This window comes from Streptomyces sp. NPDC088733 (assembly GCF_044751185.1).
Lineage (GTDB): Bacteria > Actinomycetota > Actinomycetes > Streptomycetales > Streptomycetaceae > Actinacidiphila.
The window spans coordinates 204,732-435,417 of the sequence record NZ_JBIVLH010000003.1; the positions used below are offsets into that span (position 1 = coordinate 204,732).

Genomic DNA, 230,686 nt, shown 5'->3' on the forward strand with positions numbered 1-230,686 from the left:
CCTACAGCCCGTGAGCGAGCCAAAGGGCGCGCCGGTGCCGAAAGCGACGAGACCAAGCGACCGAGGAACGAGGAAGCGCAGCGTCAAGAAGCGTCGACACCGGACCAGAGCGCCCCTCCCCCCTGCGACCGGCACCGCCGGCCACCGCCGCAGAATCCAAGTGCCCGCAGGCCCACCCCTACAGCCCGTGAGCGAGCCAAAGGGCGCGCCGGTGCCGAAAGCGACGAGACCAAGCGACCGAGGAACGAGGAAGCGCAGCGTCAAGAAGCGTCGGCACCGGATCAAAGCGCCCGGAGGCGAGCGAACACAAAAAGGGGCGCCCGGAGGCGAGCGAACACAAAAAATTCAGCCCCAGCGCCCCGTCCGCCCCAGCAGCAGCGCCGTCGCCGCGACCCCCGCCGTCGAAGTGCGCAGCACACTCGCACCGAGCCGGTACGGCTTCGCCCCGGCGGCGGCCAGGGCGTCCAGTTCCTCGGGGGAGACGCCGCCCTCGGGTCCGACGACCAGGACGATGTCGCCGTCCGCGGGAAGGCCCGCGGAGGCCAGCGGTTCGGAGCCCTCCTCGTGGAGGACGGCGGCGAAGGCCGCCCCCGCGAGCAGCGGCGCGAGTTGACGTGTCGTCACCATCTCGGCAACGTCGGGGAAGCGCAGCCGGCGGGCCTGCTTGGCGGCCTCGCGGGCGGTGGAGCGCCATTTGGCAAGGGACTTGGCGCCGCGGTCGCCCTTCCACTGCGTGATGCAGCGGGACGCGGCCCACGGCACGATCGCGTCGACGCCGACCTCCGTCATGGTCTCCACGGCCAGTTCGCCGCGGTCGCCCTTGGGCAGTGCCTGGACGACCGTGATCCGCGGGTGGGGGGCGGGCTCCTCCCGGACGCCCGTGACGTCGACCTCGAGGGTGTCCTTGCCGTCGACGGCGGCCACGACGCCGTGCGCGCCGCGCCCTTGACCGTCGGTCAGCACGATCTCCTCGCCGACCTGCAGCCGCCGTACGGAGACGGCGTGCCGCCCCTCGGGGCCGGAGAGGGTGATACGGGCCGGGCCCAGGGCGTCGGGCTCGACGACGAAGACGGGGGCGGTCACAAAGCGCTCCGGGCGGAGTCGAGTTCGGCCGCGAGCAGCCGGACGAGGTCGATGGCGGGCAGGTCGCGTGCCATGGCGTGTCCCTGGCCGGCCCACAGGGCCATCGCCCCGGGGTCGCCGGCCTTCACGGCGGCGGCGCGCACGGGGGCGGTCAGGAAGTGGATGCGCGGATAGCCGGGCGGGGCGTACCGGTCGTGGTCGCGCAGGTACCGGTTGACCAGGCTTCGCGCGGGGCGGCCGGTGAAGGCGCGGGTCAGCCGGGTCGCCGTGAAGTCCGGGTCGGTCAGGGCCCGTTTGTGCACGGGGTGCGCCCCCGACTCGGGGCAGGCCAGGAAGGCGGTGCCCATCTGGGCGGCGTCCGCGCCCGCCGCCAGCACCGCGGCGATCTGCTCGCCGCGCATGATGCCGCCCGCCGCGACCAGGGGCAGCGACACGGCCGCCCGCACCTGCGGCAGGAGGGCGAGCAGCCCGGTCTCCGTGCCGTCGCGCTCCGGGTCGTCGCGGTGCGTGGACTGGTGGCCGCCGGCCTCGGAACCCTGTACGCACACCGCCGCCGCGCCCGCCTCCTCGGCGGCCCGCGCCTCGGCGACGGAGGTCACGGTGACGACGGTGACGGTGCCGGCGTCGGCGAAGCCGCGCAGCACGGCGGGTTCGGGGCAGCCGAAGGTGAAGCTGACCAGGGGGACGGGGTCCTCCAGCAGGGCCGCGATCTTCGCCCCGTACGCGTCCTCCAGCACGGCGTCGCCGCCGGTGGCGGGGTCGCCCAGGGACGTGCCGTAGTGGCCGGCCTCCCCGGCCACCCGTGCGGCGAACTCCTCGACGCGCGCCGGGTCGGCGGTCTCGCGCTGCGGCATGAAGACGTTGACGCCGAAGGGACGGGAGGTGAGTCCGCGGATCCGGGCGATCTCCTCGCGCATGCCCTCGGCGGTCTTGAAGCCGGCCGCCAGGAAGCCGACGCCGCCGCCCTCGGCCACGGCCGCCGCCAGGGCGGGTGTGGACGTACCGCCGGCCATGGGCGCCTGCACCACCGGATGCGCGGCGAGGGTCGAGAGATCGGTCAGCGCGGCCATGCGTCCATCGTTTCACGAGACCGGGCGCACGGCCGCGCGAGGCGCGGGCGGGTGCCCGCGCCTCGCGCATGCCGCGTCAGCGGCCGTTGAAGGCGTCCTTCAGCCGCGAGAACAGGCCCTGCTGGCCCGGCTGGAACTGGCCCATGGGCCGCTCCTCGCCGCGCAGCTTCGCCAGCCGCCGCAGGAGTTCCTCCTGGTCCGGGTCGAGCTTGCCCGGGGTCTGCACCTCGACGTGCACGACCAGGTCGCCCCGGCCGCCGCCCCGCAGATGCGTGATGCCGCGCTGGTGCAGCGGGATCGACTGGCCGGACTGCGTGCCCGGCCGGATGTCGATCTCCTCCAGCCCGTCCAGGGTCTCCAGCGGCACCTTCGTGCCCAGCGCCGCCGCTGTCATCGGGAGGGTGACGGTGCAGTGCAGGTCGTCGCCGCGGCGCTGGAAGGCCGCGTGCGGCAGTTCGCGGATCTCCACGTACAGGTCGCCGGCGGGGCCGCCGCCGGGGCCGACCTCGCCCTCGCCCGCGAGCTGGATGCGGGTGCCGTTGTCGACGCCGGCGGGGATCTTCACCGTCAGCGTGCGGCGCGAGCGGACCCGGCCGTCGCCCGCGCACTCGGGGCACGGGTTCGGCACGACGGTGCCGAAGCCCTGGCACTGGGGGCAGGGCCGGGAGGTCATGACCTGGCCGAGGAAGGACCGGGTGACCTGGGAGACCTCACCGCGGCCGCGGCACATGTCGCAGGTCTGCGCCGAGGTGCCGGGGGCGGCGCCCTCGCCGTGGCAGGTGTTGCAGACGATCGCCGTGTCGACCTGGATGTCCTTGGTCGTGCCGAAGGCGGCCTCGTCGAGCTCGATCTCCAGCCGGATCATCGCATCCTGGCCGCGCCGGGTGCGCGAGCGCGGGCCGCGCTGGGACGCCGTGCCGAAGAAGGCGTCCATGATGTCGCTGAAGTTGCCGAAGCCCTGGCCGAAGCCCGCGCCCGCACCGGCGCCGCCGCCGTTGGCGGACAGCGGGTCGCCGCCGAGGTCGTAGACCTGCTTCTTCTGCGGGTCCGAGAGCACCTCGTAGGCGGCGTTGATCTCCTTGAACCGCTCCTGCGTCTTCGGGTCCGGATTGACGTCCGGGTGCAGCTCGCGCGCGAGACGGCGGAAGGCCTTCTTGATCTCGTCCGGACTCGCGTCACGGCGCACGCCGAGCACGGCGTAGTAGTCGGTGGCCACTACGACTCCGCCAGGATCTGTCCGACGTAACGTGCCACTGCGCGTACCGCTCCCATCGTTCCGGGGTAGTCCATGCGGGTCGGGCCGACCACGCCAAGTTTCGCGACCGCCTCGTCGCCCGAACCGTAGCCGACGGAGACGACCGATGTGGAGTTCAGGCCCTCGTGGAAATTCTCGTGACCGATTCGCACGGTCACGCCCGAATCCCCGGCCTCGCCCAGCAGCTTCAGGAGCACGACCTGCTCCTCCAGCGCCTCCAGGACCGGGCGGATCGTGAGGGGGAAGTCATGGCCGAAACGGGTCAGGTTGGCGGTGCCGCCCAGCATGATCCGTTCCTCGGTCTCCTCGACCAGGGTCTCCAGCAGCGTGGCCAGCACGACCTGGACGGTCGGCCGGTCGTCGGGCTCGAAGCCGTCCGCGAGGTCCTGCACCAGCTGCGGGACGTCGGCGAAGCGGCGGCCCACCACCCGGCTGTTGAGCCGGGCCCGCAGATCGGCCAGCACGGTCTCGCCCACCGGCGCGGGGGCGTCGACCAGCCGCTGCTCGACCCGGCCGGTGTCCGTGATCAGCACCAGCATCAGCCGGGCCGGCGCGAGCGCCAGCAGTTCGACGTGGCGCACGGTCGAGCGGGTCAGCGACGGGTACTGGACGACGGCGACCTGCCGGGTCAGCTGCGCCAGCAGCCGCACCGTACGGGCCACGACGTCGTCGAGGTCCACCGCGCCGTCCAGGAAGTTCCCGATGGCCCGGCGCTCCGCGCCCGACAGCGGCTTGACGTTCGTGAGCCGGTCGACGAAGAGCCGGTAGCCCTTGTCGGTCGGCACCCGGCCGGCGCTGGTGTGGGGCTGCTGGATGTAGCCCTCCTCCTCCAGCACCGCCATGTCGTTGCGCACCGTGGCGGGGGACACACCCAGCCGGTGGCGTTCGGTGAGCGCCTTGGAACCGACCGGTTCCTCGGTGCCCACGTAGTCCTGGACGATGGCCCGCAGCACTTCGAGCCGTCGTTCGCTCAGCATTGCGGCGTCCACCTCCAGTCGTCGGTCACCGGTGCGTCGGTCGTTTTCCCTGCCCTGGCACTCCCTTCGAGCGAGTGCCAGCTTTCCCCAAGTCAGTGTACGGCGGGGAGGCAAGACCTCGGCAAGGGCGGTCCGCACCCGGACCCCCTCGACCGGTCACCGTAGCGCGCACGGGCCGCCCCGGCGGGGATACCGTCGCCGTGTGGAGACGACACCTGCGGCACCGGGCACCTTCGGCGGCTGGGAGCAACTGGCGCCCGGCGTCGCGCGGTGCCGGATGCCGTTCCTGGACGTCACCATCGGGGTCGTCACCGGCGGCGAGGGCGTCCTGCTCGTCGACACCGGGTCCTCGGTCGCCGAGGGAGCCGGTCTGCGCCGGCGGGTCCGGGAGCTGACCGGGCGCGACGTGACGCACATCGCACTGACCCACGGTCACTTCGACCACGTCTTCGGCACGGCCGCCTTCCCCGGCGCCCAGGTCCACGGGGAGATGACCCTCGGCGCCCACCTGGACCGCGAGCGCGGTGCGCTGCGCCGGGACGCGATCGGGTACGGCGTCCCCGAGGAGGAGGCGGACGAGGCCGCGGCGGCCCTGGTGACTCCGGGCCACCTCGTCGACGGCCACTGGGCGCTGGACCTCGGCGGCGACCGCGAGGCCCTGCTGGTCCACCCCGGTGAGGGACACACCACCCACGACCTGGTCGTGGTCGTACCGGGCACGCCCACCGTGGTCTTCTGCGGCGACCTCGTCGAGGAGTCCGGCGAGCCGCAGGCCGGCCCGGACGCGGCGCCCGGCGCGTGGCCGGGCACCCTGGACCGGCTGCTGGAACTGGGCGGCGGGAACGCGCTCTACGTCCCCGGCCACGGAGCGGTGGTCGACGCGCGCTTCGTCCGCGCCCAACGGGACGCGCTGGCCGCCCGGTTCGGATCCGCTTGAGCGGCCCCGCGCCCGGATACGATCCCTGGCATGCGCAGCCGGAACTACGACGCCGATCTCACCCCGCCCTGGAAGCGGCCGTCGGTGCCCGCGCCCGAGGTCGCGGCCGAACGCGACCTGGTGGTCGAAGAGGTCTTCACGGGGTTCTGCGGGGCGGTGATCCGCTGCGAGAAGACCGCCGAGGGCCCCACCGTCACCCTGGAGGACCGCTTCGGCAAGCACCGCGTCTTCCCGCTCGTGCCGCGCGGCTTCCTCCTGGAGGGCAAGGTCGTCACCCTCGTGCGCCCCGGCGCCGCCGCCCCCTCCGGCCCTCGGCTGACCGCCTCCGGCTCCCTCGCCGTCCCCGGCGCCCGCGCCCGGGTCGCCCGCGCCGGGCGCATCTACGTCGAAGGACGCCACGACGCGGAGCTCGTCGAACGGGTCTGGGGCGACGACCTGCGGATCGAGGGCGTCGTCGTGGAGTACCTGGAGGGCGTCGACGACCTGCCGGCCATCGTCTCCGCCTTCGCCCCGGGACCCGACGCCCGGCTCGGCGTGCTCGTCGACCACCTCGTACCCGGCTCCAAGGAGTCCCGGATCGCCGCCTCGGTCACCGGGGACCACGTGCTGGTCGCCGGCCACCCCTACATCGACGTCTGGGAGGCCGTGAAGCCCGCCTCTCTCGGCATCGCCGCCTGGCCGGCCGTGCCGCGCGGCCAGGACTGGAAGACCGGCGTGTGCCGCGCGCTCGGCTGGCCGGAGAACACCGGTGCCGCCTGGCAGCGCATCCTGGGCTCCGTCCGCTCCTACAAGGACCTCCAGCCGGAACTGCTCGGCCGCGTGGAGGAACTGATCGACTTCGTCACGGCCCCGGGCGCCTGATCAGTCGACCAGGTCCCGCACCACCGCGTCCGCCAGCAGCCGCCCGCGCAGCGTGAGCACCGCCCGCCCCGCCTCGTACGCGCCCGGCTCCAGCAGGCCGTCCGCCACCGCGCGCCCGGCGGCCTCCGCCCCGGCCGGGGCCAGGATGTCCAGCGGGCAGCCGTCCGCGAGCCGCAGCTCCAGCAGGATCCGCTCCACCCGGCGGTCCTCCGCGGCCAGCACCTCGCGGCCCGCGCCCGGACTGCGGCCCTCCGCGAGCGCCGCCGCATACGCCGCGGGATGCTTCACGTTCCACCAGCGCACACCGCCCACGTGCGAATGCGCGCCCGGTCCCGCACCCCACCAGTCGGCACCGGTCCAGTACAGCTCGTTGTGGCGGCAGCGGGCCGCCGTGGACGTCGCCCAGTTCGACACCTCGTACCAGTCGAAACCGGCCTCCGACAGCCGCTCCTCCGCGATCAGGTAGCGGTCCGCGTGGACGTCGTCGTCCGTCATCGGCACCTCGCCGCGCCGGATCCGGCGGGCCAGCTGCGTGCCCTCCTCCACGATCAGCGCATACGCCGACACATGGTCGGGGCCCGCGTCGATCGCCGCGTCCAGGGACGCCCGCCAGTCGTCGTCCGACTCCCCCGGCGTGCCGTAGATCAGGTCCAGGTTGACGTGCTCGAAGCCCGCCGCCCGCGCCTCCGCGACGCAGGCCTCCGGCCGGCCCGGGGTGTGCGTGCGGTCCAGCACCCGCAGCACGTGCTGCCGGGCGCTCTGCATCCCGAACGACATCCGGTTGAAGCCCCCGGCCCGCAGCTCCGCCAGGTACGCGGGGTCCACCGACTCCGGATTCGCCTCCGTCGTGACCTCCGCCCCCTCCGCCAGCCCGAACTCGTCCCGGATCGCGCCCAGCATGCGCGTCAGGTCCGCCGCCGGCAGCAGCGTCGGCGTACCGCCGCCCACGAACACCGTCTCGACGCGGCGCGCGTCGTCGCCCAGCACCTTCCGGGCGAGCCGGACCTCGTCGATCAGCGTCTCCGCGTAGTTCTCGCGGGAGGCGAGAACGCCACCGGTGCCGCGCAGCTCGGCGGCGGTGTAGGTGTTGAAGTCGCAGTAGCCGCAGCGGGTCGCGCAGTACGGGACGTGCAGGTAGAACCCGAGCGGGCGGTGCTCCGCGCCGGCGAGGGCGGCGGGGGGGAGTGCGCCGTTCTGGGGCATGGGTTCGCCGTCGGGCAGTACGGATGGCATACGCCTATTCTGCCGGGTTCTTTTCCCTCCCTCCCGCCCGTGTGCCCTGTGAAGTCACGCACCCCGACGCGCGTTGCAGGGGGCCGGGTGCGGGCCCTCCGGGGCTGCCATTCTGGACAGCACATTTAGGTGCCTCAGGCACCCGGCCTGATCACTCCGGGTCACGCACCCAAATATGCTCCACAGTCCAAAACGCCACCCCTACGACCCCGCCCCCTCAGGTCTCGTCACGCGCCTGATCCCCGGTGGGTGGATATGGACGGCACCGTGCCTGGGGCCGCCCAACAATCACCCCCACCGGCCGTAAGTCGCTCCAACGACCCCGGGAGGGGGTGCGCCGGGGTCTGCCCGCAGGCGACGAGCGGAGACCGCAGCACTCAAATTGCTGGGGTAACCCGCGAGCGCCTAGGACGGACTCCGGAGCGGCGCCGACCCCACAACGCACGCGGCGCGGGGCCCGCACTTATCGCGCCGGGTACACGGGAGGGAGGGCGGGGAAAAAACCAAGGCCCAAGGGAACGCAGCGGAGCGCTATTGGGCCTGAAGCACGAGCACCGCGAGATCGTCATCGGGCGGCGCCACGTCATACCCGTGCACCGCCGCGCGAACCCGCTCCGCGACCCCCGCCGCCCCCAACCCCGCACACCCCGCGAGCACCGCCGCGAGCCCGTCGTCGTCGTCGAACTGCCGGTTGCCGCTGCGCCGCTCCGTGACGCCGTCGGTGACGCACAGGAGGGTGTCCCCGGGGGCGAGACGGAACGATTCGCTGCGGTAGTGCGCGTCGTCCGTGATGCCCAGCAGTATCTGGGGGACGGCCGCGGCGCGGACCGTGCCCGCGCCGTTGAGGACGAGCGGCAGCGGGTGGCCGGCGCTGGCGAGGGTGCACAGGACGCCGCCGTCGTCGCCGGGCACGATCTCGCCGTACAGCAGGGAGAGGAAGCGCGGGCCGGTCTCCCAGCCGGGGCCGAGGCCGTCGCCGAGGGTGGCCGCGGCGGCCTCGTCGGCGAGGGCGCGGTTGAGGCGGTCGAGGACTTCGGCGACGCCGTGGCCTTCCCGGGCGAGGAGCCGCATCACGGGACGGGCGAGCCCGGTGACGGCGGCGGCCTCGGGGCCGTTGCCCTGTACGTCGCCGAGGGCGAAGCACCAGCGGCCGCCGCCGGCGGGGAAGATGTCGTAGAAGTCGCCGCCGACGACGTCGGCGCGGGTGGGTTCGTAGACGACGGCCGTCTCGACGCCGGGGACCGTGCCGAGCCCGGCGGGCAGCAGTCCGCGCTGCAGGACGCGGCTGATCATGGCTTGCCGGGCGTACTGCCGGGCCGTGCCGACCGCGAGGGCGACGCGGCGGGCGAAGTCCTCGATGAGTCCGATGACCTCGTCGGGCATGCGCATGAGCCCGGTCCGGCCGAGCAGGAGCGTGCCGTGGCAGCGTCCGCCGGCGACGAGCGGGCAGGCGAGGGCGGCGCCCACCGCGTCGGCCCCGTCGGCGGTGGCCGGCCAGGGCCAGGGGACGGCGCCGGAGCGCCCGTCGGGGGGCGGCGGGGGCGGGTCCTTCTCCAGGACCATGCGCAGCCCGTCGATGCGGCTCTCGGCGGCGTGCCAGACGCGGGCGAGCCGCGGTCCGGTCGTCCCGGGGCCGTCGGCGCCGAGCCAGACGGCGCACCAGTCGGCGAGCCGGGGCACCAGCAGCTGTCCGGCCAGTGCGGCGACCATGTCCTCGTCGAGCTGCCCGGCGAGAAGGTCGGAGGCCTCGGCGAGGAAGGACAGGGAGCCGCGGCTGATCCAGTCGCCGTCCGGGCGGCGGGCGGCCTGGCGGGGCAGCGGTGCCAGGAATTCGGCCGCGGGCAGCAGCGTGCGGTCGCCCTCGGCGGGTGGGGCGGGGTGCTCCTCGGGGTCGTGCGCGGCGGCGAGCCGGCACCAGATGGTCTTGAGGTCGCGCCGGTAGGTGATGCCCCAGGCCTCGGAGAGCGCCGCGACGAGCTGGAGGCCGCGTCCGCCGTCGCGGCCCTCCCGTTCCAGTTCCGCGCGATCGCGGACGACGCGCGCGGGGTGGTGGTCCGACACCTCGACCACGAGCGCGTCCTGTTCGAGCCGGCAGAGCAGTTCGACGGTCGTCCCGGCGTGGATGACCGCGTTGGTGACGAGTTCGCTGACGACCAGGACGGCGTCGGCGGTCAGACGCTCGTCGGGGCCGGGTCCGCCCGTCGTCCACGCGTCCAGTGCGGCGCGGACGAACCTGCGGGCGGCGGAGGCGGCGAGCTGGTTGCCGGGCAGGCTGGTGCGGGAGACGACCTCCCGTGGCATGGAATCTGGCCCCACTGTGCGGCTCCCGAGCAGATCCGGCGTTGCGCCCTTGAGGGCAGGGTCAGCGTGACAGACTGAGCGCGCTCATAAGCGCCGAGTCACCGAAGAAGGCCGACATGGCTCGTAAATCGGCTGTTCCCGCCCTGAAAACCGCTCCTCCTGTACGTCCGCGTGTCGCGGGTCCGCGACGGGCGGCGGGGCTCCGGGTGCTGGGCGGGGAAGGAGCGCCGGCCGTGTCCGCCGGAACGTTCCGTCAAAGGCGGTACGCCCGCGCGGCGGAGGGGCGGCCCGGACGGTGACGGGCGGCGCCGCCGGCGCGGTCACCGGTACGGGCAGCGCCGGCATCCTCCTGGTCGACGACATGGAGGACAACCTGCTCGCCCTGGAAGCCGTCCTCGGCTCGCTCAACCGGCCCATGGTCCGGGCCCGTTCCGGGCAGGAGGCGTTGAAGGCCCTGCTGTGCCAGGAGTTCGCCGTGGTCCTGCTGGACGTCCTCATGCCGGGCATGGACGGCTTCGAGACGGCCGCGCACATCAGGCGGCTCGACCGGACCAAGGACATCCCGATCGTCTTCCTGACCGGCAGCGGCCCCGACACCACCGTCGCCTTCCGCGGCTACGCCACAGGCGCGGCGGACTACCTGACCAAGCCCTTCGACCCGTGGGTGCTGCGCGCCAAGGTCTCCGTCTTCCTCGAACTCCACCGCACCGCCCGGGAACTGCGCGATCTGCTGGCCCGCGACCGGGAGCGGCTGGCCGCCGTCGAGGAACGCCTCGCGGCCGTCGAGCGGCTGCTCGCCGCCGACGGCCGCGCCGACGTGGCCGAACTGGCGCTGCGCGTGGCGGGACTGGAGCGCGCCGTCCACGGGGTGGACCTGCCGGGCCCGCGCCGGGGCGACTGACCCGGCGCGGGCGGGCGCGGGGCTCAGGACTCGCGGGTGCCGGAGTACATGTCGTCGATGAGGTCCTTGAACTCGCGTTCCACGACGGGCCGCTTGAGTTTCAGGCTCGGGGTCAGGTCGCCGTGTTCCACGTCGAGGTCGCGGGGCAGGACGCGGAAGGTCTTGATCTGCTGCCAGCGCTGCAGGTCCTCGTTGACGCGGCGCACGTAGCCGTCGATGAGTTCGCGGACCTGCTCGGAGGCGACGACCTGCGCGTACGGCCGGCCCGCCAGGCCGTTGTCCGCGGCCCAGCCGAGGATGGTGGGCTCGTCCAGGGCGATCAGGGCGGTGCAGAAGTTGCGGGCCGCGCCGATGACCAGGACGTTGCTGACGAACGGGCACACGGCTTTGAACTGGCCCTCCACAGCGGCCGGTGCGATGTACTTGCCGTTGGAGTTCTTGATGATGTCCTTTTTGCGGTCGGTGATGGTGAGGAAGCCGTCCGCGGACAGTTCGCCGATGTCGCCGGTGTGGAACCAGCCGTCGGGCTCCAGCACCTCGGCGGTCTTCTCGGGGAGTTTGTGGTAGCCCTGCATGATGCCGGGGCCGCGGAGCAGGATCTCGCCGTCCTCGGCGATCCGCACCTCGGTGCCGGCGAGCGGCTTGCCGACGGTCCCGGTGCGGTAGGCCTCGCCGGGGTTGACGAAGCTGGCCGCGCTGGACTCCGTCAGGCCGTAGCCCTCCAGGATGTGGATGCCGGCGCCGGCGAAGAAGTAGCCGATCTCCGGAGCCAGGGCGGCCGAGCCGGAGACGCAGGCGCGCAGCTTGCCGCCGAAGGCCTCGCGGAGCTTGGCGTACACCAGGCGGTCGGCGACGGCGTGCTGCGCGGCGAGCGCGAAGGGCGCACTGGCCGTACCCGTGCGGCGGCGGTTGTCCTGGGTGACCTTGGCGTACTCGCGGGCGACTTCGGCGGCCCACTTGAAGATCTTGTACTTCGCCCCGCCGCCCGCACGAGCCTTGGCGGCCACGCCGTTGTAGACCTTCTCGAAGATCCGGGGGACGGCGGCCATGTAGGTCGGCTGCACCACCGGCAGATTCTCGATGATCTTGTCGACCCGGCCGTCCACGGCCGTCACGTGGCCGATGGTGATGTGCCCGGCGGTGAGCACCTTGCCGAAGACGTGCGCCAGCGGCAGCCAGAGGTACTGCACGTCCGCCGCTTCCAGCAGGCCGTTGGCCTGGATGGCGCGGGCCATGTAGGCCCAGCAGTCGTGCGGCAGGCGGACGCCCTTGGGGCGGCCGGTGGTGCCGGAGGTGTAGATGAGGGTGGCCAGCTGGTCCTTGGTGATCGCGCCCACGGCCTCGCGGACCGCCTCGGGGTGCTTCTCCAGGTAGAGCGCGCCGCGCTTCTCCAGGTCGGCCAGCGACAGCACCCAACCGTCGTCACCGGAGTCGGCGTCGGTCTCGATGCCGTCGGCGTCGATCACCACGACGTGGGCCAGTTCGGGCAGTTCCGCGCGCCGTTCGGCGGCCTTGGCCAGCTGGGCGGCGTTCTCGGCGATCAGCACGCGGCTGCCGGAGTCGGCGAGGATGAAGGCCGTCTCGTCGGCGTTGGTGCTGGGGTAGACCGTGGTCGTCGCGGCGCCCGCGCACAGCACGCCCAGGTCGGCCAGGATCCATTCGACCCGGGTGGCGGAGGCGATGGCCACCCGCTCCACGGGACGCACTCCGAGGTCCATCAGACCCGCCGCGACGGCGAAGACCCGGGTCGCGGCCTCCTGCCAGCTGAGCGACCGCCAGGAGTCCGGGCCGCCGCCCGCCGAGGGCACCGGGAAGCGGTAGGCCTCGGCGTCGGGCGTGGCCTCGACGCGCTCCAGGAACAGGTTCGCCACAGACGGCGGCCGGTTCTCGATCAAAGTCTGCGTGTCGCTCACGACAACCTCCGGGGCCCGCCACATTGCTGGGTGACTCGCGAGTAACCCGCGATTGGTGATCAGGGTAGGCAATCCGCGCCCGCTATGTAAGGGGCAGTGGACACCGCGTTGCGAGCGCGACGGGTGAGATAGGTGACGGATACATCTACTTTGCGCATGTGTACGCCGCATGGACCCCATGGGCCGCAGACGCAAACGGCGGGCCCACCCGGAACCCGGGGAGCCCGCCTCCCGCCGTCACGCCGGCCACCCTCCGGCGACACCGCGGAGCACAGGGACGGTCAGCCGCCGATGGGCAGGCCGCCGATCATGCCGGTGGTGCCGCCCGACTTGCCGACCCCGCCCAGCAGTTCGCCCGTCTTCCCGGTGACCGCCTTCAGGCCGGTCTTGGCGACCTCGTCCTTGGCGTCCAGGAGCTTCATCGGGCCCTTCCCGAGCGGGAGGGAGCCGTCACCGGCGAAGGCGGGGGACGCGGCGGCACCGGCGGCGCCCAGCGCGATCACGGAACCTGCGACGACGGCCGCGGCCTTCGAGTACTTCACGACACATTCCCCTTCCACGGCGACGACTTTCGCCGCCGTCGCCATGGGTAACGCCCGCGAACACCCCCGGAAACCGCACGTGACAGGCTTTTTCACCAATCACCCGAATGCCGAACCGCTCATACGAAAGGGCGCCTGCCCGGTCATCGGACAAACGCCCCTCGTCTGCGGTGAGTCGGGCGGCGGACCGCCCGATCCGCCTGCGGCTACTTCTTCTTGGCCGCCGCGTCGTCGCTCGACAGCACCGCGATGAAGGCCTCCTGCGGCACCTCCACGGAACCGACCATCTTCATCCGCTTCTTGCCCTCCTTCTGCTTCTCCAGCAGCTTCCGCTTACGCGAGATGTCACCGCCGTAGCACTTGGCGAGGACGTCCTTGCGGATGGCGCGGATGGTCTCGCGGGCGATGACCCGGGAGCCGATGGCGGCCTGGATGGGCACCTCGAAAGCCTGCCGCGGGATGAGCTCGCGCAGCTTGGCGACAAGCCGCACGCCGTAGGCGTACGCCGCGTCCTTGTGCGTGATCGCCGAGAAGGCGTCCACCTTGTCGCCGTGCAGCAGGATGTCGACCTTGACCAGGCTGGCGGTCTGCTCGCCGGTGGGCTCGTAGTCCAGGGAGGCGTACCCGCGGGTCTTGGACTTCAGCTGGTCGAAGAAGTCGAAGACGATCTCGGCGAGCGGCAGGGTGTAGCGGATCTCCACCCGGTCCTCGGAGAGGTAGTCCATGCCCAGCAGCGTGCCGCGCCGGGTCTGGCACAACTCCATGATCGCGCCGATGAACTCGGTGGGCGCAAGGATCGTGGCCCGCACCACCGGCTCGTACACCTCGGAGATCTTGCCCTCGGGGAACTCGCTGGGGTTGGTGACGGTGTGCTCGGCCCCGTCCTCCATCACCACGCGGTAGACCACGTTGGGGGCCGTCGCGATCAGGTCGAGGCCGAACTCGCGCTCCAGCCGCTCGCGGATCACGTCCAGGTGCAGCAGGCCGAGGAAGCCGACGCGGAAACCGAAGCCGAGGGCGGCAGAGGTCTCCGGCTCGTAGACCAGGGCGGCGTCGTTGAGCTGGAGCTTGTCCAGCGCGTCGCGCAGCTCCGGGTAGTCCGAGCCGTCCAGCGGGTACAGGCCCGAGAACACCATCGGCTTGGGGTCCTTGTAGCCGCCCAGGGCCTCGGTGGCGCCCTTGGTCTGCTGGGTGATCGTGTCACCCACCTTGGACTGGCGGACGTCCTTCACACCCGTGATCAGATAACCCACCTCGCCGACGCCGAGGCCGTCGGCCGACAGCATCTCGGGCGAGTTGGTGCCGATCTCCAGCAGCTCGTGGGTGGCGCCGGTCGACATCATCCTGATGCGCTCGCGCTTGCTGAGCTGGCCGTCGACGACCCGGACATAAGTGACGACACCGCGGTAGGAGTCGTAGACCGAGTCGAAGATCATCGCGCGGGCGGGGGCGTCGGCGACACCGACCGGGGCAGGAACGGTCTCCACGACGCGGTCCAGCAGCGCCTCGACACCGAGGCCGGTCTTGGCCGAGACCCTCAGCACGTCGGAGGGATCGCAGCCGATGAGGTTCGCCAGCTCCTCGGAGAACTTCTCGGGCTGCGCGGCCGGCAGGTCGATCTTGTTCAGCACCGGGACGATGGTGAGGTCGTTCTCCATCGCCAGGTAGAGGTTGGCCAGCGTCTGCGCCTCGATGCCCTGGGCCGCGTCGACCAGCAGGACCGTGCCCTCACAGGCCGCGAGCGACCGGGAGACCTCGTAGGTGAAGTCCACGTGCCCCGGGGTGTCGATCATGTTCAGGATGTGGGTCTTCCCCTCACCGGCGCCCGCGGTGGGCGCCCAGGGCAGACGGACGGCCTGGGACTTGATCGTGATGCCGCGCTCGCGCTCGATGTCCATCCGGTCGAGGTATTGGGCGCGCATCTGCCGCTGATCCACCACACCGGTGAGCTGGAGCATCCGGTCGGCAAGCGTGGACTTGCCGTGGTCGATGTGCGCGATGATGCAGAAATTGCGGATCAGCGCCGGGTCGGTACGGCTCGGCTCCGGCACGTTCGAAGGGGTCGCGGGCACGCAGGGTCCTGTCTCTTGAGGCGCCTGTCGCCTCTGGTCGGATCGATACGTATGACTCCCATAGTCCCATGCGCGGGGCACGGGACCGTGCCGGGCGGCCCGGAAGGGCCCGAGCGCGGCGCCGGGACCGGGACCGGGAGCGCCGGTTTGGGCGGCGCGGTGGCCGACTGCTAACCTGGGCAGTCGCGCTTCGTGCCCTCTACCCGAGGCGTGAACCCCATCAGATCACACCTGAGAAGGCTCTTTCGTGGCGAACATCAAGTCCCAGATCAAGCGCAACAAGACCAACGAGAAGGCGCGCCTGCGCAACAAGGCCGTCAAGTCCGAGCTCAAGACCGCCATCCGCCGCACCCGTGAGGCCGTGGCCGCCGGTGACGTCGAGAAGGCCGCCGAGGCCGCGCGTCTCGCGGGCAAGAAGCTCGACAAGGCCGTGAGCAAGGGCGTCATCCACAAGAACCAGGCCGCCAACAAGAAGTCCGCGCTGGCCGTCAAGGTCGCCGCGCTCCAGGCCTGAGCCTTTCTCGTCAGCAGTACCCAGCGGTAGACAGCAGCACCCAGCAGTACCCGCCGGTGACGGGCACAGCGGTCCCTCTCACCCGCTCCACCACCGGCATCCATGGTTTTCCGGCCGCACGCGGCCTGCGTTCGCCGATCGCGGCGAGTGTCGACGTAGGTAGCGCCTCCGAGTAACGCCACGCTTGGATGCGGTACGAAGCCCCTGACCTTCGGGTCAGGGGCTTTTCGTTGCCCTGGAAACGACGAAACCCCCTCCACCCGAGGGTGAAGGGGGCTCGTCAGCAGCGCTCCGGTAGGCCGACCTCAACGACGCCGGAGGCTGCCGTCATCCGCGCCGGCTCGTCGTCGTAGCCAGCGCGGGGGCTATGTGATGGCTCGGCGTGCCACAGGGACGGACGGCGACGTCGGTCCGGGCAGGAGGTCCGCCCGCCAATGCCGGACGATCTCCTCCCTATAGCCGGTGTGCGTCGGGTGCGTCGCCAGGTGGGCGAACACCGACGCCTGCGCCGTCTCCGCGTCCTCGTCGGGCACGCCAGGCGCGGCGCACGTCGTGCAGAAGTATTGGAAGGTGGGGACCGTGTTCTCCGGGTCCTCCGGCCGGATCCGCCAAGTCTGATAGCGGAAGACGCTGCGGGGGCTCACTTCGTCACCCGCCACGACTGGGCGTTCACGGTCGCCGTGTGTGCGTGGAGGACTTCATGCGCCGTCGCTGCGCGTGCTTGCCCCGGCGGGACTTCCCATTCGCGCCCGCCGCGTAGAGGGCGGAGGAGAAGGCGTCCGCCCACGAAGCCCATGACGTCGCCGACTTTTCCGGACCGGATGTCGACGGCCTTAGATCCGACGGGCGGAACGCCGGTGCCGGCGTCCTCCGCTACCGCGGGAGGGTCGGTAGTCTCTGACATGTTCACCTGCCTGTTCGGGTGAGCCACGCCCCGGGGCCGTTCGCGCGGTCGCCGGGGTCCTTCGTTTCCCACGGTAGCGACAACTGCGTCCCCCCGCACCCCCATGCGTCCCCCTGCGTTCCAACGCGTCCGGACGCGTTCCCATGAGGTCGTACGCGGCAGGCCGCGGGACCGTTGAGATATGAGCGACCTTCCGCGCTATGAGTACGTGAAGCTGGCTGATCAGGTGGCCGCAGATATCGCGTCGGGAAAGATCCCGAAAGGCGCGGCGCTTCCCGGAGAGCGCGCGATGACGGAGATCTACAGCGTGAGCATCGGGACGGTTCGGCGCGCGGTTCAGGAGCTCCGTAGTCGCGGCCTCGTCGCGACACTGCCGGCAAAGGGCACGTACGTCATCTGAAACGACGAAAGCCCCTGCCCTCCCGTGAAGGAAGGCAGGGGCTTCGGTGTGCGTCAGAGGAACCGCGCGTCGCGGCCGGAGTTCCAGCCGTCGGCCAATTCCGCGTCGTACACGTCGATCCGCTCGTCCACGATGTCCGTCAGCTCACGTGTCCCTAGGTACGTGTGCGTGTGCACGGTGACGTTGGGAGCTCCGCCCTTCGCGGCGCGGATGTCGTCCCACTGGCCGGAGGTGAAGACGGGTTCCGGCTTGCCCGTGCCGTTGGCGATGAGGTGCAGGCCCGGCATGAGGAGTCCGCCGTCGTCGTACAACTTCGCGTTGGCCAGGGCCGGGGCGAATCCGTAGTGATCGGTGAACAAGGAGTCGTTCCACCCGCGGGCACCGGATCCGACGATGACGCCTCGTCCTCCGCGGCTCTCCACGTTGACGCCGGCGAGCGTGCCGGCCGTGTGGCCGACGCCGGCGTTCGTGATGCCGATCATGAACGGGGACTTCAGGTTGTGGACCCAGCCGGCCGGAGCCTTGTTGCCCTGGAAGGAGAACGTCGACCACAGGCGTCCCACGGGGTTCTGTCCGAGGATTTCCTTTTGGATCGACGACATGAAGCCGGAACAGTCGAACGACGGGTTTCCCGCGCCGCCCCACTGGTAGGGCTTCCCTATCTGCGTCTTCGCCCAGAGGAGCGCGCGTCCGACGCCGGCGGCTGCGCTGCCCAGGTTGCCCAGGACGTTGCTGTCGCCGCCACCGAAGAGAGCGTCCTTCAGGCTGCGAATCATCGATACGGGGATGTCCGTCACGAGCCGGCCCCAGCCGGAGGACGCGAATTGGTGCATCGCGTCCCGGACCCACTTCGACGCGCCGTTGAACACCTTGTCAGGGTTCGTCAGGAGGTCGGCGGTTCCGGTGATGCCCGACTTGATGTCGCTGCCGGTGCTCTTGATCCCGTCCCAAATGCTTCCAACCACGCCGCCCAGGGAGAAGGCAGGGGTGCCGGCTGCAATGGCTCGCTGAACGCCGGCGACACCGCCAGTGCGGGCCGCAGCGTTCCATGCGTGGATCTGGTCAGCGCCGATTGCCCTCGTCCACTCCGGGCGCATGATGGCCTCGCCTCCGCCAACGGCGATGAGGGAGTTGTCACGTCCCGGCGTGTAGCCAGGCATGATGCCGCCCGTTGCGAAGCCCTTGAACTCCTTCAGTTGCTTTGCGCCCGTGATGTCCGCGACCTTGTTCCACAGGGGGCGGATGCCCTTGTTGTAGACGGTGTTGATGACGAACTCGATCGGACCCTTTGTGAGCTTCTTCAGGTCCGCCCATTGCTTGCCGATTTCGTCACGGACGAGCTTGAAGGCGTCGCCGACGAGGTGGATTCCATCCTTCAGGGAGTCAAACTGCGGCTTGATGCCCTTCTTCCAGAGCCACCCGGCACCGGCAGCGATGGCGTCAAATGCGGGCTTAAGGGCCGTCTTCCACAGCCACTTCCCCGCCTCGCCCGCCCCGTGGAGGATGAGCTTGATAGCTTCAAACTGCGGCTTGATGGCCTTCTCGTACAGCCACTTCGCGGCGTCACCGATGAAGCCGAAGGTCGGCTTCAGCACGTTCTTCCAGAGCCACACCGCCTTGTCGGCGATCCACCCGAAGGCAGGCTTGAAGGCGTGGGTCCAGAGCCACCCGACGACGAAGCCCAGCGTCTTGATGCCCAGGTAGAGGGGCCCGATCATGACGACGAGGAGGATCGTCGCAAGGATCTTCGCGGCCTCCCATATGAACTTGAAGGCGGGGCCGATGGCGTTCTTCCAAAGCCACGTAGCGGCCATTCCGATTGCCTGAAGTCCCGTCCAGATGGCGGAGAATGTTGGCTTGAGAACAGACTCCCACGCAACCATCGCCGCCGTTCTGATGCCGTTCCATGCGCCAACGATGGCGTCATGGAACCAACCCCAGTGTTTCCATGCGTAGATAACCCCCGCAACGAGGGCCGCAATTGCGATGGTGATGCCGAGGATGATCTCCGGAATTCCGGTGAACTGCAACGCCGCCGCGAACAGAGTTGTTTCCGTCGTTGCCGCGAGCATTGCGATGTTGTAGATCGTCAACGCTGCGTTCCACGCGCCCTGCGCGATAGCCAGAACCTTCGTCACCGCGTACAGTCCCCAGAGGAATTGCACGAGACCCGGCATGTTCGTCGCCATCCACTTCAGCGCGTCCAGGAGAGGCGTCAGGACCGCCCACAGGGTCGCGGAGAGCGGCGCCAGGGCTTGCGAGAGCGACAGGGCCGTCGTCAGGAGCTTCGCGATGAAGTCGCCCAGCGGAGGCGCGTTCTTTCGGACGTAGTCTAGGAAGCGCTCGAATTCCGGGGAGCCCTTCAGCTTCGTCGCCCAGTCCGCAAATCGCCTCGTCGCCCGCTGCATTGCGAGTGATATCGCGGCGACGTGCGGGAGGAAGGCGTCGATGATGCCGGCCATACCGGAGATGATGTTGCCGAAGCTAACGCCGAAGCCAACGATCGCAGGCTCCGCACTTTCCGCCAGATCCTTTCGGAATCCGCTCCAGAACGGCGCCTTCAACGCCCGTGATGCCCGATCGAACAACGTCCCAACGGCCGTTGCCGCAGCCAACACGAACGGCGTGAAACCCGGCAGACTCCGCTTAGCGCCATCAACGCCGCGGGTAAAGAGCGGCAACACCTCCGGCTGGAGGGAACGGCTCCAGTCGGAGAATGCGACCTTCAAGCCCTTCGGGCCGGCAATGGCGTCGAAGAGTCCACGGGCAGATGGCGTCAGTTTCGCCAGTGCCTTTTCATAGGCGTCGTTCTTCGTCGTCGCCGTCTCCGTCGACTTCGCGGCGGAGAGACGCGCGGACGCGACACCTCGTTCCGCAGATGCGATGGCTTCGGCCGCCTGGACTTGCGCATCCGCGGCGCGCTCCGTGGCCTCCGCGACGCGCTCTTGCGCATCGACGACGCCCCGCTGTGCATCCCTCACACGGTCGGCGGCTGCCTTGACGGCCTCGTTGCCGTCGACGCCCGCCTTACGTTGGGCAGAGGCAGACTTCTTCAGGTCGTTCGTTGCGTCAGTCTGTTCCTTCAGCGACTGAGTGGCACGGTCAAGCGCGAGTTGCGCCTCGTCCCGGTCAAGCTGCGACGCCTTCGGATCCTTCGAGACGTTGGCAAGGTCTTCCTGTGCCCGTCGGACGCGGAGGGTCGCCTCCTCCTGATCAAGTGCGCTGTCCCGGAGTTGGTCGTTCAAGCCCTGGAGTTGGCGCGTCGCGTCGGCACGGGCCTGCGTCAGCGCCTCTTCCGCCTGGAGGGCGTTGCGCTTGGCGTCTACGACACCGCGCTCCGCTTGCGCAATGGCGCGGTTCGCAGCTTCGATTGCCTGCGCTGAGCTGCGATGCGCAGCCGCCAGGGCCGATTGCGCAGAGGCCATCTGGATTGCCCGCTGCTGTGCGTTGACGAGCGCGTTGGCTCCGGCCGTCGTCGCCCGCGTCGTGTCGTTCTGTGCGGCGCTCTGCGCTTGGAGGGCGGCTGAGACGTCCTTAATTGCCAAGACGGCGACGAGCGCGAGAGAACCGACTCCTGCGGCGGCAGCCGTGCCGGCTGCCGCGAGACCGCCGATACCGGCTGCCAGGATCGGGATCGCAGGACCCGCGGAGAGAGCTGCGATCTGGATCCCGAGAGCCATGACGGCGCCCTGCGCCTGACCCGTGTTCGCCCGGATGTTCACCGTGCGGTCCCGACGGTCTACAGCGTCGATCTCCTCCCGGAACTCCCGGAGAGCCGCGATAGCCGTCGCCGTGTCGGCACGGACCTGGACGTTGGGATGTTCGGCTCCCAGCCGTCGGAGCTCCCCCTCCAGCCGCTCCACTTCGGCACGAGCCGCCATGGCGTCCACGTCGATGCCGATCCGCTTGTTGGACAGCGTCTCGATCTTGGCTCTGATGCGGTTCAACTCCGCGTCGACGCCGGTATCCCCGATGCGGATGTCCAGGCGTGGCATGGAGCGGAACGCGGCCGTGAGCTTGGCCTTCAGGCTCCGGCTGAACGCGCCTGCGGTGTCGTCGCCCTGACGCCGCGCGGAGCTCTGTGCAGCCGTCCCCGCCGTCGTGATGGCGGAGCTAAACGCTGAGGGAAGCCGTGATTGCAGCGTCGCCGCCATGGACTCCACAAGGCGTTCGCCCAGCTTCTCGCCCGCCTCCCGTCCCACGCGGTCCGCGTCGGGAAGGACACCCGCCTTCAACCGGGGGTGGAAGTTCGTCAGGACGGGAAGGATGTCGACTCCGACGGATCCGACGATGTCCAGGTTAGCCACGGAACACCGCCTCGTCGGGGGTGCGGCGCAGGTTCAGGGCTTCGTCAAGCGCGAACAGGCGCCACGACTCGAACTCCGCGTCCGGGGACTCCGGCAGGCGGGCGACGCGGACGGCTTCCTCCATCCACGCCTTGCAGGCGGGTGAACAGCAATTCCACAAGATCCACCCTTGCTCCGTCAGGTCGGTTCGGGGCGGAAAGTGGCAGGACGGGCGCAGGCAGGTTGCCGGCGCCGTTTCGTGGGTCATGAGCCCTCCAAAGGGCAGGCCAAGAAGCCCCACAGAAGGCCTTCTGTGGGGCTCGTCGTGCGTTGGGGCGGCTACGGGCCCGTAGCCGTCTGGTAGTGCGTCAGCGGGCCGTGGGGCGCTGTCCCAGGCGGACGCCGGGGACTTGCTCGCGCGGGTCTGTGCGGGCGTCCAGGAGCGGCGCCAGGCGCATCAACTCCGCCGCTATCGCCGCGTCGCCGGCCGTCAGCGCCCTGTGCGCGCGGGACTGCCAAACGCGGCATGTGGCGCCGCAGAATTGCTCTCTCACCAGTCGTCCGCCCCGGTCCCGGAGCACGCGGTCGAAGGTGCAGCCTGGACGCGGGCACTTCGGTGCCGTCGCGGGGCGTGGCGCAGTGGGGCGGGGCATATCGGCTCCTCCAGGGAATGCCAAGGAGCCCCGCAGGCGGGCGCCTACGGGGCTGAGAGTGTGCGTGTGTCGTGCTAGGTCAGGAGGTCTTCAACGAGGGCGGAGACGTCCGCCAGGGCCGTCGGTGAGCCGCGGAAGCGCGTGCCTGTGACGGCGATGAACCGCCCCTGTCCGTAGACCTCTACCGCGAATCCGTCGGGCCTCCTGATACGGCGTCCGTGACGGACATCCGCTCGGCCCCACACGTGGAGCCCATGGCCGGAGGGCGACACCTCCACGAAGGTGGCGCCGGCTTGGCTCACGATCTCCTCCGCCCACGGGGCGAGACGCCCGGTGAGCGGGTTCAGGCAGTGGTCCAGGTCGATGCAGACCACGTCGTCGACGTCGGAGAGGACGAATCCCAACCCAACGCCGGCCACGGAGTCCGCGGCGTTCTTGTAGGTGCTCCAGGTAGCGCCGTCAGTGCTTGACGCAGCCCTGCCGGTTGTCGTCAGCGGACGCTTGTCCTTGGCGCGTCGGACCCACCTGTCGCGGGACGTCAGCTCCAGCGGGAGCGAGCGCGCGGCCTTAGCGGCTGCGCGGGACAGTGCCTTCCGGCACCGGGGCGAGCATGTGCGAGCGTGCGAGCGGGCCAAGAGCGGCAGCTCGTTCGGGCACATCTCACAGGTACGTTTCACGTCTCTATCGTACGGGGCGCCAGTCACACTTTCAACCCTCCCACCTGCGTCTTTAAGATCCGTCGCCATGCCGGCGCGTCACGCTTTCCTCCCCACCGGCGGCGCTCAGATGCCCCTAGGAGGCCCTGTGCGGCCACCTCCAGGCCTGCCGGCCGACGAATGGAAAACGTGACTTCTAGGATCCCCAGACCCGTACAGACAGCGAGGCCCAGCACCTCAACGATGCTCATACGGAGCGTGACGGGGATACCCCCCTGGGTCACGCTAAGTCATCGCAGGTCAGGGGCTCGATCAGGTGCCTCATCGGACAGCGTCGATGAACGGTGCCGTGGTTGTACGACCCATGCCGTAACATTGGAAGCGTCAGGGCCTTTCCGGCCCCCAACGCACGAGCGATACAGACTGCCTTGGGGTTCCAACCGGAGTTGGCTCGGTCTCCCCGGCTGCGGCCGGTCCCGCGATGTAGTACCAGTTCCATCACCACGGTCTGTACGGACCTCAACGCACCGTCATACGGCGGGCGCAGTGGACGCGGGCATTGCGTGTTCGACAGGCAGCCGTCTGTCAGCGTTGGGGTTCGCTGACACTCGGCATCCCTCTGCGCTGACACATACCGTCGTGGAGGACCGTCCCGTGTGGGGACCGATTGCAGAGTTCGTCAACGCTTCACCCTGGCTCATGCTGGCCGTTCTGTGCCTGCTCGCCCTGACATACCTGACGTCCCTGGCCATCAGCCTTCGGGGCTCAAAAGCCCGTGAGCGGCCGGAGATTATCCGCGCGCTCGCTGAGTTCTGGCGACGTCGTTGAGTTCAGCCCCACTCCCCGGGGTGTACCATCGCGGGACGACCTCGCCAGGCATCACCTGGCCGCTGAGTCCATGGTGTCGAGGCATTGGGCCGAAAAGCAACCGGCCCGAACCCGCCAGCCGCAGCACAAGGCACAACAGTTCAACCGGGTCTAACGACCTCAACGGACCGTCACGACGACGGACGCAGTGAATGCGGGCACTGCGGAAGGGCAGACAGCCGTCTGTCTCGTTGAGGTTGTCTGCCCTCCCGCAGCGTCCTCCTCGCAGACGGCTTCGACCGTCGTGGAGGAAGTCCCGTGTGGGGCCCGCTTGCAGAGTTCGTTTCCGCTTCGCCCTGGCTCGTGCTGGGCGTGCTGTTCCTCCTGGCGCTGACCTATCTGGCGTCGCTCGTCGTCAGCCTGCGTGGCTCAGAAGCCCGCGAACGCGCAGAGATCATCCGTGCGCTCGCGGAGTTTTGGCGACGTAAGTGACAGACGCTCAGCCCCGGCTGCGTCGGTCGTAGCCGGGGGCTGCGTGGCGTCAGGAAGTGGCGAGTGCTCCGACGACCACCCAGTTACCATCGGCGTTCGTCAGCACGACGACGAGGTCATTCACAGCCGGCGACGTGTACGACTTCATTCGGCGCACCTTTGCCACGGGACCGTGCGCCGTGGAGATGTCGATCGTCCCGTCCGTGTACGTCGCTGTCACCGTCGCGAGGCGCCAGGAGGCGGTGTCCTGTTGGACCGACTTCTGTGCGACGCGCGTGAACGCGTCCGCGGTTCGGGTGCGCCTCACCATCCGCCCATCCGGTAGGTGGTCTGGCGCCACCACTGGCGCGCGGGGGGCTGCTCGTCGTCCTCGTCGGTGATGCCGTGGCGCTCGCGGTACAGGTCTGCGCCCGCCGCGACGCTGCGGGATCCGCTTCCGCCCGTGTCGACGCCACGGGGACCGCCCGAACGGGGCGGGGCCGGCGGAGGCGGGGCGTAGGCCGCAATCTCCGCGAGGAAGGCGTCAGCGTCGCTATCGAGCTCCGCGGCCGTCGTCCCGCGGAGTCGGGCGGCGTGCTGGACGTCGATGCCCTTCCGCTGTGCGGCTGCGAGCTGCTCAGGAGTGGCCTCGGTCATTGGGGGTTCCCTTCGTGCGTCAGTTGCTGCCGCGACGTCGCGCGGCGGGCCGTTCGGAGTGGGGGTACTCAGGCTGCGGGCGCGGGGGTCTCGGCGTCGGAATGGGCGTCTCGCGGACGCTCAGGACGTCGACGGCGTCAGCGGACACACCCGCGTCCACCATCGTCCGTTCGGCCTCCAGCGCCTCCACGCTGCCGGGCACCCACGCACGGCCGGACTCCGCCAGAGCGATCACGTAGGCCACGCCACGCGGGGACTTGCCCGACACGGCGTCGACGAGGCCGTCCGGGAGTCCAAGAGCGCGGACTCCGGTGACCTCGTCCATGCCCTTCCGATAGGCGTCAGTCAGGAGGACGGAGTCGCTACCCGTCGCGCTGAAGATGCTGTGGGCAGTCCGTCGGATGCCCGCGACGTCGCTGGCGAGCTTGCGCAGAGTGCTGTAGTCCTCCACGCCCTGCGGGCCGGCAGCGATGGCGGCGTCGCCGTCGGTGATGCGGCCGGAGCGGGCGACGATCGTGCGGACCTCGTCCATGATCCGCTGGAGGTCGGCGTCCAGGGCTTCGAGCGCTTCCTCACCGTAGATGCGCTTGATGTCCTTCAGGACGTCCCCCATCTGACGGTTGGCAAGGTGGACCGCTACGGCGTTGTAGTGCGGCGCCAGAGCGTCGATGAACGCCTTTGCGGCGCGCTCGCCGACGTCAGCCGGCATGGATTCCCCGGCGTGGGTGCGGCTCACGGCGTCCTGGACGACGCGGGACGCTGCCTCCTCCGGCGACGGGGCGGACGGCGTGGTCCGCTGTCGCTCGCGGAGCTCCTTCGCGACTTCCTCCAGGCGCTTGACGGCGGGGATGTCCGCCCATGGGTCGATGGTCATTGGCTTCCTTCGGGTGTGTCCCTACCGGCCTTATCCGGCATGGGAAGTTCTGTGGTGGCGTGCTGCCACTGGGGAAGGGCTGCGAACGCTGCGGACCGCGCCGCATATCGCTGCCTCTTCCGCTCCAGGACCGTCGTCGACGTCACGGCGTAGCGCTCACGCGCCTCTTCCCGAAGACAGGGGATGCAAGTTGTCCGCAGCCCATCTGCGTTGTCCGGCGCCTTGTAGAAGTGCGTGATTCGTCTCGGCAGCTCTCGGCGGCACCGTCGACAGGTCTTCGTGGGGCTCATGGCGACTCCTTGTCGTCGTCTCCTTGTGGTTCGGCGGTCTTGTCATTTCGGGCGCGCAAAAAGGCCGCCCCGAAGGGCGACCGAATCGCGAAGTCTCGCCCCGGCGGAGCCGACGGGAGCGGCTGGAAGGAAGGTCAGCCACATCAACCGGGCATCAACGCCGGGGCATTGCGCGGGAAGCACGATCCCCGCGCGGGACGTCGGCCGGAGGAGAGGTCAGCCGACGTCGTCAGCGGGGAAGAGCCGCCGGCCGCCACTCACGCCGAACGTGCGTCTTCCCCATGATCTTGGTCCGCCAGGGCCCTCAGCTGTGAGGGCACAGACGAGAGTGCTTACCTATTAGTTATGTGGGGGTGGCGTCCAGATGTGCCATGCGGATTCTGATGCGGACACCGACCGGGGGCGAAAATCCTCCCCTTAACGTTTTGGGTATTTGAGGACCGAATGTTCCGGTCAACACTGGGTGACTTGCATCACATTGAGAGTCAGTCACTTTGCGTAACGAGCGCAGGCCTTGAGCCTCGAACGGTCGCCGGGCACCGGAAGGCCACGTGCGCCCCTGAGGGCCGCTGACGGCACGGGACGCCAGCTTATCCCAACTCGCCCTACGAGAGCCGCAGGCGGGCACGCAGTGCCCTTCTCGGCCGCCTTCCGCCCCACTCCTCCGTCGCGTCCGACCTCCATGGGGCTTTTCGACGTCGCCGGGAGCCTCCTCCGCGCGGCGCGGGTCAGAAAGGTCAAACTTCGACCCCTTTTCAGTTCTCTCTTAACGCGTGTAGAGAGAGTTAGAAATAGGGTCGAAGTTTGACCCTTCTGACACCGGACTGCCCCTGACCTGCGGAAACGCGGAGGCCAAACCCTGACGAGTCTGGCCAGTCCGACCCGACGGAGCGCGGGACGACGACGCACGCATCCGACGAACAGGGCGATACGGACGAATAGGGCAGTGCTTTGGGTGGCAGATTGACCCGCCCCGGGCACGCGACATGCCTCCCGCTCCTGTGAGGAACGGGAGGCAATCGTCACGCTGAGTCACTGCTCTGGCTGATCCTTCGCGTCAAGGAGCCTTACAAGCTCCGCGACGATGAATCCCGTCCGGCCGATGATCCCGTACGCCTCGCGCTCGTCGGAGTACGACAGTGACTCGATGTCAGCGAGGAGTTCCCTGGCCTGCCTGACGGTGATCGCACCGGTCGCGTCCGCCCCGGGCCGCGCCATCAAACGGCTGCGATCCGCTCGCGCATGGCGTCCGTCGCGCGACGGTCCGCGGCGCCCTGACGACGCTCCTGCGCGATGACGCTGGTGTCGCACGAGAAGCACGCCGGAGCGGTCCATGTGCCGGCCACGAGCTGCGGCTCCGCGCGCTCGTCCTCGTCCTCGTCGTCCTCCGTCATGCACCAGGAGCACCACGTCGTGTAAGGCGCGCTGTCCAAGTCGCTCGCACGGCCCAGGGGGACGCCGGCGGTCATCGCCTCCGTTGCCAGGATGAGGGCGGGGACGCTGTCCAGGAAGTCGCGGTCCCTCAGGACGAGGTCGAAGCTACGGACGTCGTGGTCGATGGACGAGGCCACCGTCACGCGGGCCTGCATCTTGGCTGCCACATCCCACGCGAGCGCCGTCAGGTCCGCCAGGTCGTCGGGGTTCTCGACCTTCCCCACGAGCAGAATGGACTTCGGAGCGGCGTCCTCGGTCGGCTGCGCCGGGATGCACGGGACGCAGGCGAAGATCTGGCTCCCCGTCTCGCTTCGGCCGACGGGGACGTGCGGGGTGCGAACGCGGAGGTAGTCGGCACCGCAGATCACGCACTCAAGCCCGTCCTTGGCTGCGTCGCTGAGGTTCGCCGGAAGGGTCACGGGGGTCTGCACTAGAATCGTCCTCCTCAGTTGTTGAGCGAGAAGGCCCCGTGAGATCTGTCCAGGATGCTGCGGGGTCTTCGTCGTTTCTTGGCTTCGGCACCCTCACGGGTGGTCGACCACCTAGATAGTGACACGCACTCGACAGGTGGTCAACCACCCTGGCAAACTCGTCGCATGGCCAACCAACACAAGCACAAAGTCCGCGGACTACGCGGCGTCGAAGAGGATCTATGGGAGGCGTTCGAGAAGGCTACGACTGCCGCCGGTAGCGACCGATCCGCAACCCTCCGGGCCTGCATGTTGTGGTTCACGCGACGGGGAGAGCTCCCGGAGCGTCCGCCGGAGGGGCCGTGGTCAACCGTCGCGGAGTGAGCGCGCACGCGAAGGGCCCCCGGGTTCTCCCAGGGGCCCTCTGCCATGCCGGCTCCGTCAGAGCCGCGCCTGATACTCCGCGTCCTCCAGTGCGTCCCTTTCCGGGTCCACGTGCGTGCCCACGTGGAAGGTCAGTCGCTCGCCCACGGGCCTGTTGCGCCCCGTCGGAGGGCCGACGATGACGCGGACACCTAGCTGAAGCAACATCGCGCGGCGCTCCGCCCAGTCGTCCGCAGCGTCCCATGCATCCGCCCACGTGCCGGGAAGGTCGACGACCCGAGTTTGTGCGGGGATGAAAGGGGTTTTCTCCAGCTTCGCCAGAGTGTCGGACATCCCGTTCAGTTGCTGCGCCACCATGTCCGCGGCTGCGCCACGAAGCTTGACCATCTGGACTCCCAGCGCTTCGATGTCGGACTTCAGCTCCGCGATTGCCGGGCGGTTGTCGACGCCTCCTGTCTTAACCTCCATGGTCCGGCGGACGTGCCGGAAGTGCTCACGGAACTTCTCGTCCACCCAAGCCACTGTGGCGTCCACTTCGATGTTTGGCGCTGCAACGCCTTCCGGGTGCTCCGCACCCTTACAGCGGAAGAGCTGACGCTTCCCGTCGCCGACAGGAGCCTTCCCCCGGCGACGCTCTCCCTCCGGAACGCGTTTCCGCGTGACCCAACCTGCGTACAGGTTCCGGAAGCACACCTGGCACACAACAACGCCCAGTAGCGGGTGCGCGTCCTTCCGCTTAGATACACCTGCGTTGGACGCTGCGCGCTCCTTCAATGCCGCCTGGAGTCGATGCCATGTCTCGTCATCAACGAGCGCTTCGCCGGCGCGGACAGGTTCTCCTTTTGCGTCTCGGACGATTGAGCCGTCGTCGCGAACGAGGTAGCCCCGCAGCGTCGGGGACAGGAGGATGTCCCGGATCGTCGTGTCGCGCCACACGCTCTTCGGATCTGGCTTTCGCGGCGGCGTGGCCAGTCGGTTGCGGTGGTTCTTCGGCGTCATGACACCGGTCTCGTTGAAGTGGTCTCGGATTTGGGTGTACGGCGTTCCTTCAATGGCACGCGCCACCATGTCGAGGACATGGTTCCACGTCGTGTCCACGTCCCTCCCCAGCCACCATCCTTCGTTGCCGTCGGGGAACGTCTTGCGCACAGGGATGAAGCCATAGGGGATGATGCCGCCGGCCCAACGCCCCATGGCTTGCAAGTGGTCCGCGGTTCCCTTGTTCCGCTCCATGATGGTCTGGCCTTCGAGCTGCGCAGCGAACGCCAAGATGAGCATGATCAGCTCTGACATGGGCGAGGAGAAGTCCAGCTCTAGCCGTCCGCCCCCGGGCCCCGACGCGAACAGGAGCCGCTTCCCGTGCTTCTTTGCGTACCGCCCCAGGTCGGCCATGTCCGCCATAGACCGGACGGCACGGTCCATTCGCTGCCAGACTAGAACGTCCCATTCGTCGGGGCGCTCCAGCCAGTAGGCAAGCTGCTCACGCTCCCACGGCGTTGTCTTCAGCGCGGATACGTCGACGTCGGTTGCCCAGCCGATGACGTCACCGCCGATGGCGGTTGCTGCACCTTCAACAAGGTCGGTCTGTACTTCCGGCGACGTCGACGCGTCGGTGTACTTGCTGAGCCTCACGGCTCCGACTACCCGCGGACGTCCGGGAGTTGGACTGTCCGTGATTCGCTGCCCCGGCAGGAGCGGGAATGGGTTCATGCGCGATGATGATACTCTCCGCGGCCTGCGTTCGCCACGCGGGTGCGGTCCTCGAAGGGCCTCGTACCTCCCCGGTGCGGGGCCCTTCGGCGTACCGGGGAGGCAGGGCTGCGGATCAGCGGGTGCGCGAGGCGCGTGCGATGGAGACGACAGCCTTCTCCAGGGCGTAGGCCGGGTCGGCGCCGCCGCCCTTGACCGCGGCGTCGGCCTCGGCGACGGCGCGCAGCGCCGTGGAGACCCCGTCCCCCGACCAGCCGCGCATCTGCTGGCGCACCCGGTCGATCTTCCACGGCGGCATGCCCAGCTCCCGGGCGAGATCCGCCGGGCGGGCGCCGCGCGGCGCGGAGGCGAGCTTGCCGATGGCCCGTACGCCGGACGCCAGCGCGAAGGTGATGCCGGGCAGCGGCTGGCCGACCGCGATGGCCCAGCGCAGCCGTTCCAGGGCTTCCGCCGTGCGGCCGGTGACCGCCAGGTCCGCGACCTCGAAGCCGGTGGCCTCCGCGCGGCCGGTGTAGTAGCGGGCGACGACGGCCACGTCGATGGCGCCCTCCACGTCGGCGGCGAGCTGGGAGCAGGCGCTCGCCAGCTCGCGCAGATCGCTGCCCAGGGCGTCCACGAGTGCCTGGCAGGCCTCCGGGGTCGCCGACCGGCCCAGCGTCCGGAACTCACCGCGCACGAAGGCCAGCCGGTCGGCCGGCTTGGTCATCTTCGGGCACGCCACCTCGCGCGCCCCCGCCTTGCGGGCGGCGTCCAGCAGGCCCTTGCCCTTGGCCCCGCCCGCGTGCAGCAGGACGAGGGTGATCTCCTCGACGGGGGCCCCTATGTAGGCCTTCACGTCCTTGATGCTGTCCGCCGACAGGTCCTGCGCGTTGCGGACGACCACGACCTTGCGTTCCGCGAACAGCGAGGGGCTGGTCAACTCCGCGAGGGTGCCCGGCTGCAGCGCGTCGGGCGTGAGATCGCGCACATCGGTGTCGGCGTCGGCCGCCCGCGCGGCGAGCACGACCTCCCGCACCGCGCGGTCGAGAAGCAGGTCCTCCTGCCCCACCGCGATCGTGACGGGGGCGAGCACACTGTCGGTCGTACTGTTCCTGGGCATCGCCGTCCAGCATCCCACGCGGGTCCGACACAATGTCCCGGTGAATGACGTCAGACATGTTCTCGTGCTGCCCGACCGCGACTCCGCGGAGGACGCCGCAGACGAAGCCTCCGAGCGCTTCGACCTTCCCGCCCGACCCCAGATCGTCCGCGACGCCCTCGCAGGTGAGGACGACGCCGAGGACGCCCAGTGGCTCGTCGTCGTCGACGACGAGGACGGCGAACTCGATCCCGCCGCGCTCAACGCGCTGGCGGAGGAGTTCGAGGGCTGGCTGGAGGAGGAAGAGGAAGAGGACTAGTCCCCAAGCGGTGCGCGGCGGCTCCCGCTCAACGGGCGCGGGAGTCGCCGAACAGGATGCGGTAGACGATCAGCAGCACCAGGGCGCCGCCGATCGCGGCTCCCCAGGTGGGCAGGTCGTAGAAGTCCTTGGTGATGGGGTGGTGCAGGAACTTCGCCGAGATCCAGCCGCCGACGACGGCGCCCGCGATACCGATGAGCGTGGTTCCGATCAGGCCGCCCGGGTCCCTGCCGGGCAGCAGTATCTTCGCAATTGCGCCGGCGAGCAGGCCGAGCACGATCCAGCCGATGATGGTCATGGGGTCAACCTGCCACGCCTGCGGCGCCCTCATGCCTGCCGATACGCACCCATGGACATCCCGTGACACGGCGGTTGCACTTCTCCGACCGGCCCCGGGTGCGCACACTGGTGCGGTGGACACGGCGCGACGCGGCGGCACCGCCGAGATCCTGGTCGTCAAACCCCTCAAGCGGCGCCGGTGTTCGGCGTGCCGGCAGGGGCCGCTGGCCTACCACGTCCTGGAGACGGGCCGACCGCTGTGCCTGCCGTGCGCCGATCTCGGCCACCTGGTCTTCCTCCCCCGCGGCGACACGGCGCTGACCCGGCGGGCCCGGGCGGCCTCCCCGGTCTCGGCGGTCGTCATCCGGCTCAACCGGCGCCGCAACCGCTGGGAGCGCCAAGGGCTGTTCGTCGACGCCGACGCCCTCGCGCTGGCCCAGCGGCAGTGCCTCGCGGACGCCGCCGCGCGGGCCGCCCGCCGGGCCCGCGACGCGCTGCGCCGCAAGGCCGAGGACGTCCGGGTCACCGGCGCCCTCACGGCGGAGGTGCTGCGGCTGTTCCCGTCCTGTCCGCCGGTGCGTGCCGCCGCCATCGCCGCGCACGCGGCCGTGCGGGGCAGCGGGCGTGTGGGCCGCACCGCCGCGGGGCGCGCGCTGGACGAGGGCGCCGTCACGGCCGCCGTCCGGGCGTCCGTGCGCCACGGCGGCACCGCCTACGACGCCCTGCTGGCCTCCGGTGTCCCGCGCTGGGAGGCCCGGCAGCGGATCGCGGTGGAGGTGGACGGTGTCCTCGCGGCCTGGCGGGCGCCGAAAACCGTGTGACAGGGCCCTGGTGGGCCCCGCAGGCTGCGGGGATGACAGATCGCACGACCGTCCCGACCCTCTTCCCGCCGCCCGACTACGCCCATGCCGCCGTCGTCGAGGCCGGCGCCCGCCTCGCCTTCATGGCCGGCTCCGTCCCGCTCGACGCGGAGGGCCGCCTCGTCGGCCCCGGCGATCCCGTCGCGCAGACCCATCAGGTCCTGAGGAACCTCGAGGAGGCGCTGCGTGCGGTGGGCAGCGCGCTCCCCCACGTCGTCGCCACCACCGTGTACGTGGTCGCCCACGATCCCGCCGACCTCGGCCGCGTCTGGGACGTCGTCCGCGCCGGGGGCCTCACCGAAGGACCCCACACCTCCACGCTGGTCGGCGTCGCCTGCCTCGGTTACGCGGGGCAGTTGGTGGAGATCACGGCGACGGCAGTCGTGCCGTGAGGCCGAGCGCGGTGTCGGCCAACGGAAAGCGGGGCGTGGCGACTTCGCGCTTCCAGTAGCGATTGAAGCACTCAAACACCTGCATCGCAGTGGTTTTACGTTGGTCGCAGGGGGTCTGAGCTACGGATTTCGTTGTCCGGAGACTCTTGACGGGGGCTTAACGGCCGGGGTTTCATCCTCGGAACGGAAATCGACATTCCGTTCTGTGTTTCCCCGGTTCCCCGGTTCCCCGGTTCCTCGGTTCCTCGGTTCCTCGGTTCCTCGGTTCCTCGACCGGAGGCTGCAGCCCCCTTCAGCCCGACCTGATCGGATGCGCGCATGACCGACACGCTTCACCCGCCGGCGGCCCCGCACTCGCCCCTGGCCCCGCCCATCGAGGCGCCCGCGGCGCTGAAGCGGTCGATCGGCGTCGTCGGCGGAACACTGCTGACGCTCTCGTGCCTGACGCCCGCGTCGTCGTTGTTCGTCATCGTGCCGCCGCTCTTCGCGGACCTGGGGACGGGCACCGCGCTGACCATCGTGATCGCGGCGGTGCTCTGCATCGCGGTGGCCTTCTGCTACTCCGAGCTCGGCACGCTGATCCCCAGTGCGGGCGGCGAGTACGCGATGGTCGGCACGCTGATCGGCCGGCTGGCCGGATGGATCGTGTTCGTGCTGTCCCTGATCGTGGTCATGATCGTGCCGCCGATCATCGCGCTGGGCACCGGTGAGTACCTGGCGCCGCTCGCGCAGATCGATCCCAAGGTCGCGGGGGCGGCGGTCATGCTGCTGGCGACCGTGATGGGCCTGCTGGACCTGCGGGCCAACGCCTGGATCACCGGCATCTTCCTCGTGCTGGAGGTCGTGGCGGCCGGCATGGTGGCGTTCCTGGGCTTCTCGCACAGCGCCCGGCCCGCCTCGGTGCTGGTCCACCCGGTGACCCAGGGCGCGCACGGGCTGAGCACGGCGGTCACGGCCGGCACGATCGTCGCGGGCCTGGCGATCGCGCTGTTCGTGCTCCAGGGGTTCAGCACCGCCGTCTACCTGTCGGAGGAGATGGAGAACCCGCGCCGCACCGTCTCACGCACCGTGCTGTGGACGCTGGGCATCGGCGCGCTGGTGGTGATCGTCCCGACGATCGCCATCACGCTGGGCGCCCCCGACATGAACTCCCTGACGGCGGGCGACCTGTCGGCCCTGGTACGGGGCTGGAGCAACTCGGCGGTCGGCACCTTCATCAGCCTGTGCATCGCGCTGGCGATCATCAACGCGGGCATCGTGATGGTGATCCAGAACTCCCGTGTGCTGTACGCCTCGGCGCGCGACCGCGCCTGGCCGACGGCGGTCAACAAGGCGTTCGGGACGCTCAGCAAGCGCTTCGGGGCGCCGTGGATCGCCACGCTGGCGGTGGGTGTGCCGGGGGCGGTGCTGTGCTTCGTGCCCGTGGAGACCCTGAGCGGGGTGACGGGTGTCGCGGTCGCCGCGATGTACATCGTGGTCGCGCTCGCGGCGCTCGGGTCGCGCAGGGGCGGCCACAAGGAGCGCTCGGCGTGGCGCATGCCGCTGTGGCCGGCGGTGCCGGTGCTGCTGGTCGCGGTGCTGGCCTACGTGCTGGTCCAGCAGACCGCGCAGGATCTGGTGATCACCGGCGTGATCGTGGTGGCCTCCCTCGCCTACTGGTGGTTCTATCTCCGGCCGCGGCAGAGCACCCGCTGGGTGATCTCCGTGCCGGAGGAGGAACTGGGCCTCGACGGGCGCTGAGAGCGCCGCGCATCACCGCCGGCACCCGGTCCGGGCCGGGTGCCCGGGCGCAGGGTCCCGACTGCACCGCTTCGCCAGCGCTGTTGGCGCCACCGGGACCCACGGGCCCGGCGTCATGGGGAATGGCCCATGGGCACGGCGCGGAGACGGGCGGTGTCGCCGAGGACGGCGAGGGGTCCGTCGGTGTCGGTGCGGAGAACGGTGGTGCCCTGGGCGCGAAGGGCACCGATCGTGCGCGGTGAGGGGTGGCCGTAGGGGTTTCCGTAGGCTCGTGACTTGTAGTTGTAGCACGTCCGCCCTGGTCAGCGCTCACTATCCAGTGCCGCGGATGCTGCGGCCAGGAACTCGCTTTGAGCACCTAGGGCCGCCATCCGCGCACGCATCAGCGGACTTATGTCGTTCTGCACAAGCACCAGGCCGGTTAGGTCTCGGTAGTGGTTCACAAGGACTTCAGCAGACTCTGCGACGTGAGCCGGCCCTTCCAACCTCACGACTGCCAGGCACTGATGGAGCTTCGCTAGCGTGGCATCGATCGTCACATTCAGCTCAACCCTCGCCGCTGGCTCTAGATCGCGGTGCTGATCTTGGAGTGCGTAAATCTCTTCCCCTGCATTCAAGAGGGCAAGGTAAGCGTCCCGGCGAAGCTCACGATGCCGCACCGCTCGCTGCTCAAGTCGGTCACGCTCCTTCTCCGCACCCTCCTGGCGCCCCTTCAGAAGCGTGAAGCCCCCAGTAAGGACCGCGCCTGCTATCACGGCGCCAGCACCGACCACAGTCCCCCAGACATCCACCATGCGCCGCATTCAAGCAGCGGAGTCTGTACTGCGGGGGGGCGAATCCGGAGTTGACCAGCGGGCGGCACTACGCAGAAGGGTTCGCCGGCGGCAGCGGGTCAGCGACGAACGTCCCTAGCCCGACTTCCCCGCGCGTCCAGCCCTCTTCGCGCACGTGCTTCATAGCCTTCGATGCCGTCGCGTTCACAACTTCGAACTCTTGCGCGATTTCCAGCGTCGAAGGCACACGGCTTCCGGGCGGGTAGCTGCCGTCCTGGATGCGCCGGATGATCTCCGCTGCGATCTGCCGCCACAGCGGGCGCGTGCGGTCAAGCTCCATAGATCCAGCGTGGGTACCTACGGTCTTCTGTGCATCCGTAGATAACCGTGGATAACTGCGAGTACCGTGGAGAGCGCCAGAGACAGAAGCGCCCCGGCAGGAAGCGCCTACTTCCGTACCGGGGCTAAGCCGACTGATTTGGAGTCGACCTATGCGGGACCTTATCGCTGCGCTTGCCACGTGGCTGCTGCCCGGTCGCGGGAAGCGTCGTGCAGACGCACCCCAGCCGGCACGGCGCACAGGCACCGAACTGCCCCCTCACCGTTCCCCGCAGCCAACGGTGGTGATCGACGCAGACGACCTGCCGCTAGTGCCCCGCTACCTCGTCCACCACGAGCACGCAGAGGAAACACGGCGACAGCGGGAAAGGCGGCGTGCTCTCGCGCTGGCAGCCATGGGGCAGGACTTCATGCCGGAGCGTGTCGCATGAGTGACTTCGTCGTGCCCCTCAGCAACGCCGACTTCCCGCCGTGCATGAACCGGGGCGGTAACACGGACTTCCCGTGCATGCTCAGCGGCAACCACGCCTGCGACCACCGGGATTCAATGGGGAACACGTGGCCGCGCACATGCGGCGACCTTCCCGACGTGCCCCCTGACAGTTGGCGGCATGGGGCTTGTAACTTGCAGGCCAACCACAACGGCACCGACCACGTGAACGACGCGTGCCACACGTGGGCTTCGCAGACTCAGCCGGAACCCGTGCAGGGCATCGGTGGTCTGAGACTACTTCCGTGGACCGACGCGGATGGCAAGCCTGCGTACACGCCGAACGACAACCCGCATGGCGTGGTCGCGCAGATGGCAGACGACGTAGAACGCTCGCAGCTCAAGTTCGCCAGCGACATGCACGAGATGGCACGGCAGGTGCTTGCGGTAGAGCAGCCGCTTGAGCCCACGCAGGCGCGGTACCTGCTTGCGCAGTTGTCGAACGCGCTTGTGAACGTCGTGCGCGTCGCTGAGTCGCGTGGGCTTCGGCTGCCGAAGGACGAAGCCGATGATGAGTGACGGGTGGGAGTCGGCACCGTGGCCCGAAGCGATTGCCGCCGTCGTCGCGAGCTTCGCTGAGCCCCGTCCGCTGATGACGCTGCGAATCAGCCGGAACAGTGGCCGCAGCTTCAGCCCGGTGTGGGGCACGAGCGGTGACGAGCCGTTGCAGTCGTACGCGTGGCCGATGTGCTCGTGTGACATCTGCGTGCCTGGCGTCAGTTGGCGGCGCCTCGCTGGCTAGCAACGCAAAGAAGCCCCGTACTCACTAGCCACAGTGGCCAGTCAGTGCGGGGCTCCGTCGTTCACGCGGTCAGTAACTCCGATGAGCCACTGCGAATGTGCGGGTTGTGTGTGCACGGCTACCGATGGAAACATCCCGCTACGCAGTCAGCACCACTAAATCAAGACGTTCGGAGGAATGTATGTTTGGAAGACTCGGGGCACCGGAGCTGATCCTGATCCTGGTGCTGGTCATACCAGTCGTCGTGATCATCGCTGTCGTCCGCCTCACCCGCCGCAAGTCGCAGCCCCAGCCCAATGCGGCGGCATGGCAGCAGCACCAGCAGGGCCACAACCCGACAGCGTCGCAGGAGCGCCAGCAGTAGCCGCGAACACACCGAAGCCCCGTGGCGGCCCCAGAATCACGCCAGGGTCACTACGGGGCTTCGGTGTTGCCGTCTCGGCTTGAACCCTCTCAGCGCCGCTGCGATCAGCGGTGCGGGAGCCGGTTGACCGCGATCAGGGCGGTGGTGACACAAGACAGGGCCAGGAAGGCATTGAGAAGAAGAAGCATGCGCATGCGGCGGCGTGAATTCCTCGCGATCTGGACGTCCAGCGATTCGATTCGCTTCAAGTCGCAGTTAAGCGTTGAAGCAATTATATCAATCTCCGGGTCGGGTCCGTCGACAAGGAAAACGTAGCGGAGGACTTGTTTGCTGTGGAGCGGCGTACTGGGGTCCAACTCCACGCGGTTCGGGTGCTCGGTGGTGTTGAACGGTCGCCGGCCTGGCGATGAGAGCTGTTGGAGTACGCCTACTACGCGTCCAGTCGAAGTGATCTCGATGGGATGGCCGCTGAAGTGCGCGGGTTCAATGTCCTTTTTGCCCTCATTGAGTAGATGGACTTCGACGATGTGCGGGTGGCGAAGCCGAGTGCCGCTGAACTCGACCGTGAGTCTGCTTGTGTGCGCTGCGCCGTGCACAAGAGGGCTGATTGAGGCAGACCACTCAATGGTGCGCCGAGGCCAAACCGCCCTGTAGGACAGCCAGCCGAGCATGACCGCCGTAGGGATTGCCAGGACTGCCGCCACGGCACCCAATGCCGTCCAGAACGTCTCACTCGACCCATCGGCCAACATGCGCATCACGGGGTGTAGTTATACCGGCCAGTCGCCACGTCAGGTAGTCGGCTGCGTGGAGCCCTGCCAAATAGGCCTTCGGTGGCACGATAAGGGCAGTCACCGTGCGTGCGTGTGGCGCACGTCACATCGGGGTCTTTGAACTGGGCAAACCGGGCAGCGCCCTCCCCCGCGTCCTTTGGCCCAATGGGGTAAGGGTTACCTACCTACCCCTACCACCTGAATCGGACATCAGGGACGATTGCTCAGCGTGACTGCGCAACGCGTACAGCGCGGGGCCCGGCTATCCACCGAAGCTCTCTCCTGCTGTCTTGCGGGAGTGATGCGCCTTAGTCAGCGACTGCCAGTTGTCCGGGTCGAAGGCACGCGGCCCCAGCAGACCAAGCCCGTCACGGTGGTCTACTTCCTGCGCTGCTGGCCGAAGCGGCTCAGGAATCATGACGCACTCGGCACACTCGCAGTAAGGATGATCCCGGAGGTACGCCCTACTCTCCCGTGCCCATCGGTGCAGCAAATTTGAAGACGCGTCCTTGTGCGCTGACTTGTACCGTCTGCCGCTGCTGTCAGTTCGCGCGTGAGCACGACACTTGCCAGACCACGTAAGGCAGGGACAGCCGGCAACGGGGCAAGTCTGCATAGTGCGCTTACCCTGGGGTTGCGGACCCGGGGCGCACGGCTCATGAGCGCTGATCGCAGCCGGCTCAGCCTCAGGCTTCGGGGCAGTCTGCTCACGGTGAGGGGGCTGCGTCGGCCAGACACCATCCGCGGGCAGCACCATGCCCGTACTGAGCCACTGCGCGGCGTGTTCGTCGGCCACGTCGATCGTGTCCCCAGCGCTGTACTGCTGACCAGCGAGCACAAGTCGGTGGCCAACTCCGACACGAAGTTGCATGCGTACTCACTTCTCAACGAGAACGGGGGCCACTGCCAAGCACCACGCCCAGCAATGACCCCCAAGCCATCAGCGGCGCCCCAGCAGCGAATCAAGCCGCCCGGAGACCTTCGCCATCACGATCTCTTCGGGTTCATCTGCTTGAGATCCTCGCGGCTGAGCTGGTCATCGGTGGTCACTTGCTGATCACCTTCCCAACTCCAGCGCGCACGAGCTTCGCGGCCTTGTCCGCCGTGACGACGTAGGCGACGCCCTGTACAGCGATGGTCACCTTCGGCTCGGGCGGGAAGTCGCTGGAGCCATCCCCCCGCGGCTCCACGATCCCCTCAGCGGCGAGCAGCGCATCAAACTCGTCAACCTCCGCGGCGCCACGCGAACCAGCCTCAGCGCGCAAGTGCCCTGCTGCCGTGCGACCGTGGGCCTGGTGGGCCAGCACACGACGTCGGGCGGCAGCGGCGTGGAAGGCTGATCGCGCCCGCTCTGCTTCCCGTTGGGCCTTCTCGTACGCATCTGCGGCATCGGCGTACGTCTTGCCGGCGGCAGCCACGAGGGTCGGCACTGCTGCCATGTAGGCCTTGTGCAGCTCTCCACGAAGCCGACGCAGCTCCAGGCGCATTGCCTCACGGGCGCCGATGGCCAGGTTGCGCCGGTTACGCGCGTCGGCCAGTAGCGACGGCAGCGCCATGGGGTCGCGACCTTCGCGCACAGCCTGTGCACCGGCTTCACGGTCGCGCTCTTCCCAGTACGACTCAAACATTGGGTTCAGCACGTCGTCGTTCTCGCCGTCAAACTCAACGAGCTTTTCGAATGCTGCGTCGTGAGCGGCCATCGCTTTCTTGACGTTGGGCGGAAGGTCAATACCGCTAACGACAAAGTCCTGTGCGCCGGCAATAATATCGAGTGACATGGCGTGTTAGTCCTTTACTAGCTTACGCGGCTTGCGTATACGTGCGGGCACCAGCCCATTCACCTGGGGTGAACTGCATGCCATGGATAACACGCAGGAATCCGTCTCTCGGGTGCTCAGTCCAAGAGATCTCGTACCCCAGCGCGCGTACTACGTTCTCAAGTTCTTCGACTGTGGGGGGTCTGCCGAGCGAATACCGTTTGGCGTAGGCCCGCACCGCCCGATATAGCGCGTCCATCCGTGACCAGCGGCCCACATAAACACGCTCGGTGTTCAACTCGATAAAACGTAGGGCAATGTCGTTGGGAGGCAACCGAGCAGGTATGGCTGAGGCACTGTCCATAAGCGCACCTATCCGGGCGTACGCTGCGTCGGTGAGGATCCCGTCTGCTGTATCGACATCAAGGTCCAGCGGCAGCGGCACGTTGCTCTGGACGTACAGAACGGCATCTGCGCGGGTCGATGGCTTGGCGGCGAAGGTGTCGCCGTCCCAACCCTGTTGGCGGGCGATCGAATGAACGGCCGCACGCGCGGCCAGCACCCATTTACGCGTCTCACTGTTCACGAGACCGCCCGTCGAAGAATGGACAGGGCATTCAGCAGGTCGTTACGGCGGATTGTGTCGGTGGGTACCGTAACGATGTCCTCTACTACGTCAAGTGCGTCGGTAGGGTTCACGTTTCATCTCCAGGTCAGCAGCTAGGGCACCGAACGCGGTAGTGCGCACGGCAAGATTGGGAACTGCCGCTCCTCAGCGCTCACTCGACGTCCCCCAGCACAGCGTCATAGCGACCGGCGCTCAGCGCGGCTATACGCCAACTTTGCGTAGCAATAGCGCACGGTGCGCACTGGGGTGAGTAGTGCCCTACGTCGTCGCTGTACGCGATGAAGCGCAGGCCTTCCACGAAACGCAGCCGCGTCAACTGCCACTCATCCGCGGGAGCGCCGCACAATGCGCACGCGTGCTCAGTCGGTTCGCCACGCTCAGCGCGCACTTTGGCTACCGCTCCCACCATGGCGGCGTGTTGCTCGGGATACTGTCTTGCCCACCGTGCTAGCGCTCTTTCACGCGCGTGAATGGAGGCGCGCAGGCGGGCGTCTTCGCGAGACACAAGGGTTCCTCTGGGGTGACGGCGGATATGAAGAGCCCCCGCCCGGGGAATCACCACAGCGGGCCGTCACAGCCACTGCGGAAACTCCACCCGAGCGGGGGTCGTATATGCGGCGGGCTTGGTGACGGCGCCCGCGTGAGGCGGAAAACCTGCCTCTAATTAGTAACTGGTGTGTCGAAGGCTGGAAAGGCTGCTAATTGGAGCCTGATGGCACGTGATCTAGCTCACTCTTTGCGCTTGGCTGCGCGATAGAACGCGGTCTTGCACCGGCTGCCACAGAAGCGACGGGGCCGGCCGCTGCCTTCCCATCCCGCGTCTTGGCCGCAGTGCTCACACGCCTTGTCCCAGCGCTCGCCGTCGCGCCGATCGGCAAGTACGGCCCGTTCGGTCTGGAGCAGCGCGCACGACTGGGTGGCGTCCGCTTCGAAGTCACAAAAGGTCTGCTTACCGCGCCGGGGGCGGAACGTGGCGCCGCACAGCACACAGACGCGCTCGGCAGGCTGCTGCGCCTTCTCACGGCGGTAGGCGCGCATCTGGCACGTCCGCGAGCAGTAGCGCGTCTGTCGGCCAGTCAGCCACGTTCCGCACGCCTCACAGCCGGGGGTGTTCCCAAAGCCGATCACGGGATGTTCCTTTTCTCGATGAACCGTTACCGAGGTTCCGGTTGCTCTTAGAGACTCTTAGTTAAATCTGATTATTGGTAACCACAGATATAGAAAAGGAACAGACAGCTAACCAACCGGCTGCCGGTCCCTTCTGCGCTGTCCTCAGCCGGCCCGACGAGCTCGGTACACGCGCCGCTTGCACGTGTCCCCGCAGTACATGCGTGGACGCCCCGTAGCGGGCTGTACGAGCACGTTTCCGCAGCACTGGCAGGCTCCATCGGCTGTAGCGGCAGCTTCGGCGCGCAGTGCGTCCGAGATCCGTCTATGGGCTTCGGCTACAGGGTCACCGCCGCTGGCTATTGCGCTCCACAGCGCGGCTTCGGCTTCGCGGAGCAGCGACAGCAGCTCTGATCGGGTCATTGATTTCGTTCCTTTCGGGGACTACGGGCGTCCCTAAAGTGCGTTTCGTGGACACTTGGCGTGTCCCTAAAGGCGGTTTCGGGACGGGCGTAGTCCCCGAAAGAGGGTTACGGGACACGGCAAGTCCACGAAAGTCCCTAAACTCAGGCATGGAAAAGCCGCCCGGCGCAGTGCCAGACGGCTTTCCTTGTGTGTCACAGCGGCTACACCAGCGCTAGGCCGGCCTTCCGCTGCGACTGCTTCTCAGCGTGGATCCCCAGCAGGGTCAACCGCTGGGCCTGCAAGTGCGGATCGTCGCCCATGTTGTCCCGGAAGGCACGGGCGAGTCGGCCACGGTGGCTGTGCTGTTCTGACGTCCACGACATGATGATCTCGATAAGGGTGTTGGCGTTCACGGTCTCTCTCTCCTCTGCGCGTGAAGATGCCTACACAGAGGAGTGGCAGCGTCGAAGGCCTACCCTGTTCATGGCCGCCGTACTGGCCGCCGGCGAGACCGTGCGGGCACGCGGATAGTCGGCGCACCTGCTGCCATCTCCTGCGGGAATCCTTGCAGCGCGCTCAGCAGCGCCTCAGAAGCCCGGATTTGTGCGCGGGTTCGCTCGTTCCCGTTTCCGGCGACCATGGCCGTGTACAGGCCCGTAAGTCGGCCGTTCAGCTCTGCTATCTCCGCTGCCGCACGGTCATTGTGTGTATCGCGTCGCGGGCCGCTCGTGGTTTGTGGCATAGTGGTGCATTCCTCTGTTGAGGACAGCGGCCCCGGTCGATCCGGCAAGATATGCCCGGGGCTGCTGCCATTTCTGTGCTGTTCTTTGGTGTTGACTAGACAGCGGTTAGGGCTTCTGCCTCAAGATCGGACGCTAGGTCGCGCATCACGTCGGCAGCTCCGCTGTAGAACTCGTGCCGCAGTTCGAAGCGCACCCTGCTTTCGTCAAGTCGCAGGTACTTGCCGCGCTTTGCTTTTACGACGATCAACCGTGCGCCTGCATCAACGAGCATTGCGCGCCTGCCCGCCGTGTCCGCGGCCTTCCACTCGTCCGCGAAGGTGCGGCCAACGTGCACGACTTCAGTGCGGGGCTCCGTGGCTTCGCGTGCCTCAAGTTCGGCAAGCCGTGTGTCCAGCGCATCCGCACGCTTCTGCCAGGCAGCCCGCGCCGAATTGGACTTCTGCCGTCCCTGCTCGCTCATGTGCGCTTCATATTCGGCGGTAGTCGCGGCAATCTCCGCCTGCGGGCTGTAACCGGGAATGGTCTTCGTCCGTGTGAGCCTGAGGCTGCCGGCAGCGCGCAGGAACTCCCGCTCAGCGAAATCGTCTGCCCACTCGCGTTTCACAGTTGCGCGTGCTTCGCACGAGTGTCCGCGCGTGAAAGACCCACATTTATACGTTTCCGTGCCGCCTGCCCGCTGTAGGTACATACGCTCACCACAGCCAGCGCACATGATCACGCGCAGGAGAAGCGAAACGGTGTCGACGCGCTCCGCCCCGTTGTTGTCCACGGACAGCTCCGCGAAGAGCGCGCCTACTGCGTCGAACTCTTCGCGCGTCAGAATCGGCTCAGCGGTAGCCATGACCGGCGCACCTTCGCTGTCACGGACGGGGCGGTCCCCGGTCGTCTTCCAACCGAGAATGCGCTCAGAAGTGAGCACTCCTTTGACCGTGCCGTGTCGCCAGGCGAAGCGTCCGCGGGTGACTGTCTCGCCTGCCTTGCCGCCCGTCTTCCCACCGGTCTCGCGTCCCTGCCGCAAACTCCAGTAGTCGCGCGGAGAGGGTATGCAGTCGTCGTTGAGCGCAGTTGCGATTGCCGCAGCGGACTTGCCGTCCACAAGTTCGCGGATGATCCGCTCAATCACTGGCACGGTCTCCGGGTCCTGCACCAGCGTCCACCCGCCACCTTCGAGCGGAGCGGGCATGTACCCATACGGTGGCCGGCTACCACGCCAGCGAAGTGGCATCACACGCATGGCCGCCTGCGCGCTCGTGACGCGCTCACGGATGGACTGAGCTTCGAACTCCGCAGCGAACGCGAAGATTTGCAGGATGAGTTGCGTGATCAGGTCTACGCCGTTGCGGAAGTCCAGCACGAGCCGTCCGCCCGGACCCTCAGCGAAGACGATCATCTTTCGATGCACGCGCGCCCACTCCACGAGCACGTTCATGTCCGCCATGCTGCGGACAAGCCGGTCAAACCGCCAGCACACAAGCGCGTCGAACTCGTCGGTGCGCTCAGTCAGCCACGGTCCCAGCTCCGGACGCTGAAAAGGTGTGGTCTTGCTGGCGGACACCCCCAGGTCGACAGCTTCCCGGTCGCCCAGGTCGATACCCAGTGACACGGCTGCCGCGCGATTCGCCGCCCGCTGACGCTCAGGGCTCGTGGTTTCGTCCGTCAGCACGGACAGCCGGAGCACGCTGACTCCGCGGAGTGTGGTGGTAGTCGTCACGTGAGGATGTGCGTGTGTCGAAGGCTCATGGCCATTGACCTGCGCAGATGCGGTCATGGTGGGTGGCTCCCAGGACTACTAATCGAGAGCCTTCGGGTTGTCCCTGCCGCAGCTGATGAGGGCCAGCCGGGGGCGGAGCCGGGCGAGCAGGGCGGGGTCCTGGTAGGCCGAGCCGTGATGGGCGACCTTCAGCACGTCGATGCGGCCCAGGTCGGGCGCGGCCGTCAGCAGGGCCCGCTGGGCGTCGGGTTCGAGGTCGCCGAGGAGGAGCACGGTGAGCCCGGCGATGCGTACAAGGAGCGTCACGCTGGCGTCGTTCGGATTGGCGTCGTCTCCGACGGGGAGGGCCGTGGGCGCGGCCGGGGGCCACAGGACGCGCCAGTCGAGCGGGCCGAGGCGGCGGTGCTCGCCCGCGGCGGCACGGATCACGGGTACATGGGCCGCGGCCGCCCGGGCGCGGACGAAGGCCGCCTGGTCGGCGGGCTCGTCGAGGGTGGTCGTCTCGATGGCGCCGACGGCCCGTCCGCGCAGGACGCCGGGGAGGCCGTCGACGTGGTCGGCGTGGAAGTGGGTCAGGACGAGGAGCGGGACGGCCCGGATGCGCAGCGACCGCAGGCAGCGGTCGACCAGTCGGGGTTCGGGCCCGGTGTCGACGACCACCGCGGTGCCCTGGCCGCCCGCCGAGAGCACCAGGGCGTCGCCCTGACCGACGTCGCAGGCGACCATGCGCCAGTCGGGCGGCGGCCACCCCGTCACGGCCCGGGGCAGCGGGACGGGCCGGACGACGGTCAGCGCGACCAGCAGCACCGCCGCCGCGCACAGCCAGGGCCGGCGCAGCAGACGGCGGCCTGCGGCGACGACGGCCGCCACCACCGCCGCGAGCAGGAAGGCGCCCGTCCATGTGCCCGGCCAGTCCACCGTGGCGCCGGGGAGGGCGGCCCCGTGCCGGGCGACGGCGGCGATCCATCCGGTGGGCAGACCGGCGAGCCAGGCAAGGGCCTTGGCGGCGGGCATGAGCAGCGGCGCGGTGGCCAGCGCGGCGAAACCGAGCACGGTGGCGGGAGCGACGGCGAGTTCGGCCAGCAGGTTGCACGGAACGGCGACCAGGCTGACGTGGGCGGCGAGCACGGCGATGAGCGGGGCGCAGACGGCCTGGGCGGCGGCGGACGCCGCGAGGACCTCGGCGAGGCGGGGCGGGATCCGTCGGCGGCACAGGGCCTCGCTCCACCGCGGGGCGAGCGTCAGCAGGGCTCCGGTGGCCAGCACGGAGAGGGCGAAGCCGTACGAGCGGGCGAGCCAGGGGTCGTGGAGGAGCAGCAGCAGGACGGCCGCGCACAGGGCCGGCAGGAGTGAGCGGCGCCGCCCGGTGCCGATGGCCAGCAGGGTGATCAGGCCGCAGGCCGCCGCGCGCAGCACGCTGGGGTCGGGACGGCACACCACGACGAACGCGAGCGTGAGCAGTCCGCCGAGCACCGCGGTGGTGTGCAGCGGGAGCGCCAGTCGCGGGGCCAGGCCCCGGCGTTCGGCGCGCAGCGCGATGCCGGGCGGCCCGATGAGCAGGACCAGGACGAGGGAGAGGTTCGACCCGCTGACGGCGGTGAGATGGGTCAGGTCGGTGGCCTCGAAGGCCTCGTGGAGCTCCGGGCCGATGCGCGTGGTGTCTCCCACCACGAGACCGGGCAGCAGGGCGCGGGCGTCGGGCGCCAGGTGCTCGGAGGCCGTGCGCAGGCCCGCGCGCAGCCCGCCGGCGAAGCGCTGCACGGCCGACGGCTGCCCGACGGCGCGCGGTGGTCCGCGCACGGACAGCACCGCGGCGACTCGGTCGCCCGGGTGGGCGGGCGGGGCCAGCCGGCCTTCCACGAGGAGCCGCGTCGAGGGGAGCAAGGTCATCCAGGGGGCGACCGGTTGCCGGGCGACGAGCAGCACGGGCGTGCGCACGGCGGTCGTCGTGCCGCGCGCGGTGACACGCACCGCCTCGGCTTCGAGCAGCACGGCGGCGGGCGCGCGGGCCGCGCCGCGCACATGGGGCCGGATCGTCCGGGGGTCCGCGGTGAGGGTGATCTCGACGCGGGCGTGCGCGTGTTGGGCGGCGAGGCCCGGCAGCGGGCCCCGGTGGAGGTCGGCGGCGTGCAGGACCGCCACGGCGGCGGAGGCGGTGGCGCAGAGCAGCGCGGCCGCCACCGCCGTGAGGGTGCTCACCGGCAGGCTCCGCCGCAGGAGCCGGGGCGCCAGGAGCAGGCCCGCCCCCACGAGCGCCCCGGCCGCGCAGAACCCGGTCGCCACTGCCCCGGGTGCGCCGAGCGCGACGCCCGCGGCGATCCACGCGGCCAGGGCCGGCAGGACCAACCGCAGGTCCGCGGGCCCCTCTTGACGCGGATGGGACGAGCCCCGGGGCGAGGCCGCTTCCGCGTGCACCGCGGGGCGGCGGGTGCTCACGGCGTCACCAGCGGTTTGAGGTCGGCGAAGCGGCGGTCGCCGATGCCGTTGACGTCCCGGAGCTGGTCGACGGAGGTGAAACCGCCGTGCTGGGCGCGGTACTCGAGGATGTGCCGTGCCAGGACCGGGCCGACGCCGGGGAGGGTGTCCAGCTGATCCGCGGTGGCGCCGTTCAGGCTCACGGCGGCGGGCGGGGCGGGCGCGGCGCCCGGTGCCGCGAGGACGGGCATGCCGGGCGCGGCGGCCCGGCCGACGACGATCTGCTCGCCGTCGGCCAGCCTGCGGGCGAGGTTCAGGGCGCTGGTGTCGGCCCCGGGCAGCGCTCCCCCGGCCGCCTCCAGCGCGTCGGCGACCCGCGCCCCGGTCGGCAGCCGCCGCAGACCCGGGTGCCGGACCTTGCCGGCCACGTCGACGACCAGGGCCGCCTGCGGGCCCGGCTCCGGACGCGGTGTGCGGGAGCCGGCAGCCGCGGGGGCGGCCGCGGCCGCGGCCGCGGGGAGCGTGGCGACGGCCGGGGGCACCGCGACGGTGCGCGGCCTCCCCGTCCAGAAGTGGTGCGCCGCGAAACCGATCGCGACGACCAGCACGACGGCGAGCGCGAGCGCGGTCCTCGGCTCCATCCCGCACCGCAGCGCGAACCACGTGGGCAGCCGCTCGGTCAGCGCCGGCCGCCAGGCCGTACCGCGCCGACTCGCAGGTCGGAATGGTCCCGGCGGCTCCAACCCGCTCCGCGGTCCGTGCCGGGCGGCCGCCCCACGCGGCGGCGCAGCACCTCCCCGGACGGCATCGGGCACCTGTGACTCCCCGTCCGCGCCCACGTCGACGTCCGCACCCGCATCGACGCCGACGGAACCACCGCGCGACGCGGGCCCGTTCAGCACGGCGGGCGGGCGCACGGGCGGCGGGTCGAAAAGCGCCGCGGCGCGGTCGCGGACGGAGTTGGTGTGAAGGTGCCGGTGACGGCGGCTGGTTGCGGTGATCGGTCCCATGTCCGCGACGGTAGGCCCCGCCCGGCCACCGAGATGATCTTGCTCAATTCCTGTGGACAACCCCGCCGTTGTGGATAACTCCGTCACCCGCAGGGGTTGCGCACCCACGCCCCTCGGAGCCGGGAGCCACCTGTCCCCCGTCCCACCTCACAGGGGTGAGACCACCGCCCCCAGCAGCCCCGGCCCCGTGTGGGCGCCGATCACCGCGCCGACCTCGCTGAGGACGAGGGTGCGCAGCTCGGGGAGCCGGCTGCGCAGGCGGTCCGCGAGGCCGGAGGCGCGGTCGGCGGCGGCGAGATGGTGCACGGCGATGTCGACGGGCCGGGAACCGGCGCGCTCGACCACGATCTCCTCCAGGCGCACCAGCGCCTTGGACGCGGTCCGCACCTTCTCCATCAGCTGGATGCGGCCCTCGTCGAGTTGCAGCAGCGGCTTCACCGCGAGCGCCGAGCCCAGCAGGGCCTGGGCGGCCCCGATGCGGCCGCCGCGCCGCAGGTAGTCCAGGGTGTCGACGTAGAAGTACGCGGACGTGTCCGACGCGCGCTTCTCCGCCGCGGCAACGATCTCGTCGGAGCTGCCGCCCGCCTCCGCGGCCTCGGCCGCGCTGAGTACGGGGAAGCCGAGGGCCATGGCGACCATCGCGGTGTCCACCACCCGCACCGGCACCGGCGCGCTCCCCGCCGCCAGCCGAGCGGCGTCGTACGTCCCGGAGAACTCGGCGGACAGATGCAGGGAGACGATCTCGGTGGCCCCGGCCTCCGCCGCCGCGCGGTAGGCGGCGGCGAACTCCTCGGGGCTGGGCCGGGACGTGGTGACGGGCTTGCGGCGCAGCAGGGCTCGGGCGACCGCGGGGGCGGAGACCTCGGTACCCTCTTCCAGCGCTTCGTCGCCGATGACCACCGCCAGCGGGACCACGGTGATCCGGTGCCGGGTCAGGGCCTCCTGCGGCAGGTAGGCCGTGGAATCGGTGACGATGGCGACATGGGACGACATGTGCGGGAGGTTACCCGCGCCGAAGGCCCGGCAACAGTACGGCCCCGCTGAGGTGAACGCGAGTGGGGCTCCCGGTACACGCGAACCGGGCAGACCACCCCCGCCGGCCCGGCCCGCCCGTCCTGACCGCGCTCACAGCGCCTTCGGCGGACGCTCCGCGGACGCGGACGCCCCCGGGCCCGGCTCGGGCAGGCTCGCGGGCGCCCAGTGCCGCAGGGCGCCCGCCTCCAGGTCGATGTCGCGGCCCAGCGCCGCGAGGTCGTCGTCGGCGAAGCGCCGGGCCCGGTCCTGGGCCGCCCAGCGCAGCGAGTCGGCGGAGTGGGTGATGCGTCGGGTGCGCTCCTCCAGGTCGCCCAGGCGCGCGGCGATGCGGGCGCGGTCGGGCTCGCGTTCCAGGAGCTTGAGTTCGGCGTCGAGTTCCGTGGCATGTCCGCGCAGCCGCCGGAAGAGCGCGACGGCCTCGCTGAGCCCGGTGTCGTCCGCGGCTCGGGCCTCCAGGGCCGTCTCGGTGCTGGTGACCGAGGTGCGCAGCGCCAGCCGCAGTTCGGCGAGCTTCCCCGCGGGGCCGGGCTGGGTGTAGCGCCGGGCCTTGAGACCGGTGTCCTCCACGACGCGCCGGGCCTCGATGCTCGTACGCTCCACGCCGCGCCGGACCGCCCGGGCCGTCCTGACCGCGGCCACGAGGCCGAGCGCGACGAAGGAGGCGAAGAGCAGCATGATCAGGGCGACGGCGACATCCACGGCGGCTCCTTTGCCCGGTCGGCCCGATCCGCTCGATCGGCTGTATGCCCACCGTAAACGGCCGGGGGCGGACGAGGGTTCCGGGGAAACCCTCATCCGCCCCTGAGATCCGGAGCGCGGCAGTCGCGGGACCGGCGACCCCGCGAGCGAGCCGCCGATCAGGCCCGCTGCCTCAGCCCGTGACGATGTTGACCAGCTTCGGCGCCCGGACGATCACCTTGCGCACGGCCGCACCGTCCAGGGCCGCGACGACCGCGGGGTCGGCCAGGGCCTGGGCCTCCAGGTCGGCGTCGGAGATCGCCGGCGGGACCTCCAGGCGGGCCTTGATCTTGCCCTTGATCTGGACGACGCAGGTGACGGTCTCGTCCACCACGTACGCCGGGTCGGCCACCGGCAGGTCCTCGTGCGCCAGGGACCCCTCGTGGCCCAGCCGCCGCCACAGCTCCTCGGCGATGTGCGGGGCCAGCGGGGCGATCAGCAGCACCAGGGGCTCGGCCACGGAGCGCGGCAGGGCGCCGCCCGCCTTGGTCAGGTGGTTGTTCAGCTCCGTGATCTTGGCGATCGCGGTGTTGAAGCGCAGGCCCTCCAGGTCCTGGCGGACGCCGTCGATCGCCTTGTGCAGGGCGCGCAGGGCGTCCTCGTCCGGCGCGGCGTCCGTGACCGTCACCTCGCCGGTCGCCTCATCGACGACATTGCGCCACAGGCGCTGCAGCAGCCGGTACTGGCCGACGACGGCGCGGGTGTCCCACGGGCGGGAGACGTCCAGCGGGCCCATCGCCATCTCGTACAGGCGCAGGGTGTCGGCGCCGTACTCGGCGCAGATCTCGTCCGGCGTGACGGCGTTCTTCAGGGACTTGCCCATCTTGCCCAGCTCGCGCTTGACGGGCTCGCCGTCGTACACGTAGCCGCCGTCGGCCTCCTCGACCTCGGTGGCCGGGACGGGGAAGCCCCGGCTGTCGCGGTAGACGTAGGCCTGGATCATGCCCTGGTTGAACAGCTTGTGGAACGGCTCCACGGACGAGACGTGGCCCAGGTCGAACAGCACCTTGGACCAGAAGCGCGCGTACAGCAGGTGCAGCACGGCGTGCTCGGCGCCGCCCACGTACAGGTCGACGCCGCCGTGCGGCTGCCCCTCGCGCGGGCCCATCCAGTACTGCTCGATCTCGGGGTCGACCAGCTTCTGCCCGTTGTGCGGGTCCAGGTAGCGCAGTTCGTACCAGCACGAACCCGCCCAGTTGGGCATGGTGTTGGTCTCGCGGCGGTAGCGGCGCACACCCCGGCCGTCGCCCAGGTCCAGGTCGACGTCGACCCACTCCTGGTTGCGGGACAGCGGGGTCTCCGGCACGGTGTCGGCGTCGTCCGGCTCGAAGGTGCGCGGCGAGTAGTCCTCGACCTCGGGCAGCTCCAGCGGCAGCATCGAGTCGGGCAGGGAGTGGGCGACGCCGTCCTCGTCGTAGACGATCGGGAAGGGCTCGCCCCAGTAGCGCTGACGGCTGAACAGCCAGTCGCGCAGCCGGTAGTTGATGGTGCCCTGACCGATGCCGCGCTGCTCCAGGTGCTCGATGACCTTGCGCTTGGCCTCGGTGACCTCCAGGCCGTTCAGGTCGATCTCGTCGTTGGCGGAGTTGATCGCCGGACCCTGGCCGGTGAACGCCTCGCCCTCCCAGCCCTCCGGGGGCCGGACCGTGCGCACGATGGGCAGGTCGAAGACGCCTGCGAACTCCCAGTCGCGCTCGTCCTGGCCGGGGACGGCCATGATGGCGCCGGTTCCGTAGCCCATCAGGACGTAGTCGGCGACGAAGACCGGGATGCGGGCGCCGGTCAGCGGGTTCACGGCGTAGGCGCCGCTGAAGACGCCGGTCTTGTTCTTGCCCTCGGTCTGCCGCTCGACGTCCGACTTGGACTGGGCCTGCTTGCGGTACGCCGCGACGGCCTCGGCCGGGGTGTCCGCACCGCCGGTCCAGGCGTCCTTCGTCCCCTCGGGCCACGCGGCCGGCACCAGGGTGTCGACCAGGGGGTGCTCGGGAGCCAGCACCATGTAGGTGGCGCCGAACAGGGTGTCGGGCCGGGTGGTGAAAACGGTGATCGGCGTGGACCCGTGGCCCTCGACGGCGAAGTCGACCTTGGCGCCCTCGGACCGGCCGATCCAGTTCCGCTGCTGCAGCTTGATCGCCTCGGGCCAGTCCAGCCCGTCCAGGTCGGTCAGCAGGCGGTCCGCGTAGGCGGTGATGCGCATCATCCACTGGCGCAGCTTGGCCTTGAAGACCGGGAAGTTGCCACGCTCGGAGCGGCCGTCGGCGGTGACCTCCTCGTTGGCCAGCACGGTGCCCAGGCCGGGGCACCAGTTGACCGGCGACTCCGAGGCGTACGCCAGCCGGTACTCGCCCAGGACGGCGTCGCGCTCGACGGAGGTCAGCTCGGTCCAGGGACCCCGGCCGCCGGGCGTCTCCCGCACGCCCTTCTCGAACTGCTCGATCAGCTCACCGATCGGGCGGGCCCGGCCGGCCTCCTCGTCGTACCAGGAGTTGAAGATCTGCAGGAAGATCCACTGGGTCCAGCGGTAGTAGTCCGGGTCGATCGTCGCGAACGACCGGCGCTTGTCGTGGCCCAGGCCCAGCCGGCGCAGCTGCGACCGCATGTTGTTCATGGCGGCCTCGGTGGTGACCCGGGGGTGCTCACCGGTGGCCACGGCGTGCTGCTCGGCGGGCAGGCCGAAGGCGTCGAAGCCCAGGGTGTGCAGCACGTTGTGGCCGGTCATGCGCTGGAAGCGGGCGAAGACGTCGGTGGCGATGTACCCCAGGGGGTGGCCGACGTGCAGTCCCGCGCCCGAGGGGTACGGGAACATGTCCATGATGAACTTCTTGGGCTTGGCCAGTTCGCCGTTCCCGGCCAGGTCGCCGGTGGGGTTGGGCGCGGCGAAGGTCTGGTTCTCGTCCCAGAAGTCCTGCCAGCGGCTCTCGATGTCGGCGGCCAGCGCGGCCGTGTAGCGGTGGGGCGCGGCCGCCTCTGCGGCGGGGGTGGTCTCGCTCATCGTCCTTCGTACTCCATCGCTGTCATGACGGCCTGCGGCCCGGCCGTACGGGGTGTCTGCCTGCGGAAACGAAAAAGCCCCTCGCACAGGAGGGGCGCCGCACTGACATCGATCCTGGTCAGCGCGGCTTGCTAAGCAGAAGGCGTACGGCATGCATGGGGTCAGGTTACCGCAGAGCCGTAAGGGCCCGCACCGAGGTTCCCCCCGGTGCGGGCCCTTACGTGCCGTTTCCTGCCGTGCTCAGCGGCGGTGACCCGGCTTGTACGAGTCGACGTAGCCGCGCGCCGGGGTGCCGACGCCGGTCACGTCGTCGTAGCCGGTGACCGCGGACAGCGAGCTGTCCTTGCCGAGGCTGCGGAGCGAGGTGAGCAGACCGTCCGAGGCGTCGAAGCCGTTGGCGAAGTCCACGCGGACCACCGCGAGGTCCTGGCCGCGGCCCAGCGGGTGGTCGGTGACGTCGTGGTACGCCCCGGTGCCGTAGCGGTTGTAGATCAGCGGGTTGGCGAAGCCGATCGGCACACCGTGCCGCGCCTGCTGCGCCAGCGCCTGGACGCCCGCGATCACCGGCGCGGCGAGCGAGGTGCCGCCGATCCGGTACTCGCTGTACTGGAAGGACCCGTCGGGGAACGCCTGGGTCTGGCCGACCAGGAACCCGGTGTTCGGGTCGGCGACGGCCGAGATGTCCGGCTCGACGCGCTGCTTGACCGTGCCGCCGTTGGCCAGGGCGAGCGCGTTGGGAACGACGCCGCGCTGGTAGAAGGGCTGCGCGTACAGCTTGCTGGTGCCGCCGCCCGCGCCGGAGGTGTAGGCGCCGGGGAAGGCCGTCCAGGCGGAGCCGTCCGCGGAGAGGGAAGCCTTCAGCGTGCCCCAGCCGGTCTCCCACTGGTACTTGTCGCCCTTGCCGACGGCGAGCGCGGTGCCGCCGACGGAGGTGACCCAGGGGGAGTTCGACGGGGTGTCGACCTGCTTGGTGCCGTTTCCGTTGGGGTTCGCGACGTTGTCGCCCGCGTCGCCGGAGGAGAAGTAGAAGCCGATGCCCTCGACCGCGCCCAGCTGGAAGATCTGGTCGTACGCCGCGGCGATGTCGGGGGTCTCGTTGCTCTCCAGGTCGCCCCAGGAGTTGGAGACGATGTCGGCGAGCCGGTGGTCGACGATCTTGTTGAGCGCGTCGAGCAGGTCGTCGTCCGTGCAGGAGGAGGCGCCGACGTAGGTGATGTCGGCCGCCGGGGCGAGGGCGTGCACCGCCTCGACGTCCAGGGTCTCCTCGCCGTACCAGCCGGACGCGTCGCACTCGTCCGGGCCGGTGAAGCGGTAGTCGGCCGGCAGCACCTGGGAGAACTGGCCGCGCTTGTAGTCCGCGTCACCGTTGCGCGCCGCGTACTTCTTGGCGTCGGCGGCGATCGTCGGCGAGGCGAACGCGTCGGTGATGGCGACGGTGACGCCCTTGCCGGTGTACGAGCCCGCTCCGTAGGCGGAGCGCAGCTGCTGGCCCGTGTAGCCCTTGACGGCGTACGGGGCGTGCGTGCCGTAGGCGACCGGCAGCTTCTTGTCGGTGTTCGACCCGAAGTACGTGGAGAAGGGGCCGGAGTTCTTGAAGACGGCTCCGGGCGGCGGGAGCGTGTCCTGGTGCTGGGCGCGCCGCGGGGAGTTGTCCAGGCCGGTGACCGTGAGGACCGTGCCGCTCAGGGCCGCGGGGACCGAGGCGGTGCCGACCGGGGCACGGTAGGTCTTCGAGCCCTTGGCGAAGTTGTGCAGCTGGGTGCCGAAGGCCTTCTCGGCGGCGGAGACGTCGCCGGTGACCGTCAGGTAGTGGTCGTTGGCGCCGGTGACCTGCAGGCCGGAGGACTCCAGCCACGCGGTGGTCTCGGCGACCTGCTGCTGGGTCGCGCCGAAGCGGGACTTGGCCTGCGCGGCGGAGAGGAACGAGCCGTAGGAGGCGGACGCCGGGTCGGAGACCGCCTGGGCGTAGGCGGCGAGACCCTGGGCGTCACGGCCGGCCAGGTACACCCGGAGGGTGACCTTGTTCGCGTCGGAGGTGGCACCCTTGTCGGACTTGGCCGTCGCCCAGGCCGGCTTGCTGCCTGCGAGGGTGTGGCGCCCGTGCGAGGCGTCGGCCTGGGCCGTGGGTATGCCCATCGCCAGCGCACCGGCGACCAGCGGCAGCGCCGCGGCCAGGGCCAGGCCGGCCCGCTTTCTGGAGCGGGTGGAGCTCATGTAACCCCCTGCTGTGTGAAGTTCTGACGTACGTCGGCGTGCCAGGACCGGCCACGCACGTGAACCGCCAGGCCACTCTTGCGGTGAACCGCTCATGTCAGGGACATGTGTTCACCAAGAAGGCCCCAAGGAAGCTTCACGAAAGGGCAATTGGGGAGGCGCCGTGATCCGGAATGCGGACATATGGATCCGGGGACAGAACGCGGCCGGCGCCATATGGGGAGAAGTGGCGAAGAAACGGATGCCGGACGGCACGACATCTTCACCGAACGGCGCCCGAACAAACCGACGTTAGCAGTTCGTAATGATCCGCATCCGGGGTTGTCGAAAGACGATCGAAGTGGGTACCCGTCCGGGTTAGCGTCTGCGCATGCGCACCAACCGTCAGTCCTCCGACAGTCGCCGGAACCCCCCGCTCCCGGCGAGCGCCACACTGTCCGGGGCTCTCCGCACCGCACGGTCGCCGCGTGTCTGGGCGACCGCCGGAACCGCAGCCGCTCTGCTCGTCCTGGCCTTCACCGCCGGCCCGGCCCTGCGTGCCTTTCTGGACTTCGGCGCCGGTGTCCTCACCCTCGTCTCGCTCAGCTGCACCGTCATCTGGGGCCTGGTGTCCACCGACACCGTCTTCCTCGGCCCGCGCGAGCGGCTGGTCACCCAGGGCATCCACCGCGGTCTGGGCGTCGCCGCCATCGGCTTCCTGATCCTGCATGTGACGACGAAGGTCGTCGAGGTCCGCGTCACCACCGCCGGCGCCTTCCTCCCCCTCGGGGTCACCGGCCGCGACGGGCTCATATCCCTCGGCGTGCTGGCCGCCTACCTGATGATCCTGGCCGCCGCCACGGGCGCGATGCGCAGCATCTTCGCCGCCAAGCGCCACCCCGTGCGCTGGCGCATCCTGCACGGCATGGCGTACGCCTCGTGGTGCGCCGCCCTCATCCACGGACTGGAGTCCGGCCGGGCCGCCAAGCCCTGGGTGATCATCGCCTACATGGTCTGCCTGGTCGGCGTCGCCATCGGCCTGGTGGTCCGGCTGCGCAAGCTGCGCGGCGAGTCCGTCTTCCCCGAGACCCGCGAACGCTCCGCCTCCTTCCGCAACCTCGCGCGCGGCGGCGGTTCCGGCAGCCGCAGGCGCGCCGTCCGCGAGGAGGGCGGCCCGGCCCTGGCCAGCGCGTACACCGATCCGCTGCCGCCGCTGCCCGGCTTCCCGACCGCCGGCCAGTACACGCCCACCCCTCCCCCGGCACCCGGCGGCCTGCTCGGCATGGACCCAGCGGCCGCCACGGCGCAGCTGCCGCAGGTTCCCGCGGACTCGCAGGCGCCGTATTCTCAGCAGCCCCAGCAGTTCCAGCAGCCGTATCCGCAACAGCCCCAGCCCGGCGCCTGGGACGGCACCCCTCCTTGGGGGACCGAAGTGCCCGGCGGCGTCCAGGAGACCGATCCGCTGGGAGCCGAACGGCTCCAGCCGATCTCCTGGCAGCAGTCGACGCCCGGACCTTATGAAGGACAGCGATGAATCTGCCCGCCATGCCGGACCGCTCACCCGCCCTTCGCCAGGGGGCGGGTGATGTGCTGCCCGACGTGCGTACCGTCGGGCTGCCCCGAATAACCGCGGGGTTCGACGAGGTGGAACGGCTGGACCGGGTCACCCACCTTAATGTGCACGGTTCCATGCCGACCCTCACCGAGGGCGAACTCCTGGACCTCTCCGAGCTGATGGGCCTGCGCGGCCGCGGCGGCGCCGGTTTCCCGTTCTACAAGAAGCTCAAAGCCGTGGGAGAGGCCGCGCGCCGTCGCGGCAGCCCCACCGCGGTCGTGGTCAACGGCTGCGAGGGCGAGCCCGCCTGCCGCAAGGACGCGGTGATCCTGCGCCGGGCACCCCATCTGATGCTGGACGGCGCCCTGATGTGCGCCGAGATCCTCGGCGCGCGCGAACTGGTGATCAGCGTCACCCGCGACAGCAACGAGAAGTCCGTGCGCGACGCCCTGGCCGAACGCGGCCTCGGCACCAAGCGCGGCCGCCAGTTGCGCGCCCGCATCGTGCGCATGCCGGAGCGCTTCGTGTCCGGTGAGTCCTCGGGCATCATCTCGGCCGCCAACGGCGGGCTGCCGCTGCCTCCCGGCAAGAAGGTCAGCGCGAGCGAGTCGGGCATCGGCGGGATGCCGACGCTCTTCTCCAACACCGAGACCTTCACCCAACTCGCCGTCGGCGCCCGCATGGGGGCCATCCGCTTCGGCTCCGCGGGAGCGCCCGGGGAGCCCGGCACCGCCATGCTGACCGTGTCGGGCTCGGTGCCGCGGCAGACGGTCGTGGAGACCCCGACCGGGGTGCCCATGTCGTACATCCTGCAGATGTGCGGCGGGAATCCCGGCCAGGGCGTGCTCGTGGGCGGCTACCACGGCAACTGGATCGACCCCAACATCGCCTCGATGGTGACGATCGCCCGCGAGTCCCTGGAGGCCCACAAGGCCACGCTCGGCGCGGGCGCGCTGCTGCCGCTGGACCCGGGCCTGTGCCCGCTCGGCGAGTCGCTGCGGGTCGCGCAGTGGTTGGCCGCCGAGACCGCGGGCCAGTGCGGCCCGTGCCGCCTCGGCCTGCCGCGGATGGCCGGGCTGCTGCAGGACGTGCTCAACGGCGGCGGCCAGGCCGCGCTGGAGCAGCTGCGGCAGACCGCGGTGGCGGTCAAGGGGCGCGGGGTCTGCAAGCACCCCGACGGCTCCATGCGCTTTGTGATGTCCACCATCAACGCCTTCACCGACGACCTCGCGGCCCATGTGCTCGGCGGCGGCTGCGGCCGCCCCACGGTCGGTGTGCTCCCCCTGCTGAAGTCCGAGCCCTCGCCGCTGCTCGGCGGCCCCTCCGGCGGCGGCGCGCCCGCGGCCGCCAGCAACAAGCGCCTGGTGGTCGACTGGACGCTGTGCAAGGGGCACGGGCTGTGCGCCGGCGTCCTGCCGGAGATCGTCCGGCTGGACCGCGACGGCTACCCCGACATCGCCGGGACCCCCGTTCCGCCGCACCTGGACGCCGCCGCCCAGCGCGCGGTGGCCCGCTGCCCCGCGCTGGCGCTGCGGATGGAGGAGGGCGGACGCCGCTGAGCGTCCGCCCGGCCCGGCGGTGGCGGCCGCCGGGCCGGGTCGGTCCGGTCACGCGAAAGGGCCCGGTACCTGAGGTACCGGGCCCTTCACGTGAAGTGGAGCTACGGGGATTCGAACCCCGGACCTCTTGCATGCCATGCAAGCGCTCTACCAACTGAGCTATAGCCCCGCGTTGCCGTTCCTCCGGGTCCCCCCGGCGACTCGGCATACATTACACGGCCGTGGGGGCGGTTCGCCAAATCCATTCCGGTACTGTCGGCTGACCCCCGACCCCCAGGACTGGAGACGGCCCCCGTGACCGCCACGCAGCGCATCGCCGACGCCACGGCGGAACGCGACCGCCGCCTCCGCCGCCCCACGGTCGTGGCGGCCGCGGTGTGCCTGGTCTCCTTCGCGGCGTTCTGCCTGGCGCAGCGCGCCGCCCATGTCTCGATGATCGATCTCACCGTCTACCGGGCCGAGGGATGGACGGTGCGGCAGGGCGGCGACCTGTACGCGATGCGCGTCACCCACGCGCAGCTGCCGAACACCTACCCGCCCTTCGCCGCCCTCCTCTTCACCGCGCTCACGGTCCTGCCGGCCGGTGCGGCGCGGATCGCGGTCACCGCGCTCAACCTCGGACTGCTCGTCGCGCTCGCCTCCCTGTCGCTGCGGCTGGCCGGCCTGCCGCGCCGGCTGCCCCCGGCCGCGGCGGCCCTCGCCGTGGCGGCGGTCGCGGTCTGGTCGGAACCGGTGTGGACGACGCTGCGGTACGGGCAGATCAACCTGCTGCTGGCCGTGCTGGTGCTGTGGGACCTGACCCTGCGGAAGGGTTCGCGGGCGGCGGGCGTCGGGATCGGCATCGCCGCCGGGATCAAGCTCACCCCCGCGCTCTTCGTGGTCCTGCTCGCCGCCGGCGGACTCGTGCTGGCCTGGCGGCGCCGGGAGCGCTGGAACGACCACTTGCGGCACGCCTCGGTCGCCGCGGCCGTCCTCGCCGCCACGGTCGGCCTGTCCGCGGTGGTCCTGCCGCACGACTCCCGGCGCTTCTGGACCGGCGTGATCTTCTCCGCGGACCGGGCCGGGCACGGCGAGGACACCGCCAACCAGTCCCTGCGCGGGGTGCTCGCGCGGGCCCTGCACACCGGCGACCCGGGGACGTGGTGGCTCGTGACCGCCGCACTGGTGGCGTGCGCCGGGCTCGCGGTGGCCGTGGCCGCGCTCGTCTCCGGTGCCCGGGCCTGGGCGGTCGTCTCCTGCGCGGTCACCGCGCTCCTGGTCAGTCCCGTCTCCTGGTCCCACCACTGGGTGTGGGCGGTGCCGCTCGTCGTGCTGCTGAGCCGGGCCTCCCGGGCCGGAGCCGTCGCGGCGGGGCTCGTCTTCTGCTCGTACGGGCTCTGGCTCATCCCGCACGGCGACGGCGTCGCCCGGCCCGAACTCCACCAGTCCGCCGGGCAGATGGCCCTGTCGGCGGTCTACCCGGCGGTGGGCGCCGCCTTCCTGTGCGTCGCGGCGGTGGCCGTACGGCGGCAGCGGGCCCGGTCCCGCGGCACGAGCGGCGCCCGGTCCCTCACCCCCGCCCCGCACGCCCCCTGAGCAGCCCCGCCAGGACACCGAGGACGGCCGTGAGGGCGAGCGCCCAGGAGGTGAGGGCGATGGCGTGCGCGGAGGAGCCGGAGGAGGCGAGGCGGTTGAGGAAGAGCGTGCCCAGGGTGGCGACGCCGATCAGCTGGCCGAGCTGCGTGACGGTGGCCAGCAGCCCGCTGGCATCCGCGGCGTCCTGCGGCGCGACCCTGCCGAGGGCGAGCGTCAGCGTGGGGCTGAAGGACGCACCGAGGCCCAGGCCGATCCCGAACTGGACGGCGAGGAAGCGCAGCTGGTGCTGTTCCCCGTCGCGCAGCAGCAGTCCCATGGCCGCGAACGAGACGGCCGCCACCAGCAGTCCGAGCGGGGCGAGCAGACCGTGGGTGCGCGCCGGGAGGCGCCGCCAGTTGAGACCGACGCCGCCGAAGGCGACGGCCGCGGCGGTGAAGGTCAGCCCGGTGCGCAGGGCGCTGAGGCCGAGACCGCTCTGCAAGTGCAGGGCGATGGAGAACAGGAAGCCGGCGTTCAGCGCCATCGCGACGGCGATCACGGCCACGGAGCGGGGCATGCCGGGTGCGCGCAGGACCCGCGCGGAGACCAGCGGCGCCCCGCCGCGGCGGGTCAGGCGGGCCTCCAGGACGGCGAAGACGGTGAGCAGCACGACGCTGAGGCCGAGGCAGATCCAGCCCCACAGCGGCCAGCCCTCCTCCTGGCCGAGGACGAGCGGGACGGTGAAGAGCGTCACGGCGGCGCCCAGGGTGACCAGGCCGGGCAGGTCCAGGCCGCGACGGCGCTCCTCGGCGCCGCCGGGGTCGCGCGGAATGACCCGGGGCGCCAGGACGAGCAGGCAGAGCCCGATGGGCACGTTGACCAGGAACACCGGACGCCAGCCCGTGCCGAACAGGTCGGCACTGACGAGGACGCCGCCGAGGGACTGCCCCGCCGCCGCGCCGGTGGCCAGGACCGCGGAGTAGACACCGAGGGCGCGTACCCGCCGCTCGCCGGTGAAGTTGCGCTGGATGAGGCTGAGCACCTGGGGGATCATCAGGGCCGACCCGGCTCCCTGGACCAGCCGGAAGCCGGTCAACTCCCCTGCCGACTGGGCGAGTCCGCAGGCCAGGGAGGCCGCGGTGAAGAGGCCGAGCCCGGCGACGAAGGTCCTGCGGTGGCCCCACAGGTCGCCGATACGGGCGCCGGTGATGAGCAGGACGGCGTAGGAGACGGTGTAGCCCGCCACGACGAGCTGGAGCGCGGCGCCCGAGGCGTGCAGGTCTGTGCGGATGGTGGGCGCGGCCACGTTGACGATGAAGACGTCGAGCAGGGCCATGAACTGGCCGGTGAGCACGGTGCCGAGCAGCCGGCCGGACGGGGCGCGGCCGCCTGAACCGGCACGGGGCACCGGTGGGGCCGAGAGTGTGGGATGAGCCATGGCACGAGCCTGCGGGCGCCCGCGTACCGGTGCCGAGAGCCCATGGATGCTGGTACTGACAGCACCTGGCACCGCGTCCCGACCCGGTGGACGATGGGGCACATGTCCGCCGTGTCCGCTCCGCGCCGCAACGAACTCGCCGCCTTCCTGCGAAGCCGCCGCGCCCGGATCACACCGCAGGACGTCGGCATGCCGCCGGGACTGCGCCGCCGTACACCGGGGCTGCGGCGCGAGGAGGTCGCGCAGCTCGCCGGGGTCGGGGTGACCTGGTACACGTGGCTGGAGCAGGGCCGCCCGATCAACGCGAGCGTGCAGGTGCTGGACGCGGTGGCGCGCACACTGCGGCTGGACGTCACCGAGCGGGAGCACCTGTACCGGCTGGCGGGAGTGCCCTTCGTCCGGGAGCAGGCCGCTGAGGCGGAGTCGGTGGGCGAGGACGTGCAGGGCATCATCGACGCCCTCGACCCGCTCGCCGCGGTCGTCTACAACACCCGCTACGACGTGCTGGCCTGCAACGCCGCCTACCGGTACGTCTTTCCGTCGGTGCGGCTGGACTCCCCCGCCGACCGCAATGTGCTGCGGCGGCTGTTCACCGGCCCGCCGTGCTGCTCGGCCTTCCTCGACCGCGGCGCCGAACTGCCGCGCATGGTGGCGCAGTTGCGCGGCGGTTACGGACGGCACGTGGGCGAGCCCGTCTGGGAGACGTTCATCCGGCGGATGACCGACTCGAGCCCGGAGTTCGCGCGCATGTGGGCGAGCGGGGACGTGGCGCCGCCGGGGCCGCGGGTCAAGGTGATCCAGCACGCGTCGGTGGGCGTCGTCCGGCTCGCCTCGACCTCGCTGTCGGTGGACTCCGCGCCGGAGCACCGGATCGTGGCCTACACCCCGGCCGACGAGGAGAGCCGCGCGCGGATGGCGCGGCTGCGGGAGCTGCCCGACCCTCTGATCGGCTGCCCCCTGCACGCGCGCCCGCTGTCCGAGCTCGTCCTGGAACGCGAAAAATCCCGCCTTCCCTGACGGGAGGACGGGATTCCGTGACCACTGTGTCGCTGTGGAGCTACGGGGATTCGAACCCCGGACCTCTTGCATGCCATGCAAGCGCTCTACCAACTGAGCTATAGCCCCGCTGTCCTCAGGCTTGCCGCCTGGCGAACGAGAAGAAGCTTAGCCGGTCAGGGCCGGATTTCCGAAATCGGCCCCGGTGGCCCCGCCGCGGCGGTTCAGTCGTCGTCGCCGAGCACCGGCTCGGGCAGGGTGCCCGCGTTGTGCTCCAGCAGGCGCCAGCCGCGGGCGCCCTCGCCCAGCACCGACCAGCACGTGTTGGACAGGCCGCCGAGCGCCTCCCAGCTGCGCGGGTCGAGGCCGAGCAGCCGGCCTATCGTCGTGCGGATCGCGCCGCCGTGGCTGACCACCACGAGGATGCCGCCGTCGGGCAGCTTGTCGGCGGCCGCGAGCACCACGGGAGCGGCCCGGTCGGCGACCTCGGTCTCCAGTTCGCCGCCGCCGCGCCGCACGGGCTCCCCGCGCTTCCACGCCGCGTACTCCTCGGGGTGGCGCGCGGTGATCTCCTCGTGGGTCAGTCCCTGCCAGACGCCCGCGTAGGTCTCCCGCAGGCCCTGGTCGTAGGTGACGTCCAGGCCCGTCACGGCCGCCAGCTCGGCGGCCGTGTCGGCGGCGCGCTGGAGGTCCGAGGCGATGATCCGGTCCGGTTCGAGCGCGGCCAGCAGGCGGGCGGCGCGCCTGGCCTGCCCGACGCCGGTGGCGGTCAGCGGAATGTCCGTGGTGCCCTGGAAGCGGCCCTCCAGGTTCCACGCGGTCTGGCCGTGCCGCCAGAAGACGATGCGCCGGCCGCGCCCGCGGCTGTGCCCGTTCAGCTGAGCTCCCCGTCCTCGTCGGCCACCGACATGGCGCGGGCGTGCTCCTCGGCCTTGCCGCGGGTCGCCACGGCGTCCTTGGGCAGCTCCAGCTCGGGGCAGTCCTTCCACAGCCGCTCCAGGGCGTAGAAGACGCGCTCCTCGGAGTGCTGGACGTGCACCACGATGTCCACGTAGTCGAGCAGCACCCACCGGCCCTCGCGCTCACCCTCGCGGCGCACCGGCTTGGCGCCCAGCTCCTTGGCGAGCCGCTCCTCGACCTCGTCGACGATGGCCTTCACCTGGCGGTCGTTCGGCGCGGAGGCGAGCAGGAACGCGTCGGTGATGGCGAGGACGTCGCTGACGTCGTAGGCGATGATGTCGTGCGCGAGCTTGTCGGCTGCCGCCTGGGCGGCGGTCTGGATGAGCTCGATGGAGCGGTCCGTGGCGGTCACAGGTGCGGCTTTCCGGTCGGGGACGTCGTACCCCCAAGGGTCTCACGGACCGCGGACAGTCCCCGACCGGTTATCCGGCCGGGGACCGGACGGCTCACTGCTTGGGCGGCGGGGTGTAGTCCTGGCCGAGCACCACCAGGATGTCCGCGTTGGGCGGGACGGTGCCCTTGGTGACGGACTTGGCGGGCAGACCCAGGGTCTTCGCCAGTTCCTGCGCGTTCGCCTTCTGCTCCGCGGCGCCGTAGAGGACCTTGGACGCCGCCTGAGTGGCGGTGGAGGTGCCGGACACATAGGTGTAGCCGCCGCCGACGATCTGCACCTGGGCCTCGCCGGCGTTGGCGGACTCGCCCGAGCCGTTCTTCAGGCCTACCCGGGGGATGCCGTCGGAGGAGGTGTTGGTCACAGTGCCGCCGAGCACGTCCTTGACGACGCCGTCGGTGTCCTTCTCGCTGACGGTGCCGTCGGCCTGCACCGGGAGGGTGTCGGTCTTGTACGCGCCGGTCTTGGCCTCCTCGGACAGCGCCGCGAGGCTGGTGCCGAGGTCCTTGGCGGTCAGCGGCGGCTCGATGACCTGGTTGAGCCCCTCGATGGTCTTGGTGGCCAGGTCCGGGTCGCTGTACATCTTCTTCAGCACGCCCTGGACCACCTGGCCGAACCGGGCCAGCTGCTTGTCCTGCGCCTCGCCGGGCGCGCGGTAGACGGCGTACGCGACGGCGGCCTGGCCGCCCAGCTCCTGCTGCTTGCCGGGCTTGACGAGGACCTTGCCGCCCTTCTTCTTGTCGGCCTTCACCGTGGCGTCGGTGTCGACGATGATCCCGCCGAGGGATTCGACAAGGTTGTCCAGGTACGGGGTGTCCAGCCGCCAGGTGCCGCTGATCTTCGTGCCGAGCAGGGTCTCCAGGGCCTCGCGGGTGGGCGCGGAGCCGCCGTCGACCACCGACTTGCCGAGCGTGGTGCTGCCCCCGTCGTCGCTGCTCACGGCGAGCGAGTTGGGCAGCAGCACCGTGGTGCCCTTCTTCGTGGTCGAGTTGCTGACCAGCAGGGCGGTGGAGGTCTCGTTGCCGTCCACCGGGCGCAGGTGCAGCACGAGCACGTCGCGCTTCTGGCCGCCGGCGGCCTGCTGCGTGGCGGCCGAGTCGCCACCGAGTCCGGGGATCTTGCCGGCCTTCCACAGGTAGCCGACACCGCCGACCGCGCCCAGCGCGACCACGACGACGAGGGCGACGACGCGGTTGCGGCCGCGGCGCCTGGCCTCCTCGCGCCGCTCGGTGCGGGACTCGGTGAACTTCAGCCAGTCGATGACCTCTTCGGACTCCTCGGTCTCCTCGTCGACGAAGGAGAACTGCCCGGTGGAGTAGTCCCCGTTGCCCGAGGGAGCCGCGGGACCCGCGGGACCCGGGGGACCCGCCGGACCGCGGCCGGAAGGACCGGGTTGCGCGGGAGCCTGCGCGGGAGCCTGCACCGGCGCCTGGACGGAGCCCTGCACGGGCCGGGACGGGCGCTCGGGGTCGCGGTAGAGAGGCTGCGGATGCGTGTGCTGCTGGTACTGCGGCTGCTCGGGCTGGGGCGGCTGCTGCGGCTCGTAGTACGGCTCCTGGTACTGCGGCTGCTGCGGGATCCAGCCCTGGTACTGCTGGGTCTGCTGCGCCTGCGCCTGCTGCTGGTCGTAGCCGTAGTCCTGCTGCTGACCGTAGCCCTGGTCCTGGTAGCGCTGCGGCTGCTGCGGCTGCGCCCCCTGGGCGTACGGGTCGTAGCCCTGGCCCTGCTGCTGGTATCCGTAGTCACCCTGCTGCTGTGCGTAAGGGTCCTGGGGGTAGGGGTCCGGTCCCTCCTGCTCGGGTGTTCCCTCGGCGTAGTGCCATCGGGGGTAGTCGTTCACTGGGGACCCCTCCAGTTGCCGCTGAGCCGCTGATCGATTACCGGTAGAGCCTGCGTTTGTCGATGTAGCGCACCACACCGTCGGGCACCAAGTACCAGACGGGCTCCCCCTTGGCGACCCGGTGCCTGCAGTCGGTGGAGGAGATCGCGAGGGCGGGCACCTCCACCAGGGAGACGCCGCCCTCCGGGAAGCCCGGGTCGGACAGCACGTGCCCGGGCCTCGTGACGCCGATGAAGTGCGCCAGGGAGAAGAGTTCCTCGGCCTCGCGCCAGGAGAAGATCTGCGCCAGCGCGTCGGCACCCGTGATGAAGAAGAGCTCCGCCTCGGGATGGTCGGACCGCAGGTCGCGGAGCGTGTCAATGGTGTACGTGCGGCCGCCGCGCTCGATGTCGCTGCGGCTGACCGAGAACTGCGGGTTCGACGCGGTGGCGATCACCGTCATGATGTAGCGGTCCTCGGCGGCCGACACCTTCTGGTCGCTCTTCTGCCAGGGCTGGCCGGTCGGCACGAAGACGACCTCGTCCAGCTCGAAGAGGTGCGCCACCTCGCTGGCCGCGACGAGGTGACCGTGGTGGATGGGATCGAACGTCCCACCCATCACACCGATTCGCTCCTTCATGCGGACAGACCCTACCCGCATCCGCCTCTGCGGCCTCAGCGGTCGCGGTTGAAACGGGTGGTGATGAAGAGCAGGAGCAGCAGCGCGAACAGGGCGCCGCCACCGGTGAGGTACGGGCTCAGGCTCTCGTGGTTGCCGCCGCCCTCGCCCTCGGCGAGCGTGGTCAGGACGGCGGCGGTCGCGTAAGAGGTCATTCGCGGTTCCCTTGGTGACGGTGCGTGCTCTTGGCGGACGTGGGGACTTGGGGGACATGGTACGGGCGGTGCGGACGGAACTTCGAGGTGGCTCCGCGCGTCCTTCCTGTGTATGGCCAGCCGACCAGGGGAACGGGGAGACATGTCCGGTCCGAATGATCCGAACGGCGTGCGGGGCGGCACGGAGGGCGACGGCGACCGTCTGCCGGGGCGGAACCGCCGGCGGTTCCCGGGGATCTCCTCCCGGGCGTACGAGCACCCGGCCGACCGCTCGGCCCTGGTGGCGCTGCGCAAGCTCAGCGGCTTCGACACCGTCTTCAAGGCGCTCAGCGGGCTGCTCCCGGAGCGCTCGCTGCGGCTGCTGTTCCTGTCGGACTCGGTCCGGGTCGGCGACGAGCAGTTCACCCACCTCAACGACATGCTGCGGGACGCCTGCTCCATCCTGGACCTGGAGACCGTCCCGGCCATGTACGTCACGCAGGACCCGCAGCCGAACGCGATGTGCATCGGGCTCGACGCGCCGATCATCGTCGTCACCACCGGCCTGGTGGAGCTGCTGGACGAGGAGGAGATGCGGGCCGTCGTGGGCCACGAGGTGGGCCACGCGCTGTCAGGTCACTCCGTGTACCGCACGATCCTGCTCTTCCTCACCAGCCTGGCCCTGCGGATCGCCTGGATCCCGCTCGGCAATGTCGCGATCATGGCGATCATCACGGCCCTGCGCGAGTGGTTCCGCAAGTCGGAGCTGTCCGCGGACCGCGCCGGCCTGCTGGTCGGCCAGGACCTCCAGGCGTCGATGCGCGGTCTGATGAAGATCGCCGGCGGCAACCACCTGCACGAGATGAACGTGGACGCGTTCTTGAAGCAGGCCGAGGAGTACGAGGGCTCCGGCGACCTGCGCGACTCCGTGCTGAAGATCCTGAACGTGCTGCCGCGCAGCCACCCCTTCACCACGGTGCGTGCCGCGGAGCTGAAGAAGTGGGCCGCGACCCGCGACTACCAGCGCCTCATGGACGGCCACTACCCGCGGCGCAGCGAGGACAAGGACACCTCGGTGTACGACTCGCTCAAGGAGTCGGCGAACCACTACGCCGACACGGTGAAGACCAGCAAGGACCCGCTGATGAAGCTGCTGAACGACATCGGTTCGGGCGCCGGCGACATCGGCGGCAAGCTGCGGGACCGGTTCACCGGGACGGCGCAGGGCTCGCAGGGGCCGCAGAGCTCCCCGAAGGACGCGCCGCCGGACCCGTCCGCGGAGTGACACCGGGGCCGGCGAGCGACCCGGGGGCCAGCACTCCGCACACCGAGGTGATCTGGTGGCGGTGGTCGTACGGGTCGACGCCGGCCTGCGCGGGGGCCTTCTCCCCCGCCAGCAGCGGCTCGAACCGCTTGGCCGGCTCCGACCCGCAGGACAGCGGCCCGGCCTCGACGTCGGCCTGCAGCACTTGCACATGCATGTCGCGCAGGTCCTGGCGGTCGAACCGCAGGCGCAGCGCGCGCCGCACGGTGAACAGCGACGGCTCGCCGCCCGCGGAGGCCGCCGTCCGTACGGCGTAGACCATGGTGTGGTCCGTGAGGACCTCCAGGGCGTCGTCGGCGGTCTCCATGACGGCCATCGTCCCGTCGACCCGCACCTCGTCGGAGGCGAGGGCGATCCTGCCGGGGTCCAGGCGCACCAGCCAGCCCGTGGCGGCGTGCCGCCCGTCGTCGGCCGGGGCGGACAGGCTGCGGTCGAACTGCACGCGCTGCCCGGGGTCCAGCAGGTCCCGGACCTTGCTCACGTTGCCGCCGGTCAGGGCGGTGGGATCGACGGCGGAGGCCCAGAGGTAGTCCTTGGCCAGGGTCAGCGCCTGCGTGACCTGGCTCTCGCCGAAATGCGGGGTGCCGAAGGGGGCCGGAAGGGTGAATCCCTTGCTGCCGATCTGGTAGCCGGCCGCCGCGTGGCCGTCGAAGGGGCGGGTGCGGTCCGTGGGCGGCACCACGCCGGCCGGGGCGAGCGGGACCAGGGTGATCCGCAGCGGCTCCGCGACGGGCTCGGGCCCCTGCTCGTAGGGATTGCGGATGCCGAGGTAGACGGCGGTGCCGAAGGCGACGGCGATCAGGGCCACCAGGACGAGCGCCTGGCGCGTCGCGCCGCCCCGGGCCCAGAAGCGCCGGGTGCGGACCGCGCGGGCCGAACCGTCGAGGCGCTCGCGGGCCGAGTACTCCTGGATCCGGGCAGCACGTACGAACGATTCGTCGAACACGACGGATCGGTACTCGTCGTCGCCGCTTCCCGGGGAGCCCTCGGGAATCCCCTCAGGTGGGTCACCAGGCCCGGTCATACAACAAGCGTAGGTCTGTCCGGGCTCTTTAAAACGTCCTGGTACGCACAACTTCTCTCGACGCTCAGGGCGTTGGGCTGACCACTACGGGGGGCATCGAGGGCGCGCCGATACGGCCCGCCGGGGAGGGCGGGACGGCCGGCTGGCGGCTGCCCCCACCGGCTCCCCGGTAGACCGCGGCGAACGTCAGTGCGACGACCCCGATGCCCATGACGACCGCCAGCAGCCAGGCCACCATGCGGTGCCAGCGGCCGTGCCCGCGGTAGGGGCGGCGCTGGGCGTAGAGCTCGTCGTACTCGTCGTCCTCCGCGGTGCGGTCCGCGTGCTCGTCGTACGGGGCGGAGCCGTCCTGGACGCCGAGGAGGCGGGCGCGGGAGGCCTCGGCCTCGGCCTGGGCCGTGGCGGCCGCGAGCATGCGCTCGTGGGCGCTGGGCTCGTGGAAGGCTGCCGCACGTATGAAGGCCTCGTCGAACACCACGGACGCGAATTCGTCATCCGCGCCACCGTGGTCCTCGCCGTCCGGGAACGGCTTGCCCCCCAGGTCGTCCGGCACCCGTCCAGAATAGGGCCGATGACGCGGATTGGGCAGGCCGCCGGGGAAAGTCCGCCCCGAACGCCGTGAAGTGCCCGTGTCCCGCCCGCCGGCCCTCAGCCGCGGGTCTGGCCGTCGCCGGTGATGACGTACTTGGTCGAGGTCAGCTCCGGCAGGCCCATGGGGCCGCGGGCGTGCAGCTTCTGCGTCGAGATGCCGATCTCCGCGCCGAAGCCGAACTGCCCCCCGTCGGTGAAGCGCGTGGAGGCGTTCACGGCGACCGCGGCGGAATCCACCAACTGGGTGAACCTGCGGGCGGCGGGCTGCGAAGCGGTGACGATCGCCTCGGTGTGCCCCGAGGACCACAGCCGGATGTGCGCCACCGCGGCGTCCAGGGAGTCCACGACGGCCGCGGCGATGTCGTGGCTCAGGTACTCGGTCTCCCAGTCCTCCACGGTGGCCGGGACGACGGTCGCCTTCGTGCCGGACTTCTCCGCGATGTCGCGGACGCGCTCGTCGGCGTGCACGGTGACGCCCGCCGCGGCCAGCGCGTCCAGGGCGCGCGGCAGGAACTCGCCCGCGATGTCCTGGTGCACCAGCAGGGTCTCCGCGGAGTTGCAGACGCTGGGACGCTGCGCCTTGGAGTTGACCAGGATGCGCACCGCCATGTCGAGGTCGGCCTGCGCGTCCACGTACACATGGCAGTTGCCCGTGCCGGTCTCGATGACCGGGACGGTGGACTCCTCGACCACGGAGCGGATCAGCGAGGCGCCGCCGCGCGGGATGAGCACGTCGACCTGGCCGCGGGCGCGCATCAGCTCGCGCACCGACTCCCGGCTCTCGCCCGGCACCAGCTGGATCGCGTCGGCCGGCAGCCCGGCGCCGCCGATCGCGTCGCGCAGCACGGTGACCAGGGCGGTGTTGGAGTGGTACGCCGAGGACGAGCCGCGCAGCAGCACCGCGTTGCCGGACTTCAGGCACAGGGCGGCGGCGTCCACGGTGACGTTCGGACGCGCCTCGTAGATGATGCCCACCACGCCCAGCGGCACCCGGACCTGCCGCAGGTCGAGCCCGTTGGCCAGGGTCGAACCGCGGACGACCTCGCCCACCGGGTCGGGCAGCCCGGCCACGTCCCGCACGTCGGAGGAGATGGCGCGGACGCGCTCGGGGCTCAGGGTGAGCCGGTCGACGATGCCCTCGGCGGTGCCGGCGGCGCGGGCCCGCTCCACGTCGAGCGTGTTGGCCTCGACGATCTCCTTGGTGCGCACCAGGAGGGCGTCGGCGATCGCCAGCAGCGCGTCGTCCTTGGCCGCGCGCGGCAGCGGCGCGATGTCGGCGGCGGCGGACCTTGCCCGGTAGGCGGCCTGCAGGACCGGTGACGCCGGCCACGGCGAGGGCAGGGAGGCGGCGAGGTCGTCGTTGCTGTGGCTGCGGCTGCTCATAGCCGTCAGCGTACGGCGTGGGCACCGCCCTGGGGGGTGTCTTTCCAGCCGGTGAGACCCGGACGGTTCCGTACGGCTCAGTACGGGTGCACTCCGACAGGGGCGGCGGGCGGCGGCCCGTAGCCCTCGGCGATGCGCTGGTGGTACGTGTCGCGGTCGATGACCTCCAGGCCGACCGTCTCCCAGGGCGGCAGCTTCGCGGACGCCCGGTGCTCGCCCCACAGCCGCAGGGCGATGGCGGCGGCGTCGTGCAGGTCGCGCGCCTCCTCCCAGTACCGGATCTCGGCGTGGTCGGCCGCGTACCGGCTGGTGAGCAGGAAGGGGTGGTCGTGCGCGAGCTGCTCCAGGGCGCGCCGCACCTCCGCCAGCGGGGCCTCGGGGCCGGAGACGCTGAGCGTGACGTGCCAGAGCCGGGACACGGGGCGCTCCTGCGGCTTCGCCGTCGACGGGGTCTGCTGCGGGGCCGCGTGGGTCCTCGGTGCGCCCTCGTCGGCCGCCACGCTCACCAGTGTCCGCTCCGCCGTCCCGCGGGACGAGGATGCCCCTGGGCGCACTCGTCTCACCGGCGGCCTCCCTGTCGTCACCTGTCGTCCCTGTGGGTCGCTGTCGTTGCCGTTGTCGTCGTCTCCGTCGAATTCCTTCCCCGCCCTCAAAGTTGAGCAGTCGGCGGGCGGCCGCGGGGCCGTTTTCACGAAGTAACCACGAAGGGGGCGGGCTACGGGTTCAGGAGTACGAGGTCGTCCCGGTGCACGACTTCCCGCTCGTACGCGGGACCGAGCTCCCGGGCCAGTTCGCGGGTGGACCGGCCGAGCAGCCGGGGCAGTTCGCGGGCGTCGAAGTTGACCAGTCCGCGCGCCACGGCGTGTCCCGAGGCGTCGCGCAGCTCGACCGGGTCGCCGGCCGAGAAGTCGCCCTCGATGCCCGCGATACCGGCCGGCAGCAGCGAGGTGCGGCGCTTGACGACGGCCTGGACGGCGCCGTCGTCGAGGATGAGCGCGCCCAGCGGGGCGGAGGCGTGGGCCAGCCACAGCAGGCGGTCCGCGGACCGCTTGCCGGTGGGGTGGAAGAGGGTGCCGGTCGGCCGTCCGGCGAGCGCGTCCGCGGCCTGCGAGGCGGACGTCAGCACCACGGGCATCCCGGCCCCCGCGGCGATCCGCGCGGCCTCGACCTTGGTCACCATGCCGCCGGTGCCGACGCCGGCCTTGCCGGCGCTGCCGATGGAGACGCCGTCGAGGTCCCGCGGGCCGCGGACCTCGGCGATGCGGGAGGTGCCGGGGGTGCTCGGGTCGCCGTCGTACAGGCCGTCGACGTCGGAGAGCAGCACCAGCAGGTCGGCCCGGACGAGATGCGCGACCAGGGCCGCCAGGCGGTCGTTGTCGCCGAAGCGGATCTCGTCCGTGGCCACCGTGTCGTTCTCGTTGACGACGGGGACGGCGCCCATGGCGAGCAGCTTGTCCAGGGTCCGGTACGCGTTGCGGTAGTGGGCCCGGCGGCTCATGTCGTCGGAGGTGAGCAGCACCTGCCCGACGCGGACGCCGTACCGGGCGAAGGAGGCGGTGTACCGGGCGACCAGCAGGCCCTGGCCGACGCTGGCGGCGGCCTGCTGCCGGGCGAGGTCCCGGGGGCGCCGGTCCAGGCCCAGGGGCGCCAGCCCGGCGGCGATGGCGCCGGAGGAGACCAGCACGATCTCCCGCTCGGTGCCGTGCGCCTTGGCGACCACGTCCACCAGGGCGTCGACGCGGTCCGCGTCCAGGCCCCCGGCGGCCGTCGTCAGCGACGAGGAACCCACCTTGACGACGATCCTGCGGGCCTCGCGCACAGCCTGGCTTGCCCCTGCCACTTCGCTGCCCGTCTCCTCGCGCCGGTTGGGTTGCACACTCGCGTCCACGTGCCGAATCTACGGGAAGTCGGCGTGGCCGCCGCGCATGCGTCCAGCACACGGACGGCTCTCGCCCACTCGGCTCCTCCCGTGCTCCGCCAGGCTCCCCGCAGCGCGGCCGGAACCCCAATGACGCGCCCTGCCGGGGGACTTGCTCCGCGGGGCCCGGCGGCGACCGCCGGGCGGCCGCCCGGGGAGCCCGCCGTCCTGCGCCGGCGGCACGAGCCGGAGAGGGCACTCCCGGGCGAGGACCGGGAGTGATCACCCGGACCCGGCGGAGCGGTTGCGGGGTCCGTGGCGAACTGCTCGGCATTCGCCACCGCACTCCGGTCGTGACAGCCACCGCCAGCGCCACGCGACCCGCGCCCGACGAAACCGGGTTTATCGCTACAGCCGGCCTGCCGGAGTACTATTCGGACACCGGCCTGTGGACCCGTCCGCTTCAAGCGGCGCCGGAGAGCCAGGAACCTCGCACAAGGCCTTCGACGGTGCAGCTCAACCCCTCGCTCCGAGGCTGGTGGCGCTCGTCACGGCTTGGGGGAGCTCTGAGTCAGTAGGCTATGCTCCCATGGTCGCCCTACCCGGCGCACGCATGCCTCATGGCCGTCGCGCGGGTCTCATGATTGCGCGACGGTTCACGGACGGAAGGATGACGATGGCACGTTGCTTGATAGCGGCGATTTCGTGGGAGCGCATACACCTTTCTCTCACCGCGGTCGTCTCTGGCTTCACTGGAGATCCTAGTGCTCTCCGTTTCCTGATTGTGGACGGTGAGCGAGAGTTTCCGGTGAACTCTCGGCAAACAGGCGCCGAACAGCACCGCCTGGAGATCAACGTCACCAACTTCCAGGATCGCCGCCAGGTACCCAACGGCACTTGGCGGATCGTTCCGGTGATCGGTGAGGAACGACTGCCGGCCGCCGGCTTCGACCTCAAGGCCACGGATCGCCTTGACGTGGACTCCCGTACCTTCCTCTACGACCGCAACCGCTCGGCGTACGTGATCGCGTTCGGACTCTCGGACGACGACGAGAACCCCGAGTTCCTGATGCGGACGTACCAGCTGTTCCGCAGCGCCGGGCCGAGCACGAACAAGGACGCCCCGAAGGCACCGCTGCGCAAGCGACTCGGGCTGCGGGTCCTGCCACGGGCCCGGCGCCGCAAGCTCGCCAATCACGTCTATTCCCTCTCGCGCCGCCTGAACCCCCCACGTGGCAACCGGATCCTGTTCGCCTCAGAAATGCGCACAGGCCTCGGCGGCAACCTGGCGCGCGTCCATGACCGGATGATCGAGCGGGGCCTCGACAAGAAGTACTCGTTCCGCCACTCGTTCCGGGTTCCCAGCACCGCGAACAAGTGGAGCACGCTGCGCCTGATCTACTTGCTCGCGACGTCGGACACCGTTCTGATGGACGACTACTTCGGGCTCCTCGCGCAGCTGGGCATCTCCCCGAAAACCAAGATCATCCAACTCTGGCACGCCGGAAGCGGATTCAAGTCGGTCGGCTACAGCCGGTTCGGACGATACGGTTCGCCGAAGCTGACCAACGCCCACCGCAAGTACACCTACGTGATCACCGGATCCAAGCATCTGGTGCCGGTGTACGCCGAGGCATTTGGCATCGAGGAATCCGCGGTCGTACCGACCGGCCTGCCCCGAATAGACACGTTCCTCGACAAGGACCACTCCCGCAAGGTCGTCGAGGACTTCTTCGTCGCCAACCCGAAGCTCAAGGGCAAGAAGATCGTGCTGTTTGCGCCGACCTTCCGCGGGAAAAGCATCGGCGACGCTCATTACGATTACGACCGCATCGACTTCGCGAAGCTGCACGAAGTCTGCGGGGACAAGTTCGTCGTGCTCTTCCGCATGCACCACTTCATTCCGGGCTCCGTTCCGATTCCCGCGGAATATTCCGACCGGCTGCTGGACTTTGCGTCGTTCCCGGACACCAACGACCTGCTGCATGTCACGGATGTACTCGTCACCGACTACTCGTCCATCATCTACGAGTACACACTGCTCGACAGACCGATCCTGTTCTACGCGTACGACAAGGAAACCTACTCGGTGATCCGCGGGTTCCACCGAGACTACGACTCCGTCGCTCCCGGCAAGATCTGCGTGACCTTCGACGAACTGCTCAAGGCCCTTCAGGACGAGGACTACGACCTCTCGAAGGTCGAGCAGTTCCGGCAGGAGAACTTCGACTTCGTCGACACGAATTCCGCGGACCGGGTGATCGACTGGGTGGTGCTGGGGGATCCCGCCGCAGACGGAGACACAAACGGCGACCACCGGTGGCTCGATCTCGCCCCGGACGACACGGCGGTGGGCGACCAACCGCTCAGTGACCAATCGGAGGCATGAGCTGTGAACGTTGCGTTGCTTTTCGCCGGCGGCATCGGTTCGAGGATGAACTCGCGGGACCTCCCGAAGCAGTTCCTGGAGATCAACGGCAAGCCGATCATCATCCACACCCTCGAGCGCTTCGAGAGCCACCCGGACATCGATGCCATCGCCATCGCGATCCTTCCCGAATACCGCGAGCACATGGTGAAGCTGCTCAAGCGGTACGAGATCGAGAAGGTGAGGTGGATCGTCGACGGCGGCAAGACCGGTCAGGAGTCCCGGCACAACGCCCTCAGGACGGTGGCCGCCGAGTGCCCCGAGGACACCGTGGCCCTCATCCACGACGGCGTGCGGCCACTGATCGACGCGAAGCTGATCACCGCCAACATCGAGACCGTCAAGGAGCACGGCTCCGCCATCACCTGCACGAAGTTCAACGAGACCGTGGTGTCGAGCGAGAACGAGCACATCGACGATGTGATCCCGCGCGACCACATCTACGCCGCGCAGGCCCCGCAGAGCTTCCGGCTCGGCCAGATCCTCGGGCTGTACGACCGGGCGGTCGCCGAGGGCGAGCACGACAGCATCGACTCGTGCTCCCTCATGCACCGGTACGGTCAGAAGCTCTACCGGGTGGTCGGCCCCCGCTCGAACATAAAGATCACGACGGCCGAGGACTTCTACCTCTGCCGGACCTTCTTCGAGATCATCGAGAACCAGCAGATCGTAGGTACGTGACTCCAGTGACCACCGTCTCCAGCTCGGTCGTGGCGCACGACCTCGACGAAATCCTCGACCGCGACCTGCCGTGGAACGAGCTGTCCGGTCGCGCCGTGCTCGTCACCGGCGCGAGCGGCATGCTGCCCTCGTACGCCGTCTACACCCTGCTCGCGCTGAACGACCGGCACGGGCTGGGCATCACCGTGCACGGTCTGGTGCGGAACGAGGAGAAGGCCAGGCGTCTGCTCGCGGACGTGCTCGACCGCCCCGACTTCCACCTCGTGGTCCAGGACGTGTCGGTCCCGCTCGAACTGTCCGGCCCCGTCGACTACGTGATCCACGGGGCAAGTGCCGCACGGCCCGCCCTGCACGGCAGCCGGCCGGTCGCGACGATCCAGGCCAACCTCCTGGGCGCCTTCCATCTGCTCGACCTCTGCGTGGCGAAGGCCAGCCGCGGTTTCGTGCTGATGTCCTCTGCCGAGGTGTACGGAGCCCAGCCTCCGGAGACCGAGCTCATCGACGAGCAGAGTTACGGCGGTTTCGACATCCTCAACCCTCGCGCCTGCTACGCCGAGGGCAAACGCGCCGCGGAGACCATCTGCGCGAGTTACCAGGCTCAGCACGGCATCGACTGCCGTGTCGTCAGGTTCGGCCACATCTACGGGCCCGGGATGGCGCTCGACGACGGGCGGGTGCAGGCCGACTTCGCGGCGAGCGTGGTGGCCGGCAAGGACATCGTGCTCAACAGCGACGGCTCGGGCGTGCGCACCTACACGTACGTGGCCGACGCCATCGCCGGGATGTTCTATGCGCTGCTCCGCGGTGACCAGACGGCCTACAACGTCGCGGATCCGGCCGGGCTGGTCTCCATCCGGCGCCTGGCGGAGCTGTTCACCGAGGTCCGGCCGGACCGTGGACTCCAGTTGCGCTTCAGCAACGAGTCCGACGCGCGGTCCTACAGCCTGGCCAAGAAGCAGGGACTGGACAGCGCGCGGCTGGCGGCCCTCGGCTGGAGCCCGGTGGTCGACCTGTCGGTCGGGCTGAACCGCATGGTGACCCATCTGGAGGCGACCGTCGGGCGAACTCCGCACCCAGCAGGCTGAGAACGAGAGCCGCCCGGCAGCAGATCGCCTCGGCACGAACGAAGTTCGTGCCGAGGCGATCTGCTGCCGGGCTGATGTCATTCGGCATCCGGAACACCTCGGTGCCGGACGGCCACCGCGATCGACGGTCGCGTCAGACCTTTCGCGACGGGCGCAGTTTGCGGGCCAGTCGCCGTACCGGTGCCGGGAGACGTCGGGCCAATCGCCGCTGCGGCGCCTCCGCCCGCGGCCGCACCACCGGCTTCTCCGGGATCGCCGTCTCATCGGTGAGGTTCCAGTACTTCGGGGATTTCTCGCCCTTGCGCGGATACTGCTCGTTCGGGCGGCGCGGCACGACCTCGGGACGCTCCCAGGCGATGTCCTTCCGCACCACGCGCGCCGGTGCTCCGACCGCGATGCAGTTGTTCGGAATGGACGAGGTGACGATGCTGCGGAAGCCGATCACCGAGCCGTTGCCGATGGTGACACCGCCCATCACGACCGCGTGCTTCGCGATCCAGACGTGTTCGCCCACGACAATCGACTGGGACGGGTTCATGCGCTTCTCGGTGCGCACGTCGAAAATCGGGTGGGTGTCGTCGCCGCGCACCTCGATGTTCTTCGCGAACATCACATCGTCACCGATCGTCACCGACACGCCTTCGACTGCGGAGATGAAGGTGCGGCCGGCGCAGCCCACGTTCTCGCCGATCCGGATCCGGGACTCGTGTCCGCAGCGCAACTCGAAGCGGAGACCCGCGCGCTTCTTCACGGTCGAACCTATTTCGATCCGCCCGTTGTCTCCCGAGAAGGTGACGAGCAGGTCCCTGATGTCGGCGTCGGCGCTGATGACGAGTGTGTTGTTCGATCCCTTGAACCGGATATCGATCTTGTCCTCGCGTATCTCACCGTCGTAGACGATCTCATTTCCCTGATCGTCCTTGTAACGCTCGAGCTTGTGCAGTTGCAGCATCGTTTCTGAGGGTATGCGCTCGACCGGGTCAGGGTCGGACCAGCCCCTCGCACCTCCGTTCCGGCCTGCGTGTTTCCGCTTAAGCTATCAGATGACTCTATCTCTGAGCAGTCGCCCGAACGACCCGGTTGCCGATCACGACATCGACTACGGGATCGAAAGCATTCAGCGCCATATCGCTCGGGTCCAACGTGGTCCAAGCGTTTGTCCACGGGAGTTGACCAAGCGGGTTCCGGGCGAAATATCTCGAAAGAAGTGAGAACTTCTGACGCAGTATGGATTGCGGCATTGCGCGACGCGACGGAAAGCCGCTTCCACCCCGTGGTGGCTAAACGATGCACCCTGATCCGGGATCCGTACCCTCGAGCGGCCCGTCCGCGTACTCGGCGACTCCGAAAAGTTCTCCGCCGAGTACGCGGACCGCTGTCTGTGCTTTCAGCCGGCTCTAGAACGGCTCGAAGCCGTGGTACTCGCGCTCGGCCTCGTCCCGTTCCGCATTGCGGTCGTGGCGCCGCTGCGCGGCCGGCCGCGGTGCGTCGAAGCGGTGGTCCTCGCCGCGGCGGCCCAGCATCTCGGCGCCTGCGGCCATGGTCGGCTCCCAGTCGAAGACGACCGCGTCCTCGGTGCTGCCGATGACGACCTCGTCGCCCTGGCGGGCACCGGCCTTGAGGAGTTGCTCCTCGACCCCGAGGCGGGCGAGCCGGTCGGCGAGGTAGCCGACGGCCTCGTCGTTGGAGAAGTCGGTCTGGCGCACCCAGCGCTCGGGCTTCTCGCCGACGACGCGGTAGAAACCGTCCTCGGCGACGATCGTGAAGCCCGCGTCGTCCACGGCCTTGGGCCGGATGACGACACGGGTGGCCTCCTCGACGGGCTTGGCGGCCCGCGCCTCGGCGACGATGCCGGCGAGGGCGTACGACAGCTCCCGCAGGCCCTTGTGGGCGACCGCGGAGACCTCGAAGACCTGGTAGCCGCGGGACTCCAGCTCGGGGCGGACCATGTCGGCCAGCTCCTGCCCGTCGGGCACGTCCACCTTGTTGAGCACGACGACCCGCGGCCGGTCGCCCAGACCGCCGTACTGCTTCAGCTCCTCCTCGATCGTGTCGAGGTCGGAGACCGGGTCGCGCTCGGACTCCAGCGTGGCGGTGTCCAGGACGTGCACGAGGACGCTGCAGCGCTCGACGTGCCGCAGGAACTCCAGCCCCAGCCCGCGGCCCTGGCTCGCACCCGGGATCAGCCCGGGGACGTCCGCGATGGTGTAGACGGTGGACCCGGCGGTCACCACGCCCAGGTTGGGCACGAGCGTGGTGAACGGGTAGTCGGCGATCTTCGGCTTGGCGGCCGACAGGACCGAGATGAGCGAGGACTTGCCCGCGCTCGGGTAGCCGACCAGCGCCACGTCGGCGACGGTCTTGAGCTCCAGGACGATGTCCTGGTCCTTGCCCGGCTCGCCCAGCAGCGCAAAGCCGGGGGCCTTGCGGCGGGCGGAGGCCAGCGCCGCGTTGCCGAGGCCGCCGCGGCCGCCCTGGCCGGCGATGAAGGTGGTGCCGTGGCCGACGAGGTCGGCGAGCACATTGCCCTGCTTGTCCAGGACGACGGTGCCGTTCGGCACCGGCAGGACCATGTCCGTGCCGTCCTTGCCGGAGCGGTTGCCGCCCTCGCCGGGCTTGCCGTTGGTCGCCTTGCGGTGGGGGCTGTGGTGGTAGTCGATGAGCGTGGTGACCGCCTGGTCGACGACCAGCATCACATCACCGCCCCGCCCGCCGTTGCCGCCGTCGGGGCCGCCCAGGGGCTTGAACTTCTCCCGGTGCACGGAGGCGCAGCCATGGCCCCCGTTACCCGCGGCGACGTGCAGCTCGACGCGGTCCACGAAGGTTGTCATGCCGTCTTCCTCCTCAAACAAACAGTGACGTGCTGGTGCCGATGGTGCAACGCGCCGAGGGCGGACCTGCTTCCCGCCCGGGAAGCAGCGTCCGCCCTCGGTGACGTCGTACGCGTGCGATCGCTCAGGCGACCGGGACGACGTTCACGACCTTGCGACCACGGCTGGTGCCGAACTCGACCGCACCGGCGGCGAGGGCGAACAGCGTGTCGTCCTTGCCACGGCCGACGCCCGCGCCGGGGTGGAAGTGGGTGCCGCGCTGGCGGATGATGATCTCACCGGCGTTCACGACCTGGCCGCCGAAGCGCTTGACGCCGAGCCGCTGGGCATTGGAGTCGCGACCGTTCCGGGTGGACGATGCGCCCTTCTTGTGTGCCATCTCTCTTCAGTCCCTTACTTCGCAGCGGCGGGGATGCCGGTGATCTTCAGCGCCGTGTACTGCTGGCGGTGACCCTGACGACGGCGGTAGCCGGTCTTGTTCTTGTACCGCAGGATGTCGATCTTGACGCCCTTGTGGTGGTCCACGATCTCGGCCTGGACCTTGATCCCGGCCAGCACCCACGGGTCGCTGGTGACGGCTTCGCCATCGACCACGAGCAGGGTCGAGAGCTCGACCGCGTCGCCCACCTTGCCCGTGGAAATCTTGTCAACCTCGACGATGTCGCCGACGGCCACCTTGTGCTGGCGGCCACCGCTGCGCACGATTGCGTACACGCGGAACTCACTCTCTCGCTCGGATCGTCACTCCTGACGCCAGCCGTCCCTGCGGAGCGTGGGGGGCCTCTCCCGGCCGGGCCGGGAGGGAGGTGCTCAGGAATGGGCGCTAAAACGCCGAAGGTCAAGGTTACGGGGCGCCCCCGATGGGGTCAAACCGGGATGCGCATGCCCCGGGACGCGCCGCGGGCCGCCCCCCGGTGGGGGACGGCCCGCGTGCGGTGACCCGGGGTCAGGACGCCTCGGTGGGCGCCTCGGCCGTGGCCTTCGCGGCGGACTTCTTCGCCGCCGTCTTCTTCACCGCGGTCTTCTTCGCGGCCGTCTTCTTCGCGGCGGCCTTCTTGGCCGGGGCCTTCTTGGCCGCGGTCTTGCGCGGGGCCCGCTTCTTGGGCTCCGCCTCGGCCTCCGCCTCCTCCGCCGCTTCCGCGCCGGTGTCCGCCGGCTGCGCGTCGGCGGCCGGGATGACCACAACGGCGGCCTCGGCCTCGGCGCTGGACGGGCCCGAGGGCGCCGACACCTTGCGCGTGGCACGACGGCGCGGGGTGGGCGGCGCGGCCTCGGCGGCCTCCGCCACGGGCTCCTCGGCAGGGGCCTGCTCGGCGACCGGCTCCGCCGAGGCCGGGACGACCACCGTCTCGGCCTCGCCGGCCGGGGCGCTGGGCGCGCTGACCTTGCGGGTCGCCCGGCGCCGGGTACGGGCCGGGGGCGCCGCCTCCGCGACGGCCTCCTCGGCCACCGGGGCCGGCTCGGCGACCGCGGCGGCCTCCGCCGCCTGCGGCTCGGTGGCAGGGGCCGCGGCCGGGACGACCGTGACGACCTCCGCCGTGGCGTCCGGCGAGCTCACCGGGGCGGTGACCCGCCGCGACGCGCGCCGCCGGGAACGCCGGCCGGCCGCCGCCTCGGCCTCCGCCGGGCTGCTGAACCACTCGTCGTCGGCTCCGCCGACCGCGGGCACCAGCTCGGCCTCGGCGACCGCGGCCGGCTCCAACTCGGTGAACGCTTCGGTCTCGTCGGCCTCGTCGGCCTCGACCTCGGCGATGCCGCCGGCCACCTCGGCGGCCACCGGCTCATCGCCGCCGCCGCGACGGCGCTTGCGCTTGCCGCCGCCGCCGACCGCCGTGGCCTGGTCCATGTGGACGATGACGCCGCGTCCGTTGCAGTGCACGCAGGTCTCGGAGAACGACTCCAGCAGGCCCTGGCCGACCCGCTTGCGGGTCATCTGCACCAGGCCGAGCGAAGTGACCTCGGCCACCTGGTGCTTGGTGCGGTCCCGGCCGAGGCACTCCAGCAGGCGGCGCATGACCAGGTCGCGGTTGGACTCCAGCACCATGTCGATGAAGTCGATCACGATGATGCCGCCCAGGTCGCGCAGCCGCAGCTGGCGCACGATCTCCTCGGCCGCCTCCAGGTTGTTCCTGGTGACCGTCTCCTCGAGGTTGCCGCCCTGACCGGTGAACTTGCCGGTGTTGACGTCGATGACGACCATCGCCTCGGTCCGGTCGATCACCAGCGAACCGCCGCTCGGCAGCCAGACCTTGCGGTCCAGCGCCTTCAGCAGCTGCTCGTCGATCCGGTACGTGGCGAAGACGTCGACCTCGGAGCTCCAGCGGCCCAGCCGGTCCGCCAGGTCCGGCGCGACGTTCGTGACGTAGTCGTGGATGGTCTCCCACGCGTTGTCACCGCTGACGACGACCTTGCTGAAGTCCTCGTTGAAGATGTCGCGGACGACCCGGACGGTCATGTCCGGCTCGCCGTACAGCAGCGACGGCGCGTTGCCGGTCTTGGCCCGCTTCTGGATGTCCTCCCACTGCGACTGGAGCCGCTCGACGTCGCGGCGCAGCTCGTCCTCGCTCGCGCCCTCGGCGGCGGTGCGCACGATGACGCCCGCGTCCTCGGGGACGATCTTCTTGAGGATCTGCTTCAGCCGGGCGCGCTCGGTGTCGGGCAGCTTGCGGCTGATGCCGGTCATCGAGCCCTCGGGCACGTAGACCAGGTAGCGGCCGGGCAGCGAGACCTGGCTCGTCAGACGGGCGCCCTTGTGGCCGATCGGGTCCTTGGTGACCTGCACCAGGACCGGCTGGCCCGACTTCAGGGCCGCCTCGATGCGGCGCGGGCCGCCCGACATGCCCAGCGCCTCGAAGTTGACCTCACCGGCGTACAGCACCGCGTTGCGGCCCTTGCCGATGTCGACGAACGCGGCCTCCATGGACGGCAGGACGTTCTGGACCTTGCCCAGGTAGACGTTGCCGACGTACGAGGTGGCCTGCTCCTTGTTCACGTAGTGCTCGACGAGGACGCCGTCCTCCAGCACGCCGATCTGCGTCCGGTCGCCGTTCTCACGCACGACCATGACGCGCTCGACCGCCTCGCGGCGGGCCAGGAACTCGGCCTCGGTGATGATCGGCACCCGGCGACGGCCCTGCTCGCGGCCCTCCCGGCGGCGCTGCTTCTTGGCCTCCAGACGCGTGGAGCCCTTGATGGACTGCACCTCGTCGGCCGGCTCGGCCGCCTTGCGGGGCTCACGGATCTTGACGACCGTGCGCTCGGGGGCGTCCTCGCCCAGGTTCTCCTCGCCCGCGTCACCGCCACGGCGGCGGCGACGGCGGCGGCGACGGCTGCTCGTGCTGTCGCCCGCGTGGTCCTCGGCGTCCTCCTCGCCCTCGTCCTCCTCGTCCTCCTCGCCGGCGGCGGTCTCCTCGCCCTCGGCGGCCTCGCCGCGACGGCGGCGGCGGCCACCACGGCGGCGGCGGCGGGACGGGCGGTCGCCCTCGTGGTCGTCGTCCGCCTCGTGCTCGTCGGCCTCGGCGTCCTCGTGGGCGTCGGTCTCGGCGTCGTCGTGGTCGTCGGCCTCGGCGTCGTCGTGCTCGTCGGCGATCCGGCCGGCGTGCGTCTCCGCGGCCACGGCGACCTCGGCGGGCTCACCGCGGCGACGGCGGCGGCGACGGCGGCCGGCGCTCTCGGCGGCCGGGTACTCGTCGGTGTCGTGCCCGTCGGCGACGTCGCTCTCGGGCTCGTGCTCGTCCTCGACGGGCCGCTCGGCCTGGGGCCGCTCCACCGGCGCCGTGCCGGGCGCCTGGAACACCGGCGCCTGGAACACCGCCATCGGCGGGCGGGTCGCGCGACGGCGGCCCCGCGACGGCGCGGGCTCCTCCTCGGGGGCCTCGGCAGCCTCGGCGGCCTCGACAACGGGTTTCACGGCCTCGTGCCGCCCGCCGCGGGGCACCTCGTCCCGGACCTCGACGACCACGCTGCCAGCGGGTACGCCGAAGGCCTCCGCCACGGCCTCGACGGCCCTGGCACGCGCCTCCTCGACGGTGTCGCCGTAGCCGCGGATCTCGTACGCGTCCTCGACCTCGACGGCCCAGCCGGTCCCGTCCTGGATCGCCTTGGCGGTGTAGACGCGCGGCTGCGCCACGGCGGCGGGGGCCTCGGGGGCGGGCGCCTCCACAGCCTTCGCCTCCTCCTCACGCGGCGCGAGCGCGCCCGGCTTGAGGCGGCGCGAGCCGTCGTCGGCCGCGAGGAACGAAGCGGCCGGGGCGGCCCGCTTGCGGCTGCGGCGCGCCTTGGGCTGCTCCGCCGCCGCGGCCTTGCCGGCCGGCTCCCGCAGTGCCTTCGCGGGTGCGTCCGCGGCGGCAGCGGCCTCGGCGGCGGCAGCCGGCTCGGGGCTGGCGACCTTGCGCGTCGCACGACGGCGGGTACGCGCCGGGGCGGCGGCCGGCTCGGCCTGCTCGGCCGGGGCCTCCGCGTGCAGCGGCAGGTCCGCCTGGAGCTCCTTGGCCTGCGTGTCCGCGGCCTCGGCCGACATCGCGGCCTCGACCGGCTCGGGGCTGGCGACCTTGCGGGTCGCACGGCGCCGCGCGCGGGGCGGCGCCGCGGACGGCTCGGCCTGCTCCGCGGGAGCGGCCTGCGTGGACGCAGCGTCCTGGGTGGTCTCGGGGATCTCGGGGGTATCGGCGTTCTGCGCCGGTGCGGCCGTCTTGCGCGTGGCACGACGACGGGCCGGAGCCGGTGCGGCTTCGGCCGCCTCCGCCTCCGCCGTCTCCGCGGGCGCACTCTCCGGCGCGACGGCCTTGCGGGTGGCCCGGCGGCGAGTGCGCGCGGGAGCGGCCTCGGCCTCGACGGGCGCCTCGGCCGGTATGGCCGGAGCACCGGCGGGCGCGTCGGCCGCCTCGGGGGCGTTCACGGCGCCGGCGGGCGGACCCGCCGGCCGTGAGGCCGCGCGGCGCCGTCGGCGCGGAGCGGCCGTGGCCTCCGTGTCGGTGCCGCCGGTGCCACCGGTGGCGTTTTCGGGGGCGCCGTTCTCGGGCGCCTCGTTCGGCTCGTTGTTCTCGAGCATGCGGGCATTTCTCCCGTCACGCTCCCGGGCGCCGCACCCTGATCCGGTCCACGGCGGCCCGCGTCTTCGCGGTGCCGCCGCCCGGGGGCGCGGGCGCCACACGGGAGCTGTCGTATCGCTCGTCGGCACCGCCCTGACGGGCCGACGAAAGTCTCGTCTGATGCGTGCTGCCGGTTCCGGGTCACCCCGAACGCCTCGGCGGCACAACGACGGCAGTCCTACGCTGAGCCTTCCGGTACCGTCGCGGCATCGCGGTCAGGCGCGAGCGGATCGGTCACCGTGCCGGTCTCCTCGTCGAGCGGCCCCTGCGCCAGCCTGGTCACCGCTGCGGGGACCGGCGGCGCGAGGTCGGCCACCGCACGGAGGCCGGACAGGACGTCGTCGGGTCGCACGGCAGGTGTCAAATGCCGAACAACCAGCCGCAGTATCGCACAAGGTGCTGGCCCAGGCCTATCGGCACCCTGTTCGAAGCCGTCGCCATGGCCCGCGGCGACCTGCGGGTCGACCACTTCGAGCCGGGTCACGGCGCCGCGCGCGTCGAAACTGCGCACGCCGTTCTTCGTCATCCGCTGGACCTCGACGGCCTCGGCGGCCAGGAACGCGGCCACCGCCTTTTCGGCGTCGGCCCGCTCCACACCGTCCAGCCGCAGCTGCCACACCGACGCCTCCAGGCGCTCGGCGAGACCCGAGGTGCGGGCCTCCACGGCGTCGACGACGTCGAGACCGCCGGGCAGCGACTCGTCCAGCAGCAGGCGCAGCTTCTCCGGCTTCCGGGCCTCGGCGAGCGCGATCTCCAGGTACTCGGCCTCGCTGCCGACGCCGGTGGGTGCGGCGTTCGCGTACGACACCTTGGGATGCGGGGTGAAACCGGCCGAGTACGCCATGGGCACCTCGGCGCGCCGCAGCGCCCGCTCGAATGCGCGCTGGAAGTCGCGGTGGCTGGTGAACCGGAGGCGGCCGCGCTTGGTGTAGCGCAGTCGGATGCGCTGCACCGCGGGTGCGGGCGGCGGGCCTTCGGGCTGTCGCTTGCCCAGTGTCGTTCAGTCCCTCGTGCGTCTGGTCGCCCCGAGTGGGGCTGCTTGTCACCTTCCAGGTTACTGGGGGTTCCGGGCTTCCGAATCCGCACCGTGCACCACGGGCCCCGCAACCGTCCCCGCGCCCCGGGCGCCGCGGGTCCCGTGCCCGCCGGCTGCCCCGTCACACCCGGAAGCGCAGCTTGCCCCCGGTGGCGCCGTCGAGGATCCCGCCGTTGGCCTCGATGACCCTCCGCGAGGCCGCGTTGCCCGCGTCGCAGGTGACCAGGGCCGGGTCGAGGCCGAGTTGACGGGCCAGCGGCAGAGCGGCACGGAGCATCGCGGTCGCGTGCCCCCTGCGCCGTGCGGACGGCCGGACGTCGTAGCCGACGTGGCCGAGCAGTTCGCCCCAGGGCGGCGTCAGTTGCGGGCGGACGGAGAGCCGGCCGAGGAAGGCGTCGCCGTCCACGTACCAGTACGTCACGCACAGGTCGACCGGGTCGCGGGTCGGGCCCCGGACCTTCGTCACGTGCTCGGCGAAGACCGCCGGGTCCCGCCAGCGGTCGCCGTACTTGCGCAGCGCGTTCCCGATCGCCGAGAGCTCGCCCCGGGCGCCGCGCCCCTCGGCCCGGAACTCCTCCATCGCGGCGACGTAGGACGCGTGGACGGCGGTGGTGGGACGCACGAGTGAGGGCGGCACGGCCTCAGTCTGCGTCACCGCCGGGCGGACGGCGCGGCCGGGCAGGTCCGTTCGCCGCGCGCGGCACTCCCCGACACCCGGGGGAACTGCGCTCCGGCGGTGAGAAGTTCGCCGGCCCCGCACCGCGGCGGCGCTGCGTCCCCGCGGCACCCGGTCCGCCCTTCGCCAACCGGGCCCTTGGACCTTCGTCCCGCCCGCTCCCGGTTTGCGGGCCGCTGGGAGGGAGCCGATTCTGAGGGGAAGGCATGCCATCGGATCGGGTAGACCGAGCGCAACGGTTGCGGAGCCCGCGGCGCGGAGCGCCGGTGCACCGGGGGGCCGCGGCCTGACCAGGGAGCGGATTCCAGATGAGGCTTGTCGTCGATCTCAACCGGTGCCAGGGATTCGCGCAGTGCGTCTTCCTCGCCCCGGACGTCTTCTCCCTCCACGGGAACGAGGCGCTGCTGTTCACCCCGCGCTTCGACGAGGCGCAACGCGACCGCGTGGAGCAGGCCGCCGCCGCATGCCCGGTCCAGGCGATCCTCGTCGACTGGTCGGACGAACCGACGAAGGGGGTGCGGCCCCATGTCGGCTGACACGGACGTCGAGGTCCTGCGGCGCAGGGGCCGCATCGTCGTCGTCGGTGCCTCGCTGGCCGGGCTGCGCGCCGCGGAGACCCTGCGCGACCGGGGTTTCACCGGATCGCTGACCATGATCGGCGACGAGCCGTACGAACCCTACGACCGGCCGCCGCTGTCCAAGCAGGCGCTGCTCGGACGGGCCCGGCCCGAGGACACCGCGCTGCCGCGGCGGCGCGACATCGACGCCGAGTGGCGGCTGGGCACCGCCGCCGAGGGCCTGGACCGGGACGCCAAACTGGTGCGCCTGGCGGGCGGGGACACCGTCCCCTACGACCGCCTGCTGATCACCACCGGGACCCGGGCGCGACCCTGGATCCATCCGGAAGAGGCCGCGCTGGACGGCGTGTTCGTGCTGCGTACCCGCGACGACTCCGTACGCCTGCACCGCAAGCTGACCGGGGGTGTCTCCCGCGTGCTGGTGATCGGCGCCGGTTTCACGGGCTCCGAGGTCGCCTCCGCGTGCCGGGAACTCGGCATCGAGGTCACGGTCGCCGAACGCGGCCCGGCACCGCTGGTGGGCGCGCTCGGCGGAGTGATCGGCGCGGTCGCGGACCGCATGCAGCGCAGGAAGGGGGTCGATCTGCGCTGCGGCATCAGCGTCACCGCACTGGAGGGTGACTACGTCGGGCGGCTCAGGCGCGCCCATCTGTCGGACGGCTCGGTGATCGACGTGGAGGTGGCGGTCGTCTCGCTCGGCGCCGTCCGCAACACCGAATGGCTCGCCGGCTCGGGAGTGGCCGCCGGTCCCCGGGGGATCGCCTGCGACGCCGGATGCCGGGTGTTCGACGTCAACGGCATCGTCACCGACGACATCTACGCCGCCGGCGACGTCGCCCGCAGCCCCCACCCGCTGTTCGACTACCAGTTCCTGTCCCTGGAGCACTGGGGCAACGCGGTCGAGCAGGCAGAGATCGCCGCCCACAACATGGTCTGCGCGAGCCCCGAGCGCCGTCCCCACCTGTGGCTGCCGATGTTCTGGTCCTCCCAGTTCGGCGTCAACATCAAGTCCGTGGGCGTGCCCCCGCTGGGAGACCGGCTGGTCGTCGCCCAAGGGGCCCTCGCCGAGGACCGGTTCGTCGCGGTGTACGGCTACCGCGGCCGCGTCATCGCCGCGGTGTCCTTCGACGGGGCCAAGTGGCTGGGCTTCTACGAGCAGCAGATCGCGGCCGGCGCGCCCTTCCCGCCGGACTACCGCACGGTCGACTGCCGCTCCGAGACCGCGCAGCCGGTCGACCCGGCCTTCCCGGACCCCCATCTGCCCACCCACGGGGCCACGGTCACGCTGACGGGCCACTCACCGAGTGAACGGCGCGTCGCCTTCACTCCGTCGCACGCCTGATCGCCGGCCCAGTGCCGCCCGGAGCCCCCAGGAGACGCCATGACGTCCGGCAGCATCATCGAGCAGATCACCGACTACGCCCACCGGGCCGATCCGTACCCGCTCTACGAGGAACTGCGCGAGATCCCGGTGAGGCTGCTGGACGACGGCACCTACGTGGTCAGCACCTACTACGAGGTGCGGAGCCTGGCCAACGACCCGCGGCTGAGCAACGACACGCGCAACCGGCCCGCGGGCTTCGCGCGCACGGGGCACGCGGACGACACCAACCTGCCGCCGAGCTTCATCTTCACCGACCCGCCGGTGCACGACCGGCTGCGCGACACCATCAACCGGCCCTTCGGCCCCCCGCACAGCCCCAGGTTCATCGAGGACCTGCGCGGGGAACTCGCCAGGGTCGTCACCGAACTGCTCGACGCCTTCGAGGGCAAGGACCAGGTCGACATCGTCGACGACTTCGCCTATCCCCTTCCCGTCACCGCCATCTGCAAGGTGCTGGGCGTGCCGCGCGAGGACGAGTCGCGCTTCCACGTCTGGGCCGACGCGCTGGCGTCGGCGCTGGATCCCCAGGCCGGCGAGGCGGGCCAGGCCAAGGGGCAGCAGGCGCGCGAGGAGCTGGGCGGCTACCTGTCCGACCTGATCGAGAGCAAACGCCGCCACCCCGGCACCGGGATGCTCAGCGCGCTCGCGCCCGACATGACACCGGCCGACCTGGAGGCCACCGCCGTGCTGCTCCTGGTCGCGGGCCACGAGACCACGGTCAACGCGATCACCAACACGACGCTCACCCTGCTGCGCCACCCCGACGTCCTGGAACGCTTCCTGAAGGAGCCGGACCTGGCCGTCCCGATCGTCGAGGAGGTCCTGCGGTACGAGCCGCCCGTGCAGTTCGTGCCGTGGACCACCGCGATCGCCGACATCGACATCGCCGGCACCACGATCCCCAAGGGCTCGCCGGTGTGGCTCATGCTGGCCGCGGCCAACCGCGACCCCAAGCGCTTCGAGGACCCCGACCGGTTCGACCCCGACCGCAAGGACAACGAGCACCTGGGCTTCTACACCGGCATCCACTACTGCTTCGGCGCCCCGCTCGCCCGGATGGAACTCCACCTGGCCGTGCCCGAACTGTTCCGCCGGGTCAAGTTCTCCCGGCTGCTCGAGGACCCGCCCCCCTACCGCGCCAACGCGGTCCTGCGCGGCCCCCGCCACCTCCCCGTCGCGATCGAGAGCCTCACGGCCTGAGCTCCGCGGGCATGCCGGAGGCGCGCTCCGCCCGTGTGCGGACGGGCGCGCCCCGGCATCAGTGCGTGTGACCGCCGGCGGCTCCCACCGGGGCGGCGTTCTTGACCGTCAGCGGGAGCAGCTTCTTGCCGGTCGGGCCGATCTGGATGTGGGTGTCGAGCTGGGGGCACACCCCGCAGTCGAAGCACGGGGTCCACCGGCAGTCGTCGACCTCGGTCTCGTCGAGGGCGTCCTGCCAGTCCTCCCAGAGCCAGTCCTTGTCCAGGCCCGAGTCCAGGTGGTCCCAGGGCAGGACCTCCTCGTAGGTGCGCTCGCGGGTGGTGTACCAGTCGAGGTCGACGCCCTGCTCCGGGAGCGCCTTCTCGCACATGCGGGCCCAGCGGTCGAAGCTGAAGTGCTCGCGCCAGCCGTCGAAGCGGCCGCCGTCCTCGTAGACGGCGCGGATGACGGCGCCGACGCGGCGGTCGCCGCGGGAGAGCAGGCCCTCGATGATGCCGGGCTTGCCGTCGTGGTAGCGGAAGCCGATGTTGCGGCCGTACTTCTTGTCGCCGCGGATGGCGTCGCGGAGCTTCTCCAGGCGGGCGTCGGTCTCCTCGACGCCGAGCTGCGGGGCCCACTGGAACGGGGTGTGCGGCTTGGGCACGAAGCCGCCGATGGAGACCGTGGCGCGGATGTCGTTCTGGCCGGTGACCTCGCGGCCCTTCTGGATGACGTTCTTGGCCATGTCCGCGATCTGCAGGACGTCCTCGTCGGTCTCGGTGGGCAGGCCGCACATGAAGTACAGCTTCACCTGGCGCCAGCCGTTGCCGTAGGCGGTGGCGACGGTGCGGATCAGGTCCTCCTCCGAGACCATCTTGTTGATGACCTTGCGGATGCGCTCGGAGCCGCCCTCGGGGGCGAAGGTGAGGCCCGAGCGGCGGCCGTTGCGGGTGAGTTCGTTGGCCAGGTCGATGTTGAAGGCGTCGACGCGGGTGGACGGGAGGGACAGGCCGATCTTGTCCTCCTCGTACCGGTCGGCGAGGCCCTTGGCGACGTCGGCGATCTCGGTGTGGTCGGCGGAGGACAGCGACAGCAGGCCGACCTCCTCGAAGCCGGTCGCCTTCAGCCCCTTCTCGACCATCTCGCCGATGCCGGTGATGCTGCGCTCGCGCACCGGGCGGGTGATCATGCCCGCCTGGCAGAAGCGGCAGCCGCGCGTGCAGCCGCGGAAGATCTCCACGGACATGCGCTCGTGGACGGTCTCGGCGAGCGGGACGAGGGGCTGCTTCGGGTACGGCCACTCGTCGAGGTCCATGACGGTGTGCTTGGACACGCGCCACGGCACGCCGGAGCGGTTGGGCACCATGCGGGCGATCCGGCCGTCGGCCAGGTACTCCACGTCGTAGAACTTCGGCACGTACACCCCGCCGGTGCGGGCCAGCCGGAAGAGCAGTTCGTCGCGGCCGCCGGGGCGGCCTTCGGCCTTCCAGGCGCGGATGACGTCGGTGATCTCCAGGACGGCCTGCTCGCCGTCGCCGATCACCGCCGCGTCCAGGAAGTCGGCGATGGGTTCGGGGTTGAACGCCGCGTGCCCGCCCGCGAGCACGATCGGGTCGTCCTCGGTACGGTCCTTCGCCTCCAGCGGGATGCCCGCGAGGTCCAGGGCGGTCAGCATGTTCGTGTAGCCGAGCTCCGTGGAGAAGCTCAGGCCGAGCACGTCGAAGGCCTTCACGGGGCGGTGGGCGTCCACGGTGAACTGCGGGACGCCGTGCTCCCGCATCAGCGCCTCCAGGTCCGGCCAGACGCTGTAGGTGCGCTCGGCCAGCACGCCCTCGCGCTCGTTGAGCACCTCGTAGAGAATCATGACGCCCTGGTTGGGGAGTCCGACCTCGTAGGCGTCCGGGTACATCAGCGACCAGCGGACGTCACAGGAGTCCCAGTCCTTCACGGTGGAGTTCAGCTCTCCGCCGACGTACTGGATGGGCTTCTGAACGTGGGGGAGAAGCGCTTCCAGGCGAGGGAAGACCGACTCGACAGGCATGAGAGGTGTCTTTCGTGAGCTGGCAGGGTGGTGACCATTCAGCGTAACGCGTCACGGTGGGCTCCCCGGCCGCTCACGGCCCCCCGCGGCGCCCCCGCACGGGCGCCGCGGGGACCCGGTCACCCCGCCAGGCTGCCGCGGTCGGCCTTGCCCCAGGCCTTGGGGAGGGCGTCCTCCGCCGCGTCGGCGAGATCGCGTTCGACCTGGAACATCACGCCGTAGGGGAAGGTGTCCTCGCCGGCGGTGCGGGCGTCGCCGGCGAGGCGGGCGACGGCCTCGCGGCAGATGACGCTGTCCTGGTGCTCGCCGAGGACCTGCTGGACGGACTTCATGCGCTTGGTGTGCTGCTTGGCGGGCTTGCGCAGGCCGGGGACGGCCTGGGCGGCCTCGCTGCTGTAGCGGGCGCGTTTCGCGGCCTTGCGGGCCTCGTGGAGGGCGAGGTCGCGCTCGTGGCCGCGTTCCATGGCGAGTGCGGGCTCGACGCGCTCGCGCAGGCGCCGGTGGTCGCGGCTGACGGCCTTGGCGCCGGCGGAGGCGGCCGGCGCCTTGGCGCGGTCGCGGTACGGGGGTTCGGCGAGGAGGGCTTCCAGGGTGTCGAGGAGGCGGAAGTAGCGGGCGCCGCCGAGTTCGCGCAGGAGCTCGGCGCGGGCGCCCTCGTGGACGGGCGCGTCGCCGCCGACGCGCTCGGTCAGGTCGCCGGTGACGAGGTCGACGGGGAGGTCGTCGAGGCGGTCCCGGAGCCGCTCGGCGAGCACCTCTCGGTCGCGTTCCAGACCGAGGACGCCCGCCAGCCACTTCAGTTCGTCGCCGATCGGGTCGGTGGCCCCGCGGTCGAGTTCGCGGCGGAAGCTCTTGAGGGCGCTGCGCAGCCGCCGGGTGGAGACGCGCATCTGGTGGACGGCGTCCGCCTCGTCGCGGCGGACGGCCGGGTCCCAGGCGGCGATGGCGTCGACCTGCTGGTGGACGTAGGCCATCGCCACGTCGCCCGCGGACTCGACGGAGGAGGGCGGCGCGCTCGGCCGGGGGGCGGCCGTCAGGCGGTCCCCGAGGGCGCGGGCGAGTTTGGAGGGGCTGTCGGAACGTCGCAGCCCGGCCTTGACGAGGCGTTTCTCCAGGGCGTCGAGCAGGGCCGTACCGCCGTCGGCGAGTTCGGCCTCCACCTCGTCCCAGGTGGTCTCCGAGGTGGGGTGGCCGCCGTTGTCGAGGACGGAGGCGGTGACGTGGTCGCGGGCGATCTCCAGCAGCGCCCTGCCCTTGGCGTCCAGCAGCCGGATCCGCTTGCGGGCGGTGCGCAGCCGTACGACGGGGACGAGTTCACGGCCGCGGACGACGGCGGCGATCTCGTCGGCGAGGGCCGCGGGGACGCGGGGGCCGCCCTTGCGTCCCTGCTTGCCCAGGGGGGCGTGGACCTCGGTGCGCGTGTCGGCGAGGGTGGTGGGCAGCTTCAGGTGCCAGCCCGCGTCGTCGCCCCCGGTGCGCCGCCGCAGGGTGACACGGCGGGTCGCCAGGCGAAGATCGGTGGTGTCGTAGTACACCGCGTCGAGCTCGGCCGGTTCCACGACCCGGACGGACGCCACGCCCGGCAGCCCGTCCAGGTCCGGCTCCCGGCCCCGTCCGGCGGCCTCGTACTTGCGCTCGGTCTCCGCGACACGCTTTCCCATGACTGGACCGTAATCGGGGGTTGGGGCCACCGCAATGGTGCATTCACCCAGTGGACTCGTTCAGGCGGACATGGGGCGCTGCATCTTCACTGCCTGGAGCAGTCCGACCGCGACCCAGACCGCGAACATCGAGGATCCGCCGTACGAGACGAAGGGCAGCGGCAGACCGGCGACCGGCATGATGCCGAGCGTCATACCGATGTTCTCGAACGCCTGGAACGCGAACCAGGCCACGACGCCGGCGGCGATGATCGTGCCGTAGAGGTCGGTCGCGTTGCGCGCGATCTTGCAGGCCCGCCACAGGACGACGCCGAGCAGAACGATGATCAGCATGGCGCCGACGAAGCCGAGCTCCTCCCCCGCCACGGTGAAGACGAAGTCGGTCTGCTGCTCCGGCACGAACTGGCCGGTGGTCTGGCTGCCGTGGAAAAGGCCCTTGCCGAGCAGTCCGCCCGAGCCGATGGCGATGCGCGCCTGGTTGGTGTTGTAGCCGACGCCCGCCGGGTCGAGGGCGGGGTTGGCGAAGGCGGCGAAGCGGTCGATCTGGTACTGGTCCAGGACGCCGAGCTGCCACACCGCGACGGCGCCGCCGGCGCCCGCCGCGATGAGGCCGAGCACCCAGCGGTTGGACGCCCCGGAGGCGAGGAGCACACCGAGCACGATGACCGCCATGACCATCACGGAACCCAGGTCGGGCATCAGCATGACGATGGCCATCGGCAGGACGGCGAAGCCCAGGGCCTGGGCCACGGTGCGGTGGTCCGGGTGGATCCGGTCGCCCGCGTCCACCCGGGCGGAGAGCATCATCGCCATGCTCAGGATGATGGTGAGCTTGGTGAACTCGGACGGCTGGAGGGAGAACCCGCCGCCGAGCACGATCCAGGCGTGCGCGCCGTTGACCGTCGACCCGACCGGGGTGAGGACGGCCAGGACCAGCAGGACCGAGATCGCGTACAGCACCGGGACCGCGCCGCGCAGCCGGCGGTGGCCGAGCGCCACGGTGCCGGCCGCCAGTCCGAAGCCGATCGCGGTGTTGAGCAGGTGCCGCAGCAGGAAGTAGAGCGGGTCGCCGTGGGTGAGCTCGGTGCGGTTGCGGGTCGCCGAGTACACCAGGGCGGCGCCGATCATCGACAGCGCGAGCGCCGAGCCGAGCAGGACCCAGTCCATCCGGCGCACTATCGAGTCGCGCGCCATGAGCTTGCCGATGGCGCCCTTCTCCGGGGTGAAGCGCCGCATGGTGTAGCCGCTGGTGCTCATGCCCCGTACCTCCTGCCCAGCAGGAACCTCTCGGAGCGGTCCGGGGGCAGTGCGGCGGCCGTGTACACGCCGTCGCCCGGGGCGGACGGGACGGCGGGCACGTCCCAGGCGGCCTTGCGGGCCTGGATCGTGCCGTCCGCGGTGATCTTGGGCAGCGCGGTCTCGGGGTGCGGGAGCAGGGCCTTCTTGTTGTTGATCGACCCGTCCTTCTGGACGCCGTACATCGCCTCGTAGATGGCGCGGACGGCCGGGCCGGAACCGCCGGAACCCGTACCACCCTGGGAGATCGTCATGATGACCGCGTAGTCCTTGGTGTACGTGGTGAACCACGAGGTGGTCTGCTTGCCGGCGACTTCCGCGGTACCGGTCTTGGCGTGCAGGGTGATCTTGTCCTGCGGCCAGCCGTTGAAGCGCCAGGCCGCGGTACCGCTGGTGACCACGCCTTCCAGGGCCTCGTTGATGTACTTCAGGGTGTTCGCGCTCGCCGGGGCCTTCGCGGTGACCTTCGGCTTGATCCTCGTGATCGTCTTGCCGTCGGCGCTGATGATCGCCTTGCCGATGGTCGGCTGGTACAGCTTGCCGCCGTTGGCGATGGCCGAGTAGATGCGGGCCATCTGGATCGGGGTGACGAGCGTGTCGCCCTGTCCGATCGCGTAGTTGACCGAGTCACCGGCACGCATGACATAGCCGTCGACGCAGTTCTCGCGCGCGATCTGGCTGGCGTAGTCCTGCTTGTCGCTCTTGGCGACCTTGCACCAGTAGGTCTTGTTGGCCTCGTAGTAGTCGCGCTTCCACTGCCGGTCGGGGATCCGGCCGGTGACCTCGGAGGGCAGGTCGATACCGGTCAGCGAACCCAGGCCGTAGGCCTTGGCGGTCTTGTAGAACCAGTCCGCGGGGTGCTTCTTGGGCTTGGTGCCGCCGTCCTTGAGCCACTGGTCGTAGGACAGGTGGTAGAAGACGGTGTCGCAGGAGATCTCCAGCGCGTGCGCCAGGGTGATCTCGCCGGCGCTCTCGCCCTCGAAGTTGTTGAAGACCCGGCCGCCGATGGTCATCGAGGACGGGCAGGGGTAGTGCCCGTTGATGGAGTAGCCGGCCTTCACCGCCGCGGAGGTGGAGATCGCCTTGAACGTCGAACCGGGGGCGGACTGACCCTGTATGGCCCTGTTCAGCAGCGGGAAGTTGGACTTCTTGCCGGTGAGCTTGGCGTAGTCCTTGGCCGAGATGCCGCCGACCCAGACGTTGGGGTCGTAGCTCGGGGCGCTGGCCATCGCGATGACCTGGCCGGTGTGCACGTCCATGACGACGACCGCGCCGGAGTCCGCCTTGTAGTAGCTGCCCGTGACGGAGTCGAAGGTCTTGCGGGCCACCTTCATCGCCTGGAGCAGTTCCTTCTCGGCGACCGACTGGACGCGGGCGTCGATGCTGGTGACCAGGTTGCTGCCGGGCACGGCGGCGGTCTCGCCGGCCTTGCCGATGACCCGGCCGAGGTTGTCCACCTCGTAGCGGGTGACACCGGCCGTGCCGCGCAGCTGGGTGTCGTACGTGCGCTCCAGGCCGGAGCGGCCGATCTGGTCCGAGCGCAGCAGCGACCGGCCCTGCTTCTCCGCGTCGGTGATCTCGTCGTCGGTGACGGGCGAGAGGTAGCCGAGCACCTGGGAGGCGTTGGCCCCGAACGGCGAGGTGTAGCGGCGCACGGCGGTGGGCTCCGCGGTGATGCCGGGGAAGTCCTCGCGGCGCTCCATGATCTGCATCGCCTGCTGGGTGGTGGCCTCGTCGGTGATGGGGATCGGCTGGTACGGGGAGCCGTTCCAGCACGGCTTGGGGGTCTGCGAGTCGCAGAGCCGCACCTTCTTGAGGACCTCGTCCGGCTTCATGTGCAGCACGGACGCCAGCCGGGTGAGCACCGCGCGGCCGTCGTCCTTCTGCTTGAGCAGGTCGGTACGGCTGGCGGAGACCACGAGGCGCGTCTCGTTGTCGGCGAGGGGCACGCCCTTGGCGTCCAGTATCGCCCCGCGCACGGCGGGGGTGACGACTTCCTGGACGTTGTTGCTGTTGGCCTGCGCGGTGTAGTCGTCGCCGTCGCGGATCTGGAGGAACCACAGCCGGCCGCCGAGGGTGAACAGCAGCGACAGCACGAGGATCTGGAGGACCACCAGGCGGATGGTGACGCGCGGCGTGCGCCCGGTCTCGGGGATGTTGCTCACAGCCGCCGCCCTCCCTTGGCGACGCTCCCCACCTTGCCGAGCAGGCTCGGGCGCTGGCCGCCGATGCGGGCGCCGAAGCCGCTCGCCGAGGTGTCGTCGGTGAGTGGGTCGTTGTCCAGCCGGCGGGCCAGGCCCATGATCCAGGGCACGGTGAAGGGCGCGAGCAGCAGGTCGTACAGGGCGGCCGTGAACAGCAGCTTGCCCAGGCCCACATGCTGCGCCGCGGTATCGCCGACGAGGGCGCCGACGAGGGCGTACAGCACGGTGGACCCGATGGCCGCGGCGACGACGACGAGCATCGGCCGGGTGGCCGAGCGCAGTTGGCCGCTGTCGGGCTTGGCCAGGCCCGCGGCGTAGCCGATGACGCACAGCACGAGCGCGTAGCGCCCGGCGGCGTGGTCGGCGGGCGGGGCGAGGTCGGCGAGCAGGCCGGCGCCGAACCCGATGAGGGCACCGGCGACATGGCCGTACGTCAGTGCGAGGCCGAGCACGACCAGCAGCAGCAGGTCGGGCACCGCGCCGGGCAGGTGCAGCCGGGCCAGCACGCACACCTGGATCACCATGGCGGCGACCACCAGGCCGGTGGAGAGCAGCACGCGCTTCATCGGACCTCCTGCCCGTTCAGCGGGGACTGCGAGGGGTCGACGCTCGGCGTCACCGTGACGGTGACCGTCGGGATCGGCTTCGGGCCGGCGGGCAGCACCGAGTCGCGGGGGTCCTTGCGCGGGCCCTGGACGACGACGCCGACGATGTCGAGCTTGGTGAAGCCCACGAACGGGGTGACCTCGAGGGTGCGGGTGAGGCCGCCGCCCGCGCGGTCGACCTTGGAGACGGTGCCGACCGGGACACCCGGCACGAACGGCTTGTCGGCCTGCGAGCCGAAGGTCACCAGCCGGTAGCCGTTCCGCACGTGCGCCTTGCCGTTGAGCAGCTGCACCTGCATGGGGCGGTTGCCCTGGCCCGAGGCGAAGCCGAGTTCGGAGGACTTCTCCAGCCGGGTGCCGACAGTGAAGTCCGGGTCGCAGGCGAGCAGCACGGTGGAGGTGGACGGCCCGACGGTGGTGACCCGGCCGACCAGGCCGTCGCCGTTGATGACGGTCATGTCGCGTTCGATGCCGTCGTTGGCGCCGGCGTCGATGGTGACCGTCCACGAGAAGCCCTGCGCGGCTCCTATGGCGATGACCTGCGCGCCCTTGACGCGGTACTGGCCGGCCCCGGCGGTCTTGAGCAGCTTGTCGAGTTCGCGGGCGCGGGCGCGGGTGGCGTCCTTGCTGCCGAGCTGCTGCTTCAGCTCGGCGTTCTGCCGCTCCAGTTCACTGATCCGGCTGCTGCGGTCGCCTGAGTCGCGTACCGCGTCCACCGCGTTGTCCACCGGATCGACGGCCGCCGCGACCCCGTTCTCCACGGGGCCGAAGACGGCGGCCGCGGCGGACCGGGCACCGTCCAGCGGTGAGTCCTCACCCCCGCGGATGTCGACGGTGATCAGCGCGAACGCGATCGCCACCAGCAGCACCAGCAGAAGCCGGCTCTCTCGTGTGTCCCTCACGGGGGCCAGTCCGTGCCTTCCTCGTCAGAGCGTGTGGGCCGTGGGCCCGGTGTGCCGTGCCGGAGAGGAGAACGATCCGGCGTACGGGCGGGAGTTCGCCCGTACGAAGGATCGTGCGAACTCACCTGCGCGGCTGCGCGTCCAGGACCTGCTGGAGTGCCTCGAACTCCTCGACGCACTTGCCGGCGCCCAGCGCCACGCAGTCGAGCGGGTTCTCGGCAATGTGGATGGGCATGCCCGTCTCGGAGCGCAGGCGCTCGTCGAGACCACGCAGCAGCGCGCCGCCGCCGGCCAGGACGATGCCGCGGTCCATGATGTCGCCCGACAGCTCGGGCGGGCACTTGTCGAGGGTCGTCTTCACCGCGTCGACAATGGCGTTGACCGGCTCCTCGATGGCCTTGCGGACCTCGGCGGCGGAGATGACCACCGTCTTGGGCAGGCCGGAGACCAGGTCGCGACCGCGGATCTCGGTGTGCTCCTCGTCGTCGACCGAGAAGGCCGAGCCGATGGTGAGCTTGATCGATTCGGAGGTGCGCTCCCCCAGCAGAAGGCTGTACTCCTTCTTGATGTGCTGGATGATCGCGTTGTCCAGCTCGTCGCCGGCGACCCGGATGGACTGCGCGGTGACGATGCCGCCGAGCGAGATGACGGCGACCTCGGTGGTGCCGCCGCCGATGTCGACGACCATGTTGCCGGTCGCCTCGTGGACCGGGAGCCCGGCGCCGATCGCGGCCGCCATCGGCTCCTCGATGATGTGCACCTGGCGCGCGCCGGCCTGGGTGGCGGCCTCGATGACCGCGCGGCGCTCGACACCGGTGATGCCGGAGGGAACGCAGACCACGACCCGCGGACGGGCCAGGTAGCGCCGCTTGTGGATTTTGAGGATGAAGTAGCGCAGCATGCGCTCGGTGATCTCGAAGTCGGCGATCACCCCGTCCTTGAGAGGACGGACCGCGACGATGTTGCCGGGGGTCCGGCCGATCATCTTCTTCGCCTCGGAGCCGACCGCGAGGATGCCGCCGGTATTCGTGTTGATGGCGACGACGGACGGCTCGTTGAGGACGATCCCGCGACCCCTGACGTACACCAGCGTGTTGGCAGTGCCGAGGTCGACAGCCATGTCACGGCCGATGAACGACATGTTGTTCGCCATGAGGGTACGTCTGGCCTTCCCGAGCTGGAGCAGTGTGGGGGTGAGCACGGCGGGGCGCTGTGCGCGAAGCCTGAGGAGCGGAGATTCCATCCTAGTCGCGCCCGTCGGGGCGCGGGGTCAGGGATCCGCCGCCATTGTCATCAGAACACACAGCGGCCCCCGGCAATGGTGACGCCGTGTCGGCGGAATTGGTTCCCCCGTACGACGGGCATATGCCGCCAGGTGGCCGGGAAAAATTCCGGCCACCCATTGCGCTGATCGGGCGTCAGCGGGGAATCCGGGGCGAATGGCGCCGGGGATCAGGCCAGACCGGGAAAGAAGATCTTGATCTCCCGCTCGGCCGACTCCTCGGAGTCGGAGGCGTGGATCAGGTTCTCCCGGACGATGGTGCCGAAGTCGCCGCGGATCGAGCCGGGCGCGGCGGCGATCGGGTCGGTCGGGCCGGCCAGCGCACGCACGCCCTCGATGACGCGCTCGCCCTCGACGACCAGGGCCACGGACGGGCCGCCGGCCATGAACTCCATCAGCGGCTCGTAGAAGGGGCGGCCCACGTGCTCGGCGTAGTGCTGCTCCAGGACCTGCCGCTCGAGCGTGCGCAGCTCCAGCGCGGTGATGCTCCAGCCGGCCTTGCGCTCGATGCGGCCGAGGATCTCGCCGACCAGGCCGCGACGAACGGCGTCCGGCTTGAGAAGGACGAGGGTGCGCTGCGACACGGTGTGACTCCTATGTGCGGGGTAGCGGGTACGACGACATTACCGGGCGCCGGTGTGCGCCTCGGCCCGCCCCCTCGGCACCGGTCAGGCCGTCCGCGCCGCCCGGGCCGCCTTGGCCTGGTCGACCTTGCGGCCGTAGTGGACGGCGGCCCACCACAGCGCGGCGAAGACCAGGCCGAGGAAGAACATCACCGGCAGCACCAGGCCGCTCAGGACCAGCCCCGCCTGGAGCACCCAGCCGACCGCCAGACCGCCGCGGCGGCCCAGCATTCCGCAGAGCAGCACGCACAGTGCCATCGCCACGCCGCAGACCGCCCACACGGTGCCCGCCGACAGGTCCGGCTGTTTCATCGCGACCAGCCCCGCGAAGCCGATCACGAAGAATTCACCGATCAGAGTGCTCGCGCACAGGGTCCGCATCCGCTTGGTTCCGCTTCCCGCTCGTCACTTGCGGCCCAGCAGCAGCCGGGCCTCTCCCACGGTGACCACCGAACCGGTGATCAGCACCCCGGCACCGGAGAACTCCCCCTGGTCCTCGGCCAGCGTGACCGCCGCCTCGATCGCGTCGTCCAGCCGCGGCTCGACCTGCACCCGCTCGTCGCCGAAGACCTCGACCGCGAGCGCGGCCAGCTCGTCCACGTCCATCCCGCGCGGGGTGGAGTTGCGGGTCACCACGACCTCCGCGAAGACCGGCTCGAAGGCCTCCAGCAGCCCGCGCACGTCCTTGTCGCCGCTCGGGCCGACGACACCCACCAGATGGGTGAAGCCGAACGCCTCCGCGAGCGAGGCCGCCGCCGCCCGCGCGCCCGCCGGGTTGTGCGCCGCGTCCAGCACCACGCTCGGGCTGCGGCGGACGACCTCCAGCCGGCCCGGCGAGGTGACGGACGCGAAGGCCGCGCGCACGGTGTCGATGGCCAGCGTGCGGTCGTGCTCGCTGCCGATGCCGAAGAACGCCTCCACCGCGGCCAGGGCCACGGCCGCGTTGTGCGCCTGGTGCTCGCCGTGCAGCGGCAGGAACACCTGCTCGTACTCGCCGCCCAGGCCGCGCAGCGTCAGCAACTGCCCGCCGACGGCGACCTCCCGGTGCACGACGCCGAACTCCATGCCCTCGCGGGCGACCGTCGCGCCCACCTCCACCGCGCGCTGGAGCAGCACCTGCGCGGCCTCGACCGGCTGCTGCGCCAGCACGACGGTCGCGTCCTTCTTGATGATCCCGGCCTTCTCCACCGCGATCTCGCCTGTCGTGGACCCCAGCCGGTCGGTGTGGTCCAGGGAGATCGGGGTGACGACCGCGACCGAGGCGTCGATGACGTTGGTGGCGTCCCAGCTGCCGCCCATGCCGACCTCGACGATGGCGATGTCGACCGGCGCGTCGGCGAAGGCCGCGTAGGCCATGCCCGTCATCACCTCGAAGAACGACATGCGGTACGGCTGCGAACCGTCGACCATCTCCACGTAGGGCTGGAGGTCGCGGTAGGTCTCGATGAACCGCTCCGGCGCGATCGGCCGCCCGTCCAGGCTGATGCGCTCGGTCACCGACTGCACGTGCGGGCTGGTGTACCGGCCGGTGCGCAGGTCGAAGGCGAGCAGCAGCCGCTCGATCATGCGCGCGGTGCTGGTCTTGCCGTTGGTGCCGGTGATGTGGACCGAGGGGTACGAGCGCTGCGGCTCGCCCAGGATGTCCATCAGGGCCGTCATGCGGTCCAGCGACGGCTCCAGCTTGGTCTCCGGCCAGCGGCCCGCCAGCTCCGTCTCGACCTCGCGCAGGGCCTTGTCCAGCTCCGGGTCGGCCGGACGGCCGGGGATGTCGTCGTCCGGGGGCACCGGCCCGCCGGTCCGCAGGGTGCGGCTGCCCGCCTCGATGACCGCGAGATCCGCCTCGCGGACGGGGCCGGCCCCCTCGGCCCCCTCGTCGGCGTCGGCGTCACCGGCCTCGCCGGCACCGGCGTTCAGGCCGAGCGCGGTCAGCGGGTCGGAGAGGGCGTCACCCTCGGGGTCGGGGTGGGGGTCGTGGCCGTTGCCGGGGCGCGAAGTACTCACGCCACCAGTCTACGAACCGGGCGGAGCGGTCCGGGCCGTGGGCGGGCACTCGCGCCCGCCCACGGCTCCCGGTCATGCCTGCGGCAGTCCGGCCAGCTGGGCGGTGATGCGGGCGATGTCCGCCTCGGCCGTCTCCAGCCGGGTGCGGATCTTGGCGACCACCGGATCGGGCGCCTTGGCCAGGAACGCCTCGTTGCCGAGCTTGGCCGTGGCCTGCGCCTTCTCCTTCTCCGCCGCCGCGAGGTCCTTGGCGAGCCGCTTGCGCTCGGCCTCGACGTCGATGACACCGGACAGGTCGAGCGCGACCGTGGCGCCCGCGACCGGCAGGGTGGCGGTGGCCGCGAAGCCCTCGCCCTCCGGCTGGAGGCGCAGCAGCTGGCGCACCGCGGCCTCGTGGGCGTCCAGGCCGGTACCGGCCAGGTCCAGGCGGGCGGGGACCCGCTGGCCCGGCTGGAGGCCCTGGTCGGCACGGAACCGGCGGACCTCGGTGACCAGCGACTGGACGGCGCCGATCTCCTTCTCGGCGGCCGCGTCGCGGAAGCCGGAGTCCTGCGGCCAGTCGGCGGTCACGAGCGTCTCGCGGCCGGTCAGCGTCGTCCACAGCGTCTCGGTGACGAACGGGACGACGGGGTGCAGCACCCGCAGCAGCTTGTCCAGCACCTCGCCGAGGACCCGCCGCGACACCTCGGCGGACCGGCCGCCCGCCATGAAGGTGGTCTTGGACAGCTCCACGTACCAGTCGAACACCTCGTCCCACGCGAAGTGGAACAGGACGTCGCTGAGCTTGGCGAACTGGTAGTCGTCGTAGAGCGCGTCGACCTCGGCCACCGTGGACTCCAGCCGCGACAGGATCCAGCGGTCGGTCGCCGACATCTCCTGCGGCGCGGGCAGTGCGCCCTCGACCGTGGCGCCGTTCATCAGCGCGAAGCGCGTGGCGTTCCAGATCTTGTTGGTGAAGTTGCGGGAGCCCTGGACCCAGTCCTCGCCGATCGGCACGTCGGTGCCGGGGTTGGCGCCGCGCGCGAGGGTGAAACGCAGCGCGTCGGAGCCGTACTTGTCCATCCAGTCCAGCGGATTGACCACGTTGCCGAAGGACTTCGACATCTTCTTGCCGTTCTGGTCACGGACCATGCCGTGCAGGGCGATGGTGTGGAACGGCGGGGTCCCGTCCATCGCGTAGAGGCCGAACATCATCATCCGGGCGACCCAGAAGAAGAGGATGTCGTAGCCGGTGACCAGGACGGAGTTCGGATAGAACTTCTCCAGGCTCTCGGTCCGCCCGGGCCAGCCGAGGGTGGAGAAGGGCCACAGGCCGGAGGAGAACCAGGTGTCCAGGACGTCGGTGTCCTGCGTCCACCCGTCCCCGGACGGGGGCTGCTCGTCCGGGCCGACGCAGACGACCTCGCCGTTCGGCCCGTACCAGACCGGGATGCGGTGGCCCCACCACAGCTGGCGCGAGATGCACCAGTCGTGGAGGTTGTCGACCCAGTCGAAGTAGCGCTTCTCCATCTCCTGCGGGTGGATGGCGACCCGGCCGTCGCGGACCGCGTCACCGGCGGCCTTGGCGAGCGGGGCGACCTTGACCCACCACTGCATGGACAGCCGCGGCTCGATGGTGGTCTTGCAGCGCGAGCAGTGCCCGACGGAGTGGGTGTAGGGGCGCTTCTCGGCGACGATGCGGCCCTCGGCGCGCAGCGCGGCGACGATGGCGCTGCGCGCCTCCAGCCGGTCCAGGCCCTGGAAGGGGCCGTGCGTGGTGATGATCGCGTGCTCGTCCATGACGGCGAGGTTCGGCAGGCCGTGGCGCTGGCCGATCTCGAAGTCGTTGGGGTCGTGCGCCGGGGTCACCTTGACGGCGCCGGTGCCGAACGCGGGGTCCACGTGCTCGTCGGCGACGATCGGGATGCGGCGGCCGGTGAGCGGCAGTTCGATCTCGGTGCCGACCAGGTGGCGGTAGCGCGGGTCCTCGGGGTGGACGGCGACCGCGGTGTCGCCGAGCATCGTCTCGGCGCGGGTGGTGGCCACGACGATCGACGCATCGCCCTCGCCGTAGCGGATGGAGACCAGCTCGCCCTCGTCGTCCTGGTACTCCACCTCGATGTCCGAGATGGCGGTCAGGCAGCGCGGGCACCAGTTGATGATCCGCTCGGCGCGGTAGATCAGCTCGTCGTCGTAGAGCTTCTTGAAGATGGTCTGGACGGCCTGGGACAGTCCCTCGTCCATGGTGAAGCGCTCGCGCGACCAGGCGACGCCGTCGCCGAGGCGGCGCATCTGCCCGGAGATCTGGCCGCCGGACTCCGCCTTCCACTGCCACACGCGCTCGACGAAGGCCTCGCGCCCGAGGTCGTGGCGGGACTTGCCCTCCTTGGCGAGTTCGCGCTCCACGACGTTCTGGGTGGCGATGCCGGCGTGGTCCATGCCGGGCTGCCACAGCGTCTCGAAGCCCTGCATGCGCTTGCGTCGGGTGAGGGCGTCGATCAGCGTGTGCTCGAAGGCGTGGCCGAGGTGGAGGCTGCCGGTGACGTTGGGCGGCGGGATGACGACGGTGTACGGCGGCTTGTCGCTCTTGGCGTCCGCCTCGAAGTAACCGCGCTCTACCCAGCGCTCGTACAGCGGCCCCTCTACCTCGGCCGGCGCGTACTGGGTCGGCAGTTCGGGGATCGCGCTGTTCGGCCCGCTCGCGGCGGCCTGCTGAGTGTTGTCGGTCACGGCGCTCAGTTTACGGGCGCGGCCGCCCCGCCAACGAATCCCCTGCCGCCGCGGGGCACGGGCGGGACCGGAACCCGAAGGAGTGACCGTACACGGACAAGGGTAGGGGGAGGTCCGCGGGCGCCTGCCCGGTCGCCGCGCAACGGGGCGGGGCGGGGCGGGCAGCGGGACGGACGGTCGACGGCCGCACGGCGGCGCCGGTTCGCCCTGAATGATGCCAACCGGACGTCCGTACGTTCTTGTTACCGATTCCTGACGGCCCGGACGTAAAGGCGGGTTAAACAAGCGCCAGGATGAGCACCAGACAGCAGTGAACAACGAGGGGACCCCCGCATGAGCTTCAACCAGCCGCCTCCCCAGCCGGGTTGGGGAGGCCAGCCCGGCTACGGCCCTCCCCCGCAGCCGCCCACCCAGCCCCAGCCGCAGGTCCCGCCCGGCTACGGAAGCGCGCCGCAGGACGGTTACGGCTACCCGCCGCAGCCCGCGCAGCCCCCGCAGGGCGGCATCCCGCAGCAGCCCGGTGCGTGGGGTCAGCAGCCCGGTGCCTGGGGCGCCCCGCCCCCTCCCCCGCCCTCCGGCGGCGGCAAGGGCAAGGTGGCCGGCATCGTCATCGGGGTCGTCCTCGCGATCGCCCTGATCGGCGGCGGGCTGGTGTTCCTGCTGGGCGGCAACGGCGGCGGCCTCGGTGGCGGCGGCGGCGGCGGCGACTACACGCTGTCGATGCCGGCCACGCTGCTGGGCGGCGAATACACCAAGGACGCGTCCAACGGCGCCAACTCCGGGCTGAGCAACGGCGAGTCGGGGAACGACGCGGGCATCAAGAGCGCCAAGACGGTCTCGGGCGCGTACAAGAACTCCTCGAACTCCCAGCTGGTCGTCTCCGGTGCCTACGGCGACATCACCGACCCCGGCGCCGCCCTCGACGCGATGCTGACCGGCTTCAAGAACAGCGCCGCCTCCTCGGCGGGGCAGGAGCCCACCGAGCAGCACCCGGCGGGCTTCGACGGGGCCGTCATGAAGTGCGGCACCTTCGGTTCCGGCGGCGTCACGTTCCCATACTGCGCCTGGGCCGACGACAGCACGGTCGCCATGGCGATGAACATGAACCTGGACATCCTCGGCACCACCCGGACCCCCTCGGTCGCCGAGTGGGCCGACAGCACCGTGAAGATCCGCGACGAGGTCCGGGTCAAGAAGTAGCACCGCGCCAACGCGAAAGGGGGCGCCCGGCCTTCGCCGGGCGCCCCCTTCACGTGTACGGCGGGAGCGTTACGCGCTCTTCTGCTCGCCCTTGCCGATGATGCGCGGCTCGCGCGGCACCAGGGTGGGGTTCACATTGGAGTGAACGACGTCCTCGGTGATGACCACGCGGGCGACGTCCTTGCGGGACGGCACCTCGTACATGACCGACATCAGCACCTCCTCCATGATGGCGCGCAGACCCCGCGCGCCGGTCTGGCGGAGGATGGCCTGGTCCGCGATGGCCTCCAGGGCGGTGCGCTCGAACTCGAGCTCGACACCGTCGAGCTCGAACAGCCGCTGGTACTGCTTGACCAGTGCGTTGCGCGGCTCGACGAGGATCTGCAGCAGCGCCTCGCGGTCGAGATTGTGCACGCTGGTGATGACCGGCAGACGGCCGATGAACTCGGGGATCATGCCGAACTTGACCAGGTCCTCGGGCATGACCTCGGAGAACTGGTCGGCCGCGTCCATCTCGCGCTTGGAGCGGATGGTCGCGCCGAAGCCGATGCCCTTGGCGCCCGCGCGGGACTCGATGATCTTCTCCAGGCCGGCGAAGGCGCCGCCCACGATGAAGAGCACGTTGGTCGTGTCGATCTGGATGAACTCCTGGTGCGGGTGCTTGCGCCCGCCCTGCGGCGGCACCGAGGCCGTCGTGCCCTCCAGGATCTTCAGCAGCGCCTGCTGCACGCCCTCGCCCGAGACGTCGCGGGTGATCGACGGGTTCTCGCTCTTCCGGGCGACCTTGTCGATCTCGTCGATGTAGATGATCCCGGTCTCGGCCTTCTTGACGTCGTAGTCGGCCGCCTGGATCAGCTTCAGCAGGATGTTCTCGACGTCCTCACCGACGTAGCCGGCCTCGGTCAGCGCCGTGGCGTCCGCGATCGCGAACGGCACGTTGAGCATCCGGGCCAGGGTCTGCGCCAGCAGGGTCTTGCCGGAGCCCGTGGGGCCCAGCAGCAGGATGTTCGACTTGGCGAGTTCGATGCCGTCGTCGTGACCGCGCCCGCCGCTGTTCTCGCCGGCCTGCACGCGCTTGTAATGGTTGTAGACCGCGACGGAGAGCGCCTTCTTCGCCGGCTCCTGGCCGACGACGTAGCTCTCCAGGAACTCGTAGATCTCACGCGGCTTGGGGAGATCCTCCCAGCGCACCTCGGAGGACTCGGCGAGCTCCTCCTCGATGATCTCGTTGCAGAGATCGATGCACTCGTCGCAGATGTACACACCGGGCCCTGCGATGAGCTTCTTCACCTGCTTCTGGCTCTTTCCGCAGAACGAGCACTTGAGCAGGTCGCCGCCGTCACCGATGCGTGCCACGAGGTGCTTCCCCTTCGCCTGGGTCCCGTCAGTTCGACGAGTCCTGGTGCTTGCCTATCGACGGTACCTTGCCGCGCCCCCAGTGCGGGCCCCCCTTGGGACGACTGGGTCGTGACCTGCACAACCCTGCCGCCCCAAGAAGGGACTTTCGTGCCTCAAGAGGCCCACAGGGCCTCTTGCGGTCCTCAGACCGCGACGCTCGAACTCTTGCGAGTCGAGACGATCTGGTCGACCAGACCGTAGGAGAGGGCCTCCTCGGCGGTGAGGATCTTGTCGCGCTCGATGTCGTCGCGGATCTTCTCGATCGGGGTGCTGGAGTGCTTGGCGAGCATCTCCTCCAGCTGCGCACGCATGCGCAGGATCTCGTTCGCGGCGATCTCCAGGTCGGAGACCTGACCGCGACCCGTCTCGCTGTACGGCTGGTGGATCAGGATGCGGGCGTTCGGCAGCGCCATGCGCTTGCCGGGCGTACCGGCGGCCAGCAGCACGGCCGCGGCGGACGCCGCCTGGCCCATGCAGACCGTCTGGATGTCCGGCTTGACGAACTGCATCGTGTCGTAGATGGCGGTCAGCGCCGTGAAGGAGCCGCCGGGGCTGTTGATGTAGACCGAGATGTCGCGGTCCGGGTCCATCGACTCCAGGCACAGCAGCTGCGCCATGACGTCGTTGGCGGACGCGTCGTCGATCTGCACGCCCAGGAAGATCACGCGCTCCTCGAAGAGCTTCGCGTACGGGTCGTACTCGCGAACGCCCTGGGAGGTGCGCTCGATGAAGCGCGGGACGACATAGCGGGCCTCGGCGGCGCTCATACGGTCGTACATACCGCTGCCGGGGAAGTTCTGGGTGGTCACGTTCACCGTCCTGATGATGAGCAGTGGGCTGGGGTCGGTCCTGCGGGGCTGATCGGGCTCAGGCCCGGTCAGGCGCCCGTGCCGCCGCCGCCCGGTACGTTCACCGCGTGCGTGATGACGTCGTCGATCAGGCCGTACTCCTTGGCCGCGTCCGCGGAGTACCAGCGGTCGCGGTCGGAGTCGCGGGTGATCTCCTCGACACTACGGCCGGAGTGCTGCGCGATCAGCTCGGCCATGCGCTTCTTGGTGCGCAGGAGCTGCTCGGCGTGGATCTTGATGTCGGACGCCGAACCGGCGAGGCCGGCGGACGGCTGGTGCATCAGGATGTCGGTGTTCGGCAGCGCGAAGCGCTTGCCCGGCGTACCGGCCGTCAGGAGGAACTGGCCCATGGAGGCGGCCAGGCCCATGGCGATGGTGACCACGTCGTTCTTGATGAACTGCATGGTGTCGTAGATCGCCATGCCCGCGGTCACGGAACCGCCGGGGCTGTTGATGTAGAGGTAGATGTCCTTGTCCGGTTCGGCGGCAAGGAGGAGCAGCTGCGCGGTGATCTTGTTGGCGATGTCGTCGTCAACAGGCTGGCCGAGGAAGATGATCCGCTCGCCGAGCAGCCGGTTGTAGACCTGGTCGCCGAGGCCACCGATGGTCGGCTCGCCGGCGGCGGAAGGCATCGGAGTCGTCACGTATCCACCTGCTCGTTGTCGGACGGCGGTGAGCCGTCTCAGGGACTTCTCGTAGGGCACGGGCCCTCGTACTTACGGACCCTAACGCGCAGGTGGGGCCCGGCAATCCCCCACGCGAAACTGTTCGCTGTGAGCGCAGGCTGGCCCTACGCCGTGAGCGAACCCGAGCAGAACGGGCCCGGACGCGGAGGGCGTCCGGGCCCGTTCTACGACGCATCGGGCGGCGCGGGGCTCAGGCCTCGGCGTCGTCCTTCTTCGCCTCGGCCGCGGGCTCGCCGGCGGCCTCGGAGGACGCCTCGACCGTCTCGCCGGTCTCGTCGGTGTCGTCCTCCTCGTCCTCCAGGTCGACGACCTCGCCGTTGGTGTCCTTGACCGTCGCGGCCTCGACCACCAGCGCCAGCGCCTTGCCGCGGGCGACCTCGCCCACCAGCAGCGGCACCTGGCCGCCCTCGACGACGGCCTGGGCGAACTGGTCGGGGCTCATGCCCGAGGAGGCGGCACGGCGCATGAGGTGCTCGGTGAGCTCCTCCTGGTTGACCGACAGCTTCTCCTTGGAGACCAGCTCGTCCAGCACGAACTGGGTCTTGATGCCCTTCTTCGCCTGCGACTCGATCTCCGCGTCGTACTCCTCGCGGGTCTTGCCCTCGCGCTCCAGGAACGTGTCCCAGTCCAGGCCGAGGGCCGGGAACTGGTGGTGCTCCAGGTTGTGCGTGCGGGTCTCGATCTCGTCGGTGAGGAGCTTCTCCGGCAGCGGGATCTCCACCAGCTCCAGGAGGGCGTCGAGCACCTTCTCCTGCGCCTGGGTGGCCTGGTCGTACTGCTTGATGCGCTCCTGGCGCTTGACGGCGTCGGCGCGCAGCTCCTCCAGCGTGTCGAACTCGCTGGCCAGCTGGGCGAAGTCGTCGTCCAGCTCCGGCAGCTCGCGGGACTGGACGGAGGTCACGTCGACCTTGACCTCGGCCGTCTGCCCGGCCGCGGAGCCGCCCTTGAGCTCGGAGGAGAAGGTGGCGGAGCCGCCGGCCTCGACGCCGGTCACGGCCTCGTCGATGCCGTCGAGCAGCTCGCCCGAGCCGATGGTGTAGCTGACGCCCTTGGCGACGCCGTCCTCCAGCACCTCGCCGTCGACCTTGGCCTCCAGGTCCACGACGACGACGTCACCGTCGGCGGCGGCGCGCTCGACCACCGTGGTGGACGCGAAGCGCTCGCGCAGCTGCTCCAGGGACTTCTCGACGTCCTCGTCCGACACCTCGATGGGGTCGACGGTGACCTCGATGCCGGAGTAGTCCGGGATCTCGATGACCGGACGGATGTCCACCTCGGCGGTGAACTTCAGTTCCTCACCGTCGTTGAACTCGGTGATGTCGACCTCGGGCTGGCCCAGGACGTTGAGCTCGCCCTCGTTGACAGCCTCCGTGTAGAACTTCGGCAGGGCGTCGTTGATGGCCTCTTCGAGGACCGCGCCGCGGCCGAACCGCTGGTCGATGACACGCGCGGGGATCTTGCCCTTACGGAAGCCCGGCACCGTGACCTGCTGGTTGATCTTCTTGTACGCCGCGTCGAGGCTGGGCTTGAGCTCCTCGAAGGGCACCTCGACAGTGAGTCGAACCCGGGTCGGGTTCAGAGTCTCGACGGCGCTCTTCACGGTTGGGTCTCCTTGGGGGCTTTACGTTGATGGGCGGCCGCTCGGTGATCATGCGGATTCGGCGAATGCGGTCGCATGCCGGGTGGCCGACAACCCATCCTACCGGTACCACAAACGTGCGGCCGGGCCTCTCCGGCGCATGGCGCCGGGGACTGGTCGGGGTGGCCGGATTCGAACCGACGACCTTCCGCTCCCAAAGCGGACGCGCTACCAAGCTGCGCCACACCCCGTCGGTGCGACACGTAGAGTACATGCCCCCGCACACCCTGGCGCCCATATATGCGGGTGCGCGGAAGCCAGGTCGATCGGCTACGATGCGGTGTGCCAGAATGACTGGCCGTTGCGGGCGTAGCTCAATGGTAGAGCCCCAGTCTTCCAAACTGGCTACGCGGGTTCGATTCCCGTCGCCCGCTCTGTGAGGCGAAGGCCCAGGTCAGGGGAGGTTTTCCCCGGCCTGGGCCTTCGTCGTTCCCGGTCCGGTCCGGGACGCCGTGCCACGCACGTGCCACACGGGTCACGTCGGCCGTCATGATGTGGGCGTGACACACCGCATCGCGCTCTCGGCATTCGGCGCTCTCGTCGGCCTGGGGCTTCTGGGCGTCTTCGTCCGGGACTCCCTGTCGGGGGCTTCCCTCGTGTGGCCGGCCGTTGCGGCCGCCACCTCCGCCGCCGCAGTCCACACGCTCGTCCGTGACGTTCGCGACGCCCGTCGCCGGGCCCGCTGAACCGCGCAAGCCGTCGCCCGTACGGCTCAAGCCGCGGTTGATCCCCCCTTGTCGTACCCGGCACCTACGGTGACCGCCACCGGTCGAGAACCACGAAAGGCGAGCCATGGGTGCCAGCGGGTGGGACTACGTCACTGCGTACCGAGGAAGCCTCCGGGCGACGCTGACAGCCCTGCACGGCGAGGTGTTCCAGGAGCTCTACGGCGGCGGCGAGGAGTACGGGAGCCTTCAGGAGCTCTACGCCGACGAGGAGTTCATGGGCGAGGAGGGCACGCACTCGATCCTGGACATCGAACGCGTCGTCGAGACGAAGAGGCGCCGGCGCAATCCTCGATCGCCCGAGCACGGCACGATTCGGCCGCTGGCTCCCGCCCCGCTCATGCATCACTTCGGCACCGAACGTCCGACCGTCGACCAGTTCAATGACGCGCTGGCCCGGTCGTACGAGGCGATGGACACAAGGCGGCCGGGCGAGGAGGACACGACGCTGCTGGGTGAACTCCGGGCGCGCTGGACGGGCTTCTGCGTGCTCCTCCACACCGACGACCGGCCCACCCATGTGGGCTTCTTCGGCTTCTCCGGGGACTGACACGCGGTACGGCCGCCACGCCCTGCGTCACTGGTGGGTGGCCAGCCGGGTCCCGAACGTGGTGACCTCGATGAGCCCGTCGCACGGCTGCAGACCGGGCTTCGAGAGGACGACGGGGCGTGCGTCGTGGGGGACCCTGACCTCGGCTCTGAGCGGCGATTCGGGGACCGGGTGAGAGCAGTCGATGGACAACGAGTTGAGCCACAGCAAGTCGAAGGACGTGCTGTGCCCGGGGGAGAGCACGACGTCCGCAGGCGGCCGCAGCCGCGAGCGGACCGTTGTGAGACGCCGCTGTTCGTTCAGTCTTGTTCCCGGCGGACACGACCGGGTGTGCGGGGTGGGCCCGGGGAGGCAGATCGACACCATGTCGTAGCCGTAGAAGATCAGACCGGGCCAGCCGTTGAGCCGGCACGTCGACCGGCCCGCGTTGCGCAGCAGGACTCTGGTGACGGTCTGTTCCCCGTACTGGCCCGAGAACAGCCCCGGGTACGCGGTCGAGGCGGTGAGGTCGGGGGCCGAGCAGTCCCGGATCTCGGGGGTCGTGGGCGTCGTTGCCGTTGCAGCCGCGGTTGTCGCGGAGAGGGTCGGCAAGGCCGCCGCGGTGGCGGACGGGCGCGTGACAGGGGTAGTGGGGGGAGTCGGGGCCGGGGAGGGCGTGACGGCCGGGGCGGCCCGGCTCGGGACCTGCCCGTCGACCGACGCCGGTACACCGGCTGGCGCGGCACATCCCAATGCCGTCAGTAGCAGCGTGCAGGCCGTTGCGTGTCCCCACCGTCTCCCCATGCGCCGCAACGTAACAGCGAGGTCCGCGGTGTGCGGAGGCGGTCCCGGTGTCAGGGCCGCGCGCCCGCCGCAACGAGCGTGCGGCGGACACGAGCCCTTCCGTGGGTGCGGATCAGATGGCGGTCAGCGTGAGGACCGCGGTGTACGTGCCGGCCGGGGTGAAGGTCGGGGCGTCCAGGTCGAGTCTGGCGCCGAGTTCCGTGGTGCCGAGGCCGATGCCCATGGCCAGGGTCCGGGCGTCCTTGAGGCCGGTGCCTCCGGGAGCGACCGGGTCGCCCGCGATGACCGTGTGGACGTTGCCGTGGTCCAGGACGGTGGGGGCCCAGGTCAAGTGGCTCGCGTCGATGACGTGGCCGGCCGGGTCGGTGAAGTCGCCTGCCTGGGCGCTGACGACCCACATGTACTCGCCCGGGCGGGTGTCGGTGACGGTGACCGGGGCCATCTGACCCGAGGTGTGCAGGAACTCGCCCGACTCGTCGAGCAGCGGGGTCGGCAGCTCCACGTGCGGGTCGCCCGCGACGGACATCACGAGCGCCCCGGGTTCGAGCGTCGTCCTGATCAACTGCTCCGCGCCAAGGGCGGGCCCGTCGCACGAGGGACCGCTGTCCACCCGGTCGCAATCGGACGGGTAAGGGGCCGTCGTGACGAACGGGTTGGTGCCGTCGGCCGAGTAGGTGGGGTTGCGGCAGTTGCTGATGTCGATCGACTCGACGTTGACGCCGGGGATCTTGCGGACCTGTTGCAGACCGGCCTGCACGAGGTTGACCGGCAGGGGCGAATAACCGAGGTCGTCCACGTTCTGCTGGCCCTGGCAGAGGAAGTAGTACGCGAAGGCGCCCAGGGCCTGGCCCTTCTGGGCGGTGAAGTGCGACTCCAAGGCGGTCGGGACGATCATGTAGCTGTAGCTGGAGAGCGGATAGGCACGCGGGTCGGTGTTGTTGTAGACAGCGTCGAGGTTCTGCGTCGTGTCCTGGCCGATCCGCGCCTTCGTCAGCGCCACCGCGACGTTCCGCGGCGTGGGCGCGACGTAGTACCCGGCCTTGTTGAGCACCTTGGCGACCGGGTAGCCGGTGGTGTACTTCGCGTACGAGTACTCGACGTACGTGATGGTGCCCGCGTTGCGGGCCTGTGCCACGTAGCCGGCGACGCCGTTCGAGCCCGCCTGGGCAATGACGCCGGTGCCCGGCGCCAGCGGGTAGTCCGAGGTCGTCCCGCAGGGGGTGCTGCGGCCGGCCCGGGCGCAGTAGTCGTTCCACAGGGACGGGTACTGCCTGCTCATCCAGGTGCTGAACTGCGCCGTGCTGCCCGAGCCGTCGGAACGCACCACAGGGACGACCGGGCGGTCGGGCAGCTTGGCGGCGATCGCGGGGTTGTCGGCCTTGATGGCGGGGTCGTTCCAGCTCGTGATCCGGCCGGTGAAGATCTTGGTGATGACGTCGCCGGACAGCCGCAGGTCGGTCACCCGCATGCCGTCGATGGTGAGGTTGTAGAGGAAGGACGTGCCACCGGCCGTGATCGGCAGGTAGGCGAAGTTGCGGGACGGCGGCGCGTCGGTGCCCGAGTCGTCGACACCGTAGGGGATCTCGGAAACGGCGTAGTCCACCGTGCCGTTGCGGTACTGGTTGCGGCCGTCGGAGGAACCGGTGCCGCTGTAGCTCACCGTCATGCCGTACTGCTTGACGTAGGCCCGCCACTGGTCGAGCGCGTTCTGGCTCCAGGTCGACCCGGCGCCCGAGATCGGCACGTACGTGGCGGCTGTTGCCGGGCCGGCGCCGAACAGGACGCCGGCCAGAAGGGTGAGAGCGGTGACGACTCTCAGACGCGCGAGAAATGCCGGAAGCGAGCCGGGCATGGTGAAGGACTCCTGGTCGGTGCGGTCGCGTGCGGGCCGACGTGGTCGCTGAGGGGATGAGGCGGGTTTCGCCTGTTCGTGCGTGGTGCCACGCTGCCCCGCTCCCCCCTGTCACGGCGCACGGTGTCCGTGCCCGCGGCGCGATCGGGGGCCCACCCCCTGAGCCCGACCGCATCGCGCAAGAATGCGCGCCTCGCCGCACGCCGGGGCGACGGACAGGTGAAGGACAAACGAACGCGCCGCAGGTGATCCACCGAACGGGCTGTAGCGTGCAGGCATCACCACCGTCATCCGTTCACCGTCCGGCCGGAAGTGCCATGCCCCCTCACCGCGCAAACGGCCTCACCTACGGCTCCGTCGGCGCGACGCGACCGGCCGAGGAGCACTGGGCGGCCGGGCGCACGGGCCTGCGCCCGTACGCGTGCACCGTCGTCATCGGTCACGGGGAGCGGGACTGGCGTGCGGCCGCCGACGCGGTGCTGCACTGGGAGGTCAAGCGGCGCAGCGGCTTCACCGTCACGGGCTGCGCGGGGGCCGGGGAGCGCGTCACCGTGGGGGCCGAGTACCGGATCACCGCGGGCCGCGGCCCGTTCACGGTGCGGGAGCCGGTGCGCGTCGTGGCGGTGGTGGACCTGCCGGATCGCTGCGGCTTCGCGTACGGCACTCTGCCCGGGCATCCCGTCCGCGGCGAGGAGGCCTTCGTCGTCCACCGCTCCCCCGACGGCACGGTCGCGCTGACGATCCGCTCCCTGACCCGTGCCGCTCCGGACGGTCCGTGGCGGCCGCTGTTCCCGGTGCTGCTCGTGGCGCAGCGGTTCTTCCGGCTCCGCTACCGGCGTGCCCTGATGGCGTCGTCCTGAGAGAACGCCGGGGCGTCGCCGGTCACGCGCGGGACACGGCGTTCCAGCCGGCCAGCATCGGCAGGACGCGGGCGGTGGGGGAGTCCGGTTCGGCGGTGTAGACGACAAGGCGCTGGTCCGGCTCGTGCGGCGCGCACACGATCTCGATCCGGAAGGTCATCGGACCGGCGGCGGGATGCTGGACGCGCTTGGTCACCGACGCGTAGTCGCGCACGGCGTGGTCGTCCCACCAGCGGGCGACGTCCTCGTCGGTCGCCCGCAACTCGTCCACGAGCGCGGTGAGGCGGCCGTCCCCCGGGCGGCGGGCGATCTCCCGGCGCATCGTGGCGACGGTGGCCGAGGCGAAGTCCGCCCAGTTCACGATCCGTTCGCGCGCGGCCGGGTCCTGGAACATGAAGCGGACGAAGGACGTCCCGGGCTCCAGCGGACGGCCCAGCACCTCCACCAGCAGGGCGTTGCGCGCCAGGACCTCGCCGCGCAGGCCGAGCAGCAGCACCGGGACGTGGTCGAGCGTCTGCATCAGCCGCAACAGCCCGGGATCGGGTCGCTGGGCGACCCGCGAGGCCGCGGCGCGGCGCCACGCGGTGGGCGCCGCGAGGTCGCGGAGGTGCGCGTGCTCGACCTCGTCCAGGCGCAGCGCCCGGGCCAGCGCGTCGAGCACCTCGGGGGAGATGTTGGCCTGGCGTCCCTGTTCGAGCCGGCTGTAGTAGTCCGGGCTCAGGCCCGCCAGCACGGCCAGTTCCTCGCGCCGCAGCCCCGGCACCCGGCGGGCCCCGGGGAAGGCCTCGATGCCCGCCTGGGAGGGGGTGAGGCGGTCCCGGCGGGAGCGCAGGAACGCCCCGAGCGCGGCGCGGTCGCGTGGCATGGCTCCAGCGTAGGCGGCCTCCCGGCGTCCTGGGTGGTCCTGCCGTGCCCAGGTTCCTCCTGACCTGGCCCGATGTCCGCGAGGCGTCCTAGAACGGAAGGCATGACTACTTCCCTTCACACGAACCACAGCACCGCCTCCGCCCCCGGATCCCGGCTGGCCGGCCGCACCGCGCTCGTCACCGGATCGACCAGCGGGATCGGCGCGGCGATCGCCCGCGTCCTGGCCGGAGAGGGCGCGCACGTCGTCGTCAGCGGCCGGCAGGCGGCGGGCGGAGCACGCGTCGTCGACGAGATCCGCGGGGCGGGCGGCCGCGCGGACTTCGTCGCGGCGGATCTGGCAGGCGGCTACGCGCAGTTGCGCGCCTTCGCCGCGCGGGCGGCGGACGTGCTCGGCGGACGCGTCGACATCCTGGTCAACAACGCGGGCATCTACCCGGCGACGCGCACCGAGGACCTGCCGGACGCGGACCTCGACGCCATGCTCGCGGTCAACCTCCGCGCCCCTCACGTGCTCGTGGCTGCGCTGGCGCCAGCCATGGCCGCCCGGGGCGGCGGCGCCGTCGTCACCGTCGGCTCCTGGATGGCCCGGGTCGGCACCCCCTATGCGGCGATGTACACCGCGACCAAGGCGGCCGACGAGCAGCTCACCCGCAATTGGGCCGCGGAGTACGGGCCGCGCGGCGTGCGGGTGAACACCGTCGCGCCCGGGGCGACCCTCACGCCGGGCAACGAGGCGGCCCGTGCGGAGCTCGACGCGATGACGGCCGCCACCCCGGCGGGCGTCGTCGTGCGGCCGGACGACATCGCCAAGGGCGTCCTGTACCTGGTCAGCGATGACGCGGCCATGGTCCACGGCATCACGCTCCCCGTGGACGGCGGCATCTCCGCCGCCCGCCCGGCCTGAGACGCCACGTCGCCCCGGGCTGCGCGCGCGGAGGACGTTCCTTCGGTCCCTGCGTGCGCGCCGGCGGTGCGGGTCACCACGGCCGTTCCGGGTCCGTCTCCGCGAACTCGAAGGGCTGGAGCGACGCGGCCGCCAGGACGACGAAGCTGCTCATGGCGTAGAAGATCGCGACTCCGGCGGTGAGGGGCCGCCACTCGGCCCTGTCGTACTCGGCGTCGGTCAGGACGACCCGTTCGCCGCGCGGGTCCGCGGCGTCCTTCCGGACGACGTAGTGGACACCGTGCGCGTCCGTCCTGACGTCCTCGGTGCCCGCTCCGGCGAAGCCCAGCACGGACAGCGCGAACACCACGGCGTAGAACCACTTCAGGCGTGCGGGCAGGTCCCACACGAACCACAGCAGCCGTCCCCCGTTCCCCCGGCCGAGGAGCCTCGCGGCGCTGCCGGAGTGCAGGGCGCGGAAGAGCGCGGCGCCGAAGACCGGGAAGACGGGGAGCACGAGAGCGGCCATGGCGGCACGGGGCACGGAGTCCGGGCCCGACAGCCAGGTCACGGCGGTGAGCAGCAGCGCGAGCACGCACAGCCCGCAGGCGAGAAGGAAGTGCACGAGACGGCCGCGCTCCAGCCCCAACGATCCCCACCAGTCCACGAGTAGGGACGATAGACGTTCGCCGTGATCGCGGTCCAGGGTGTGCGCGCCGCACGTCTCCGCGCACCGTGGGCGGTTCGCCCGTGGCGCGGGAGCGCGGGGCCGTACGCCGACCGCGTCCGCGGCGGTACCGGTCCCTCAGTCCGCGACGTCGATCCCGGCGAACCCCGCCCAGTTGCGCCCGATGCGCGCCCAGCGGGGCAGGGCGGTGGCCGGTCCGCCAGCCGGCGGCGGCTCGTCGCGCAGCCGGCCGGTGAACAACGGGCGCAGATCGGTGTCGCGTTCGGCCCAGGCGGCGGAGAACTGGCTGCGGGTGACGCGGAGGCTGCAGTTGAGCTGGGCGACGGCCGCGCGGGCGCAGTCCTCGCGCCACTCGTCGCCGGACCAGGTCACCGACCCCGCGGGGGGCGCCGCGTTCAGCGCGAGACTCAGGAAGCATGCGGCGTTGTAGTAGACCAGGTATCCCGCGGAGGCGCGGTTGGGCACGCGGTGGCCCGGGGCCGGGCCGGTGATCAGCGCCTCGGCGTGGGTGCGCGCACCGGGTCCCCCGCGGTGCCACGGCCGCGGCGCGGGGGCGCCGTCGCCCGCGTGGCCGCCGCCCCGCCGGTGGTCGGCGTGGAGCATGCGGCGCATCCCCCAGTCGGGCCCGCCCCACAGCCGGCCCCAGCGGGCCCACACACCGCCCGTCACCTCGCCGGCCACGGTGGCGAACGCCTCGCGCAGCCGGTCGGGATCCGGCCTGCGGTTCATCCGCAGTTCCTCGGCGGCCTCGGCTATCCGCACGGCCGCGAGGAAGGAACGGCGGCGGGTGCGCAGCGCCGGGCGGGGCCGCTCCATGGCGAACCACTGGCGCCAGTAGCGGCGTTCGCCGAGGTTGCGGCGGCCGAGGAGCCAGGTGCGGGCGTAGCGGCGGGCGATCGCCGACCACGACAGCCGGTTCAGGAGCAGCCGCAGGTGCTCACGGGAGTCGCGCTCGTAGTCCTCGGGCCGGTGGCGGCCGCCGGTCCGCGCGCGGTTCTGCTCGGCGCAGGCGATGGACAGCCGGTAGGCGGTCTCGACGTGCTCGGGCCACAGCTGGATGCAGTCCTCGTAGATCTCGATGGCGTGCTGGATGTGGGCGGCGGGCTCCTCCGCGCCCCCGTCCTGGCCCATGAGCTCCAGGACACCGGCCTGGTGGAGCCGGACGGTGAGGTTCCCGGGGACCAGCGCGGCGGCCTCCTTGTAGTGCCGCAGCGCGTGCCGGTAGTGGGCGAGCTCCTGGGCGTGGTCGCCGCGCTTCTTCGCCGCCAGCGCCTCCTCCTGCGCGCGTACGCCCATGCGGTGGAAGCGGTACGAGTCGTAGTCGTCGCCCCAGCTCTCCCAGCGGGGGATGCGGTCCTGCGAGCGCGGGTCGCCGAGGATCTTCACCGTGCAGTAGCAGGCGATGCGCTCGTACAGCCGGCGGTCGCGCCGCCGGACCTCCTCGTCCGCGGCGTCGGGGCCGGTCTCCTCGCCCTCCATGATGGTGGCGGCCACCACGGTGTTCTTGGGCATGTAGAGGACGCGGACCGAGAAGCGGGGCGGTTTGTCGTCGGCCGACAGGCAGTGCAGCATCACGTGGTACGCCCGCGGCCGGAAGAGGGCGAGGCGCTTCATCACGTCCACCCAGCCGTGCGGGGAGGACGTCGTCTCCGGCGCCGGGTCGGGGCCGGTGGGCGTGCCGCTGCCGGGGGTCAGGACGCGCGGGCCGAGCGCGTCGGCGGCCATGTGCTCCGTGATGTACGCGGCCAGTTCCCTCGTGCGCGCGGGCTCCTCGGCGTGGCCGGGGGCGGGCGTCCCCGCGCCGTGCCCGCCGCCGTTGCCCCGGTGGCCGCCCGCCTGGCCGCCGAGCAGGCCGCGGTCCTCCGAGACCACCACCGGCAGCAGTCGGTTGCTGCGGTGCCGCAGCAGCAGGCCGGAGCCCAGGCGTACGGCGACCACGATCACGATCACCGCGAAGATGCCCAGCACCCACACGGCGGTGCCGCCCGACTGCTGCCAGAAACCGTCCCAGAAACCGGCGTCATCGGCCGTGCCGGACGCCGCGGATCCCCACCCCATGGCACATCCCCCCGTCACACTCTCCCCGAACGCATGTTTCCCGCCACGGGAGATCGACAATCCGCCACGTGCGCCGGTGCCGACCGCCGTGCGCCGGGGGGACGTTCGCGGGATCAGCGACCGGGTGCGCCGCCGCCCTCCGCCGCCCGGTCGGCGAGCCAGTCGAGCACCCCGGGAGCGGCGGCGAGCACCGAGACATGGCCCTCCTCCGGCAGGACGCGCAACTCGGCGGTGGGCATGCGGCGGGCGAGCCACGTCGCGTGAGCGGCCGGGACCATGCGGTCCTGCCCGCCGTGGAGGAGGAGCACGGGCGTGCGGACGCCGGCCGGGTCGAAGCCCCAGGGGGCGACGTAGGCGAGGTTGTCGTCGATCATGCCGTCGGGTCCGCCCTCCAGTGCCCGGCCGGCCACCCCGGCGAGCCAGGCCCATTCCGCAGCGAGCGCGGAGCGGTCGGCGGGGGTGAACATCTCCGGGTCGAACTCACTGGTGGCCAGGTACTCCTCCAGCGGGCCCCGGCCCGCCGCCGACGCGCTCAGCTCGGCCACGCTCGTCGGGCACATCCCGGCGAGCCAGTCGAGCCCCTCGGCGCCGTACGGGGCGAGGCCGGACCCGCTGACCGTCGCGGCCACGCGGTCCGGGAGCAGCGCGGCGCACGCCAGGGCGTGCGGGCCTCCGCCGGAGTGGCCGAGGACGGCGAACCGGCCGATGCCGAGGGCGTCGGCGACGGCGGCGACGTCCGCCGCCGCGGCCGCGATGTCCCGGCCCGGCTGCGGGGTGGAACCGCCGTACCCGGGCCGGTCGTACGAGAACCAGCGGATGCCGCGCTTGCGCGCGGCCTCGAAGAGCGGTTCCGGCGGCTCGCCCACGTTGGGCGTGCCGTGCAGCCAGGCGACGGCGAGGCCGTCGCCGCCCGCCGCCGGACCGGTGTCGTAGAAGTGCAGGGTGCGTCCGTCGCGCAGTGTGGTGTCCGCTTCGGTGACCATGCGCCGAGTCTAGGAAGGGCCACTGACACCCGTACGGCGTTCGGCCGCGGTGCTCAGCCGGCCGGCTGGTGGGCCGCCGGGAGGCCCGGCCGGTGGTGGGCCGCCAGCGCGCGGATGTGGAAGGCGTGGACGATCTCCGCGACGCCGAGGACGACCAGCCACACTCCGGAGACCAGGGTGAGGGCGGCGAGGGAGCCGAAGGGCGAGACGATCAGGACGATGCCCGCCACAAGGGTGATCGCGCCGAAGAAGATCTGCCAGCCGCGGGCCGGCAGGCCCTCGGTGGAGACCGCCGCGGCGACCAGCATGATGCCGCGCAGCAGCCAGCCAAAGCCGATCCACAGGGCGAGCAGCAGCAGGGACTGCGCGGCCCCGCGGAAGCAGATCAGGCCGAGCAGGATGCTCAGGGCGCCGGTGACGAAGTGCAGCACCCGCATTCCGCCCGGCACGTGCGGGCCGAAGGCGCCGGCCAGCTGGAACACGCCGCTGATCAGCAGGTAGATCCCGAACAGGACACCGATCACGAGCAGCGTCTCGCCGGGCCACGCCAGGACGCAGACGCCGAGGACGATCGCGGCGACGCCTGCGGTGAGAAGGACCTGCCAGCCCCTTTTGGACAAGGCGGCGAGGAATCCCGCCGGCATCCCGGCGGCATCCTGGTGAGGGTTGGTGGTCATGACACCCGCCTTTCGCGGAAGGAGCCGAGGACCCTGCGGGAGCCCATTCATCGTGCGTCCCCCCGGGCACGCCCGCCAGCCGTCCACATTGTTCAAAGGGGGCCGCTTATGCGGCGGGCCCCCGGGCAGGCGCCCGTGAGTACCACTGGACCCCGCCGCCCGCCGACGAGGTGGATGCGGAGGGCCGAGAGGAGACTTCATGAACGCCCCGACGCCCCACGAGAACCACCGGGCCGGCGAGAGCTTCGAGCACGCGGCCCCGCCCGAGGACGCGCCGTCCGCGCAGCAGATCGCCGAGACCGAGGCGGTGCTGGCCGACCTGGCGGGCAGGACGGCCCTGCTGCCGCAGGTGCCGCCGGCCGAGGGCGAGCCGGCGCGTCCCGAGGGGGCCGTCTCGCTGCCGGTGATCGAGCAGGACGGGACCCAGTACATCCCGGTCTTCACGGCCGAGGAGACGCTCGTGGCGGCGGGCGGGGACCCGGCGACCGCGCTGCGGATATCCGTTGCCGAACTCGCCGCCAACTGGCCGGCCGACGAGCTGTGGCTTGCGGTCGACCCGTCCACGGAGGAGGGCCTGGCCCTGCCCCCTGACCTGGTGCGGGCGCTGCCCGTCTTCGCCGGGGCCGCCGGGGACGCCTGACAGCGCGGCCCGCCTACTCGACGGGCACGCCCCGCGGCCCCTTGATGCGTTTCATGATCATCTGTGAGTTGACCTCGCTCACCCCCGGCAGCGAGATCAGCGTCTCGGTCCAGAAGCGCTCGTAGGCGTCGCTGTCCTTCACGGCGATGCGCAGCAGGCAGCCGGGCGCGCCGTACAGCCGGTACGCCTCCACGATGTCCGGGGTGGCCCGGACCTGGGTCTCGAACGCCTCGACGGACACGCGGTCCCGGCGCACCTCCACGGAGGCGAAGACCTCGAAGCCGCGGCCCACGGCGGCCGGGTCGACCACCGCGCGGTAGCTCCGGATCACGCCGTCCTCCTCCAGTTGCCGCACCCGGCGCAGACAGGGCGAGGGGGTCAGCCCGACGCGGGCGGCGAGTTCCTGGTTGGTGAGCCGGCCGTCCGCCTGGAGCTCGCGCAAGATACTTCTGTCGATGGCATCCATGTCGGCGATTTCTACCACGCCTGCGCGATCTACGCGGGCTGATTCGCAATCGCGTGCCGGAACCTTGCGCATATCCTTGCGGCGGTTGACTGGGCGCGCACGCGAGCGAGGGACACGTGAAGCACATCGTCGTGATCGGCACCGGCGGCACGATCGCCAGCCGGTGGCAGGGGGTCGGTTACGCGGCCGAGGCCGCCGGCCGCGAGGTGCTGGCGGCGGGAGCGGTCCCCGAGGGCGTCGACGTGACCGTCCGCGACCTGTTCACGGTGAACAGCTCCCAGCTGACCACCGCCCACCAGATGCTGCTGCTGCACACGGTGCACGAGGTACTGGCCGACCCGGCCGTGGACGGCATCGTGGTCACGCACGGCACCGACACCATGGAGGAGTCCGCCTTCCTGCTGGACCTCCACCACGACGACCGGCGACCGGTGGTGTTCACCGGCGCCCAACTGCCCCTGGACGCCGTCGACGGCGACGCCGCGGGCAATCTGTACGACGCCCTGCTGACCGCCGCGACCGCCCAGGACGTCGGCGTGGTCATCGCCTTCGGCGGTTTCGTGCACGCCGCCCGCGGCACCGTCAAGGCGCACACGCTGGACGTGCAGGCCTTCGCGGACCCGTCGGGACGGCCGCTGGGGCGGGTCAAGTTCGGCGAGATCGCCTGGGACGGGCCGCACGCGCGGGCCGCCGCGCTGCCCCTCCCGGGCACCGGGACGCCGGCACCGCGCGTCGACGTCGTGATGCACCACGTGGACGCCGACCCGGTGCTCTTCGACGCCGCGCTGACCGCCGGCGCCCAGGGCATCGTGCTGGTGGGCACCGGCGCAGGCAACGCCACCCCCGAGTTCACCGAGGCCGTGCGGCGGGCGGTGGACGCGGGCGTGCTGGTCGCCGTGAGCACCCGGGTCGCGGCCGGGCCGGTCGCGCCGATCTACACCGGCGGGGGCGCCGTGGACCTCGCGGCGGCCGGCGCCGTACTGGCCGGCACACTGCGCGCCGGACAGGCCAGGATCGCGGTGCTCGCCGCGCTGCTGTCGGCGACGGACCCCGCGGAACGCGCCGAGGCACTGCGGCGCATCGTCGGGACCGCGCAGGAGCGGACGCCCGCAGGCGTCTGAGCCCGCGTCAGCTCCACTCCCCAGGGGGCGGATCGGGCCGTCCGGCCCGCACCGTCAGAAGTTGATCTGGTTGATGGTGTCCGCCAGCGAGTCCAGGAACTTGGTGATCGCGGGCGCCATGCCCGTGGAAGCAAGGAAGAAGCCGAACAGGGCGGCGATGATCGCCGGTCCGACTTTGAGTGTTTTGCCCCTGATGAGCACGACCATGATGATCGCCAACAAGAGCACCACGGACAGGGAGATGGCCACTGGGGATCACATCCTCGGTCTGACGCCTCATCGTTCCGGGGGAACAGCGGCAGCCGCGCCCCCGCGACGTCCATCGTGCCACCTGCCACCGACACCGAGACCCCGCAGGGCTCACCTTCCCCGCAGACCGGGGGCGCACACCTGTGACGCGGGGCACCCGCCCGCCCAACGGCCGCCGCGCGGCGGCATCCCGCGTCCTTCCGGCAAGGCGATTCCGGTCATTGCACTGCCCGTCGCACATGAATGTCCGTCACATCGTTGTCGTACACATTCAGTTGACGCACGCACCGTCACCGCGGGTACCGGAAGGTGGGTATTCCCTCCCGTTCAGCCCTTTTGACGCAGGACATCAACGGACGAATACGACATCGGGATGGGAGGTCAACTCCGGGGCAGCCGAGACGTCATCCGCATTCCAGAGAGAATTCACGCGACAGGTTTCAGCTCGCCCTGGTGCCTCGAATGTTCCAGCCCCCGCAGGAGTTCGACGGCACGTCCCCGCCGCCGGTCCCCCGCGGGACCACCGGGCCCGGCGGTGCCCGCTCCCCCGGCGACCGCGACCCGTCGCCTCGTCACCGGTGTCGTCGTGCCGTACGTGCTCTTCGAGACGGCGTACGGCCTCTTCAGGCGCTGGGCGGAGCACGACCCGTCGCAGCCGATCAGCATCTTCGATCCCTGGTACCTGACCTGGTTCCTGGTCGCCCTCGGCGCGGTGGCGACCGCCGGGCTCTTCTGCCTCTCCCTGCTGCTGACCGCGTGCTTCTTCGCATGGGTGCCGCGCCGCCGCACCTGGTTCACCGCCCTGGGAGCCGGGACGCTGTACGGCTACCTGCTGCACGGCTTCGCGGTGAAGACCGCCCTGTCCCTGGGCTGGTTCGACCCCCCGTGGGTGCACACCGCGCCGGGCAGGGTGGCGTGCACCCTGATCGCGGCCGCCGTGGTCAGTGCGCTGTGCACGCCGCCGGTGCAGAGGCTGTTCCGCTTCGCGGTGCAGCCGCGGATGGCCTGGGCGTTCCGCCGTACCGAGACGGTCAGTCCCGGCACACGATGAGCAGGGCGCGGTCGTCGTTGACGTCCTTGGCGACCGCCTCGATCAACTGCCAGGCCGAACCGCGGAAGCCGTGCGCGACATAGCGGTCGGCCTCGCCGATGAGCCGGTCGATGCCCTCGGCGATGTCGCGTCCGGCGGCCTCCACCAGGCCGTCCGTGAACAGCAGCAGGACGTCGCCGGAGCGCAGCGTGCCCTTCACGCCGTGGAACTCGGCACCGTCGTACACGCCCAGCAGCGGGCCCTCGGCGGCCTTCTCCTCCCAGCGGCCGGTGCCGGCGCTCAGCTGCATGCCGGGCAGGTGCCCCGCGGAGAGCAGTTCGTAGTCCCCGGTCTCCAGGTCCAGCACCAGGTGGACGGAGGTGGCGAAGCCCTCGTCCCAGTTCTGCCGCAGCAGATAGCCGTTGGCGGCCGTGAGGAAGGCGTGCGGCGGGAGCGAGCCCAGCAGCCCGCCGAAGGCGCCGGACAGCAGCAGGGCCCGTGAGCCCGCGTCCATGCCCTTGCCGGAGACGTCGGTGAGGACGGCCTCCAGGATCCGCCCCCCGGTGGTGCGGGTGGCCACCACGAAGTCGCCGGAGAACGACTGGCCGCCGGCCGGGCGCAGCGCCATCTCCGCGTGCCAGCCGTCCGGCAGCCGCGGAATCCTGCTCTGCACCCGGATGCGCTCGCGCAGGTCGAAGAGCATGGTGCCGCCGCGCATCCAGGGCACACCGACCCGGGCGCGGAACTGGGCCACGACCAGCCCGGCGAGCGCGACCGCCGCCACGACCAGCACGGTGCCCGGGGTGACCCGGCCCACGCCGTCCCGGTACGGGCCCAGCACCGCCGACTCCACGACCAGCGCCACCGCCGAGCTGCCGTACAGCAGCAGCAGGCTCGACGGCCGCAGCAGCAGCCCGCCGAGGAGGACGGGGAGCACCAGCGTGGTGGGCGGGCACCACTGCGGGGCGAGCACCGTGCCCCAGGCGATCACGGGGACGCAGAGCAGCAGGACGACCAGCGCGAGCCAGTCGGCGGCGTCCCCGCGGAAGTAGTCGACCGCGGATTTGCGCAGGCCGACGCGGGCCTGGTGGGCGGTCCTCCCCCACCTGGCCCTCAAGCCGTCTCCTACCGGGCGTTGTGCCATGTTCCCGGCGACCCTATCCACTGTCACCCGTTCTCCGCAGCGCAGGTCCCCCCGGCGGTTCGCCGTCCCGTCGCAACCCGCGGCGAAAATCGCTCGCCGGTACGGGAGGCCGCTGGTAGTCAGGAAACATGACGGTGGACTTGCGGGTACTCGAACCCGGGCAGTGGGACACGTGGTTCGGCACGCTGGAGCGGGCCTTCGGCAGCGCGGCGATGCCGGCGGAGGAGCGGGACTTCGACCGCTCCGTGACGGAGACCGGGCGGTCGCTGGCCGCCTGGGACGGCGACGAGATCGTCGGCACGGCGGGGGCCTTCTCCTTCCGGCTGACAGTGCCGGGCGGGGTGGTGGTGCCCGCGGCCGGCGTGACGATGGTGAGCGTGGCCGCGACGCACCGGCGCCGCGGGGTACTGACCGCGATGATGCGGCGGCAGCTGGACGAGGTGCGCGGGCTCGGTGAACCGCTGGCCGTGCTGACCGCCTCGGAACCGGCGATTTACGGCCGCTTCGGCTACGCGGTGGCCACCGACCAGATGATCGTGGACATCGACACCGTGCGCGCCGGCCTGACGGTGCCGAACGGCGCCGACGACGTGACACTGCGCTTCGCGGACCCCGAGGCGTCGGTCCCGGCGTGCGAGGCGGTCTACGCGCGACTGGTCCCGGGCCGCCCGGGCATGCTGGAGCGGCGCCCCGGATGGGAGCGCAAGGGGGTGCTCGACCCGGAGGCGTACCGCGACGGGGCGTCGAACCTCCAGTGCGTGCTCGCCGAGCGCGACGGCGAGGTCGTCGGCTATGTGCGCTACGCGGTCAAGAGCTCCTGGAACGCGCACGGCCCGGACGGCACGGTCGTGCTGCGCGACCTGGAGGCCCTGGACCCGGCCGCCCGCGGCGCCCTGTGGCGCTACCTGTTCGGCATCGACCTGACCTGCCGGATCACCTCCCGCAACCGCCCGGCCGACGACGCGGTCCTGCACATGGTGGAGGACGTGCGCCGCTGCGGCGTGCGCTTCAAGGAGGGCATGCTGCTGCGCCCGGTCGAGGTGGGCGCCGCACTCGCGGCCCGTACGTACACCGCGCCGGTGGACGTCGTGCTGGAGGTCACCGACCCCTTCTGCCCCTGGAACGAGGGCCGGTGGCGGCTCTGCGGCGACACCAAGGGCGCCTCGTGCGAGCGCACCACCGACCCCGCGGACCTCGCGCTGTCGGCGCGGGAGCTGGGCGCGGCGTACCTGGGCGGCACCTCGCTCACCGCGCTGGAGCGGGCCGGCCGGGTACGGGAACTGCGCGGCGGGGCGGTGAAGGAGACGTCGGTCGCCTTTGCCGGCGACATCGCGCCGTGGCTGCCGCACGGCTTCTAGGGGCGGTTCCGGGCCGTGTCGTCGCATGCCCTCCCCCGGCCGCCGCTGGGGGAAGGCGTCCGACGGCACGGCGCCCAGGGCGGTCCTAGCCGCGGCCGCCCGCGGCCGGCTGGCAGCCCGGGCACCAGAAGAGGTTCCGCGCCGCGAGGGCGGCGGTGCGGACCTCGGTGCCGCAGACGAGGCAGGGCATGGCCGCGCGGCGGTAGACGTAGACCTCGCCGCCGTGGTCGTCGACGCGCGGCGGCCGTCCCATGGCCTCCGGCGTGTGCTCGGGCCGGACGGTGTCGATCCGGTTGTTGCGCACGCCCTCGCGCATGAGGGCCACCAGGTCGTCCCAGACCGCGCTCCACCGCTCGCGGCCGAGGTCGCGGCCCGCCGTGTACGGGTCGATGCCGTGCCGGAAGAGGACCTCGGCGCGGTAGACGTTGCCGACGCCGGCGACGACCTTCTGGTCCATGAGCAGCGCGGCGACGCTGGTACGGCTGCGCGCGACACGGGACCAGGCGCGGTCGCCGGTGTCCGCGGGGCGCAGGGGGTCGGGGCCGAGGCGGTCGTGGATCGCCTGCTTCTCCCCGTCCGTGATCAGCTCGCAGGCGGTGGGGCCGCGCAGGTCCATGTGGTGGTCGCGGGTGGCCAGCCGCAGCCGCACCTGGCCGACGGGCGCGCCGCCCGGCCCGGCGCCGAAGGCGCACTTGCCGTACAGGCCCAGGTGGACGTGGACCCAGCCGAGCGGCCCGAAGCCCAGGAACAGGTGCTTTCCGTGGGCCTCGGCGCCCAGCAGCACCTGGCCGTCCAGCAGTGCGGCGCCGTCCGAGAACTTGCCCTGCGGACTGCTCGCGCGGACCGCGTGGCCGCCGAAGCGCTCCTCGTGGTCCGCGGCGAGGCGGTGGATCGTATGCCCCTCGGGCATGCCCGGATCAGCTCTCCCGGGGGTCGGCCGGGACGGGCGGCAGTTCGCCGGTGGCCTCGTAGGCGGTGAGCATGGCGATCCGGCGGGAGTGGCGCTCCTCGCCCGAGTACGGCGTGCCCAGGAAGACCTCGATGAAGCGGGTGGCGTCCTCGCGGGAGTGCATGCGGGCACCGACGCTGATGACGTTGGCGTCGTTGTGCTCGCGGCCCAGGGTCGCGGTCTCCTCGCTCCAGGCGAGCACGGCGCGCACGCCCTTGACCTTGTTGGCCGCGATGGCCTCGCCGTTGCCGGAGCCGCCGATGACGATGCCACGGCTGTCGGGGTCGGCGGCCGCGCCCTCGGCGGCACGCAGGCAGAACGGCGGGTAGTCGTCCTGGGCGTCGTAGACGTGCGGTCCGCAGTCGACGGGCTCGTGGCCGTTGGCCTTGAGCCACTCGACGAGGTGGTTCTTCAGTTCAAAGCCGGCATGGTCGGAGCCGAGGTACACGCGCATAGCGTCGAGTGTGGCACGGCCACCCCCGAGGGTGCCGCCCCGGGTGCTCCGATTGACGTCCTCCCCGCCGCCCCAACGGGCGGGGATTTCTGGCTCACGTGGGCTGGGGACCAGCAGTCCGCCGGCTCTTGCACGATCGGCACCAGCCGGGTTGGGACCAGCCCGGACCAGCATCACGTGGGCGATGCGCAGCCGACTCCGCCGCTCCGCGGCTCCGGCCTGAGCACCCATTCCTCCCCGGCTCGACGGCCCGGGTCTCCCGGGAGAAAACAGGTGAGGGAGTGATGGCCGTGTGCGGTGTCGGCCTCCCGCACGGCGTTCTCGCTCGGCCGGCGCGGCGACGCGCCCAAGGCGTTCGCCCGGACCAGCACCCACGGTGTGCCGCGTGCGGCGATCCTGGGTTCGGTGGTCTTCGGCTTCGCCGCCGTCTTCTGCGACCACACGTACCCGGACAGCGTCTTCCTCTTCGTGCGCAACGCCTCCGGCGCGATCGCGCTGTTCGTCCGGCTGGTGATCTGCTTCTTACGGCTGCGCATGCGCCGGGGCGGGTGCGGCTGCGGGGGCCGCGACCAGGTGGTCGTCTCGGTCCTGCTGGCCCTGGGGGTGATCGGCGTCGCGGTGGTCCGCCGGCGGGTTCAGAGCGGCCGGAAGGACGCGGTCACCTCCTCGTAGACCGACAGCGCGGCGGGCTCGACGGCCGCGTCGTACCAGATGTTGACCTGGTACGACTTGCCCGCCTCGGTGAACCCGAGCTGCCGCGCCTTCCAGGGGGAGCCGGCCTGCGAGAAGGAGTAGTCCCACACGACGGCCGGGCGGCCGCGGAACGTCGTCCGCTCCAGCCGGATCTTCCGGTAGCCGGGGACGTCGTGGGAGTTCGCCTCGAAGTCCTGCCACTGCTGGAGGAGATCGCCGCCGCGTGCGAGTGCGTACGAGGCGGCGATCTCCTGCCGTCCGTCCGGGGCGTGGTAGTGGACGTTGGACGGGCTCTTGGCCGTTCGGGTCCAGCCGTGCGGGGGCTGCCAGGCGAAGCCGGTCTCGTTGCGGCCGGAGACCGACGCGGTGGCGGGTGAGGTGGCGGGCGGCGCCGTGGCGCTCGCCGGGGGGCGGCTGGTGCCGGCGACGACGGGGCCCTCGCGGTGGCCGGTGCGGGAGGCGGTGAGCACGACCACGGTCGCGGCGACGGCAGCGGCGGTCAGGCCCGCACCGGCGAGCAGGGCGGCGCGGCGGAACCGGGCGCGGGCGGGGGGCGGTTCGGGCGTCCCGGCCGGGACGGCCGGTTCCGGTGGAGGCGCGAGCTCGGGCGCAGGCTCGGGCGCCGGCTGCTCGCTCTTCGCGGCCGCGTACGCCTCCCAGCCGGGCGGGACCGCGTCCTCCGGCTCCGGTGCGGGCGGCGGCGCCCCGCCCACCGCGAGCGTGGGGACGTACCCCTCCTCGGCGGGCGGCGGGGCCTGCCGGGTCACGACGGTGGGCCCGCCCACGGGGCCGGCGAGGGCGGCCAGCGCCTCGTCGAGCAGGTCGAGGGTCGGCCGCTCCTCCGGGTCCTTGCGCAGCAGCGCCGCCAGCGTCTCGCGCAGCGGGCCCGCCTCCGGGGGCAGTTGGGGCTCCTCGTACAGCACGGCGTGCAGGGTGGCCAGGGTGGTGGGGCGGGCGAAGGGCGACTGCCCGGCCAGCGCGGCGCACAAGGTGGCACCCAGCGACCACAGGTCCGACGGCGGCCCCTGCTGCCGGCCCTCGATGCGCTCCGGGGCCATGTAGTCCGGGGAGCCGATGAGCATCCCGGCCATGGTGAGCGCGGCGGAGTCCTGGATCGCGGCGATCCCGAAGTCGGTGAGGACCACCCGCCCGCGGGTGTCGATCAGGACGTTGCCCGGCTTGATGTCCCGGTGCAGCACGCCGACCGCGTGGACCTCGCGCAGCGCCCGTGCCAGACCGGTCGCAATCCGCACCGCCTCGGCGCGGTCGACCGGGCCGTCCTGCACGAGCACCTGCTCCAGGGAGCGGCAGTCGACCAGTTCCATCACGATCCAGAGCCGGTCGGCCTCCTGGACCACGTCGTAGACGCGCACCACGTTGGGGTGGTCGATGCGGGCCGTGGCGCGCGCCTCGCGCAGGGTGCGCTCGCGGCGGACGCGCGCGTCCTCGGCCGCCATGTCGTCCAGCCGCATCTCCTTGACCGCGACCTGGCGGTCCAGCACCTCGTCGACGGCCCGCCACACCCGGCCCATCCCGCCCTGGCCGATCGTCTCCGCCAGCCGGTAGCGGCCCACGACCAGCCGGCCGCGCACGTCGCCGCCCGTGTTTCCCACCATGCCCGGACTCCCCACTGCGGGAGGAATTCCCCCTGCCCCTCAATTCCTGTCCGGTATCGCATCATTCACGACGGGTCCGGGACAGAAGTATGAACTTGCCACCATCACAGCATAGATGCCCCGAATCTTGTGGTACCTCTTCACAGATACCGCTGATGCGGAGGCAAGAAGGGGGAAGCGCAATGCGCCTTTTCGATCGGCGAATTCACGTTCGGCGGACGGCCGCGGCGGTGGCCGTGCTGGGGCTGGCGTTCGCCGGGCCCGCGTTCGGGGCCGAGCCCGTACCCGGCAGCGGCCAGGGAGGCACCCCGGGGCCGAAGGTCCCCGCGGGGGTGAAGGTGGCCACCGAACTGCCGTCCCGGATCTCCGTCGACAACACGACGGGGAAGACCTCGATCACCGCGACGGTCCTCAACAAGGGGAAGAAGGAGTCCCCTCGACTCACGCTGCTGGTCGTCGGTTTCGACGCGATGAGGATCACCGGGGTCAAGGGCTGCGACCCGATCCCCGAGGGCAAGCTGCCCAAGGGCTCCAACAGCGGGTTCAGCTGCGACGTCGGCACTCTGGCCGCCGGGAAGCGCCGGAGCTACCCGGTGTCCGCGACCTACGACCTGAAGGGCAAGGGCAGGATCTGCCTGCCCGTCATGGACCGGGACGGCGTGCTGCTGTGGCAGCAGGGGCCCGTTCCCTTCGGCACCAGCAAGCCGACGCCCAACGCACCCGACACCCCGCTGCTGCTGGGCACCGACAACGTGCCCTTCGGCCCCGACGCGTCCGTCCGTCCGAGCCCGAGTGCCTCGGGCACCCTGCCCAGTACCGGCGCCCCCGACCGCACAGCCGTCCTCGCCCTGGGCGGCAGCCTGCTGCTGGCCGCGGGCGGCGCCGGCCTGTGGCTGACCCGGCGCCCGCGGTCGGCCCGGCACTGACCGGCCGCGCCGGCACGACGGAGGGGGCGGCCGGCGGCCGCCCCCTCGGTCGTTGCGTACGGGTCGTACGGTCAGCCGCGGCGGCCGACGAGCTTCCAGGCCGCGGGCAGCGCGCCCATGGCCAAGGCCGCCTTGACGGCGTCACCGATCAGGTAGGGCGTGAGGCCCAGGGAGACGGCCTGGCTCAGCGAGAGGTGCGCGGCCAGCGCGAGGTAGGGGACACCGACGGCGTAGACGACGGCGCTGCCGAGCACCATCGTGCCGGCCGTGCGCCACACGTTGCGGTCCGCGCCGCGGCGGGCCAGCCCGCCCACGACGGCGGCGGCGAGCGCCATGCCGAGGATGTAGCCGAAGCTGGGCGCGCCCGCGCCCGACGAACCGTCGGCGAACCACGGCATCCCGGCGACGCCGGCCACCGCGTACAGGGCGAGCGCGAGCAGGCCGCGGCGGGCGCCGAGCGCGGTGCCGACCAGCAGCGCCGCGAAGGTCTGCCCCGTCACCGGCACCGGCGAGCCGGGCACCGGCACCGACAACTGCGCGGCCAGGCCGGTCAGTACGGCGCCGCCCAGCACGAGGGTGGCGTCCCGCAGCCGCGACGCGGGGATCAGGTCGGCGAGGACCGGGTGGGTGCGTACGGCGGAAGCGGCGGGAACTGCGGTGGCCATCGGTACTCCGCGGAGTGAGGGTCTGTTCGGTCACCGCGACGTTAACCCGGCTCCCTCGCCCCGATCATCGTCGGCCGAGCACAAAGCCCTGATCGCCGTGGTGGTGGCATCCCTACAAGGAACCACACGACACGTGAGCTTCGTCACGGGAAGGCGAAACGGCCGCTGTGGGATCTCTCCAATCGGTGGCGCCGGGGGAATCGCGCCGCAACGGCGCCGCGCCCGGCCCCGCGGGGGCGGCCGCGGCGTCCCGCTCTTATCCTTCTGCGACGGCGCCCCGCTCCGGATGCCGCCCGATCGCACCGAACTGGAGGCGTACCCGACCCGATGAGTGCTCCGTCGCCGTCCCCCGCGTCTCCGTCCGCCCCGTCCCGGGTCACCGTGGTCGGCGAGGTCCTCGTCGACCTGCTGTGGCGCTCCGGGGAGCGCGGGGTCACCCCGCTGCCCGGCGGCAGCCCGGCCAACGTGGCGGTCGGCCTGCGGCGGCTCGGCCGGCCCACCACCCTGGTCACGACCTGGGGCGAGGACCCGCCCGGCGAGCTGGTCCGGGACCATCTGGCGGCGACCGGGATCGACGTCGTCCGGGCGCCGGGCCCGGCCGGGCGGACGACGCTGGCGATGGCGTACCTGGACCGGGAGGGCTCCGCCTCGTACGACTTCCTGGCCTCCTGGGACCCCGAGGACCTGGCCGTGCCGCCGGACACCGCGGTGCTGCACACCGGCTCGCTGGCCACCGTCATCGAGCCGGGGGCGGGCCGGGTGCTGGAGCTGTGCCGGGACCTGCACGCGCTCCCCGGGCGCACCGTGGTCGCCGATCTCAACGTGCGGCCCGCGGTGCAGCCGGACCGGCTCGCCTACCGCAAGGCGTGCCTCCGGCTGGCCGGGGTCACCGATGTGGTCAAGGCCAGCGACGCCGACCTGGCCTGGCTCTTCCCGCGCCTCGATCCCACCGAGGCGGCCCGGGTCCTGCTGGCCGAGGGGCCGCGGCTGGCCGTCGTCACCCTGGGCGCCGGGGGCGCTGCGGCGGTCACCCGGGACGCGGTCGTGCGGGTGGCGGCGCCGCCGGTGGCGGTGGTCGACACCATCGGGGCGGGCGACGCCTTCCAGGCCGCGCTGCTGGACGCGGTCGCCGCGTCGGGCGTGCCCACCGCCCCGGAGCGGTTGTCCGGGGTACTGACCCGCTGTGTCACCGCGGCCGCGATCAACTGCACCCGGGTGGGCGCCGATCCCCCGACGCGGGCCGAGCTCGACGCCGCCTGCCCCGCCGGATAATCGCGGGCCCCGGAGCCCGTGCGCTGGTTAGGCTCCCGCCATGGGTGACGCGAGGCCGACCGGGCAGGTACTGATCTTCGACGCGGACGACACGCTCTGGGAGAACAACGTCGTCTTCGAACGGGTGATAGAGGACTTCCTCGACTGGGTCGACCACCCGGTGCTGGACCGGGGCCGGATCAGGGCGCTGCTCGACGAGATCGAGGCGGCGAACGCGCTCGTCCACGGGTACGGCAGCAAGGTGTTCCTGCGCAGCCTCGGCGAGTGCCTGGAGCAGCTTCGGGAGCGGCCGAGGACGGCGGAGGAGGCCCGCCGCATCGACGAGCTGGCGCTGGCCTTCACCGAGCACCGTGTGGAGCTGATGCCCGGGGTCGCGGACACCCTCGACGCGCTGGGCGGCCGCCACGACCTGCTGCTGCTCACCAAGGGCGACACGGAGGAGCAGTCCCGCAAGGTCGAGGCGTCGGGGCTGGCCGGCCGGTTCCGCGGGGTGCACATCGTCCCGGAGAAGGACGTGGAGACCTACCGGGGGCTGATCGCGCACTACGGCTTCGTGCCGGAGGCCACGTGGATGATCGGGAACTCCCCCAAGTCCGACATCATCCCCGCCCGTGAGGCGGGGATGAACGCCGTCCACATCCCCAACGCCCACACCTGGGTGCTGGAGCAGTCCGAGATCGACCCGGCCGACGGGCGCGTGCTGCGGCTGACGGCCTTCCCCGAACTGCTCCGCCACTTCTGAGCGGCCCCAGGTGCCCCGGAGGGGGGATCAGTCGAAGATCGGGCCCTGGTCGCGGGTCCGCTTGATCTCGTAGAAGCCGGGGGTCGACGCGACGAGCAGCGTGCCGTCCCAGAGGCGGGCCGCGGCCTCGCCCTTGGGGGCGGGGGTCACGACGGGGCCGAAGAAGGCGATCTGCTCGCCGTCGGCGCCGGGGACCGCGATGACCGGGGTGCCGACGTCCTGGCCGACCTTGGAGATGCCCTCCTGGTGGGAGGCGCGCAGCTCGGTGTCGTAGGCGTCACTGTCGGCGAAGTCGGCCAGGTCGGCGGGCAGGCCCGCCTCCTCCAGGGCGGCGACGATCACGTCGCGGTCCTTGTGGCCCAGGCCCTGGTTGTGGATACGGGTGCCCAGGGCGGTGTACAGGGGGCCGAGCACCTTGCTGCCGTACTTCTGCTCGGCGGCGATGCACACACGGACGGGGCCCCAGGCAGTGGTGAGGAACTCGCGGTACTGCTCGGGCAGGTCGCGGCCGTCGTTGAGCACCGCCAGGCTCATCACGTGCCAGCGCACCTCGACGGGGCGCACCTTCTCCACCTCCAGCATCCAGCGGGAGGTCATCCACGCCCAGGGGCAGGCGGGGTCGAACCAGAAGTCCACCGGGGTCGGGGTGGTGGCGTCTGTGGTCTCGGTCACGGTTGTCTCCTCGGGGCATGACACATCGACACGTGGTGCGGAACAGGGAACACCCCCGGCCGCATCGCCATTCCCGTGCGGTGGCCCCGGGTGCCGCGTGCGAAGATGCCTGGCGTCCACAAGACGGACCCCACAACGACGTGCCAAGGATGGAGACCCCGTGCCCGGTGAGAACCTCACGCGTGACGAGGCCCACGAGCGGGCCCGGCTGCTCGCCGTGGACGGCTACGAGGTCGCGCTCGACCTCCGGTCGGCGGTCCGGGCGGAGGAGCCGACCTACCGCTCGGTCACCACGATCCGCTTCCGCTGCGCCGAGCCGGGCACGGCGAGCTTCGCGGACCTGGTGGCGCCCTCCGTCACGTCGGTGCTCCTCAACGGGCGGGAGCTGGACCCCGCGGAGGTCTTCGACGGGGCGCGGATCGCGCTGCCGGACCTGGCCGCCGACAATGTGCTGGTCGTCGACGCGCAGTGCGCGTACAGCCGCACCGGCGAGGGTCTGCACCGCTTCGCCGACCCCGAGGACGGCGAGGTCTACCTCTACACGCAGTACGAGCCGGCCGACGCCCGCCGGGTCTTCGCGAACTTCGAACAGCCCGACCTGAAGGCGCCCTTCACCTTCTCGGTGACCGCCCCGGAGTCCTGGGTGGTGCTGAGCAACGAGCGGGTCACCGGCGTCTCGGACGGCGGCGAGACCCGGCACTTCGCGCCGACCCGGCCGATCTCGACGTACATCACGGCGGTCGTCGCCGGGCCGTACCACATGGTGCACGACAGCTACCGGCGCACCCTGGCGGACGGCACGGAGCTGGAGATCCCGCTGGGCGCGCTGTGCCGCAAGGGCCTGGCCCGGCACTTCGAGGCCGAGGACATCTTCACCGTCACCCGGCAGGGCCTGGACTTCTTCCACGACCACTTCGACTACCCGTACCCCTTCGGGAAGTACGACCAGGCCTTTGTGCCGGAGTACAACATCGGCGCGATGGAGAACCCGGGCCTGGTCACCTTCCGGGAGGAGTACGTCTTCCGCGGCAAGGTCACCCAGGCGTCGTACGAGGCGCGGGCCAACGTCATCCTGCACGAGATGGCGCACATGTGGTTCGGCGACCTGGTCACCATGAAGTGGTGGGACGACCTGTGGCTCAAGGAGTCGTTCGCCGACTTCATGGGCGCGTTCTCGCTCGTGGAGGCGACCCGCTACAAGGACGGCTGGATCACCTTCGCCAACCGTCGCAAGGCGTGGGCCTACCGCGCCGACCAGCTGCCGTCCACGCACCCGGTCACGGCCGACATCCGCGACCTGGAGGACGCCAAGCTCAACTTCGACGGCATCACCTACGCCAAGGGCGCCTCGGTGCTCAAGCAACTGGTCGCCTACGTCGGCCGGGACGCGTTCCTCGAGGGCGCGCGGCGCTACTTCAAGCGGCACGCGTACGGCAACACCGGGCTCGGCGACCTGCTGTCGGTGCTGGCGGAGACCTCGGGGCGCGACATGGCCGAGTGGTCCCGGGCCTGGCTGCAGACCGCGGGCGTCAACTCGCTGACGCCGCAGGTGACGTACGACGCCGAGGGGCGCGTCGCGGAGCTCGCCGTGGTGCAGGAGGCCGCGGCCTCGCACCCGCAGCTGCGGCCGCACCGCGTGGCGGTCGGGCTCTACCGCCGCACGCCCGGCGGCGCCCTGGAGCGGTACGCGCGCACCGAGACCGACGTCGCCGGAGCGCACAGCGTCGTGGCCGAGCTGGCCGGGGCCGAGCGCCCCGACCTCGTCCTGGTCAACGACGAGGACCTGACGTACTGCAAGATCCGCTTCGACGAGGACTCCCTGGCCGCCGTCCGGGAGCACCTGGGCGAGCTGGCCGACCCCATGGCGCGGGCGCTGACCTGGTCCGCGGTGTGGAACATGACGCGCGACGGGCTCATGCCGGCCCGTGACTACCTCGGCCTGGTGCTGCGCTTCGCGGGCGCGGAGACCGACATCGGCGTGCTCCAGGGCCTGCACATGCAGGCCCGTACGGCCCTGCACGACTACGCGGCGCCGCAGTGGCGCGAGGAGGGGCTGCGCGCCCTGGAGCAGGGCGCCCTGCGCGAGCTGCGCGCGGCCGAGCCCGGCAGCGGGCACCAGCTGGCCTGGGCCCGCTTCCACGCCTCGGTCGCCTCGGGCGAGGCCGGGACGGCGTTCCTGCGCTCGCTCCTGGACGGCACCGAGAAGGTCGACGGCCTGGAGGTGGACCAGGAACTGCGCTGGACGTTCCTGGAGTCGCTGGCCGCGGGCGGCGCCGCGGACGGGTCCGTCATCGACGCCGAACTCGCCCGCGACGACACCGCCTCCGGCAGGCGGCACCAGGTGCGCTGCCTGGCGGCGCGTCCTTCGGCGGCGGTCAAGGCGCAGGCCTGGGCGGCGGTCGTGGAGTCCGACACGCTCTCCAACGCGCTGGTCGAGGCGACCATCGCGGGCTTCGAGCAGGCAGGGCAGCGCGCACTGCTGGCGCCGTACGCCGAGAGGTACTTCGCCGCCATCGAGGGGATCTGGGCGGAGCGGTCGATCGAGATCGCCATGGCCGTGGTCCGGGGGCTCTTCCCGCATCTGCAGGACCGCGCGGAGACCGTCGACGCCGCGGACGCGTGGCTGGACGCGCACTCCGGTGCCGCTCCCGCCCTGCGGCGGCTCGTCGCCGAGTGCCGCGACGACCTCGCGCGGGCGCTGCGCGCCCAGGAACGCGACACCGCGGCCGGCGCGGAGGCCTGACCCGAGGTCGTGTGCGGGGGTGCGCCGCCCGGCGGTCGGCGCACCCCCGCACGCTACCCGCGCGCCCCCGCTCCCCCGGGAACAGACGTCCGGTCACCCCAACGGCGTACGGTCCCCCGTCCGGGCACCCCCTGGTGCCCCGGGTACCGCGGTGACGAATCCGCAGGCAGCCGGGGCCGGTACACCCGGATAGGTGAAATCCGCCCTTCGGCAACCGAACGTCTGAACTTTAGTGCGGGGATGTCCGCATTTGTCGACGGAACGGTAACAGCGGTTAGCCCGCCCCCGGGCAGCGGGAATTGACCCGACATGAACCACAACACCCCCCTCAGCCCCCGCCCCCTCGACCACCCCTCCCGCAAGCGGCCCGCGGTACTGACCGCACGTCAGCTGCGCGAGCACGGCGTCACCCCCGGCACGCTCTCGGAACGCTGCGGACCGGACGGCCCGTGGCAGGAGGTGCTGCCCAAGGTCTACGTGCTGCACCCGGGACCGCCCACCAGCGAGGAACGGCTGCAGGCGGCGCTGCTGTACGCGGACGGCGACGCGATGGTGACCGGCCTGGCGTGCCTCGCCCTGCACCGCTTCTCCTCGGTCCCCCCACTGCTCGGGCTGGAGCGGATCGACCTGCTGGTGGCCCGTCAGCGCAAGGTGCGCGCCGCGGGCGACGTGGGTTTCGTGCGGACGCAGACCCCGCCGCGCCCGCACCTGGTGGGCGGTATCCCGTGCGCCCCGGTGCAGCGGGCACTGGCCGACGCGGTGGCCGAACTCGAGGACGCGGAGACGGTGCGCCTGGTGCTGACCGAGGCGGTGCGCGGCGGGCACTGCGAGGCCACGTCCGTCGTCCGGGAGCTGAGCCGCGCGCGGCTCCTGTCGCGGCCGCACGTCGTCGAGGCCGTGGACGCGCTGCTGGCCGAGGGCCGCGCGATCGCCGAGAGCCGCCTGTACGACATGGTGCGCTGCTTCGGCCTGCCGGACCCGGTGTGGAACGTGGACCTGCGGCTGCCCGGCGGCCCGCACCTGGGGGGCGTCGACGCGTACTGGCCGGAGCACGCGGTCGCCGTCGAGATCGACGCGCGCGCCCCGCGCCAGGACGAGGACGCCCTGTGGTCGGAGTACGCCCGCAAGCGCGAGCACTTGGAGCGGCTCGGCATCACGGTGGTGCACATCACCCCGAAGAAGCTGCGCGAGGCGCTGGAGCAGCAGGCGGCCGTCGTCCGTACCGCGCTGATGGCCTCGGTGGACCGCAACCCGGCCTCGTACGTGGTGGTACTCCCCCGCTGAGGCCGACCAGAGACCGGGCTCTGCGGACGAGCCGGGGACGGGAGGCGGTGGGGACCTCCCGGGAACGGCCGTGCAGAGGCGCGGTCTCACCGATACGGGCACTGGGCGCCCGTTCCGGCCACGGAAGACGGTCCGCCGGCGGGGGCCACGGGGGTGGGTACAAGCCGGCGGCCGGGACGAGGCGGGGGCACACGCGGCGCCGGGGACTGCCGGTCCGTCAGACCGGGTGCGGCAGGGGGTGTCCTGCGACATCGACCCTTGACCGATGGCCGTCGCGTCGATCCGTCAGACCAGGGACGCTTCGAAGATCGCGCGGTTGGCCGAGGTATGGGCGTGATCGCTGTCGGACCACCGGATGCGTTCGGCGATCTCCTGGCCTCCGGCGACGTGCGGGGGCGGGCCTGCGAGGTGGCTGCGCCACCAATGGGCGTTTCGGGTCTGCCGGTCGAGCGCGGCATCGATGAGGCGGGGACGGGCAGCGGAGTCGAGCCGGTACGCGTCGGCGAGGACGCGCACCTGCGCCGCCTGTGCGGTGGCGGGCGGTGCGTCGGGTCTGGAGGAGATGCACCAGGTCCACGCCATGTATCCGAGGTCCTCAAGGGGGTCGCCGGGCGCGGCGGTGTCGAAGTCGATGAAGGCGACCGGGACGTCGTTCGCGAAGACCGTGTTGTTCGGCCCTGGGTCGTGGTGACAGACCACGGGGTGCCGGCCGGCCAGGCGGCTGCCGCGCGTGGCGTCATGGAAAGCGCGGAGCAGGGAGCCCGCGGCGGCCACCTGCGTGTCGGTCCAGCGTTGGAAACGGGCAGGCACCCAGCCGGGGAGGTAGCTGAACACCTCCCGACCGACCGCGTCGAACCCGAGGTGACGCGGAGCGCCGGTGAAACCTTGTTGCCGCAGATGACCGAGCAGCTCGGCGACGAACGAGGACGACGCGCCGACCGGCCGCCGGACGGTGCTGCCGACCCTGACCACGCCAGGAGTGATGCGTCCGCCCGACAACGGGACTTCGATCTCCATGGCTCCATCGTGCCGGGCGCTGAGCCGACCCCCCGCCCGCGCAGGGCCGTCGGTCGATGCTCGGTGGCAATCGGCCAAGGTTCGGTGTGGACGGAGTGGACACAGCGGCGCGGTACCTCGCGAGGGGCGGGGCGGCACCGGTGACCGGTGTGACCGGTGGCCCAACACGGGCGGAACGGCCGACGCCGGTCCCCTGACATCGGCCGGCGGTCCGCGCGCCGGCCATCCGGGACCGGCCCTTCCGCAGTGAACTGCTCATTCGATGTTCACCCGTCCCCCCGCATGGCAGGGCCGTACCGCGGGCGCGTGGACGGCGACTTGGGCGGGTTGGGGCATTGTGCGGCATTCGCAGTCGTCGCCACGTTGACGCATTCGCGTCATGGCAGACCTGCGCCATCTCCGGCACTCCCCAACAACCCGGCACATGGACCACTGTGTCCGTCAACTGGCGCCCAAATCTTGAACAAGGATGCCCATGTCTCTTGAACACATACGCGGGAAGAGACGCGTCCGCATCGCGCTCGCCGCGGGCCTCGTCGCCGCGTTGACCGCGACCGGAATATCCGCCTCCACCGCTTTCGCCGACCCGGCGCACGACCCCGCGGACGCGGCGGTCAAGACCGCCGGCGACAAGCTCGGATCCGCCGACGCGGAACTGCTCGCCAAGGCCAAGGCCGCCGGCGACAAGAACGTCACGATGATGATCGCCACCAAGGCGGGCTCCACCGAGCAGATCTCGGACGAGATCGACGCCCTCAAGGGCGCCTCGGTGGACCGGACGTACGACAAGCTCGGCTACGTCCGCGCCACCGTCCCGACGGGCAAGGCCGACGCCGCCATCGCGGCGGCGCAGGAGCTCTCCTCCGTGCAGGCCGTCGACCTGAAGCAGGAGATCAAGCTCGACGACCCGACCCCGTCGGGCGACGCCGCCACGGCCTCCGCGAAGAAGTCCGCGGCCGTCACCTACCCGGGCCCGGACGCCAACACCCCGGCGGTCAACCCGTACCAGCCCGCGTGGGAGACCGGCGCGGCCGACTTCGTCCGCAAGAACCCCGAGGCCGACGGCCGCGGCGTCACCATCGGCATCCTCGACTCGGGCGTCGACCTCGGCCACCCGGCGCTGCAGAAGACCACCACCGGCGAGCGCAAGATCGTCGACTGGGTCACGGCGACCGACCCGATCCTGGACAACGATGCCACCTGGCGCCGGATGACCAACGGCCCGACGGTCACCGTGGGCACCAGGACCTGGACCGCCCTCAACCCCTCGCAGCAGGTCACGGTGTTCCGCGAGTCGGCCACCGTCGGCGGCGACATGGCCGGCGACCTCAACCGGGACGGCGACACCACCGACCTGTGGGGCGTGCTCTACGACCCGGCCGCCGGCACCGTCCGGGTGGACCTCAACGACAACGGCAACTTCGGTGACGACACCCCGATGAAGCCGTACAAGGACGGCTTCCAGGTCGGGTACTTCGGCACCGACAACCCCGCGACGGCCATCTCCGAGCGGATCCCGTTCGTGGTGGAGATCCGCAAGGACGTCCCGACGGACCCGTACGGCGGCGACTGGATCGGCAAGAAGGCCGACTTCGTCAACATCGGCGTCATCCAGTCCGAGCACGGCACGCACGTCGCCGGCATCACCTCCGCCAACGGCCTGTTCGGCGGCAAGATGATCGGCGCGGCGCCGGGCGCGAAGCTCGTCTCCTCGCGCGCCTGCTCCTGGGACGGCGGCTGCACCAACATCGCGCTGACCGAGGGCATGATCGACCTGGTCGTCAACCGCGGTGTGGACATCGTCAACATGTCCATCGGCGGCCTGCCCGCGCTGAACGACGGCAACAACGTGCGCGCCCAGCTGTACACCCGCCTGATCGACGACTACGGCGTCCAGCTGGTCATCTCGGCCGGCAACAGCGGCCCCGGCCTCAACACCATCGGCGACCCCGGCCTGGCCGACAAGGTCATCAGCGTCGGCGCGACGATCTCCAAGGAGACCTGGGCGGCCAACTACGGCTCGCAGGTCACCAAGGACTACGACATGATGCCGTTCTCCTCGCGCGGCCCGCGTGAGGACGGCGGCATCGCGCCGGTCATCTCGGCCCCCGGTGCCTCCATCAACGCCATCCCGACCTGGGAGCCCGGCGCCCCCGTCGCCGAGGCCGGCTACAGCCTGCCGCCCGGCTACGGCATGCTCCAGGGCACCTCGATGGCCTCCCCGCAGGCCGCCGGCGCCTCCGCGCTGCTGCTGTCCGCGGCCAAGGACGCCGGCATCGACCTGACTCCGGTGAAGCTGCGCACCGCGCTGATCAGCACCGCGAAGAAGATCAAGGACGTCCAGGCCTTCGCCCAGGGCGCCGGCCTGCTGGACGTGGACCGCGCCTGGCATCTGATCAAGACCGGTGCCGACGCCAACACCTACACGGTCAAGGCCCCGGTCTCCACCGCCCTGTCGCAGTTCCTGGCCACCCCGGGCTACGGCACCGGCGTCTACGACCGCGAGACCGGCCTCAAGGCGAACCAGAGCAAGACGTACGACGTCACGCTCACCCGCACCTCCGGCCCGGACCGCGTGATCCGCCACGACCTGCACTGGCTGAACGACGACAGCACCTGGCGGTTCCCCGGTGACGACACCGTCGACCTGCCGCTGAACACGCCGGTCACCGTGCAGATCACCGCCAAGCCGCACACCGCCGGCGCGCACAGCGCGATCCTCGAGGTCGACGACCCGTCGACGCGCGGTGTCGACCAGCAGATCCTCAACACGGTCGTGGTCGCCACGCCGCAGGCCAAGCCGGGCTACGCGTTCACCGCGTCCGACACGGTCCAGCGCAACAGCACCACGTCGTACTTCGTGACCGTGCCCGAGGGCGCCAAGTCGCTCGAGGTCAGGATGAGCGGTCTCGCGGCGGGCAGCCAGACCCGCTTCATCGCCATCAACCCGTGGGGCGTCCCGGTGGACGACACCTCCACGCCGTCCTGCTACCCGAACTACAACAACCCGGCCAACACCTGCCGCCCCGACCTGCGTTCCTACGCGAAGCCGCTGCCGGGCGTCTGGGAGTTCGAGGTCGAGGCACGGCGGACCTCGCCGCTGCTGGACAACCCGTACACCCTGACCGCGACCGCGCTCGGCGTCTCCTTCGACCCCGAGGTCCAGACCGTCGCCGAGGCCACCGTCGGCACCCCGGCCCCGGTCTCGTGGAAGGTCACCAACGGCTTCGCCGCCGTGCAGGGCAAGCTGAAGGGCGGCGCGCTCGGCTCGGCCGAGGCGACCCGTCCGTCCATCAGCGAGGGCCAGGTCATCGACACGCAGGTCGTCGTGCCCGCGGGCGCCACCCGTCTCGACGTGGCGATCGGCAGCACCTCGGACACCGGCGCCGACCTGGACCTGTACGTCTTCCGCAACGGCGTCGAGGTCGGCCGCTCCGCGGACGGCGACTCCGAGGAGGCCGTCAGCATCGCCAACCCGGCGGCCGGCACCTACACCATCGAGGTGGACGGCTTCGCCGTCCCGTCCGGCACCACCGCGTACGACTACCGTGACGTCTTCTACTCGGCGTCGCTCGGCTCGGTCGTCGTCGACGAGGCGGCAAGCGTGCCGCTGGCCAACGGCGCCTCGGCGAACGTCACCGCGAACGTGCTGGTGGCCGCCCCCGCTCCGGCGGGACGCCAGTTCTTCGGCGAGGTCCAGCTGCTCAACGCCAACGGCACCGCCGCGGGCACCGGCAGCGTCATCATCGGCAAGGTGAACGCGGGCTAGTCCGCGCGACCTTGCGCACGATCCGGGGCGGGTGCTGGAACGAGCACCCGCCCCGGCCTTTTGCCCGGGCCGTACCGGCCTAGGCTGGGCAGGGTGACCGCACCCCACGAGCTGACGATGCTGGAACAGGCCGCCGCGGTACGCCGCCGGGAGATCTCACCGGTCGAGCTGACGACCCATCACCTGGACCGGATCGAACGGATCGACCCCGCGCTCGGGGCGTACCTCACGGTCACCCCGGAACGGGCCCTTCAGGACGCCCGGCGCGCCGAGCGGCTGCTGCTGGCCGGCGGGGACCTGCCACCCCTGCTCGGGGTACCGGTCCCGGTGAAGGACCTCACCCCGGTGGCGGGGATCCGCTTCACCTCGGGCTCCCCCGTGTTCGCCGACCGCGTCGCCGAACAGGACGCCCACGTGGTGACCCTGCTCCGGGACGCGGGCACGGTGATGACCGGCAAGACCAACACCCCCGAGTTCGGACTGCCCGCCTACACCGAGGGCCGCGTCGGACCGCCCGCGCGCACCCCGTACGACCTCACCCGCGGCGCGGGCGGCAGCAGCGGCGGCGCCGCGGCCGCCGTCGCCGCGGGCCTCGCGGCGGCCGCGCACGCCGGCGACGGCGGCGGCTCCATCCGGATACCGGCGAGCTGCTGCGGCGTGGTCGGCCTCAAGCCGAGCCGCGGCCGGGTGAGCCTCGCACCCGGCGGCGACATCAGCGGACTCGCCGTGGGCGGCCCGATCGCCCGCACGGTACGCGACGCCGCCGCGCTCCTGGACGTGCTCTCCGAACCGGCCCCCGGCGACCCCTTCCCGCTGCCGCGGCCCGAGCGGACGTTCCTGCGGTGGTGCGACCACGAACCGCGCCGGCTGCGCATCGCCCGCTGGGCCCGCCCGGACGTCGCCGGGGCCACCGTCGACCCGGAAGTGCTCGCCGCGTACGAGCGGACCTCGGCCCTGCTGGAAAGCCTCGGGCACGAGGTCGTCGACGTGCCCCAACCGCTGGCCCCCGGCGACCGGGACGCGTTCACCCCGGTATGGGCGGTCATGGCGGCCCTCACGCCCGTCCCGCCGCAGCGCGAGCACGAACTGCTCCCGCTCACCGCGTGGTTGCGCGCCCAGGCACTGGACGTCGGCGGCCTCGACTACGCGCGCGCCCTCGGCACGATGCAGGCCGCGGGCCGCAAACTGGCCCGCGCGGTCCAGCCCTACGACGCCGTCCTCACCCCGACCCTCGCCCAGCTCCCCGCACCCGTCGGCACCCTGCGTGACGACGCCGACCCCGCGGCCGACTTCGCCGCGCAACTGGCCTTCACCCCCTTCACCGCGCCCTGGAACATCGCCGGGCTGCCGTCGGTGTCGCTGCCGCTGGGGTGGAGCGCGGGGGGACTGCCGATCGGCATGATGCTCGGCGCGCCTCACGGCGCGGAGGGGCCGCTTCTCGCCCTGGCGCAGCAGCTTGAGGCTGCGGCCCCCTGGCCTGTTTCTCCCCCACCCACCCTCCCGTGAGCCCTGTGAAGTCAGGGCGCCCCGACGCGCGTTGTCCGGGGGCCGGGTTCGGGGCCTCCGGGGCTGCCATTCTGGACAGCACATTTAGGTGCCTCTGGTACCCGGCTTGATCACTCCGGGTTGTGCACCCAAATATGCTCCACAGTCCAGAACGCCACCCCTCCGACCCCGCCCCCTCAGGTTTCGCCATGCGCCTGATCCCCGGTGGGTGGGCGAAGAGGCGGTCCGGGGTCACCGCAAGTGCCCATCCGAACCCCCACCGGCCGTAAGTCGCCCCACCGGCCCCGGGAGGGGGTGTGGCGGGGTGCGCCCGGAAGCGACGAGCGGTGACCGCGGTACACGAATCGCGGGGGTAACCCGCGAGCGCTGAGGACGTACCCCGGCGCGGCACCGACCCCACGGCAAACGGGCGGGGCCCGCACTTACCGTGCCGGGCTGGGGGCACCCCCGGCCGAAGGTTGGGGGAGGGCGGGAGGGCGGGGAAAAAACCCGGGCGGCCAGCGCAGCGAACCCGCACGCATTGGGTATGGCTGAGGCTGTCGCCCTGTTTCGACCACCCCCGGGAGCGCACCCCGATGACCGATGCCGCCGAGCGGGACCGACTTGCCGTGCTGCACGGCGTAGCCCCCACGTACCGCCCCTCGGCCGACCGGGAGGTGCGGGTGCCGGACGACACCGTCGTCCAGGTGCTGGCCGCGCTCGGGGTGGACGCCTCGACGCCCGCGGCGGTGCGGGACGCACTGGCGGAGCACGAGCAGCGGGCGGGGCAGCGGCTGCTGCCCCGGAACGTGGTGCTGCGGGCCGGGCGCCCGGCGGGGCTGACACTGCCGGAGGGCACGGCCCTGCGGGTGGAGCGCGAGGACGGGGTCGAGAGCGCGTGGGACGGCCGCGCGGCGCTGCCGGTCGGCCGGCACGCGCTGCGGGCGCGGACGCCGGACGGGCGGACCGCGTCGGCGCTGCTGGTCGTGGCGCCGGAGCGGCTTCCGGGGCCGCCCGAGCGGGTGTTCGGCTTCATGGCGCAGCTGTACTCCGTACTGTCGGCGCGTTCGTGGGGCATGGGCGACCTCGGTGACCTGGCGGACCTCGCGGCGTGGACGGGGCGGGCGCTGCACGCGGGTTTCCTCCAGGTCAATCCGCTGCACGTGGCGGTGCCGGGGCGGCCGACCGATCCGTCGCCGTACCGGCCGTCCTCGCGCCGCTTCCCGGACCCGGTGTACCTGCGGGTGGAGGAGATCCCGGAGTACGCCCATCTCGACGCGGGGGACCGCGAGCGCGCGGCGGACCTGCTGCGCCGGGCGGCGGTGCTGCGCGACTCGGTGCTGCTGAAGGACGCCCTCATCGACCGTGACGCGGTGTGGGAGCTCAAGCGCGAGGCGCTGGCGCTGGTCCGCAAGGTGCCGCTGTCGCCGGGCCGCCGGGCCGCGTACGGGGACTTCCTGGCCGAGCAGGGGCAGGCGCTGGACGACCACGCCACGTGGTCGATGCTGGCCGAACTGCACGGTCACGACTGGCGTTCCTGGCCGGCCGGGCTGCGGGACCCGCGGTCGGGGCAGGTCGCCCGGCAGCGCGGGCAGCGGCTGGACCAGGTCGACTTCCACTGCTGGCTGGCTTGGTTGACGGACAGTCAGCTGGGCGCGGCGCAGCGGGCAGCGCGTGACGCCGGGATGGCCGTGGGCGTCGTGCACGACCTCGCGGTGGGGGTGCACCCCTCCGGGTCCGACGCCTGGGCGCTGCAGGACGCCCTCGCCCGCGGCATGTCGGTGGGCGCCCCGCCGGACGCCTTCAACGCCCGCGGCCAGGACTGGGGGCTGCCGCCGTGGCGCCCGGACGCTCTCGCGGCCACCGGGTACGCGCCGTACCGCGATCTGCTGCGCGGTGTGCTGCGGCACGCGGGCGGGCTGCGCATCGACCATGTGATGGGGCTGTTCCGGCTGTGGTGGGTGCCGGAGGGCAGGCCCCCGACCGAGGGTGCGTACGTGCGCTACGACGCCGGGGCCATGCTCGGCATCCTCGCCCTGGAGGCGCACCGCGCGGGAGCGGTCGTCATAGGGGAGGACCTCGGCACGGTGGAGCCCGGCGTACGGGAGGAGCTCGCGGACCGGGGCATCCTCGGCACGTCGGTGCTCTGGTTCGAGCGGGACTGGGAGGGGGCGGCCGCCGCGGGCGGGCACGGGCACGCCCGGCCGCTGCCGCCGCGGGAGTGGCGGGCGGACGTGCTGGCCACCGTGACCACGCACGACCTGCCGACCACGGCCGCGCGGCTGACCGGCGAGCACGTCGGGCTGCGGCACCGGCTGGGGCTGCTGACGCGGTCGTTGGAGGAGGAGCAGGCCGCCGACGCGGTGGACGTCGCGGAGTGGCTGGCGCTGCTCGGCCGGCTCGGGCTGCTGCCGGAGGGCACGCGGGACGAGGAGTCCGTGGTGAAGGCCGTGCACCGCTTCCTGGCCGCGACGCCGGCGCGGATGGTCGGGGTGTGGCTGCCCGACGGCGTCGGCGACCGGCGCCCGCAGAATCTGCCCGGCACCTGGGACGAGTACCCCAACTGGCGGCTGCCGATCGCCGACGCGGAGGGCCGCCCGCTCACCCTGGAGCAGCTGGCCGCCTCGCCGCGGCTGCACGCCCTCGCCCACGAGGTGCGCACGGCGATGGGGGCGACGGATGTCCCGTAGCCCCCGTGAAGGGCACCCCGGGCGCGCGGGGTACGGGAGCGTTCGCTACTTTGAGAGCGTGGACAAGCTCAACAAGAACGCCCTGCGCGCCGGTGCCGTCTCGGCCACCACGGCGCTGATGCTGCTCGTGTCGTCCCCCGCGTTCGCCAACAGCGTGGACGACGGCTCCGACCCGGGGCCGGGGCTGAGCGTGATCGAGACGCTGGGGCTGTTCCTCGGCATCCCGGTCGTGGCCTTCCTCATCATCGCGGGCCTGGTGACCGTGACCGACAAGTCGCGCAAGCCGCAGGCCTGACGGGCTCCTCCCCCCGACCGACCGCTCGGGCCGGGCCGCGGTTCCGCCGCGGCCCGTTCCGGCGTTCCCCCGTACGGCGCAGTGTGCCCGCCCTGCGGGCGGGCGTCCGCCGGGACCCGGGGAGCGACGTCCCCGGGCCCCGGTGCGGTCACGCCGCCGCGGCGTCCGCGGCCTGTGCCTTCAGGGCGCGTTCCACGCCGGCACGGCACTCGGTGACCATGCGGCGCAGCGCGGGCGCCGGGTCGGCGGCCGCGAGCCACGCGTCGGTGGCGTCCAGCGTGGCCTGCGAGACCTGGATCGCCGGGTACAGGCCGACGATGATCTGCTGGCCCATCTCGTGCGAGCGGGACTCGAAGATGCCGGCGATCGCGGCGAAGTAGCGCTCCGTGTACGGCTCCAGCAGCTCGCGCTGGTCCGGCACGGAGAAGCCGCCGATGACCGCTTCCTGAACGGCGTTGGTCAGCGTCTCGGCCTCGACGACCGCGGCCCAGGCCTCGGCCTTGGCCTCGGCGGTCGGCCGGGCGGCGCGCGCGGTCGCCGCGTGGCGCTCGCCGGCGGCGGTGGCGTCCCGCTGCAGCTCCGCGGCGATGGCGGCCTCGTCGGCGCGGCCGGTGGCGACCAGCCGCTGGAGCAGGCTCCAGCGCAACTCGGTGTCGACCGCCAGGCCCTCGACGACCTCGGAGCCGTCGAGCAGCGCGCCCAGCAGGTCCAGCTGGTCCTTGGTGCGCGCGGTGCCCGCGAAGGCGCGGGCCCAGGCGAGCTGGTGGTCGCTGCCCGGGGCGGCCGCGCGCAGGTGCTCCAGCGTGGCCTCCGTCCAGCGGGCCAGCCCCGTCTCGCGCCACTCGGGGGCGGCGTACAGCTCCAGTGCCGTCGTCACCTGGCGGTGCAGCGACTGCACGACGCCGATGTCGGACTCCTTGCCGATGCCGGAGAGCACCAGCTCCAGGTAGTCCCGGGTGGGCAGTTCGCCGTCACGGGTCATGTCCCAGGCGGAGGCCCACACCAGGGCGCGCGGCAGCGACTCGGTGAAGTCGCCGAGGTGGTCGCGCACGGTGGCCAGCGAGACCTCGTCGAGCCGCACCTTGGCGTAGGACAGGTCGTCGTCGTTGAGCAGCACGACCGCCGGGCGCCCGGTGCCGACCAGCTCGGGCACCGCCGTCAGCTCGCCGTCGATGTCCAGCTCGACGCGCTGGACGCGCACCAGCTTGCCGTCGCGCAGGTCGTACGCGCCGACCGCGATGCGGTGCGGCCGCAGGATCGACTCGCCCTTGGCGCCGGCCGGCAGCGCCGGGGCCTCCTGGCGCACGGCGAAGGAGGTGATGGTGCCGTCGGCGGCGGTCTCGATCTCCGGGCGGAGGATGTTGATGCCGGCCGTCTCCAGCCACTTCTTCGACCAGGTCTTCAGGTCGCGGCCGGAGGTCTCCTCCAGCGCGCTCAGCAGGTCGGTCAGGCGGGTGTTCTTCCAGGCGTGGCGCTTGAAGTACGCCTGGACGCCGCGGAAGAACTCGTCCGTGCCGACGTACGCCACCAGCTGCTTCAGGACGGAGGCGCCCTTGGCGTAGGTGATGCCGTCGAAGTTGACCTGGACGTCCTGGAGGTCGTTGATCTCCGCCATGATCGGGTGGGTGGACGGCAGCTGGTCCTGCCGGTACGCCCAGGTCTTCATGGAGTTGGCGAAGGTGGTCCAGGAGTGCGGCCACTTGCTGCCGGGCGCGTAGGCCTGGCAGGCGATCGAGGTGTAGGTGGCGAACGACTCGTTCAGCCACAGGTCGTTCCACCACTCCATGGTGACGAGGTCGCCGAACCACATGTGGGCGAGCTCGTGGAGGATGGTCTCGGCGCGCACCTCGTAGGCCGCGTCCGTCACCTTGGAACGGAAGACGTACTGGTCGCGGATGGTGACCGCGCCCGCGTTCTCCATGGCGCCGGCGTTGAACTCCGGCACGAAGAGCTGGTCGTACTTGGTGAAGGGGTACGGGAAGTCGAACTTCTCCTCGAACCAGTCGAAGCCCTGCCGGGTGACCGCGAAGATCGCGTCCGCGTCGAGGAACTCGGTCAGCGACGGACGGCAGTACAGGCCCAGGGGCACGGTGCGGCCGCCCTCGCCCTCCCAGGTGCTGTGCACGGCGTAGTAGGGGCCGGCGATCAGCGCGGTGATGTAGGTGGAGATCCGCGGGGTCGGCTCGAAGCGCCACACGTTGTCGACCGGCTCGGGGGTCGCGGAGTTGGAGATGACCGTCCAGCCCGCCGGGGCCTTCACCGTGAAGGCGAAGGTCGCCTTGAGGTCGGGCTGCTCGAAGTTGGCGAAGACGCGGCGGGCGTCGGGCACCTCGAACTGGGTGTAGAGGTAGGCCTGCTTGTCGACCGGGTCGACGAAGCGGTGCAGGCCCTCGCCGGTGTTGGTGTACGCCGCGTCCGCGACGACCCGCAGCTCGTTGGGGCCGGCCTCCAGCGACGGCAGCGCGATACGGCTGTCCGCGAAGACCTCGGCCGGGTCGAGCGCGGTGCCGTTGAGGACCACCTCGCGGACGGCCGGCGCGACCAGGTCGATGAAGGTCGAGGCACCCGCCTCGGCGGACTCGAAGCGCACCGTGGTCACCGACCGGAAGGTGCCGCCCTCCTGGGCGCCGCTCAGGTCGAGCTCGATGTCGTATGCGTCCACGGTCAGCAGGCGCGCTCGCTGGCGCGCCTCCTCACGTGTGAGGTTCGTGCCAGGCACGTTTCCGTCTCCTTCGTCGGTTTTTCGGCCATCCTCGCACGCGAGGGGGGCCGGGCGGCCAGGGGTTTTCCCTCGACCGGCGGACGGTTCCCCCTATGGGCGGCGGCTACCGGCGGTACGGGCCGCACACCACCGGGACGGGAGGGGATGGAGGGGCTCCCGAACGCGTTGACACGCCCTCCGTGCGGGTGATGGGCTGTCGCGAACATGACCCGGGGCAGAAGAACCGCCGCAGCGAGAACGGCCGCCATCGTCGCCGCCGTGGTCGGTGGCGTGCTGGGCGTGTCGCCCGGCGCCGTGGCCGCGCCGCCCGCCACCCCCTCCCCTCCCGCCGCCCTGCCGGACGCGCCGGCCGCCACGGGCAGGACCGCCGCCGCCCTCCCCGCGGTCCGTCCCACGCCCCAGGTGATGCGCGAACGCGGCGGCCTCACCACCGTGCCGGACACCGTGACCCTGGTCGCCGGCCCGGGCGCCGACCCCTACGCGCTGGCCGTGCTCCGCGGGATCCTGCGCGACGCCGGGGTGCGGGACCTGCGCGACAGCACGGACGTCCCGCGCGGCGGCCTGACCGTGTACGCCGACGGCGAGGGCGCGGAAACGGCGCTCCGCGCGCTGGGCGCCGCACCCGTGGGCGACCTGCCCCCCGGGGGCTACCGGCTGGCCGTCGGCCACGTCCTCGGCCACGGCACCGTGGCGCTGGCCGGCACGGGCGAGGACGGGCTGTTCCACGCGGCGCAGACGCTGCGTCAGCTCATGACACCGCAGGGCCTGCCCGGCGTCGTCGTGCGCGACTGGCCGGTGGCCGCGACACGCGGCATGGCCGAGAGCTTCTACGGCGAACCGTGGACGGCCGAACAGCGCCTGTCGCAGGTCGACTTCCTGGGCCGCACCAAGCAGAACGGCTATCTCTACGCACCCGGCGACGACCCCTACCGCCAGGAGTCGTGGCGCGATCCCTACCCGGCCGCGCGCAGGGCGGACTTCCGCGCCCTGGCGGAGCGCGCCCGGGCCAACCACGTCACCCTGATCTGGGCCGTGGCCCCCGGCCAGGCGCTGTGCTTCTCCTCGCAGGAGGACCGCAAGGCGCTGCTGCGCAAGATCGACGCGATGTGGGCGCTGGGCGTGCGCGGCTTCCAGCTCCAGTTCCAGGACGTCAGCTACAGCGAGTGGCACTGCCGGGCGGACGCCGCGCTCTACGGGGACGGCCCGCGGGCCGCCGCCCGCGCCCAGGCGGAGGTCGCGGGCGCCATCGCACGCCATCTGGAGCGCCGCCGGGGCGAGGGCGGCGTGCCGCTCTCGCTGCTGCCCACGGAGTACTACCAGGACGGCGCCACCGACTTCCGCGACGAGCTCGCGCGGACGCTGGACGGCACCGTGCAGGTGGCCTGGACCGGCGTCGGCGTCATACCGGGGACGATCACGGGCGCGCAGGTCGCCGGCGCGCAGGACGCCCTCCGCCACCCGCTGCTGACGATGGACAACTACCCGGTCAACGACTGGGCGGACGACCGCATCTTCCTCGGCCCCTACTCCGGTCGCGAGCCGGCCGTCGCGGCCGTCACGGCCGGAGTGCTGGCGACCGCCATGCGGCAGCCGGCGGCGTCCCGGATCGCCCTGTTCACGGCCGCGGACTACGCCTGGAACCCGCACGCCTACGACCGCGCCTCGTCCTGGAAGGCCGCCGTCGACGACCTCGCGGGCACCGACCCGGCCACGCGGGACGCGCTGCGCGCGCTGGCGGGCAACGAGGCCTCCTCCGCCCTGGACGACAACGAGTCGGCCTATCTGCGGCCGCTGCTCAAGGAGTTCCTGGACGCGTACGGGAACGGCAGCGCGCAGCGGCTGGCGAAGGCCGCGGGCCGGCTGCGCGCGGCCTTCACCACGATGAGCGGCGCCCCGCAGCGGCTCGACACCCTCGCCGGCGGCTCCTTCGGCGGTGAAGTGCAACCCTGGCTGGACCAGTTGGCGCGCTACGGCACCGCCGGGGAGCACGCGGTGGACATGCTGGTGTCGCTGCGCGCGGGCGACGGCACCGGCGCGTGGAAGGACCGGCTGGCACTGGAGTCGGCGCGGCGGCACATCGCGCGGAGCGCGGCGACCGTGGGCGACAGGGTGCTCGACCCGTTCCTGGCCAGGACCCTGGCCACGGCCGACGCCTGGACCGGGATGCGCGCCGAGGACGGCACCGCCACCGCGACCCTCGGCTCGGCGCGCGCCACGGAGCCGTCCCTCATGACCGACGGCAAGGACTCCACCGCCTGGGCCAGCGACGCCCCGCCGCAGGAGGGCGACACCTTCGGGGTCGACCTGGGCGGCACCCACGAGATCCGCGAGGTGCGGATCGCCATGGGGTCCGCGCAGCCCGGACCGGAGCAGGACGACTACCTGGGCCGTGCGGTGCTGGAGTACTCGGCCGGCGACGCCGCCGGCTGGCGGCCCGTCACCGAGGTCGCCGGCGAGCGCACGGTGACCGCGACCCTGCCGGAGGGCACCCGCGCCCGCTATGTGCGGCTGAGGGCCACCGCCGCGCAGGAGAACGCCGTCACCGTACGGGAGTTCACCGTGACCACCCGGGACGGGCACGAGCCCGCCGTCCCCGCGGGCGACCCGGCGGCCGGCGCGGCCGCCGACGGCGACGCAACCACGGCCTACCGCCTACCGGCGGACGGGCTGACCCTGGAGTACGGCGCGGCCCGCCCCCTGGAGGCGCTGACCGTGCTGACCGGGCCCGAGGGCGGCACCGGCGGCTCCGTCGAGGCGCGCGTGCCCGGGCAGGGCTGGCGCCGGCTGGGCGCACTGGGCAGCGGCTGGACCGAACTCCCGGCGCACGGTCTGCGGGTGGACGCGGTGCGGGTCACCCCGGCGCCCGGGACGCCGCCGCCGGTCGTCCACGAGATCGTGCCCTGGTACGCGGACCGGCCGGCCGCCCGGATGACGCTGGACCGTACCGAGGCGGACGTCGAGGCCGGCGGCGCGCCGGCGACGGTCACCGCCGAACTGACCGACGCCTCCCCGGGGGCGGCCCGGGTGACCCTCACGGCCAAGGCCCCGCCGGGGATACGGGCGACGGCCCCCGGTGACGTAGAACTGCCGCGCGGCGGGCGGGTCGTGGTGCCGGTGCGGCTGTCGCTGCCCGAGGACGGCGTGCCGGGCGTCTACGAGGTGCCGCTGGAGTTCCGCGCCGAGGGCCGCACGGTCCGGCAGACCGTCACCGTGCACGCCTACCCGCGCACCGGCGGCCCGGACGTCGCACAGGGCGCCGCCGCCACCTCCTCCGGCGACGAGACCGCGGACTTCCCCGCCTCCGCGCTCACCGACGGCGACCCCGGCACCCGCTGGTCCTCACCCGCCCAGGACGACGCGTGGGTGCAGGTCGAGCTGGGGCGGGCCGCCTGGATCGGCCGGGTGACGCTGCGCTGGCAGGACGCGTACGCCTCCCGCTACACGATCCTGACCTCGGCAGACGGGCAGAACTGGCACACGGCGGCGGTCGTCGACGACGGCCGCGGCGGCACCGAGTCGGTGCGCCTGGACGCGCCCGGCGACACGCGCTTCCTCCGCGTCCAGGGCGTGGAGCGCGGCACGAAGTACGGCTACTCGCTGTACGCGCTCCAGGCCTTCGCCGTCACGGGCTGAGCCCGTCCTCGCGGGCACCTTCCGGCACACCTCTTGCCCCGGTGATCCCGCGCCTGCCACTATTCACTCAATACATGTATGGAGTGAATAGATCCCCGGGGAGGAACCGTTGAGCACCGGCAACACGCTGCTGGGACTGCTCGCCGCGGGCCCCGGCCACGGCTACGACCTGAAGCGGCGGCACGACGAACGCTTCCCGCAGGCCCGCCCGCTCGCCTACGGCCAGGTCTACTCGACCCTCCAGCGCCTCGTCCGCGACGGCCTCGCCGAGATCGACGCCACCGAGAGCGAGGGCGGCCCCGAGCGCACCACCTACCGGCTCACCGAGCGGGGCACCGGCGCGCTGCTCGGCTGGCTCGCCGAACCCGTGCCGCCCGCCCCGGTCACCGCGGCCAATGAGATCTTCGCCAAGGTCACGGCGATCATCGCCTCCGGCCACGGCGACCCGGCGGACTTCCTGCGCACCCAGCGCGCCGCCCACCTGGCCCGGATGCGCGAACTCACCGCGGTGAAGACGGCACCCGGCGCCCCCCTGTCGGCCGTGCTCTCCGCCGACTACGCCCTCACCCATCTCGACGCCGACCTGCGCTGGATGGACAACGCCGCGCAGCGCCTCGGCGGCCTGGCCGAGGAGGTCGCCTCCGCATGACCCCACCCCTGATCGAGGCCCGCGGCCTGGTCAAGCGCTACGGCACCACCGACGCCCTGCGCGGTGCGTCGCTGCGTCTGCACCCCGGCGAGATCCTGGCCGTCAGCGGCTCGAGCGGCAGCGGCAAGTCCACGCTGCTGCACTGCCTGTCGGGCATCGTCCGGCCGGACAGGGGCGAGGTGCGGTACGGCGACGAGCGCCTCGACCAGGCGGGCGAGACCCGCCGTACGACGCTGCGCCGCACCGACTTCGGCATCGTCTTCCAGTTCGGGCAGCTCGTCGGCGAGCTGACCGCGCTCGACAACGTCGCGCTGCCGCTGCTGCTGGCGGGCACCTCGCGCGCCACCGCCCACGACCGTGCCCGCGCGTGGCTGGAGCGCTTCGGCGCCGGCGACCGGGCGGGCCTGCGCCCTGGGGAGCTGTCCGGCGGCCAGGCCCAGCGCGTCGCCCTGGCCCGCGCCATGGTCACCGGCCCCAAGGCCGTCTTCGCCGACGAGCCGACCGGCGCCCTGGACTCCCTCGCCGGGGAGCAGGTCATGACCGCCCTCGTGGGGGCCGCCCGCGAGACGGGCACCGCCGTCCTGCTCGTCACCCACGACGCCCAGGTCGCCGCCTACGCCGACCGCGAGGCCACCGTCCGCGACGGCGCCGTGGAGGGCGAACCCGCGCAGGTGCCGCGGTGACCGCGCTGCGGGCCGACGCCCGGCTGGCCTGGTCGCTGCTGCGCGGCGCCCCGCGCGGCGAATGGTGGCGGCTCGGCCTGACGGCGGCGGGCACGGCGCTCGGCACGGGCTTCGCGCTGGCGGCCGTGGTCGTCGCGGTGATCGGCACCCGGTTCGGCGGCGGTGTGCACTGGTACACCCGTCGGCTGTTCAACGACCCCACCGCACGGAACGCGCTGGCCACCGGGCTGGTGCTGCTGCTCGTCCCGCTGCTGGCGTTCCTCGGGCAGTGCACCCGGATCGGCGCCCTGCGCCTGGAGCGGCGGCTCGCCGCGCTCCGGCTGGCCGGGGCGACCGCACGCCAGGTGCGGCGGATCCAGGCGCTGGAGACCGGTGCGGCCTGCGGGGCCGGCGCCCTCGCCGGGCTGGCGGCCTTCCTGGTGCTGCGGGCGGTGCTCGCCGCTGTGCAGCCCGTCGCCGTGGCCTGGCCCGTCGATGTGCCCGTCCCGTGGTTCGCGGCCGTCGCCGTGGTGCTCGGCATGCCGCTGCTGGCGACGCTGGAGGCCCGGTTCACGCTGCGCCGCGCGGCGGCCGATCCGCTCGGGGCCGCCCCGGGGAGCCGGCGGCCGCACCCGCGGCCGGGGCGGGGGCGCCTGGCGCTGTGGGCGCTGGCACCTGCGGCGCTCGTCATGGGCACCGGCCTGCACCTGGTGAACCTGTTCGTGCTCGACGGCCGGACGGTGACGCCCGCGGTCACCGCCTCGGTGACCGTGGCCGCCGTCGTGCTCTGCCTGGTCGGCGTGGTCCACGGCAGCGCCGGGCTCGCCCTGCTGTCCGGGCGCCTCGCGGCCCGCTCCGGGCGCCCGGAACTGCTGATCGCGGGGGAACGCCTCCAGGCGGATCCCTGGGCGGGCGCACGGGCGCGCGGGGCGGTGCTGGCGGCCGTGCTGGCGGGAGTCGGTTTCATGGGCGTACGGCGCCTGCTGATCGAGGACCTGACCGCGCCGCACCGGTACCCGCACAGCGCGATGGGCCTGGAGTACTACACCGACGGGCTCCGACTGGCCGGCGCCGGCATCGCGATCGCCTTCGCGGTGGCCTTGGGCGCCCTGGCGGTCGGGGCGGCCGAATCGGTGCTCACCCGGCGCCGCACGCTGGCGGCGCTGGCCGCCGGCGGGGTGCCCCGGAGCGTCCTGAACCGGGCGGCGCTGCTGGAGACCGCGCTCCCGCTGGTACCGGCCGCCGTGCTGGCCACGGGATGCGGGCTGATGGCCGTCGGAGGCTGGTGGAAGGCGCTGGGACTCGACCATTCGTACGCGTTCCCGCTGCTGGAACCCCTGCTCGTCGCCGTCGCGCTGCCCGTCGCCGCCCTGCTCGCCGCCGCCTGCTCACTCCCCCTGCTGCGGCACGCCGCGCACCCCGCGCAGCTGCGCCACGAGTAGGCCGGGCCGCGGGACGGGGCCTCCGGGACCGCGACGGGCGGCCCGGGAGCCGCGCCCCGCGGCCCCGCGCCGGGCAACACAAAGGCCCGGTCTCAGGCGGATATGCCGTCGATCCGGGCCAAGGCGTCGTCCGCGCCGAATGGCTGCAGGTATGGCAGCCAGCGCGGGTCCCTATGCCCCGTCCCGATGATCCGCCAGGCGAGGCCCGACGGCGGGGCGGGCTGATGGCGCATGCGCCAGCCGAGCTCGGCGACATGCCGGTCGGCCTTGAGATGGTTGCACCGGCGGCAGGCAGCGACCACGTTCTCCCACGTGTGCTGGCCTCCGCGGCTGCGCGGGATCACGTGGTCGACGCTGGTTGCGACGCCTCCGCAGTACGCGCACCGGCCGCCGTCCCGGGCGAAGAGCGCCCGCCGGGTCAGGGGCACGGGGCCGCGAAAGGGGACTCGGACGAACTTGGTGAGCTTGACAACACTGGGTGCGGGGACAGAACAGGTCGCGCTGTGCAGATAAGCGCCGGATTCCTCGAGGCACACGGCCTTCTTGTTCAGCACGAGGATCAGTGCGCGGCGGAGCGGTACGACGCCGAGCGGCTCGTACGACGCATTGAGGACCAGGACATGCGGCACGGGTGCCTCCTTTTACGCCGGCGGCGCGTGGCTCGCGCCGGGACGATCTGCCCACAGTCTCTCCGGAAGCCTGGCCGCGGCGCCACCATGACCGGGTAACGGACCGAGGGTGTTTTCGACCACACCCCTTTACATGCCCTGAATCGGCGCACGTCGCTCTCGAACGAGGCAACGAGACACATCGTTTACCCCGTTAGTGTGGGAAGCCTGCCCGACCGGAGGTTCCCGCCTGTGTCCACACCGCTCGCCACCGCCTCGACCATCGACGACGCCCAGAAATCCGCCAACGGCGCGGCCGACTACATCGGCCAGAACTGGGCGGACTGGCTGGGCGCCGGGCTGCGGATCGTGCTGATCCTGGTCATCGCGCTGGTACTGCGCGTGATCGTGCGCCGGATGCTCACCAAACTGATCGAGCGCATGAACCGCGGCGCGGAGACCGCCGCCCCGGGCGCGCTCAGCGGGCTGCTGGTCAACGCCGAGCGGCGGCGGCAGCGCAGCGAGGCCATCGGCTCGGTGCTGCGCAGCGTGGCCTCGTTCGTGATCATGGGCACGGCCGCGCTGACCGTGCTGTCGGTGCTCCAGATCAATCTGGCGCCGCTGCTGGCCAGCGCCGGTGTGGCGGGTGTGGCCATCGGCTTCGGCGCGCGGAACCTGGTGACGGACTTCCTCTCCGGGGTCTTCATGATCCTGGAGGACCAGTACGGCGTCGGCGACGTCATCGACGCGGGCGTGGCCAGCGGCACGGTGATCGAGGTCGGTCTGCGGGTGACGAAGCTGCGCGGCGACAACGGCGAGATCTGGTACATCCGCAACGGCGAGGTCAAGCGCATCGGCAACCTCAGCCAGGGCTGGGCGACGGCGACCGTGGACGTGCGGATCGGCTACCACGAGGACCTGGACCGGGCGCGGGCGCTGATCCTGCGGGCGGCCGAGGAGATGGCCAAGACCCAGCCATGGGACGAGGTGCTCTGGGAGCCGGTCGAGGTGCTGGGGCTGGAGTCGGTCACCGCGTACTCCATGGTCCTTCAGGCGCAGGCCAGGACGATGCCGGGCAAGGCGCTGTCGGCGGCACGCGAACTGCGCTGGCGTATCAAGCGGACCTTCGACGAGGCCGGGATCGCGATCGTCGGCGGACTCCCGGCGGCGGCGGACGACGAGGAGGCGGTCGACCCGACCGCCGGCATCGCCGCGCCGTCGGCGCTGGCCAACCCCTCGTCGCCGCAGGCGCTCGCGGCACAGCCGCTGCCGACCACGAAGTGAGCTGATCGATGCCGGCGCACGCGCCGGGATCGCAAGGGGCACCGGGCATCCGCCCGGCGCCCCCTTTTCATGCCTTGGCGCCCCTGATAACACTTTGACGCCGTCTTTGATCCACCCTTGACGCTCCCGCGGCCGGGCGCCTACCTTGCCATTCACCAACAGGAAAGTTTCCTAACTACCAACGCCCCCACCCCGCACACGAGCCCCGACAAGCCGCCGACACGAGGAAGGACGAGCCCGTGGTCGGTACTCCCGGTACACCCGGCACCCCTGGCACGCCCGGTACGCCGCGTGTCCTGCGCGCCATGAACGACCGCGCCGCGCTCGACCTGCTCCTCGAACACGGGACCCTGTCCCGCACCCGCATCGGCAAGCTCACCGGCCTGTCGAAACCGACCGCCTCACAACTGCTCGCCCGGCTGGAGTCCGCCGGGCTGGTGGTCGCCACCGGCACCACCGCCGGCCGGCCGGGCCCCAACGCCCAGCTGTACTCGGTCAACCCCGCCGCCGCACATGTCGCCGGACTCGACGTGACCGCCGAGCACATCCGTGCCGCGGTCGCCGACATCACCGGCACCGTCACCGGCGAGTTCGAACTGCCGACCCCGGGACGCAGCCGGCGCTCCCACGGCGCCGTCGAACAGGTCGCGCAGGCGGTCGACGGCGCGGTGAAGGCCGCCGGACTGCACCTGACCGACCTGCACCGGATCGTTGTCGGCACCCCGGGCGCCTTCGACCCGAGCACCGGGCGGCTGCGCTACGCCAGCCACCTCCCCGGCTGGCACTCCCCCACCCTGCTGGAGGAAATGGCCGCGGCCCTGCCCGTACCCCTGGAGTACGACAACGACGTGAACCTCGCCGCCGTCGCCGAACAGCGGCTAGGCGCGGCCCACGGGCACGACGACTTCGTCCTGCTGTGGAACGAGGAGGGCATCGGCGCCGCCATCGTCATCGGCGGCCGGCTGCACCGCGGCCGCACCGGTGGCGCGGGCGAGGTCGGCTTCATGCCGGTGCCCGGCACGCCCCTGGTCCGGCACGTGGCCAAGGCCAACGCCGGCGGGTTCCAGGAACTGGCGGGCTGCAACGCCGTGTTGCGGATCGCCCGCGAACTGGGGCTGGCCGTGCCCCGGGGCACCCAGGCCGGAGCGGCCTCGGCGCTGCTGGCCTCGGCGGCCGCGGACGCGGCCACCGGGAACGAAGGCGGGCCGCAGGCGGAACTGCTGCGGCACTTCGCCACCGGGCTCGCCATCGGTCTCGCCTCGCTGGTGACCGTGCTCGACCCCGAACTGATCGTCCTGGCCGGCGGAGTGATCGCCGCCGGCGGGGAACCCCTGCGCGCACGCGTCCAGACGGAACTGGCCGAACTGGCCGTGCCCCGGCCCCGGCTGGTGCTCGGCGGGGTGCCGGAGCGCCCCGTTCTGTGCGGGGCACTGCAAAGCGCCCTCGCCACCACCCGCGACGAGGTGTTCGACACCTCCCGCTGAACCCCGCTCAATCCGCTCAACCGAACCACCCACCATCCGCTCACGCAGCGGGGGACACCCGTCGCCGGCCCCACCGGACGGGCTCCTCCGCAGGCATCGCACACCCTCGAACCGCCCCCGAAGTCCCCGGAGGAAGCGAAGTGTCCGGTTCCACCAAGACGGCCGCCGCCGCCATCGCCGCCGCCGCCGCGATATCCCTGCTGACGAGCGCATGTACGGGCTCCAGCAACAACACGGCGAGCGACGACCCCAACAAGGACGTCACCATCACCTTCTGGCACGGCTGGTCCGCGCCGAGCGAGGTGGAGGCGATCAGCGCCAACGTCGCGGCCTTCGAGAAGGCGCACCCCAACATCCACGTCAAGGTGCAGGGCAACATCACCGACGACAAGATCAACCAGGCGCTGCGGGCCGGCGGCCCCAACGCCCCCGACGTCGTCTCGTCCTTCACCACCGACAACGTCGGCAAGTTCTGCTCGTCCAACGCCTTCGCCGACCTGGACCCCTTCCTGAAGAAGTCCGGCATCGACACGGCGGCGACCTTCCCCAAGCCGATGCTGGAGTACACCCAGTTCGACGGGAAGCGCTGCACGCTGCCGCTGCTCGGCGACGCCTACGGCCTCTACTACAACAAGGACGCCTTCAAGGCCGCCGGGATCTCCGCCCCGCCCAAGACGCTGTCGGAGTTCAAGGCCGACGCGGTCAAGCTCACCAAGGCCAAGGGCGACTCCTACTCCCAGCTCGGCTTCATGCCCAACTTCCACGGCTACGAGTCGACCACCACGCACCTGGCCGCGCAGTGGGGCGCGAAGTACTTCGACGCCGACGGCAAGTCCACCGTCGCCAAGGACCCCGGCTTCGCCGCCATGTTCACCTGGCAGCAGGACATGGTGAAGGCGCTCGGCGGCTTCAAGAAGCTGGAGAAGTACCGGTCGACCTTCGGTGACGAGTGGGGCGCCAAGAACCCCTTCCACACCGGCCAGGTGGCCATGGCCATCGACGGCGAGTGGCGGGCCGGCATGGCCAAGGAGGCCGGTGCCAAGTTCGACATCGGCGTCGCCCCCTTCCCCGTGCCGGACGACCAGGCCAACACCTACGGCAAGGGCTACCTCTCGGGCACGATCATCGGCGTCGCCAACACCAGCGCCAAGAAGAACGCCGCCTGGGAACTGGTGAAGTTCATGGCCACCGACACCGACGCGGTCGTCAATTTCTCCAACGCCATCCACAACGTGCCCTCCACGCTCGCCGCGCTGAAGTCCCCGAAGCTGGACGCCGATCCCCTCTTCCGCACCTTCGTGGACATCGCGCAGAACCCCAACAGCACCACCACCCCCGCCAGCGTCAACGGCGGCACCTACCAGCTGACGCTGCAGGACTTCGGCTACGCCTACGAGTCCGGCAAGCAGTCCGACCTGACCGCCGGCCTCAAGGCCGTCGACACGCAGGTCGACAAGGACATCGCGCAGGCCCAGTGATGAGTGCGAGCGTCCACCCCCTGCTGAGGGCGAAGCGCCGCCGCGAGGCGCTTCGCAACCTCGCCTTCCTCTCCCCGTGGCTGATCGGCTTCAGCGTCTTCTTCGCCTACCCGCTGATCTCGACCGTCTACTTCTCCTTCATGAAGTACGACGGCTTCGCCCCGCCGACCTGGAACGGCGTCAAGAACTGGTCGTACGTCTTCAACGACTACCCCTTCTTCTGGCCCGCGCTGCGCAACACCCTGTGGCTGGTCGTGGTCATGGTCAGCCTGCGGGTCGTCTTCGGCCTGGGCATCGGCCTGCTGATCACCAAGATCAAGACGGGTGCCGGGCTCTTCCGCACCGCCTTCTACCTGCCCTACCTCGCCCCGCCGGTCGCCGCGACGATGGCCTTCGCCTTCCTCCTCAACCCCGGCACCGGTCCGGTGAACCACCTGCTGGGCAGCATCGGCCTGCCGCAGCCCGGCTGGTTCAACGACCCGACCTGGTCCAAGCCCGCCCTGACGCTGCTGGCGCTGTGGGGCATCGGCGACCTCATGGTGATCTTCATGGCCGCGCTGCTCGACGTCCCCAAGGAGCAGTACGAGGCCGCCGAGCTCGACGGCGCCGGAGCCTGGACCCGGTTCCGCTACGTCACCCTGCCGAACATCTCGCCCATCGTGATGTTCGCCGTGGTGACCGGGGTCATCCAGACCATGCAGTACTACACACAGCCCCTGGTCGCCGGAAAGGTCGCCAGCGGCATCATCGGCGGCTCCGGCCAGCAGTTCGAGCCGGGCTACCCGGAGAAGTCCACGCTGACGCTGCCGCAGCTGGTCTACAACCTCGGCTTCCAGCGCTTCGACACCGGCGCGGCCTGCGTGATCGCCCTGGTGCTGTTCGCCCTCGCCATGGTCTTCACCGCACTCCTGATGCGCCGCCGCAGCGGCTTCCTGTCGGCGGAGGATTGATACCGATGACCCACGCGACACTCGCCCCGCCCGCCGCCGGCCCGGTGACCGGCGCGTCCGCCTCGTCCCGGCGGGCCGCGACCCGCCGGGCGGCACTGCACTGGATCGCCGTCCACGCCCTCGGCATCGCGGCCGCCCTCTTCTTCGTCCTCCCGTTCGTCTTCGTCTTCCTCACCGCGGTGATGAGCGACAACCAGGCCCTCACCCGGGACCTGTGGCCCAGGACCTGGGAATGGGGCAACTTCGGCACCGTCTGGGACACCCCCGGCTTCCTCACCTGGTGGCGCAACACCCTGCTGTACGCGGGCCTCGGCACCGTGCTGACGGTCGTCTCCAGCACGCCGGTCGCCTACGCGCTGGCCAAGTTCCGCTTCCGCGGGCGGAATCTGTCGATGATGCTCGTGATCTCCACGATGATGCTGCCCCCGCAGGTCGTCATCGTCCCCATGTACCTGTTCTGGGCCAAGCAGCTGCACCTGTCGGGCACCCTGTGGCCGCTGATCATCCCGATGGCCTTCGGCGACGCGTTCACCATCTTCCTGCTGCGGCAGTTCCTGCTCACCATCCCCAAGGAGTACACGGACGCGGCGAGGGTCGACGGCTGCGGCGAGCTGCGCACGATGCTGCGCGTCGTCCTGCCCATGGCGAAGCCCGCCATCGCCGCCGTGGCGCTGTTCCAGTTCTTCTACTGCTGGAACGACTACTTCGGACCGCAGATCTACGCGAGCGAGAACCCGGCGGCCTGGACGCTGAGTTACGGCCTGGAATCCTTCAAGGGCGCCCATCACACCAACTGGAACCTGACGATGGCCGCCACGGTGCTGGTCATGGCACCGGTGATCGTTGTCTTCTTCTTCGCTCAAAAGGCCTTCATCGAGGGCGTGACATTGACGGGAGTCAAGGGATGAAACTGGCTGTCGTGGGCGGCGGGTCCACGTACACCCCCGAACTCATCGACGGGTTCGCGCGGTTGCGCGAGACCCTGCCGATCGAGGAGCTGGTCCTCGTCGACCCGGCCGAGGACCGGCTGCGGCTGGTCGGCGGCCTCGCCCGGCGGATCTTCGCCAAGCAGGGCCACTCCGGCACCGTCACCACCACCTCCGATCTGGACGCCGGCGTGGCGGGCGCCGACGCCGTGCTGCTGCAACTGCGGGTGGGCGGGCAGGCCGCCCGCGCGCAGGACGAGACCTGGCCGCTGGAGTGCGGCTGCGTCGGCCAGGAGACCACCGGCGCCGGCGGGCTGGCCAAGGCGCTGCGCACCGTCCCGGTGGTGCTGGACATCGCCGAGCGGGTCCGCAGGGCCGCGCCCGATGCCTGGATCATCGACTTCACCAACCCCGTCGGCATCGTCACCCGGGCCCTGCTGCAGGCCGGGCACAAGGCCGTCGGCCTGTGCAACGTGGCGATCGGCTTCCAGCGGAAGTTCGCCTCCTTCCTGGGGGTGTCCCCCGACCAGGTCCACCTGGACCACGTGGGCCTGAACCACCTCACCTGGGAGCGGGGGGTGCGGATCGGCGGCCCCGCCGGCGAGGACGTGCTGCCCAAGCTGCTTGCCGCGCACGGCGACTCCATCGCCGACGACCTGCACCTGCCCAGGACCCTGCTGGACCGGCTCGGCGTCGTACCCTCCTACTACCTGCGCTACTTCTACGCGCACGACGAGGTCGTGCGGGAACTGCGGTCGAAGCCGTCCCGGGCCGCCGAGGTGGCCGCGATCGAAGCCGAACTGCTGGAGATGTACGGGGACGAGAGCCTCGACGAGAAGCCGGAGCTGCTGTCCCGCCGCGGCGGTGCCTTCTACTCCGAGGCGGCCGTGGCCCTGGCCTCCTCGCTGCTGCGGGACACCGGTGACGTCCAGGTCGTGAACACCCTCAACAACGGCACGCTGCCCTTCCTCCCCGACGACGCCGTCATCGAGGTGCCCGCCACCGTCGACGCACGCGGGACGCACCCGCTGCCCGTCGAGCCGCTGGACCCGCTCTACAGCGGCCTGATCGCGAACGTCACCGCCTACGAGGACCTGGCGCTGAAGGCCGCCGTGCACGGCGGCCGGGACCGCGTCTTCACGGCGCTGCTCTCGCATCCCCTGATCGGCCAGCACGAGTACGCCGACGCCCTGACCGACCGTCTGATCGCGCACAACCGGGAGCACCTGGCGTGGATCTGAACCATCCCCTCGACGGGGGGGTCCTCGCGATCGACGCGGGCAACAGCAAGACCGATGTCGCCCTCGTCGCCGCCGACGGGTCGGTGCTCGGCACCGCCCGCGGCGGCGGCTTCCAGCCGCAGATCGTCGGTGTGGAGCCGGCGGTCGAGGTGGTGGCCCGTATCGTCGAGCGGGCGGCCGAGGCGGCCGGTGCCGCCCTGCGCCCGGGCGAGGCGCTGGTGGGGCATGTCTCGGCCTGCCTGGCCAACGCCGATCTCCCCGTGGAGGAGCAGCAGCTCGAACTCGCCGTGCACGCACGGGGGTGGGGTGTCACCACCCGGGTCGCCAACGACACCTTCGCGCTGCTGCGGGCCGGTGTGGAGGAACCGCGCGGCGTCGCCGTCGTCTGCGGTGCCGGCATCAACTGCGCGGGCATGCTGCCCGACGGCCGTACGGCACGCTTTCCCGCCATCGGCCACCTCTCCGGTGACTGGGGCGGCGGATCGGGCCTCGCCGACGAGGCCTTGTGGTGGGCGGCGCGCGCCGAGGACGGGCGCGGCGGCCCCACCGCGCTGGCGGCCGCGCTGCCGGCGCACTTCGGGCTGACGTCGATGTACGCGCTGATCGAAGCACTGCACTTGGGACACATTGATTTCTCCCGGAAGCACGAATTGACCCCTGTACTCTTCAAAACCGCAGAATCGGGCGATTCGGTTGCACGGAACATCGTGGAACGTCAGGCGGAGGAGATCGTGGTCATGGCCGCGGTCGCGCTGGACCGGCTCGGCCTGCTGGACGAGGAGGTCGACGTCGTGCTCGGCGGCGGTGTGCTGGCCGCCCGTCACCCGCTGCTGATGGACTCCGTGGTCGCGCTGCTGGCGGCCCGCGCCCCGCGGGCCGTTCCGCGGGTCGTCACGGCTCCGCCCGTGCTCGGCGCGGCCTTGCTCGGGCTGGACCGCTCGGGGGCCGGGCCCGAGGCCCGGGCCCGGGTCCGGGCGCACTACGAGCCGGTGGCGCCGGTGCCGTAGGCCGCGCGCGGCAGGGAACCGAACACGCACCCGCGTGCGTGGTGAGCTGCGAGAGGGTACGCGCGAACGGGCCGGACGGGGGGCGTCGACCGGGGCGGGGCGGGCGGAACCGGCGGCAAGATCCACCCAATTCGGGGGTGGATGTCGGCGCCGGCGGCCATACTGCTGGTCATGGGCTCGGCGCGCGTGCGCGGGGATCGAGTCGGGGGGAGGCTGGCGGATGCGGACGCCGACGAACACGGAGCCGCCGACCGTGCGGGGGCCCGGCGACGCGGCGGGGGGCGGCTCCGGCGTGCCCGGGGACGCCCGGTCGTGGGCCTGGGTGGACCAGTTGCGCGTGTGGCGCAGGGCCGCGACCACCGAGCCGGGACGGCTGCGGGTGATCGGTGCCCTGCTCGTGGTGCTGGTCGTGGCGTTCGGCGCGGTGACGGCCTGGCAGATCTCCGAGCGGGCGACCGCGGCCGACGACGTGATGCACCACAGCGAGCCGCTGAGTGCGCGCGCGGCGGACATCTACCGGTCGCTCGCGGATGCCGGTGCCACCGCCTCCGGCGGCTTCCTCGCCGGCGGCGTGGAGCCCGCGGCCGTCAGCGACCGCTACGACAAGGACATCGACGTCGCCTCGCGGAGCATCACGCAGGCGGCGGCGAGTTCGGAGGGCTCGCCCGGTTCGCGCGACCGGCTGGAGCGGCTGAACCAGCGGCTCTCCGAGTACACGGGCCTGATCGAGCGGGCCCGGTCCAACAACCGGCAGGGCTTCCCGGTCGGCGGGGCGTACCTGCGGCGCGCCAACGACCTGATGAACGAGCAGATCCTGCCCGACGCCAAGGATCTGTGGACGATCGAGACGGCCCGGCTCGGCCGGGACTACGACGACGCCCAGGCACTGCCGTGGGGCGCCTGGGCGCTCGGTGGCGTCGCGCTGGTGGCCCTGGTGTGGGCGCAGCGGCGCTCTTTCAAGCGCACCCACCGGGTGTTCAACATCGGCCTGCTGGCGGGGACCGCCGCCACCGTCGCCGTGCTGCTGTGGCTGGTCGCCGGGCACGGCGTGGCGCGCGCCCGGCTGGACGACTCGTACGCGCACGGGGCCCGGTCGCTGCAGGTCCTCAACGAGGCGCGCATCGAGTCCCTGCAGGCCCGCAGCAACGAGAACCTGACGCTGGTGGCCCGGGGCAGCGGTGACGCGTACAACACCGCGTACCTGCGGCAGATCCAGGACATGGCCGGCACCAAGGCGGACGGGAAGTCCGGTCTGCTCGCCCGGGCGCTGCGGCTGGCGGACGACGCGGAGAGCCGCGAGAGCATCACCGTCGCGATGAAGGACGCCAAGGCCTGGTGGAGCCTGAACCTCCAGGCCCGTGCGAAGGACGACGCGGGCAGTTACCTGGACGCGGTGGCCCAGACGATCGGCGGGAGTTACGAGAACGGCGAGCGGGCCGAGGAGTACACGGGCGTCTGTTTCGACGGGGTCGACAGCAGCCTGGCCAAGGCCGTCGCCCATGAGCAGCAGGAGTTCGAGCAGGCCGCCGCGGACGGCCGCGGCGCGCTGAACGGACTGGGTGTCGGCGCCGCGCTCCTGGCGGTGTTCGGCGCGGCGGGTGCGGTGCTCGGCATCGGGCGCCGGTTGTCGGAGTACCGATGAGCGGCGGAGGGAGGCCGCGGATGACACGCGGGCGGCAAGGCATGCGGGGCTGGGGAGGCGTGGCCGCGATGGCCGGGCTGTGCGTGCTGGCGGTCGCCGGCACGGCGCTGCCGCTGCACTTGAGGGCGGCCGATCGGGCGGAGGCGGAGCGCGCGGCGGCCGTCACGCACTCGGCGGAGCCGGCCGACGCGGAGCGGTCCGCGCGGCAGGCCGCGGACGACGACTGCGGCGGCCACCCGGAGGCGAGTCTGCGGCCGTCCGGGGAGAGCGGCCCCGCCGTCGAACGGATCAAGGAGCGCGGCAAGCTCGTCGTCGGCGTCGACCAGAACGGCTACCGCTGGAGTTACCGCGACCCGGTCAGCCGCAAGATCATCGGTTTTGACATCGACCTGGCCAAGGCGATCGCCGCCGACATCCTCGGCGACGAGGACGCGATCGTGTACAAGACGGTGCCGACCGCCAAGCGCTTCGAGGCCGTCAACCACGGTGACGTCGACGTGCTGGTGCGCACGGTGAGCATCACCTGCGAGCGGATCAAGGAGAAGCACATCGCCTTCTCCACGGCCTACTTCGCGGCGGGGCAGCAACTGCTCGCCCCCCGGCAGGGTTCCACCGTCAAGGGCTTCGACGACTCCATCACCGGCAAGCGGATCTGCACCGCGCAGGGCACCACCGGCGAGGCGAAGCTGGAGGAGGAGAAGGACCGGCTGCAGCCGCGGATCGTTCTCGTCCCCAACCAGCTGGACTGCCTGGTGAAGCTGCAACTGGGCGAGGTGGACGCCGTGTTCACCGACAACGCGCTCGCCGCGGGGCAGGCCGCTCAGGATCCGGCGGTGCGCCTGGTGGGGAAGCCCGTCACGACGGAGTACTACGGCGTGGCCATGAACGAGAACGACACCGACCTGGTGCGGCGCGTCAACAAGGTGCTGGCGGACTACCGCAGCGGGGGTCCGGACAGCCGGTGGATGCAGGCGTACCGTACCTGGCTGGAGGCGGATCTCCCCGGCATCGAGGGGCCGCCGGAACCGCTGTACCGGGACTGAGGCAGACCGGCGCCCGCCAGGACGCCGCACGACCGACGGGGAACTGGCCGACATCTGAAGCAGACACGGGGACCGGCGGAGAAGGAAGTAGGTGCGATGGCGCTCGCGGGACCATCCGGACCGGCGATGAGTCGCGAGGACGTCGACCGTGCCCTGGCGCGGCTCGGTGACGAGCGGGAGGCGATCGAGGCGTCCCTGCTGGCGCTCCAGGACCACTCCGGCCGCAGGCTGCTGGAGGGGGCGGCGCTCACCGGCGCCACCCAGGAGCGCTGGGCCGCGGCCGACCAGGCCGTCTCGTTGCTGTGGGCGCACTTCGACGCCTACACCGACGCGCTCACCAGCGCCCGGGCGCTGCGTTCGCGCCGCCGCTGGCCCACCCAGAGCGAGCTGCGGGAGCTGACGGAGCTGCTGCGCGGCTCCGGTGTCACGGTCTCGGGCGGTACGGTCCCGGAGGCAGCCCGCGGGCTGACGGGCCCTGCCCGGCTGAGCGAACAGCTCAGCCTGGAACAGCTGCTGGCGCGGATGAACGACTGGTACGCGCAGGTGCTGGACGTGGTCTCGGCGGCCGACGCGGTATGGTCGGCGCTGCCGGCGCGCATCGACCTGCTCACCGTGGAGGCCCAGCGGGTCCGTTCGCTCGCCGAGTCCGTCGGGGTGCGCCCCGGCACCCACCCCTCCGGTGACGATCTGGAGGAACTGCTCGCCTCGCTCGCCGCGTTGCGCGCGCAGGTCGTCTCCGACCCGCTGCTGTTCTGGACCGCGGGACGGCCCGACACCGGGCGCTACGACCGGGCGGGCCGCGCGCTGGAGGACATACGCCGCGAGGTCGAGGCCGTCCTGCACGTGCGGGACGACGCCGACCACCGGATGATGCGGCTGCGGGACGTGCTCTCGCGCGCCGACCGGACGCTCACCGAGGCGCGCAGCGCCCGCGTCGAGGTGCTCGCGAAGATCGCCGCGTCGGAGGTGCCGGCGGTGAGCGGTGCGCCGGTCGCGCTGCACGACCAGCTGACCGCCGCCGTGGAGTTCCGCAGGACCGGGCAGTGGCACCGGCTGTCCCCGCTGCTGGACGGCCTGGAGCAGCGCGCCGACGACGAGTTGCTGCGCGCCCGCGAGTCGCTGACCGCGGTCACCGCCCCGCTGGCGGTGCGCGCGGAGCTGCGCGGGCGGCTGGACGCCTACCGCGCGAAGGTGGCACGTCACGGTTTGGCGGAGGATCCGCTTCTGATGGAGCGGTACGACCACGCGCGGCGTCTTCTGTGGAGTGCGCCGTGCGATCTGCGCGCCGCGGAGGGCGCGGTGCTGCGCTATCAGCGCGCGGTGTCCGACATGCTGGTACCGGGGCAGGCGGGGCCTGCCGATCAGAGGGGGGATGGGCGATGAAGTGCCAGCGTCCGGGCTGCGACGGGACGATCGAGGACGTCGGCGGCGGTGTGCTGTTCTGCGACACCTGCGGCCTGGCGCCGGTGACGGCGGGGGGCGCCGCGGGCACCACGGGAACAGCCGCCGGATCAGGATCCGGGGCCGCCCCGGGAACGGGAACGGGAACGGGTGCGGGATCCGGGCCGGAGGGCTCGTCGGGGTCCGCCGCCTCATCCCGTTCGTCCCGTTCCTCCGGCACGTCGGGCACCTCGCGTTCCTCCCGGCGCTCGGTGTCCGGGCGGCTGTCCCGCTCCCTCAGCGGCAGCACGGTCGGCGGCACCCCGGTGTCGGTGCGCAGTTCGCGTTCCGGCTCCAGCGGCCCGACGCGCAGCAAGCTCGGCGCGGGACTGGTGGCCGTGCCGCCGATCCCGCGGCCCGACCCGGCCGCGTCGGTGCTGGAGGACCCGCAGGTCCCCGAGCGGAAGCGGTTCTGCAGCAAGGGCGAGTGCGGTGCGCCGGTCGGGCGCAGCCGCGGCGACCGCCCGGGGCGCACGGACGGTTTCTGCACCAAGTGCGGCCACCCGTACTCGTTCACGCCCAAGCTCCGGGCGGGCGACGTGGTGCACGGCCAGTACGAGGTGGTGGGCTGCCTCGCCCACGGCGGACTCGGCTGGATCTACCTGGCGGTGGACCGGGCGGTCAGCGACCGCTGGGTGGTGCTCAAGGGCTTGCTGGACACCGGCGACGAGGACGCGCTGGCGGCGGCGGTCTCCGAACGGCGCTTCCTGGCCGAGATCGAGCACCCCAACATCGTGCGGATCTACAACTTCGTCGAGCACCTCGACCCGCGCACCGGCAGCCTCGACGGCTACATCGTGATGGAGTACGTCGGCGGCAAGTCGCTCAAGGAGATCGCCAACGAGCGCCGCTCGGCGGACGGCAGGCGCGAGCCGCTCCCCGTCGACCAGGCGATCGCCTACGCCATCGAGGCGCTGGACGCGCTCGGCCACCTGCACAGCCGCAACCTGCTGTACTGCGACTTCAAGGTCGACAACGCGATCCAGACCGAGGACCGGCTGGAACTCATCGACATGGGCGCCGTCCGCCGCATGGACGACAGCGACAGCGCGATCTACGGCACCGTCGGCTACCAGGCCCCCGAGGTGCCGGAGGTCGGGCCCTCCGTCGCCTCCGACCTCTACACGGTCGCGCGCACCCTGGCGGTGCTCACCTTCGACTTCCAGGGCTACACGAACGTCTTCGTCGACAGCCTCCCCGACCCCGCCAACATCGAGGTCTTCTCGCGCTACGAGTCCTTCTACCGGCTGCTGGTACGGGCCACCGATCCCGACCCGGGGCGCCGCTTCGCCTCGGCGGAGGAGATGGCCGACCAGCTGCTGGGCGTGCTGCGCGAGGTCGTCGCCATGGGCACCGGCACGCCGCGTCCCGCACTGTCGACGCTGTTCGGGCCCGAGCTGCGCGTGGTCGACAGCGAGTTGCTGACGCCCGTCCACGGCGACGCGTCCTCGCTCGGCGGCGGCCGGACGAAGGGCAGGGCCGGTGCGATCGCCACCGGGGCCGCCCCCGCCGTCGCCGCGGCGCCCCCGATGCCCGCCCTGCCGCCGGCGAACGGCACCTACAGCCCGACGGTGGCGAGCGCCCCGTACACCGTCCCGGCGCAGCGGACCGGGTCGGCCCCGGCGGCGGGAACCGGCCTCGCGGGCCCTGCCGGTCCTGCGGTCACCCGGCTCGACGTACGGGCCGCCGCGCTGGCGCTGCCGGTGCCGCACGTGGACGCGGCCGATCCCAACGCCGGTTTCCTCGCGGGCATGGCGGCCGCCGCGCCCGCGGAACTGGTGGCGGCCCTCCAGGCGGCTCCCGCGGAGTCCACGGAGCTTCGGCTGCGCCTGGTGCGTGCCTGGCTCGACACGGCGGACGCGCGCTCCGCCACCGACGCGCTGGCCGCGCTCCAGGACGAACACGGCGACGACTGGCGGGTGGTGTGGCACCGCGGCCTGGCCGCGCTCGCCACCGGCGACCACGGGACCGCCGCCCTCGCCTTCGACGCGGTCTACGACGCCTTCCCCGGCGAGCCCGCGCCGAAGCTGGCGCTCGGCATCTGCGCCGAGGTGCTGGGGCAGCTGGACAACGCCGCCGAGTACTACCGCCTGGTGTGGACCACCGACCACAGCTACGTCAGCGCCGCCTTCGGCCTCGCCCGGGTCCAACTGGCGGCGGGCGACCGCGCGGGAGCCGTCGCGGCGCTGGAGTCGGTGCCCGAGGCGTCCATCCACTACACGGCGGCACGGGTCGCGGCGGTACGGGCGCGCCTGCGCGACCGGCCGCCGCACGAGGCGCTGCTCGGCGACCTGCGGGCCGCCGCGCAGCAGGTCGAGGACCTGCAGCGGCTGGGCCTGGACACCCGGCAGCGCGAGCAGCTGTCCACGGAGGTGCTGGGCACCGCCCTGGACTGGGTGCTCGCCGGACAGCAGGGCGACGCCGGGACCGGCTCACCGCCGCTGCTGGGCCGGGACCTCGACGAGCGCGGCCTGCGCTTCGGCCTGGAGCAGTCCTACCGGGTGCTGGCCCGCCTCGCCGACCAGGGCCGGACAAGGATCGAACTGGTGGAGCGGGCCAACCGCTTCCGCCCCCGGACGTGGGTGTAACGCCATGCCCCAGACGACCGTTTGCCCGGAGTGCGCCGAGCCTCTGGAGCCCGCCGACAAGTTCTGCGACGCCTGCGGCGCCGATCTGGCCGCCCCCCGGCGGCCGGACGGCTACCCGCTCGCGCCGCCCGCGGAGCCCGAGGCGTACGAACTCGCCCCGCCCGCGGGGGAGGCGGACACCCTCGCCTTCGGCCTCGGCACCTCGGGGCTCACCCAGGCCCGCATCGCGGACCCCCGGGTCGAGCAGCAGGGCGCCGCTCCGGCCCGGCCGCGCTGCGTGGCCTGCGAGGTCGGCGCCATCGACGCCGACGGCTACTGCGAGCACTGCGGCCACGCCCAGCCCCGCCCGCGCGACCACCAGGAGGTGGAGCTCGGCGGGGTGGCCGCGGTCACCGACCGGGGTCTGCGGCACCACCGCAACGAGGACGCCTTCGCGCTGTCCACGACCACGCTGCCGGACGGCACCGAGTCGGTCGTCGCCGTGGTGTGCGACGGCGTCTCGTCCGCGTACCGCCCCGACGACGCCTCGGAGACCGCGGCGGACGCGGCGGTGAAGGCGCTCGTGCCCTCGCTGTCGCGCGGCGTACGGCCCGAGGAGGCGATGCGCGAGGCCCTGCTGGTCGCCGCGCAGGCCGTCGCCGACCTGGCCGCCGAGACCCCCGAGGAGGAGAGCCGGCGGCACCAGAACGCGCCCGCCTGCACCTGCGTCAGCGCGGTCACCTCCGGCAAGACCTTCACCGTCGGCTGGATCGGCGACAGCCGCGCGTACTGGATCCCCGACGACCGCTCGGTCCCCGGCGCCCGGCTGACCGAGGACGACTCCTGGGCCGAGCGCATGGTCTCGCTCGGCCTGATGACCCAGGCCGAGGCGTACGCGGACGAACGGGCCCACGCCATCACCGGGTGGCTCGGCGCGGACGCGGTCGAACTGGACCCGCACACCGCTTCCTTCGAGCCGGACGGACCGGGTGTCGTGGTGGTGTGCACCGACGGACTCTGGAACTACGCGGAATCGGCCGCGGAACTCGCCTCGGTGATGCCCGGGGACGCCCGCGTCCGGCCGCTGCACTGCGCCCGCACTCTCGTCGGCGTCGCCATCGACGGCGGAGGACACGACAACATCACCGTGGCCGTGCTGCCCTTCCCGGTGGCCTGACCTCCCTCCCCCCACTCCTCAACTCGTTGATCCTTCTTCTTGGTTGACAAGCGCAAGGAGCGCACCCGATGGCCAACTTCTCCAAGTCGAACGTGCCGCAGTTCTCCGTCGACATCTACCAGAACGAGTTCCTGCCGGAGGGCGGCCGCGAGGTCAACGCGATCGTCACGGTGACCTCCACGGGCGGCGGCACCTCCGGCGGGCTGCCGCTGGCCGGCCTGGGCCCCGCCGACCTGCCCGGCAGCCGTCCCGGGGCGGCCGTGGTGATCATGGTGGACTGCTCGGGCTCCATGGACTACCCGCCCACCAAGATGCGCAGTGCCCGCGACGCGACGGCCGCGGCCGTCGACACCATCCGCGACGGGGTCGCCTTCGCGGTGGTGGCCGGCACCCACCAGGCCAAGGAGGTCTACCCGGCCGACGGGGGCCTGGCCGTCGCCGACCCGACCACCCGCCACCAGGCCAAGCAGGCGCTGCGCCGGCTCAGCGCCGGCGGCGGCACCGCGATCGGCACCTGGCTGCGGCTGGCCGACCGGCTGCTGTCCACCGCCGATGTGTCGATACGCCACGGCATCCTGCTGACCGACGGCCGCAACGAGCACGAGAAGCCGGAGGACCTGCGCGCCGCCCTCGACGCCTGCGCGGGCCGCTTCACCTGCGACGCGCGCGGCGTCGGCACCGACTGGGAGGTCAAGGAGCTGACCGGCATCGCCTCGGCACTGCTCGGCTCCGTCGACATCGTCGCCGATCCCTCCGGCCTGGAGGCGGACTTCCGGCAGATGATGGAGACCGCCATGGGCAAGGAGGTCGCGGACGTGGCCCTGCGCGTGTGGACCCCGCAGGGCGCGGAGATCCAGTACGTGAAGCAGGTGGCGCCCACCGTCGAGGACCTGACCGCCCGGCGCGCCGAGGCCGGTCCCCGGGCCGGCGACTACCCGACCGGTTCCTGGGGCGACGAGTCCCGCGACTACCACGTCAACGTGGTCGTGCCGACGGCCGGAGTGGGCCAGGAGATGCTGGCGGCCCGCATCTCGCTCGTCCAGCCGCAGCCCGACGGCACACCGCAGGTGCTCGGGCAGGGCTTGGTGCGGGCGGTGTGGACCGACGACATGGTCGCCTCCACGCGGATCAACCCGCAGGTCGCCCACTACACCGGCCAGGCGGAGCTGGCCCAGGTCATCCAGCAGGGTCTGGAGGCCCGCAAGCAGGGCGACTTCGACTCCGCGACCGCCAAGCTGGGCCGCGCGGTGCAGCTGGCCAGCGCCTCGGGCAACGAGGACACCGCGAAGCTGCTGGCCAAGGTGGTGGACGTGGTCGACGCGGCGACGGGTACTGTGCGGCTGAAGGCCAGGGTCGCGGACGCCGACGAGATGACCCTGGAGACACGTTCGACCAAGACTGTCCGTGTCAAGAAGTAACGTGGTGGGGTAAATCGGGGCGGAGGGGGAGAGAAAACGACATGTCGACTTGCCCGAACGGTCATGAGTCCGCGACGGACGACTGGTGCGAGGTGTGCGGGATGCGCATGGCCTCACCGGCGGCCTCCTCCGCCCCACCCGGCGCACCCGGCGCGCCGTCCCCCTATCCCCCGCCCCCACCGCCGTACTCGGGCGGTTACGACCCCGGCTACACCCCCGGCTCCGGCTACGGTGCGGGGAGCGGTTTCGGCGGCGGCCGGGCCTACGACCCGGACGCCACGGCGGCCGTCGAGCCCTGCCCGCACTGCGGAACGCCGCGCGAGGGCTACGCGCAGTTCTGCGAGGAGTGCCGCTACAACTTCGTCACGCACGCCGGCACGACCTTCGTCCCGCAGGCGCCGTCCGGCGGCACGGTGTCCCCGCCCTACCCGGCCGGCGGGCCCGGCATGCCGCCGTACCAGCGGTACGAGTCGTCCCTGACGCGCCCGTCGCAGGTGAACCGGCCCGCCGAGCCGCTGGAGCCGGAGTCGGTCACCGCCGGGTCCGGCGACTTCCTGCTCACCCCGCCCTCCGCGTACGAGCCCGAGGCCGCGCCCGCGGGCCCCGGCACCTGGACCGCCGTGATCGGCGCCGACCGGGAGTACTTCACGGCGATGATGGCCCGCAGCGGCCCCGAGGCCCAGGGCCTGTACTTCCCCTCCTACTCCCCCGAGCTGCGCCTGCCGCTCACGGGCCCGCAGATCACCATCGGCCGCCGCCGGCACAGCACCGGCGAGTCACCCGACATCGACCTCGCGCGGGCCCCGGAGGACCCGGGCGTCTCCCACAAGCACGCCGTGCTCGTGCGGCAGCCGGACGGCGGCTGGTCGGTGGTCGACCAGAACTCCACCAACGGCACCACGGTCAACAACGGCGAGGACTCCATCGCCCCCTTCGTGCCCGTCCCGCTGGCGGAAGGGGACCGTGTGCACGTGGGCGCGTGGACGACGATCCGGATCGTGCGCGACTGACTCCCGGCTCCGCCGGCCCGTCTGAGACCATGGGACACGTGAACGAGATTCCCCGGGGCACACTCGACCAGCAGTCGTTCTACGAGGCGGTGGGCGGCGAGCCGACCTTCCGGCGGCTCGTCCACCGCTTCTACGAGGGCGTCGCGCAGGACCCGGTCCTGCGGCCGATGTACCCCGAGGAGGACCTGGGCCCCGCCGAGGAGCGGATGACCCTCTTCCTCATGCAGTACTGGGGCGGCCCGCGCACGTACAGCGAGAACCGCGGCCACCCCCGGCTGCGGATGCGGCACGCGCCCTTCCGGGTCGACCAGGAGGCGCACGACGCCTGGCTGCGCGTGATGCGCGACGCGGTGGACGAGATCGGCCTGGAACCGGACCACGAGCGTCAGCTGTGGGACTACCTGGTCTACGCGGCCGCGTCGATGGTGAACACGCCCGGCTGACGGGACCGGAGCGCGGTCAGACGGGGCTGACCGACAGCCCCAGGCCGCTGCCGCGGCGCACCGCGACCGAGCCGTACGACGTGCGCAGCCGCAGCCACGCCCCCGCCGCCAGCAGGTCCATGGCCGGCTCCCCGCTCCCGCCCGCCGTACGCGGGGCCGGGACGGTGGCGCGTACCGGGCGCAGGAAGCCGAGGGCGTGGGCGGCGTGCACCGCCCGCAGCGGCAGGCCGGTCGCACCGAGCCGGCGGGACCAGATGTCGTCCGCCAGCGCGTCGAGCTCCGCGCGGGTGCGGTGCTCGGGCGCCAGCGCCTCGCTGCGGGTGCGGAACTCCGTCACCGCCGCGACGGCCACCGCCCGAACGTCGTCCGGCGAGGGCAGTCCCTCCAGCCGCCGCCAGCCACCGCGCGGCGGCAGCACCCCGGCCCAGGCCGGGCCGGTGACGGCGGCCGGGACGGCGAGCGTGCCCGCCTCCCCGTCGAGCCCGTCGAGCAACTGCCCGGCCGAGACGGTGGCGTCCGCCTCGTGCGCGCCGGCGAGCTCCGCCGTGCGCACGGCCACGACCCCGCCGCCGAAGGGCGGCTGGCCGAAGACCGCGAGCACCGAGCCGGACGCCTGCAACCGGACGACCGCGGCCTTGTCCCAGCGCAGCAGCCGGGCCAGGAAGACGGCGAAACCCTCCGCCTCCCTGGCCTCGGCGAGCCGCAGCGACGCCGTCATGCGGCCGCGGCCTCCTCCTTGCCGGCGCTCGCGCCGGCACTGGACGCGGCGTCGTCGAAGTACTCCTCCAGGAACGCGCGCTCCTCGGCGGTGATCCGCCGCGGCCGGCCCTCCTCGAGGTTGTACGGGACGACGATCGTGGAGGCCCGTACGTAGACGGTCTCCCCGTCCTTGATCTCGTACGCGACCGTCATCGAGGCCGCCCCCACCTTGGTCACCCAGGTCTCGACGGTCACCGGCTCGTGCCGGTGGACGAGCGGGCGCAGGTAGTCGATCTCGTGGCGGGCGATGACCGACCCGCCCGTGAACGACGCGCTGCCCTCCCCGGGCGCCAGCCGGAACATGAAGTCGACACGCGCCTCCTCCAAGTAGCGGAGGAAGACGACGTTGTTGACATGCCCGAAGGCGTCCATGTCCGACCAGCGCATCGGGCAGGGGTAGATGTGACGTGCCATCAGGCGATCAGCCCCGGGTGAGCTTCTTGTACGTGGCGCGGTGCGGACGGGCCGCGTCCGGGCCGAGCCGCTCGACCTTGTTCTTCTCGTAGGACTCGTAGTTGCCCTCGAACCAGAACCACTTGGACTCGCCCTCGTAGGCGAGGATGTGGGTGGCCACCCGGTCCAGGAACCAGCGGTCGTGGGAGACGACCACGGCGCAGCCGGGGAAGTCCAGCAGCGCGTTCTCCAGCGAGGACAGGGTCTCGACGTCGAGGTCGTTGGTCGGCTCGTCGAGGAGCAGCAGGTTGCCGCCCTGCTTGAGGGTGAGCGCCAGGTTGAGGCGGTTGCGCTCACCGCCGGAGAGCACGCCGGCGGGCTTCTGCTGGTCCGGGCCCTTGAAGCCGAAGGCGCTGACGTACGCGCGGGACGGCATCTCGACCTGGCCGACGTTGATGTAGTCCAGCTCGTCCGACACGACCGCCCAGAGGGTCTTCTTGGGGTCGATGTTGGCGCGGCTCTGGTCCACGTAGGAGATCTTGACCGTCTCGCCGACCTTGATCGAGCCGGAGTCCGGGTCCTCCAGGCCCTGGATCATCTTGAACAGCGTGGTCTTGCCGGCGCCGTTGGGGCCGATGACGCCGACGATGCCGTTGCGCGGCAGGGTGAAGGAGAGGTCGTCGATCAGGACCTTCTCGCCGAACGCCTTGGAGAGGTTGCTGACCTCGACCACGATGCTGCCCAGGCGCGGGCCCGGCGGGATCTGGATCTCCTCGAAGTCGAGCTTGCGCATCTTCTCGGCTTCGGCGGCCATCTCCTCGTAACGGGCGAGGCGCGCCTTGGACTTGGCCTGCCGGCCCTTGGCGTTGGAGCGGACCCACTCCAGCTCTTCCTTGAGCCGCTTGGCGCGCTTGGCGTCCTTCGCGCCCTCGACCTTGAGACGGGACTGCTTGGTCTCCAGGTACGTGGAGTAGTTGCCCTGGTAGGGGTAGGCGCGGCCGCGGTCGAGCTCGAGGATCCACTCGGCGACGTTGTCCAGGAAGTACCGGTCGTGGGTGATCGCCACGACGGTGCCCGCGTACTTGGCCAGGTGCTGCTCCAGCCACTGGACGGACTCGGCGTCCAGGTGGTTGGTGGGCTCGTCGAGCAGCAGCAGGTCGGGGGCCTCCAGCAGCAGCTTGCAGAGCGCGACGCGGCGCTTCTCACCACCGGAGAGGTTGGTCACCGCCCAGTCGCCGGGCGGGCAGCCGAGGGCGTCCATCGCCTGCTCCAGCTGGGCGTCCAGGTCCCAGGCGTTGGCGTGGTCCAGCTCCTCCTGCAGCTTGCCCATCTCGTCGAGCAGCGCGTCGGAGTAGTCGGTCGCCATCAGCTCGGCGATCTCGTTGAAGCGGTCCAGCTTGCCCTTGATCGGGCCCACGCCGTCCTGGACGTTCTCCAGCACGGTCTTGGACTCGTCCAGCGGCGGCTCCTGCAGCAGGATGCCGACGCTGTAGCCGGGCGAGAGGAACGCGTCACCGTTGGACGGCTGCTCCAGACCCGCCATGATCTTGAGCACCGTGGACTTACCGGCGCCGTTCGGCCCCACGACACCGATCTTCGCTCCGGGGAGGAAGCTCAAGGTGACGTCGTCGAGGATCACCTTGTCGCCGTGCGCCTTGCGCGTCTTGCGCATGGTGTAGATGAACTCAGCCAAGAGAAACCGTCCGGCAATCGATGTGTGGGCAGATACACCCCATCTTGCCGTACCGCCACCCCTCGGCGGAAACGAGTACTGCGCGGGCCTCGCGACCTGCGAACTCTCGGGGGGCACAGGCGGCCGCCCTGTCACTGTCGGTCGCCGGTGTTCGCCCTCGGGTCACCTTGCGCGGCCCAGCCGCGACGCATTTGGCTCCGTGGCGCACCCGGCGGAGTCACTCCAGCAGCAAGCGCGCCACCTGCAGGGGCGCTCGCTGCACAGCCACGCGAAGGTCCGGTCGCGCTCCAAGGCCGCGGCAGGCGATGGCTTCGTTCTCCCTGAGAGCACTGATCAGCGACGGCATACCGCGTACCTCGGCGGCATCGCCAACACGTGACCCAGGGCCCATCACCGCCATGCATCGGTGCGCCCAGGCACCGGACCAGCACGCAGGCTCTCCCGGCGCTGTCCCGCGCGGCTGGAGCCGGGAAACCCCGTCGCCACAGGTGCCGTCACCAGACACCATGGAGCCCGTGAAGGATCTGCCCCCCGGTCTGCCCCCCGCGGACTCACGCACGTGGCACAGCCGCCGATGGTGGGATCTGCTGGGGTATCTGCGTGTGCGCTCCTTGGCGAACCCGAACTGGTCACGGGACATGCCGCAGCTGATCGCGTGGTTGCGCCGTGAGCGCTCGACCGCTGTCCCCGCCGATCACGACCTCTACAACAGGGCGATCACCGCGGCTCAGGACTACGCGCGGACCCGTATCAGGCCCGAAGAGACTGAAGCCGCATGGGATCGAGTCCTCGAACCCATCGACGAGTTGCTGACGCGGCGGCAGGCAAGGCACATCGGCGCGGTCCGCACGTCGCGCAGATTCGGCTGAGTGCTTCCGGTAGTTCGGGGGCATCGTCCATCAAGAGCATCGGGGCCACGGGTCAGTCCAGCGGATCCGGCCACTCGCGGGCGGGCAGTACGTCGCGGAGCTTGGCCGTCCTGGTGCGTCCGAGAACCACTTCCGCCTCCAGGTTCGCCGGGGCGTTCCGGCGCAGGAACACCCGGCACCGGCCGCACAGTGGCAGGACGTGCAGGATCCCCTCGTCGTTGCGCCACACGGCCACGACCTCGACAATCCGGCACTCACGGCCGGTGACCACGGCTGCGCCGGCCGCGCGCTCCGCACAGAATCCGGTTCCCGGTCCGGTGTCGATGCACGCAGCCCACGTCGCCGGACAGTCGGTCACCCTCGCTGCGGGGATTGAGCATGGCCTGCGCGGTGGTGACCAGTTCATCGTTCGACACAGTGATCACGCGGTGGAAGGTACCCGCGTCGCCATCCCCGGGTCCTCGGGTTGTCGGCGCGAGGCGCCGCTCGGGTGGAGGCTGAAGGCGGCTCGCGCCTTGTCCTCGGGGTTCGCGGCAGTGTCGCTGACGAGGCGCTCGGCCTCGGTGGTGCCCCCGGGCGGCCCGGAAGGAAGAAGCCGCGAACCGTGCCCGGAGGTCCCCATTGACAGGGTTGGCTAATCGTATTAGCTTTCAGCTAACGCAATTAGCCATTCAGGAGAGGTCATGACCGAGTACCTGGCCGTCGACGGTGGGACGATCGCCTACGAGGTGGCGGGATCGGGCCCGCTGATCGTTCTGGCGCACGGCATGGGCGACAGCCGCGCCGCCTACCGGGACGTGATACCGCCGCTCGTGGCGGCCGGATACCGGGTCGCCGCGGTCGACCTGCGCGGCTGCGGCGAGTCCAGCGTGGACTGGCCGGCCTGGAGCCGCACCGCCATCGCCGGCGACCTGCTCGCCGTGATCCGGCACCTGGGCGGACCCGCCGTGCTCGTCGGCCACTCGATCTCCGGCGGGGCCGCCACCATCGCCGCGGCGCAGGAGCCCTCGCGCGTGACCGCTGTCGTCGAGTTGGCGCCGTTCACCCGCAAGCAGTCCGTCCGCCTCGGCGACCTGCGGGTGAAGCGCTTCCGGCAGGGCATGCTGCGCTTGATCGGCACCGGCCTGTTCGGCAGCGTGCCGCTGTGGCGGTCCTACCTCGACGTGGCCTACCCCGGCGTGAAGCCGGCCCACTGGGCCGAGCGGCTGGACCGCGTCGACTCGCTGCTGCGCGAGCCGGGCCGGATGAAGGCCCTGCAGGGCATGGGCCGCGGCACCCCGGCCGACGCCGGCGCGCAACTCGGCAACGTCCAGAGCCCGGTCCTGGTCGTCATGGGCTCGCTCGACCCCGACTGGGCCGACCCGGCCGCCGAGGGGGCGGCGATCGTCGACGCCCTGCCCTCCGGCCTCGGCCGGCTGGAGATGGTCGAGGGCGCGGGGCACTACCCCCACGACCAGTTCCCCGACCAGGTCGTCGCCCTCGTGCTCGCCTTCCTCGAGTCGGCCGCCCGTGCCTAGGGCCGGCCTGGACCAGGCGACCGTGGTCGCGGCGGGTGCCGTGCTCGCCGACGAGGTGGGCATCGCCAACCTGACGATGGGGCTGCTGGCCGAGCGGCTGGGCGTGCGCACCCCGTCCCTCTACAAGCACGTGGGCGGCCAGGAGGACCTCAACCGGCGGATCGCGGCACTGGCGTTGACCGAGGCCGCCGACGCTGTCGGCAGTGCCGTCCAGGGGTACGCGGGCCGTGACGCCCTCGCGGCGGCGGCGCGTTCCTTCCGCGCCTTCATCCTCCGGCATCCCGGCCGGTACGGCGCGACGATCGGCATGGAACCGTCCGGCCCCGACGATCCGCTGACCCCCGCGAGTCAGCGCCTGCTCAAACCGCTCCAAGCGGTTCTGCGCGGCTACGACGTGGAGGACGCGGACGTGGACCATGCCCTGCGCATGCTCCGCAGCCTCTTTCACGGCTTCGCGACGTTGCAGGCGGCCAACAGCTTCCAGTGGAGCACCGACATCGACGAGAGCTTCGAGTGGCTGATCACCTTCACCGACCGGGGCCTGCGCGCGATGGTGTAGGCCGACAAGAACCGGGGCAGCTAACGCCCCGGCAGGCCGAAGGCGGCGCGGGCCTTGGTCTCGGGGTCGGTCAGGTAGGCGGTGGAGTCGCCGAGGAGGCGTTCGGCCTCCGCGGCGCCTCCGGCGGAGAACTGCGCCGCCGCCCAGGAGGAGGAGTCCCCGTCGGGCTCCCACGAGACGTCGCTCACCCGGGCGGGCGCCGTGGCCGGGGACACCGTCAGCGCCCCCGCCACGATCCCCGCGTCGAACGTCCTCACACCCGCGCCGTGCCGCGAGAAGTGCCCGCACCAGGCGACCACCCCCACCCGCAGGCCGTCTCCCGCGGGACGGATCTCGATGATGTGCTCCGTGCAGAAGCCGCGCGGCGCGGGTCCGCTCTCGTCGGGGAAGTCGTCACCGCCGAGCGGTCCCCCCAGGGGTTCCGTGAGCAGGTAGCGGTCCACCGCCGGGAGCACCGCCCGTTCCAGCGCGGGGTCGACGCGCGGCGCTGCCGGTGTCGCCTCTTCCGCGTAGAGAAGCGTCCCGGCCACAGCCCCGACCGCGATGATCCCCAGCACGGCCCACGGCCGCCGTCTGTGTCCCTTGCCCATGGTGTGCGTCCCCTGCCCGTCGCGTCGTTGTGCCGAAGGCTACGGACGCCGCCCCCGAGGGGAAGGTTCCGGGGGCGCCGGGCAAAACCCAGGGGGCGGAGGTCGGTGACCTCCGCCCCCTGGGGGTGGGACTACGGCCGGAGCCGGTCAGTCAGTTCACTCGGCGGGAGCGGCCGGCTTCTTCTTCCGGAGGAAGAAGACCGCGGCGCCGCCGATGACGACCAGCGCGATCGCGATGCCCGCGATGATCGGGGTGGCGCTGCTGGAGCCGGTCTCGGCGAGGTCGCCGCCGGTGGTGGAGCCGGTGTCAGTGGTGCCCTCGCTGGAGCCGCCGACCGAGGCCGGGCTGGGCGAGGAGGACGGGGTGGTGGTGCCGCCGGTGCCGGCGGTGTCGCAGTCGAGGACGCCCTCGAAGGTCTTCTCGAAGCCGTTCGGGCCCGTGATGGTGATCTTGTAGGCCTGGTCCTCGTCCACCGGCACGGTCACGGTCTCGGACTTGCCGGCCTCGATCGTGTACTCCTTGCCGGACAGCGTGAAGGTGAACGGCTGGTCGCCCTCGTTGGTGGCGGTGACGTCGACGCCGTTCTTGTCGCAGTCGACCTCGGCGGAGACCGCCGGGATCGGGCCCTTGGCGGCCCAGGTGCCGGTCGCCGAGGCGGTGACGGTGCTGTCGCTGGAGCCCGCCAGGATCTGCACCTGCGTGGTGGTGTCGATGCCGGTGAAGGCACGGCCGACCGGGAGCTTGGTGTTGGCGGAGGCCGTCAGGGACGTGGTGCCGTCCGGGGTGCCGGCCGCGACGTCGAAGTACAGCGCGTCGCCGTCCTTGGCGGTGCTGACCTCCTTGCCGTCCTTGTCGGTGATCTTCACACCGGCGGGCGTGCTCGGCGCCGGGCTCACCGTGACGGTGGCGGCGTTGGTGTGCACGGTGATCGGACCGAGCAGGTCCCCGGCCTTGCCGGAGACGGCGGGCGGGTCGAGGGTCAGCGAGGCCGCCGGCTCGTCGAGGGTCTGCGCGTTCTTGCCCAAGTAGTCGGCCAGCTCCTCCGCGACGGGGTTCACCGCGTCGACGTCGGCGTTGTCCGAGAAGCGCCAGATGGCGACCTGGGTGCCGGCGGCGGCGAGCTGCGGCGTGAGGTCACCGCTGAGGCCGGCCGCGGACTTGAGCGCCGCCAGGTCGTTCACCTGCGGGTACGAGTGCTGCAGGATCCAGTTGATCTTGCCGGCGTTCGAGTTGTTGTGCAGGCTCGACTGGTCCCAGGAGACTTCCTTGTAACCGGCCTTGCCCTGGGTGGGGTTGTGGATGTCGATGCAGTACGTCTGGATCGTGCCGCCACCGTCGACGGTCATCTCGAAGAGGCCCGCGGAGACCTTCTCGTCCTTGCCGTGGTCGTGGATGACGGCCTTGTCGAAGGTCTTCAGATCGCCGAGCGTGGCCTTGGCGCCCGCGGTGGGGGTCGCGTCGTCCGCCGCAGCGGACCCGGCGCCGGCCATGGAACCGACCGCAATGAGGCCGGAGGCCACTATCGCGGCGGCAAGACGGGCAGTTCCCCGCCTCCGTACAGTGAACATGAATTTCCCCTCCGGGCGAGGCCGGTCGTGGGGCACGTGCCTCGCCAGCAGCTGTGGATCCCCCGTGGAACGCCGGGGTACCCGAAGAATCCTAGGAAGCACGCGTATCAAAGCCATCAGGATTCACTGCGGCCCGGGAATTCGAATCGCAATCGTTACCGGCGCGTACGTGTGAGCGCGAGATTGTCGATAAATACTCGCAAGTCGACAGGGGGCGAAATGCCCGCTGTCCGGTTTATCCGGACAGCGCCGCGGCCGGATCGGCCGGCACCGACCCCCCGTCCGTGACCACCGACTGCGGAACCGTCAATTCCGGCCGGGGCAGGGCCACACGGCGGAATGCCGACGTCCCCCGGGTCAGATCGTGGCCCGCGGCGACGGCATCGATGTCGGCCGAGATCCAGCGCTGCCCGTCGCGCTCTTCCTCACGCACCCTCAGCCGCCCCTGGACCATGAGCGGTTCGCCCACCCCCACCGAGGCCACGACGTGCTCACCGAGCGCCCGCCAGGCCCACACCGTGTAGAAACTCGTATGGCCGTCCGACCAGCCGCCGCGCTCGCGGTCCCAGCGGCGCGCCGTGGCGGCCAGCCGGAACCGGGCGACCGGCACACCGGTCGGCGTCTTCTTGAATTCCGGCCGGGTCGCGACATTTCCGACGACGGTGACCAGCGTCTCGCTCACAACCGATTCCCCCTTGATTCCGTGCCGCCGGCGGCGGCCCTTTCGCCGCCGCCCTCGCGACAAAGCCATCGTGCCCCGCCGGCGGCGATCGTGGAGAAACCGGATTCAACCTGTGGATTACTGGCGGGTTGTGGACAACTCCGTCACCCGGAAGTGGCGACCGGCCAGCACCCCGTACTGCTCGCGCACCTCCCGGTAGCGCAGCAGCTCCGCCGCGACCGGCTCCAGCACGCGGGCCCTGCCGCAGTCGGCCGCCGCGTCCGCCAGCCGGCGCTCCGCCGCCTGCCCGTGGCGCCGTGCCGGGCCGCGCGCCGCGAAACGGCCGGCCCGGGCCAGTGCGGGCCCGCCGCCCGCCCCGGCACCCAGCAGCACCAACGACAGCCACCACGGCGCACCCATGGCGCCCGCCGCCGCCGCGGCGCCGCACAAGGTGCCCGCCATCACCAGCAGCGCCAGCAGCCACTGCGCCGTACCGACCGCCGACCACCAGCCCGGCCGCCCCGGCTCCCCCGGCTCGACGCGCTCCGCCGCGGCGTCCAGAGCCTCGGGGAGCGCGTCGCCCCCGCGCCGGGCCGCCTCGCGCACCGCCTGCGCCCACGGGGCGGGCAATCCGACCGCAGCGTCGGCCGCCACCAGGCGCACGGCCTCCTCCACGACCGCCCGGGACGCGGCGAGCGCGGGCAGGCGCCCGTCCGCCGCCACCTCGTGCGGCCCCTCGCCGGCCGGGGACCGTACACCCCGCACCAGGCCCGAAAGCCGCCGCCACGGTGTCCCGCACGCCTCGTCGGCGGCCCGCAGCCACTCCCGTTCCGCCGTCCGCCCGGCCGCCGCGGCGCCGACCGCCTGCGCGAGCCGGATCGCGAAGTCCTCACGTGCCGCGTCCGTCAGACCCGTCGCGCCCTCGGCGACGTACAGCGGGCGCAGCCGTTCCGCGAGCCCGTCCACGTCCGCCGACAGGCGCCGACCCGCAGCGGCGCGCTCCGCCACGATCTGCCCGATCGCCGAGCGCAGTTCGGCCACGCCGTCCCCGCTCAGCGCGGAGGTGGCCAGCACCATGGCGCCGTCCTCGCCGTGCTCGCCGACCGCGAGCCCGTCCTCGTCCAGGAGGCGCCGCAGGTCGTCGAGGACGAGTTCCGCAGAGTCGCCCGGCAGCCGGTCGGTCTGGTTCAGGACGACGAGGGTGACGTCGGCGTGCCCGGCGAGCGGCCGCAGATAGCGTTCGTGCACGGACGCGTCCGCGTACTTCTCCGGGTCCAGCACCCACACGACGACGTCGACCAGGGTGAGCAGCCGGTCCACCTGGTCGCGATGGGTCAGCGCCGCCGAGTCGTGGTCGGGGAGGTCGAGGAGCACGAGCCCGCCGAGCCCAGCGGGCCCGTCGTGCTCCGTGCCCCCCTCCCCCACCGGGTCCTCGCCGTCGAGCACGCTGTGCCGGGCGTGCCGGTGCCGAGGGGGGATGCCCAGCCGGTCCAGCAGCCCCGCCGCGCCCTGCGGGTCCCAGGCGCAGGCCACCGGCTCGGAGGTGGTGGGCCGGCGCACACCCACCCGCGCGAGGTCCAGCCCGGTCAGCGCGTTGAACAGCGAGGACTTCCCGCTGCCCGTCGCTCCGGCGAGTGCCACCACGGTGTGGTCCGCCGACAGCCTGCGCCGGTCGCCGACCCGTTCCAGGAGTTCCCCGGCGCCGTCCAGCGCCTCGGGGCTCACGCGCGTGCGCGACAGCCCCAGCAGTTCCGACAGCGCGTCCACCCGCTCCGCGAGCACCCGCTCACCTCTCCCACAGTCCGTACGACTTCTGCATCACGGAGAGCTCCGCGATCAGCGATGCCTGCTGGCCCGCCGTGACGTCCAGTGCGTCCACCGGCCGCAAGCGGCGTTCGCGTTCGGCGTCCAGCAGCTCCCCGACGATCCGGTCCAGCGCCTCGCGCGCCCGGTCCCCGGCCCGCAGCGCGGCCAGGGCGCCGCCCAGCGTGGCGAGCCGCTCGCCGGCCGGGGTGCCCGCACGGCCGCCGAGGAGGGCGACCCCGAGCAGCGCGGCCGCGTCCTCGGGGTCCACGTCCTCGGGCGCGGAACTCACGGCCTCGTAAGCGATCCTGGTCAGGTTCCAGCTCCAGTCGGCGACGGCTTCCTCGATGCGGTCGTCGAGCCCCTCGTCGGCGGGCATGCGGGCCGCGGCGTCCAGGGGGGCGCTGCCCGCCCGGTCGCGCCGCCAGTCGTCCAGGACGCGCTCGTCGGCGGCGGTGATCCGCGTACGGAGCAGGACCGCGAGTCCCTCGGCGAGCGCGGCCTGCAGGGCCCCGGAACCGCAGTCCGGATAGCCGCGCCAGCACGCCAGCGCCTCGCCGGAGAGCGCCGCCCCCGAGGTCACGGCCTCGTCGAAGGCGTCCTGCGCCGCGTCGTAGGCGTCGTCCACGTAGCGGGCCAGGCGTGTCGCCGCCGCGTGCTGGGCGGCGGACGCGCCCGCGAGCTCCGGCAGCCGGCTGTCGAGCGAACCGAGGACGCCGGACGCGGTGCGCCGGGCCGCCTGGTGCCGCGCGGCCGGATCCTCCGCGCAGTGCGCGAGCCAGCTGCCGAGCGCGGCCACGGCGGTGTGCGGCAACAGCCCGCCACCGCCCGCCGACTCGGGCAGCTCGGGGACCGTGAACCGCGGTACGTCCCCGAGGCCGGCCCGGTCCAGCAGCGCGGCGTAGTGGTCCGAGACGTCGTCGAGGATCTGGTGCGGCACCCGGTCCAGCACGGTGGCCAGGGTGACGTCGTACTCCTTGGCGGTGCGCAGCAGATGCCACGGCACCGCGTCGGCGTAGCGGGCCGCGGTCGTCACCAGGATCCAGATGTCGGCGGCGCAGAGCAGTTCGGCGGCGAGTTCGCGATTGCGCACGACGAGGGAGTCGATGTCCGGCGCGTCGAGCAGCGCCAGTCCGCGCGGCAGGGTGTCGTCGGTCTCCAGCCGCAGCCACAACGGGCCGTCCGGCGCGCCGTGGTCGTCGTCCGCCTCGCGGCTCCCGTCGTCCGCGTCGCTCGATGCCCGCGGCCGCGGCGCCCACGCCCGCGCCAGTCCCGGCAGCACCCGCGGATCGGCGAACCACGCCCGGTCCTCGGGATGGCACACCAGCACCGGTGTCCGCGTCGTCGGCCGCAGTACCCCTGAGTCGCTCACCCGCCGCCCGATCAGCGAGTTGACCAGCGTCGACTTCCCCGCGCCCGTCGACCCGCCGACCACCGCAAGCAACGGCGCCTCCGGCGCCCGCAGCCTGGGCACCAGATAGTCGTCGAGCTGCGCCAGCAGCTCCCGGCGGGTACGGCGGGCCCGCTCCGCCCCGGGAATCGGGAGGGGAAAGCGCGCGGCGTCGACGCGGTCGCGCATCGCAGAGAGCACGTCCAGCAGATCGGGCCTCGTGTCCAAGATCGCCACAGACGCAGAATGCCCCATTTTGGTGGGTTTTTGAAGCGTATTTCGCGTACTTCACGCCTTTCGGCCCGCAAGAGCGTCCCAACGGGACACATGAGCACGGAGAGGCAGCGGCATAACGAGTGCACAACGGCCGAAGACTGGTGCGTCAAAAGTGGTGCGACATTCGCACCTGCCTGCGATTATCAGACCGCTTCACCGAACCTACACAACGTGTCATGAAGGCGAAGCAACCGGCCGCACATCAGCCGCGCCCTATCCTTGTCCCCGGCAAGGTCACGGATACCGTCGACACCATGGGGCGGGTTGGTCGCGGCCATCGTCCGGCCCCCGTAGCTCAGTGGATAGAGCAGGCGCCTTCTAAGCGCTTGGCCGCAGGTTCGAGTCCTGCCGGGGGCACGCCTTGCGCCCCTCCCTTGCGGAGGGGCTTTTTGCTGGTCAGGTGCCTGCCGGAGCGAGCGCCGCAGCGCTGGACCTCGCCCTTGTGATCATGAGCGTGGTCCGACGTCGCCCTGCTGTCACCGGGTTTTCGCGGGTGGCTCTGTCGACTGCGTGGCGACGTTCTCGCGGCAGTGCGACGATCTTCGTCCGGGTCGTCGTACGGGTGTGCCCGCGCTTCCCCGGCGGTGAGGCGAGCAGAGCGCCCGGCCCGGCGGAAAACCGACCCCGCAAGGACGTCCCGTACCGACGGCGAACGGCGGATCCGCGTCGGCGCTTCGGGCAGGGCTGGGGCGGTGCGAGGAGCCCGGAGCGCCGAGTTAGCCGGTCATCCCCGGATCAGGATGTCCGGCCGCGGCTTTCCGCCGTTGGCTGTCCTCTGCTTGCCGTTCGCCGCCCTGGCCGCGGCGGTGCCACGCGCCAGCTGGAACGCGGCGATCGGGTCGTCCGAGTCGGTCCACGGTTCCGCGCCGCACCACGGGCCGATGAGTTGGAACTGCTCGAGCGCGGCGTCGTAGTCGCCGATGTTCCCCAGGTAGTGCGCGAGCAGGTGCCTGAGGCGCGGCAGTCGCTCGTCGTCCTCGGGCACCTGGTTCAGCGAGCGTACGACGTCCGGCAGTAGGGCCTTGACCTTGGCGTTGGCCACGGGGGCCATGACACCGTGGCGTTCGCCGAGTTCGGACAGGGCGTACAGGTAGATGCCCGCCAGGGGGCTGCCTTCCGGCGCGTTCCGTACGGCGCGTTCCGCGAAGTCCATCATCTGCTTGTCGGTGCCGCACCATTTGGCGCACCAGTACTGCAGGGCCTGCCAGTGGCCCGCGTAGTGGTGCGGGGCGCGCTCCACCAGTCCGTCCCACAGGGGCTGGAACTTCATGCCGCGGTACTTGAGGGCGCGGGCAGTGGTGATCATGACGACCCAGGGGCCCGGGTCCCGGGGTGCGAGTTCGGCGGCCTTCTGCGCCGCCTTCATGGCCTCGGGCAGCATCTGCTGGAAGCGGCTCATGCGCTCGATCGGGACCTGGTTCGCGTACCCGGATCCCCGTACCTCCCATGCCTGGTGCACGAGCAACTCCGCGCGGAGCGTGGCGGCGTCACTGTTCTCCGGCTCGCTCCGGACCCATTCGTCCAGCCATGCGCCGTCCCGCTGCGCGATCTCCTGCAGCAGTTCCAGCCGGTTCCAGCGCTGGTCCCATTCCTGTCCGGCGGCCGCCACGTACGAGGCCGCCGCGCGCCAGTCGCCCGCCCACACCGTGTCCGCCAGGGCCTGCATCTCCCTGAGCCGCGAGGCCGGCAGCGGAGGCCCGGGGCGCCCGGCGTCGAGTTGCGCCAGAGGGGCGAGCCCGTACTCGGCGGGGTCGAACTGCGTACGGACCCATCGCGCGACGCGGGCCTTGTGTATGGCGGCAAAGGGGCTTTTCACACCGGAGATCATCCAGCGCGTGGTTACCGACGGCAACCCGCCGGCCGTGACGACGAGCCGTCACCGGAGCACCCGTTCACCACCGACGAGTCGCGCCGCCGCGTTCCGGTCCCATCGACTCCAGTATGCGGTCGAGTGTCCGGCGCCCCATGGCGCTCATCGTCGGATTGCTCTCGACGTAGTACCAGACCAAGCCCACCGCCTGTTCGAACGCCCATGCCTTGCCGCGCTCCCACTCCAGGTCGTCACAGGCCAGGGCCCGCCGGAGGACTTCCCGCGGGCCCCGCCGCAACAGGTGCCAGGCACTGACCAGATCCAGCGCCGGGTCCGCCGGACCGAAGCCGCCGGTGTCGATCACGCCGCTGAGCCGGTCTCCCGCGACCAGTACATTGCCGGGGATCAGGTCACCATGGCTCATCACGTCGGCGGCCGTGCGGGGCAACTCCCGGAAGTGGCACCACGCCTGACGGAGCCGCGGCACGTCGAGCAGCCCCTCGCTCTCCTCGAAGCACTTCGCCGTCCAGTCGTCGTGGTGGGCGAGAACGCCGCCACGGCCGTTCCCGCCGAAGAGCCGCCCCCGCGTCCCGGCGCCGCGCAGGGTGGCGATGAAGGCCGCGAGGTCCTCGGCAAAAGCGTCCGACCCACTCGGGTCGGCATCGGACGCGATCGTTCCCGGCAGCCATGTCTGGACCGACCACGGCATGGGGTAACCCGCTCCGGGTTTTCCCAGGGCGACCGGTTCCGGGGCGGGGAACCTCGACACCTGTGCCAGCTCCGCGCTCGCCCGGGCTTCCTGCTCGAGAACCGCCAGCGCCCCGGCAGGTTCGGCCGGACGGAGCGGGAAGCGGGCCGAGAGGCCGTTCCCGATGCGGAAGATCGCATTGACCGTCCCGGTCGACGACACACGTCGGATCGCCTTGCCGCTCCACTGCGGGAACTGCTCCTGGATCAGGGCCGCGACGATCTCGGCCGTCACGTCCACCTGGTCATCGTGCATGGTCACGCCCGCGGGCCCTCCACTGGTCGCGTCCGGAACGCCGGAGGCGGACCGGACCGGCTGGGACGACAGCCAGTATTCAGATGCCAGGGGTGGGATCAACCGATATTCGCCGCCCCAGGTCACAGCCCGGCCTCGGGCCGGATCACTTGTGCAGCTGCTCGGCCAGTCCGACGATGATGCCGGACGGGCCGCGGAGGTAGCAGAGCAGAAAGCTGTCCTCGTAGCGGGCGATCCCGCCGAGGAGTTCGGCGCCGTGGGGGCGCAGGCGGGCGACGGTGTCCTCGATGTCGTCGACGGCGAACATGACGCGGTGCGTGCCCAGGATGTTGTGCGGCCGGTTGCGTGGCTCGTCGCCGATCGCCACGGGGCTGCGGTACCTCGCCAGTTCGAGCCGGCTGCCGCCGTCCGGGGTCCGGACCATCGCGATGTCGCAGTGGACGCCGTCGAGTCCGGTGCACTGGTCGGCGAAGGGGCCCTCGACCTCCGCCGTGCCCTCCAGCTCCATACCGAGTTCCACGAAGAACGCGACGGCGGCGTCCAGGTCCTCGACGACGATGCCGACGTTGTCCATCCGCTGAATCGCCATGCGGGTCTCTCCTTCATCCTGGTGCGGCCGGTGGCCGCCGCTGGTGTCCCCGGGACGGAGCCGGTGGCCCGTTCTCGACATCCACGGCCAGGGTAGGCACGCCCGGCCCGGCGCCCGGCCGGTCCGGGGCCCGCACCGGCGGTGTTGCGGACCGCCGGGGCGGGAGGAGCATGGGAAGGGGGGTGTTCCGGGGACGGGAGTGGCAGCGCGGGCGCTGGGCGGGGGCGGCACGCCGCGTCCTCGCGGTGGCACGAGCGGCAGGGACCCGGCACATGACCGCACCAGACTCCTACGGCTACGCCTACGACGCTGTCGTCGTCGGTGGCGGCCACAACGGGCTCGTGGCGGCCCTGTACCTGGCGCGGGCGGGGTGGGCGGTGGCCGTGCTGGAGCGGAACGCCGTGGTGGGAGGGGCCATCGCGAGCGGTGAGGTCACGCTCCCCGGGTTCGTGCACGATCTGTACTCCACCAACCAGAACCTCTTCCTCGGGTCCCGCGCGTACGCCGACTTCGCCCCGGCGCTGTCCCGCCACGGGCTGCGGTTCCGCACGACCGACCGCCCCTTCGCCAATGCCTTCCCGGACGGGTCGAGCGTGCAGGTCCACGGCGACTACGAGCGCACCCTCGCGCGGCTGGCGGAGCACAGCGCCGGGGATGCCGCGGGTTTCGCGGGCCTGTACCGGCTGTACCAGCGGTTCGCGCCGTACCTGTTCGGCCTGTACGGCAGTGCCGTGCCGTCGGGCGCGGCCGCGCGGCAACTGGCGGGCCTGCTGCGCCGTCACGGCCTGCGGGGCGCTCGGGAGCTCGCCCACACGCTGGTGATGAGCACCCGGGAGCTGGGCGAGACCTGGTTCGCCACCCGGGAGGCGCGGGCCATGGCGGCCTGCTGGGGCATGCACCTGGACTTCGGCCCGGACGTGGCGGGCGGGGCGATGTTCCCGCTGCTGGAGATGTTCGCGGACATGGAGAACGGCATCGCCGTCGTCGAGGGGGGCGCGGAGCGGCTGCCGCTGGCGCTCGCCTCGGTGCTGGCGGAGTACGGCGGCGAGATCCGCACCGGGGCGGAAGTGGATCGCGTCCTGTGCCGCGACGGCCGGGCAGCGGGCGTGCGCTGCGCCGACGGCACCACGCTGACGGCGCGCCGTGCCGTGGTCGCGGACGTCGCGCCGGTGGCGCTGTACGAGCGGTTGCTCGATGCCGGGGAGGCGCCCGCGCATGTGCGGCGCAAGGCGCGCGACTACCGGTACGGGCCCGGCACGATGATGCTGCACCTCGCGCTCGACGGGCCGCTGCCCTGGGCGGCGGGGGACGAACTGTCCGGCTTCGGCTACGTGCACGTGGCGCCGTACGTCGACGATCTGGCGCGCACCTACACCGAGGCCCAGGCGGGGCTGCTGCCCGCCGAACCGCTGCTGGTCGTGGGGCAGACCTCCACGGTCGACCCGACGCGGGCCCCGGCCGGCCGGCACGTCGTGTGGATCCAGATCCGCGCGGTGCCCTCGGTCATCCGCGGGGACGCGGCGGGGACCATTCGGGACACCCGCTGGCCCGAGGCGGTCGGGCCGATGACCGAGCGGGTGCTGGCCAAGCTGGAGGACTACGCGCCCGGCACCCGGTCGCGGATCGCCGGTGCCACCGCCTGGGGCCCCCAGGACCTGGAGGCGGCCGATCCGAACCTGGTCGGCGGCGACAGTGTCGCCGGCAGCCACCATCTGTGCCAGAACCTCGTCTTCCGGCCGATGCCCGGGCACAGCGGCTATCGCACGGCGGTCCCCGGCCTGTATCTGACCGGTGCCGCGACCTGGCCGGGCGCGGGCAACAACGCCGCGTCCGGCCGGCTCGCCGCCCGCCAAGTGCTCCAGGACGTCCGGCTGCGCCGCGGGACGTGGGCGGCCCGTGCCCGGCGTCGCTCGGCCCGGGACGGGGCCGGTGGCGGAGGGCCGGACCGCCGGGGATGAGGAACATCTCGGCCCCGCCGGGCTCGTGGCCGTGAACACGGCCCGGAGCGGACCGTGTTGCCGCGTCGGCCTGTCGCAGCCCCGTACGTCCGCCCCTCCTCGCGGAGGGGCTTTTTGAGGCGTGTGTCACAGATCGGCGCCGCGTCCGGTCGAATGCGTAAACAGCCCTGAAAGCGACATATCAAGCACCGCCGTGGGCGCCCGCCTGCCCGAGGGAGAAGTCCGATGACCACCACCACGCTCACGCTCAGTGAACACACGGACACGTCCGCGATATCCGACTCGGCCATCGCACTGCTCGACGAGCGGGGGACGGTGGTCGCCTGGACCCGGGCCGCCGAGCGTCTCGTCGGATATTCGGCCTGCGATGCGGTGGGCCGGTCCGCCGCACCCGTCCTCCCTTCCCTCGGGGAAGCCCCGACGATGTCGGCCTTCGTCGAGAAGTGCCGCGACGACAACGGCTGGTCGGGCACGACGGACGTGCGCGACCGCCACGGACGCACGGTCGACGTCGGCCTGCGCTTCTCGACGGTGCGGGGGCAGGACGGGACAACGCGCTGGCTCGCGTCCGTGGGCGACGTCGGCGCGATGTCCGGGAAGGCGGGCAACAAGGCGATGCGGGGCGCGCTGCTGACCCGCGCGCCGATCGGCATCGTCGTCCGCGACCGGCAGCTGCGGTGCACCTGGGCGAACGACGTGATGGAGGACCACGACGGCATCCCCCTGCACCTCCGGCTCGGGCAGCGGTTCACCGATGTGCTGCCCGGCACCAAGGCCGAAGCGCTGGAGGGCGTGATGCGGCAGGTGCTGCGGAGCGGCACGACCAAGGTCCACGAGTACCGGACGTGGCTGCCGACGAATCTGGGCCCCGAGCACCCGTTCGCGGCCTCGTTCCACTGCCTGCAGGGCGCCGACGGACAGCCGCTGGGGGTGTGCGTCATCAGCGTCGACGTCACCGAGAGCCGCCGGGTGCGCGAGCGGCTCGCCGTCCTCGGCGAGGCCGGGGCCCGCCTCGGCAGCACCCTGGACGTGATGCAGACCAGCCAGGAACTGGCCGACCTCGCCGTGCCCCTGCTCGCCGACTACGTCGCCGTGGACCTGGAGCAGGCGGTGCCGTTCGGTGAGGGACCCCCGGTCCGCATCGGTCCGGGTGAGCGGCAGCCCGTCTTCCGGCGGGCCGGTCTGGCCTCGATCCACCGGGGGGTCCCGGAGTCCGTCTGGGTACGCGGGGAGCCGGTCCCCGTCCCGCCCGACTCGCCCTTCAGCGAGGTCCTGTGCACCGGCAGGACCCATCTGGAGCCGATCCTGGACACCGCTCCGGGGCTGTGGATCGACAAGATCCCGGCACTGGCCCGGAAGGTCCACGAGCACGGCGTGCACTCGCTGATGATCGTGCCGATCCGCGCGCGGCGCACCGTGCTGGGCATGGTCGTCTTCGTCCGCACCCAGGACCCGGTGCCGTTCCAGGAGGCCGACCGGCTCCTGGCCGAGGAACTCGTCAACCGTGCCGCGGTGTCGCTGGACAACGCCCGCCAGTACGCCCGCGAGCACACCGCGGCCCTCGCGCTCCAGCGCAACCTGCTCCCGAGCCGCCTGCGGGGCGGCACGGCGGTCGAGGCCGCCTCCCGCTATCTGCCCGCCGACGTGGACCACGGGGTCGGCGGTGACTGGTTCGACGTGATCCCGCTGTCCGGCGCCCGGGTGGGGCTGGTCGTCGGGGACGTGGTCGGGCACGGTCTCCACGCCGCCGCGGCCATGGGCCGGCTCCGCACCGCCGTGCAGACGCTCGCCGACATGGACCTGCCGCCCGACGAGCTGATGGCCCACCTCGACGACACGGTCCAGCGGCTGGCCGACGAGGACGACGACGAGACCCCGGCGGCGGTGGGCGCCACCTGCCTGTACGCCGTGTACGACCCGGCCACCCGCCGGTGCACCATGGCACGGGCCGGGCACCCCCCGCCCGCGGTCATCGACCCCCGGGGCCGGGTCAGCTTCCCCGAGCTGCCCACCGGAACCCCGCTGGGCATCGGGCTGGGAGTGCCCTTCGAGTCGGTGGAGCTGGAACTGCCCGAGGGAAGTCTGCTCGCCCTGTACACCGACGGCCTGATCGAGACCCGCGGCCACGACATCGACGAGGGAATGCACCGCCTGGGCACCTCCCTCGCCCAGCCGGGGCGGTCCCTGGAGGACCTCTGCGACCTCGCGACGGAGCCCTACCCGGACCAGGCGCCGTGCGACGACGTCACCCTGCTGCTGGTCCGTACCCGGTCGCTCGACCCGGCCCAGGTCGCCTCCTGGACGCTGCCCAGCGACGACACGGCCGCGCGCCGCGCCCGGCACCTGGCCACCTTCCAGCTGGACGAATGGGGCCTGGAGGGTCTCGAGGAGTCCACGAAGCTGATCGTCAGCGAGCTGGTCACCAACGCCGTCCGCCACAGCACCGGCCCGATCGGCCTGCGCCTGATCCACCACCACGTGCTGACCTGCGAGGTGTTCGACACCGACGTGTGCTCGCCGCATCTGCGCCGCGCCCGCACCGTCGACGAGAACGGCCGCGGCCTGTTCCTGGTCGCGCAGATGTCCCGCCGGTGGGGTTCCCGCTCGGTGACGGGCGGAAAGGTCGTCTGGGCCGAGGCGGAACTGGCGTCAGCGTCCTGAACGCGTCGGCGGCCGGGACCGGGTGCTCCGCGCAGCCGGACGGCCATCGGGCCGTGACCCGCGCGTATCCCGGAGTACGGCAGTGATCACTACGGTCCCGCCATGCAGACGAACAACTCGGAACCGGTCTGGCCGCGCAATGCCGCCCTGGCCGTGATCGCGGCGCTGGCGGCCTTCCTCGTGCTCCGGCAGCCGGCCGAGGCGCCCCAGGACACGGACATGGCGGTACCCGCGGCCTCCGCGCCGGCGGTGCGCGCCACCCCGGGGACCGCGGCGGACGAACGGCCGATGGCCCCGCCGGCGGAGCTGTTCCCGGCGCGGATGGCGAACGGGACCGACGGCGTGTTCACCCGGCTCGGGGCGACCGTGATGGAGTCGTGCACGGCGCGCGACTCGGTCGGGCCCTCGCTGGCGGGGCGCATCAGGGCGAGCAAGGGCTGCGTGGGCGAGGAGATCGCGCTCTACAAGGACGCGCACGGCGACCGGTTCAACCTGGCCGTGTTCACGATGAAGGATCCGCGGGACACGCTGCGGCTGGTGACCTGGCTGATGACGAACTTCGGCGACTACCAGGTGGCGGCCCAGACCCCGCCCCGCGGGTCCGGGCTGCCGGTCCTGCCGGCGGACAGCGGAATGGTGCAGTCCTTCGCCGGTGTGGGACGCGTGATGATCGTCGGGCTGGCCCAGTGGTCGGACGGACGGGTCCGCGACTACCAGGAACTGACGGACCGTCTGCAGCCGCTCGTGCAGGGCGCCGCGAGGAACATCGCCCGCTACGAGACCGCGGCGCCGGTGACCCCGCACGTGTGACGCCTCAGCCGCCCATGACGCGGTCCAGCGTGTCGAGCACGGCGCCCCAGGGCAGTTCGGGAGCGGCGAGCGACGTGCGGGGCTCGGGGAGCGGGCGGCCGGCCGGGTCGTCGACGAGGTGGACGCCGGCCTCGCGGAGCGTCGCGAGATGGCGGCCCCAGGCGGGATGCCGGGCGTGGGCGGCGTTGACCGCGGGCAGGACGACGACCGGGACACCGCGGGTGCCCAGCGCCTCGCAGGTCTGCGTGAGGGCCTGGTTGTCGCCGATGCCGAGGGCGAGTTTGGCCACCGTGCTGGCGCTCGCGGGCGCCACCACGTGGCAGTCGGCGGCCGGATGCGGCCGGGGCTCGGCGGGCAGCCGCGGCTCGTCGCGCACCGGCAGGCCCGTGGCGCGCTCCAGGCGGTCGATCTCGCCGAGGGGGGGCAGCCAGCGGGCGGCGGTGGGAGTGAGCGTGACGGCCACCCGCCAGCCGCGGGCGAGGGCGGGCAGCACGAGGCCGTCGCGCAGGGACTCGACGCCGCCGGCGGCCGAGCCGACGACGGCGAGGACTCCACGGACCGGTTGAGGAGGCATGGCCTTCCCCTACCCGAAGCGACCCTCCACGTAGTCCGCGGTGCGCGGGTCGGCGGGCGTGGAGAACATGGTCGTGGTGAGGCCGTGCTCCACGATGCCGCCGGGCGTGCCCTGTTCGGCCAGGAAGAACGCGCACTGGTCGGAGACGCGGGCGGCCTGCTGCATGTTGTGGGTGACGATCACGATGGTGACCTCGTCGGCCAGTTCGCGGATCGTCTCCTCGATGCGCCGGGTGGAGGTCGGGTCCAGCGCCGAGCAGGGCTCGTCCATCAGCAGCACCTTGGGGCGCACGGCGAGCGAGCGGGCGATGCACAGACGCTGCTGCTGACCGCCCGACAGGGCGCCGCCGGGCTGCCGGAGCCGGGACCGGACCTCCTTCCACAGGCCGGCCTTGGTCAGGCACTCCTCGACCAGGGCGTCCTTGGCGTCGCTGCGCACGCGCAGCCCGGTGAGCTTCAGGCCCGCGGTGACGTTGTCGTAGATGGACATCGCCGGGAACGGGTTGGGCTTCTGGAAGACCATCCCGATCCGGCGGCGGGCCTCGGTGAGCCGGCGGTCGGGCGCGTAGATGTCCTCGCCGTCCAGCAGGACCTCGCCGGCGAGCGACGCGGACGGGATGAGCTCGTGCATGCGGTTCAGGGTCCGCAGGAAGGTCGACTTGCCGCAGCCGGACGGGCCGATGAGGGCGGTCACCTGCCCGGCGGGCATGGTCAGGGAGACCTTTTCGAGGACCTTGTGGTCGCCGAACCAGCAGGAGATGCGGTTGGCTTCGAGGGTGGCACCGGAAGGGGCGTCCTCGGGGTGCCCGGGGATCGGCGGGAGCGGGATGGTGGTCTCGGTCACGGACGGGTCCTCACATCAGGTTGGGCAGGAGCAGCGCGGCGTTGTCCGCGACGAGGAGGCCGAGCACGCCGAGCACGGGAACACCCACGACCCAGGCGTGCCGCCGTCCCCAGCGGGCGTGGGCCCACGCGAGCAGGGCCGCCGCGGCCACGAGGGCCTGGCCCAACAGCACCAGGGGCAGCCAGGCGGACTTCTGGACGGCCATGGGCTTCTCGTCGTCCGGCAGGGCGGCGGCGGCGACGGCGGGCGCCGACGCGGGCTGGGCCGGCGAGATGAGGTCGGCGTCGACGCGCAGGATGCCCCACGGCATGAAGGGCGTGCCGTCGGCCGTGATCAGGGTGAGGCGGCCGCCTCCCTGGGCGACGGCCTGCGGCTGCGGGTCGCCGGCGCGGCGCACGCCGATCACCCGGTAGGTGTGGGTGCCCTGGCCGGTGGTGACCTTGATGGTCCAGCCCTCGTGCAGTCCGTCCAGGTTGCGGAAGGGCCCGCCGTACATGCCCTGGCGGCCCATGATGACGCTGACGCCGGCCTGGCCGGGCAGGGGCGTGTCGCGGCGGTGGCCCAGCCCGCGGGACAGGGTGCGGGCGGTGGTTCCCTCGTCGACGACCTCGCGCAGGTGCAGCCGCGGGATCTCCAGCACGGCGAAGGGCACGCCGGGGGCGAGCTGCTTGACGCCCTCCATCGGCGCCGCGCCCACGGGGGCGACGCCGTTGGCGAGTTCGCCGCGCAGGTCGGCGTAGTCGACCTGCCGGTCGCGGACGTGCCGGACGTGGCCGAGCAGGCCGACGTCGGCGACGAATCCGAGGAGCAGTGCCGCGAGGATGCTGAGCGCGGCGCCTGCCACGCGCAGCCCGGGGCCGGCCGGGCGCGTCACGCGCGCCCGGCCGGCCTCGGATCCGGCCTCCGGCACAAAGGCATAGGGGTGGCCCCACGGCCCGCCGGCCCCCGAGGGGGCGGCGGGCCGTTCGCCGAGTTCGGCGACCGGGGCCGGGGTGCCGGCTGGGGTCATGCCACTCTCACCGACTTGGAGACGGCAGTGCCGTTCGTGTAGCCGGTCCGCCGCGCGGTGACCACGACGGTCACCAGGTGCTTGCGGTCGGACTTGGTGAGGACGTACGTGGAGTGCGTGGCGCCCTTGATGTTGTGGCCGTCACGCCGCCACACGTAGCTGTAGGACGTGCCCGAGGGCTTCCAGGTGCCGACCTTGGCGGTGACGCGCTTGCCCACCTTGGCCGTGCCCGAGATCGCGGGCTTGGTGGCGTTCTGCAGGGCGGGGCCGACGGCCACGGTCACTGCGGGGCTGGTGACGGTGAGCTTGCCCGTGCTGTTGCCGGCGGTGGGACGGCAGGCGATCTTGTGCTTGTAGTCCGTGGCGGCCAGGACCAGGGTCCTGGCGGTCTTCCCGCCGTACGTCTTGCCGTCGCGCAGCCAGGCGTAGGTCACCGTGCTGGCGCCGCGGAAGCTCACCGAGCAGGTCACGGTCGAGGCGACCCGGGCGGTGCCCGTCACCTTGGCGGCCGTCACGAGCGCCGGGGGCTTGATCTTGACGACGAAGGACTTGACCGCCGAGGTGGACGCCCCGTACGCCGCCGAATTGGCCGGGGTGAAGGCGGCCTTCAGGGAGTGGGTGCCCACCTTGAGGGCGCTGGTGCTCAGGGACGCCGTTCCGGAGGTCACGTTGACCGGGGAGCCGACCTGCGTCGCACCGTCGAGGAAGCGCACGGTGCCGGCGGCCCCGGCCGGGGCGACGGTGGCGGTGAGCTTCACGGCGGAGCCCTCGACGACCGGGCCCGCCGGGGAGGCGGCCAGGGTGGTCGTGGTGGCGACCTGCGGCAGGGTGTCCTGGTAGTGGGTGTTGGAGGTGAACCAGATCGACGTGGTGAAGTCGCCGAAGGTGGCGTCGCCGAAGGCCTTGCGGCAGGTCAGGGTGAAGTCGTAGCGGCCCTGGAGCGTGCTGAAACCCGCCTCGCTGGCGTAGTCGCGCATCGTCTCGGTGAGAGGCACCTCGAAGCCGCCGTCGGGCGTCGGGTTGTAGATGGCGATCTCCGAGTTGCCCACGACGTACTGGCCCTCGGCGGGGAATCCGGCGCCCTTCACCGAGACGATGAGGTTGGTCGCGGGCTCCGGGCAGGGCGCCGAGGTGCTCAGGGAGATGCCCTGGGTGTCGGAGCCGGTCGACGGGGTCACCTTCATCGTGCCGACGACGTCGGCACGGGCACCCGAGGTGCCGAGCGCGAGCGCGCCGGCGGCGAGCAGGGAGGCGACGCCGGCCGACAGGCAGCGGCGTGCGGTGGTGGACATCATGGTCGTCTCCGGACCTCAGTCGTTCGGGGTGTCGTGGAAGGTGAGCAGTCCGCGGCGGCGCGCGATGCGCACCGCGGCGAATCCGGCCGCGACCAGGGCGGCCGCGGTGCCGCCGAGAACGGCCGCGTTGGCGCCGGTGGCCGCGAGCGAGCCGCCGCCGGTACCGCCGCCGTTCACGTTGGTGGAGATGCCCTCGGTGCCGCCGTCCGTCGAACCGCCGTCCGTGGAACCGCCGTCGGTCGTACCGCCGTCGGTGGTGCCGCCGTCCGCGGTGCCGTCGGTGGGCTCACCGGTGTCGGTCGGCTCACTCGTGTCGGTCGGCTCACCGGTGTCGGTGGGCTCCGCGGTGTCGGTCGGCGTGGTCGTCGGCGTCGTGGTCGGCGTCGTGGTGGGGGTGGTGGTCGGCGTCGTGGTCGGCGTGTTCGTCGGCGCGGCCGGGTCGGTGGACTGGTACGTGGTGTTGGACGTGAACCAGATCGACCCGGTGAAGTCCCCGTAGGTGGTGTCCCCGAAGGCCCTCCCGCAGGTCACGGTGAAGGTGTACTTGCCCTCCAGCACCTTGAAACCCGCCTCGTTGGCGTAGTCGCGCATCGTCTCGATCAGGGGCACGTCGAAGCCGCCCTCGGGCGTCTGGTTGTAGGTGCTCGTCGGCGCGTTTCCCACGACGTTCTGGCCCTCGGCGGGGAAGCCGGAGCCCTTCACCGAGGCGATGACGTAGTCCGCGGGCGCCGGGCAGAGGGCGTCGGTGGTCAGGGTGATGCCGCTGGTGTCGGACCCGTGGTCCGGGGCCACCGTCATCGTTCCCACGACCTCGGCGTGCGCGGCGGAGGCACCGAGCAGGCCCACCGCGCCCCACGTGAGCACCAGGGCTCCGAGGCCGGCCGCTGCCGGCCGGGACAGGCTTCTGATGGACATGATCTTCTCTCCTCTTGCGTAGGGTCTGATGTGGTGACGGACGCTCAGTCGTCCGAATCGGCCGTGGCGGCACGGCCCTTGCGGCCGCGCGCCCACTGGGTCGCGCCGAAGGCGACCACCAGGAAGGCGACGACGAAGCCGGCGAGCGACCAGGCGACGAGCGCGGTGTGGGAGCCCGATGAGGCGGCCGTGGCGACCAGGGGGTCGCCGGAGGTGCCACCCTGGACGTTCTGCGCGGCGGAGCCGGCCGGCGCGCCGCTGGGCACGCCCGCGCCCGTACCCGTTCCCGTGGCCGGGCCGACGGGGGCGGACGGATCGGCCTGACCCGTGCCGCCCTGCATGCCCTGCACCTCCTGGCCGCCGCCGGTCGTGCCCGCGGCGGGGTTCTCGGGCTCGGCCTGCGTGCCGTCGCGGTACGCGTCCTTGGAGACGAAGCGCACCGAACCGGTGAAGTCCCGCAGGCCCTTGTCGTCGAAGGCCCCCTTGAGGCACGTCGCCGTGAAGGTGTACGTGCCGTGCAGGTCGCGGAAACCGGCCGTGGCGGCGTAGTCCTGCATGGTGAAGGTGAGCGGGATCGTCAGGCCGCCGCCGACACCCTGCGGGTAGGTGCTGATCGGCGCGTTGCCGACGACGTTCTGGCCGCCCTTGGGGAAGCCGGCTCCGTGCACCCGGACGATGACGTACGTGGTGGCCGGCGGGCAGGGGGCCGCGGCGGTGAGCGTGATCGGCTGCATGGCCGAGCCGTGCGGCGGCGAGACCGAGAGGGCGCCGGGGGCGGCCGCGGCGGCGCTCGGCGCGCCCATCCAGCCCACCAGCGCGGCCAGCACCATGGCGACCGGCGCGGCCGCCTTCGCCTTGGGGGCCCGCTTGGACCCGGTGGGGGCGGGGCGGCCGGCAGGGGCGGCCGAACCCGGACGGCGGCGGCGCCCGCGGAGCCAGAAGAACAGACCGGCGCCGACGGCCAGGAGCACGACGGCCACCCAGATCCACGGCACGGCCCAGAAGCCCTGGGTGCGGGTCACCCGCGGCAGGATGGGGTGCTTGATGTCACCGCGCACGGAGACCGGGTCGACCTGCACGGTCGCGGTGTCGCGCACCGTGGGCAGCACGCCGGTGGCCTTGGCGGTGAACGTGAGCTTGGTGCCGGGCAGCAGCTCGGCCATGTCCTCGACACCGGTGATCTTGGCGGTGCCGCCGAACAGGTCGCGGACCTTCACGATCTGACGGGCACCCAGCCGGACGTTGCCGATGTTGCGGACGGTGTACGTGATGGTGGCGGAGCCGCTGCCGAAGGGGTTCGCCGTGCCGTGGTAGCTGGTGTGCACGTCCTCCACGGTCAGCCGGGGCTTGAGCTCGCCGGCCACCCGGACGTACACACGGGCGCCGACGCGCTGGTCGACCTTGACCCGGTCGCCCTTCTTGTCGGTGCGGACTCCCGCCAGCGACGCGACGATGCCGGCGACGTGGTCGCCCGGGGTCACGGCGGCGGGGACGGTCAGGGTGAAGGGCACGATGACCTTCGAGCGCCGCGGAATGGTCACGCGGCTCTTGCCGACCTTCACCCACGCACCGGCGTCCTTGGACTTGGCGCCGCCCGCGAGCAGGTCGAAGCCGCCCTCGGCCGTGTTGATGGCGTCGGCGGCGTACACGTTCAGGGTGAGCGGCTCGTTGCCGTAGTTCCAGACGGCGAGGTAGTCGCGCACCGCGGCGCCCGGGGTGACGCCGTACGAGAAGTTCGGCCGGGCGTCGGGCTTCTTCGCGGACGACGGCTGGACGCCGAAGGTGGTGCGCCCGTGCGGATCCGCGGCCGGCCGTGCGGACGACGGCTGTGCGGGAGCGGCCGAAGCGGCTTCGGCTGCGGGGAGAACGGCGAAGAGGCAGGCGGCCAGGACGGCGGCCAGCCGGCGGGCGGAACGCGTGATCATGTCAGGTCGTCCGTTCGGGCGCGGGCAGTACGGGAGGGTGAATGCGGCCGGAGGCCGGGACGGGCATCGCTGCCCGTCCCGGCCCGGGGCGGCCTCAGGTGGCACCGCCCCATGACCTGCTACCGGCTCAGATGGCCGTCAGCGTGAGGGTCGCGGTGTAGGTACCGGCGACGGTCGAGGTCGGAGCGTTCAGGGCGAGGTCCGCCCCGAAGTGCGCCGTGCCCAGACCGGTGCCGATGGCGAGCGAGCGGGAGGACTTCAGACCCGCCGTGCCCGCGTCCCCGGCCTCGGCACCGTGCGCCGCGTCGACCTTGGTGCCGGCGGTGACGGTCTGCGCCGGGGAGTGGTCGATGACGTTCGGGGTCCAGCCGAGGTTCTGGCCGTTGATGGCGTGGGTGCCGCCGTCGGAGAAGTCGGTCACCTGGCCGCTGGCGGACCAGCCCGGGTTACCGGCGCGGGTGTCGGTCAGGGTGACCGGGTTGATCTTGCCCGCGGTGGTGAGCAGGTCACCGTCGGCGTTGAGCACCGGCGAGGGCAGGGTCACGTGCGGGTTGTCCACGCTGATGGCCAGCGCGCCGGCCTCGACCGTGGTGGTGATGTCCTCGGAGGCGGAGACACCGCTGAAGGCACCGATCACGTACGGGATCGCGCCGGAGTCCGAACCGAGGTAGTCCGCCGTGTTGGCCGGGACGAAGGTCGCCGAGAAGGCGTGGTCGCCCTTGGGCAGGCTGCTGGTGGTGAAGGAGGCCTCACCGCCGTTGACCGGCACCGTGGCCAGCGTGGAAGTGTTGCCACCCACCGTGTCCTGGAACTTCACCGAGCCGGCCGCGGCGGCGGGCGCCACCGTGGCGCTCAGCTTGACCGGGCTGAACTGCGGCGCCGTGCCGGACGGGGAGACCGCCAGCGCGGTGGTGGTGGCGGTCGCCGGGGCGACGTTCACCTGGTAGTCCACCGCGGTGGACGTCGACGCGGCGTAGGCCGTGTCGGAGGGCGTGAACTCGGCCGTCAGCGAGTGGCTGCCCGAGGACAGGTTGCTCGTGGTGAGGGCCGCGGTGCCGCCGTTCACGGCCTTCGGCGTGCCGAGGGCGGCGCCGTTGTCCTTGAACTGCACCTCGCCCGCGACGCCGGCGGGGCCGACGGTCGCGGTCAGGGTGACCGGGGTGCCGGCGGTGACCGGGCTGTTCGGGGACACCGCGAGGGCGGTGGAGGTGGCCGTCTTCACGTCCGGGTCCGTGCTCTGGTACGTCGTGTTGGACGTGAACCAGATCGAGGACTTGAACTCACCGTAGATGGTGTCGCCGAACGCCTTGCGGCAGGTGACGGTGAACGTGTACTTGCCCTGAAGCGTGCTGAAGCCCGCCTCGTTGGCGTAGTCACGCATCGTCTCCGTCAGCGGGATGATGAGCCCGCCGGTCTCCGTCGAGTTGTAGGTCTCGAACGGGGAGTTGCCGACGACGTTCTGGCCCTCGTCCGGGAAACCCGCGCCCTGGACGTAGACAAGGATGTTGGTCGAGGGGTCCGGGCAGGGACCACTCATCGTGAAGTCCATGCTCTGGGTGTCGGAGCCGCGCGCGGGGTTGGCCACGGCGGTACCGATCTCGTCGGCGTGCGCGGCGGGGGCTACCAGCAGCCCGGCCGTCAGGACGGCCACCGTACCCGCGAGACCGCCCGCCAGGGCTCGCGAGAACTTGTTCTTCAACACAGTCGTGCTCTCCCTCTGGGAAGGATGAGAAAGTGGCGAAAGCGAAGGTTCAGACATCCATGGGGGGATGAAATGAAGCGACCGCGTCAGGGGGTCTGCTTGCTGGTGTCACCGCAGTTCGGGTTGGCCGCGAAGCCGTAGGTGTTGATCACGCCGGTCTGCTGGCAGACGAGCGAGTTCGAACCGACGAAGACGGTGCTCCAGGGAGCCGTGCCGATCTTGCTGGTCGGGATGACGTTGTAGACGTCGCGCTTCACACCGAAGTTGGTGTTGAGAACGTTGGGCGCGAGGCCGTCAATGGTGCCCAGGATCGCCCGGCCGCGCAGGTCGGCGACGGTCTGCGACGACTGCGAGTTGTACTGGGCGATGGAGAACGGAACGATCGACTTGTCGTCGAGCACGCGACCGTCGTGCTCCTGCACCGGGGCGCCGCCCTTGGTGTCCTTGATGCAGGGGTAGACGTTGGCGACCACGTCGGCCTCGGTGATGCCGACCGTGGACTCCCAGAAGGAGCGGGTGCCCGAACCGGCCTGCGGCAGAAGCGCCGTCAGCTTGTAGTTCGGGGCGGTGCCCACGTAAGCCGGGTCGCAGTGGTAGATCGCCTTGAGGTCGGCCAGGCCGAGCTTGCGCGGCACGGTGCTGCTGGGCGTGATCGCGTAGCTGACACCGTCCACGGCGAACGGGACGTAGGTCAGACCCGGGGTCGCGGCGGTCAGGGTCAGGCTGGAGGAGCGCGCGAAGTCCAGGCAGCCGTTGCCGGCGGTCAGCGACGTCAGCAGCGCGGTGCGGCCGGCGCCGGAACCGTTCGGACGCTGGATGGTGCAGCCCGGCGTCGTGGCGGGGTCCTTGGTGGTCACGTTCGCGGTGCCGGTGGCGTTGTACGAACCGATGACCTTGACACCGTTGATCGTGACGGCGTTGGCGATACCGTTCATCACGTCCTGGGTGGTGTCGGAGCCCACACCGGACAGCTGGCGGAAGGCCGGCGAGCCGGACGGGTCGGCAACTGCGACGCTGCCGCAGACGGTACCGGTGAGGAGGCCGGCGGCACCGATGGCCGCGACGACGAGCTTGCGGATGTTCACGTGAAATTACCTCTCGGCTAGGCTTTTGCCGGGTGGTGCCCGGCGCGATGGTTCAGACAGTTCGTTGGCGCGGACCTGTCGATGGTTCGAGTGCGGGCATCACCCCTTTCCTTGCGGTGTGTTGGGACCCCTCGTGCGCAGGGCCCGCAGGCCGGTCGCGACCCGCGGCGCCACTCTCGGCAGCAGGGGGCCGCAGACGGCCGCGACAAGGCCGGCCACGAGGGCGATCAGGAGGGCGAAGCGCGTCGCGCCGAGTGCCCAGTCGGGTGTGGGCGGCAGTGGACTGCCGGCGGCCACCGGAGTGGCCGAGGGAGTGCCCGAGGGCACGGCGGCCGGCGCCGAGGGCGCCTGCGACGCGGGCGGAGTGGGGGTGCCGGCCGGCGGGCCCGGAACACCGGCTCCGCCGTCACCGCCGCCGGTGCCGGTGCCGCTGCCACCCGCGCTCCCGCCGTCACCGCCGCCGCCCGTGCTCCCGCCGTTGCCGGGGTCGGGATCGGGATCGGAAACCGTGACGCCCGACCTGGACACGATGGCCGAGGCGGCCTGCAGGGTCTGCGAGCGCAGTGCCTGCGGCAGCGGGGCGTACCCGTCGGGCAGGGTGCCGGCGGAGACACCGGGACGCTGGCCCGAACCGACCGCGTACCGCAGCAGGTCGGCGTACTCCTGGCCTTCCTTCTTCCCGAGCTTCTCGGGCACGGTGGCCGCGTAGCTGAGCAGCGGGATCGGGTAGGCCGCGGCGTCCTTGGCGGCGGGGTCGTTCTTCAGCACGCCGGCGACGCCGCTGGGCTTCATGGTCTTCTGCGCCGCCAGGAGGGAGGCGGTGGTCGGTTCCACAAACTTGCCCGCGGCGTTCTGCAGGGCGGCGGTCACCAGCCCGTAGCGGTGCGCGGTCGCGGTGTCGGTCACCGCGATGACGGCCCGCTGTCCCGCCGGCTGCGGGGGGTCCTTCTTGTAGGCCGGCGGTTGGGTGGTGGCATCCCAGATCGTGCGGGCCAGGGTCTCGCCGCGTGCGACGGCGCGCGCGGCGGCGTGCATGTCGGTGGCGTAGGGGTGCTTGTCCTGGATGCACAGCGGGTTGTCGGGGTGGGTGTCGAACTCCTGGCAGAACGGGTCGCTCTTGGGGAAGGAGTTGATGGGCAACTGCAAGTTCTTGTAGTGCGGGTTGACCTTCATCCCCGAGAAGGTGGGGTCGCCGTGGGCACCGGTGTTGTCAGGGGTGCCGTCCAGGAACTCCCGGGCCGCCGGGTCCTGCTCCACCCAGCTCCACAGCGCCGACGTGGCGTCGGACAGCGGCTCGGCCACCAGGGCGTCGCCCAGGGACCCGCCGAAGTCGAGGTCCTTGAAATCCGGGTTGTACTTCAGGAACTCCGGGTCGTGGCCCAGGTTGAGCGGGTTGCTGATGGTGTTGTCCGCGAGGCGGGAGTTGCCGTCCGGGTAGGACTCGGAAAGGAGTTTGGCGACCAGCCGGGCGGTGAGGTTCAGCTTGCCGAGCCGGGTTCCGTTGCGTGCGACGACGTCTCCCGGGGCACCGAAGCCCGCCCGGCTCTCGATGAAGAAGCCGAAGGTCAGCCCGGACAGGGTCACCGGTGCGTACACCGGCTTCTGGTCCGCGGGGACCTGGTCCCCGGTCGCCGGCCGGTTGAGGAAGACCATGCCCGGCTTGCCCGAGACCAGCTTGGCGCGGGCCGTGTCGTCGGTGATCTGCGCGTAGCCGTAAATGGTCTTGGAGCCGTGCTGGCACAGCGTGGGCTGCCAGCGCACGACGGCCTCCGCGACGGCCTCGTCGCCGAGCGTGCCGCGCTCGTCGGCTCCGATGGGGCAGAAGTCGCCGATCGGCTCGAACTGCAGCGGGACGACGATGCGCTGCTTCCAGTTGGTCGCGCTGAGCGGCGAGGACTGCAGCAGGCCGCTGGGCTGGGTGCCGTACGCGCTGCCGTCCACCTCGCTCTCGCCGCGCGGCACGACGACCAGCCAGCAACTGCGGCCGGTGGTGGAGGTGTGTCCTTCGGGGACCTCGCCGCAGCCGAGGCCGGGGGCCTCCAGGGCGGTCTGGGTCTCGAAGTAGACCTCGCCGGTGCCGCCCGGGCCGCTGCGGGCGTAGGGGACCTCGTTCGAGGTGCTGACGTCGTAGAAGTCGTTCCAGTTGCCGGGATCGGTCTTGTCGCCGGTCACCGAACGGAAGGGGACGTAGGAGTTCCCCGACTTCGTCGGCGGCGGCAGTGTCTGCGCCGGGTCCTTGAGGCTGCCGTAGTTGAGCTGGCGGGTGTTGGTGTACGCGCCGGCGCCCTGGCTGCCCGCACCCGCGCCGAGCGCGGAGGAGCCGCCGAACTGGCACTGCTCGGGGTCGGGCCCGGTGGAGGCGTCGCCCCAGCACTGCATGATCTGGAGGTAGTCGGACGCGTAGTTGCTGTCCGAGACCGTCTCCGCGGCGCCCTTCCAGGAGACCTTGACCACCTGGTTGACCAGGTTCTTGGTCTGACTGACCGTCACCTTCAGGTTGGGGAAGGCGTCGTGGCCCGAGACCGTCACCTCGGACCCGGACGCGGCAGCCGCCACCGGAACGGAGGCCGGGGTCGTGGCACCGATGAGCGCAAGGGCGGCGACGGCGAGCAGGCCGGCCAGCTGCCGGCGGAGGGATCTCATGACCGCCCCTTGCGGCCGAGGCGGGAGTTGAGCAGCGGCGGCACGATGGTGAGGGCCACCAGCAGCACCGCGGCCAGCACCATCAGGGTCGTCTGGGTCCCGCCGCTGATGCTGCTCGCGGTCGTCACGGGCATCGGGTAGGCACCGTTGCCGCCGCCGTCGGCCGCGGCCGCGCCGTTGTCGACGACCTGACCGGTGTCCGGGTCGACCGAGGGCGAGGCGCTGCCGCCGCCGGTCGCGCCGCCGGCGCCGCCCGTGGCACCCGCGTCACCGCCGCCGGACGTCGCCGCGCCGCTGCCGCCGGAACCGCTGCCGGACGTCCCGGCCGAGCCGGTGGAGCCGCCGTTGCCGTTGGAGCCGTTTCCGCCACCGCTGCCGGACGTGCCGCCCGAACCGCCGCTGCCGCTGCTGCCGCCGCTGCCGCCGACGTTGGTCGGGGCCTTGGCACCGCCGGTGCCGGTCGCGCACTGCGTACTGCCCTGCTTGTCACAGGCGGGCGGGTACGGGGCGGTCTTGGCGAGGGTGTTGGTGCCGTTGGTGGAGAAGGTGGGGTTGTGGCAGTTCTTGATGTTGATCGACTCGGCCTTGACGCCGGGGATCTTGCGGACTTGATCGAGGCCCGCCTGCACGAGGTTGATCGGCAGCGGTGAGTAGCCGAGGTCGTCGACGCTCTGCTGGCCCTGGCAGAGGAAGTAGTACGCGAAGGCGCCGAGCGTCTTGCCCTTCTGCTCGTTGAACTTGTACTCCAGCTTGGTCGGAATGATCATGTAGCTGTAGCTGGAGAGCGGGTAGGTCCGCTTGTCGCTGTCGGTGTAGACCTGGTCGAGCTGCTGCGTCAGGTCCGGGTTGATGTGCGCCTTGAGCAGCGCGACCGCGACGTTGGTGGCCTTCGGCTCGACGTAGTAGCCGGCCTTGTTGAGCACCTTCACCACCGGGAAGCCGGTGGTGTAGACGGCGTAGGAGTACTCGACGTAGGTGATCGTGCCGACGTTGCCCGCCTGCGCGACATAGCCGGAGACACCGTTGGACCCCGCCTGGGCGACCATGCGGAGGCCGCTCACCAGCGGGAAGTTGGAGGTCTGCCCGCAGTGGGGGGTTTTGCGGCCGGCCTTGGCGCAGTAGTCGTCCCACAGCGAGCCGTACTGGTTGGCCATCCAGGTCGTGAACTGCGCGGTGGTGCCGGATCCGTCGGAGCGGACCACGGGGACGACCGGGAGTGCGGGAAGGGCGTTGGCGAGGGCGGGGTTGTCCGCCTTGATCGCCGGGTCGTTCCAGGTCTTGATGACGCCGGTGAAGATCTTGGTGATGACGTCGCCGGACAGCCGCAGGTTGGTGACCCGCTTGCCTGCGATCTTGAGGTTGTACATGAAGGAGGTGCCGCCCGCGACGATCGGCATGTACGCGTACTTGCGCGCGGGCGGCGGGTCGGCGACGCCGGAGTCCTCGATGCCGTACGGGATCTCGGAGACGCCGTAGTCCACCGTGCCGTTGCGGTACTGGTTGCGGCCGTCGGAGGAACCGGTACCGCTGTAGTTCACCGTCATGCCGTACTGCTTGACGTTGGCCCGCCACTGGTCGAGCGCGTTCTGGCTCCAGGTGGACCCCGCGCCCGAGATCGGGACGTACGTCGCGGCGGCGGCGGTGTCGGGCGTCGGCAGCACGGCCGTGAACAGCAGGGCGGCCAGCAGCGCGAGCAGTCTCACGGCCTGGGAACGGGTACGTGCGGGCGGTGCCGGACGGGCTCCGGGCATGACGGGCGGCTCCTGATCGGTACGGGTGGTGCGGTCTGGGCGGCGGGGGGTCACGAGTCGACCGGATCGGAATCGGCCGGTGCGGCGGGCCGCGGGGCCGCAGGCCGGCGGGCGCTCATGCGCACCACGTCCCGCTGCGAGGCCAGCACCCGGCGGTGCTGCTGACCGCGGCTCAGCTCGCCCGGACCGCGGCCGCCGATGGCGCGGGCCAGGACGAAGAGGATGAGCACCAGGAACATCAGCAGCGCCGCGGAACCGAATCCGCGGGCGATCATGTTCGGCTGGGGCGACCCGACGAGGGAGAAGGTCGCCAGCGGCAGCGAGATCTGCGCGCCCTTCAGCGGGTTGGTGTTGAGGCTGGCCGTGAATCCGGCGGTCAGCAGCACCGGCGAGGTCTCGCCGATGCCGCGGGCGGTGCCGAGGATCACCGCGGTGGTGAGGCCGGACCGCGCGGTGGGCAGCACCACGGTCCACACCGTCCGCCACTGGCCGGCCCCGAGCGCGTACGACGCCTCGCGCAGCGAGCTCGGCACCAGCCGGATGACCACGTCGGCGGCGCGGATGATGATCGGGAGCATCATCACGCTCAGCGCGAGCGCGGCGGCGAAGCCGGACTTCTCCAGGCCGATGATGAGGATGACGGTGGCGTAGATGAACAGGCCGGCCACGATGGACGGCAGGGCCGTCATCGCCTCGACGATGGTGCGGACGAAGCGCGCGTAGCGGCCGGGCACCTCGTTGAGGAACACCGCGCAGGCCAGGCCGAGCGGCACCGTGATCGCCAGGGCGATCGTGATGTGCTCCAGGGTGCCGACGATGGCGTGCAGCACACCGCCCTGGGTGAGCGGCTGGAGCGGGCCGGTGTCCGACAGGTCCTTGGTGAAGAAGTTCAGGTGGACCAGCGCCCCGTGGCCGCGCCACAGGGTGTAGGAGACCACGAAGACCAGCGCGATCAGGAGCAGCAGGGCCAGGCTCTGCCACACCACCGCCGCCACTCGGTCCCGTACCGCCGCGGCGTTCTGGTCGAGGGAGACCAGCACGGCGTACATGCCGAGGAAGCACACGTACGCGACGACGACGAAGCCGAGGAGCGAGTCGAACGGGGCGACCCAGAAGAACAGCAGCGAGGTCAGCGCGACCGCGCCGACCAGGGCTCCGGCTATCGCCAGGAGGTCGGTCAGGTGCACACCGGAGGTGTTGCGCCGGATCTCGGGCTCGTCGGGGCGGGCGGCCGGGGCCGTCCGCTCCTTGGTGAGGAGGTCACTCATCTCAGGCCTCCACCCCCGCGCCGGAGCGACTGCGCGCAACGATCGAGGAGGCGATGAAGTTGACGACCAGCGTCATGAGGAACAGGGCGAGGCCGGCGGCCATCAGGGCCGACATGCCGAACTCGGTCGCCGAGCCGTAGCGCAGGGCGATCAGCGCCGAGACGGAGTTGGCGCCGTTCTGCAGGATGTGCGGCTGGATGGCGAAGACCGGGGAGATGATCATGTAGACCGCGATCGTCTCGCCCAGCGCCCGGCCGAGGCCGAGCATCGTGCCGCCGATGATGCCGCCGAGCCCGAAGGGCAGGACGACGGTGCGCACCATGCCCCACTTGGTCGCGCCGAGCGCGTAGGCGCCCTCGCGCTCGCCCACGGGCGCCTGGGAGAAGGCCTCCCGCATCACCGAGCAGGCGATCGGCGTGACCATCAGCGCCACGACCATCCCCGCGATGAACGTGGAGGACGTGAAGACCGTGGCGGTCGCCAGCGGGTCGTCGGGGTCGGTGCCCGTGACCTTGAAGATCGGGATCCAGCCGAAGTACGTGGCCAGCCACCGGGACAGGCCGACGACGTGGCTCTGCAGGAAGAAGGCGCCCCACAGGCCGTACACCACGCTCGGCACCGCCGCCATGAGGTCCACGAGGCTGACGAGCGTGCGCCGCACGCGGCGCGGCGCGTACTCCGAGATGTACAGCGCGGTGCCCACCGCCAGCGGCACCGCGAAGGCGATCGCCGTCAGGCCGATCAGCACCGTGCCGGTGAGCACCGCGGCGATGCCGAAGTGGTGCGCATCGGGTTCCCAGGCCGCCGTGGTGAGGAACGAGAAGCCGGCGACGCTGAGCGCCTGCCACGCGCGGTAGGTGAGGAAGACACCGACCAGCAGCATGATGACGAGCACCGTCGCGCCGCTCCCCCGCGCCACGAGGCGGAAGGCGAGGTCGGCGCGCTCGGCGCTGCCGCGGATGTCGCGAGGGGCGTCGTCCACGGGATCGGGACCGGGCTCGGAGGAACGTCCGAACCCGGGAAGTGCGACGGTCATCGGACCCCCGCCCCGGCCCGCAGCCCGGTGGGCGGCGTGGTGTCCCGGGGACCCCGGGTCTCCTGGGCGTCGCCCGTGCCGCGGCCCTCGTCGGAGTCTTCTCGCGTAGACCCCGGCTGAGCTGCGGCCCGCAGACCGCGCAACCGCGGCCGGTGGGCCGTTCCTTCGGTCATCTCCGCGACGGTGACGGCGGCCAGGAACAGCCCCAGATTCTGCTGGCACTCGCGCTGGCGCTGGTAGGTGCGGCCGGACACCGCGACGTCCTTTCCACCGAGCGCGACCCGCCAGGTCCAGGTGCTGCCGGCATCCGCCATGGCCAGCTGCGCGCGGACCTGCCCGATGTTCTCTCGGAGCAGGAGCACGGCCGCCTGGCACTCGGCCAGGGACGCGTACGCGCGGGCGCTGCGGCCCAGTTCACGGTTGTTGGCACCGACCAGCCGCCAGCCGACCGCGGCGGGGCGGCCCTCGCCGCGCTCCTGCCGGTCGGTCCGGTCGTGACGGTCCTGTCTGTCGGGTCTGCCCGGTCTTTCGGGTCTTTCAGGTCTCTCGGGTCTCGCAGTGCGCGACGAACCCTCCGGGGAGAGGTCCGGGTCACCCGGATTCCCCGAACGCACATGCTGGACCCCTGGCAGGTACCTGCCATCCCCCTGGGCCAACATGTACAGAACGCGCGGCCGGACCATAAGGCCGACCTCCCTCCCCATTGTGTTTTTCGCGCAACAGGCCGAAATACATCCCCAAGCGGGACTGACAGTCGCGGCACATGAGGGGGTTGCGTTCAAGGAGGGGAGAACGCCGAACGGATGGAAGATGAACGAGACGTGCAGATCCACGCAAGGTAATGATGATCAAGGTTGCGGTGACGCTCCGCTTTTTCAGCCACGGTCCGACGCAGGCGATCTCACGCAGAAGCGGTACGCATCGAGCGGCAGTTGCGTGAGAACGATCGTCAACAGTCTTACAGGGACACGTAGTTGAAACTGGAGGCACAGATTCTCGCCATTCGCGGCCAGCCGCGGAGCGCGCCTGTGCAACCTGTTCAGAGGACGTTTCTCGCCAGTTCGCCGGCCACCGGGAGACGTTCACACGGCCGACGGCCGGCCGTCCCCGCGCGGGCGGTCCGACGCCCCGTCCGGCGCACCCGACTCCCTACCGGTGGGTACGAGAATCGCCCGCGATCCCGCGCGCGGAGAACCCGCGGCCCCCGGCCGCGGGCCCGCACGGCGACCGGAGTCGCCGGGGAGGGAAAGGCCCGTCCGCAACGGCGACGCCGGGCCGTTCCTGCCGCACCGCGTCAATTCGCGGCGGTGCGGCCCACTTCGGTCACCTTGCAGGTGATGTCGCCCGCCGCCGGGCCGGTTCCCTGGGCGCTCTCCTTCACCGAGGCCCCGCCGGCCAGTCCCGTGGTCGTCGCGACGCCCTGGGAGATCAGGTGTCCCGTCGAGTCGCTGAACTCCACGCGCACCTGGTAGTCGGCGCTCTTGTCCCCGTGGTTGGTGATGGTCACCTCGGCACTGGGCGACTTGGTGAAGTCCGTGAGCCCGCACGAGTCGATCTTCACATCGTCCTTGAACTGGCCCTGCCCGGCGGCGTCCTGCGTCGGCTCGGTGCTCACCGCCGGCGCTTTGCCGCCGGAGTCCCCGTCGCCGCCGGTGCGGAGGGCGAACGCGACACTGCCGCCGACCACGACGAGGATGGCGACGATGCCGAAGCCGAGTATTTTCCCCGCCCCCGACTTCTTCGGCGGCTGGACCCAGCCGGGTCCTTGGGACGGGTGCGAACCCGGTGGTTGCGTGTGCGACGACTGTGTCACAGGAGCCCCCTGAGGCTTGGGTGTGGGGGACACCGTGACATCACCCTCACAGTCCGCGCAGACATGCGAGCGGTCTGTGATGTTGCCGTGACCGATCCGGTACTGATCATTCCTCGCAGTCATCACCGTTCCCCCGCGGACGTCCCCCGGGCGCACACTGGGAGATCCGTGGCCACGCGACGCCCGACCGGAGGAGCCATGTCCCCGTACGAGCAACTCGCGGCGCTGGCCGCGCTCCTGGACCAGGCGGTGGCCGCCCAGCCGGAGGCCGACCGCGTGATCGCCGCGTGCGGCGAGCGGGGCCCGGTCCCCACGGAAGTGGCCCGTGACGGCAGCCGGCAGGCGGCGGTGCTGCAGGGCATCGCCCAGCGGCTGCGGGACCTGCCCGTCGACGGGGAGCGGGCGAACGCGCGCGACGAGGCCGTCCGGCTGCTCACGTACGACCACTGGATGGTGCGCCAGGCACTCAATCTGGCCTTCACCGCCAACGCCGACACCCTCACCGAGGCCGCCCGTCTGCGACTCAACGGACTGGGCGCCCCCGCCGACCGGTTGCGGGAACTGGCCGGACGGATCAGGGGCGCGGCCGCACAGGCGGCGGCCGACCACGGCACGGGACCGCGCTGAACCGCGCCGTACCTCACGTGCCGTGGTGGGCCAGGCCGGCGTGCGGATCCGGAAGGCCGGCCGCCGGCGCCGGGTCGGGGTGGACCAGGGCGGCGCTCAACCGGGGAACGGCATGCAGCAGCGCGTGCTCGGCGTCCACGGCCACCTGGTGCGCCGCGCGCAGGTCGAGCGAACCGTCCACGACGACGGCAACCTCCGCCCGCACCCGGTGGCCGATCCAGCGCAGCCGCAGTTCGGCGACGTCCAGGACTCCGGGCCGGTCGCGGAGCGCACGCTCGGCGGCGTCGACGAGCGCGGGGTCGACGGCGTCCATGAGGCGGCCGAACACCTCGCGCGCCGCGTCACGGAGCACCAGCAGGATGGCGGCGCCGATGAGCAGCCCGACGACCGGGTCGGCCGCGCGCCAGCCGAGTGCCGCGCCGCCCGCGCCGAGCAGCACGGCCAGCGACGCGAAGCCGTCGGTACGGGCGTGCAGTCCGTCCGCCACGAGCGCGGCCGAACCGATCCTGCGCCCGATGCGGATGCGGTAGCGGGCCACCCATTCGTTGCCCGCGAATCCGGCGAGCCCGGCGGCGGCCACCGCCGGCAGGTGGGACACGTCCCGCGGGTCCATCAGGCGGTCCAGCGCCTGGTACCCGGTGACGACCGCGGACGCCGCGATCGTGGCGACGACGACGATCCCTGCCAGGTCCTCGGCCCTGCCGTAGCCGTAGGTGAAGCGGCGGGTGGCGGCGCGCCGTCCGAGCAGGAACGCCAGGCCCAGGGGGAGGGCGGTCAGCGCGTCGGCGGCGTTGTGCACGGTGTCGCCGAGCAGCGCGACCGACCCGGACAGCACGACGACGGCCGCCTGCACGGCGGCGGTGGCGCCGAGGACCGCCAGCGAGATCCACAGGGCGCGGATGCCCTCGGCGGAGCCTTCGAGGGCGCGGTCCAGCTTGTCCGCGGCGGCGTGGGAGTGGGGGCGGGCCCTGCCGTGGCCGTGGCGGTGCTTGTCGTCTCGGCCGTGGCCGTGCGTATGGCCGTGGTCGTGGTCGTGGCCGTGCGGCTGTCCGTGACCGTCGTGCGGATGGGGGTGCCGGTGCTCGTCCATGACTGTCATTATGTGCGTATGAGCGCACGCATGCACCTGTCACCTGCACAGGATGCGCACCCGCGAGACCCTGGCGCCGAGCAGTACGCCATCGCCGCCGACCTGCTCGGGCTGCTCGCCGACCGCACCCGGCTGCGGATCCTGCACGCTCTGGGACAGCGGGAGGCCGATGTCGGCACGCTGACCGAGATGTGCGGCGCCGCCCGCCCGGCCGTCAGCCAGCACCTGGCGAAGCTGCGGCTGGCCGGGCTGGTGACCGTGCGGAAAGAGGGGCGCCGCATGGTCTACGCCCTGGCCGACGGGCATCTGCGCCGGGTGGTCGACGAGGCGCTGAGCCTCGCCGACCACCGCATCAGCGGGGCACGGCCGCACGACTGACCGGGCGGCGGCGGCGGCGCTGCTGCTTGCCGCCGCCGCCGCCGCTGAAGGTGCCTGCTCAGCCGGTCAGGCCCCGGCGGGCCAGCAGCGGCCCGATCTCCGGCGCCCGTCCCCGGAAGCCCTCGTACGCCGCGAGCGAGTCGACACTGCCGCCGCGCGAGAGCAGCTCGCGCCGGAAGGTGTCGCCGTTCTCCCGCCGCATGCCGCCGTTCTCCCTGAACCACTCGACGGTGTCGGCGTCCAGGACCTCGCTCCAGAGGTAGGAGTAGTAACCGGCGCTGTAGCCGTGGGCGAAGATGTGCGCGAAGTAGGTGCTGCGGTAGCGCGGCGGGACGGCCGGCAGTGCGAGACCCGCCTCCTTCAGCGCGGCCGCCTCGAACTCCTCGGCGTCGCCCGGGTCGTGGCCGGCCGGGATGGAGTGCCAGGCCCAGTCGAGCACGGCCGCCGCCAGGGCCTCGACCGTACGGAAGCCCTGCCCGAAGCGCTCGGCGGCCTCCATGCGGGCCACCAGGTCCGCGGGCATCGGCTCGCCGGTCTCGTGGTGCCGGGCGTAGTGCGCCAGCACCTGCGGCCAGGTCGCCCACATCTCGTTCACCTGGGACGGGTATTCGACGAAGTCGCGCGGGACCGAGGTGCCGGAGAAGAAGGGGTACCGGACGTCGGAGAGCAGCCCGTGCAGCGCGTGGCCGAACTCGTGGAAGAGGGTGTGGACCTCGTCGAAGGTGAGCAGGGCCGGCTCGCCCGGCGCGGGCTTGGCGACATTGAGGTTGTTGACGACCACGGGCTTGCGGCCGAACAGGTGCGACTGGTCGACCAGGCTGTTCATCCAGGCGCCGCCGCGCTTGGAGGCGCGGGCGAAGAAGTCGCCGAGGTAGAGGCCCAGCGGTGCGCCGTCGGCGTCGAAGACCTCGAAGACCCTCACGTCGGGGTGGTAGCCGCTCAGGTCGGGGCGCTCGGTGAAGCTCAGCCCGTACACCTGGCCCGCGGCGTGGAAGACACCGTCCTTCAGGACCCGGTCGAGCTCGAAGTACGGGCGCATCGCGGCGGCGTCGATGTCGTACTCGGCCTTGCGGACCTTCTCGGACCAGTACGTCCAGTCCCACGCCGCGAAGTCCGCGAGGCCCGAGGCCTCCGCCAGCGCCGCCGCCTCCCGCTCGGCGTTGGCGACGGCGGCCGGGACGAGCCGGGTCAGCAGGTTCGTGACCGCCTCGGTGGTGCCCGCGGTCTGGTCGGCGACGACGTACGCGGCGTGCGAGGGGTAGCCGAGCAGCGCGGCGCGGTCGGCGCGCAGCCGGGCGAGCCTCACCACGACGGCGCGGTTGCTCGTGAGACCGCGGCCCAGGGACGCCTCCAGCAGCCTGCGGCGCAGGGCGCGGTCGTCCAGGGAGGCGAGTTCGGTCTGGTTGGAGAAGTTCTTCAGGCTCAGCACGTAGCGGCCGTCGTGACCGAGGGCGGTGGCGTTGGCGGCGGCCGAGGCGATGGCGTCCGGGGACAGGCCGGCGAGTTCGTCCGCGCTGTCCAGGACGATCGCGGCGCCCTTGGTGTCGGCGAAGAGGTTCTGCTCGAAGGTGGTCGAGGCCTCGGCGATCTCGCCGTTCAGCTCACGCAGCCGCTCGCGGCCCTCGGCGGTGAGTTCGGCACCGGCGCGGACGAAGCGGGTGTGGTAACGCTCCAGCAGCCGCAGGGACTCGGCGTCCAGGCCGAGTTCGTGCCGCGTGTCGTGGAGCGTCCTGATGCGGGCGAAGAGGTCCGGGTCGAGGTGGATGGCGTCGGCGTGCGCGGCGAGTGCCGTGTTGACGCGGGCCTCGATCTCCTGCACGGCGGGGCTGGTGTCGGCGGCCGCACGGTTGAAGAAGACGTTCGAGACGCGGCCCAGCAGGTCGCCGGAGCGCTCCAGGGCGACGATCGTGTTCTCGAAGCCCGGCGGCTCGGGGTCCGCCGCGACGGCCCGCACCTCGGCGAGCTGCTCGGCCATGCCGCGCTCGAAGGCCGGCAGGTAGTGCTCGTCCTGGATGTCGGCGAACGGCGGCAGCTCGTAGGGGAGGGTGCTCGGACTGAGGAAGGGATGCGTCGAGGTCACGCGACCGACCCTACGCCCGACGCATTCCGGGCGGACGCGGCCTTTCGTAGGATGGCCGGGTGACAACCCCCCGTACGGACAACCGGGTCCGGCGCGGCAACGAGACGCGCCGCCTGGTCCTGAGCCGCGCCACGGCCCTCGCCTCGGTCGAGGGTCTCGAAGGGCTGTCCCTGGGCAGGCTGGCGGCCGAGCTGGGACTGAGCAAGAGCGGGGTGTTCGCCCTCTTCGGTTCCAAGGAGGAGCTTCAGCTGGCCGCCGTCCGCGCGGCCCGCGAGCTGTACTTCGACCATGTGGTGCGGCCCCCGCGCGAACTGCCTCCCGGTATCGCCCGGGTGTGGCGGCTGTGCGAGGGGTGGCTGGAGTACTCCCGGAGCCGGGTGTTCCCCGGCGGGTGCTTCTTCCTCGCCGTCGCGGCCGAGTTCGACGCGCGGACCGGTCCGGTGCACGACCTGGTCGCCGATGCGCGCCTGGAGTGGATCACCTATGTCGAGATCACCGTCGAGAAGGCCCGCGGGGCCGGGCAGTTGCGCGCCGACCTCGATGTGCCCCTGCTGGCCTTCGAGCTGATCGCGCTGATGGAGTCGGGCAATCTCCACTCGGTGCTCTTCGACGACGCCTCCGCCTACGCCAAGGCGGGCACCGCCATCCTCGCGCGGCTGCGTGCCGTCGCCTCGGCGGAAGCACCGCCCCTGCCCGCCCGGTTCGGGGACTGAGGGTTCGCCCGGACGGAGTTCCGGTCCCGTCCGCCGGACGGGTGTCCGATCATCACCACCTCTGCCAGGTTTGTCACTGTTACGCGGGCTTCGCGTAACAGCTGATCAACAGGCCCTTTCACCCGTCATCCCATGTCGTTGACCCGGCGAGGCTGACCGCTCGAAGCCATCGCGAGGAGGTGCGTGTGAGATGACGGATCGGACCCTCTGGTCGTACGCCGAGATCGCCGCTCACATCGGGGTCCAGGTCGACACGGTGCGCTCGTACCGGAAACACGGGCACCTGCCGCCGCCCGACGTCGTGGAGGCCGGCAAACCCTTCTGGTACGCGGACACCATCCGTCTGTGGAGCTCCCGGCGGCCGGGCAACAGAGGCCGCCGGGAGCTCGGCTGACGCTCAGCCGGTCGCGGCGGGCTCCGGGTCCCGCGCGGGCTCCTCCCGCGCCGGGGCCCCGCCCGGCCCCTCCCCCTCGCTCAGCCCGAAGCGTTCGTGCAGCCGCTTGAGCGGTCCCGGCGCCCACCAGGTGGCCCGTCCGGTCAGCCGCATCACGGCCGGCACGAGCAGCGTGCGGACCACCATCGCGTCCATCAGCACGGCCAGCGCGATCCCGAGGCCCAGCATCTTGGTGTTGGCGACCCGGGACGTGCCGATGGCCACCATCACCACCGCCAGGATCACCGCGGCCGCGGTGATGAGGCCGCCGGTGCGGCGCACCCCGAAGACCACGGACGACCGGTGGTCACCGGTGCGGTCGTACTCCTCCTTGATGCGCGACAGCAGGAAGACGCCGTAGTCCATCGACAGCCCGAAGGCCACGCAGAACATCAGCACGGGCAGGGTGGTCTCGATACTGCCGGTCGCGGTGAAGTCCAGCAGCCCCGACAGATGGCCGTCCTGGAAGACCCACACCACGGCGCCGAACATCGCCGTCAGGCTCAGGGCGTTGAGCAGCACCGCCTGCACGGGGATGACAACGGAGCCGGTGAGCAGGAAGACCAGCAGCAAGGTGACCGCGGCGATCATCCCGGCCGCCCACGGCAGCCGGTCGGCTATGACGTCCTTGGTGTCCACGAGTTGGGCGGCCGTGCCGGTCGCCGAGGTCGTGAAGGGTGCGTCGACCGCCCGGATCCTGTCCACGAGGTCCTGGCCGGCCGGGTCCACCGCCGCCGTCCTCGGCAGCACCGTCAGATAGGCCGCCCCGCCGGCGGCCCGGGCCGCCTCGGCCGGGCCGGGCGCGGCGCTGAGCTCTCCGGAGGCGTACTGCCCGGCGGGGCCGTCGACGACGACCACCCCGGGCAGCCGGGACAGTCTGCTGCTGTAGGCCCCGAGCTGTGCGGACGTCGGGCCGCCCTCGGCGAGCACGGTGATCTCGTCGCCCGGGTTGCCGGGGAAATCGTCACGGATGTGCTGCTGCACGACATGGGCCTCGGCCGTCGCCGGCAGCTGGCGGTCGTCGGCCGTGCCGAACTGCACCTGGAGGAAGGGGACTCCGAGCAGCACCAGCCCCGCGATCGTGCCGGCCGCGAAGAGCGGTGCCCGGCGCATCACCAGAGTGGCGAGCCGGGCGTACCCCGCGCCGGGTTCCCGTGCGCTCCGCCGGCGCGGCAGGATCCTGCGCAGGTCCAGGGCGTTGACCCGGTGGCCCAGCAGCACCAGCGCCGCCGGCAGGATCACCAGGGCGGCGCCCGCCGCCAGCAGCACCACCGCGATGCCCGCGTAGGCGAACGAGCGCAGGAAGTACTGCGGGAACAGGAACATCGCGGACAGGGCCGCGGCCACGGTGAGCGCCGAGAAGAGCACCGTACGGCCCGCAGTGCGGAGCGTCGCCCCCACCGCGGCCCGCGGATCGGCGCCCGCGTCCAGTTCCTCCCGGAAGCGGCGCACGATGAACAGGGCGTAGTCGATGGCGAGTCCGAGCCCCAGGGCGGTGGTGAGGTTCTGGGCGAAGATCGATACGTCCGTGAACGCCGTGATGCCGCGCAGCACGGCGTTGGTGCCGAGGATCGCGACGATGCCGATCACCAGCGGCAGCATCGCGGCCACGGCGCTGCCGAAGACCATCACGAGCAGCAGCAGGGTCACCGGCAGGGCGATGACCTCCGCGCGGGCCAGGTCGTCCTGGATGGTGGTCTGCAGTTCCTGCCGGAAGGCGGCGAGGCCGCCGACCCTGACCTCCACCGGGCCGTGCTCCCCGCGGTACGCGGGGGCGAGGCGCTCGACGGTCTTGGCGATCGCGTCGTCGTCGCCGGCGATGCGGGCGGCGATCATGGCCTCGCCGCCGTCCTTGGCGCGCAGGGCCGGCGCCGAGGTGGTCCAGTAGGAGGTGACACCGCTGACGTCCTTGTCCGCGGCGAGCCTGCGGCCGAGTTCGCGGCCCTCGGCGGCCACGGCCGGGGAGTCCACCCCGGCCCCCCGGCTGTCGACGAGGAGGATCAGATTGGGCTGGGAGTCCGGGAAGTACTTCTGCAGGGCCGCGTTGGCGTACGACGACTCGGAGCCGGGCGCTTCCCAGCCGCCGCTGTGCAGCCGCTCCGCTACCCCGCTGCCCGCGACCACAGCGAGAGCGGTGAACAGCAGCGCGAGGAGCAGGGTGAGTCCCGGCCGGGCGGTGGTCACCCGGGTCCAGACCCCTGGCGGGCGCCCGCGGTTGACATCGGACATGACAGAGGTGTCCCCTCCCATGAAGAACAGCCGTAAACTGGCCAACACGAGCGATCACTCGCGTTTCTTCAGAATGCGAGCGGCCACTCGCGTTTGTCAACAGTGATTGGGGAGTACACGTGCCCGAGGAGCAGAGACCGCGCCGTCGTCAGGCACGCGGGGAACGGCGCGTGGCACAGCTGCTGGACGCCGCGGCGGACGTCTTCCGCAAGGTGGGCTACACCGCGGCGAGCACGAACGCCATCGCGCGTGAGGCCGGTGTGTCGCCCGGCACGCTCTACCAGTTCTTCCCCAACAAGGAAGCCATCGCCATCGAGCTGGGCAGCACCCTCAACCTGCGGATGCGCGAGGCGCACGGCGAGCTGTTCACGCCGGAGAACGCCTCGCTGCCGCTGCGCGAGATGCTCGACGTGATCGTCGACCCGATGATCGACTTCAACTGCGAGAACCCGGCCTTCCTCGCCCTGGTCCACGACAGCGACGTACCGGGCTCGGTCACATCGGAGCACGACGCCTTGCACAGCTCCCTCCTGGAGCGGGTCGAGACGCTGCTCGGCCTGCGCGCCCCCGACCTGTCCGCGGCGGAGCGGACGCAGGTCGCGGCCATGGCCTTCGGGCTGTTCAAGGCGGGCCTCGCCCTAGTCGTCGGGCACGAGGGGGCGGAGCGCGCCGCCTACACCGGCGAGCTCAAAAACGCCCTGTTCGGCTACCTCGCACCGCGCCTCGGGACCGGACCGGTCGACGTGACGGCGGCAGCCGCGGCGGCCGGGGTCGCCGGCGCTCCCGCACCGGGCACCAGCCCGGCCCCGGCCGGCTGAAGCCCTCCCGGCAGGAAGGGCCGGGAGGCCGCAAAGGCCCTGGCCGCGAGCCCCGAGCCCGGGGAACTCACACCGTCCCGCCGCCGCGTACCCGGCCCGGTGCCGCCGCCGCACCCCCGCCGTCCGCGCCGAGTCCCTGCTCGTCGCTGACCCGCGGCCCCGGAGGAACCGTCCCTCCCGACGCCACCACCCGCCCGGCGGCCGCACTCTCGGCCGCCGCGCGGCGCCCGGACACCACCTGCGCCAGGCTGCCGAGCCCCGCCACGAACAACGAGACGCCCAGGCCGAGTCCCACCGCGTACAAGGAGTTGGACATGGCCAGGCCGCCGAAGTAGCCGAGCCCAACGGAGTAGGTCGCCCACACCCCCTCGGCCACGCCCGCCCCGATCAGATAGCGCCGCGCCGGGTACCGGACGATCCCCGCGGCCAGCCCGCCGATCACCCGGCCGCTGGGCAGGAAGCGCACACCGATCACGAAGGGCACGCCGTGGCGCTCTATGCGGGTGCTCGCCCACTCCAGCAGCGCCCGGCGCCGGGGCTTGCGGTACAGGCGCGTCAGGACGCTGCCGCTCACCGCCCGGCCGATCCGGTGGATGACCATGTCACCGAGGACCGCGCTGCCCGCGACCGCCAGCAGCACCAGCCCGATGTCCAGCCGTCCCTGGGCGGCCAGCACCCCGCCGGTCACCAGCAGGGCGGAGTTGGGTACCAGCGGCGGCGCGGTCGTGGCCGCGAGCACACCGTAGGCCCACAGCGCATGGCCGTCGCGCAGGTACCCCTCGAGACCTGCGGTGAAGTCGAGGGCCGACACAAATCGTGCAACGTCCATACCGCCGCCCCTCTTCCCGCCCGGACCCGGTTGTCGCCCCGCCCGCTCCCGGCTCCACGCTGGCAGCCGCGCTCGTGCGGGGGCAACCCGGTTTCACCGGGATCGGGGGCGTTCCCGGGGTTTTCCGGGGACCGCGTCATCCTCAGGGAGGGGCCGTGCCGGCCGGCTCCCACCAGGGGAGTACACCGGCGCGCGGCACCCCGGTTCAGCGGCCGAGCAGCTCCCCGCCGTTGCACTGGAGGATCTCGCCGGTGATGAACCCGGCGTCCTGGGAGGCCAGGAAGACCACCGCCGCGGCGACGTCGTCGGGGCGCCCCACGCGGCCGACCAGGGTGCGCCCGGCCCGCCGGGTCAGCTCGGCGGCGTCCAGGCGCGCGCCGAAGAACTCGGTGCCCGCGACCGTGCCCGGGGCGACGATGTTGCAGGTCACGCCGCGCGGGCCGAGCTGGGCGGCCAGGGAGTGGTTCCAGGCGTGCAGGGCGGCCTTGGACGCGCCGTAGGAGCCCCCTCCGCGCAGCGCGGCCACCGACGTCACGGTGATGACCCGGCCCCCCTCGGGCAGCCGGTCCCGCAGGGATTCGGTCACCAGCACCGCGGTCAGCACATTGCGCTCGAAATCGCCTCGCCAGCGGGCCAGGACGCCGTGCGGGCCCGCGCCGATCGCCAGTTCCCGGCTGCCCGCGTTGTTGACCAGCACGTCCACGCGCCGGGGCAGCCGCGCGAGGGCCGCCTCGACGTCGTCGGGGTCGGCGAGGTCGCAGGCGACCGGGGTGACGTCGAGTCCGTGCTCGGTGCGCAGTTCCTCGGCGGTGGCCCGCAGCACCTCGCGGCGGCGGCCCACGATGGTCACATGATCGCCGGCCTCGGCGAACCTCGTGGTCACCGACCGGCCGATGCCCGTTCCCCCGCCGGTCACCACGACGTTCCGGCCCACACTTGCGTTCTGCGACATCACGCTCCGCCCCTCAAGGTGGGACAGCACGTTACGGGACGGGGTCCCCGCGACCGACACGGGGGTCATTCCTGATGCGGATGACGTAGAAAGACGTAGGCGAGACCTAGATCACACTGGCTGAAACGTAACCTTTTGGTTTACAGGGGGGTCTAACCCCGAGAAGACACCGGGCTCCCGGCGGACTCGGTGAGATGATGAACGGGTTGTCTTTGGGGGACAGCCCGGTCGTCACGCCTGGACGCACTGCCCGGAGAGCTTTGAGCGGCCCTCCCGGGCGGCGCGCTCCGGTGGGGCGAGCGCACCCAAAGAACGCCCGGTACGGACCCGTGGGGGGATCCGCTCCGGGAAACGGGAGCGCCCCGTGTCGAACCCGTGGGGGGATTCGGCGCGGGGCGTTTCTCTTTGCTCCGGCGTACCCCGGCGCCCCGCCGGAGCGGGACGCCGGGGTGCGGGATCAGCGGCTCTCGACCGGCACGTAGTCGCGCTCGACGACGCCCGTGTAGACCTGGCGCGGGCGGCCGATGCGGGAACCCGGCTCGGTGATCATCTCGTGCCACTGGGCGATCCAGCCGGGGAGCCGGCCGAGCGCGAAGAGCACGGTGAACATCGTGGACGGGAAGCCCATGGCCCGGTAGATCAGGCCGGTGTAGAAGTCCACGTTCGGGTAGAGGTTGCGCGAGACGAAGTAGTCGTCGCTGAGCGCGTGCTCCTCGAGCTTCAGGGCGATGTCCAGCAGCTCGTCGGACTTGCCCAGGGCGGACAGGACGTCGTGCGCCGCGGCCTTGATGATCTTCGCCCGGGGGTCGAAGCTCTTGTAGACGCGGTGGCCGAAGCCCATGAGGCGGACGCCGTCCTCCTTGTTCTTCACCTTGCGGATGAAGGCGTCCACGTCGCCGCCGTCGGCCTGGATGGCCTCCAGCATCTCCAGCACGCTCTGGTTGGCGCCGCCGTGCAGCGGGCCCCACAGGGCGTTGATGCCCGCGGAGATGGACGCGAAGAGGTTGGCCTGCGAGGAGCCGACCAGGCGGACGGTGGAGGTGGAGCAGTTCTGCTCGTGGTCCGCGTGCAGGATCAGCAGCTTGTCCAGGGCGTCGACGACGACCGGGTTGAGCTCGTACTCCTCGGCGGGGACCGCGAACGTCATGCGCAGGAAGTTCTCGACGTAGCCGAGGTCGTTGCGCGGGTAGACGAAGGGGTGGCCGATCGACTTCTTGTACGCGTACGCGGCGATCGTCGGCAGCTTCGCGATGAGCCGGATCGTCGAGAGGTAGCGCTGCTTCTCGTCGAACGGGTTGTGGCTGTCCTGGTAGAAGGTGGACAGCGCGCTGACCACGGAGGACAGCATGGCCATCGGGTGGGCGTCGCGCGGGAAGCCCTGGAAGAACCGCTTCACGTCCTCGTGCAGCAGCGTGTGCTGCGTGATGTCGCCCCGGAAGCCGGCGAGCTCGTCAACGGTCGGGAGCTCACCGTTGATCAGCAGGTACGCGGTCTCCAGGAAGCTGCCACGCTCGGCGACCTGCTCGATGGGGTAACCGCGGTAGCGGAGGATCCCCTGCTCGCCGTCGAGGTAGGTGATCGCGGACTTGTAGGCCGCGGTGTTGCCGTAGCCGCTGTCCAGGGTGACCAGGCCGGTATTGGCGCGGAGCTTGCCGATGTCGAAGCCGTTGTCCCCAACGGTGCCCTCGATCACCGGGTAGCTGTACTCGCTGTCCCCGTACCGCAGTACTACTGAGTTGTCGCTCACGTCATTCCCTCACCGACGTCGTGCCTCTTCTTCGAGGTTTCGAGGTGCCCTGACCTACCCCTACTGTCCCCCATTTGGCGTGGCCACGTGCACTCGGGGTCGGCCATAGGACCGAAAGGTGGCACCCAGTGCCTATCTTGCCGCTCGTGACAGCCGGTGGTCGAGCGCCGTGAAGCGTCTGCCTGCGGAGACGGTGCGGACCGCCTGCCCGATGGCCTTGCGCGAGCCCACGAGCACGACCAGGCGTTTCGCCCGGGTAACGGCCGTGTAGAGGAGGTTCCGCTGCAACATCATCCACGCTCCGGTGGTGACCGGGATCACTACGGCGGGATACTCGCTCCCCTGCGAACGGTGGATGGTCACCGCGTACGCGTGGGCGAGCTCGTCGAGTTCGTCGAAGTCGTAGGGGATCTCCTCGTCCCCGTCGGTCAGGACGGTGAGCCGCTGCTCCACGGTGTCCAGGGAGGTGACCACGCCCACGGTGCCGTTGAAGACGCCGTTCGCGCCCTTCTCGTAGTTGTTCCTGATCTGGGTGACCTTGTCGCCGACGCGGAAGGTGCGGCCGCCGAAGCGGCGCTCGGGAAGGTCCGGGCGCGCCGGGGTCACGGCCTGCTGGAGCAGTCCGTTGAGCACGCCCGCGCCGGCCGGTCCGCGGTGCATGGGCGCCAGCACCTGGACGTCGCGGCGCGGGTCGAGGCCGAACCGGCGGGGGATCCGGTGGGCGACCACATCCACGGTGAGCCGGGCCGTCTCCTCGCCGTCGTCCTCCACGAAGTGGAAGAAGTCGCCGAGCCCCTGGGTGAGCGGCGGGACGCCGGAGTTGATCCGGTGCGCGTTGGTCACCACCCCGGACTCCTGCGCCTGGCGGAAGATCCTGGTCAGCCGTACGGAGGGGACCGGGCTCCGCTCGTCCAGCAGGTCGCGCAGCACCTCTCCCGCGCCGACGCTGGGCAGCTGGTCGACATCGCCGACGAACAGCAGGTGGGCACCCGGCGGCACGGCCTTGACCAGCTTGTTGGCCAGCAGCAGGTCCAGCATGGAGGCCTCGTCCACGACCACGAGATCGGCCTCCAGCGGCCGGTCCCGGTCGTACGCGGCGTCCCCGCCGGGCTTGAGCTCCAGCAGCCGGTGCACGGTGGACGCCTCGGCCCCGGTCAGCTCGGCCAGCCGCTTGGCGGCCCGCCCGGTCGGCGCGGCCAGGACGACCTTGGCCTTCTTGGCCTGCGCGAGGGCCACCACGGAACGGACCGTGAACGACTTGCCGCAGCCGGGGCCGCCGGTCAGCACCGCCACCTTCTCGGTCAGCGCCAGCCGCACCGCCTGCTGCTGCTCGGGAGCGAGATCGGCCCCGGTGCGCTCGGCCAGCCAGGCCAGCGCCTTGTCCCAGTCCACGTCGTGGAAGGCGGGCATCCGGTCCTCGGGGCCGCGCAGCAGCCGCAGCAGCGCGCCCGCCAGGGAGATCTCGGCCCGGTGGAAGGGCACCAGGTAGACCGCGCGCACGGGCTCCTCGCTGTCCGGGCCGGGCACGGGCTCGATCACCACGCCCTCCTCCGCGGCCAGCTCGGCCAGGCAGTCGATGACCAGACCGGTGTCGACCTGGAGCAGCTTCACGGCGTCGGAGAGCAACTGCTCCTCCGGCAGGAAGCAGTTGCCGTTGTCGGTGGCCTGGGACAGGGCGTACTGCAACCCGGCCTTGACCCGCTCCGGGCTGTCGTGCGGGATGCCGACCGCGCGGGCGATGCGGTCCGCGGTGAGGAAGCCGATGCCCCACACGTCGGCGGCCAGCCGGTAGGGCTGGTTCTTCACAACGGAGATCGAGGCGTCCCCGTACTCCTTGTAGATGCGCACCGCGATGGAGGTGGACACCTCGACGCTCTGGAGGAAGACCATGACCTCCTTGATGGCCTTCTGCTCCTCCCAGGCGGCGCCGATCAGCCGGGTGCGCTTGGGGCCGAGGCCGGGGACCTCGACCAGGCGGGCCGGTTCGCGCTCGATGACGTCCAGGGTGTCGGTGCCGAAGTGCTCCACGATCCGCTCGGCGATCCGCGGGCCGATGCCCTTGATGAGCCCGGAGCCGAGGTAGCGGCGGATGCCCTGGATCGTGGCGGGCAGCACCGTCGAGTAGTTCTCCACCGTGAACTGGCGGCCGTACTGCGGGTGGGAGCCCCAGCGGCCCTGCATGCGCAGCGACTCGCCCGGCTGGGCGCCGAGCAGGGCGCCGACCACAGTGAGCAGATCGCCGCCGCGGCCGGTGTCGACCCGGGCGACCGTGTAGCCGTTCTCCTCGTTGGCGTACGTGATGCGTTCCAGGACACCGGTCACCTCGGCCAGTGCCGGGCGTTGTGACTCTTGCGACTGCGTCATCTCACGACCCCCCGCAGGACACGCGCCGGCGTCCCGCGCGGAGCGCGCCGCGGACGGGGACGCGGCCCGCCGCGACATGCCCCCGATTCCCCCATGACACGGGCCTCCTCCCCCGTCCGCCGACGTGGTCCGACGTCGTGTTCCGAAGGTACCTTCCCGCGCCGACAGCCCCGCCGGGCTTGTGGACAACTCCGCCCGCACGAGGGTCTGGAATGTAACGATCCGGTTGCGTGCTCTTGCCGCCGCGCATGTAATCGTTTCCAATCCTCCTTGTAATCGATTCCACGAGGAGGTGGACGGTGGCGAGCATCAAGGACGTGGCATCCCGCGCCGGCGTATCCGTCGCGACGGTGTCCCGCGTGCTCAACGACCACCCCGCGGTCCGCCCGGACACCCGCACCCGGGTGCTCGAGGCCGTGGCCGAACTCGGCTACCGCCCCAACGGGGTGGCCCGGTCGCTGCGCACCGACCAGACGCGAACGCTCGGCCTGGTCATCAGCGACGTGCTGAACCCGTTCTTCACCGAGCTCGCCCGCTCGGTCGAGGACGAGGCCAGGGCGCTCGGCTACAGCGTCATCATCGGCAACGCCGACGAGCGTCCGGAGCAGCAGGACCACCACATCCGCACCCTCCTGGACCGACGCATCGACGGCCTGCTGGTCAGCCCCACGGACGGCGGCTCGCCGCTGATCATGGACGCGGTGCTCGCCGGCACCCCCATGGTCTTCGTGGACCGGTGGATCCCCGGCATCGGCAACGACGTGCCCGTGGTCCGCACCGACGGCTGCGAGGCGGTCCGCGACCTGGTCGCCCACCTGC

General features: G+C 71.6%; 190 protein-coding genes, 5 tRNA genes and 2 pseudogenes (1 of these 197 running past the window's edge). 75 read left to right on the forward strand and 122 right to left on the reverse strand.

The window, feature by feature from the left end:
* Positions 1-345 precede the first annotated feature (345 nt).
* From ACIP64_RS07040 to hrcA, 4 genes are all read right to left on the reverse strand, one after another.
* Positions 346-1,083 (reverse strand): 16S rRNA (uracil(1498)-N(3))-methyltransferase, encoded by a 738-nt coding sequence (locus ACIP64_RS07040; RefSeq protein WP_401582681.1) that lies wholly within the window; start codon positions 1,081-1,083, stop codon positions 346-348.
* Positions 1,080-2,153 (reverse strand): nitronate monooxygenase, encoded by a 1,074-nt coding sequence (locus ACIP64_RS07045; protein ID WP_401582682.1) that lies wholly within the window; start codon positions 2,151-2,153, stop codon positions 1,080-1,082. The genes ACIP64_RS07040 and ACIP64_RS07045 overlap by 4 nt, the downstream gene beginning before the upstream one ends.
* Before the next feature lie 76 nt (positions 2,154-2,229).
* Complete coding sequence (gene dnaJ / locus ACIP64_RS07050; protein ID WP_360906815.1) at positions 2,230-3,369, reverse strand: molecular chaperone DnaJ; 1,140 nt, start codon at positions 3,367-3,369, stop codon at positions 2,230-2,232.
* On the reverse strand, positions 3,369-4,385 hold the full coding sequence (gene hrcA / locus ACIP64_RS07055) for a heat-inducible transcriptional repressor HrcA (RefSeq protein WP_360906817.1): 1,017 nt from the start codon (positions 4,383-4,385) through the stop codon (positions 3,369-3,371). Before hrcA ends, dnaJ begins: the two co-directional genes overlap by 1 nt.
* Before the next feature lie 202 nt (positions 4,386-4,587).
* On the opposite strand from hrcA, the gene ACIP64_RS07060 reads away from it, so the two are divergent.
* Positions 4,588-5,322 (forward strand): MBL fold metallo-hydrolase, encoded by a 735-nt coding sequence (locus ACIP64_RS07060; protein WP_401582684.1) that lies wholly within the window; start codon positions 4,588-4,590, stop codon positions 5,320-5,322.
* A gap of 30 nt (positions 5,323-5,352) precedes the next feature.
* On the forward strand, positions 5,353-6,183 hold the full coding sequence (locus ACIP64_RS07065; RefSeq protein ID WP_401582686.1) for a DUF3097 domain-containing protein: 831 nt from the start codon (positions 5,353-5,355) through the stop codon (positions 6,181-6,183).
* Here the strand turns inward: ACIP64_RS07065 and hemW are convergent, their stop codons facing one another.
* Entirely contained in the window at positions 6,184-7,416 is a 1,233-nt protein-coding gene (hemW, locus tag ACIP64_RS07070; protein WP_401582688.1) for a radical SAM family heme chaperone HemW, read from the reverse strand.
* Positions 7,417-7,947: 531 nt separating this feature from the next.
* Positions 7,948-9,717 (reverse strand): SpoIIE family protein phosphatase, encoded by a 1,770-nt coding sequence (locus ACIP64_RS07075; protein ID WP_401582690.1) that lies wholly within the window; start codon positions 9,715-9,717, stop codon positions 7,948-7,950.
* 361 nt (positions 9,718-10,078) lie between these two features.
* Here ACIP64_RS07075 and ACIP64_RS07080 point away from each other — a divergent pair, with 361 nt between their 5' ends.
* Positions 10,079-10,618, forward strand: coding sequence for a two-component system response regulator (locus ACIP64_RS07080; RefSeq protein ID WP_401583201.1), 540 nt, complete (start codon positions 10,079-10,081; stop codon positions 10,616-10,618).
* Positions 10,619-10,641: 23 nt separating this feature from the next.
* On the opposite strand, the gene ACIP64_RS07085 is transcribed toward ACIP64_RS07080, so the two are convergent.
* The 3 genes from ACIP64_RS07085 to lepA all read right to left on the reverse strand — a co-directional run bounded on the left by ACIP64_RS07085 (position 10,642) and on the right by lepA (position 15,145).
* Complete coding sequence (locus tag ACIP64_RS07085) at positions 10,642-12,531, reverse strand: AMP-dependent synthetase/ligase (protein ID WP_401582692.1); 1,890 nt, start codon at positions 12,529-12,531, stop codon at positions 10,642-10,644.
* Positions 12,532-12,812: 281 nt separating this feature from the next.
* The gene (locus ACIP64_RS07090; protein WP_360906829.1) at positions 12,813-13,073 is read right to left on the reverse strand and encodes a hypothetical protein; all 261 of its coding nucleotides are present in this window, start codon (positions 13,071-13,073) and stop codon (positions 12,813-12,815) included.
* Between the two features lie 206 nt (positions 13,074-13,279).
* Complete coding sequence (lepA, locus tag ACIP64_RS07095) at positions 13,280-15,145, reverse strand: translation elongation factor 4 (RefSeq protein WP_401582694.1); 1,866 nt, start codon at positions 15,143-15,145, stop codon at positions 13,280-13,282.
* Between the two features lie 247 nt (positions 15,146-15,392).
* Between lepA and rpsT the strand changes: the two genes are divergently transcribed.
* Complete coding sequence (gene rpsT / locus ACIP64_RS07100; protein ID WP_360906833.1) at positions 15,393-15,659, forward strand: 30S ribosomal protein S20; 267 nt, start codon at positions 15,393-15,395, stop codon at positions 15,657-15,659.
* 1,085 nt (positions 15,660-16,744) lie between these two features.
* Positions 16,745-16,963 (forward strand): winged helix-turn-helix domain-containing protein, encoded by a 219-nt coding sequence (locus tag ACIP64_RS07105; RefSeq protein ID WP_401582696.1) that lies wholly within the window; start codon positions 16,745-16,747, stop codon positions 16,961-16,963.
* A gap of 53 nt (positions 16,964-17,016) precedes the next feature.
* On the opposite strand, the gene ACIP64_RS07110 is transcribed toward ACIP64_RS07105, so the two are convergent.
* The 3 genes from ACIP64_RS07110 to ACIP64_RS07120 all read right to left on the reverse strand — a co-directional run bounded on the left by ACIP64_RS07110 (position 17,017) and on the right by ACIP64_RS07120 (position 22,321).
* Positions 17,017-21,270, reverse strand: a complete 4,254-nt coding sequence (locus ACIP64_RS07110; RefSeq protein WP_401582698.1) for a hypothetical protein — start codon at positions 21,268-21,270, stop codon at positions 17,017-17,019.
* Entirely contained in the window at positions 21,263-21,517 is a 255-nt protein-coding gene (locus tag ACIP64_RS07115; protein ID WP_401582700.1) for a hypothetical protein, read from the reverse strand. The genes ACIP64_RS07110 and ACIP64_RS07115 overlap by 8 nt, the downstream gene beginning before the upstream one ends.
* A gap of 459 nt (positions 21,518-21,976) precedes the next feature.
* Positions 21,977-22,321 carry a hypothetical protein gene (locus tag ACIP64_RS07120; protein ID WP_401582701.1) on the reverse strand — a complete coding sequence of 115 codons (345 nt, stop codon included), beginning with the start codon at positions 22,319-22,321 and terminating at the stop codon, positions 21,977-21,979.
* A gap of 1,362 nt (positions 22,322-23,683) precedes the next feature.
* Here ACIP64_RS07120 and ACIP64_RS07125 point away from each other — a divergent pair.
* A complete protein-coding gene (locus ACIP64_RS07125) occupies positions 23,684-23,857 on the forward strand; it encodes a hypothetical protein (RefSeq protein WP_401582702.1) in 174 nt (57 codons plus the stop codon).
* Between the two features lie 49 nt (positions 23,858-23,906).
* Here ACIP64_RS07125 and ACIP64_RS07130 read toward each other — a convergent pair whose 3' ends face one another.
* The 7 genes from ACIP64_RS07130 to holA all read right to left on the reverse strand — a co-directional run bounded on the left by ACIP64_RS07130 (position 23,907) and on the right by holA (position 30,694).
* Positions 23,907-24,167, reverse strand: coding sequence for a hypothetical protein (locus tag ACIP64_RS07130; RefSeq protein ID WP_401582703.1), 261 nt, complete (start codon positions 24,165-24,167; stop codon positions 23,907-23,909).
* Positions 24,161-24,493, reverse strand: coding sequence for a hypothetical protein (locus tag ACIP64_RS07135; RefSeq protein ID WP_401582704.1), 333 nt, complete (start codon positions 24,491-24,493; stop codon positions 24,161-24,163). Before ACIP64_RS07135 ends, ACIP64_RS07130 begins: the two co-directional genes overlap by 7 nt.
* A 19-nt stretch (positions 24,494-24,512) precedes the next feature.
* Positions 24,513-25,367 carry a hypothetical protein gene (locus ACIP64_RS07140; protein ID WP_401582706.1) on the reverse strand — a complete coding sequence of 285 codons (855 nt, stop codon included), beginning with the start codon at positions 25,365-25,367 and terminating at the stop codon, positions 24,513-24,515.
* A 1,322-nt stretch (positions 25,368-26,689) separates the two neighbouring features.
* Complete coding sequence (locus ACIP64_RS07145; RefSeq protein ID WP_401582708.1) at positions 26,690-26,875, reverse strand: hypothetical protein; 186 nt, start codon at positions 26,873-26,875, stop codon at positions 26,690-26,692.
* On the reverse strand, positions 26,875-27,522 hold the full coding sequence (locus ACIP64_RS07150) for a hypothetical protein (protein ID WP_401582709.1): 648 nt from the start codon (positions 27,520-27,522) through the stop codon (positions 26,875-26,877). The genes ACIP64_RS07145 and ACIP64_RS07150 overlap by 1 nt, the downstream gene beginning before the upstream one ends.
* Before the next feature lie 420 nt (positions 27,523-27,942).
* Complete coding sequence (locus ACIP64_RS07155) at positions 27,943-29,517, reverse strand: recombinase family protein (protein ID WP_401582711.1); 1,575 nt, start codon at positions 29,515-29,517, stop codon at positions 27,943-27,945.
* A 193-nt stretch (positions 29,518-29,710) separates the two neighbouring features.
* Positions 29,711-30,694 carry a DNA polymerase III subunit delta gene (gene holA, locus ACIP64_RS07160; protein ID WP_401582713.1) on the reverse strand — a complete coding sequence of 328 codons (984 nt, stop codon included), beginning with the start codon at positions 30,692-30,694 and terminating at the stop codon, positions 29,711-29,713.
* 40 nt (positions 30,695-30,734) lie between these two features.
* Between holA and ACIP64_RS07165 the strand changes: the two genes are divergently transcribed.
* The gene (locus ACIP64_RS07165) at positions 30,735-30,992 is read left to right on the forward strand and encodes a hypothetical protein (RefSeq protein WP_360906837.1); all 258 of its coding nucleotides are present in this window, start codon (positions 30,735-30,737) and stop codon (positions 30,990-30,992) included.
* 28 nt (positions 30,993-31,020) lie between these two features.
* Here the strand turns inward: ACIP64_RS07165 and ACIP64_RS07170 are convergent, their stop codons facing one another.
* Positions 31,021-31,290: a GlsB/YeaQ/YmgE family stress response membrane protein gene (locus tag ACIP64_RS07170; protein ID WP_360906839.1), complete on the reverse strand. Its 270-nt coding sequence runs from the start codon at positions 31,288-31,290 to the stop codon at positions 31,021-31,023.
* Positions 31,291-31,405: 115 nt separating this feature from the next.
* Here ACIP64_RS07170 and ACIP64_RS07175 point away from each other — a divergent pair, with 115 nt between their 5' ends.
* The 3 genes from ACIP64_RS07175 (at position 31,406) to ACIP64_RS07185 (ending at position 34,263) form a co-directional block, all read left to right on the forward strand.
* Positions 31,406-32,092: a DUF2293 domain-containing protein gene (locus tag ACIP64_RS07175; RefSeq protein WP_401582715.1), complete on the forward strand. Its 687-nt coding sequence runs from the start codon at positions 31,406-31,408 to the stop codon at positions 32,090-32,092.
* Between the two features lie 32 nt (positions 32,093-32,124).
* Positions 32,125-32,523 carry a RidA family protein gene (locus ACIP64_RS07180; RefSeq protein WP_401582717.1) on the forward strand — a complete coding sequence of 133 codons (399 nt, stop codon included), beginning with the start codon at positions 32,125-32,127 and terminating at the stop codon, positions 32,521-32,523.
* A gap of 318 nt (positions 32,524-32,841) precedes the next feature.
* Positions 32,842-34,263, forward strand: a complete 1,422-nt coding sequence (locus ACIP64_RS07185) for an APC family permease (protein ID WP_401582718.1) — start codon at positions 32,842-32,844, stop codon at positions 34,261-34,263.
* A 302-nt stretch (positions 34,264-34,565) separates the two neighbouring features.
* Here ACIP64_RS07185 and ACIP64_RS07190 read toward each other — a convergent pair whose 3' ends face one another.
* Both ACIP64_RS07190 and ACIP64_RS07195 read right to left on the reverse strand, forming a co-directional pair.
* Positions 34,566-35,057, reverse strand: a complete 492-nt coding sequence (locus ACIP64_RS07190) for a hypothetical protein (RefSeq protein ID WP_401582720.1) — start codon at positions 35,055-35,057, stop codon at positions 34,566-34,568.
* Between the two features lie 67 nt (positions 35,058-35,124).
* Complete coding sequence (locus ACIP64_RS07195; RefSeq protein WP_401582722.1) at positions 35,125-35,376, reverse strand: GntR family transcriptional regulator; 252 nt, start codon at positions 35,374-35,376, stop codon at positions 35,125-35,127.
* 426 nt (positions 35,377-35,802) lie between these two features.
* Between ACIP64_RS07195 and ACIP64_RS07200 the strand changes: the two genes are divergently transcribed.
* Both ACIP64_RS07200 and ACIP64_RS07205 read left to right on the forward strand, forming a co-directional pair.
* Positions 35,803-36,384, forward strand: coding sequence for a hypothetical protein (locus tag ACIP64_RS07200; RefSeq protein ID WP_401582724.1), 582 nt, complete (start codon positions 35,803-35,805; stop codon positions 36,382-36,384).
* Between the two features lie 446 nt (positions 36,385-36,830).
* Positions 36,831-36,971, forward strand: a complete 141-nt coding sequence (locus ACIP64_RS07205) for a hypothetical protein (protein WP_401582726.1) — start codon at positions 36,831-36,833, stop codon at positions 36,969-36,971.
* 104 nt (positions 36,972-37,075) lie between these two features.
* Here the strand turns inward: ACIP64_RS07205 and ACIP64_RS07210 are convergent, their stop codons facing one another.
* The 12 genes from ACIP64_RS07210 to ACIP64_RS07265 form a co-directional block, all read right to left on the reverse strand.
* A complete protein-coding gene (locus ACIP64_RS07210; RefSeq protein WP_401582727.1) occupies positions 37,076-37,732 on the reverse strand; it encodes a hypothetical protein in 657 nt (218 codons plus the stop codon).
* Positions 37,733-38,790: 1,058 nt separating this feature from the next.
* Positions 38,791-39,522, reverse strand: a complete 732-nt coding sequence (locus ACIP64_RS07215) for a hypothetical protein (RefSeq protein ID WP_401582728.1) — start codon at positions 39,520-39,522, stop codon at positions 38,791-38,793.
* A 22-nt stretch (positions 39,523-39,544) separates the two neighbouring features.
* The gene (locus tag ACIP64_RS07220) at positions 39,545-40,087 is read right to left on the reverse strand and encodes a hypothetical protein (protein WP_401582730.1); all 543 of its coding nucleotides are present in this window, start codon (positions 40,085-40,087) and stop codon (positions 39,545-39,547) included.
* A 771-nt stretch (positions 40,088-40,858) separates the two neighbouring features.
* The gene (locus ACIP64_RS07225) at positions 40,859-41,167 is read right to left on the reverse strand and encodes a hypothetical protein (RefSeq protein WP_401582731.1); all 309 of its coding nucleotides are present in this window, start codon (positions 41,165-41,167) and stop codon (positions 40,859-40,861) included.
* Positions 41,168-41,862: 695 nt separating this feature from the next.
* On the reverse strand, positions 41,863-42,054 hold the full coding sequence (locus ACIP64_RS07230) for a hypothetical protein (protein ID WP_401582732.1): 192 nt from the start codon (positions 42,052-42,054) through the stop codon (positions 41,863-41,865).
* A gap of 424 nt (positions 42,055-42,478) precedes the next feature.
* Entirely contained in the window at positions 42,479-44,047 is a 1,569-nt protein-coding gene (locus tag ACIP64_RS07235; RefSeq protein WP_401582734.1) for a recombinase family protein, read from the reverse strand.
* Between the two features lie 126 nt (positions 44,048-44,173).
* A complete protein-coding gene (locus tag ACIP64_RS07240) occupies positions 44,174-46,531 on the reverse strand; it encodes a ComEC/Rec2 family competence protein (protein ID WP_401582736.1) in 2,358 nt (785 codons plus the stop codon).
* A complete protein-coding gene (locus tag ACIP64_RS07245; RefSeq protein WP_401582737.1) occupies positions 46,528-47,151 on the reverse strand; it encodes a helix-hairpin-helix domain-containing protein in 624 nt (207 codons plus the stop codon). The genes ACIP64_RS07240 and ACIP64_RS07245 overlap by 4 nt, the downstream gene beginning before the upstream one ends.
* A 516-nt stretch (positions 47,152-47,667) precedes the next feature.
* Positions 47,668-48,513, reverse strand: coding sequence for a DegV family protein (locus ACIP64_RS07250; RefSeq protein WP_401582738.1), 846 nt, complete (start codon positions 48,511-48,513; stop codon positions 47,668-47,670).
* A gap of 132 nt (positions 48,514-48,645) precedes the next feature.
* Positions 48,646-49,254, reverse strand: coding sequence for a hypothetical protein (locus ACIP64_RS07255; protein ID WP_401582739.1), 609 nt, complete (start codon positions 49,252-49,254; stop codon positions 48,646-48,648).
* Between the two features lie 172 nt (positions 49,255-49,426).
* Positions 49,427-52,285 (reverse strand): leucine--tRNA ligase, encoded by a 2,859-nt coding sequence (gene leuS / locus ACIP64_RS07260; protein ID WP_401582741.1) that lies wholly within the window; start codon positions 52,283-52,285, stop codon positions 49,427-49,429.
* A 240-nt stretch (positions 52,286-52,525) separates the two neighbouring features.
* On the reverse strand, positions 52,526-54,499 hold the full coding sequence (locus ACIP64_RS07265) for a protease pro-enzyme activation domain-containing protein (protein WP_401582743.1): 1,974 nt from the start codon (positions 54,497-54,499) through the stop codon (positions 52,526-52,528).
* 370 nt (positions 54,500-54,869) lie between these two features.
* Here ACIP64_RS07265 and ACIP64_RS07270 point away from each other — a divergent pair, with 370 nt between their 5' ends.
* Together ACIP64_RS07270 and ACIP64_RS07275 are read left to right on the forward strand one after the other, a co-directional pair.
* On the forward strand, positions 54,870-56,012 hold the full coding sequence (locus ACIP64_RS07270; RefSeq protein WP_401582745.1) for a hypothetical protein: 1,143 nt from the start codon (positions 54,870-54,872) through the stop codon (positions 56,010-56,012).
* Positions 56,009-57,665 (forward strand): annotated as a pseudogene (locus tag ACIP64_RS07275) (NADH-ubiquinone oxidoreductase-F iron-sulfur binding region domain-containing protein). The gene ACIP64_RS07270 and the pseudogene ACIP64_RS07275 overlap by 4 nt, the downstream one beginning before the upstream one ends.
* A gap of 23 nt (positions 57,666-57,688) precedes the next feature.
* Here the strand turns inward: ACIP64_RS07275 and ACIP64_RS07280 are convergent.
* Positions 57,689-57,761 (reverse strand) — tRNA-Ala (locus tag ACIP64_RS07280).
* Between the two features lie 125 nt (positions 57,762-57,886).
* Between ACIP64_RS07280 and ACIP64_RS07285 the strand changes: the two genes are divergently transcribed.
* Positions 57,887-59,167, forward strand: a complete 1,281-nt coding sequence (locus ACIP64_RS07285) for a glycosyltransferase 87 family protein (protein ID WP_401582747.1) — start codon at positions 57,887-57,889, stop codon at positions 59,165-59,167.
* Here ACIP64_RS07285 and ACIP64_RS07290 read toward each other — a convergent pair.
* Positions 59,142-60,584, reverse strand: a complete 1,443-nt coding sequence (locus tag ACIP64_RS07290) for an MFS transporter (RefSeq protein ID WP_401582749.1) — start codon at positions 60,582-60,584, stop codon at positions 59,142-59,144. The two genes, ACIP64_RS07285 and ACIP64_RS07290, sit on opposite strands and share 26 nt — an antisense overlap.
* Before the next feature lie 102 nt (positions 60,585-60,686).
* On the opposite strand from ACIP64_RS07290, the gene ACIP64_RS07295 reads away from it, so the two are divergent.
* Positions 60,687-61,601, forward strand: coding sequence for a helix-turn-helix transcriptional regulator (locus ACIP64_RS07295; RefSeq protein ID WP_401582750.1), 915 nt, complete (start codon positions 60,687-60,689; stop codon positions 61,599-61,601).
* A gap of 35 nt (positions 61,602-61,636) precedes the next feature.
* Here ACIP64_RS07295 and ACIP64_RS07300 read toward each other — a convergent pair.
* The 6 genes from ACIP64_RS07300 to ACIP64_RS07325 all read right to left on the reverse strand — a co-directional run bounded on the left by ACIP64_RS07300 (position 61,637) and on the right by ACIP64_RS07325 (position 65,584).
* Positions 61,637-61,709, reverse strand: a tRNA-Ala gene (locus ACIP64_RS07300).
* 95 nt (positions 61,710-61,804) lie between these two features.
* A complete protein-coding gene (locus tag ACIP64_RS07305; RefSeq protein WP_401583202.1) occupies positions 61,805-62,458 on the reverse strand; it encodes a histidine phosphatase family protein in 654 nt (217 codons plus the stop codon).
* Positions 62,455-62,892, reverse strand: coding sequence for a ribosome silencing factor (gene rsfS, locus ACIP64_RS07310; RefSeq protein ID WP_319664644.1), 438 nt, complete (start codon positions 62,890-62,892; stop codon positions 62,455-62,457). The genes ACIP64_RS07305 and rsfS overlap by 4 nt, the downstream gene beginning before the upstream one ends.
* A gap of 94 nt (positions 62,893-62,986) precedes the next feature.
* A complete protein-coding gene (locus ACIP64_RS07315; protein WP_401582752.1) occupies positions 62,987-64,771 on the reverse strand; it encodes a LytR C-terminal domain-containing protein in 1,785 nt (594 codons plus the stop codon).
* Between the two features lie 37 nt (positions 64,772-64,808).
* Positions 64,809-65,390 carry a nicotinate-nucleotide adenylyltransferase gene (gene nadD / locus ACIP64_RS07320; protein ID WP_401582754.1) on the reverse strand — a complete coding sequence of 194 codons (582 nt, stop codon included), beginning with the start codon at positions 65,388-65,390 and terminating at the stop codon, positions 64,809-64,811.
* Between the two features lie 35 nt (positions 65,391-65,425).
* Positions 65,426-65,584: a hypothetical protein gene (locus ACIP64_RS07325; protein WP_018556595.1), complete on the reverse strand. Its 159-nt coding sequence runs from the start codon at positions 65,582-65,584 to the stop codon at positions 65,426-65,428.
* Between the two features lie 142 nt (positions 65,585-65,726).
* Here ACIP64_RS07325 and ACIP64_RS07330 point away from each other — a divergent pair, with 142 nt between their 5' ends.
* A complete protein-coding gene (locus tag ACIP64_RS07330) occupies positions 65,727-66,848 on the forward strand; it encodes a M48 family metallopeptidase (RefSeq protein WP_360906874.1) in 1,122 nt (373 codons plus the stop codon).
* Here the strand turns inward: ACIP64_RS07330 and ACIP64_RS07335 are convergent.
* The 5 genes from ACIP64_RS07335 to proB all read right to left on the reverse strand — a co-directional run bounded on the left by ACIP64_RS07335 (position 66,772) and on the right by proB (position 71,704).
* A complete protein-coding gene (locus tag ACIP64_RS07335; protein ID WP_401582755.1) occupies positions 66,772-67,911 on the reverse strand; it encodes a hypothetical protein in 1,140 nt (379 codons plus the stop codon). The genes ACIP64_RS07330 and ACIP64_RS07335 overlap by 77 nt on opposite strands.
* Before the next feature lie 64 nt (positions 67,912-67,975).
* Complete coding sequence (locus ACIP64_RS07340; RefSeq protein ID WP_401582757.1) at positions 67,976-68,464, reverse strand: hypothetical protein; 489 nt, start codon at positions 68,462-68,464, stop codon at positions 67,976-67,978.
* Between the two features lie 95 nt (positions 68,465-68,559).
* Complete coding sequence (locus tag ACIP64_RS07345; protein WP_401582759.1) at positions 68,560-69,885, reverse strand: glutamate-5-semialdehyde dehydrogenase; 1,326 nt, start codon at positions 69,883-69,885, stop codon at positions 68,560-68,562.
* A 77-nt stretch (positions 69,886-69,962) separates the two neighbouring features.
* Positions 69,963-70,448, reverse strand: a complete 486-nt coding sequence (locus ACIP64_RS07350) for a hypothetical protein (protein ID WP_401582761.1) — start codon at positions 70,446-70,448, stop codon at positions 69,963-69,965.
* 152 nt (positions 70,449-70,600) lie between these two features.
* Entirely contained in the window at positions 70,601-71,704 is a 1,104-nt protein-coding gene (gene proB / locus ACIP64_RS07355) for a glutamate 5-kinase (RefSeq protein ID WP_401583204.1), read from the reverse strand.
* A gap of 709 nt (positions 71,705-72,413) precedes the next feature.
* Between proB and ACIP64_RS07360 the strand changes: the two genes are divergently transcribed.
* The 3 genes from ACIP64_RS07360 to ACIP64_RS07370 are packed head-to-tail and all read left to right on the forward strand — an operon-like array spanning position 72,414 to position 75,937.
* The gene (locus ACIP64_RS07360; RefSeq protein ID WP_401582762.1) at positions 72,414-74,132 is read left to right on the forward strand and encodes a CDP-glycerol glycerophosphotransferase family protein; all 1,719 of its coding nucleotides are present in this window, start codon (positions 72,414-72,416) and stop codon (positions 74,130-74,132) included.
* A 3-nt stretch (positions 74,133-74,135) separates the two neighbouring features.
* The gene (locus tag ACIP64_RS07365) at positions 74,136-74,852 is read left to right on the forward strand and encodes a 2-C-methyl-D-erythritol 4-phosphate cytidylyltransferase (protein WP_401582763.1); all 717 of its coding nucleotides are present in this window, start codon (positions 74,136-74,138) and stop codon (positions 74,850-74,852) included.
* Positions 74,849-75,937, forward strand: coding sequence for an NAD-dependent epimerase/dehydratase family protein (locus tag ACIP64_RS07370; protein WP_401582764.1), 1,089 nt, complete (start codon positions 74,849-74,851; stop codon positions 75,935-75,937). Before ACIP64_RS07365 ends, ACIP64_RS07370 begins: the two co-directional genes overlap by 4 nt.
* A 133-nt stretch (positions 75,938-76,070) precedes the next feature.
* Here ACIP64_RS07370 and ACIP64_RS07375 read toward each other — a convergent pair whose 3' ends face one another.
* The 7 genes from ACIP64_RS07375 to ACIP64_RS07405 form a co-directional block, all read right to left on the reverse strand.
* Entirely contained in the window at positions 76,071-76,889 is an 819-nt protein-coding gene (locus ACIP64_RS07375) for an acyltransferase (protein ID WP_401582766.1), read from the reverse strand.
* A gap of 445 nt (positions 76,890-77,334) precedes the next feature.
* Positions 77,335-78,768 (reverse strand): GTPase ObgE, encoded by a 1,434-nt coding sequence (gene obgE, locus ACIP64_RS07380; protein WP_401582767.1) that lies wholly within the window; start codon positions 78,766-78,768, stop codon positions 77,335-77,337.
* A 124-nt stretch (positions 78,769-78,892) separates the two neighbouring features.
* A complete protein-coding gene (gene rpmA / locus ACIP64_RS07385) occupies positions 78,893-79,147 on the reverse strand; it encodes a 50S ribosomal protein L27 (RefSeq protein ID WP_319664657.1) in 255 nt (84 codons plus the stop codon).
* Between the two features lie 14 nt (positions 79,148-79,161).
* Positions 79,162-79,482 carry a 50S ribosomal protein L21 gene (rplU, locus tag ACIP64_RS07390; protein ID WP_360906893.1) on the reverse strand — a complete coding sequence of 107 codons (321 nt, stop codon included), beginning with the start codon at positions 79,480-79,482 and terminating at the stop codon, positions 79,162-79,164.
* A 232-nt stretch (positions 79,483-79,714) separates the two neighbouring features.
* Entirely contained in the window at positions 79,715-83,818 is a 4,104-nt protein-coding gene (locus tag ACIP64_RS07395) for an Rne/Rng family ribonuclease (protein ID WP_401582768.1), read from the reverse strand.
* A 218-nt stretch (positions 83,819-84,036) separates the two neighbouring features.
* Positions 84,037-84,810 carry a TIGR03936 family radical SAM-associated protein gene (locus ACIP64_RS07400; RefSeq protein WP_401582770.1) on the reverse strand — a complete coding sequence of 258 codons (774 nt, stop codon included), beginning with the start codon at positions 84,808-84,810 and terminating at the stop codon, positions 84,037-84,039.
* Between the two features lie 205 nt (positions 84,811-85,015).
* Entirely contained in the window at positions 85,016-85,531 is a 516-nt protein-coding gene (locus ACIP64_RS07405; RefSeq protein ID WP_401582772.1) for a GNAT family N-acetyltransferase, read from the reverse strand.
* Positions 85,532-85,878: 347 nt separating this feature from the next.
* Here ACIP64_RS07405 and ACIP64_RS07410 point away from each other — a divergent pair, with 347 nt between their 5' ends.
* The 3 genes from ACIP64_RS07410 to ACIP64_RS07420 are packed head-to-tail and all read left to right on the forward strand — an operon-like array spanning position 85,879 to position 88,732.
* Positions 85,879-86,106, forward strand: a complete 228-nt coding sequence (locus ACIP64_RS07410) for a ferredoxin (RefSeq protein ID WP_401582774.1) — start codon at positions 85,879-85,881, stop codon at positions 86,104-86,106.
* Positions 86,096-87,490, forward strand: coding sequence for an NAD(P)/FAD-dependent oxidoreductase (locus tag ACIP64_RS07415; RefSeq protein ID WP_401582776.1), 1,395 nt, complete (start codon positions 86,096-86,098; stop codon positions 87,488-87,490). Before ACIP64_RS07410 ends, ACIP64_RS07415 begins: the two co-directional genes overlap by 11 nt.
* Before the next feature lie 39 nt (positions 87,491-87,529).
* Entirely contained in the window at positions 87,530-88,732 is a 1,203-nt protein-coding gene (locus tag ACIP64_RS07420) for a cytochrome P450 (protein ID WP_401582777.1), read from the forward strand.
* A 58-nt stretch (positions 88,733-88,790) separates the two neighbouring features.
* Here ACIP64_RS07420 and ACIP64_RS07425 read toward each other — a convergent pair whose 3' ends face one another.
* The 11 genes from ACIP64_RS07425 to ACIP64_RS07475 all read right to left on the reverse strand — a co-directional run bounded on the left by ACIP64_RS07425 (position 88,791) and on the right by ACIP64_RS07475 (position 104,035).
* Positions 88,791-90,752, reverse strand: coding sequence for a TIGR03960 family B12-binding radical SAM protein (locus ACIP64_RS07425; RefSeq protein WP_401582778.1), 1,962 nt, complete (start codon positions 90,750-90,752; stop codon positions 88,791-88,793).
* Between the two features lie 119 nt (positions 90,753-90,871).
* Entirely contained in the window at positions 90,872-92,413 is a 1,542-nt protein-coding gene (locus tag ACIP64_RS07430) for a CHAD domain-containing protein (protein ID WP_401582780.1), read from the reverse strand.
* A gap of 60 nt (positions 92,414-92,473) precedes the next feature.
* Positions 92,474-93,670, reverse strand: coding sequence for a rod shape-determining protein RodA (rodA, locus tag ACIP64_RS07435; RefSeq protein ID WP_401582782.1), 1,197 nt, complete (start codon positions 93,668-93,670; stop codon positions 92,474-92,476).
* A complete protein-coding gene (gene mrdA, locus ACIP64_RS07440; protein WP_401582784.1) occupies positions 93,667-95,874 on the reverse strand; it encodes a penicillin-binding protein 2 in 2,208 nt (735 codons plus the stop codon). The genes rodA and mrdA overlap by 4 nt, the downstream gene beginning before the upstream one ends.
* Positions 95,871-96,479, reverse strand: a complete 609-nt coding sequence (gene mreD, locus ACIP64_RS07445; RefSeq protein WP_401582785.1) for a rod shape-determining protein MreD — start codon at positions 96,477-96,479, stop codon at positions 95,871-95,873. Before mreD ends, mrdA begins: the two co-directional genes overlap by 4 nt.
* Positions 96,476-97,420: a rod shape-determining protein MreC gene (gene mreC / locus ACIP64_RS07450; protein WP_401582787.1), complete on the reverse strand. Its 945-nt coding sequence runs from the start codon at positions 97,418-97,420 to the stop codon at positions 96,476-96,478. Before mreC ends, mreD begins: the two co-directional genes overlap by 4 nt.
* A gap of 121 nt (positions 97,421-97,541) precedes the next feature.
* The gene (locus ACIP64_RS07455) at positions 97,542-98,561 is read right to left on the reverse strand and encodes a rod shape-determining protein (RefSeq protein ID WP_360907006.1); all 1,020 of its coding nucleotides are present in this window, start codon (positions 98,559-98,561) and stop codon (positions 97,542-97,544) included.
* Between the two features lie 311 nt (positions 98,562-98,872).
* Positions 98,873-99,286 (reverse strand): nucleoside-diphosphate kinase, encoded by a 414-nt coding sequence (gene ndk / locus ACIP64_RS07460; protein WP_360906922.1) that lies wholly within the window; start codon positions 99,284-99,286, stop codon positions 98,873-98,875.
* Positions 99,287-99,370: 84 nt separating this feature from the next.
* Complete coding sequence (locus ACIP64_RS07465; protein WP_401582789.1) at positions 99,371-99,706, reverse strand: DUF4233 domain-containing protein; 336 nt, start codon at positions 99,704-99,706, stop codon at positions 99,371-99,373.
* 24 nt (positions 99,707-99,730) lie between these two features.
* On the reverse strand, positions 99,731-101,326 hold the full coding sequence (locus tag ACIP64_RS07470; protein WP_401582791.1) for a bifunctional folylpolyglutamate synthase/dihydrofolate synthase: 1,596 nt from the start codon (positions 101,324-101,326) through the stop codon (positions 99,731-99,733).
* A 72-nt stretch (positions 101,327-101,398) separates the two neighbouring features.
* Entirely contained in the window at positions 101,399-104,035 is a 2,637-nt protein-coding gene (locus tag ACIP64_RS07475) for a valine--tRNA ligase (protein ID WP_401582793.1), read from the reverse strand.
* 333 nt (positions 104,036-104,368) lie between these two features.
* On the opposite strand from ACIP64_RS07475, the gene ACIP64_RS07480 reads away from it, so the two are divergent.
* Positions 104,369-105,235, forward strand: a complete 867-nt coding sequence (locus ACIP64_RS07480; protein ID WP_401582795.1) for a hypothetical protein — start codon at positions 104,369-104,371, stop codon at positions 105,233-105,235.
* Positions 105,236-105,304: 69 nt separating this feature from the next.
* Here ACIP64_RS07480 and clpX read toward each other — a convergent pair whose 3' ends face one another.
* The 5 genes from clpX to ACIP64_RS07505 all read right to left on the reverse strand — a co-directional run bounded on the left by clpX (position 105,305) and on the right by ACIP64_RS07505 (position 109,997).
* Positions 105,305-106,591 (reverse strand): ATP-dependent Clp protease ATP-binding subunit ClpX, encoded by a 1,287-nt coding sequence (clpX, locus tag ACIP64_RS07485; RefSeq protein WP_360906930.1) that lies wholly within the window; start codon positions 106,589-106,591, stop codon positions 105,305-105,307.
* A 185-nt stretch (positions 106,592-106,776) separates the two neighbouring features.
* The gene (locus ACIP64_RS07490) at positions 106,777-107,412 is read right to left on the reverse strand and encodes an ATP-dependent Clp protease proteolytic subunit (protein WP_401583206.1); all 636 of its coding nucleotides are present in this window, start codon (positions 107,410-107,412) and stop codon (positions 106,777-106,779) included.
* 98 nt (positions 107,413-107,510) lie between these two features.
* Positions 107,511-108,113, reverse strand: coding sequence for an ATP-dependent Clp protease proteolytic subunit (locus tag ACIP64_RS07495; protein ID WP_319661580.1), 603 nt, complete (start codon positions 108,111-108,113; stop codon positions 107,511-107,513).
* 244 nt (positions 108,114-108,357) lie between these two features.
* A complete protein-coding gene (gene tig / locus ACIP64_RS07500; RefSeq protein WP_401582796.1) occupies positions 108,358-109,767 on the reverse strand; it encodes a trigger factor in 1,410 nt (469 codons plus the stop codon).
* 153 nt (positions 109,768-109,920) lie between these two features.
* A tRNA-Pro gene (locus ACIP64_RS07505) sits at positions 109,921-109,997 on the reverse strand.
* A 112-nt stretch (positions 109,998-110,109) separates the two neighbouring features.
* Here ACIP64_RS07505 and ACIP64_RS07510 point away from each other — a divergent pair.
* From ACIP64_RS07510 to ACIP64_RS07520, 3 genes are all read left to right on the forward strand, one after another.
* A tRNA-Gly gene (locus ACIP64_RS07510) sits at positions 110,110-110,180 on the forward strand.
* Positions 110,181-110,306: 126 nt separating this feature from the next.
* On the forward strand, positions 110,307-110,492 hold the full coding sequence (locus ACIP64_RS07515) for a hypothetical protein (protein ID WP_401582798.1): 186 nt from the start codon (positions 110,307-110,309) through the stop codon (positions 110,490-110,492).
* 106 nt (positions 110,493-110,598) lie between these two features.
* Positions 110,599-111,081 carry a hypothetical protein gene (locus ACIP64_RS07520; RefSeq protein WP_401582799.1) on the forward strand — a complete coding sequence of 161 codons (483 nt, stop codon included), beginning with the start codon at positions 110,599-110,601 and terminating at the stop codon, positions 111,079-111,081.
* Positions 111,082-111,108: 27 nt separating this feature from the next.
* Here ACIP64_RS07520 and ACIP64_RS07525 read toward each other — a convergent pair whose 3' ends face one another.
* Both ACIP64_RS07525 and pstS read right to left on the reverse strand, forming a co-directional pair.
* Entirely contained in the window at positions 111,109-111,672 is a 564-nt protein-coding gene (locus ACIP64_RS07525; RefSeq protein ID WP_401582801.1) for a DUF4232 domain-containing protein, read from the reverse strand.
* Between the two features lie 304 nt (positions 111,673-111,976).
* Positions 111,977-113,716: a phosphate ABC transporter substrate-binding protein PstS gene (gene pstS / locus ACIP64_RS07530; protein WP_401582803.1), complete on the reverse strand. Its 1,740-nt coding sequence runs from the start codon at positions 113,714-113,716 to the stop codon at positions 111,977-111,979.
* 317 nt (positions 113,717-114,033) lie between these two features.
* On the opposite strand from pstS, the gene ACIP64_RS07535 reads away from it, so the two are divergent.
* Positions 114,034-114,576, forward strand: a complete 543-nt coding sequence (locus ACIP64_RS07535) for a DUF1990 family protein (protein WP_401582805.1) — start codon at positions 114,034-114,036, stop codon at positions 114,574-114,576.
* 22 nt (positions 114,577-114,598) lie between these two features.
* Here the strand turns inward: ACIP64_RS07535 and ACIP64_RS07540 are convergent, their stop codons facing one another.
* On the reverse strand, positions 114,599-115,441 hold the full coding sequence (locus ACIP64_RS07540; RefSeq protein ID WP_401582807.1) for a helix-turn-helix domain-containing protein: 843 nt from the start codon (positions 115,439-115,441) through the stop codon (positions 114,599-114,601).
* 102 nt (positions 115,442-115,543) lie between these two features.
* On the opposite strand from ACIP64_RS07540, the gene ACIP64_RS07545 reads away from it, so the two are divergent.
* Complete coding sequence (locus ACIP64_RS07545) at positions 115,544-116,347, forward strand: SDR family NAD(P)-dependent oxidoreductase (protein ID WP_401582809.1); 804 nt, start codon at positions 115,544-115,546, stop codon at positions 116,345-116,347.
* Positions 116,348-116,420: 73 nt separating this feature from the next.
* Here ACIP64_RS07545 and ACIP64_RS07550 read toward each other — a convergent pair whose 3' ends face one another.
* The 4 genes from ACIP64_RS07550 to ACIP64_RS07565 all read right to left on the reverse strand — a co-directional run bounded on the left by ACIP64_RS07550 (position 116,421) and on the right by ACIP64_RS07565 (position 120,732).
* Positions 116,421-116,993, reverse strand: coding sequence for a hypothetical protein (locus tag ACIP64_RS07550; protein WP_401582810.1), 573 nt, complete (start codon positions 116,991-116,993; stop codon positions 116,421-116,423).
* A 138-nt stretch (positions 116,994-117,131) separates the two neighbouring features.
* The gene (locus ACIP64_RS07555) at positions 117,132-119,072 is read right to left on the reverse strand and encodes a hypothetical protein (protein ID WP_401582812.1); all 1,941 of its coding nucleotides are present in this window, start codon (positions 119,070-119,072) and stop codon (positions 117,132-117,134) included.
* A 113-nt stretch (positions 119,073-119,185) separates the two neighbouring features.
* Positions 119,186-120,055 (reverse strand): alpha/beta fold hydrolase, encoded by an 870-nt coding sequence (locus tag ACIP64_RS07560; protein ID WP_401582814.1) that lies wholly within the window; start codon positions 120,053-120,055, stop codon positions 119,186-119,188.
* 53 nt (positions 120,056-120,108) lie between these two features.
* On the reverse strand, positions 120,109-120,732 hold the full coding sequence (locus ACIP64_RS07565; RefSeq protein WP_401582815.1) for an HdeD family acid-resistance protein: 624 nt from the start codon (positions 120,730-120,732) through the stop codon (positions 120,109-120,111).
* A gap of 199 nt (positions 120,733-120,931) precedes the next feature.
* Between ACIP64_RS07565 and ACIP64_RS07570 the strand changes: the two genes are divergently transcribed.
* The gene (locus ACIP64_RS07570; RefSeq protein ID WP_401582817.1) at positions 120,932-121,372 is read left to right on the forward strand and encodes an SseB family protein; all 441 of its coding nucleotides are present in this window, start codon (positions 120,932-120,934) and stop codon (positions 121,370-121,372) included.
* A gap of 13 nt (positions 121,373-121,385) precedes the next feature.
* Here ACIP64_RS07570 and ACIP64_RS07575 read toward each other — a convergent pair whose 3' ends face one another.
* A complete protein-coding gene (locus tag ACIP64_RS07575; RefSeq protein WP_401582819.1) occupies positions 121,386-121,838 on the reverse strand; it encodes an Lrp/AsnC family transcriptional regulator in 453 nt (150 codons plus the stop codon).
* Between the two features lie 116 nt (positions 121,839-121,954).
* On the opposite strand from ACIP64_RS07575, the gene ACIP64_RS07580 reads away from it, so the two are divergent.
* Positions 121,955-122,959 carry an asparaginase gene (locus tag ACIP64_RS07580; RefSeq protein ID WP_401582820.1) on the forward strand — a complete coding sequence of 335 codons (1,005 nt, stop codon included), beginning with the start codon at positions 121,955-121,957 and terminating at the stop codon, positions 122,957-122,959.
* A gap of 54 nt (positions 122,960-123,013) precedes the next feature.
* Here the strand turns inward: ACIP64_RS07580 and ACIP64_RS07585 are convergent, their stop codons facing one another.
* A complete protein-coding gene (locus ACIP64_RS07585; RefSeq protein ID WP_401582822.1) occupies positions 123,014-123,208 on the reverse strand; it encodes a hypothetical protein in 195 nt (64 codons plus the stop codon).
* 562 nt (positions 123,209-123,770) lie between these two features.
* Between ACIP64_RS07585 and ACIP64_RS07590 the strand changes: the two are divergent.
* A pseudogene (locus ACIP64_RS07590) lies at positions 123,771-124,259 on the forward strand (hypothetical protein); the annotation flags it as partial.
* On the opposite strand, the gene ACIP64_RS07595 reads toward ACIP64_RS07590, so the two are convergent.
* The gene (locus ACIP64_RS07595) at positions 124,240-125,382 is read right to left on the reverse strand and encodes a PP2C family protein-serine/threonine phosphatase (protein ID WP_401582824.1); all 1,143 of its coding nucleotides are present in this window, start codon (positions 125,380-125,382) and stop codon (positions 124,240-124,242) included. The pseudogene ACIP64_RS07590 and the gene ACIP64_RS07595 sit on opposite strands and share 20 nt — an antisense overlap.
* A gap of 128 nt (positions 125,383-125,510) precedes the next feature.
* On the opposite strand from ACIP64_RS07595, the gene ACIP64_RS07600 reads away from it, so the two are divergent.
* Positions 125,511-126,740, forward strand: a complete 1,230-nt coding sequence (locus tag ACIP64_RS07600; RefSeq protein ID WP_401582825.1) for a GNAT family N-acetyltransferase — start codon at positions 125,511-125,513, stop codon at positions 126,738-126,740.
* An 85-nt stretch (positions 126,741-126,825) separates the two neighbouring features.
* Here the strand turns inward: ACIP64_RS07600 and ACIP64_RS07605 are convergent, their stop codons facing one another.
* Both ACIP64_RS07605 and ACIP64_RS07610 read right to left on the reverse strand, forming a co-directional pair.
* On the reverse strand, positions 126,826-127,650 hold the full coding sequence (locus ACIP64_RS07605; RefSeq protein ID WP_401582827.1) for an Fpg/Nei family DNA glycosylase: 825 nt from the start codon (positions 127,648-127,650) through the stop codon (positions 126,826-126,828).
* Between the two features lie 7 nt (positions 127,651-127,657).
* Positions 127,658-128,143 (reverse strand): ribose-5-phosphate isomerase, encoded by a 486-nt coding sequence (locus ACIP64_RS07610; protein ID WP_401582829.1) that lies wholly within the window; start codon positions 128,141-128,143, stop codon positions 127,658-127,660.
* 297 nt (positions 128,144-128,440) lie between these two features.
* Between ACIP64_RS07610 and ACIP64_RS07615 the strand changes: the two genes are divergently transcribed.
* Positions 128,441-128,815 carry a hypothetical protein gene (locus ACIP64_RS07615; protein ID WP_401582830.1) on the forward strand — a complete coding sequence of 125 codons (375 nt, stop codon included), beginning with the start codon at positions 128,441-128,443 and terminating at the stop codon, positions 128,813-128,815.
* On the opposite strand, the gene ACIP64_RS07620 is transcribed toward ACIP64_RS07615, so the two are convergent.
* Entirely contained in the window at positions 128,779-130,452 is a 1,674-nt protein-coding gene (locus ACIP64_RS07620; protein ID WP_401582832.1) for a serine/threonine-protein kinase, read from the reverse strand. The two genes, ACIP64_RS07615 and ACIP64_RS07620, sit on opposite strands and share 37 nt — an antisense overlap.
* A 230-nt stretch (positions 130,453-130,682) precedes the next feature.
* Between ACIP64_RS07620 and ACIP64_RS07625 the strand changes: the two genes are divergently transcribed.
* Positions 130,683-131,378, forward strand: a complete 696-nt coding sequence (locus ACIP64_RS07625) for an LPXTG cell wall anchor domain-containing protein (protein ID WP_401582834.1) — start codon at positions 130,683-130,685, stop codon at positions 131,376-131,378.
* Between the two features lie 71 nt (positions 131,379-131,449).
* Here the strand turns inward: ACIP64_RS07625 and ACIP64_RS07630 are convergent, their stop codons facing one another.
* Positions 131,450-132,043: a biotin transporter BioY gene (locus ACIP64_RS07630; protein ID WP_401582836.1), complete on the reverse strand. Its 594-nt coding sequence runs from the start codon at positions 132,041-132,043 to the stop codon at positions 131,450-131,452.
* A 327-nt stretch (positions 132,044-132,370) separates the two neighbouring features.
* Between ACIP64_RS07630 and ACIP64_RS07635 the strand changes: the two genes are divergently transcribed.
* Positions 132,371-133,315 (forward strand): carbohydrate kinase, encoded by a 945-nt coding sequence (locus tag ACIP64_RS07635; RefSeq protein ID WP_401582838.1) that lies wholly within the window; start codon positions 132,371-132,373, stop codon positions 133,313-133,315.
* Positions 133,316-133,355: 40 nt separating this feature from the next.
* A complete protein-coding gene (locus tag ACIP64_RS07640) occupies positions 133,356-134,057 on the forward strand; it encodes an HAD family hydrolase (protein ID WP_401582840.1) in 702 nt (233 codons plus the stop codon).
* A 27-nt stretch (positions 134,058-134,084) separates the two neighbouring features.
* Here ACIP64_RS07640 and ACIP64_RS07645 read toward each other — a convergent pair whose 3' ends face one another.
* Entirely contained in the window at positions 134,085-134,729 is a 645-nt protein-coding gene (locus tag ACIP64_RS07645) for a DsbA family protein (RefSeq protein ID WP_401582841.1), read from the reverse strand.
* A 160-nt stretch (positions 134,730-134,889) separates the two neighbouring features.
* Between ACIP64_RS07645 and pepN (ACIP64_RS07650) the strand changes: the two genes are divergently transcribed.
* Complete coding sequence (gene pepN, locus ACIP64_RS07650) at positions 134,890-137,472, forward strand: aminopeptidase N (protein ID WP_401582843.1); 2,583 nt, start codon at positions 134,890-134,892, stop codon at positions 137,470-137,472.
* A gap of 309 nt (positions 137,473-137,781) precedes the next feature.
* Positions 137,782-138,756, forward strand: a complete 975-nt coding sequence (locus ACIP64_RS07655) for a hypothetical protein (RefSeq protein WP_401582844.1) — start codon at positions 137,782-137,784, stop codon at positions 138,754-138,756.
* 285 nt (positions 138,757-139,041) lie between these two features.
* Here ACIP64_RS07655 and ACIP64_RS07660 read toward each other — a convergent pair whose 3' ends face one another.
* Complete coding sequence (locus ACIP64_RS07660; RefSeq protein WP_401582846.1) at positions 139,042-139,773, reverse strand: phosphotransferase family protein; 732 nt, start codon at positions 139,771-139,773, stop codon at positions 139,042-139,044.
* Between the two features lie 475 nt (positions 139,774-140,248).
* Here ACIP64_RS07660 and ACIP64_RS07665 point away from each other — a divergent pair, with 475 nt between their 5' ends.
* The 4 genes from ACIP64_RS07665 to ACIP64_RS07680 all read left to right on the forward strand — a co-directional run bounded on the left by ACIP64_RS07665 (position 140,249) and on the right by ACIP64_RS07680 (position 148,012).
* Entirely contained in the window at positions 140,249-143,542 is a 3,294-nt protein-coding gene (locus ACIP64_RS07665; protein WP_401582848.1) for a S8 family serine peptidase, read from the forward strand.
* Between the two features lie 93 nt (positions 143,543-143,635).
* Positions 143,636-145,048 carry an amidase gene (locus tag ACIP64_RS07670; RefSeq protein ID WP_401582849.1) on the forward strand — a complete coding sequence of 471 codons (1,413 nt, stop codon included), beginning with the start codon at positions 143,636-143,638 and terminating at the stop codon, positions 145,046-145,048.
* A 575-nt stretch (positions 145,049-145,623) separates the two neighbouring features.
* A complete protein-coding gene (malQ, locus tag ACIP64_RS07675; RefSeq protein ID WP_401582851.1) occupies positions 145,624-147,717 on the forward strand; it encodes a 4-alpha-glucanotransferase in 2,094 nt (697 codons plus the stop codon).
* A gap of 58 nt (positions 147,718-147,775) precedes the next feature.
* Positions 147,776-148,012, forward strand: a complete 237-nt coding sequence (locus tag ACIP64_RS07680; protein ID WP_401582853.1) for a hypothetical protein — start codon at positions 147,776-147,778, stop codon at positions 148,010-148,012.
* A 148-nt stretch (positions 148,013-148,160) separates the two neighbouring features.
* Here the strand turns inward: ACIP64_RS07680 and pepN (ACIP64_RS07685) are convergent, their stop codons facing one another.
* A complete protein-coding gene (pepN, locus tag ACIP64_RS07685; protein WP_401582855.1) occupies positions 148,161-150,731 on the reverse strand; it encodes an aminopeptidase N in 2,571 nt (856 codons plus the stop codon).
* Positions 150,732-150,938: 207 nt separating this feature from the next.
* Between pepN (ACIP64_RS07685) and ACIP64_RS07690 the strand changes: the two genes are divergently transcribed.
* The 4 genes from ACIP64_RS07690 to ACIP64_RS07705 all read left to right on the forward strand — a co-directional run bounded on the left by ACIP64_RS07690 (position 150,939) and on the right by ACIP64_RS07705 (position 157,120).
* Complete coding sequence (locus ACIP64_RS07690) at positions 150,939-154,367, forward strand: beta-N-acetylglucosaminidase domain-containing protein (protein WP_401582857.1); 3,429 nt, start codon at positions 150,939-150,941, stop codon at positions 154,365-154,367.
* A 109-nt stretch (positions 154,368-154,476) separates the two neighbouring features.
* Positions 154,477-155,016 carry a PadR family transcriptional regulator gene (locus ACIP64_RS07695; RefSeq protein WP_360905869.1) on the forward strand — a complete coding sequence of 180 codons (540 nt, stop codon included), beginning with the start codon at positions 154,477-154,479 and terminating at the stop codon, positions 155,014-155,016.
* Entirely contained in the window at positions 155,013-155,699 is a 687-nt protein-coding gene (locus ACIP64_RS07700; protein ID WP_401582859.1) for an ABC transporter ATP-binding protein, read from the forward strand. Before ACIP64_RS07695 ends, ACIP64_RS07700 begins: the two co-directional genes overlap by 4 nt.
* Entirely contained in the window at positions 155,696-157,120 is a 1,425-nt protein-coding gene (locus ACIP64_RS07705) for an FtsX-like permease family protein (RefSeq protein WP_401582860.1), read from the forward strand. The genes ACIP64_RS07700 and ACIP64_RS07705 overlap by 4 nt, the downstream gene beginning before the upstream one ends.
* A gap of 92 nt (positions 157,121-157,212) precedes the next feature.
* Here the strand turns inward: ACIP64_RS07705 and ACIP64_RS07710 are convergent, their stop codons facing one another.
* A complete protein-coding gene (locus tag ACIP64_RS07710; protein WP_319661379.1) occupies positions 157,213-157,749 on the reverse strand; it encodes an HNH endonuclease in 537 nt (178 codons plus the stop codon).
* 231 nt (positions 157,750-157,980) lie between these two features.
* On the opposite strand from ACIP64_RS07710, the gene ACIP64_RS07715 reads away from it, so the two are divergent.
* From ACIP64_RS07715 to ACIP64_RS07785, 15 genes are all read left to right on the forward strand, one after another.
* Complete coding sequence (locus tag ACIP64_RS07715) at positions 157,981-159,012, forward strand: mechanosensitive ion channel family protein (protein ID WP_401582862.1); 1,032 nt, start codon at positions 157,981-157,983, stop codon at positions 159,010-159,012.
* A 305-nt stretch (positions 159,013-159,317) separates the two neighbouring features.
* Positions 159,318-160,496, forward strand: a complete 1,179-nt coding sequence (locus tag ACIP64_RS07720; RefSeq protein WP_401582864.1) for an ROK family protein — start codon at positions 159,318-159,320, stop codon at positions 160,494-160,496.
* 140 nt (positions 160,497-160,636) lie between these two features.
* Complete coding sequence (locus ACIP64_RS07725; RefSeq protein ID WP_401582866.1) at positions 160,637-161,974, forward strand: ABC transporter substrate-binding protein; 1,338 nt, start codon at positions 160,637-160,639, stop codon at positions 161,972-161,974.
* Entirely contained in the window at positions 161,974-162,924 is a 951-nt protein-coding gene (locus tag ACIP64_RS07730; protein ID WP_401582867.1) for a carbohydrate ABC transporter permease, read from the forward strand. Before ACIP64_RS07725 ends, ACIP64_RS07730 begins: the two co-directional genes overlap by 1 nt.
* Positions 162,925-162,929: 5 nt before the next feature.
* Positions 162,930-163,832: a carbohydrate ABC transporter permease gene (locus tag ACIP64_RS07735; RefSeq protein WP_401582869.1), complete on the forward strand. Its 903-nt coding sequence runs from the start codon at positions 162,930-162,932 to the stop codon at positions 163,830-163,832.
* Positions 163,829-165,091, forward strand: a complete 1,263-nt coding sequence (locus ACIP64_RS07740; protein ID WP_401582871.1) for a 6-phospho-beta-glucosidase — start codon at positions 163,829-163,831, stop codon at positions 165,089-165,091. The genes ACIP64_RS07735 and ACIP64_RS07740 overlap by 4 nt, the downstream gene beginning before the upstream one ends.
* Positions 165,082-166,098: an N-acetylglucosamine kinase gene (locus ACIP64_RS07745; RefSeq protein WP_401582873.1), complete on the forward strand. Its 1,017-nt coding sequence runs from the start codon at positions 165,082-165,084 to the stop codon at positions 166,096-166,098. The genes ACIP64_RS07740 and ACIP64_RS07745 overlap by 10 nt, the downstream gene beginning before the upstream one ends.
* Positions 166,099-166,318: 220 nt before the next feature.
* Entirely contained in the window at positions 166,319-167,740 is a 1,422-nt protein-coding gene (locus ACIP64_RS07750) for a hypothetical protein (RefSeq protein WP_401582874.1), read from the forward strand.
* A gap of 20 nt (positions 167,741-167,760) precedes the next feature.
* Positions 167,761-168,783: a glutamate ABC transporter substrate-binding protein gene (locus ACIP64_RS07755; protein WP_401582876.1), complete on the forward strand. Its 1,023-nt coding sequence runs from the start codon at positions 167,761-167,763 to the stop codon at positions 168,781-168,783.
* Between the two features lie 96 nt (positions 168,784-168,879).
* Entirely contained in the window at positions 168,880-170,166 is a 1,287-nt protein-coding gene (locus ACIP64_RS07760; RefSeq protein ID WP_401582878.1) for a hypothetical protein, read from the forward strand.
* Entirely contained in the window at positions 170,163-172,811 is a 2,649-nt protein-coding gene (locus tag ACIP64_RS07765) for a tetratricopeptide repeat protein (RefSeq protein WP_401582880.1), read from the forward strand. The genes ACIP64_RS07760 and ACIP64_RS07765 overlap by 4 nt, the downstream gene beginning before the upstream one ends.
* 4 nt (positions 172,812-172,815) lie before the next feature.
* A complete protein-coding gene (locus ACIP64_RS07770) occupies positions 172,816-173,967 on the forward strand; it encodes a PP2C family serine/threonine-protein phosphatase (RefSeq protein ID WP_401582882.1) in 1,152 nt (383 codons plus the stop codon).
* A gap of 68 nt (positions 173,968-174,035) precedes the next feature.
* On the forward strand, positions 174,036-175,385 hold the full coding sequence (locus ACIP64_RS07775) for a VWA domain-containing protein (protein WP_401582884.1): 1,350 nt from the start codon (positions 174,036-174,038) through the stop codon (positions 175,383-175,385).
* A 41-nt stretch (positions 175,386-175,426) separates the two neighbouring features.
* Positions 175,427-176,395 (forward strand): FHA domain-containing protein, encoded by a 969-nt coding sequence (locus ACIP64_RS07780; RefSeq protein WP_401582886.1) that lies wholly within the window; start codon positions 175,427-175,429, stop codon positions 176,393-176,395.
* A 29-nt stretch (positions 176,396-176,424) separates the two neighbouring features.
* On the forward strand, positions 176,425-176,838 hold the full coding sequence (locus ACIP64_RS07785; protein ID WP_401582888.1) for a globin: 414 nt from the start codon (positions 176,425-176,427) through the stop codon (positions 176,836-176,838).
* A gap of 16 nt (positions 176,839-176,854) precedes the next feature.
* Here ACIP64_RS07785 and ACIP64_RS07790 read toward each other — a convergent pair whose 3' ends face one another.
* The 3 genes from ACIP64_RS07790 to ettA are packed head-to-tail and all read right to left on the reverse strand — an operon-like array spanning position 176,855 to position 179,683.
* Complete coding sequence (locus ACIP64_RS07790) at positions 176,855-177,556, reverse strand: hypothetical protein (RefSeq protein ID WP_401582889.1); 702 nt, start codon at positions 177,554-177,556, stop codon at positions 176,855-176,857.
* Complete coding sequence (locus ACIP64_RS07795; protein WP_401582891.1) at positions 177,553-178,011, reverse strand: acyl-CoA thioesterase; 459 nt, start codon at positions 178,009-178,011, stop codon at positions 177,553-177,555. The genes ACIP64_RS07790 and ACIP64_RS07795 overlap by 4 nt, the downstream gene beginning before the upstream one ends.
* 7 nt (positions 178,012-178,018) lie before the next feature.
* Positions 178,019-179,683, reverse strand: a complete 1,665-nt coding sequence (gene ettA, locus ACIP64_RS07800; protein ID WP_360905888.1) for an energy-dependent translational throttle protein EttA — start codon at positions 179,681-179,683, stop codon at positions 178,019-178,021.
* A gap of 515 nt (positions 179,684-180,198) precedes the next feature.
* On the opposite strand from ettA, the gene ACIP64_RS07805 reads away from it, so the two are divergent.
* Entirely contained in the window at positions 180,199-180,552 is a 354-nt protein-coding gene (locus tag ACIP64_RS07805) for a hypothetical protein (protein WP_401582893.1), read from the forward strand.
* A gap of 52 nt (positions 180,553-180,604) precedes the next feature.
* Here the strand turns inward: ACIP64_RS07805 and ACIP64_RS07810 are convergent, their stop codons facing one another.
* The gene (locus ACIP64_RS07810; protein ID WP_401582894.1) at positions 180,605-180,787 is read right to left on the reverse strand and encodes a hypothetical protein; all 183 of its coding nucleotides are present in this window, start codon (positions 180,785-180,787) and stop codon (positions 180,605-180,607) included.
* 19 nt (positions 180,788-180,806) lie between these two features.
* On the reverse strand, positions 180,807-180,977 hold the full coding sequence (locus ACIP64_RS07815; protein ID WP_401582896.1) for a hypothetical protein: 171 nt from the start codon (positions 180,975-180,977) through the stop codon (positions 180,807-180,809).
* Positions 180,978-181,235: 258 nt separating this feature from the next.
* Here ACIP64_RS07815 and ACIP64_RS07820 point away from each other — a divergent pair, with 258 nt between their 5' ends.
* Together ACIP64_RS07820 and ACIP64_RS07825 are read left to right on the forward strand one after the other, a co-directional pair.
* Complete coding sequence (locus ACIP64_RS07820; RefSeq protein ID WP_401582898.1) at positions 181,236-182,069, forward strand: alpha/beta fold hydrolase; 834 nt, start codon at positions 181,236-181,238, stop codon at positions 182,067-182,069.
* A gap of 22 nt (positions 182,070-182,091) precedes the next feature.
* On the forward strand, positions 182,092-182,628 hold the full coding sequence (locus tag ACIP64_RS07825) for a TetR/AcrR family transcriptional regulator (RefSeq protein ID WP_401583208.1): 537 nt from the start codon (positions 182,092-182,094) through the stop codon (positions 182,626-182,628).
* 20 nt (positions 182,629-182,648) lie between these two features.
* Here the strand turns inward: ACIP64_RS07825 and ACIP64_RS07830 are convergent, their stop codons facing one another.
* The 5 genes from ACIP64_RS07830 to ACIP64_RS07850 form a co-directional block, all read right to left on the reverse strand.
* On the reverse strand, positions 182,649-183,218 hold the full coding sequence (locus ACIP64_RS07830; protein WP_401582900.1) for a hypothetical protein: 570 nt from the start codon (positions 183,216-183,218) through the stop codon (positions 182,649-182,651).
* A 156-nt stretch (positions 183,219-183,374) separates the two neighbouring features.
* The gene (locus ACIP64_RS07835; RefSeq protein WP_401582901.1) at positions 183,375-184,787 is read right to left on the reverse strand and encodes an LAETG motif-containing sortase-dependent surface protein; all 1,413 of its coding nucleotides are present in this window, start codon (positions 184,785-184,787) and stop codon (positions 183,375-183,377) included.
* Positions 184,788-185,022: 235 nt separating this feature from the next.
* Complete coding sequence (locus tag ACIP64_RS07840) at positions 185,023-185,469, reverse strand: single-stranded DNA-binding protein (RefSeq protein WP_401582903.1); 447 nt, start codon at positions 185,467-185,469, stop codon at positions 185,023-185,025.
* A 117-nt stretch (positions 185,470-185,586) separates the two neighbouring features.
* Complete coding sequence (locus ACIP64_RS07845) at positions 185,587-187,230, reverse strand: GTPase (protein ID WP_401582904.1); 1,644 nt, start codon at positions 187,228-187,230, stop codon at positions 185,587-185,589.
* A gap of 4 nt (positions 187,231-187,234) precedes the next feature.
* Positions 187,235-188,869, reverse strand: coding sequence for a dynamin family protein (locus tag ACIP64_RS07850; RefSeq protein ID WP_401583210.1), 1,635 nt, complete (start codon positions 188,867-188,869; stop codon positions 187,235-187,237).
* A 332-nt stretch (positions 188,870-189,201) separates the two neighbouring features.
* Between ACIP64_RS07850 and ACIP64_RS07855 the strand changes: the two genes are divergently transcribed.
* Positions 189,202-189,274: transfer RNA gene (locus tag ACIP64_RS07855), tRNA-Arg, on the forward strand.
* A 367-nt stretch (positions 189,275-189,641) separates the two neighbouring features.
* Here the strand turns inward: ACIP64_RS07855 and ACIP64_RS07860 are convergent.
* From ACIP64_RS07860 to ACIP64_RS07870, 3 genes are all read right to left on the reverse strand, one after another.
* Positions 189,642-190,733 (reverse strand): hypothetical protein, encoded by a 1,092-nt coding sequence (locus tag ACIP64_RS07860; protein ID WP_401582906.1) that lies wholly within the window; start codon positions 190,731-190,733, stop codon positions 189,642-189,644.
* A 76-nt stretch (positions 190,734-190,809) separates the two neighbouring features.
* Positions 190,810-191,730 (reverse strand): aminoglycoside phosphotransferase family protein, encoded by a 921-nt coding sequence (locus ACIP64_RS07865; RefSeq protein ID WP_401583211.1) that lies wholly within the window; start codon positions 191,728-191,730, stop codon positions 190,810-190,812.
* Positions 191,731-191,875: 145 nt separating this feature from the next.
* Positions 191,876-192,319 carry a VOC family protein gene (locus ACIP64_RS07870; protein ID WP_401582908.1) on the reverse strand — a complete coding sequence of 148 codons (444 nt, stop codon included), beginning with the start codon at positions 192,317-192,319 and terminating at the stop codon, positions 191,876-191,878.
* 272 nt (positions 192,320-192,591) lie between these two features.
* Here ACIP64_RS07870 and ACIP64_RS07875 point away from each other — a divergent pair, with 272 nt between their 5' ends.
* From ACIP64_RS07875 to ACIP64_RS07885, 3 genes are all read left to right on the forward strand, one after another.
* Positions 192,592-194,277, forward strand: a complete 1,686-nt coding sequence (locus ACIP64_RS07875) for a phytoene desaturase family protein (RefSeq protein WP_401582910.1) — start codon at positions 192,592-192,594, stop codon at positions 194,275-194,277.
* A gap of 225 nt (positions 194,278-194,502) precedes the next feature.
* The gene (locus ACIP64_RS07880) at positions 194,503-196,938 is read left to right on the forward strand and encodes a SpoIIE family protein phosphatase (RefSeq protein ID WP_401582911.1); all 2,436 of its coding nucleotides are present in this window, start codon (positions 194,503-194,505) and stop codon (positions 196,936-196,938) included.
* Positions 196,939-197,040: 102 nt separating this feature from the next.
* Positions 197,041-197,748 (forward strand): hypothetical protein, encoded by a 708-nt coding sequence (locus ACIP64_RS07885; protein WP_401582912.1) that lies wholly within the window; start codon positions 197,041-197,043, stop codon positions 197,746-197,748.
* A 4-nt stretch (positions 197,749-197,752) separates the two neighbouring features.
* Here the strand turns inward: ACIP64_RS07885 and ACIP64_RS07890 are convergent, their stop codons facing one another.
* From ACIP64_RS07890 to ACIP64_RS07955, 14 genes are all read right to left on the reverse strand, one after another.
* The gene (locus ACIP64_RS07890) at positions 197,753-198,322 is read right to left on the reverse strand and encodes a flavoprotein (protein WP_401582914.1); all 570 of its coding nucleotides are present in this window, start codon (positions 198,320-198,322) and stop codon (positions 197,753-197,755) included.
* A gap of 9 nt (positions 198,323-198,331) precedes the next feature.
* Positions 198,332-199,135 (reverse strand): phosphate ABC transporter ATP-binding protein, encoded by an 804-nt coding sequence (locus tag ACIP64_RS07895; protein ID WP_401583213.1) that lies wholly within the window; start codon positions 199,133-199,135, stop codon positions 198,332-198,334.
* 40 nt (positions 199,136-199,175) lie between these two features.
* The gene (locus ACIP64_RS07900) at positions 199,176-200,174 is read right to left on the reverse strand and encodes a sortase (RefSeq protein WP_401582915.1); all 999 of its coding nucleotides are present in this window, start codon (positions 200,172-200,174) and stop codon (positions 199,176-199,178) included.
* Positions 200,171-201,469 (reverse strand): Ig-like domain-containing protein, encoded by a 1,299-nt coding sequence (locus ACIP64_RS07905; protein WP_401582917.1) that lies wholly within the window; start codon positions 201,467-201,469, stop codon positions 200,171-200,173. The genes ACIP64_RS07900 and ACIP64_RS07905 overlap by 4 nt, the downstream gene beginning before the upstream one ends.
* Positions 201,470-201,484: 15 nt before the next feature.
* Positions 201,485-202,384, reverse strand: a complete 900-nt coding sequence (locus tag ACIP64_RS07910) for a hypothetical protein (RefSeq protein ID WP_401582919.1) — start codon at positions 202,382-202,384, stop codon at positions 201,485-201,487.
* Between the two features lie 44 nt (positions 202,385-202,428).
* Positions 202,429-204,309 (reverse strand): hypothetical protein, encoded by a 1,881-nt coding sequence (locus tag ACIP64_RS07915; RefSeq protein WP_401582921.1) that lies wholly within the window; start codon positions 204,307-204,309, stop codon positions 202,429-202,431.
* Positions 204,310-204,436: 127 nt separating this feature from the next.
* A complete protein-coding gene (locus tag ACIP64_RS07920) occupies positions 204,437-206,011 on the reverse strand; it encodes an Ig-like domain-containing protein (protein ID WP_401582922.1) in 1,575 nt (524 codons plus the stop codon).
* 86 nt (positions 206,012-206,097) lie between these two features.
* Positions 206,098-207,096: a hypothetical protein gene (locus ACIP64_RS07925; RefSeq protein ID WP_401582923.1), complete on the reverse strand. Its 999-nt coding sequence runs from the start codon at positions 207,094-207,096 to the stop codon at positions 206,098-206,100.
* Between the two features lie 99 nt (positions 207,097-207,195).
* The gene (locus ACIP64_RS07930; RefSeq protein WP_401582924.1) at positions 207,196-209,739 is read right to left on the reverse strand and encodes a hypothetical protein; all 2,544 of its coding nucleotides are present in this window, start codon (positions 209,737-209,739) and stop codon (positions 207,196-207,198) included.
* Positions 209,736-211,490, reverse strand: coding sequence for a phosphate ABC transporter substrate-binding protein PstS (locus ACIP64_RS07935; protein WP_401582925.1), 1,755 nt, complete (start codon positions 211,488-211,490; stop codon positions 209,736-209,738). Before ACIP64_RS07935 ends, ACIP64_RS07930 begins: the two co-directional genes overlap by 4 nt.
* 50 nt (positions 211,491-211,540) lie before the next feature.
* Positions 211,541-212,758 (reverse strand): phosphate ABC transporter permease PstA, encoded by a 1,218-nt coding sequence (gene pstA, locus ACIP64_RS07940; protein WP_401582927.1) that lies wholly within the window; start codon positions 212,756-212,758, stop codon positions 211,541-211,543.
* A 1-nt stretch (position 212,759) separates the two neighbouring features.
* Complete coding sequence (pstC, locus tag ACIP64_RS07945) at positions 212,760-213,794, reverse strand: phosphate ABC transporter permease subunit PstC (protein ID WP_401582929.1); 1,035 nt, start codon at positions 213,792-213,794, stop codon at positions 212,760-212,762.
* Entirely contained in the window at positions 213,791-214,156 is a 366-nt protein-coding gene (locus tag ACIP64_RS07950; RefSeq protein ID WP_401582931.1) for a hypothetical protein, read from the reverse strand. Before ACIP64_RS07950 ends, pstC begins: the two co-directional genes overlap by 4 nt.
* 932 nt (positions 214,157-215,088) lie before the next feature.
* The gene (locus ACIP64_RS07955; RefSeq protein ID WP_401582933.1) at positions 215,089-215,607 is read right to left on the reverse strand and encodes an FxLYD domain-containing protein; all 519 of its coding nucleotides are present in this window, start codon (positions 215,605-215,607) and stop codon (positions 215,089-215,091) included.
* A 198-nt stretch (positions 215,608-215,805) separates the two neighbouring features.
* Between ACIP64_RS07955 and ACIP64_RS07960 the strand changes: the two genes are divergently transcribed.
* Positions 215,806-216,234 (forward strand): hypothetical protein, encoded by a 429-nt coding sequence (locus ACIP64_RS07960; RefSeq protein WP_401582934.1) that lies wholly within the window; start codon positions 215,806-215,808, stop codon positions 216,232-216,234.
* A gap of 13 nt (positions 216,235-216,247) precedes the next feature.
* Here ACIP64_RS07960 and ACIP64_RS07965 read toward each other — a convergent pair whose 3' ends face one another.
* Entirely contained in the window at positions 216,248-217,324 is a 1,077-nt protein-coding gene (locus ACIP64_RS07965; RefSeq protein ID WP_401582936.1) for a cation diffusion facilitator family transporter, read from the reverse strand.
* 18 nt (positions 217,325-217,342) lie between these two features.
* Here ACIP64_RS07965 and ACIP64_RS07970 point away from each other — a divergent pair, with 18 nt between their 5' ends.
* Positions 217,343-217,702, forward strand: a complete 360-nt coding sequence (locus ACIP64_RS07970; protein WP_401582937.1) for an ArsR/SmtB family transcription factor — start codon at positions 217,343-217,345, stop codon at positions 217,700-217,702.
* Positions 217,703-217,760: 58 nt separating this feature from the next.
* On the opposite strand, the gene ACIP64_RS07975 is transcribed toward ACIP64_RS07970, so the two are convergent.
* Positions 217,761-219,782 carry a M3 family metallopeptidase gene (locus ACIP64_RS07975; RefSeq protein WP_401582939.1) on the reverse strand — a complete coding sequence of 674 codons (2,022 nt, stop codon included), beginning with the start codon at positions 219,780-219,782 and terminating at the stop codon, positions 217,761-217,763.
* A 59-nt stretch (positions 219,783-219,841) separates the two neighbouring features.
* Between ACIP64_RS07975 and ACIP64_RS07980 the strand changes: the two genes are divergently transcribed.
* Complete coding sequence (locus ACIP64_RS07980; RefSeq protein WP_401582941.1) at positions 219,842-220,495, forward strand: TetR/AcrR family transcriptional regulator; 654 nt, start codon at positions 219,842-219,844, stop codon at positions 220,493-220,495.
* Between the two features lie 190 nt (positions 220,496-220,685).
* Entirely contained in the window at positions 220,686-220,889 is a 204-nt protein-coding gene (locus ACIP64_RS07985) for a MarR family transcriptional regulator (protein ID WP_319661490.1), read from the forward strand.
* Between the two features lie 3 nt (positions 220,890-220,892).
* On the opposite strand, the gene ACIP64_RS07990 is transcribed toward ACIP64_RS07985, so the two are convergent.
* Positions 220,893-223,157 (reverse strand): MMPL family transporter, encoded by a 2,265-nt coding sequence (locus tag ACIP64_RS07990; RefSeq protein ID WP_401582943.1) that lies wholly within the window; start codon positions 223,155-223,157, stop codon positions 220,893-220,895.
* A gap of 170 nt (positions 223,158-223,327) precedes the next feature.
* Here ACIP64_RS07990 and ACIP64_RS07995 point away from each other — a divergent pair, with 170 nt between their 5' ends.
* Positions 223,328-223,975: a TetR/AcrR family transcriptional regulator gene (locus ACIP64_RS07995; RefSeq protein ID WP_401582944.1), complete on the forward strand. Its 648-nt coding sequence runs from the start codon at positions 223,328-223,330 to the stop codon at positions 223,973-223,975.
* A 67-nt stretch (positions 223,976-224,042) separates the two neighbouring features.
* Here the strand turns inward: ACIP64_RS07995 and ACIP64_RS08000 are convergent, their stop codons facing one another.
* From ACIP64_RS08000 to ACIP64_RS08015, 4 genes are all read right to left on the reverse strand, one after another.
* On the reverse strand, positions 224,043-224,804 hold the full coding sequence (locus ACIP64_RS08000; RefSeq protein ID WP_401582945.1) for a DedA family protein: 762 nt from the start codon (positions 224,802-224,804) through the stop codon (positions 224,043-224,045).
* Positions 224,805-225,009: 205 nt separating this feature from the next.
* Positions 225,010-225,756, reverse strand: coding sequence for an SDR family NAD(P)-dependent oxidoreductase (locus ACIP64_RS08005; RefSeq protein ID WP_401582947.1), 747 nt, complete (start codon positions 225,754-225,756; stop codon positions 225,010-225,012).
* Positions 225,757-226,213: 457 nt separating this feature from the next.
* Positions 226,214-227,503 (reverse strand): citrate synthase, encoded by a 1,290-nt coding sequence (locus ACIP64_RS08010; protein ID WP_401582948.1) that lies wholly within the window; start codon positions 227,501-227,503, stop codon positions 226,214-226,216.
* A gap of 132 nt (positions 227,504-227,635) precedes the next feature.
* On the reverse strand, positions 227,636-229,867 hold the full coding sequence (locus ACIP64_RS08015) for an ATP-dependent RecD-like DNA helicase (RefSeq protein WP_401582950.1): 2,232 nt from the start codon (positions 229,865-229,867) through the stop codon (positions 227,636-227,638).
* A 299-nt stretch (positions 229,868-230,166) separates the two neighbouring features.
* On the opposite strand from ACIP64_RS08015, the gene ACIP64_RS08020 reads away from it, so the two are divergent.
* On the forward strand, positions 230,167-230,686 hold the 5' portion of the coding sequence (locus ACIP64_RS08020; protein WP_360905924.1) for a LacI family DNA-binding transcriptional regulator. Its footprint extends 494 nt past the window's final position; 520 of the gene's 1,014 nt are visible here — the first part of the coding sequence; the start codon lies at positions 230,167-230,169; its stop codon lies off the right edge, out of view.

What these genes read in the sequence shown, in the direction of transcription:
- ACIP64_RS07045 (WP_401582682.1), bottom strand. Translation starts at nt 2,153, where the DNA reads ATGGCCGCGCTGACCGATCTCTCGACCCTCGCCGCGCATCCGGTGGTG.
- hrcA (WP_360906817.1), bottom strand. Translation starts at nt 4,385, where the DNA reads ATGCTGAGCGAACGACGGCTCGAAGTGCTGCGGGCCATCGTCCAGGAC.
- ACIP64_RS07065 (WP_401582686.1), top strand. Translation starts at nt 5,353, where the DNA reads ATGCGCAGCCGGAACTACGACGCCGATCTCACCCCGCCCTGGAAGCGG.
- hemW (WP_401582688.1), bottom strand. Translation starts at nt 7,416, where the DNA reads ATGCCATCCGTACTGCCCGACGGCGAACCCATGCCCCAGAACGGCGCA.
- ACIP64_RS07075 (WP_401582690.1), bottom strand. Translation starts at nt 9,717, where the DNA reads ATGCCACGGGAGGTCGTCTCCCGCACCAGCCTGCCCGGCAACCAGCTC.
- ACIP64_RS07080 (WP_401583201.1), top strand. Translation starts at nt 10,079, where the DNA reads ATGGAGGACAACCTGCTCGCCCTGGAAGCCGTCCTCGGCTCGCTCAAC.
- ACIP64_RS07105 (WP_401582696.1), top strand. Translation starts at nt 16,745, where the DNA reads ATGAGCGACCTTCCGCGCTATGAGTACGTGAAGCTGGCTGATCAGGTG.
- ACIP64_RS07115 (WP_401582700.1), bottom strand. Translation starts at nt 21,517, where the DNA reads ATGACCCACGAAACGGCGCCGGCAACCTGCCTGCGCCCGTCCTGCCAC.
- ACIP64_RS07130 (WP_401582703.1), bottom strand. Translation starts at nt 24,167, where the DNA reads ATGGTGAGGCGCACCCGAACCGCGGACGCGTTCACGCGCGTCGCACAG.
- ACIP64_RS07135 (WP_401582704.1), bottom strand. Translation starts at nt 24,493, where the DNA reads ATGACCGAGGCCACTCCTGAGCAGCTCGCAGCCGCACAGCGGAAGGGC.
- ACIP64_RS07140 (WP_401582706.1), bottom strand. Translation starts at nt 25,367, where the DNA reads ATGACCATCGACCCATGGGCGGACATCCCCGCCGTCAAGCGCCTGGAG.
- ACIP64_RS07145 (WP_401582708.1), bottom strand. Translation starts at nt 26,875, where the DNA reads ATGGCGCGGCCCGGGGCGGACGCGACCGGTGCGATCACCGTCAGGCAG.
- holA (WP_401582713.1), bottom strand. Translation starts at nt 30,694, where the DNA reads ATGCCCAGGAACAGTACGACCGACAGTGTGCTCGCCCCCGTCACGATC.
- ACIP64_RS07170 (WP_360906839.1), bottom strand. Translation starts at nt 31,290, where the DNA reads ATGACCATCATCGGCTGGATCGTGCTCGGCCTGCTCGCCGGCGCAATT.
- ACIP64_RS07180 (WP_401582717.1), top strand. Translation starts at nt 32,125, where the DNA reads ATGACAGATCGCACGACCGTCCCGACCCTCTTCCCGCCGCCCGACTAC.
- ACIP64_RS07185 (WP_401582718.1), top strand. Translation starts at nt 32,842, where the DNA reads ATGACCGACACGCTTCACCCGCCGGCGGCCCCGCACTCGCCCCTGGCC.
- ACIP64_RS07190 (WP_401582720.1), bottom strand. Translation starts at nt 35,057, where the DNA reads ATGGTGGATGTCTGGGGGACTGTGGTCGGTGCTGGCGCCGTGATAGCA.
- ACIP64_RS07195 (WP_401582722.1), bottom strand. Translation starts at nt 35,376, where the DNA reads ATGGAGCTTGACCGCACGCGCCCGCTGTGGCGGCAGATCGCAGCGGAG.
- ACIP64_RS07200 (WP_401582724.1), top strand. Translation starts at nt 35,803, where the DNA reads ATGAGTGACTTCGTCGTGCCCCTCAGCAACGCCGACTTCCCGCCGTGC.
- ACIP64_RS07215 (WP_401582728.1), bottom strand. Translation starts at nt 39,522, where the DNA reads ATGTCACTCGATATTATTGCCGGCGCACAGGACTTTGTCGTTAGCGGT.
- ACIP64_RS07225 (WP_401582731.1), bottom strand. Translation starts at nt 41,167, where the DNA reads ATGCGCGCCTACCGCCGTGAGAAGGCGCAGCAGCCTGCCGAGCGCGTC.
- ACIP64_RS07245 (WP_401582737.1), bottom strand. Translation starts at nt 47,151, where the DNA reads ATGGAGCCGAGGACCGCGCTCGCGCTCGCCGTCGTGCTGGTCGTCGCG.
- ACIP64_RS07250 (WP_401582738.1), bottom strand. Translation starts at nt 48,513, where the DNA reads ATGTCGTCCCATGTCGCCATCGTCACCGATTCCACGGCCTACCTGCCG.
- leuS (WP_401582741.1), bottom strand. Translation starts at nt 52,285, where the DNA reads ATGAGCGAGACCACCCCCGCCGCAGAGGCGGCCGCGCCCCACCGCTAC.
- ACIP64_RS07265 (WP_401582743.1), bottom strand. Translation starts at nt 54,499, where the DNA reads ATGAGCTCCACCCGCTCCAGAAAGCGGGCCGGCCTGGCCCTGGCCGCG.
- ACIP64_RS07270 (WP_401582745.1), top strand. Translation starts at nt 54,870, where the DNA reads ATGCGCACCAACCGTCAGTCCTCCGACAGTCGCCGGAACCCCCCGCTC.
- ACIP64_RS07290 (WP_401582749.1), bottom strand. Translation starts at nt 60,584, where the DNA reads ATGGCTCATCCCACACTCTCGGCCCCACCGGTGCCCCGTGCCGGTTCA.
- ACIP64_RS07295 (WP_401582750.1), top strand. Translation starts at nt 60,687, where the DNA reads ATGTCCGCCGTGTCCGCTCCGCGCCGCAACGAACTCGCCGCCTTCCTG.
- nadD (WP_401582754.1), bottom strand. Translation starts at nt 65,390, where the DNA reads ATGAAGGAGCGAATCGGTGTGATGGGTGGGACGTTCGATCCCATCCAC.
- ACIP64_RS07325 (WP_018556595.1), bottom strand. Translation starts at nt 65,584, where the DNA reads ATGACCTCTTACGCGACCGCCGCCGTCCTGACCACGCTCGCCGAGGGC.
- ACIP64_RS07330 (WP_360906874.1), top strand. Translation starts at nt 65,727, where the DNA reads ATGTCCGGTCCGAATGATCCGAACGGCGTGCGGGGCGGCACGGAGGGC.
- ACIP64_RS07335 (WP_401582755.1), bottom strand. Translation starts at nt 67,911, where the DNA reads ATGACCGGGCCTGGTGACCCACCTGAGGGGATTCCCGAGGGCTCCCCG.
- ACIP64_RS07345 (WP_401582759.1), bottom strand. Translation starts at nt 69,885, where the DNA reads ATGAGCAGCCGCAGCCACAGCAACGACGACCTCGCCGCCTCCCTGCCC.
- ACIP64_RS07360 (WP_401582762.1), top strand. Translation starts at nt 72,414, where the DNA reads ATGACGATGGCACGTTGCTTGATAGCGGCGATTTCGTGGGAGCGCATA.
- ACIP64_RS07375 (WP_401582766.1), bottom strand. Translation starts at nt 76,889, where the DNA reads ATGCTGCAACTGCACAAGCTCGAGCGTTACAAGGACGATCAGGGAAAT.
- obgE (WP_401582767.1), bottom strand. Translation starts at nt 78,768, where the DNA reads ATGACAACCTTCGTGGACCGCGTCGAGCTGCACGTCGCCGCGGGTAAC.
- rpmA (WP_319664657.1), bottom strand. Translation starts at nt 79,147, where the DNA reads ATGGCACACAAGAAGGGCGCATCGTCCACCCGGAACGGTCGCGACTCC.
- ACIP64_RS07395 (WP_401582768.1), bottom strand. Translation starts at nt 83,818, where the DNA reads ATGCTCGAGAACAACGAGCCGAACGAGGCGCCCGAGAACGGCGCCCCC.
- ACIP64_RS07410 (WP_401582774.1), top strand. Translation starts at nt 85,879, where the DNA reads ATGAGGCTTGTCGTCGATCTCAACCGGTGCCAGGGATTCGCGCAGTGC.
- ACIP64_RS07415 (WP_401582776.1), top strand. Translation starts at nt 86,096, where the DNA reads ATGTCGGCTGACACGGACGTCGAGGTCCTGCGGCGCAGGGGCCGCATC.
- ACIP64_RS07420 (WP_401582777.1), top strand. Translation starts at nt 87,530, where the DNA reads ATGACGTCCGGCAGCATCATCGAGCAGATCACCGACTACGCCCACCGG.
- ACIP64_RS07425 (WP_401582778.1), bottom strand. Translation starts at nt 90,752, where the DNA reads ATGCCTGTCGAGTCGGTCTTCCCTCGCCTGGAAGCGCTTCTCCCCCAC.
- ACIP64_RS07430 (WP_401582780.1), bottom strand. Translation starts at nt 92,413, where the DNA reads ATGGGAAAGCGTGTCGCGGAGACCGAGCGCAAGTACGAGGCCGCCGGA.
- rodA (WP_401582782.1), bottom strand. Translation starts at nt 93,670, where the DNA reads ATGAGCACCAGCGGCTACACCATGCGGCGCTTCACCCCGGAGAAGGGC.
- mreD (WP_401582785.1), bottom strand. Translation starts at nt 96,479, where the DNA reads ATGAAGCGCGTGCTGCTCTCCACCGGCCTGGTGGTCGCCGCCATGGTG.
- ACIP64_RS07455 (WP_360907006.1), bottom strand. Translation starts at nt 98,561, where the DNA reads ATGTCGTTCATCGGCCGTGACATGGCTGTCGACCTCGGCACTGCCAAC.
- ACIP64_RS07465 (WP_401582789.1), bottom strand. Translation starts at nt 99,706, where the DNA reads ATGCGGACCCTGTGCGCGAGCACTCTGATCGGTGAATTCTTCGTGATC.
- ACIP64_RS07480 (WP_401582795.1), top strand. Translation starts at nt 104,369, where the DNA reads ATGAGCTTCAACCAGCCGCCTCCCCAGCCGGGTTGGGGAGGCCAGCCC.
- ACIP64_RS07490 (WP_401583206.1), bottom strand. Translation starts at nt 107,412, where the DNA reads ATGTACGACCGTATGAGCGCCGCCGAGGCCCGCTATGTCGTCCCGCGC.
- ACIP64_RS07495 (WP_319661580.1), bottom strand. Translation starts at nt 108,113, where the DNA reads ATGCCTTCCGCCGCCGGCGAGCCGACCATCGGTGGCCTCGGCGACCAG.
- ACIP64_RS07520 (WP_401582799.1), top strand. Translation starts at nt 110,599, where the DNA reads ATGGGTGCCAGCGGGTGGGACTACGTCACTGCGTACCGAGGAAGCCTC.
- pstS (WP_401582803.1), bottom strand. Translation starts at nt 113,716, where the DNA reads ATGCCCGGCTCGCTTCCGGCATTTCTCGCGCGTCTGAGAGTCGTCACC.
- ACIP64_RS07535 (WP_401582805.1), top strand. Translation starts at nt 114,034, where the DNA reads ATGCCCCCTCACCGCGCAAACGGCCTCACCTACGGCTCCGTCGGCGCG.
- ACIP64_RS07540 (WP_401582807.1), bottom strand. Translation starts at nt 115,441, where the DNA reads ATGCCACGCGACCGCGCCGCGCTCGGGGCGTTCCTGCGCTCCCGCCGG.
- ACIP64_RS07545 (WP_401582809.1), top strand. Translation starts at nt 115,544, where the DNA reads ATGACTACTTCCCTTCACACGAACCACAGCACCGCCTCCGCCCCCGGA.
- ACIP64_RS07555 (WP_401582812.1), bottom strand. Translation starts at nt 119,072, where the DNA reads ATGGGGTGGGGATCCGCGGCGTCCGGCACGGCCGATGACGCCGGTTTC.
- ACIP64_RS07560 (WP_401582814.1), bottom strand. Translation starts at nt 120,055, where the DNA reads ATGGTCACCGAAGCGGACACCACACTGCGCGACGGACGCACCCTGCAC.
- ACIP64_RS07565 (WP_401582815.1), bottom strand. Translation starts at nt 120,732, where the DNA reads ATGACCACCAACCCTCACCAGGATGCCGCCGGGATGCCGGCGGGATTC.
- ACIP64_RS07570 (WP_401582817.1), top strand. Translation starts at nt 120,932, where the DNA reads ATGAACGCCCCGACGCCCCACGAGAACCACCGGGCCGGCGAGAGCTTC.
- ACIP64_RS07575 (WP_401582819.1), bottom strand. Translation starts at nt 121,838, where the DNA reads ATGGATGCCATCGACAGAAGTATCTTGCGCGAGCTCCAGGCGGACGGC.
- ACIP64_RS07595 (WP_401582824.1), bottom strand. Translation starts at nt 125,382, where the DNA reads ATGGCACAACGCCCGGTAGGAGACGGCTTGAGGGCCAGGTGGGGGAGG.
- ACIP64_RS07600 (WP_401582825.1), top strand. Translation starts at nt 125,511, where the DNA reads ATGACGGTGGACTTGCGGGTACTCGAACCCGGGCAGTGGGACACGTGG.
- ACIP64_RS07605 (WP_401582827.1), bottom strand. Translation starts at nt 127,650, where the DNA reads ATGCCCGAGGGGCATACGATCCACCGCCTCGCCGCGGACCACGAGGAG.
- ACIP64_RS07610 (WP_401582829.1), bottom strand. Translation starts at nt 128,143, where the DNA reads ATGCGCGTGTACCTCGGCTCCGACCATGCCGGCTTTGAACTGAAGAAC.
- ACIP64_RS07620 (WP_401582832.1), bottom strand. Translation starts at nt 130,452, where the DNA reads ATGGTGGGAAACACGGGCGGCGACGTGCGCGGCCGGCTGGTCGTGGGC.
- ACIP64_RS07630 (WP_401582836.1), bottom strand. Translation starts at nt 132,043, where the DNA reads ATGGCCACCGCAGTTCCCGCCGCTTCCGCCGTACGCACCCACCCGGTC.
- ACIP64_RS07635 (WP_401582838.1), top strand. Translation starts at nt 132,371, where the DNA reads ATGAGTGCTCCGTCGCCGTCCCCCGCGTCTCCGTCCGCCCCGTCCCGG.
- ACIP64_RS07640 (WP_401582840.1), top strand. Translation starts at nt 133,356, where the DNA reads ATGGGTGACGCGAGGCCGACCGGGCAGGTACTGATCTTCGACGCGGAC.
- ACIP64_RS07655 (WP_401582844.1), top strand. Translation starts at nt 137,782, where the DNA reads ATGAACCACAACACCCCCCTCAGCCCCCGCCCCCTCGACCACCCCTCC.
- ACIP64_RS07660 (WP_401582846.1), bottom strand. Translation starts at nt 139,773, where the DNA reads ATGGAGATCGAAGTCCCGTTGTCGGGCGGACGCATCACTCCTGGCGTG.
- ACIP64_RS07665 (WP_401582848.1), top strand. Translation starts at nt 140,249, where the DNA reads ATGTCTCTTGAACACATACGCGGGAAGAGACGCGTCCGCATCGCGCTC.
- malQ (WP_401582851.1), top strand. Translation starts at nt 145,624, where the DNA reads ATGACCGATGCCGCCGAGCGGGACCGACTTGCCGTGCTGCACGGCGTA.
- ACIP64_RS07690 (WP_401582857.1), top strand. Translation starts at nt 150,939, where the DNA reads ATGACCCGGGGCAGAAGAACCGCCGCAGCGAGAACGGCCGCCATCGTC.
- ACIP64_RS07700 (WP_401582859.1), top strand. Translation starts at nt 155,013, where the DNA reads ATGACCCCACCCCTGATCGAGGCCCGCGGCCTGGTCAAGCGCTACGGC.
- ACIP64_RS07720 (WP_401582864.1), top strand. Translation starts at nt 159,318, where the DNA reads ATGAACGACCGCGCCGCGCTCGACCTGCTCCTCGAACACGGGACCCTG.
- ACIP64_RS07730 (WP_401582867.1), top strand. Translation starts at nt 161,974, where the DNA reads ATGAGTGCGAGCGTCCACCCCCTGCTGAGGGCGAAGCGCCGCCGCGAG.
- ACIP64_RS07735 (WP_401582869.1), top strand. Translation starts at nt 162,930, where the DNA reads ATGACCCACGCGACACTCGCCCCGCCCGCCGCCGGCCCGGTGACCGGC.
- ACIP64_RS07740 (WP_401582871.1), top strand. Translation starts at nt 163,829, where the DNA reads ATGAAACTGGCTGTCGTGGGCGGCGGGTCCACGTACACCCCCGAACTC.
- ACIP64_RS07750 (WP_401582874.1), top strand. Translation starts at nt 166,319, where the DNA reads ATGCGGACGCCGACGAACACGGAGCCGCCGACCGTGCGGGGGCCCGGC.
- ACIP64_RS07755 (WP_401582876.1), top strand. Translation starts at nt 167,761, where the DNA reads ATGACACGCGGGCGGCAAGGCATGCGGGGCTGGGGAGGCGTGGCCGCG.
- ACIP64_RS07760 (WP_401582878.1), top strand. Translation starts at nt 168,880, where the DNA reads ATGGCGCTCGCGGGACCATCCGGACCGGCGATGAGTCGCGAGGACGTC.
- ACIP64_RS07765 (WP_401582880.1), top strand. Translation starts at nt 170,163, where the DNA reads ATGAAGTGCCAGCGTCCGGGCTGCGACGGGACGATCGAGGACGTCGGC.
- ACIP64_RS07770 (WP_401582882.1), top strand. Translation starts at nt 172,816, where the DNA reads ATGCCCCAGACGACCGTTTGCCCGGAGTGCGCCGAGCCTCTGGAGCCC.
- ACIP64_RS07775 (WP_401582884.1), top strand. Translation starts at nt 174,036, where the DNA reads ATGGCCAACTTCTCCAAGTCGAACGTGCCGCAGTTCTCCGTCGACATC.
- ACIP64_RS07780 (WP_401582886.1), top strand. Translation starts at nt 175,427, where the DNA reads ATGTCGACTTGCCCGAACGGTCATGAGTCCGCGACGGACGACTGGTGC.
- ACIP64_RS07785 (WP_401582888.1), top strand. Translation starts at nt 176,425, where the DNA reads ATGGGACACGTGAACGAGATTCCCCGGGGCACACTCGACCAGCAGTCG.
- ACIP64_RS07790 (WP_401582889.1), bottom strand. Translation starts at nt 177,556, where the DNA reads ATGACGGCGTCGCTGCGGCTCGCCGAGGCCAGGGAGGCGGAGGGTTTC.
- ACIP64_RS07795 (WP_401582891.1), bottom strand. Translation starts at nt 178,011, where the DNA reads ATGGCACGTCACATCTACCCCTGCCCGATGCGCTGGTCGGACATGGAC.
- ACIP64_RS07820 (WP_401582898.1), top strand. Translation starts at nt 181,236, where the DNA reads ATGACCGAGTACCTGGCCGTCGACGGTGGGACGATCGCCTACGAGGTG.
- ACIP64_RS07830 (WP_401582900.1), bottom strand. Translation starts at nt 183,218, where the DNA reads ATGGGCAAGGGACACAGACGGCGGCCGTGGGCCGTGCTGGGGATCATC.
- ACIP64_RS07835 (WP_401582901.1), bottom strand. Translation starts at nt 184,787, where the DNA reads ATGTTCACTGTACGGAGGCGGGGAACTGCCCGTCTTGCCGCCGCGATA.
- ACIP64_RS07865 (WP_401583211.1), bottom strand. Translation starts at nt 191,730, where the DNA reads ATGCACGATGACCAGGTGGACGTGACGGCCGAGATCGTCGCGGCCCTG.
- ACIP64_RS07870 (WP_401582908.1), bottom strand. Translation starts at nt 192,319, where the DNA reads ATGGCGATTCAGCGGATGGACAACGTCGGCATCGTCGTCGAGGACCTG.
- ACIP64_RS07875 (WP_401582910.1), top strand. Translation starts at nt 192,592, where the DNA reads ATGACCGCACCAGACTCCTACGGCTACGCCTACGACGCTGTCGTCGTC.
- ACIP64_RS07880 (WP_401582911.1), top strand. Translation starts at nt 194,503, where the DNA reads ATGACCACCACCACGCTCACGCTCAGTGAACACACGGACACGTCCGCG.
- ACIP64_RS07885 (WP_401582912.1), top strand. Translation starts at nt 197,041, where the DNA reads ATGCAGACGAACAACTCGGAACCGGTCTGGCCGCGCAATGCCGCCCTG.
- ACIP64_RS07890 (WP_401582914.1), bottom strand. Translation starts at nt 198,322, where the DNA reads ATGCCTCCTCAACCGGTCCGTGGAGTCCTCGCCGTCGTCGGCTCGGCC.
- ACIP64_RS07900 (WP_401582915.1), bottom strand. Translation starts at nt 200,174, where the DNA reads ATGACCCCAGCCGGCACCCCGGCCCCGGTCGCCGAACTCGGCGAACGG.
- ACIP64_RS07905 (WP_401582917.1), bottom strand. Translation starts at nt 201,469, where the DNA reads ATGATGTCCACCACCGCACGCCGCTGCCTGTCGGCCGGCGTCGCCTCC.
- ACIP64_RS07910 (WP_401582919.1), bottom strand. Translation starts at nt 202,384, where the DNA reads ATGTCCATCAGAAGCCTGTCCCGGCCGGCAGCGGCCGGCCTCGGAGCC.
- ACIP64_RS07915 (WP_401582921.1), bottom strand. Translation starts at nt 204,309, where the DNA reads ATGATCACGCGTTCCGCCCGCCGGCTGGCCGCCGTCCTGGCCGCCTGC.
- ACIP64_RS07930 (WP_401582924.1), bottom strand. Translation starts at nt 209,739, where the DNA reads ATGAGATCCCTCCGCCGGCAGCTGGCCGGCCTGCTCGCCGTCGCCGCC.
- ACIP64_RS07935 (WP_401582925.1), bottom strand. Translation starts at nt 211,490, where the DNA reads ATGCCCGGAGCCCGTCCGGCACCGCCCGCACGTACCCGTTCCCAGGCC.
- pstA (WP_401582927.1), bottom strand. Translation starts at nt 212,758, where the DNA reads ATGAGTGACCTCCTCACCAAGGAGCGGACGGCCCCGGCCGCCCGCCCC.
- pstC (WP_401582929.1), bottom strand. Translation starts at nt 213,794, where the DNA reads ATGACCGTCGCACTTCCCGGGTTCGGACGTTCCTCCGAGCCCGGTCCC.
- ACIP64_RS07960 (WP_401582934.1), top strand. Translation starts at nt 215,806, where the DNA reads ATGTCCCCGTACGAGCAACTCGCGGCGCTGGCCGCGCTCCTGGACCAG.
- ACIP64_RS07965 (WP_401582936.1), bottom strand. Translation starts at nt 217,324, where the DNA reads ATGGACGAGCACCGGCACCCCCATCCGCACGACGGTCACGGACAGCCG.
- ACIP64_RS07970 (WP_401582937.1), top strand. Translation starts at nt 217,343, where the DNA reads ATGAGCGCACGCATGCACCTGTCACCTGCACAGGATGCGCACCCGCGA.
- ACIP64_RS07985 (WP_319661490.1), top strand. Translation starts at nt 220,686, where the DNA reads ATGACGGATCGGACCCTCTGGTCGTACGCCGAGATCGCCGCTCACATC.
- ACIP64_RS07990 (WP_401582943.1), bottom strand. Translation starts at nt 223,157, where the DNA reads ATGTCCGATGTCAACCGCGGGCGCCCGCCAGGGGTCTGGACCCGGGTG.
- ACIP64_RS08000 (WP_401582945.1), bottom strand. Translation starts at nt 224,804, where the DNA reads ATGGACGTTGCACGATTTGTGTCGGCCCTCGACTTCACCGCAGGTCTC.
- ACIP64_RS08005 (WP_401582947.1), bottom strand. Translation starts at nt 225,756, where the DNA reads ATGTCGCAGAACGCAAGTGTGGGCCGGAACGTCGTGGTGACCGGCGGG.
- ACIP64_RS08015 (WP_401582950.1), bottom strand. Translation starts at nt 229,867, where the DNA reads ATGACGCAGTCGCAAGAGTCACAACGCCCGGCACTGGCCGAGGTGACC.